This is a genomic window from Burkholderia sp. AU31652 (assembly GCF_002223155.1).
GTDB lineage: Bacteria > Pseudomonadota > Gammaproteobacteria > Burkholderiales > Burkholderiaceae > Burkholderia.
The window spans coordinates 683,651-887,970 of the sequence record NZ_NKFG01000007.1; the positions used below are offsets into that span (position 1 = coordinate 683,651).

Sequence of the window (204,320 nt, forward strand, 5' to 3'; positions counted from 1 at the left end):
ACGACATCCTGCTGGAAGACACGCTCGACCCGGGCCGGCACGCGCAGTACCAGGCCGCGCGCGCCGTGATCGCGCGCATGGGCGGCCGGCTGTCGCACGGCGCGACACTGCTGCGCGAACTGCGCAAGCCGTCGGCCGTGCTGCCGCGCGTCGATGCGGCGTGGATCGGGCGCGAGGTGCGGCTCAGCGACGGCCGGCTGACGCTGGTCGAATGAACGAGATGCGGTTGTCGTCCGCCTGAGCCTGAACTGCTTGCGGGTCAGCGCACCGGCGTGCGGACGACTCCGTCGACCTTCAGCGTGCGGCGGTCGTGCGCGGCTTCGTATTCGACCGTCTGCGCGGGCGTGACGGCGCCGTACGAACGGCCGTTCACATAGACGGTGCCGTCCCGCAACTCGACCCGGTCGCCATTGACCGTCGCGGTGGCCCGTTCGCCCTGCAACACGGCGCCCGAGCAGCCGGCGGTCGAGAAGCTGCGTACCGACGTGCCCGGCATCGCGGCGATCCCGCCCGGGTCCGCCGCATGCGCCGCGCTGCACGGCGGCGCATCCATGCTGCCGGCCGCGTGGACCGCGCCGGCGCTGATGCCGCATCCGGCAAGCAACGCAATCGTCATCGGCTTCAGAGGGTTCATGGTGAGCTCCGTTGTCCGCCGCCGCGGATCGATGGCCAGCCGACGCCCGTGCGCGCATGGCAGGCAGGCCGGATGCACCCAGTATGCGTCCGCTTCGCGGCACGCCGCCATCCGCGTCAGTACCACTCGTCGCCGCCCTGGTTCACGCCGACACCGGCCTCTGGAAACATCTCCCACCGTGCAATCCGTCCCCATGAAAGTTCGCCTTGATCAAGTTGCGACCCGCAACTATTATTGATTGCGATCCGCAACCTTTCCAGGCCACCCATGGACCTCATCGACGCGCCCGCCAAGCCTCGCGAAGCCACGATCCTCGAGCTGCGCGACTTCTCCCGAAAACTGGTTCGCGAGCTCGGCTTCATGCGCGCGACGCTGGCCGACAGCGACTGGGCGCCTTCGGCCGTCCACGCGATCCTCGAGATCGGGATGGCGCCCGGCATCAACGCCCGCGACCTGGGCAACATCCTGCGGCTGGACAAATCGAACACGAGCCGGCAACTCGCGCGGCTCGAGGCGGCCGGTGTCGTCGAGCGGCGCGTGTCGAGCGACGATGCGCGCGCGATCGAGCTGTACCTGACCGCCGAAGGAAAAAAGCTCCAGAAGAGAATCGACACGTTCGCGACGGACCAGGTGTCGAATGCGCTGCGCCGCATGGTGCCCGCCGACCAGCAGGCGCTGCTGCGCTCGCTCGCGCTGTATGCCGATGCGCTCGCGCAGGACAACGCCGCGAAACCGTCCGTCCCGGCACGCGACGCGCCGGCGATCCGCGAAGGTTACCAACCGGGCTGCATCGGCGATATCGCGAGCCTTCACGCGCGCTTTTATTCGGAACACTGGGGCTTCGGCGCCTTTTTCGAAAAGCGGGTGGCGACCGAACTGGCCGAATTCGCCGCTGCGCTACCGGCCGACGGCAAGGCGCTTTGGCTATGCCAGGAAGACGGACGGACACTCGCGTCGCTCGCGATCGACGGCGACCCGGCAACGGGCGTCGCGCACCTGCGCTGGTTCATCGTGAACGACGCGCTGCGCGGGTCGGGCATCGGGCGCCGGCTCATGACGGAAGCCATGCGCTTCGTCGACGCGCAGCGGTTTCGCGAAACCTATCTGTGGACGTTCAAGGGGCTGGACTCGGCGCGCCATCTGTACGAGTCGTCCGGCTTCACGCTGACCGACGAATCCGCGGGCACGCATTGGGGAACCGAGGTGGTCGAGCAACGCTTCAGCCGGCCGAGGCCGTCGGGCGGCTGAGGGGCGACGGGACGGCTCCGTCGCGCTACCCCATCCCGAAGAGCGAATCGAAGACGTTCTTGATTTCTCGATGAAAAAGTCGAACGCGCAGGATAACCGCACTCGAGCGTCCACGCGACGCGTGGCCGGCGCATCACTTGATGCGCCGCACGCGCACGATGCCCCAGACGAGTATCGCGATAACGACGGCGAATACCGCACGCGTATCCGGATCTCGCGCACGCCGCTGCGACCGAGCGCGTGCGCGGTCACCTTCAGCGTCGCGTCTCGAGAATGTGATCGTCGCGCGCTACGTGCCGAGGCGCTCAGTCGACTGCCGGAATCCATGCGGCAGTCGCCGCGTCGCTCGCGCGGAACGCCGGAAACTTCGCGGCGAGTTCGGCCACGGTATGAATGTCGTTCTTCACGAGATCGTCACGCGTGATCAGCGTCGGCTTCACCGCGATGCGCGCGCCCGGGTCCTGCCCTGCGACCAGCAGCGCGGCGGCCCGCACCGACACGGCGCCGACGACCGCCGGATTGGTCGCGGCCGTCGCGACCCACGCGCTGTTCGGCGCGCGGATGGCCTCGATGTCGGCCGTCGACACGTCCGCGCTGTAGATGCGGATTTTCGACGAGAGCCGGGCCTCGTCCGCCGCGAGCTTTGCGCCGCGCGCGAACTCGTCGTACGGCGCGAACACGACGCGAATGTCGGGATTCGCGCGATACACGGCCGCCGCCTGGTTCGCGACCGATTGCGCGATCGGATTGTCGACGGTGCCCCAGCGCGCCTTTTCCTGCACCTTCGGGTGCGCACGCTTGAAATCGCGCCACGCGGCATCGCGCCGGTCGAGCGGCGCGAATCCGGCCACGTACACGTACCCTGCCGCGAACGTGTCGCCGTTGTCCTTCACCGCCTGATTCAGCAGCAGGTTCGCCAGGTCGCGATCGTTCTGCTCGATCTGCGGCACCTTCGGATTGGCGAGATCGACGTCGAACGCGACAACCTTGATGCCTTTGTCCAGCGCGCGCTGAACGACGTCCTTCAGCGATTCCGGCAAGCCGTGATTGACGATGATCGCAGACACGCCGATGCTGATCGCCTGCTGAATCTGCTCGCGCTGCTCGGCCGCGTCCTGCCGGCCTTCGTAGATGCGCAGATCGACGCCGAGCGCCCGTGCCTGCTTCTGCGCGCCGGCTTCGTAGGCCTGGAAGAAATCGCCGGTCGACAGGTAGTTGACGAGCGCGATCTTCACGCCGCCCTTGTCGAACGGCGCAGGCGCCCCCTTGAGCGGACCGGCGTGGGCCGTGGGCACACCGAACACGAGCGCGGTGCCCAGCACGAGTGCACCGAGTTTCAGTTCGATACGCGACTTTCGGCGAAGCAACGAGCGCATGGCGTGTCTGTCTCCATATAGGACGATATCGGCTCAATCTATCAGCGCACCGAGCGAATTCAAACCGACCGATTCGGCAATGGATATTACTTTGGATAACAAACCGTCCTGCCTGAAGATTCTCCGAACCATGGGTGCCCGAGCCTGGTCTCGGCGACCTCACGCATCACGCCCGGGCATCCGTACGGCGACCGATGCCGAACGTAAATGCAAGGGCCAGCACGAGCAGTACGCCCTTGATGAAATCCTGCATGTAGTAGGGTGCGTTCAGCATCGTGAGCCCGTTGAGCAGCACGCCGACGAACACCGCCCCGACGACCGTGCCGAATACGTTGGGCCGCTTCGCGCCCCACACCGCGTAACCGATCAGCGCGGCCGCCACCGCATCGAGCAGCAGCGAGTGGCCCGCGCTCACGTCGCCGCGGCCGACCCGCGCGGCGATCAGCACGCCGCCCAGCGACGCGATCGCACCCGACACGACATACGCGGCGACGCGGTAGCGCGCGGCCGGCGCGCCGGCCAGACGCGCGGCCGTTTCGTTGCCGCCGATCGCGTAGATCACGCGGCCCCAGCGGGTCGCCTCCATCGTCACGCAGGCCAGCACCGTCACAGCCGCGAGCAGCAGGACTGGCAACGGTACGACGTCGAACACGCGCAACCGGCCGAGCGCGAGAAACGCATCGGGGAACACGCCCGTCGCGTCCGTGCCGTCGGGCAGCACGGAACCGGTCGCGAGCGAACGGCCGCCGGTCGGGATCAACTGCAGGCCGGCCAGCAGGAACAGCGTGCCGAGCGTCGCGAGCTGGTCGGGCACGCGCAGCCGCGTAATCAGCAAGCCGTTGAACAAGCCGGCGGCCACGCCAAGCACGACGCAGGCGAGCACGGCCGCCCATGCGCTGCCGTGCCAGACGACCAGCACGTAGCTCGCAGCCATTTGCGCGGTCGCGGCCACGCTGCCGACCGACAGGTCGAAGCCGCCGGCCGCGAGCGTGACCGTCACGCCGATGCCGAGCAACGCGACGATCGACACCGCCTGCAGGATGCTGAACAGGTTGTCGAGGTTCAGGAACGCGGGCTCCCTGAGCGCGAACACGACCACGAGGACGCCCAGCACGAGCAGGATGCCCGTCCGTTCGAGCACATCGCGGATGCGCGCCGGCCCGGGGCGCGACGACCGTTCGACGGATGCGGCATGGCGGACAGTGGAAGAAGTCACGGGTTTCATGAGCAGGCACGCACGATGGAAGAAGTGGGAGGCACGCAATCAAGCGTCGCGCGGTCGAATCGCACGATACGATCGGCGATCTCGGCCGCTTCCTCGAGATCGCTGACGAACACGATCGTCGTGCGCTCATGCGCATGACGCCGCAGCGTATCGACGATATCGGCGCGCGCGCCCGCATCGATGCCCTGGAACGGCTCGTCGAGCAGCAACAGCCGCGCCGGCTCGGCATGCCAGCGCGCGAGCACGACCTTCTGCTGGTTGCCGCCGGACAGGTGCGCGACGCGATCGTCGGGCCCGTCGCAGCGAATGCCGAACCGTGCGATCGCCGCCGCGGCGGCCGTGCGTTCGCGCGCTCGGCGCACCGCGCCGCTCGCGAACCAGCGCGACAGGAACGGAAAGCCGATCGTGCCCGCGATCGACGCGAACGGAACGCTGTCGGGAAACAGCGACGTGCGCCAGCGGTCCTCGCCGGCCAGGAATACGCCGGCGCGAATTGCATCGGCCGGCGAGCGTGGCCGCCACGGCCGCCCGTCGAGCGTCATCTCGCCGGCCGCCGCCCGCACCGCGCCGAAGATCGTCCGCGCGAAGCGCGACTTGCCGCCGCCGACGGGGCCCGCGATCGCGACGATCTCGCCGCGCCGGACATCGAAGTCGAACGGTGTACTGGTCGGCGTCAGCCGCATCTGCCGCACGCTGAAGCCTGGGCCTGCCCCGGCTCCGGCGAGCCCGGCACGCTCCGGCACCGATGCACGCGTACGCGGCAACGGCCGGCCGATCATCGTTTCCACCGCCGCATCGAAATCGATCGGCGCGGCCAGATCGGCGACGATCCGCCCGTCGCGGACGATCGCCGCGCGATCGGCGATGCGGCGCAAATCGCCGAGCCGATGCGACACCAGCAGGATGGCGACGCCGTCGCGGCGCAACGCGTCCACCAGCACGAACAGCCGCTCGGCCTCCGCCGCCGACAGGCTGGCGGTCGGCTCGTCGAGAATCAGCAACGATGGCTGCCCGGCCAACGCACGCGCCAGGGTCACACGCTGCTGGTCAGCCAGCGACAGCGAGGCGAGCGGTGCGGCCAGGTCGACGTCGAGCCCGACCCGTGCGGCGAGCGATCGCGCCGCCGCGCGCCGCGCGGCCGGCGGCACGCGCCACGGCGAGGCCGGATCGCACAGCCGGTCGAGCAGCAGGTTGTCGGCGATCGACAGCGTCGGCACGACGGCGTCGGCCACGGACTGGTGCACGGTCGCGACGCCGAGCCGCTTGGCCGCGTGCGGCGACGCCGGTCGATAGGGTTCGCCGCGTAGCGTCAGCGTGCCGCTGTCCGTTTGCAGCGCGCCGCTCAGGATCTTGACGAAGGTCGACTTGCCCGCGCCGTTCGCGCCCATCAACGCGACGACTTCGCCGGCGCCGATCGACAGGTCGAGCGCCGCCAGCGCGACGGTCGCGTCGAAGCGCTTCGCGATGCCCGTGGCGCTCAGGACGGGCGGTAACGTCGACCGATGAGGCCGATCGTCGCGCGTCACGTCCATCGTCTCGTTCGTCGCGCTATTCATACCGAAGATTCCGGACGGCGCGATGCGCTTGCAGGAGAAACAGGTCGTCGTGGGTCATGTCACGCAACTCCGCTGAGGGTCGTCCGGTATTGATCGGCTCGTCAGCCCGCTTCCGGCACCGGAAACCGGAACGAAGCGCCATAGGCCGTGTCCGGCAGGCGGTCCCGCCCGCTCAGCCGTGAACGGAAGGTGCCGCTCGCCGGCGTCGCTCGGTACAGGCCGCGCTTTTTCAGTTCCGGCACGATCAGTTCGGCGAAATCGTCGAGCGTGCCCGGGCTGATCAGCGGATTGAGCATGTAGCCGCTCGTCGTCGATTGCCGCGCATGCTCGGCGAGCTGGTCGGCGACTTCGTCAGGCGAGCCGACGAGGATCAGGTCGGTGCCGCGCGTGACATTCGCGAACTTGCGCCGCACGTCGCCGGCGGTGAGCGGCTTGCCGCTGCCGTCCGGCCGCACCACGTAGGACGTGAGCCCTTCCGTTTGCGTCGTCAACGGCTCGTCGTCCGCATAGCGATCGATGTCGATGCCGGTATCGCCCGCATAGCTGACGAGTTGAGCCTGCAGGTGATAGTGCTGCTGCAGCGCGTGGTACTTCTCCTTCGCGTCGGCCGACGAACGCGCCGTCACGATCCGCAGCACCGTGAGCGCCTTCACATCCTCCGCTGCCCGGCCGTTTTCGACCGCCAGCCGCCGGATTTCATCGAGGCCGGTGCGGATCTCATGCGGATTCGACTTCGCGACGAACACCACTTCCGCGTGCTTCGCCGCGAATTCGCGCCCGCGCCCCGACCAGCCGGCCTGGATCAGCACCGGCGAGCGCTGCGGCGACGGCGCGCAGACGTGCGGGCCATGCACGCGATAATGCGTGCCCTCGTGCTCGATCGGCCGCACACGGTCGCCGCGCGCGTAGCGCGGCTCGCGCTTGTCGGCGACGACCGCGTCGTCCGCCCAGCTCCCTTCCCACAGCTTGTAGGCCACGTCGAGAAACTCCTCCGCACGCGCGTAGCGTTCGTCGTGGCCGATCATCCGGTCGAGCCCGAAGTTGCGCGCCGCGCTCGTCAGGTAGGACGTCACGATGTTCCAGCCGATCCGGCCGTTGCTCAGGTGGTCGAGCGTGCTGAAGCGCCGCGCGAGCGCGAACGGGTGCTCGTAGGTCGTGCTCGCGGTCACGCCGAATGCGAGCCGCTCGGTCTGCGCGATGAGCGCCGGAATCAGCATCATCGGATCGTTCGCGGGCGCCTCGACCGCCCACCGGACCGCCGCGTCGGACGACCCGCCATGGACGTCGTACAGGCCGAGCACGTCCGCGAAGAACAGCATGTCGAGATCGGCCTGCTCGGCCGTGCGCGCGAGGTTCGACCAGAACGCGAGCGTATTCGCGCGCAGCCGTTCGTCGGCGGGATGGGTCCACAGGCTCGGCGCACCGCCGCAGCCGACGCTGGCCTGTTCGTAAAGGGAAAACAGCAAGGGGCGAGGATCGGACATCGTCGTGTTCAGTGCAAAAGCAGGAATCAGTTGGGTGCCGCCCACGCGCCGGACGATGCGCGGCGGCGCCGTGCGGGCGGGCGATCGTCGGGCTCGCGCGTCAGGTAGCGGTTGAGGTGTTTCTCGAGACGGGCGGCGGGAATCGTCAGCAGCGCGACCAGCACGACATAGACGATCGCCGCGCCCGCGAGCGGCTCATAAACGCGCAAGGTTTCAAAACGAAGCGTATTGGCCGTCCCCATCACGTCGAACACCGTGACGGTCGACGCGAGGACGGTCGACTTCAGCAGCAGGATCGCCTCGCCGGTGAGCGCCGGCAGCGCGAGTCGCCACGCACGCGGGCCGACGATCCGGCGCAGTACAGCCGCCCGCGTCATTCCGTATGCAAAGCCGGCCTCGATTTCGCCGGCCGGCACCCCGGCAATCGCGCCGCGCAGGATCGTCGCGACATAGGCGCCCTCGTTCACGCTCAACGCGACGACCGCATACCAGAACGCGTCGCGCAACAGCGGCGACGCCCAGCTGTCGCGCATCCATTCGCGCGGGACGATCTGGCCGAAGCCGTAATACAGCAGATAGAGCTGCACCAGCAGCGGTGTTCCGCGAACCAGCATGATCCAGCCGCGCGCGGGCCAGCGGCAGGCTGCGTGGCGCGAACCCGCCGCCAGCGCGAGCGGAATGCCGATCACCACGCTGGCGATACCCGACAACAGCAGCAACGCCAGGGTCGTCGGCACCGCGGCGAGCAGCTTCGGCATCACCGTGTCGAGCAGGAAAGGCAGCGAGAAGATCATGTCGTCGCGCGCCTCGTGCCGCGGTTCGCATGCCGCTCCAGCGCCGCGAAGAGGCCGGTCGACGTGATGCTCAGCAGCAGGAACAGTGCGGCCGTGACCAGATAGAAGAATACGTAGTGCCGCGTCGCGCCGGCCGCGAGCTGGCTCGCCTTCAGCAGATCCGTGAAAGACCCGAGCACGCTGATGAACGACGCATCCTTGGTCGCGTTCAGCCACACGTTGCCGACGCCCGGCAGCGCGAGCCGCGCGGCGGCCGGGAACCGGATGCGCGCGAACGTCTGCCATGGCGTCATCCCGTACGCGTGCGCGGCTTCGATCTGGCCGACCGGCACGTTGACGAGCGCCGCGCGGAAGATGTCGGTGAGATACGCACCCTGGATGAAACCGAGCGACAGTGCGGCGACGACGAACGGATCGAACGCGAAGTCGCCCGATACGATGCCGCTGCCGCGAAGCGCGTTCTCGATGGCCGGTGCGACCGCATAGAACGCGAGCAGCAGGCACAACAGTTCGGGCAGCGCGCGCACGAGCGTCGTGTAGAGGCGCGCCAGCCACACGAGCGCCGCGTATCGCGACAGCTTGCCGAGCGCGCCGGCGACGCCGAGCAGCACGCCGGTGCAGAACGACGCAGCCGCGACGCCGAACGTCAGCGCGAACGCACCCGCGAACACGCGGCCATAACCGCCGTCGCCGAATGCGAGCAACGCGAGCAGCGAATCGTCCGCGGCCATGCGCTCAGCGCCCCTTCTCGATCGTGCCTTTCAGGTTCGGATAGCGGGCGGTGATCGCATCCCACGTGCCGTCCTGCTGCAGTTGCGCGATCGCGGTCGACAGCTTGCCGCGCAGCGCATCGCCGCGCCGCACGCCCGCGCCGACCCCGAGGCCCAGCACCGGATCGTCCGCGCACGTGGCCTTGACCTCGAAGTCCTTGCCGTCGCGCGACGCGAGGAACGCCGTGAATAGCCCCTTGCCTTCCTGCACGTAGTCGACGCGCCCGGACACCAGATCCGCGAGCGCATTGTCGAACTTGTCGAACGCCTTGATCTGCACGTTCTGCTTGAAGCGGGCATCGAGGAACGCCGAGAAGTTCGTGCCGGCCTCGACGCCGATCACGCTGCCCTTGAAGGTCGTGGGCACCGCGCAGTCGACGCGGCGCCGGTCGCTTTTCGCGCCGACGAACACCGTCGGCGACTCATAGTAGGCACGACTGAAGTCGATCGCTTTCTGCCGTTCGCCGGTGATCGTCATCGACGACCAGATCACGTCGATCTTGCGGTTCTGCAACGCCGGAATCAGGCCGTCCCATGCAATGTCGGTGAGCTCGCACCGCACGTTCAGCTTGCCGCATGCGGCATCGAGCACGTCGATTTCCCAGCCCTTCCACTTGCCGCCGGCATCTTTCGAAAAGAACGGCGGATACGATTCGGCGTCGATGCCGACGCGCAACGTCGGCTGGGCCGCGTGGGAAATCGGCGCGAGGCCGAGCACGAACAGCGCGGCCGCGGCACGGCGGACCCTGGAACGCATCAAACGATTCATGTGGCGAATTTCTGAAATAACGTCGGAACGACCGGCGTTACAGCCGGCAGGAGGCGTGACTGTAATGCGCGCCGATGCGTGTACCAAATGGTTATTTTTGCGATGGATATCTGATCGCGCGATATGCACGACATGCACGAAACCGCGCACCGTCCGACGTACGGCACGGTACGCGATTCATCCGTCGTTCACGCCGCCACGGCCTCGCGCCGCAACGCCGGCAGTCCAGGTTCGCGCGAAAATCGCCGCCTACATAGTCGGTATCGAGCAGATCGCGCCGCCGCAATTCGGGCAGCAACCCGTTGAGCAGCAGGTCTTCCTGGTCCGGCTGGCCGAGCCCGTGCAACGACAGCACGTCGACGAGCCCCGCGCGATAGCGCGTTTCAATCGCGTCGGCGAGCTGTTCCGGCGTGCCGGCGACGGACCAGTGGCCCGTCTCCTGCGCACGGATGATCAGCTCGCGCAGCGTCAGCCGCTGGCGTGCGTAGCCCACGAAGATCGCGACGCGTCCGCGCCGGCGATGCACGCTGTCGATCGCCGGCAGCAGCGACGCCGGCAACGGCTGGTCGAGCGGCAGGCCGCTCAGGTCGACGACGCCGCCCAGCATGTCGGCCAGCTTCAGCCTGCCCTGTTCGTAATCGATCCGTTCATGCTTGTCGCGCAACCGTCGCGCGACGTCGGCATCGGATTCGCCGATCACCGAATGGAACGAGTTCATCACGAGCGGCAGCCGGTCGGCGCGGCCGAATGCGATGGCCTGCCGATGCAGCTCGGCGACGAATGCGCGCGCATCGTCGTGCGTCGGCTGTGACGTATAGACGACCTCCGCGTACTTCGCGCCGAGCGATACGCCGCTGGCCGACTGCCCGGCCTGAAACAGCACCGGCCTGCGCTGCGGCGACGGCGGCACGTTCAGCGGCCCCTGCACCTGGAAGTGCTCGCCGCGGTAGTCGATCGCGCCGAGCTGGCGCGGATCGACCGAGATGCCGCCGCCCTGCCCGCGCCGCGTCGCGCGCGGATCGTTCGCGTCGAACAGCGCGTTGACGACTTCGACGAATTCGGCCGCACGCGCGTAACGCCGTTCGGGGTCGGGCAGCGCCGCATCGCCGAAATTCTCCTCGCCGACCGACGACGTGACCGCATTCCACGCGGCCCGCCCGCCGCTCACGTGGTCGAGCGTGCCGATCAGCCGCGCGAGGTTGTACGGATGGTGATACGTGGTCGACACCGTCGCGACGAGGCCGATCGCCGACGTCGCCTGGCTCAGCGCCGCCAGCGCGACGATCGGCTCCTGGCTGCCCGTGGTGCCCGCGAGGCCGGCCGCATCGGCCTGCAGCAGGTCGGCGGTAAAGAGGCCGGTGATCTTCTCGGCTTCCGCCCTGCGTGCGAGCGACGCCGCGCGTCGCACACCCTGTGCGACATCCGCATCGCCGGGCGCGTACAGCACGCTCGCCGCGCCGACGAGCGTCTTCAGCCGTCTGCGTGCGCCGCTCATGACGCGGCTCCGTTCATCGCGCGATGGCACGCCGTGAGGGCCGTACGTCGTTCGCGTTGCTCGTTCATTCGCACTCCTCGTGATTCCGTTCGGTCGGAGAATCGGAGCGTGCCCGCGGGCATCGCGACGGCGAGCGTACTCGCGTCGGACCGTCGGTCAGGCTCCACACACGCGCCGCGAGGCGCGCAGCCAACGACCATAACGCAAGCCCCCGGGGCGGCCGGAACGAATATTTTCGGCTTTCGATATTCTTCTTGATTGTTTGACCGTGCGAACGTCGACGCAAAATAATTCGGCATGCCAAATCCGCTGATCAGGCCGTTTCGACCCGCGCCGATCGCTTCATCATGACGTTCGACGCCCTCCGCTCCCACTTCGATTTGTCCGCTTTGTCCGCGTTGCCGTTCCGCTTGAGCGTGCTCGACAAGAGCCCCGTCGCGCCCGGAGAAACCGCCGCCGACGCGCTGGCGCGCAGCGTATCGCTCGCACGCTTCGCCGATGCGGCCGGCTATCACCGCTACTGGCTCGCCGAACATCACAACACCGCCGCGCTCGCGTGCCCGTCGCCGGAAATCCTGATCGCGCACGTGCTCGCGCAGACGCGACGCATTCGGGTCGGATCGGGCGGCGTGATGCTGCAGCACTACAGTCCGTACAAGATCGCGGAAAACTTCAACCTGCTCGCGTCGCTCGCGCCCGGCCGCGTCGATCTCGGCATCGGCAAGGCGCCGGGCGGCCTGCCGCTGTCGACCCGTGCGCTGCAGGCCGGCTACGATCCGGCGCGGCGCGCGTCGTTCGCCGATCTGGCCGAGGAATTGAATCGTCATCTCGAGGGCGACGATGCAACAGCCGACGCGACCGATCAGGATGGCGCTACGCTGTATGCGACGCCACGCCCGCCCGAGCCCGCGCAACCGTTCCTGCTCGGCGCCAGCGCGGAAAGCGCCACGCTCGCCGCGCGGCTCGGCTGGGCGTTCGTCTACGCGTCGCATCTGAATGCCTCCGTGACGGATCTGGAGCGCACGTTCGACACCTATCGCGACGCGTCGGGCGGCCGCACGCCGCTGCTGGCCGTCTCCGCGATCGTCGCCGGCACCCGCGACGCGGCGGCGCGACTCGCGAGCGGACATCAGGGCTTTCGCGTTCAGGTGGGCGACACGCCCGCCGTCAACGTCGGCAGCCTCGAACAGGCGCACGCGTACATCCGCCAGGCCGGCGGCGGCCCGCACCGGATCGACCCGCGCGAAACGCGGATCGTGCACGGCACGCGCGACGACGTGCTGCACGAGCTCGACGCATTGCATCGCCGCCACGGGATTGCCGAATTCGTCGTCGACACGCCGGTCGCCGACGCCGCCCCGCGCATTGCGTCGCTGCGCCTGCTGGCCGGCGCGCATGCCGACGGTGACGACACGGCGGCGGGCGCGCGCGACGAAGCGAACGCGAACGCGCGAGATGCCGGCGCGCGCACGATCGCACGCCAACCGGACTTCGAGGGCACCGCGCCATGACCGATACGATTCGCATCGCCAGCGCAGACGACGTGCCGGCCGTCTACGCGTTGCTGCAGGACGCCTACGCGCCGCTCGCGGCGCAGGGCGTGCACTTCACGATCACGCGCTCGCCGATCGAACGCGTCGCGCAAGCCGTCGCGCGCGAAACGACGTTCGTGCTCGAACATGCGGCACCCGACGGCCGTACCGCCCTCGCGGCCACGTTGACCGTGCGGTTTCCGTGGGTATCCGGCGAACGCCATCGCACGCCGCATCCGTTCCTGCACTGGTTCGCGGTTGCGCCCGCGTTCGCGCGGCAAGGGCTCGGGCACACGCTGCTCGAACACGTCGAGACACAGTTCCTGGCCGCGCAGGTCAAGGCGCCCGCGACGTATCTCGCGACCGCGATCCACCATCCATGGCTGCAGTCGTACTACGAGCGCGGCGGCTACGTGCCGTTCGATCGCTCGACCAACGCGCTCGGCACGCCGCTCGTCTGGCTCAGAAAAATCCTGATCCCGGATCTCTACGAGGATCCGGCGATGGCCGACGCCGCGCCGGAGCGCCTGCCTGTCCCCGTGGACGCGTGACGCGCGGGCGCACCCTGCTTCGCGTAGTGCATCCCCTGCCATCCATCTCGTGAAAGGCTTCAACGCATGACTCTCGCATTTCCGGATTCCGCTCTCCGCGCGTCGCGCCACACCGTATCGGCTGCGTTGCTGCTCGCCGTCGCGATGCCGTATGCGGCGTTCGCACAGGGCACACCCGTCTCCGGCGGCACGCTGACCTGGGGTGTCGAAACCGAGCCCCGCACGCTGAATCCGCAACTGAACGGCCAGGACAAGGTCGAGCTGCTGCTGCGCAACGCCTACGAAAGCCTGCTCGCGCAGAAGCCCGACGGCAGTTACGTGCCGTGGCTCGCGACCGGCTACAAGGTCTCGGCCGACGGCAAGACCTACACGTTCACGCTGCGCGACGGCGTGAAATTCACCGACGGCGCGCCGTTCGACGCGCAGGCCGTCGCCCGCAACTTCCTGAACGCGCGCGAACTGTCGTACTCGGCCGGCAGCCAGCTTGCGCGGCTGATCTCGCACGTCGCGGACGTGAAGACGCCCGACGCGCACACGGTCGTGATCGCGCTCGACACGCCGTATACGCCGTTCCTGACGTTCGCCGGCCGTCTGCCGCTGCTGTCGCCGAACGCGTTCGGCCGGCCGAGCCTGAAGTCGGGCGGCACCGACATCGCGGGCACCGGCCCGTTCATCCTGAAGCGGTACGTGAAAGGGCAGGAAATCGAGTTCGCGAAGAACCCCGACTATCGCTGGGCGCCGCCGACGGCGGGCCACCAGGGCCCCGCGTACCTCGACCGGATCGTCTACCGGTTCCTCCCCGAATCGTCGGTGCGCACCGGCGCGCTGTTGTCCGGCCAGGTCGACGTGATCGAAGGCGTGTCCGGCAACGACGCGGCACTGATCCGCAAGAACGCCGATTTCACGTATCGCCGCGCGCTCAATACCGGCACGCCCTACTCACTGTTCCTGAACGTCGACTACGGCCCGACCCGCGACGTGAAAGTACGCCGCGCGCTGCTCGAAGGACTGGACGCGACCGGCATCGTGCAGTCGATCTACCGCGGCGAGCGCGCGCGCGCGTGGGGGATCACGTCGCCGATCGATCCGCTCTACGACGCCGCTGTCGAAAAGACCTACGGCAACAATCCGAAACGGGCGAACCAGCTGCTGGACGAAGCCGGCTGGCAAGCACGCGACAGCAGCGGCTACCGGACCCGCGACGGCGAACGCCTGACGATCGCGGTGATCCAGGCGCAGGCGACGGTACGCGATCAGCGCGACGTGCTGCTGCAGGCACTGCAGGCCCAGGCACGGCAACGCCTCGGCGTCGACCTGAAGATCCAGTACGTCGACGACGGCACGTACGTCGAAGCGCGCAAGAGCGGCAAGTTCGGCTCGATCGCGAACTCCAACACGCCGCCCGACGGCATCGACATCGAGGGCCACTACCTGCCGGTCGATCGCGGCGGCGCGCTGAACTACAGCCGTGCGGCGGCGCCCGAACTGACGCGCTGGTTGCAGGCGGCCGCGCGTACGCAGAACGTCGCGCAGCGCAAGCAGTCGTACGGCGAGCTGCAGCGCTTCGCGATCAACGAACAGGCGTATGCGGTCCCGCTTTACGAACCGGAAGACCAGATCGCGGCCGCGAAGGCCGTCCAGGGGCTGCGCTTCCGCTCGTTCGCGCAGATGCCGGAGAACCCGTACGACGTGTGGGTGAAGCAGTAAGCCGGCGCGCAGCGGCCCGCTTTTGCATCACGGTTCGCGCCGACCCGACAGGAGATTTCCCAATGAGCCATTCGACCTCCGCTCCCGCCTCCCTCCCTGACGCACGGCCGGCCGCGCCGTCGCCGGCCGCATGGCGGCGCTGGCCGGGCTCGCCCGTCGTCACGCGGCTCGCCACCGGCGTGCTCGTGCTGTGGGCCGCGATCACGCTGTCGTTCGCGGCCGTGCATGTCGCGCCGGGCGATATCGTCGGCATCCTAATCGGCGAGCAGTTGAGCACGCCCGAGATCGAGGCCGCGATCCGCCAGGAATGGGGACTCGACGAACCGCTCGCACTGCAATACGTGCACTACCTGTGGCGCGTGCTGCACGGCGAGTTCGGCCGCTCCTACATCCTGAACACGGACGTCGCGCCGCTCGTGCTCGGGCAGCTGTGGCCGACGCTGAAGCTGACGGGCGCGGCGCTCGTCGTGACGATCGTGTTCGCGGTCGGCCTCGCGGTGCTGACGGCCGGCCGCCGCTGGGCGGGGCGCGCCGCGTCCGGCGTCGAACTGCTGCTGGCCTCGACGCCGTCGTTCTGGCTCGGAATCATGCTGTTGTTCGTGTTCAGCTTCACGCTGAAGCTGTTCCCGGTGGCCGGCGATCGTGGCTTCGCGTCGCTCGTGCTGCCCGCGCTGTCGCTGGGGCTCGCGCAGGGCGCGGTGATCGGCCGCGTGCTGCGGCAAGGCATCGAGCGCGCGCTCGACGAGCCGTATGCGCTGACGGTGCGCTCGTGGGGGATCGGCGGGTTCGCGCTGCGCGTGCGCCATGCGCTGCGCCACGCGGCGCTGCCGGCCGTCACGCTCGCCGGCTGGCTCGTGGGCGGGCTGCTGAGCGGCGCCGTGATCACCGAGCAGGTGTTCGGCCGGCCGGGCCTCGGCAAGGTGACAGTCGACGCGGTGCTGTCGAAGGACATGCCGGTGATCCTCGCGATCGCGATCCTGTCGGCCGCGATCTACGTCGCGCTCAGCACCGCCGTCGATCTGCTGTACCTGCTGATCGATCCCCGCCTGCGCGAACGCCGCGCACGGCATTGAACCGGAGGCACCGATGTCCGTTCCCGTCGATCTCACGTTGCGCCCGAGCGCGACCCGCGGCACGGCCGGCTGGCTGTCCCGCCATCCGGGGCTGGCGCTCGCCGCCGTCTATCTGCTGCTGAACGTGGTCGCCGTCGTCGCGCCCGGCTGGCTCGCGCACGGCGATCCGCTCGCCGCCGATCCGCTGTCCGCGCAGCTCGGCAGCAGCGCCGAGCACTGGCTCGGCACCGACCAGCTCGGCCGCGACATCTACTCGCGCGTCGTGTATGGCGCACGCTACTCGCTGTCGATCAGCGCGGCCGCGATCGGCGTCGCGACGCTGTTCGGCACCGCGCTCGGGCTGCTCGCCGGCCTCGCCCGCGGCTGGCTCGACGAGCTGATCACGCGCGTGCTCGACGTCGTGTCCGCGTTCCCCGACCTGCTGCTCGCGCTGATGCTGATCTCGTTCACCGGCCCCGGCGCGGTGAACCTGGTGTTCGCGCTCGGCGTCGCGTCGGTGCCGCGCTTCGCGCGCGTCGTGCGCGCGCAGACCTTCGTCGTCGCATCCTCCGGTTACGTCGAGCACGCGCGCACGCTCGGCCTCGCGCCGGCGGTGCTGGTCTGGCGCCACGTGCTGCCGCACGCGATCGCGCAGGTGCCGGTACTCGCGACGATCGGCCTCGGCACCGCGATCATCGGCGCGTCGGGGCTGAGCTTTCTCGGCATGGGGCCGCAACCGCCGGCAGCCGAATGGGGGCTGATGCTCGCCGAGGGCCGCAACTATCTGTACAACGCGTGGTGGATCGCAGTGTGGCCCGGCCTCGCGATCACCGCGGCCGTGATCGCGGTGAATGCGCTCGGCGGCTACTGGCAGGCGCGCTTCGAGCGGCGGGAGGCAGCATGAGTACGATCGGCGCCGTGTCGCAGCCGACGCCCGCGCGTGGCGCGCCGCTGGTCCGCATCGAGCAGCTGACGGTCGGGTTCCGCGGCGCGCAGCCCGTCGTCGGGCCGCTCGATCTCACGCTGCATGCCGGCGAATGCGTCGCGCTGGTCGGCGAGTCGGGTTCCGGCAAGTCGGTGACCGCGCGCAGCCTCGTCGGGCTGAACGGCCCGCATGCCGCGATCGACGCAACACGCTTCGACATCGCCGGCATCGACGTGCGCCGCCATCGGGAACGCGACTGGCGCGCCATTCGCGGCCGCCGGATCGGCTATGTGCTGCAGGACGCGCTGGTGTCGCTCGATCCGCTGTGGCGCGTGCGCGACCTCGTCGCCGAAGCGCTGCACGATACGCGGCGGCGCGACGTCGCAACGCGCAGCGCCGACCTGCTGCGCTCGGTCGGCATCGACGACCCCGAGCGGCGGCTGCCGCAGTATCCGCACCAGTTGTCGGGCGGCTTGCGGCAGCGCGTGCTGATCGGCACCGCGATCGCGGGCGGCGCGGCGCTGCTGATCGCCGACGAGCCGACCACCGCGCTCGACATGACCGTGCAACGCCAGATCCTGTCGCTGCTGCGTGCGCGCCGCGATGCCGGCGATGCGGTGCTGCTGATCAGCCACGATCTCGCGGTCGTCGCCGAACTGGCCGATCGCGTGCTCGTGATGCGCGGCGGCCGGATCGTCGAGCAAGGGCCGGCACGCGACGTGTTGAGCGCGCCGACGCATCCGTACACGCGGCAGCTGCTCGCGGCGATTCCCACTGCCGCGTCGCGCGGGTTCCGGCTCGCAGCCACCCCGCGCGTGCCGCTGCCGCCGAAGCGCATCGATACGGGCACGCCGGTGCTGGCCGTCGACGCGTTGACGAAACGCTACGGCGGCCGCGACACGCCGGCCGCGGTCGACGGCGTGTCGTTCACGCTCGCGCGCGGCGAGACGCTCGGCATCGTCGGCGAATCCGGCTCCGGCAAATCCACCGTCGCGCGAATCGTGCTCGGGCTCGTCGAACCGGACAACGGCACCGTCGCGCTCGACGGCCAGCCGTGGAACGGCGTGCCGGAAGCCGCGCGGCGGGCGCGCCGCGCGCGACTGCAGTTGATCGCACAGGATCCGTACAGCTCGTTCGACCCACGCTACTCGGTCGGGCAGATCGTCGGCGAAAGCCTCGATGTGGCCGGCATCCGTGGCGACGCGCGGCGCCGCCGCGTCCTGCAGCTGCTCGACGAAGTCCAGCTCGGCGCCGGTTGCATCGACCGGTATCCGCGCGAACTGTCCGGCGGCCAGCGGCAGCGCGTCGCGATCGCGCGCGCGTTCGCGTCGAATCCGGCGCTGCTCGTCGCGGACGAGCCGGTCAGCGCGCTCGACGTGTCGATCCAGGCGCAGGTGCTGGACCTGCTCGCCGACCTGCAGGCCGAGCACGGCACCGCGATGCTGTTCATCTCGCACGATCTCGGCGTGGTGCATCACGTCGCCGACCGGATTCTCGTGATGCGGGGCGGCCGCGTCGTCGAAAGCGGCCCTGTCGACCGGGTGTTCGGCGCGCCGTCGCACCCGTACACCGCATCGCTGCTCGACGCGCTGCCGCTTCTGCCCAACGCCCGTGCGGCGTCGCCGCTGCCCGCCGTCGCCTGACCATGGTTTTTCACCGAACCGCTGCCATGCACCGATCGACGCCCGCCTCTCCCCGCCGGATCCATCTCGGCGCCATCATCCCGCGCGCGTCTGGCAACATGACCGCGTAGCGGCACCGGATGCGCTCGCTGACGCGAGTGTCTCGGGCTTCCGTATCCGCCGAACCGGCACGCACGCGCGGCATGAGCGGCAGCGAGTCGTGCGCGTGGCCGGGCCTTGCGTGACGGTCGTATCGCCAGCACGGCCGGCCTTGTGCATTTCGCCAGGCCACCGCGCGCGAACCCGGCTCAACCGTGGAACACGAGCAGCACCAGCGGCATCGTGACGGCCGCGAGCGCGGTCTGCACGGTGATGATCCCGGCGGACAAGCGATGATCGCCGCCGAGCAGCTTCGCCATGATGTACGCCGACGGTGTGCACGGCAGCGAATTGAACAACACGATCGTCGTGAGTGCCGGCCCCCGGATGCCGAGACTGAAGCCGATCCAGAAGGTCAGCAAGGGCACGAGCAGCAATTTGATCACCGACGACTGGAACACGGGGCCGCGCGCCGCCTTCGCGGCCTTCACGTCGAGACCGGCTCCCACGGCGAGCAGCCCGAGCGGGAGCGATGCAGCACCGAGAATCGACAGCACGCTCGACAGCACGCCCGGCAAGGGCAGCCCGCCGAGATTGAACGCGGCGCCGAGCACGACCGACATGATCACCGGGTTTCTCAGCAACGCGCCGCCGATCTGCCGCGCCGATGGCGCACCGCCGCTGCCGTGACGCATCAGGATGATGATCGACGCGATGTTCAGCAACGGGATCGCGACTGCGATGCTGATCGACGTGAGCGTGAGACCCACGCTGCCGTACAACGCCGCGGCGGCGGCAACCCCCACGTACGTATTGGGCCGCAGCGCCCCCTGGATCACCGACGAAAACACAGCTCCCGGCTGCCGGCTCCACGCTCGCCATGCATAGAGCAGCGCCGCGCTCGCAACCACCGCGCCGAGGATGGCGATCGCGATCGGCCGCACCGGAAACTGCGTCAGATTGGCTTTCGCGACCTGACTGAACATCAGCGCGGGAAACATGTAGTAGTAGTTCAGCGTTTCGCACGGCAGCCAGAATTCGTCCGGCAGCAGGCGGCGCTGCCGCAGCACGAATCCTGCCAGGATCAGCACGAAGATCGGAATGAGTGCGGTCAGGACATTCTGCACGGGCCGCTCCGTCACGCGAAGACCAGCGTCTTCGCGAGCACGACCGCGACGTAGACGCCGATGAATGCGGTCATCGCGCGCTCGTACAGCGGCGCGCCGGCGCGCGCCTTCAGGTTCAAGCGCACCAGCATCGCGAGCGATGCCAGCACCGCGATCGCGCAGATCACCATCGTGACCCGTTCGGCGACCGGCACCGCACGTCGCCGCGCGAGCCGCGACGCCGGCCCGATCGTCGCAATGATGGTGGTCTTTGACATTTTTCTGATCCGATGAATTCGGTGCACAGAAATATGACAGAACCGTGAAATTCTCAGAAAGAATTAAAAATACGAAACCTAGATCCGAAAGTGATTTAGAAGGCGTGCACCTCGTCCGGTCGACTGACTGCGCATGGCCATTGCCACGGCCCACGGCCCACGGCCAAACGCATGTTCAACCGACAAATCGCGCTTCGACACCGCTTCGCACCACCAGATCGAAGCGCTCCGGACGAATATGAAACACGGTGGATTCACACGTGCGGCCGTCGGCCAGACGCGACGTGCGCCGCAACACGAGCAGCGGCGCCTGCTTTGCGGTCTTGAGCCACACGGCGATATCGTCGGGCGCGGCCACGGCCGTCACCGACATGTCGGCGTCGGCAATGCGCCAGCCGAGCAGTTGCTCCAGCAGCTCGTAGGTCGGCAGGCTGTCGGCCCGCGCAAAAGCGACGTCACTCGCTTCGGGCAGCAGGCAGGTCTGCGCGAGCGCGATGGGCTCGTCGTCGACCCAGTGCAGGCGTTCGAGATAGACGCAGCGCGTCACGTCGGCGGCGAACGCGTGTCGCAGGCCGGGCGGCACGTCGCACGCCTCCATGCGCAGCAGTTCCATCCGTGCCTTGGCCCCCTGTCCCGCGATCGAATCGTGCAGTCCACGCAGCACATCCAGTCGATGCCGCAGCCGCTGCTTGGCGGCGAACGTGCCCTTGCCCTGCTTGCGCTCGACGACTCGCGCGTCGGTCAGCCGGTCGAGCGCGAGCCGGACGGTCACGCGACTCACCTGAAAACGCTCGCTCAATTGCGCCTCGGACGGCAGCTTGCCGGTCGGCTCGTACGCGCCTTGCTCGATCTCATCGCGCAGCGTCGTCGCGATCTGCTCGTAAAGCGACGTCGCATCATCACGCAACAGCGTCATCGAATCTTCCTCTCCGTGCCCGGCTCGCGCTATGCGCGAATCCTGATTTCGATATGAAAAGCAATTGGATCGCCCAACTTGTATTAATACGTATTATGACATCTCGATAGACGATCGGGCCTGCTGTCTCAGGGCCAGACGCACGGAGAGCATACCAGTGACTGAAAACGCAATCGGCACGCCGCCGCTCGACAGCACGCACGCGATCCGACCGCCACCGGCCGGATCGCCGGCGACACGACACGCCGATCCGCACGCGACAGGCCGATCGCGTCGCGCGCACTGGCGTGCCGCGATCGGCTTCGCCGCAGCGTGGCTCGCGTTCTTCGCGATCGCCTGGTGGCTGCCTGCCCCCGCGCATCTGTCCGCGGAAGGCAAGGCGACACTCGCGGTGGTGTCGTGGGTCGCGATCGTGTGGATCACCGACGCGGTTCCGGTCGGCGTGAGCGGCATCCTGTTGCCGATGCTGCTCGTGCTGTCGCACGCGAGCCCGTCGTTTCCGAAGGCGGCCAGCGGCTTCGCCGCGCCCGTCGTGTTCCTGTGCCTCGCCGCGTTCCTGTTCTCCGCGATCATGCAGGCGTGTGGACTCGACCGCCGCATCGCCCTGTTGCTCCTCGATCGCCTGAAGGTGCGAACCGCCAACGGCGTGATCTGGGCCATGTTCGCGGTGAATTGCGTGATGGCGCTCGTCGTGCCGGCCGCGAATGCACGAGCCGCTACGCTGCTGCCCGTCACGAACGGGATCGTCCGGCTGTTCGGCGAGTCGCCGCGCGAGCGTGCGGCACGCAAGGCGATCGTGATCCAGACGCTCGTCTACGGCGCGATGATCAGCGGCATGTGCATCCTGACGGCCCACCTGCCGAACATGGTCGTGTCCGGGTTGCTCGAGAAACAGCTCGGCATCCGGATCTCGTATCTGACGTGGCTCAAGCTCCAGTGGCCGTACCTCGGGATGTTCGCGATCACGCAAGCCTGGGTGCAATTCCATTTCCGCTCGCGCGCCGTCGCGATTCCCGGCGGCCCGGGCGCAATCGCGGCCATGCGCCGTGCGCAACCGCGCGCGGCGCGCAACGACTGGGCCGTGCTCATGCTGTTGGCCGCCGTCGCCGTGTTGTGGGCGACCGAGCCGCTGCATCACCTGCCGTCGGAAATCGTCGCGCTGATCGCGCTGGCGTTGCTGTTCGCGCCCGGCGTGCTGCGCTTCGGCTGGGCGGAAGTCGAGCAGCGCACGATCTGGGGCACGCTGTTCCTGCTGGCCGGCGCGCTGTCGCTGTCGTCGGCGATCAGCGCGTCGGGGCTCGCGAGCTGGGCCGCCGATCACATCTATGTCGCCGCGCACGGTCACGGCTGGTGGTTGGCGATCGCGATCGTGATGCTCGGAACGCACGTGATCCGTATCGGCATGCTGTCCAACGTCGCGGCCGTCACGATGATCGCGCCGCTCGCGCTCGCACTCGCGCCGCGCCTCGGGCTGCATCCCGTCGCCTTCACGATGCTCGTCAGCGACACCGACAGCTTCGCCTATCTGCTGCCCACGCAGATCACCGCGGGCGTCATCGCTTACAGCAGCGGCGCATTCTCGACGGCCGACTACGCGAAGGTCGGCGCGGTGTCCGTGCTGATCGCGATCGTCTACGGCCTCTGCGTGATTGCACCGTGGTACGCGTACATGGGCATCCCCGTCTGGGACGCGAGCGCGCCCTGGCCGTTCGCGCACTGAAGCGCCCGAGTTCCATCGCCATTTCTTCCGGATTGACCATGAACGAATCCAACGACGCCCTCGATACCGTCGATGCCCGCGCCGCCGCGCTGCGCGACCGCCTGGGCCCGCACGTCGCGCCCGAAGGCCTGTATGAGCGCCACAAACGCCTGCCGTTCGCCGGACGCGTGCGCTGCAACGTTGCACAGCTCGAAGCCGGCGCATGGAGCGAGATCGTGCTCGATTACGAAGTCGGCTCGTCGGGCATCGCCGACGGTGGCTGGCTGAAGGCCACCTTCAAGTTCTATTCGGATTGGGCGCTGTTCCAGACCAGCGATCCGGGCGCCGCCAACTACATCAGTGCCGAATACCATGCCGCACCACCCGTGCCGGGCCAGAGCCCGGCCACCGTGCAGGCGCTGAACGTGCGCTTCGACCAGAAGGGACACGAGCGGCCGTTCCAGAAGGCCGTGATCGTCGACGTCGTCGACGGTTACGTGAACGCCGGCGACCGGATCGTGATCCGACTCGGCGATCGCCGTCGCGGCCCCGGCACGCGCGTGCAGACCTTCGCCGAGGACAACTTCCGGTTCCGGCTCTACGTCGATCCGCTCGGTACGTCGCGCTTCGTCGCCGTGCCCGGAGACATCTCGATCGACATCCGTGCCGGCGCACCTTCCGACGTACTCCTGAACGGCCCGCGCTTCGTGCGGCCCGGCACGCGCGCGCCCTTCCGGCTATCGCTGCAGGACCGCTGGGGCAATGCGTGCCGAGACGCAGGCGGCACCGCGCGCGTCGTCGCATACGACGCACGCGGCGAAGCCGTCTACCGACGCGAGCACGCGCTGCCCGATGCCGGGCTCGCGACCTGCGCGGTCGACGACCTGCCGGTCGATGCCGGCACGCTGCGCATCGTGGCCGACATCCCCGCCCGCCCGGACGTGCGCGCGGCCGAAGCGTGGCTCACGAGCGACGCGTCGCTGCCTGCGCCCCGTGCGTGGTACGCCGACCTGCACGTCCACGCCCACGATACGGTCGGCACCAACAGCCCGGCGTACAACGCGCGCTACGCACGCGACATCGGCGGCATCGACGTGCTCGGCTATACGGCGAACGATTTCCAGATCACCGACGAGAACTGGCAACTCGGGGTGGATGCGGTCGAGCAGTTCAACGACCCGGGCCGCTTCGTCGTCTATCCGGTGCAGGAATGGTGCGGCAGCTCGACCGCGGGCGGCGACCACAATGTCGTATTTCTCGGCGACGCGCGGCCGGATTTCCCGTACAACGCGCGCGGCGAGCACAACCGCACGCTGGTCTGGAACGAGGACATGAAGGGCAATGCGGTCGAGCTCGGCCGCTGGCCCGTCGAGGAACTGTGGGATGCGTATGCGGACGATGCCGCGCATCATCTGGTGATGCCGCACGTCGGTGGCCGCCGCTATATCCCCGACTGGCACCATCCCGAGCTCGAACGGCTCGTCGAGATCGCGTCGTCGTGGGGGCACTTCGGCTGGCTTTACCAGGACGTGATCGCGCGCGGCTATCGGCTCGGCGTGGCGGCCAGCGGCGACGAGCATCGCGGCCGGCCCGGCGGTGGCGCGCCCGGCGTGCAGGTGTTCGGCGTGCGTGGCGGCCTGACCGGCGTGCTGGCCGAATCCCTCGACCGCCGCAGCGTCGGCGAGGCGCTTCGCGCCCGTCATACCTGGGCGACGACGGGAGAGCACACCGCACTGCTCGTTCAATGCGGCGAATACCGGCAAGGCGACGCGTTCCGGCATCGCGGGCCAGCCACGCTCGATTACCGCCTGCTCGGCAATGCAGGCTGGGAATACGTGGCGGCCTACGACCATACCGGCGTGATCTGGGAGCGCGATCTTCACGCGGAGCTGGGATACGCGCAGCGCCACATCCGGGTTCGCTGGGGAGGTGCACGCATTCGCGATCGCTATCGCTGGGCCTCCTGGCGCGGCACGATCCGTGTGCTGAACGGCACGATCCACAATTTCAGGTCAAACGGCTTCGAACACCTCGAGGAGGCGGCCTGGCGTTCCGGGACGACCGACATTGGCTTCGCAAGCGATACGTACGGCGATGCCGACAGCGTCGAGATTGAAGTGGGCAGCCTGGCCCATGCCACGATCGTCGTCGAAGGCACCATTGACGGTTTCGTCAAGGTCGGCGATCCGCTGGCCGGCAATCCGTTTGCGCATGCGCCGACGTTCCGTCATGAGATTCGTGGCGCGGATCTGCTGGCAGCCGGCTCCGCGACGCACCAGCTCGGTGGCACCGAGCTGTTTCTCGCCATCGAACGGCTGACTGAGCAGACGTTGCCGACCGACCTCTCGGGAAGCATCGAGATCGACCCGGCCAACGCCTCGTTCGGCCACCGCCCCGTGTATTTCTTCGGGCGGCAACGCGATGATGCGAAGGTCTGGTCTTCGGCGCAGTTCATTACGTTCGACGATTGAGCGCGTCCGACTCGACCCACCTTGTCACCGGGCGCTTGCGGCGGTCTTTCCGACGCTCGCCCGGTGACGATCGCGGCTGCAAACCGTCGAATATTCTCATCACTTCGAGCCGGTCTCGACCAGCAAAGCGGCCTCACGCGCGCCGTTCACCCACCATCGCCACCACACCCGAGCGCATTCATCGGCCTTCGAATCCCTAGGGAAAATCCGGAGACATCCTTACAGCGATTTACCTGATGATTCATGGAAGCGTCATGTTTCGGCGATTCAGGGGTCCGCCAAGCTTTCAATTCGCGTCACGCAACCGATGCCGCCGCGCGGCACATGCGATGACCGAAACCTGAAACGGCAGCCGCCGGCGCATCGTCAGGTGTTCAATACTTTCAACAACCCGGTCGAGAGTAATCGTGAGATTCCGTGGCCCGCTGGTGCGGTGGAGACGAGGCGATGCGCGAAACCTGCGCGCCGCGATCGCGTCCTCCGACGACAGTGACGGCGGGCAAAGCCCTTGCCTGCCTCTGTCGATCTACACCATCCTGTCCCGCCGCTCCGTTCGCCGCCACAACGCCGTCGCCGCGCGTGCGTACGTCGCGATCCATACCGACGACGTGGCATCGCTGCTGCCTTAGCGCCCCGCCTCTTTTCCTGACTCCGTTCGACCCACTCGCCGTGTCACCCGACCGGTGACGGGATCGGCTCGCACTGCGTTTCCGTGCAAGCCGGCTCCTGATCGAACGGACTCCTGATCGCCGTGCACCACGCTCGCTCGCCACGCGCGGCGGTCACGCACGTCTGCTTCATCCGATGAACCATCGCGCCACGACCCGCGCCTTGCGGCTCGCCAAGCGCACCGAAATGGAAGACTCCGTCATGCGAATCCGCACGCTTCGCCGCGCCGTTGCAACCGCCGCCATCCTGTCGGCCGCCGCGGCTGCCGGCACGACCGCCCACGCGGCCGGCGAACTGAACATCTACAACTGGTCCGACTACATCGCGCCGGACACGATCCCGGCCTTCCAGAAGCAGACGGGCCTGCACGTCCGCTACGACAACTACGACAGCGACGACACGCTGCAGGCAAAACTGATGTCGGGGAATTCCGGCTACGACATCGTCGTGCCGACGTCGAACTACATGGCCAAGCAGATCCAGGCAAGCGTCTACCAGCCGCTCGACAAGTCGAAGCTGCCGAACCTCGCGAACCTCGATCCGCTGCTGATGAAGATGGTCGCCGATGCCGATCCGGGCAACCGGTACGGCGTGCCGTGGGCGTACGGCACCGACGGCATCGGCTACAACGTGCAGGCCGTGAAAAAGGTGCTCGGCGACAAGGCACCGGTCGACAGCTGGGCGCTGGTGTTCGACCCGGCCAACATGGCGAAGCTGAAAAGCTGCGGCGTGTCGTTCCTCGACCAGGCCGTCGACGTGTTCGCGGCCACGCTGCAGTACATGGGCAAGGATCCGAACAGCACGAACCCGGCCGACTACCGCGCCGCGTACGAGGTGCTGAAGAAGGTGCGCCCGTACATCACGCAGTTCAACTCGTCGGGCTACATCAACGATCTCGCGAACAACGACCTGTGCGTGGCGTTCGGCTATTCGGGCGACGTCGGCATCGCGCACCGTCGTGCCGCCGAAGCGAAGCGCCCGTACGAGATCGGCTTCGCGAACCCGAAGGAAGGCGGGCTGCTGTGGTTCGACATGATGGTGATCCCGAAGGACGCGCCGAATCGCGACGCCGCATTGAAGTGGATCAACTACGTGCAGGATCCGAAGGTCAACGCCGGCATCACCAACGCGGTGTTCTATCCGACCGCGAACAAGGCCGCGCGCCAGTACGTGAAGCCCGCGATCGCGCGCGATACGTCGGTGTATCCGCCCGACGAGGTGCTGAGCAAGATGACGCTGCTCAAGCCGATGCCGCCGGAAATTCGCCGGCTGCAGAACCGGCTGTGGGCGCAGTTGAAGACGGGGCGCTGAACCGCGCGCCGCGGTAACGAATCGTGCCGCCGGCGGCTTGCTCGCGCCGGCGGCACGTGGTCGCATCGGAACCGGTGACCTCGCGTACCGAGGCGCCGACCCTGCCATGCGAGCATCGCAACGACCGTAGCCGAACCGGCCGCGCGAATTATCGAAGCGCCGGCTCCGCCGAAAACGCGTGTTCCACGAAGCGGATCACGTCGTCGAACGACGACGTGCACGTGGCCCCCGCCGCAAGCTCGCGAAACGCACCGTCCGGCCCGAAGCAGATGAGCGGCTTGCGCCAGCGCCGCGCGAGCGCGATCTCCTCGGCCGTGCCGGGCCCGCCCGGCAGCGCGACGATGAGGTCGCTGCTCAGCACGTTCACATAGTTGCGGTTGATCGTATCCGGGGCGGCGTCCGGCTCGCGGCGCGGCAGCGGCGTGAGGATCGGGATGTCGACGAACGGATGCGGATAGCCGTCGAGCGGCACGAAGCCCGCGAGCGGATCGGCTTGCGTCGGCAGGATGCCGATCGACCGGCCGGCCCGCCCCGGCACGCCGGCGAACGCACGTGCGACCGCCAGCATCACGCCCTGCCCGCCGCCCGTCAGCAGGTTGAAACCGGCCTGCGCGAGCCAGGTGCCGAGCGGCTCCGAAAACGCGAGCCACGGCTCCTTGCCCGAGCCCATCACGCCGATCGTCTTGTTCTTCTGTTGCATCGTGGTTACGAGTGAGGTCGTTGGATGGTGCGCGATGGCCGCGCTCATTCGAGCTCGACGCCCTTGAGCTCGGGAATCAGGCACAGCGTCGCGACCATGTCGAGCACGTAGAGGCCGGCGAGCAGCGCGATGGCCGTCTGGAACGAGTAGTGCGCGGCCAGCGCGCCGACCGCGACCGGGCCGAAGCCGCCGACCGCGCGGCCGATATTCCACAGCACGTTCTGCGCGGTGGCGCGTGCGGCCGTCGGATAGCCTTCCGACATCAGCGTCCCGTAGCCGCCGACCATCCCGTTGACGAACATGCCCATCAGCGCACCGGCCCACAGCATCGCGGTCGGGTCCGACAGCCGCGCATACGCGAGGACCGTCACGACCGCGCCGAGCTGGTACAGCAGGAACGTCGGCTTGCGCCCGATGCGGTCCGCCAGCTGCCCGAACACCCAGACGCCGATCATCATCCCGACGACCGTCGCCGCCGTCCACAGCCCCGACTTCGTCAGCGAGAAGCCCATCTGTTTCGACAGGAAGGTCGGCAGCCAGATCATGATCCCGTAGTAGCCGAAGTTCTGGACCGAACACAGGATCACGATGCCGACGCTCGTGCGCGCGGTGCGGCCGTCCGCGACGAGCAGGCGGAATGCGTTGGCCTTCGGCTGCGCTGCGCGCTGCACGAACGCTTCAGGCTCGTGCAGCCGGTTGCGCATCGCCCAGGCGAGCAGCGCGGGCAGCACGCCGACCACGAACATCCCGCGCCAGCCGATGTGCTGCAGCAGGAACGGCGTCAGCAAGGCGGCCAGCAGCACGCCGGCCTGCCAGCCGAGCGCGACGTAGCACGACACGCGGGCGCGCTTGCTGGCCGGCCACGCTTCCGCCGCGAGCGCCATGCCGATCCCGAACTCGCCGCCGAGCCCGATGCCCGCGATGGTGCGATACACGAGCAGATCCTCGAAGCCCTGTGCGAACGCACACAGCCCGGTGAAGACCGCGAACAGCAGGATCGTCCAGGTCAGCACGCGCACCCGCCCGTACCGGTCGCTCAATGCACCGAACAGGATGCCGCCCGCGACGGCGCCGATCAGCGTCCACGTGACCAGCGCGCCGCCCTGCCCGGGCGTCAGATGCAGCGCCGCCGTGATCGCCGGCAGCATGAAGCCGAGGATCAGCAGGTCGAAGCCGTCCATCGCATAGCCGATCGCCGATCCGGCCAGCGCTTTCCACGCGTACGCGCCGACCTGCTCCACGCGCGGGGCCGGCGGGCCGCCGAGCGTCGAAGATTCTATGTTTGCTGCCATGGTGTCCTGCCATGATTGTCCGGCGACATTTTAAAGCCTGTGCCCGTGAGCGACGGGCCAGCAGCCCCGCGGTGACGATGGTTCGCGCGTGCGTCGGCGCCCGCTTGCGGGACGGCGTGGCGGAAATCTGCAGACAATGAACGGGAGGGGAAAAACGGCGATCCGGTGTCGGCGGCGAAGCCGGCGATGCCGCGGTCAGGCCGGACACCGAATGAAAAGCAGCATGCTGGCGGAGTGTTGCCGTCCGGCCCGCTGGCGCGAACCGGACGGCGCCGGCTGGCCTGGCGGCCGGGCCGGCTTCAGCCTTGATCGTCTCCGGGCCACCAGGTCTTGGCCTCGCGGTCGACGGCGAGCGCATCGAGATCCTTGCCTTCGAGCCATTTCGGCCGCGGGCCGCGGCCCGACCACGAGCGGCCGGTCGTCGGATCGTAGTACTTGGCAGGCGCCTTGCGTTTTCGCTGGACGATGTAACCGAGCGCGCTCAGCACTTCCTGCTGCGAAATTCCCAAAAGCTCGACCTGTTCCTTGAATGCCGCGAGCGCGGCCTGCTTCTCCTTCTGCTTCGCATCCGACAGCTTGATGTTCAGGTCCCGAAGTTGTGCTTCGAGTTCCTGCAGGGCCTGGGTCATGTATTCATCCTCTTTGGGCATGTTTTCGCAAAAAGCTCCGATGGCGGAACCTACCACGAAGTTCCGCCGATGGGGGCTGTCAAATGTCTGAATCGTTTGCCGGAGCCGGCATGGCTTGCGCGATACGCACTAAACGACGTCGTGCGTCAATCAATGGCAGACAGGACCGGGCCGGCAACGCACAGCCCGCCATGTACGAAGGCACGGCGAACGGCTGCGGCAAGTAAGCGTCGCACCATGGCACTGGCGCGGCATGGCGCGAATGATAGCAGTGCTCGGCGTCGTGTTGCAGATGTCGTCGGCCGGCGTCGACGCGGATACGTCGGATTACTGGCCGACGTCGCGGGCGTCCCACTGGATCCGGTCGAACAGCGCGCGCAGCTTCGCGCCGCGCGCCGCGTTCAGCGCGGCCGCATGCGCGACACGCCCGGCGAGATGCGCGCGGAAGTCCGGGTGCGCATCGCGATTCTGCGACGCCGGGCCGCTGCGGATGCAGTTGGTCAGGATGGCTTTCAGGAGATCGAACGCATCGCGCGCCAGGTTCGGATGACGATTGACGACCACGCCGGCCAGTTGTTGCCGCATGCCGCGCCGCATCACGCGGGTTTTGCGCAGTTGCAGCGCAAAGCCTTCCTCGAGCGCGATCGCGGCGACCCGGATCTGCAGCCGTTCGACGTCGCGCGCCAGCGTGCCGCCGCCGGAGAAGGCGAGATCGTCGGCATAGCGCGTGTAGGTTGCACCGAGCGAACGCGCGAGCGCGGCGAGCCGCATGTCGAACCGGAACGCGCTCAGGTTCGCCAGCGCCGGCGACGTCGGCGCGCCCTGCGGCAGATGCCGCTCTCGATAACGCTGGCGGCCGATCCAGTCGAACCGGTCGCGCAGGTCCGGCGCGAGCAGCCGTGCGGACGGCACGCGGTTGGTGCACAGCCCGGTGAGCATGCGCGCGACTTCGACCGGGTACCCGAGCGTGACGAACAGCGCGTGCACGCGGGCGGCGCGTATCGATACGAAGAAATCCGCGAGATCGAAACGGACGACGACGTCGCGATCCGCATGGGGCGCCGCGAACGACACGATCCCGTGCCCCTTGCGAAAGCCGTGTACCGCACCGTGCGGCGCGATGCGATCGAGCAGCCCGTGCAGGATGCGGCGCTGCGCTTCGCGCAGCCGGCCTTTCGGGATTTCGACGAGGCGGCTGCCGCCGCTGCGCTTGTCGTGCGCCACGTACGTGTAGTGATGCAACGGCGTGGCGCTGCTGCGCGCGTCGACGCGCCAGTGGTCGGACAGCCAGTCGAGCGCCGGCGCACTCATGCCGAGCCAGCCGGCCAGATCGCCGGGCGTCGCCCATTGCGGCACGTCGCAGCCGGCGAGCGGCGCCGGCAAGGGCCGCTGGACCAGCGGGCGCCGTACGACGCGAATCGCGACGGGCCGATCGCTGCCGTACCACGCGCGCACGAAAGCCGGCGCATCGGCGAGGTCAGCCGCAAGCGTATCGATGTCGATGTCGGCCCAGCGCGCACCGAAGCGTGCGAGCGCGGCATCCGCGACTTCGTGAATCCACGGTGGCGCGCTGCCGAGCACGGCCGCCATCCGGGACAGGACGCCGGGGCGTTCAGGTTCGCCGGCCAGCATCGCTTCCGCAATCGTGCGGGTGGTGTCGAACAGGGAGCCGGACATGGGAATCGATAGGCGGGACGATGAGCCAACGTGACTGGTGCTGCGAGGAGTCGCGTTGCGCAACGCGCAACCGTGCTCCTTGCGACGCATCGGGGTGTCAATCTCATCCACGGGGTAGCCCCGTAGTCCTGGAACATCGGCTGCCTGTTCCGGGCGTGTGCTTGACCCACCGGCCCGCGATGCGACTTTAATGGCCGCGAACGCGGCGTGTCAAACCGGGTGGCGATCCGGCGCCACGGCGACGCGCCGGATCGCGACGCGCAACCTACGCGTGCCGGGAAAACAGCTCGCGGTACGCGATCGGCGGGACGCCGACGCCGGCCATGTTGTTCAGCATCGTGGCCCAGGTCGCGTTGTCGACGCTGACCGGAAACGACCGCACGCGGTTGGCGAGCAGCCAGAAGGTGCGCGTCATGCCGTTGCTCATCGCGACTTCGTACCCGCTTCCCTCGAGCCAGTGGCCGACCGGCGGCAGCGCCACCGGTTCGAGGCGGCCGGCCCGGAACGCGGCGGCGGCCGACGCGTATTTGCTGTCGAGCGGCATGACGCGGCGCGGCACGCAATCCTGCGAATTCAGTTGCGGAAACGCCGGGCTCGTGCCGAGCCACAGGCCGTAGAACTTTTGAGCGTCGAGATGCACGACGAAGCGCTCCGTTTCGGCGGGCGTTGCCGCCATGTAGCAGTCGGCCTGGCCGGGAACGACGACGCGCCACGTCGCGCGTTGCGCGCTCAGGTCGACCAGCTCGCTCGGCAGCGGCCGCGGCTGGATGGGAGACGGTCGTCCCGCTTCGCGCAGGTCGCGCGCGCGATCGAGTCCGATACGAAGACGTGTCAGCATGAGCCCTCTCTTTCTCTCGTGATTTGTTCGAATGCGTCAGGGGGGGCGGGCGATTACATCGTCACGTGTTTGCAATCCGTGGGCCCGGTGTCCTGGCGCTCCCGGTGTGTTCGGGAACTGGCGCAGTGTAGCGTCTTTCCGGGTCGGCAAGAATCAACTCGGCCGGCGTCGACTGCAGCATCGACGGATGTGCGCTGCGCCGTTCGCGCATCGGACAAACCACGCGCCCGAACGCTCGAACCCTCATGAACGCCCATGCGCTTCGCCTGCTTCTCCCGCCACACCATCAACCATCGGATCAATATTCGTCGCAGATAATTTAAATATCGAAATAATCAAAAAACAAAAACAACAACCGGCAGAATTCAAGAAAATCATATTCAAACAAAAAATTATCGAATTTGATTAACGATAAATTAATACGATTGGCGCCCTCAAAATCAAATAAATAGTCTGTGTTGTGCGCCGCAACACCGTGATTCAAAGATCAACGAGATACGGAGGCGCAGCATGAATTACTTCATTCATGCTTGGTCGCAGAGTTTCCCCCTTATCAGGCCACCGTTGATTTCCAGACATTTGTGAATCAGCAATCCGGAAAGACAGTCACGTCTTCCCGGACGTGACCGACGTCGTCAGATCGCGTTAATTCATTCAAACCAAAGGAAAGTCATGAAGAAGATTGCAACCGTGCTGTTTTCAGCACTGATGCTCGCCTCCACGTGCGCGTCCGCGCAGGCGCTTTGCAAAGCCGGCAAGATCGACAAGATCGAAACCGACACCACCGGCAACCTGCTGGTGACCATTAACGACGGCGTCTATTCGTTCAGCGCGAAGGAAGTTTATTCAATAATTTACCAGGCCTATTCAGAAAACAGAAATCTGTTTATCTATGGAAACAATTGCGCGAATGGTTCGCCGGCAACCCGCTTTGCCATTCGTTAATCGACCTTAAACGCTCGACGATCATCAATACGTCGAGCACGGGGCTGGATTGACATTCTGAATCCGGCGCCATCGCGGGCTGGGGTGTCGGCGTTGCGCGTCATGACGCCCGGCCCGCCCCCTCCCGTTCCGGTCCCCATGGAGCAGCCGTGCTTGCCGCTATAAGCCAAACGTTGTCGGGTATTTTTCATCCCGACCACCTCGAGCGCCCGCCGGCCCGTAGTTCACCATGCAACTCGATGCCGGACATCCCCGGCATGCAGACATCCGCAATCAAAAACGCGATGTCGCGAACGTGGGCAGAATCGAGAGGCGGCCGGGCCGAATCGAATGTATTCACGCGCCACCCCGACGAACGCCGAAAGCCCTCGATCGCGGGAAACTACCGCAGAAACGGCGCCAGCGTGTCGGAAGCCTCGGAGAACCGCTGCTCGAGGAAGTCGAGCAAGGTGCGCACGCGTGGCGCCATATAAAGCGTTCGTTGAAACAGCGCGTTCACCGGCACGTCCGGGCAGCGCCACTCCTGCAGGAGCAGCTTGAGCCGCCCGGCCTGAAGATCGGCGCCGATGTCCCAGATCGATTTCATGGCCACCCCGCGCCCCTCGATCGCCCATTCGCGGGCAAGCGCACCATCATTGGTCTGACGGGAACGGTCGAGCGGCGCGGTGAACGACGCGGTCTCCCCGTCGCGCGCGAAACGCCAGTTGTTCGCCGCGCCGGCCGCGGAAGAAAGGACGATGCATCGATGCTCACGCAAATCGTCGGGATGGTTCGGCATGCCGTACTCGGCGATGTAGTCGGGCGACGCGCAAAGCGCGCGGCGATTGTCGGCCATGCGCTTGGCGACCATCGCGCTGTCCGCCGGCACGCCGAACCGGATCGCGAGATCGATATCGTCCTGCAGCAGGTGTGACAGTGAATCCGAGAGCACGAGCGTCAGTGTGACGTTCGGATGGCGTTCGTTGAATTCGTCGAGCCATCGACGCAGCACGGTGCGCCCGAAATCGGAGGTGGCCGATACGCGCAACGCCCCGCTCACCGATGCACGTCCGGCCTGCAACGCCGCGCGCGCATCTTCCAGCGTTTGCAGTGCATGCTGGCAATGGACGAGATACAGACGACCTTCATCCGTGAGGCGCAGCTTGCGGGTCGAACGCTCGAACAGCTGCGTGTGGAGTTCTCCCTCGAGCTTGACGAGCCGGGCGCTCGCCGCCGCGGGGGACAGTCCGAGCTTTCTGCCGGCCGCCGAAAGACTGCCCTGGCCTGCTGCTTCGACGAAAAGACGAATGTCACCGAGATTGTCCATGGTCGCGTCACGCGAAAAGAGTGTTGGGTCGTGCCGCGCGATGCGCCGCGAAGGCCCGGGCATGGTAACGCGATGCGGACGGACGAAGAAAAGGCCGATTGGCACGATCGGCCCCCGGCCCGCTTACTTGGCGACCACGCCGAGCTGTTGCAGGAACGTCAGGTTGTCTTCGAGATGCCAGTTGTCGGTGATCTTGCCGTCGCGAATGCGATAGATGTCCGTGGCGATGAAGTCGACTACCTGCCCCTTCCCCTGCACGCCGTTGAAGGTGCCGGTGAAGTGACCGGTGAAGTGCAGATGGGTGACGACGCGGTCGCCGGCGACGATCATCTGTTCGACTTCGGCGTGGACGTCCGGCACGGCGCGATGGAAGCCTTTCGATGCAGCCAGCGGCCCGGCGATGCCCTGCGGCCGACCGGCGGGCAAGGTGCGGTCCGTGAAATCGGCCGCCAGCGCCTCGCGGGCCTGGGCCTCGTCGCCCGTGCTCCAGAAGGTGTCGTAAAGACGTGCCGCGCGAATCTGTTGCTCGGCCTGCTGCTTCGAGAGGGTCTTGTCGACGATCAGCGTTTTCGGCTGCACGAGATCGTCGCCGGTCGCGGCGACGGCAGGCAACGCGGCAGCAGCGGCGGCGGCGGCCAGCGCGATGCGGGAAACGGCGGAAAGGACGGTGCGGGTTTTCATGACGGGCTCCTTGAGTGTGTACGCGATGCTCGATGAACGGATTGAATCCGGCAGTAGTGCGACTTGGGTCATTCAGGCTGGAAAGCGGGCGGTGCGATTCGCTTGTGCGGTCTCGCGTCGATCAAGCCGGGACGCGAAAGCGGTCACCGCAATCGCCATCAGCGTCAACGCGGCGGCCACGAGCGGCAGCGTGTCGAGTGCCTGCCCGTGCGAAAGCGCCATGCCGCCGAGCCATGCCCCCATCGCATTCCCCACGTTGAATGCGCCGATGTTGAGCGTCGATGCGAGGTTCGGTGCGCTCGCGGCCTTGCTCAGCACGCGCATCTGCAGGCCCGGGACCGTCGCAAATGCCGCGACGCCCCAGACGAAAATCGTCAGGACCGATGCCACGGGGTGATGCATGGTGCGACTGAACACCACCATGATCGCGACCAGCACGACGAACACGCCCGTCAGCGCCCGCATCACGCCGCGATCAGCAAGCTTGCCGCCGAGCGCATTGCCGATGGCCAGACCGATGCCGAACAGCACGAGAATCTTCGTCACGCCGCTCGGCGCGAATCCGCTCGCCTGTTCGAGCACGGGGGTGATGTAGGTGAACACCACGAACATGCCGCCAAAGCCGAGCACGGTCATCAACAGTGCGAGCCAAACCTGCGGGTGCTTGAGCACGCCTACTTCGTGCGCAAGGCTCGCGGGTTGCGCTTCGCGCGTGTTCGGCACGAGCGTCACGAGGGCCAGCGCGGCGAGCACGCCTGCGCCGGCGACGGACCAGAATGCGGCACGCCAGCCGAGCATCTGGCCGATGAAGGTGCCGAGCGGCACGCCGAGCACGTTGGCGAGCGCAAGACCGGTAAACATCAATGCGACGGCACTCGCACGCTTGTCCTGCGACACGAGCGACGCGGCAACGACCGACCCGATGCCGAAGAACGAGCCATGCGCGAACGACGTGACGACGCGGGCGATCATGAGGCTCGTGTAGCCCGGCGCGACCGCGCACAGAACATTGCCGACGATGAAGATTCCCATCAGCAGCAGAAGCGCCCACTTGCGCGGCATCCGGCTCGTGAGGACGGCGAGCAGCGGCGCGCCCACGGCGACGCCCAGCGCATAGCCGCTCACGAGCAGCCCCGCCGACGGGATGGAAACGGAAAGCGACTGCGCGACATCGGGCAGGATGCCCATGATGACGAATTCCGTGGTGCCGATCGCAAAAGCGCTCAGGGCCAGCGCGAGAATGGGAAGTGGCATGGCTGTCTCCGGGAAAGCGGCAGAGCCGCAGGGGATGTGCAGCGATTCTGCTTGCCACCGTGCGGATTGATAATTGGCCTCCGTCTTGAATCATTTTCAAGCCAGACAAGAAAATCAACGCAAGGGGCGGCGCGTGCTTGATCAGCACTCCATCATTCGTCGCCGGTCAACGCGCCGATCAGCGCGCGCACGCGAGCAGGCCTCGTACGCGAGCCAGGCATCACGAGATTGACGGGCAGCGGCGCGGGGCGACGGGTCGGCAACACTTCAACGAGCGTGCCGCTGCGCAGGTGGAGTTTGGCGAGAAACGCGGGGAACTTGTGCGAGGCCCGCGCCAAGCGCGGCGGCTTCGACGAGCGCTTCACCGTGGTTGATGCGGAAGCGGGCCTCGATGGTCAGCGTGACCGTTCGCCCGTGTTCGACGAACTCGATTGGCCGATCACGGCCCGTGATTGGTATGCGAAACGCAATGAGGCGCTGCTTTCGCAAATCGCCAACCGAACGAATCGTCGGATTGGCCGCCAGGGAATCCGGATGCGCGCACAGGATCAGCGCCGCTTCGCCGATGCGACGGACGACAAGCGAAGCGTCGTCGAGCGCCTTCGCACGATCGCACCGGTGCAAAAGCGCTCGGGCAATCCGCTAGATCGTCTCGCTTTCGCGCACCGTAATCGGGCTTTGCAGCACGAACCGCGCAATGTCGTCCTTGCGCATGAACGCAACGCCGGGATGGCTCTTTGCATGACGCAGGAACGCGTCCCATGCACGCGTCATCTGCGGCGTGCCGCTGATACGGTCATGCGCGCTGATCGACATCATGCGCCGACGCGTACCCGCTTCCTCGTACAACTGATCAAAATCGAACTTGATCTGTCCGAGGAACTTGTCCGGCGAGTAATTCCGGCCCTCCACCAGCAGGATGTCGTTATTGCGCAGCGTATACGGAATCACGACGAAATCCTTGCCGTTGACCTTTTCGATGAACGGCTCGTCGCGGCTCGTATCATCGATGTGATACACGTAGCCCAGCTCCTGCAGCAGCGACAGCGTGTTCGGCCCGCGTCGCAGCCAGTTCGCGTTGTAGCCGATCGGACGTTGGCCCGTCACCTCCTCCACCATCGATCGCGCCTGGATCAGAAACTCGCGTTCCTGCGGTCGCGACATCGCATACTGCGAGTTCCACGTCGGCCCATGGCCCGACGCTTCGTGGCCGCGCGCCACGATTTCGCGCGCCACCTGCGGATGCCGCTTCGCCGCCTCGCCGATCATGTGACTCGTCACCTTCACGTCATGCCGATCCCACAGATCCAGCATTCGGGGAATGCCCTCGCGATACCCGTACGCAAACCATGCTTGCGCGGCAAGATCGGCGGGCACGCTCGCCGGGAAATCGACTTTCGGAAACGGATTGTCGGCGCCCTTCGGCGGCTGTCCGCCCGCCTCGAACTGCATCGAGATCGAAATGACCAGCCGTGCACCGTTCGGCCAGAATTCACCCTGCACGGGCGCGGCTACCGGGATCGATCGGGGGCTGCCCGTTTGCGCACCGGCCTGGGGGGATTGAAGCATCGCACCGACGGCGAACGCGCCCGCGCCGATTCCGGCCTGGGTCAGGAAGGAACGGCGCGTCGGTTGATCGGGTGTCTGCTCGGCCGGATCGCGATCCACGTGATCGATTTGAATTGCCATGGACAATCTCCTCATGACGCGCAAGCGCGTCGCTCGCACCGCAACGCGATGCATGATGAACGGGTATGGAATGTCACGCAGATTGGTGCGTGTACAACCTATTTTCGGAAAACGGTCCCGCTTTGAAAATGGGCTTTGAAATGAATAGACTTTCAATCCAGGCCAAAAAATCGGCGTTCCATCCGGATATGGCAAGCCCGCTCGGCCTACCGCGCTTCAATGCGTCGATACCCTTCGATAAACGACGGTGAGCGCCATTGCATCGTGATGGCGATCCTTCAACCATCCGAACACGATCGGCCCCGCAAAACCCGTCAGGTTTCCGAAGCAATTGATCGTCGCGATCCCCGCCGCCGCGGCCGCGCCGGTCATTCGCATGGTCGGCAGGTGCCGGAAAATCGGCAATCGGTGCGATCGACACGTACGCACGATCGCTCGTCATGCCGACGATATCGGCCCTGCTCTCACGACACCCGCAGTTGTACGTGTCCGTTCAAGCCCTTCCGGCTGCGGCGATCGACTAGGGGCTGGTGGAAATGAACTGGACGTCGGCGTGTCGCTCTCCCATTTGTCGCATGCGGACGTCCAGCAGAGAACGTTGTGCATCGAACGGCTGGCGCGGGTGCGTCGATCCGCCAGTCGCAAGGTCCGGAAGACCGCCAGCCTGCGGGAAGTGGCGACGACGATCGCGGACGATGGCCTGTCGCGCATCGCCGCGGCGCGCTGGCGTCGCGGCAAGACCTTCAAGCCTGCCAAGGAGCGTTTTGAAGAAGCGTTGTCGTGAACGATCCGCTCGTCCGGCCTCGACATGCCGGACAACGATTCGGTACGCACATCGGAGCCATCGCGGCCTGCGGGCACCAGAAAGCGCTAACGGCATCCTGAATACGCGTGCGCCCCGAAACGGAGGCGGCGCAGACGCTCATGCTCGCCCGTGCACCCGGGATCATCCGGCGCCGCACACGGCACGCGGAATTCGGGCACGGGCGCTCGAACAACGGCGACGCATCGCGGTTCGACCTTCAACCAACCCGGCCGCTACGCGATCGCACCGCCACCGTCGACCAGCACCGTCGAGCCGGTCGCGTACGGAGTCGACGCGAGGTAGAACACGGCGTTCGCAACGTCCTCGGGTTGACCGACACGGCCGGCAAGCGCGCCGCGGCGCCTTCGTACATCCTGTCCCGCGCCTGCGCATCGAGCTTCGACCAGAGCGGCGTCGCGATCAGGCCCGGGGATACCGTATTCACCCGCACGGGCGACAGCTCGAGCGCCAGACCCCGCGCCAGCGATTCGAGCGCCGCGTTGATCGCGCCTTGCAGGACCGAGGTCTTGCTCGGCCGCACGCTCAGGAAGCCCGACACGAACGTCAGCGATCCGCCCTGCCGAATGCGTACGGCCCGCGCGACGCGATAGGCGCCCCAGAACTTGCTGTCCATCGCCGCGTAGGCATCGGCGAGCGCGAGACCACGCACCGGCCCCGTGGGTGTCTGAGCGGCCGACACGACAACGTGGTCGAATTCGCCCGCCGATTCGAAAAATGCACGTACGCTCGTGTCGTCGGTCGTGTCCATCACACCGGTTCGCACGCCGTGACCGATCCTCGCTGCGCTCGCCGCCAGTTTGGCCGCGTCGCGCGACGCGATCGTCACGCTCGCCCCGGCCACCGCAAAGGCCCGCGCGGCCGCTTCGCCGATCCCGGAGCTTCCGCCGACCACCAGCACGTCTTGTCCATCGAATTTCATCGTTCGCTTCCTCCGATCAAAAGCGTGCTCGCGAGCGTGAAGCCGCGCCCGTCGCACGCACCAAATGTTCTGAATACCGCTTGCGGCCAAGGATGGCCGGCCGCCACGCCGAATCGCCGCTGTCGCCGGCGAAGCCGGCAAGCGTCATGGGTTTCGCGAGACGATTCGGCAGATCCGGTCATCCGTTCGGAATCCCAGGCTGCTCATCCGCTCCGAGCGTCGTCACAAATTCGACGGAAACCCCCGGGGCAATGGACACGAACAACTGAAGCTCATTGGACAACGGCACTTCACTCAGCGAGTAGTCGATCCGACTGCCGGATAGTCGATCGATCAACGTCACCCATTCGCGGTGTGTGTCGACGCGAAGCGCAATGTGATCGATGCGCGGCGTGCTACGGCCTGCGTGCGCCGGTAGCGTTGCACGCGTGACATGAATCATCGGGCGGCTATCGAGGTACAACCAGTAGCCATCCACCCGGAACGGCGGTCGAGGCCCGGTATCGAGACCGACGACCTCATCGAAAAAGCGGCGTGTACCGTCAATGTCATCGGTAACGATGGTGGCGTGGTCGAAATGCATGCTTCGTGTCCATGCTGGAAAGCCTGGTACGCATTCTGTCGCACGTCGGTCGGTCTTGATAATTGGCTTCGCCATTGAATGATCTTCAATGACGACAAGAAGATGGGGGCCGCTGGTTGCCTTGGGGGTCCCGGTTTCGTCGCACGCCAGCGGATTCAAGAGACACGATGTCACCGCGACGCCATGCGTGCACGTCTTCGGCAATGTCGCGAACGGCATTCATGGCGCGGCCGGCGCAATGGGCGCATGTGCACGGGCCGCGCGGGGCGCCCGATCCTACAGCCCCTGCGGCGCATCGCGCAGCACGGCGCGCAGCGCGGTATCGAACGGCGTCGCGTGATCGATCCCCGCGGCGCGCACGCTCGATGCGTCCAGATGGCAGTCATAGGGGCGCGGCGTCGCGTCGGTCGGCTGGTCGATTCGCATGAGCGCGGCGTCGATGCCGAGCGCGGCCGCGATCCGCTGCGCGATGTCGTACTTCGTCATCGGCTCCTCGCCCGACCAGTGACGAAGGCCCGTGATCGACGCACCCGCGAGATGGCGCAGCGTCAGGTCGCGGATGACGTCCGCGACATCCGGCGTATACGTCGGGTACCGGATCGCCCATGCGTCCATGCCGACGGCTTCGGCGCCAGGCTGCGCAGACGCGACGATCGCCGGCACGAGGCTCGTGACGGCCGATTCGCTCCAGTCGACGATCGGGCCGAAGAGCAGCGGCAGGCGCAGCACACACGACAGCGGCGACGCGGCGAGCAGGGCCGCCTCGCCTTCGAGCTTCGTGCGGCCGTAGATGTTCAGCGGGTTCGGTGCGGCGTCCTCGCGGTACGGCGCCGCCTTGCCGTCAAAAACGTAGTCGGTGGAGATGCCGAGCGTCCATGCGCCGTGGCGCGCAGCGAGCGCGCCGATGCGGGCCGGGGCCGTGACGTTGATCGCCCGCGCGCCGGCAGGGTCGCGTTCGCAGACATCCGGGCGGCGTTCGGCCGCGCAGATGATCACGGCGGCCGGTTGGCAAGTGGCGAAGAGGTGTTCGAGGGCCGGCTCGTCGAGGACGTCGAGTTCGGCGAGGTTTTCCGGGGGCAGCGCCAGGCGTTTGGCGCCGGCGCCTTGCGGGTTCCGGATCGTTGCGACGAGGTTCAGCGACGATTCGCGGGCCAAAGATGCGGCAACCGCGCGGCCGAGGAGGCCGGCGGCACCGATGAGGAGGACGGTCGGGAGGTCAGTCGACGAGGTCGGATTTGGCATGGGCGGTCATTCGGGTGACTGGGAAGTGCTCGAGGTCGCGTTCGACACTCGGGCCAGGGTCGCGGGGAGCATAGCCGAGTATGACAGCCAGTACATCGTGATGGCAGATCGGCAACCCCGCGACGGGCGCGCGTCACGTGAGTCACGTGCGCCGCGGCCGGCGGCCGGCGCTCGGCACGGCGCCCCCAGCCATCGGGATGACGACCGTCCTGCCGACGACGTCGACACGCCGCGCGGCCGCCCGCGCGCGCGGGCAATCCGCGGCGGCGCCACCTCACGAACCTCGCCCAAAAGCAAAGCCCGGTGCGCTTGCACGCACCGGGCCGTCACCTCTGCGGAAAACCGCGTCCCGCGTTACTTCCGGTCGAGCGAATACCGCCCCGGCCCGGTCAGTGCGAGCAACAGCAGCCCGCCGATGATGCTCACGTTCTTGTAGAAGTTGATCATCGCCATGTATTGCTCCATCCCCTGCAGCGCCCAGTAGCGATGGCCGATCAGCGCGGTCGCGAGCGTGTAGGCGGCGAACACCAGTGCGAGCGGACGCGTATAGAAGCCGATCGCGATCAGCAGGCCACCGGCCAGCTCGACCGCCACCGCGATCGCGGCCGCCAGCTCGGGCGCAGGGTTCCCCGTCGACGCCATGTACGCGACCGTGCCCGAGAAGCCGCTCAGCTTCTGCCAGCCGAACAGCACGAACAGGATCATCAACAGCACGCGAGCCGCCAGCAGCAGCTCGTCCTTCTTCGACTCCAGTGAAACGTAACGCATGACAATCACCCTTGAATTGACGGTTTGATGCGTCCGGTGCCGATACGCGCCCAATCGGCACGCCAGGTCGGCAACGAACCACTCCTCGCACACTCGGACAGCAAGCCGGCTGGCCCGCCGCCGAAGAATCCGCCTGGTCGCGCCGCTCCCGGCGCGCTCCGGATCGGTTCTGGCGAAGCACGGATGCAGTCTACTGTCTCCCTGAGAATCATCAATCCTTCAAAACAAGATTCGCCGTCACAATCCAGTGGACAATCGAGCGAAACAAGGCCGCACGCAGCAGCCATGAATCCGGTCAGATGAATCTGCCGTTATGTTTCAAGGACATGAAAACCGCCCACTCATATCCGGCCTCCGTATCCAGTCGATATTGAAGCGCCAATTCGCGCTCACAGGCCACATCGAAATATCGCAATCGCGATTCGACGATACGTTATGTGTACAAACCTGCCATCAGTGAATTAATTTACAAATTCGACTTTCTTTCCAATCGGCGAAGGCCCTCCGTTCGGGGCAAAGACGTCCGGCCTGGAAATGCGTTTTGGCAAACGAAAACGTTTCACGGGCAAGCGGGTAGATGTCGTCCGCGGCGGATGCCGTCCCGTGGCAACGGTTTCAGCCCGATAGCTGCCGGTAAGAGCAACTTCCGCGCACTGTCGATCGATCCGGTGTTTAGCCGAGCAAGCGAAAAAACGATCAAACATTCATGCTTCCGGCAAGTTCTCGATTCCAGCAAAAAAATCCGTTAAAAAACACAATCAAAAATGATGCGTTTACGGCAAAAAATCGCAAACCTTTAACCCACCACTCCACCACGACATTTCCATCCACACTTTTCCCAACAATCATTACAAAAAATTACTAATTAATACGGATTTAAATATACGATAGCGCACGCCCTTACATTTCCCCGACATTCCCGTGACTCCCGGAACGCGTCGTTCCGGACACGGCCCGCAGGCCGTCGACAGCCGCTCGTCACGGGATCGCTTTTCAACCGGAGACCACCCATGGCAACGAACATGTCCGTGAACAACAGCGCGAACGCGAACAGCCTGTTGCAACAGGCGGCGCAATCGATCATCAACGGCTCGACCGGCAATGGGTCGATGGATGTCGGCTTGCTCGTCACGACGCTGGTGAACGCGAAGACGGCCGGCCGGGCCGCGGCGCTCGCGGCGTCGCAGCAGACCGGCACCACGCAGATTTCCGCATTCGGCGCGCTGTCGTCCGCGCTTGGCGCGCTCGAGACGGGCCTCACCACGCTGGCGAATGGCGCGCTGCAGTCGACGTTCACCGCGGTCGCGAGCGGCAAGGGCCTGACCGCGACGCCGAGTGCAGGCGCGGTTGCCGGCACCTACACGGTCGGCGTCACGCAGATCGCGACCGCGCAGGCGCTGGCTTCGTCGGGCTTCGACGGGAAGAAGGCGCTCGGCACCGGCACCCTGACGCTGTCGCTCGGCAACCAGTCGTTCAAAGTCGACGTCAACGGCACGAACAACACGCTGTCAGGCATCGCGGCCGCAATCAACTCCGCATCGAACAACCCGGGGGTCAGCGCGACGGTCATCAACGGCACCGACGGCGCGCACCTCGTGCTCGCGTCGTCGAAGACGGGCTCGGCGAGCACGATCAGCGTCGCGGTCGGCAACGTGGCCAACGACAACGGGCTGTCGAACCTCGGCGTCACGTCGACGGCCGACACGAAGGGCGGCCCGTCGAAGATCGACTCGGCGAACAGCGCGGCCGCGTGGCGGCAAAGCGCCGTCGCGCAGGACGCGAAGTTCACGGTCAGCGGCATCGCGTCGACCAGCGCGAGCAACACGGTGACGGGCGTGCTGAACGGCGTCACGCTGAACTTGTCGGCGGCTGCGGTCAGCGCAACCGATACGCAGACGCTGACGATCAGCCCCGACACGAAGTCGCAGGCGGCCACGATCACGAATTTCGTGAACCAGTACAACGCCGTCGTCAAGACGATGGGCGCGCTGTCGAGCTACACGCCGGGGGCGAGCGCGCAGGGCGCGCTGATCGGCGATTCGACGCTGCACACGATCCGCAACGCCCTCGCGTCGACCATCGCGCGCGGCGTTCCCAACAAGAACGGCGACGGGCACACGAACCTGGCAGCGATCGGCGTCTCGCTCGAGAAGGACGGCACGCTGAGGGCCGACAGCGCGAAGCTCGACAGTGCGCTGACCAACAACCCGTCGGGGGTCGCGCACCTGTTCAACGCGACGAACGGGGTAGGCAAGCAACTGACCGACCAGATCGCGACCTTCACGAAGCGGGGCGGGATGATCGACCTGCGCACGAACGCGCTGGGCGCCGACCTGAAGCGCGTCACGCAGCAACAGACGAATCTGGCCGACTACGCCGCGCAACTGACCAAGCAGTACCAGGCGCAGTTCACGGCACTCAACGCGCTGATGGCCAAGATGAACTCGAACACGCAGTACCTGACGCGGCTGTTCGGCGGGGCCAACAGCAGCGGCACGCTGGCGAACAAGTGACGCGCGTCCGGGTCGACCGACGATCGTGGCGGCGGCCGCCGGTCAATGGATCGACCGGCTCGCGCCGCCGCGCACGGTGTCCCGCAGCGCGCGCCCGATTACGCGGCGATCCTTCGCCGGAAATGCTCGGTGCCGGCCACGATCTTGTCGAGCACCGCATCGAGCGCCCAGAACCGCTCACGCACGTCGTAGTCGATCACGCGGCAACGGATCGACGCGAAGGTGCCGATTCGCTGGTGATAGAGCTTCGCGAGCGCCGGATACCCCAGCGCTTCCGACACCGCCGACACGACGAGGAACGTCGACAGTTCGTCGGCCAGCGCCGGATTCGACGCCCCTTGCGTGCGCAACCACCGGTACAGGTCCGGATGGAAGTTGGTGAACACGCCGTTGAAGCCGGCGGACCCCGCCTTCATCGCGTCCCATGCAATCGCGGCGTTCGCGTTGAGGATCTTCAGCGGCGAGCCCTCGGCGAGCGCGACGCGCCGCTTCACCGTCTCCAGGTCGCAGCTCACATCCTTGAGCATCACGAACCGGCCCGTGTCGATGCACGCACGCAGTTCGTCATCCGACAGCAGCCGCCGGTAAGGCGCCGGGCACTCGTACAGCCCGAGCGGCAGATCCGACGGCAAGCGCGCGAGCAGCCGCTGCAGATGGTCGAGCAGCGCGGCGCTGCCCTTGCGCTGCGGATCGAGTCGGTTGGTCACGAGCACGACGCCCTGCGCGCCCGATTCGGCCGCCGCGCGCAGCTCCTCGGCCTGCGCGTCGAGATCGTCGCTGATGTGCCCGGACGCGACGACCGGCACGCGCCCGGCCACCCGCTCGACCACGAAGCGCGCGAGTTCCGCGCGTTCGGCCAGGCTCAGGAACTGCATCTCGCTCGACTGCGCGACCGCGAACAACGCATCGGCGCCATGCGCCAAATACCATTCGATGAGCCGCTCGAGCCCGGCGTAGTCGATCGCGCCGGCGTCGTCGAACGGCGTCAGCATCACCGGGACGATGCCCTCGATGGTCACGTTCGATTGCTGCGGGTGTTGCATCTGTTTCTCCTTGCTTCAGTGAATGCGTGGCGCATGCCGCGTGCTCAGGCCGGCAACGGCCCGGGCGCGGCGTTCGCGGCCTGCTCGGGAATCGGCTTGCGCACCAGCAGCAGGTACGCCATCGCGCCCGCGAACGCGATCGCCGCGGCCGTCAGCAGCGCCGGCACGAACGACCACTTCTGCGCAATGATGCCCGTCAGGATCGGCGCGAGCGCGCCGCCGATGAAACCGCCGAAATTCTGGATCGCGCCGAGCGACGCAATGCGGCTCGGCGGCGCGGCTGCCGTCGCGAGCGCCCACGAGCAGGCCGACGCCGCGTTGGCGAGAAAGATCACGACCGAAATGCACGCGAGCGCCACCGTGTTGCTCTGCGCAAGCGCGGCGGGAATCGTGAACGCGACCATCCCGAGCATCGCGACCACCACCGCATTGCGCCGGCTCACGACCGGCGAACGGCTGCGGCGCGTGACCAGGTCCGACAGCCAGCCGGCCAGCAGCGAGCCGACGAATCCGCACAGGAACGGCACCGACGCGGCAAAGCCGGTGCGGATCAGGCTCATGTGCCGCTCCATCGTCAGGTAGCCCGGCAGCCAGGTGAGGTACACCCAGTTCAGGTACACGGAACCGAAATAGCCGATCAGCATCCCCCAGGTCGTGCCGTGCGAGAACAGGCCGCGCCATTCGGCGAACGTCAGTTTCGGCGCCGCGACCGTGCTTTGCGCGTCGGCGTCGAGGTAATTGCGCTCGGTGGCAGTCAGTTGCGCGCGCACCGGATCGCGATACAGCGCGAACCAGACGACGGCGACGACGAGACCGGCTGCGCCCGTCGCGATGAACGCCCAGCGCCAGTCCAATGACGCGACGAGGATCGACAGCAGCAACGGCGCGAGCGCGGTGCCGAGCGGCGACGCGGCGTTGAAAATGCCGGTCGGCGTGCCGCGTGCGCGCAGCGGAAACCAGTTGCTCACCACCCGCGCGGCCGACGGGAACTGCGGCGCCTCGCCGATGCCGAGCACGATGCGCGCGACGATGAACCAGCCAAAGGTCGACACGATGCCGCCCGCCGCTTGCGCGATCGACCACACGATCAGGCCGATTCCGAGCAGCCGGCGCGGCCCGATGCGGTCGACCAGCCCGCCGACCGGGAACTGGCACAGCGCGTAGCTCCACGAGAAGGCCGACAGCAGCAGCCCCATCTGTGCGAGCGACAGGCCGAGATCGGCGCGGATCGCCGAGCTTGCAACGGCCAGCGTACCGCGATCGAGGTAGTTGACGATGCCGCTCACCATCAACAGCGCGAGCGCGATGCGTTGCCCGCGCCGGATACGCGGCGGGGCGGGCGGAACGGTCGGGGTTTCGTTCATTGCGGTTGTCTCCATGTCAGTGATATCGGCCGGTTCCGGCCTGTCCGTCTGATGCGGAATTCAAGGTTCCAGGCATGCCACTTCGTCGCGCGTCGGAATCGAGGTCTGCGCGCCGTGGCGCGTCACGCTGATCGCGGCGGCGCGCTGGCCGAAGCCGATCGCGTCGTCCATCGACGCACCGCCCGCGCGAGCGGCCGCGAACCCGCCGACGAACGTGTCGCCGGCCGCGGTCGTATCGACGGCGACCACCGACATCGCCCGCAGGCGGCCATTACCCGCACCGCCGCGCCAGCACACGCCGCGCGCGCCGAGCGTGACCAGCACGTTGCCCACGCCCTTCGCGCACAGCGCATCGGCGGCGCGCACGGCGGACGCATCGTCGCCGACGGCGATGCCGGTCAGCGATTCGGCCTCGGTTTCGTTGACGACGAGGTAGTCGACCCGTGCGAGCAGCGCGTCGAACAGCGGCTGCGCGGGCGCGGGATTGAGCAGCACCGGCGTGTGGTGCGCGCAGGCACAGGCGATGGCGCGCGCCACGGTGGCGACCGGCACTTCGAGCTGGCTCACGAGCATCGCCGCCCCGGCGATCGCGTCGCGCGCCGCGTCGATCCGGTCGGCATCGAGGCGCGCATTCGCGCCGGGCACGACGACGATGCTGTTCGCGCCGCCCTCGTCGACCGTGATCGTGGCCACCCCAGTGGCCGTACCGCCGATCCGCGCCAGATGCGTCACGTCGATGCCCTCTGCCGACAGCGCGTCGTGCAGGCGCGCGCCGAACGCGTCGTCGCCAACGCAGCCGATCATCGCGACCGACGCGCCCAGGCGCGCAGCCGCGACCGCCTGGTTCGCGCCCTTGCCGCCATGGACGGTCTGGAAATCGGTGCCGAGCAGCGTCTCGCCCGGCACCGGAAGGCGCGGCGCTCGTGTGACGAGGTCGATGTTCACGCTGCCGACGACGGCGATGCGCGGGGGAGTGGTGTCTCTCATTTCCGAATGTAACCGCTTACATTTGCGACGGACAAAAAGGCCGGAATGGCCGTCGTCGATGAAAATTTCACGATATGGATAGAATATGGGTCTGACATAATACGGAAGCACGTCAAGATAGCGCTTACATTCTCACAGGGTCGACCGGGAATGCAAGCGGCGCCACCACGAATCGAGGGTAAACATTGACGCATTTGACAACTTGTAGCGCTGCCATCGCCGCTACGCCTGGAGACAGCCGATGAGCTCGCCCCCGTCCCGCGCCGGCGCGCCCCGCGCGCGCCGCGGCAGCGGCCGCTCCGTGCTCGGCGATGTCGCGAAGCTGGCCGGCGTGTCGACCGCGACCGTTTCGCGCGTGTACAACGATCCCGGCAAGGTGTCGGCCGACGTGCAGCAGCGCGTGCGCGACGCGGCGCGCGCACTGAACTGGATCCCGAATGCGGCGGGCCGTGCGCTCGCGTCCACGCGCACCCACATCACGGGCGCGATCATTCCGACGCTCGACGACCAGGTGTTCGCCTCGCAGGTCGCGGGCATGCAGACGGTCATGGCCGAGCACGGCATCACGCTGTTCCTCGGCTGCTCGAACTACGATCCCGCGCAGGCGCTGGACCAGGTGCGCGCGATGCTGTCGCGCGGCGTGGAAGCCGTGTCGCTCGTCGGCGAAGCGTATCCGCCTGAATTGTTCGAACTGCTTGCGATGCACCGCGTGCCGTACGTCGTCACCTATGCGTATCGCGACGACAGCCCGCACTGCTGCATCGGCTTCGACAACCGCGCGGCGTTCGCGCGGCTCACCACTCACCTGCTCGACCTCGGCCACCGCGATTTCGCGATCATCATGCAGCCGTCCGCCGATAACGACCGCGTGCAGGCGCGCCTGCGCGGCATTCACGACACGCTGGCCGCGCGCGGGCTCGCGGTGCGCCCCGTCCATCAGCACGAAGGCGCGGCCACGATCGCATTCGGGCGGGCGAGCCTGCGCGCGATCGCCGACAGCGACGCGGCCACGCGGCCGACAGCCGTGATCTGCGGCAACGACGCGCTCGCGCTGGGCGCATTGCTCGAGGCGCAGGCGCTCGGCATCGACGTGCCCGCGCAATTGTCGATCACCGGCTTCGACGACATCGCGCTCGCGCGCGAGATCCAGCCGCCGCTGACGACGATGTGGGTCGACACCCACGCGATCGGGCGCCAGGCCGCGCAGGCGTTGCTCGACGCACTCGAGAACGGTGCAACGGGGCCGGGTCATGCGGTGCTGCCGGAGTTGCGCACGCGGGAATCGGCTGCGGCGCCGGCGCAGGTTCGAGCAGGACGTAAAAAATGACGATGCGCCGGGCGGCTTCGACTGCCCGGCCCGCCTGTCACTGCATTACATCGACCGGCAGCGTCTTGTCGAGATTGTCGTGCCACGCCTGGATGGTCTTCGGCACGTTTTTCTTCCACGCCGGCACGTTCGTGTAATAACGCATCCGGACGTTGTTCTTCGCGTCGAACACGAGCAGGCCGATCCACAGGTCATTCCCGCGGCGCATCACGATCGCCGCATTCGTCGTCGCGATGCCGCGCACCCAGTACGCATTCACGTGCGCGTTCAACCCGTCGAGATCCTTTTCGTCGGCGCTGTAGTTGACGTTGTCGACGAGCGTCTGATAATCGGCGCCGAGCAGCTTGTGCGCGGTTGCGTTCTGCGTCGCGTCGTCGACGACCTTGAGGCTCAGCAGGTCGGCCGCCGGTTTGGCCTGGAACTGCGACGCCGTCACATACTGGCCGTCGTAGGAGACGCCCGAGCCCGCACCGCAGTCAAAATCCGCGCCGTGTTGCGTGACGCCGATGCGCCCGCCCTTCCGTTCGAAATCGAGCCGGCATTTGTCCTTGCGGTAGGTACCGCTGTCGCCGTGCAGCACGATGTCGCCATCAAGCCCGCCCGTATTCGCGCCGTTGTTGCCGCTCAGCTCGAAATGCAGGTGCGGCGCCGTGCCGGTGAACGTCAGCACGCCGCCGAACGACGGGTTGTCGCTCGTCATGTACCACGTCTGCTGCCAGCGGTCGGCGGCCAGCGGCTTGCCGTTCAGGCTCGCGAGCCGTTCGCGGTAGCGATCGCCGAGGCACTGCGCGTCGTCGCCGCACCGGTCGCGCTGCTTGAGCCACTTCAACTGCGCGGCTTTCAGCGCGGCCGTATCGCCGCCTTTTCCGAGCGCCTGCTTCCACGCCGTCGCCAGGTCGCCGTCGAGCTTCGACAGCGCGGCGTCCGCGCAGATTGCCTTCTCGGTGGGCGAAGCGGCTTTCGCGCAGTCGAAGCCTGCGGCATGCGCGGCGAGCGGCAGCAGTGTCAGCAACGCGGCGGCCGCGACGGATCGCCGGTGCGTGTGCCGCACGGCACGGGCGGAAATCGCGGTTTGCCCGCGCGCATTCTTTGGGTTCTGGAGGGTCATCGGCTTGATCGTCGCTGGATCGCGCACCTGTAGAAGCTACCTGCACGCGGCATTCGAGGTAAAAACGCCCGGCCCGGCATGCGGCGCATGCCGTTGCTCGCCGAAGCCTAACCCGAATGCGCGGCGCCGATCAATCGACGTTAGATGTCAGCGCAACCGTCGACGCAGCCACGCTGCATTGCACGATGCCGTCACGCAAGGTGGCTTCCACGGCGGCATCGATGAAGCCGATGAACACCATCACGCCGTCTCCTTCGCGCACGGCCAGCCCTTCGTCTTCCATCGACGAAAACCGGAGGCGCCGCGCGGCGACCTGGCACACGCGCGTGGCGACCGCGCCCTGCGCATCGGCCACGCGCACGATGCCCTTCGCGCGCAGGATCGTGCGCGGCAACGCCTTCAGCCATGCACGCAGCCGCGCCTTGTCGAGCACGTCCGGCGCGGCGACGGTAACGCTCGCGAACGCCGGCATCGCGTCATGTCCGATCGCCCGGTGCGAGCGCGCGAAACCCGCCGGCATCGCGCCACGATCGGGCACGGCCGCGTCGAACAGCAGCGCGAGCGGAATCTCGCCATGGCGCGCGGCGACGACGATGTCGGTCGGCGCCCACGCGCGCACGTCGCCGAGTACCGCGTCGCGCCGTTCCGGCGCAACGCGGTCGAGCTTGGTCACGACGATCGCGCCCGCGCCGTCGAGCTGGCGCTGCGCCATCGCGCCGACGAGAGGATCGGCGAGCGTGTCGCGCCACGCGAGCGCGTCGGCGACGACGAGCACCGACGTCAGCCGGAACGCACCGTTCAGCAGCCCGATCTGCGCGATCTTCGCGGGATCGGCCACGCCGCTCGCTTCGACGAGCAGCAGGTCGGGCCGCACGTCGCGCGTCGCGACGCGTGTCAGCGCATCGACGAGCGCGCCGCCGATCGTGCAGCAGATGCAGCCGTTGTCGAGTTCGATCACGTCGTCGCCGCGCCCCCGCACGAGCCGCGCATCGATGTTCACCGCGCCGAAATCGTTGACGAGCACCGCGATGCGCCGGCCATGCGGCGCCTGCAGGATCGCGTTGACGACCGTCGTCTTGCCCGCGCCGAGATAGCCGCCGATCACCGCGAGGTCGATCGGCGCGGGCGCAGCCCCGGCGTGCACGACGGCGTCACCTTGCGCACTCATCGCGGCGACCGGAACACGCGCCCGCCGAGCACGGTGCCCCACACGGCGAGCTCCTTCAAACGTGCGGGTGCGCAGACCGACGGATCATCGTCGAGCACCGCGAAATCCGCGAACTTGCCGATCTCGATGCTGCCGACGAGATGATCCATCCGCAACGTATAGGCCGCGCCGAGCGTGATCGCATGCAGCGCGTCGTCAACCGCAAGCCGCTCGCCTTCGCCGAGCACGCGCCCGGATGCCGTCTCGCGCTGCACCGCGCACCATGCGGTGAACAGCGGATTGAGCGGCGTGATCGGCGCATCCGAATGCAAGGCGAACGGAATGCCGAGCCGCTGCGCGGAGCCGGCCGCATCCATCCGGTTCGCGCGATCGGGGCCGATGGTCTGGCCGTAATGCGCGTCCCCCCAGTAGTACAGATGATTCGCGAAGAAATTCACGCACATCCCGAGCGCGCGAACGCGCTTCAATTGCGCGGCGTCCGCCATCTGGCAATGCTGCAGCGTATGGCGATGATCGGGGCGCGGATGGCGCGCGAGCAGCGTCGCCATCGCGTCGAGCACGACGTCGGTCGCTTCGTCGCCGTTGGTATGCACGTGCAGTTGCAGCCCCGCGCGATGAAACGGCTCGAACACGTCGACGAGCTGGGCGGGCGGAATCAGCCACAGCCCGTTCGGCTGCCCGCCCGCGTAGCCGGGCCAGCGCACGCGCGCGGTGAAGCCCTGGATCGAGCCGTCGACGATGAACTTCACCGGCCCGAAATGCAGCTTGTCGGTATTGCGCTCGATCTCCGCGAGCACACTGTCGGCCGAGCGCGCCGGATTGCGCTGCGGCGCGAACGCCGGCACGATCCGCACCGGATAATCCGGATCGGCGGTGACGTCGCGCAGCGTGCGGTTGCCGTCGGCCGACAGGTCATTGACGAGATCGGTGGCCGTCGTCACGCCCGCGAGCTGCGCGACGCGCCCGAAATTCCAGACGGCGTGCGGCTTCTCGCTCGCGGAAATCGCGAGCTTGCCGCCGATCGTCTGATACACCGGCAGCATCGCCGCGAACTCCTGCAGCTCGCCGGTCGGGCGGCCGTCGGCATCGCGCGTCACGCCGTCGATGTCGGTGTCCTCGTCGATGCCCGCGCGCGCGAGCATCGCGCCGTTCACGTTCATCAGGTGCACGCTCGCATGCAGGATCGCGATCGGCCGCTGCGCCGATACGCGGTCGAGTTCGTGCGCGGTCAGCCGCGCGGTGCCGAAGAAGATCGGATCGAAGCCCCACGCGAGCAGCGGCCCGTCGTCGGTCATCGCGCGCTCGGCTTCCGCGAGCCGTTCGAGCACCGCGTCGAGCAAGCGCAGCCCCGGCCACAGCGTGCCGTCGGGGCCGCGCCGATCGTAGTAGCCGACGTACACGGCGTCCCACATCGCGCCTTCCATCAGGTGGCAATGCCCTTCGACGAGCCCCGGCATCAGCACCTTGTCGCGCAGCGTGTCGTCGGTCGTGCATGCACCGAACCGCGCGTGCCACGTGGCCGCGTCGGCGGCATCGCCGACCGCGAGGATGCGGCCGTCGCGCACGGCGACGTGCGTGGCCGACGGCTGCGCCGGGTTCATCGTCAGGATGCGGCGCGCCGTGAACACCGTCACGGGCGCGGCCGGGGTTGCGGATGCTGGCATGGGATGCGGTTCTCCTTGCGGCGGAACGCCGACGCGTCAGGATACGGCGTATTGCTTCACGGGACGGCCATGCAGCATCACATGCACGGCCGCGACGACGAGCACGTTGACGACGAGGCACACGAGGCCGAGGTTGATGCCGCCGAAGTCGACATGGAGCACGTAGAAGATCATCGCGAGCACCTGGCCGCAGATCATCCCGGCCCCGACCGCGACAGGCCGCACCCGGCGCCCCGCGAGCAGGATCAGCACGCCCGGCAGGAACTGCGTGACGCCGTAGTACGTGGTGTTGATCAGCGTGAGCATCAGGTTCGGCGTGAGCATCGTGGTCGCGATCGACAGCAGCAGGTAGCCGACGATCACGTATTTCGCCGCACGTTTCTGGCGCGATTCGGGCAGGTTCGGCATCAGGTTGCGCGTGACGATCGGCCCGATCGCGAGGCAGATGCCGGCCAGCACGAGCAGCCCCGACAGCGCGGCGCCAGCCGCGACGAGGCCGATCAGCCAGCCGGGCAGCAGGTGCGTGACGGCGGCGAAGAATGCGTCGTTCGGCGACGCGAGCGTCAGGTTCGCGGTGATCGCGTAGTACGACGCGATCACGAGGAACGGATACATCAGCATGTACAGCGGCATCACGACCTGCGTGCGCCGGATCGCGTCCGGCCCGCGCGCGGTGAAGAAATTCTGCGCGGCGAACGGCATCAGGTAGAAGCCGAGCGACTGGAACAGCATCGTGCTCATCGAGAAGCGCAGCTGCGATCCGCTCATCGTGTTGCTGACCTGCCGGCTCGCGGCGTCGAACACCGGATGCACGCCGCCCACCTGCCACGCGACGGCCACGCCCGTCACGACGATCGCGAGCAGCATCAGGATGTCCTTCAGGATCGCGATGTACGCCGACGCGCGCACGCCGGAGATCGCGATATAGGTGAACGCGAGCGCCGCACACACGAGGATCAGGTACAGCGGCTCGACGTGCCAGCCGAGCCCCTTGAGCGCCGCGACGAGCCCGGTGAACTGCAGCTGCCCCCACGGGATCAGGAACAGGATCGATGCGCACGCAACGACCAGCTCGAGCCCGCGGCTGCGGTAATGGCCCTTGAACAGGTCGGGCAGCGTGATCGCATTGTGGCGCTTGCCGGCCTCCCAGATCTTCGGGCCGACGAAATAGCCGATCGGGTAGGCGAGCAGGATGTAGCCGAGGAACCACACGCCGTAGGTCGGCCCTTTCGCGTAGATGCCGCCGGGGAAGCCGACCATCGTGCCGATGCTGTAGATCTCGCCGGCGGTCAGGAAGAACACGAGCGCCGTGCCGAACTGGCGCGACGCGACGAAGAAGTCATGCACGCTCTGCTTGCCGCGGCCGCGGCCGGATCGAATGGCGAGATAGAGCGACAGCGCGATCAGCGCGGCGAAGACGACCGTGGACATGCGCACCTCTGCGAAGGAAAGGAATGCGTAGGGTTCGCCGGAAAGCGCGGGCGGCCGGCGGTCCGCGAGAAGCGGATGCGTGCGCTAGGCGGCGCCGCTCGCGCGGCGGTCGAACAGCATCCAGCACGCGAACAGGCAGCCGGACGTCAGCACGAACCACGCGAAGATCCACATGAAGATGAACGGCACGCCCAGCACGTAGCGGTCCTGCGCGGCCGCCCACGGCAGCACGCCGATCACGCCGAGATACGGAATACCGATGCCGATCAGGTACCTGAGCATGCGTGTCTCCTTGAAAGCGGGTTCGTACGGAAGGGTCGTACGCGGGGGCGGCGGATATCGCCTGTACGACATCCGGGCTCGAATCCAGTATTCGAAGACAAAAAGGCGCGGGATAGTGCCAGACGCGGGCAATCGCTTGGGCCAGTGGCCCATTGCCCGGTCAACGCGGCAACGATCGAAGCGGCAACCCGACTCCGCTCGGTCGCGGCCAGCGCCCACCGGTCATGACCCGGTCCGGCGTCAGCCGCTAAACGGCATCAGCTCGTAACTCGTGCTCCGGCCGCCGGACGACGAGCGGCGCAGCACGCCGTGCTCGACGAGCTCGGTAATGTCGCGCAGCGCGGTGTCTTGCGAGCATTTCGCCAGCGCCGCCCACTTGGTGGTGGTCAGCTTCCCCTCGAAGCCGTCGAGCAGGCGATTCATCACCTTCACCTGGCGTTCGTTCATCGCGAAGCCCGCGCAGCGCTGCCAGAAGCGCGCCTTGACCAGCACCGCGTCGAGCGTCGTGTGCGCGTGGTCGATGGCCCTGCCGAGCGCGGTCAGGAACCACGCGAGCCATTCCGTGACGTCGAGCGAGCCGCGCTGCGTCCGCTCCAGCACGTCGTAATACGCGTTGCGCTCGCGCTGGATTTGCGCCGACAGGCTGTAGAAGCGCTGCGGACTGCGGTCGGCGCGCGCGAGGACCAGATCCCCGAGCGCGCGTGCAATCCGGCCGTTGCCGTCATCGAACGGATGGAGCGTGACGAACCACAGGTGAGCGAGGCCGGCCCGGATCAGCAACGGCTCGACCGGCTCCGCATTGAGCCACGCGAGAAAGCGGGCGATCTCGCCGGCGAGGCGCGCGGCGGGCGACGCCTCGAAATGCACGCGCTGCCGCCCGATCGGGCCGGACACGACCTGCATTGGCCCGGTGGCGTCGGTGCGCCAGCCGCCGACCGTGATCCGCGACATCCCCGAATAGCCGGTCGGAAACAGCGCCGCATGCCACCCGAACAGACGGGCGTCCGTGACCGGTGCCGCCGCGTGGGCGGTCGCGTCCAGCACCATGTCGACCACGCCCTCGACGTGACGATCGACCGGCGCCAGCGCGCCGATATCGACGCCGAGCCGGCGCGCGATCGACGACCGGACCGACGCCACGTTCAGGCTTTCGCCCTCGATCGCGCTGGTCTTGACGACGTCCTCCGTCAACGCGGCGAGGCTGGCCTCGTCGCGCAGCGCCAGGCCGACATCCGCCAGCCGCCCGGCCAGCATGCCTTGCGCCCGGCTGACGTCGGCGAGTGGCGTCGCCAGTGCAGGGAGGTCGAAGCGCCACGCGGGCCAGTCGGCCGACTCCCAGATGTCGGTGTAATCTCCGCTCATGATGCGGAGATTATCCCACCGATTCACCGCATGACTCAATATTCTCCGCAAATCATGCGGAGAATAGCACCCCCATTCCCCGCAAACCGGCCCGCTACCGCGCCCGGCCCGGCCCGCCCTTCGCGGCCGGCGCCGCGTCGCCGAGCCGTTCCGCGAGAAACCCAATGAACGTGCGCAGCGTGACGAACCCTTCCCGATGCTGCGGAAACACCGCATTGAGCGTGATCGGCGACGGCGCGTACGCGTCGAGCACCGGCACCAGCGCGCCGCTGTCGAGCGCCCCGCCGACGATGAAATCCGGCAGCAGCGCGATGCCGAGCCCTGCGATCGCCGCGTCGCGCACCACCTCGCCGTTGTTCGCGACCAGCGGCCCCTGTACGTCGAACGTGCGCGCCGCGCCGTCGACGCGGAATTCCCAGCCGATGCGCCGCTCGCGCCCGTACAGCACGCACGTATGGCCGGCGAGATCGGCCGGCGTCTGCGGCGTGCCCTGCCGCTTCAGATAGGCGGGGCTCGCGCACGCAATCATTCGCCACGCGCCGAGCGGGCGCGCGATCAGCGTCGAATCCTCGAGCGAGCCGATCCGCAGCACGAGATCGAAGCCCTCGCCGATCAGGTCGACGCGCCGGTCGGTCAGGTCGAGGTTCAGCCGCACGGCCGGGTGCGCGGACAGGAATTCGGCGATCAGCGGCGACACGTGCGTGATCCCGAACGACAGCGGCGCGCTGATTTTCAGCGACCCGTGCAGCTCGGTGCTGCGCACCGACATCGCCTGCTCGGCGTCGGCGATCTCCGCGAGGATCCGCTGCGCCCGCGCATAGAACTCCTGACCCGATTCGGTCACCGCGAGGTTGCGCGTGTTCCGGTGCAGCAGCCGCACGCCGAGCGACGCCTCCAGCGCCATCGTGCGCCGGCTGACGAACTGCTTGGACAGCATCAGCTGGTCGGCCGCCGCCGTGAAGCTGCCCGCATCGACCGTCGCGACGAAGATCCTGAGATCGTTCAGTTCCATATTGTCCACTCCATAGCGACAGTCATTATCTCTACAGCCATTTATTTGTCAAATCGATTGACCTAAGATTCATCTCAACGAACGGCCGGGCCCACTTCCGAGGTCCGGCGTCTTGAGGAACAAAAATCATGATCGAAATCCGTGCAGCAAACCAACGTGGCCGTGCGGAGCATGGCTGGCTCAGCTCCCGTCATACGTTTTCGTTCGCGAACTACTACGATCCGAAGCAAGTCGGCTTCTCCGACCTGCTGGTGATCAACGACGACCGCGTCGCCCCGGGCCGCGGCTTCGGCACGCACCCGCACCGCGACATGGAAATCCTGTCGTACGTGCTCGACGGCGCGCTGGAACACAAGGACTCGATGGGCACCGGTTCGGTGATCGTGCCGGGCGACGTGCAGCTGATGAGCGCCGGCACCGGCGTGCGCCACAGCGAGTTCAACCACTCGCCGGAACTGCCGGTCCACTTCCTGCAGATCTGGGTCGGGCCGGCCGAAAAGGGTGCCGAGCCGCGTTATCAGCAGACGAACGTCACGGCCGACGACAAGCGCGGCAAGCTCGCCCTCGTCGTCTCGCCGAACGGCGACGCCGGTTCGCTGAAGATCCGGCAGGACACGCGGATCTACGCGGGCTTGTTCGACGGCGATGAACGCGCGACGCTGGAACTGGCGCCGAACCGCTTTGCCTACGTGCACGTGGCACGCGGCAGCGTGACGGTCAACGGCGTGACGCTCGGCGAAGGCGACGGCGTGCGCATCCGCGACGAACAGGCGCTGACGGTCGCCGACGGGAAGGATGCCGAAGTGCTGGTGTTCGACCTGCGTCCGGTCGAAGTAACGGCCGAATGGGCATGACGCCCGTTCGGGAAACCGGGCCCCGCTGAACGCGGGGCCCTTTTAATCGGAGATTCGCAACATGGCCAAGGTACTCGTTCTTTACTACTCGTCCTACGGGCACGTCGAAACGATGGCGCAGCACATCGCGGAAGGCGCGAAATCGGTGGCCGGCGTCGAGGTCACGCTCAAGCGCGTGCCGGAAACGATTCCCGTCGACCAGGCCCGCGCGATCGGCGTGAAGGTCGACCAGGCCGCACCGGTCGCCACGGTGGACGAACTCGCCGACTACGATGCGATCATCTTCGGCACGCCGACCCGCTTCGGCAACATGGCCGGCCAGATGCGCACGTTCCTCGACCAGACCGGCGGCCTGTGGATGAAGGGCGCGCTCGTCGGCAAGATCGGCAGCGTGTTCGCGTCGACCGGCACGCAGCACGGCGGCCAGGAAACGACGATCACGTCGTTCCACACCACGCTGCTGCACCACGGGATGGTGATCGTCGGTGTGCCGTACGCCTGCAGCGGCCTCGTCAACATGAACGAAATTACCGGCGGCACGCCGTACGGCGCGACCACGCTCGCGGGCGCGGACGGCAGCCGCCAGCCGAGCGCGAACGAGCTCGATATCGCGCGCTACCAGGGCAAGCACGTCGCGGAAATCGCGAGCAAGCTCGCGTCCTAACGCGACGGCCCGGCGGTTCGGGCCGCCCCGCACATGCGCGAACGGCGCCGGTCGATCCGGCGCCGTTCGCGCTGTGCCGAGGTTCCGGCCGTTACTGGCCCGATGCCGGGGCGGCCGGCGCCGCCTTCGTCGCGGGCGCCTTCTGCGCGGCGTTCTGCGGATAGTTGCTCTGGTCGTTGGTCAACCGGTAGCCGCTGCCCGTGCCGATCGCCTTCAGGTCCGACGCATGCCGCGCCCGGGCGGCCTTGCGGGCCGCCTTCTTCTGCGCCTTGTCGAGCTGCTTCTGCGTCGGCGCGGACGCCGGATCCTGCGCGTATGCCGCCGGCGCGGCGGTCAACAGCAGACCGAACGACGCCGTTACTGCTACTGCCACCGATACCACGCGAGACTGCTTCATGGCCGGATCTCCTTGTCGATTGTTGATAGTGGGTCGAACACCGGCGCGCACGCGACCGCTTGCGACATCGGCGCCGTTGCAACGTTAGCCGATCAGTATTCCGTTGTCCGTGTGCGTTCCTGAATTCTCCTGATAACGGCCACGATACATGCACACCGCGAGTGCCGCCGTTTCGGCGCCGCGCCGGCGCCATCAGGGAAACCGATAACCCGGCCTCGCCCGCCCTAGCCGGCGCTCAGATCCAGCGCGACAGCACCGGCAGCAGGATCGGCACGACGAAGGCCGTCAGCACGCCGTTCAGTCCCATCCCGAGCCCGGCGAACGCGCCGGCTTCCTCGCTGACCTGGAACGCGCGCGCGGTGCCGATCCCGTGCGACGCGACGCCGAGCGCGAAGCCGCGCACGGCCGGTTCGTCGACCCGCAGCGCATTGAGGATCCCGCGTGCGCACACCGCGCCGAAAATCCCGGTCGAGATCACGAGCACGGCAGTGAGCGACGGAATCCCGCCGATTTCGGCCGCGACGGCCATCGCGATCGGCGTCGTCGCCGATTTCGGTGCAAGCGACGCGATCGTCTGGTGCGACGCGCCGAACAGCGCCGCGATGCCCACCGCCGACACGATCGCGGTCAGCGAACCCGCGAGCAGGCCGACCAGCAGCGGCACCGCGGCGCGGCGCAGCTTCGACCACTGGCGGTACAGCGGCAGCGCGAGCGCGACGGTCGCGGGGCCGAGCAGGAAGTGGACGAACTGCGCGCCTTCGAAATACGTCGGATACGGCGTGCGGGTGATCGTCAGCAGCACGACGATCAGCGCGACCGCGATCAGCACCGGGTTCGCGAGCGGGTTGAAGCGCGCCCGCGCATAGACGGCCTGCGCGAACAGATAGGCGATCAGCGTGATGGTCAGGCCCAGCAGCGGGGTCGCGGCGAGATAGACCCAGATCGCGCCGAGTGTCGGAAAGGCCGTCATCGCGTGCCCTCCGCCGCGCCGCCCGCGCGCCGCTGGCGCCGCAGCAGCGCGCGCGTGACGAGCGCGGTCACGGCGATCGCGAGCGTGGTGCTCACCGCCAGCGCGACGACGACCGCGACCGCATCGCCGCGCACGCGGTCGGCCGACACCATGATGCCGACGCCAGCCGGCACGAACAGCAGCGACAGGTGGCGCAGCAGCTCGAGCGCGGTCGGCTCGATCGCGTCGGCCACCTGCGGGCGCAGCATCACGAAGCCGAACAGCAGCAGCATGCCGATCACCGGGCCCGGCACCGGCAAGCCGAACAGGTAGGACACGCCTTCCCCGAGACACTGGAAGGTCAGCAAGACCGCGAACGCCTGCAGCATGAACCGCTTCTCCCGAACGGGGCCGCGCTGCCGGGCGGCCGCGCGACCGATGGCCGGCGGCTTGCGGCGCCGGCGTGAACGATACGCGCGATCGTACCAACTTCACGCGCCATCGAACATCGCCGCGTGCGGCTGCGGGAAGACACCACCGGGTGCACGGCGTGCGGCCTCCCGCCGCCACGCATCATCCCGGCACCGGTTCGGCCGACATCGCCCTGCCCGGGTCGTGCGCGTTGCCGGCTACGCCGGCCACGGGCAGCGTGACCGTCACGGTCGTGCCCCGCCACGGGGCGCTGCGCACGTCGATCTCGCCGCGGTGCCGGTCGACGACCGCCTTCGCGAACGCCATGCCGAGCCCGACACCCTTCGTGTCGGGCTGTCCCGGCAGACGAAAGCGCCGGTAACGCTCGAACAGGCGCGCCTGATCCTCGGCCGCGATCCCGTAGCCGTCATCGCGAATCACGCAGCGTACCGAAGCACCGTCGTCCGCCAGTTCGACGCTGCACGCGATGCGAGTATGCGCCGCGCTGTAGTCGACCGCGTTCCCCAGCAGATTGACCAGCGCACGCGACAGCAGCGCCGGATCGCCATGCACGAGCGCGTCGTCGCACGACGGGACGTCCTCGATCGCGATGTGCTTGTCACGCGCACGCGGCCAGATTTCGTCGCGCGCGTGATTCATCAGGTCGGCCACGTTGACGAGCTCCGACGCGTACTCGCCCGCCTCCGCCCGCGACACCTGCGCGAAACCGTCCGCCATCGCCAGCGTATGACGCGCCAGCCCGCCGATCTCGTGAAGACGCTCGCGCAGCGCGCAGTCGGGCGGGCACGCGGCAGGCGCGTTCACCAGCACGATGACCGACGTGAGCGGCGCACGCATGTCGTGCGAGAACAGCGTCAGCATGTCGTTGCGGTGCCGCTCGAGCAGCGTGCGATGGACGTAGGCGCCGCGCAGCGCGTCCAGTGCATCGTTCACGTGCGCGATCTCGGGGCTCGTGCCCGGAATCCGGACGATCGGCGATACGTCGCCCTCGCTCAACGCGACGATGCGCCGGCTCAGCGCATCGAGCGGTTTCGACAGCGTCCGCTGCGTGCCGCGCACGAGCAGGAACAGGATCGCGATGCAACACGCCGCCTCGGCGCCGGACAGCGTCATCCGGACGCGCGCCGCATCGCGCAGCGTCACCGCGCGCGCCCGCGTGAGGTCGAGCACGTGATCGCGCAACCGCGCCGATGCGTCGAGGTCGCGCATGATCCGCGACGCGAAATCCTCCGCGTTCATCGCATAGGTGCCCGTGCGCCCTGCGCGAAGCGTCGTCGCCACGAGCGGCAGGAAGCTGCCGTCCATCGTGTCGTTCAACCGGGCCAGGTCATTCGACAGCATCGCGTCGTCGAGCGTCGGTGCGATCGCGCCGGCGATCAGTGCGCGGAGCTGCACGATGCGCCCGCGCATCTGGAGGATGCGCGCCAGCCGGTCGTTGTCGAGCGCCTCATTCCTCACCAGCGGCGCGACGAACAGCGCGCCCAGCCGGCCGGTGTATTCGCGCAGGTCGCCCAGCAGGCGCGCGAGGACCAGCGCGCCGGCCGTGTCCGGATGACGCATCGCCGTCCCGGCCATCACGACGCCGGTCAGCGCCGCCAGATCGTCGGCGGCCGCGAACATGCGGTCCTGCGCGGCCTGCACCTGCCACGTCGCACGCGCCGCCGCGGGCCGCGCGGCGAGCGCATCGACTTCGCCGCGCGCGCCGGCCAGCCCGGCGCGTAGCGACGCGAGCGCGTGCAGCGCGGCCCCGCGCTCGGATGCCCCGAGCGCCTCCGCCCGCGTGAGGTCGTCTCGCAGCGCATCGAGCGCCTGGTCCGTGCGCGCGCGCGCATCGCGCACGGCCTGCGCTTCCTTGGCCGAATCGCGCCGCCGCAGCGCCAGCAACCGGTTGGCGGGCCAGCGTTCGGCCGAGATCCGGTTCGACGCGATCATCACGCACTCGACCAGCGCGAAATCGCGCAGGTCGAGCATCCCGTGCCGATACTGCCGATAGCTTTCCCACAGATTCGTGCCGCACGCGACTGCCGTCAGCATCACGACGAGCACGAAGCCGGCACGCATTCGCTGCCGGATGGAGAGGCCGCGGAGGTTCACGATGCCGGCTCGATGCGCACCGGATGCGCGCAGCCTTCCCCATCGGACGAACGCGCCGCCCCGGCCGACGCGAGGTGCCGACCGGCGTCATGCGCCGCGGACCGCGTGGGCCCTGCCGCGGCCGCCCTCGCCCCGCTAGATCGCACACCATTCTCCCGATGATTCGTCCGCGACGCTTCCGCTGCCGCGACAGGACGCGACGGCGACCTGTGCGTCGTGCCGTCGCGCATGACGCGTGCCGGGCTCCGCGAGCGGCGACGTCCCGACCGCGCGCTTGCCGGCACGCGCCGGCAGCCGGCAGGCGACGCACACGGGATGCCGGCGCAGCGCGTGGCGGTAGGTGATGAACGCCGCGCCGCAATCCCGGCATCGGGCGATGTCGAGCACGCCGGCGTCGACGAAGCGCACCAGCACCCAGGCGCGTGTCAGGTCCAGCGGCAACGCGCGGCATGCGGCATCGCCCTGTTCGGCATACAGCGTATAGGCCTTGACGAGCGCCTCGAGTCGCGTGCAGCCCGCCTGGTTGCGCAGGAAGCGATAGATGCTGTGGAACAGCGATGCATGAAGGTTCGCGAACCACGTCATGTACCAGTCGATCGACGACGGCAGCAACCCCTTCGGCGCGGCCACGCCGCGCACTTCGCGATACAGCCGCACGAGCCGGTCGCGCGGCAATCCGCACTCGATTTCCAGCATCTGCAGCCGCGCGCCGAGCCGGATCAGCGCCGCCGCGTGCATCGTCAGTTGCGCGTCGTCCGCGAGGCCATGTCGCCCTGCCCGGCCGTTCACGATGTTTCCTCGTTGGGTAGCGCAAGGCCGGCCAGCACCATCGCGGTATGCACGCGCACGAGATCGACCGGCGGCGTCGCGCGGGTCAGCGCCGACAGCACACCGTACCGGCCCGGCCGCAATGCGCAGATCAACTGCCCCGCGGACGCGAGCTCGTTCATGTGCTTCATCGACAGCGCGGCCAGCGCGGCGGCGACATCGGCGGTCACACCCAGGCGGAACATGCCGGTTGCGCGATCCGACTGCAGCAGTCGCTGCGCAAGCCAGAGATACGACATGTTCAGTTCCCACATTGCATCGCTGTCGTTGGCAACCTTCATCGTTCACCTCGATTCATGCGCGATCAGGATCAATGATTCATCGTCAAAATGCGTGCCGATAATCCCGTTATGACGAACCGTTATTTTTTTGTGTTCGACGCGAATAACAGAAATTCACCGCCGCCGAACGACGCACATTGCGTGCGTGCAGCGCGCCGTCATTCAATCCTGTGGCGGCCGCTTGCGTCGTCGCTCACATCGGCGCGATGCCGGCGACGCATCGAATGGCGTGCCTGCATTCACCTGCATTGCGAACTGTCGTGATTGAGTCTCGGCGATATTCCGCTGAATGTAAATGCGACGTTAGACGCAAGACAGATGCAGGACAAAAGCGACTTTAGTATTAAGACTTTCGTCTTGTACAATCCGGTTCGTTCGTGTCGGCCCGACTCCGGATTCACTTATTCAAGCATCCTCATGAAAATTCTGATCGTCGACGATCACGCGATCCTGCGGGATGGCGTGGAGATGCTGCTGCGCCAGGGTGACGACGACACGGTCGTCGTCCAGGCGAGCAGCGCCGATGATGCGGTGCGGCTGCTCGACGATCACACCGACCTCGACGCCATCGTGCTCGACCTGAAGCTGCAGGGCATGGACGGCCTCGACGCCCTCGCTGTCTTCGCGACGATGCGCCCGGGGCTGCCGGTCATCGTGCTGTCGTCGTCCGAGGATCCCGGCGCCGTGCGCAGCGCGTTCGCGCAGGGCGCGATGGGTTACGTGCCGAAGTCCGCCAGCCCGCGCACGCTGCTGTCCGCGATCCGGATCGCCCTCAACGGCGAACGCTACGTACCGCCGCTCGTGCTCGACGACCCCGCGCTGCAGCATCAGAACGGTGCCGCTGCAGCACGCGGTTCGATGCTGACGCAACGACAGATCGAAGTGCTGCGCTATCTCGCGGAAGGCGTGCCGAACAAGGTCATCGCCGACAAGCTGGGCCTGTCCGAAAAGACCATCAAGGCGCACATCACCGCGATCTTCAAGGCGCTGAACGTCATCAACCGCACCCAGGCAGCGGCAGCCGGCAGGAAGGCAGGGCTCATCTGACCCGACGCCGGCTCGCGTCGCGACATTGCCATGCCGGCGCGGAACGCCTAAATTTTCCTCATTGTCCCCGCCCGTTCGAGGAGCGTGCGCATGACGCATGTCGACGAGCCGCCCGACGCGCCGGCCGACCATGAAGTCCCGTTCGACCTCGCCGCCGACGTGATCGCGCGCTGGCAGCGCCTCGTCGACCTGATGGCGGAAATCGTCGGCGTGCCGGCCGGGCTGATCATGCGCAACGTCGGCCGCGACATCCAGGTGCTGGTGGCGAGCCGCAACACCGGCAATCCGTTCTATCCGGGCGAATCGGCCGAACTGCACGGCTCGGGGCTTTACTGCGAAGCGGTCATCGCGAGCGGCGCTACGCTGGTCGTGCCGGATGCGCGGCAATCCGCGCAGTGGCGCAACAATCCGGACCTGCGCGTCAACATGGTCTCGTATCTCGGCCTGCCGATCCGCTGGCCCGACAACACGCCGTTCGGCACGATCTGCCTGCTCGACTGCAAGGAGAATGCGTATTCGGAGCGCTACATCCGGCTCGTCGAGGAATTCCGCGACCAGATCGAGATGCAGTTGCAACTAATCCGCGCGCAACGGATCGCCGAACGCGAACGCCAGCGCGCCGCGCAGCTGGCCGAGAACTTCCGCCGGCAAAAGGATCTCGCGACGGAGGCCGTGCACGTCAAGTCGAGCTTTCTCGCGGCCGCGAGCCACGACCTGCGCCAGCCCGTCCACGCGTTGAGCCTGTTCGTCGGCGCGTTGCGGCACGTGCCGATGCCGGCCGACGGCACGCTGCTCGTCGATCGCATCGACCAGTCCGTCAACGCGATGGACGCGCTGTTCACCGCGATCCTCGACATCTCGCGGCTCGATGCGGGCGTCGTGCCCGTCCATCGCCGGCCGTTCGCGATCGGCGCGGTGCTGGAGCGCGTGTGCCGCGAAGTCGCCGCCGACGCGCACGGGAAAGGGCTGTCGCTGTCGTACGTGCGCAGCACGGCCGTGGTCGATTCCGATCCCGTGCTGATCGAGCGCATCGCGCGCAACCTGCTGTCGAATGCGGTGCGCTATACCGACACCGGACGCATCGTCGTCGGCTGCAGGCGCACGCGCCAGCACGTTCGCCTGCAATTCATCGACACCGGGCGCGGCATTCCGGCCGACCAGCAGGCGCGCGTATTCGACGACTACTACCAGTTGCGCCGTCGCGGCGACGAGCCCGAACGGGGCGTCGGCCTCGGGCTGGCGATCGTGCGGCGCCTCGCGGGGCTGCTCGACTGTCCACTGACGCTGCGCTCCGAACCCGGGCGGGGCTCATGCTTCGAACTGCAGCTGGTGCGGCTGGACACGGCCGTGCAGCCGGGCGCCGCCGCCGACGAGATCGCCGTCGACGAGACGACGGCCGCCGCGCACCTCGTGGTCGTGATCGACGACGAAAGCGCGATCCGCGCCGGCATGTCGATTCTGCTCGAGCGCTGGGGCTACCAGGTCGTCACGGCCGCGTCGGTCGATGACGCGATCGCGTGCCTGGCATCGTGCGAGGTCCGGCCGACCCTGCTGATCTGCGACCTGCACCTGCACGGCGACCAGAACGGCATCGCTGCGATCGCGCGCATTCGCGACGAGTACAACACGGCGATTCCCGCGATGCTGATCACGGGCGACACGACCGCGCGACGGCCCGGCCGGCTGAAGCACGGCGGGTTCGTGCTGCTGCACAAGCCGGTGCCGAGCGACAAGCTGCGCGCGGCGATGGCGCGCCTGCTGCATGCGCAGGCCCCCGGGCAGCAGCGCCGGGCCGACGCGGGATAGTCGGCGGCGCACTGGCGGCATGCAAAAACGGCGGGCATCTGCCCGCCGCCGAGTCTTCTCACGCGCACCGTGTGAAGCGCGGCGCACGTGCGGGCCCTCGCTTACTTCAACCGCGTCGCGATCTCGTTCGCCATCGCCTTCGTCGCGGCCTTCGTCGGCGCATCCGTGGCCAGTGCGTTCAGCAGGCCGAAGTCATGGATGGTGCCGTCGTAGCGCGTGGTCGTCGCATCGACACCCGCCGCGTCGAGCTTGCGGCCGTACGCTTCACCTTCGTCACGCAGCACGTCGAACTGCGCGACCTGGATCAGCGCGGGCGGCAGGCCCTTCAACTGCGCGGTGCTCGCGCGCAGCGGCGACGCGTAGATCTCGTTGCGTTGCGCTTCGTTCTTCGTATAGGCGTCCCAGAACCACTTCATCATCGGCCGCGTCAGGAAGTGCCCTTGCTGATACGCGTTGTACGAACCCGTGTTGAAGTTGTGGTCCGTCACCGGCCACATCAGCCCCTGGAAGCGGATCGCGGGGCCGCCCTTGTCCTTCGCCATCAGCGCCACCACGGCCGCCATGTTCCCGCCGACGCTGTTGCCGACCACCGCGAGGCGGCTGCCGTCGACGCCGATCTCCGCGCCGTGCGCGGCCACCCACTTCGTCGCCGCATACGCCTGGTTGATCGCGACCGGGTAATGCGCTTCCGGCGACGGCGTGTAGTTCACGAACACCGCGACGGCGCCCGATTGCACGACGAGATCGCGCACGAGGCGTTCATGCGTCGGGAAATCGCCGAGCACCCAGCCGCCGCCGTGAATGAACACGAATACCGGCAGCGTGCCCGTCGCGCCTTGCGGGCGCACGATCGTGACCGGCACCGACAGGCCGTCCTGTTCGATCGTGCGGTTCGACACGTCGATGCCCGACAGGTCGACCTTCGTGCCGTTCTGCGCATCGACCAGCACCTGGCGCGCCTTCGCGGGGCTCAACGTTTCGAGGCCCGGGCCCTTCTGGCCGTTCAGCGCAGCGAGGAATGCGCTCGTCGTCGCATCAGGACCGACGGCTTCGGCGCCGGCGGCGAACGCGGCAGGTGCGGTGGACAGTGCGGCTGCCACGGCGGCAGCGATCAGCAGCGGCTTGACGATCTTCATGGTGCAACTCCTTGGTCGAATCTTTGAATGGCGAGGATGGTTGGCAGTGCGATTGATCAGACGAGCGTGAGCGTGACGTCGATGTTGCCGCGCGTCGCGTTCGAGTACGGGCAGACGACGTGTGCGCGATCGATCAGCGTTTGCGCGACATCGCGATCGAGGCCCGGCAGCGAAATCTTCAGTTCGACTTCGATGCCGAAGCCGTTCGGGATCGCGCCGATGCCGACGCTGCCTTCGATCGCGGCGTCCGCGGGGATCGCGATCTTGTCGCGCGCGGCGACGAACTTCATCGCGCCGATGAAGCACGCGCTGTAGCCAGCGGCGAACAGCTGCTCGGGGTTCGCGCCCGCACCGCCCGCGCCGCCAAGCTCGCGCGGCGTGGTCAGCTTCAGGTCGAGGCCGCTTTCGGGCACCGTCGCACGGCCGTCACGGCCGCCGGTGGCTTTTGCATGGGCGCGGTACAGCACTTTTTCGATCGACATGACAGACTCCTTTTTCAGCAAATGAATGAAACAACCTTCGAACCGGGGACCACGTGCCGGCGGCTTCTTCGCCGGCTTCGCATTTGTTTATCTACTCATAGATAGACAAACATCCCCAAAAAATGCAGAGGATCGATTCCTCTGCGCCAACCATCTATCTACTACATGATAGATTACAAGACTCAATAAAAAGGCGGCGAACCGCCTCACTGCTTGCGCCGTCCGTCAGGACCGCGTTTTCCAGACCGCCTCGACGTCCTCGAGACGCGCCCGCGTATGAAACAGCCGGCTGGCCAGCACGCTGCCCTGGAACGCCGCGTACAGCGTGCGCGCCGCCGTGTCAGGCTCGCCGCTGAACTGCAGCGTGCCTTCCTTCGCGCCTTGCGCCAGCAATTCCGCGAGCCAGCGCTCGTTGGCCGTGAAGAACGCCTGCACCGCCTGCCGCACGTTCTCCGGCAGCGTTTCGATGTCGGACGCGAGCATCCCGCACAGGCAGATCAGGTTGCCGTCACCCAGCGTGCGGCCGAACATCTTCGTGTACAGGCTCAGCTTCACGTCGGCCGGCAGCGCCGGATCGATCGCCCGCACGGCCGCGAGGACTTCGTCGCTGTAGGCCGCCACCGCTTCCAGCACCAGATCGTCCTTCGACGGGAAGTAGTAGTGGATGCTCGACGTCTTCACGCCCACCAGGTCGGACAGGTCCCGATAGCTGAAGCCGTTGTAACCGCGCTGCATCATCAGCGTGATTGCATGATCGAGAATCTGTTCGCGGACGGTCGGTTTCGTTTCCATGGATCGAACTTTATCTACTCATAGATAGACAGTCAAGGACTTTTTTAAGGGCGCGATGACCATGCCTGCGAGCCCGCTGCGCAGGGACGACGCCGTTCGCGTGGCCGGGCGGCTTACAACCGGCCTGCAGCACGATCGAATCGATGCGACACTTCACGCCGGGCCACGCGAATCGCGGTGCGGCGTCCATCGGCTGGACGGACGTGCCGGCACACGATGACCGCATCGCATCCGGCCCCGGCATCATCGGCCCGCCCGCTGCGTCGGGCCGCACAAGGAGAACAAGTCGATGTTTTCGTGGTTTGAACGGCGCCTGCCGACTTTCCCGCTCGAAGATCCCGTCACGCCGCCGCGGGGTTTCTTCTCGTTCGTCTGGGCGTGCACGAAAGGCGCGCGCAGCTGGATCCTGCTGATCGCGCTGACGTCGGCCGCACTGGCCGCGTACGAAGCCGCGCTGTTCGCGATGATGGGCCGCGTGGTCGACTGGCTCGCGTCGTCGACGCCGGCCGATTTCGGCGGCCGGCACTTCGGCACGCTCGCCGGGTTCGCGGCGATCCTCGCCGGCAGTGCGCTGCTGATCGCGCTGCATACGATGGTCAAGCACCAGGTGCTCGCGATCAACTTCCCGATGCGGCTGCGCTGGCTGTTTCACCGGCTGATGCTCGACCAGAGCCTGTCGTTCTACGCGAACGAGTTCGCGGGCCGCGTGACGACCAAGATCATGCAGACCGCGCTCGCGGTGCGCGATGCGCTGTTCATGTCGGTCGACGTCGTGATCGGCGTCGCCGCGTACCTGATCGGCATCCTCGCGCTCGCAGCCAGCTTCGACTGGCGGCTGATGATCCCGCTCGCGCTGTGGGCGCTCGGCTACGGCCTGGCGTGCGCGTATTTCGTGCCGCGCCTCGGTGCCGTCGGCAGCCGCCAGGCCGATGCGCGCGCGCTGATGACGGGCCGCATCACCGACGCGTATTCGAACATCACGACCGTGAAGCTGTTCTCGCACACGCGGCGCGAAGCCGACCACGCGCGCCGCGCGATGGAAGCGTTCAAGGCGACCGGCGACGCGCAGATGCGGCTCGTCAGCGCGTTCGAGGTCGTCAATCACCTGCTGTCGACGCTGCTGCTGGTCGGCTCGACCGGCCTCGCGCTGGTGCTGTGGATGCACGGCCAGGTGAGCGCGGGCGTCGTCGCGGCGGTGATCGCGATGGCGCTGCGCCTGTCGAGCTACTCGCACTGGATCATGTGGGAAATGACCGAGCTGTTCGAGAACGTCGGCACGATCCAGGACGGCATCAACACGCTGACGAAGGTGCACAGCGTGGTCGACGCGCCCGACGCGAAGCCGCTCGTGGTGCAGCGCGGCGGGATCGTGTTCGACAACGTGCAGTTCGCGCACGAGGACAACGATCGCGCCGTGTTCGACGGGCTGAACCTGACGATCCGGCCCGGCGAGCGGATCGGCCTGATCGGCCGCTCGGGCGCCGGCAAGTCGACGCTCGTGAACCTGCTGCTGCGCTTCTACGACGTGGGCGGCGGCACGATCCGGATCGACGGGCAGGACATCGCGCACGTGACGCAGGACAGCCTGCGCGGCGCGATCGGGATGGTCACGCAGGATACGTCGCTGCTGCACCGGACAATGCGCGAGAACCTGCTGTACGGGCGCCCCGACGCGACCGAGCGCGAGATGCACGACGCAGCCGTGCGCGCGGAAGCGTCCGAGTTCATCGGCCGGCTGCGCGATCGCCACGGGCGCAGCGGCTACGACGTCGAGGTCGGCGAGCGCGGCGTGAAGCTGTCGGGTGGCCAGCGGCAGCGCGTCGCGATCGCGCGCGTGATGCTCAAGGACGCGCCGATCCTCGTGCTCGACGAGGCGACCAGCGCGCTCGATTCCGAAGTCGAAGTCGCGATCCAGCGCAGCCTCGACGACCTGATGAGCGGCAAGACGGTGATCGCGATCGCGCACCGGCTGTCGACCATCGCGGCGATGGACCGGCTGATCGTGCTCGACGAAGGGCGCATCGTCGAGGAAGGCACGCACCAGCAGTTGCTGCAGGCGGGTGGTATTTACGCGGCGCTGTGGGCGCACCAGAGCGGTGGGTTCCTCGGTGAGACGGCGGATGTGGAAAGCGCGGAGCAGTGAGTCGTGGCGGCATCGCGATCAGCGGCGGATTCGGCCGCGATCGCTTTGCCGTCAGCCGAACCTCGTCGCCCGGTATCCTGCCGCACGACGCAGATACAAGGAACCGTTATGACCACGCGACCGGATATCGCCACTGCGCTCGACGCGCCCGATTCGGTGCTCGAGGAAGACGAGCAGCGATTCGTGAACCAGATTCGCCAGCACGGATGGTTCCGCACGGAAGTGTTCGCGGAAGGGGACGATCCCGGGTTCTCGTTCACGACCGGGCTGTGGGTCAACCACGGTTTTCCGGAAATCATCGTGTTCTCGTTGCCGGCGCGCATCGTCCACGACGTGCTGTGGGACGTCTACCGGATGGTCGCGGCCGGTATGCCCCCTCCGGTCGGCGAAGTCACCGCATCCCTCTACTCCCATGCGAACGCGCTCCTCATGCCGGTCGAGAAAGCGCACTACGAAGCCCATCTCGGCTGGAATCGATGGTTCTACGGCAACGACGACTTCCCGTGCGTCCAGTTGCTGTGGCCCGACCGCAACGGCATCTTTCCGTGGCAGCCCGAAGCGGATGACACGTTGAATGCCGCACAGCCGCGGCTGTTCGCATCGGGCGACGCTCGCCACTGATCTGCGCACGGGATCGTGCGGCACGCCCGTCGCGATGCGCGGGTGGCCCGCCCGTGCCGCCCATTCGTTGCGCGCGCATCCATCTCCGCGCCGCCTCATAACGATCCGACAATTTATTGGTTCCCTCGACGATGCGCCGTCCGTATCGTTCACCGACTCGTCAGACCAATCGACCAACGGGGGAATCCAACAATGAAACAGATCCGTTCATTCGCACTGCTCGCGCTGCCGGCCGCGCTCTACGCCGCCGGCGCGCACGCACAAAGCAGCGTCACGCTGTACGGCATCGTCGATGCGGGCATCGCGTACGTGCACAACGCGCAGAACGCGAACGGCAGCAACGCGTCGAGCCTCGTCAAGTTCAGCAGCGGCAACCTGTCGGGCAGCCGCTGGGGGCTGCGCGGCACCGAGGATCTCGGCGGTGGCCTGGCGGCGCTGTTCCAGCTCGAGAATGGCTTCAACATCGGCACCGGCGCGCTCGGCCAGGGCGGGCGCGAATTCGGCCGCAAGGCCATCGTCGGCCTCGCGAGCAGCACGTACGGCACCGTCACGCTCGGCCGCCAGTACGATCCGGTCGTCGATCTCGTACAGGGTCTTACGCAGGACAACTACTTCGGCGGCGTGTTCGCGACGCCGGGCGACCTCGACAACTACGACAACAGCCTGCGCGTCAGCAACTCGGTGAAATACACGAGCCCGCTGATCTCGGGCTTCCAGTTCGAAGGCCTGTACGGCTTCGGCGGCGTGGCGGGCGCCACCGGCAGCGGCCGCACGTACAGCTTCGGCGCAAGCTATGCGAACGGCCCGCTGTCGCTCGGCGCCGGCTTCTTCTACGCGAACGGCGGCTCCACCGCGGCGAACGGCGTGCGCACGTGGTCGAGCAGCTCGGACACGCTGTTCAACACCGTGATCAACCAGGGCTTCTCGAGCGCGAAGTCGATTCAGATCGTGCGCGTGGCCGGCCAGTACGTGGCCGGTCCCGCCACCTTCGGCCTCGCGTATTCGAACACGCAGTACGGCGCGGACACGCTGTCGGCGTTCACCCAGAACGCGAAGTTCAACAACGGCTCGGCGTTCTTCAACTGGCAGTTCTCGCCGGCGCTGCGCGCGGGCGTTGGCTACAACTACACGTCGCTGACGGGGCCGAGTTCCGCGCACTACAACCAGGTCAACCTTGGCGCGGACTACGCGCTGTCGAAACGCACCGACCTGTATGCACTGTTCGGCTACCAGAAGGCGAGCGGCAACACGCTCAACGCGAACGGCGCGGTCGTGAAGGCCGCCGCGTCGGTCGGCTCGTACGGCGTGAACTCCGGCACCGATACGCAGGAACTCGCGATCGTCGGGATTCGCCACAAGTTCTGATCGCGTCGCCGCACGGCGGCAACGACGACGGCCGGCAGGCGCGCACCTCGGTGCGAGCCTGTGGCGTTTACACTGTCGCGATCCCGTTCCGCACGACACAAGGAGGCCGGCATGCTGACCGTATGGGGACGCCGCAATGCATTCAACGTCCAGAAGGTGATGTGGCTCGTCGACGAGCTCGCGCTTGCGCATCGGCACGTGCCGGCCGGCGGGCAGTTCGGCGTACTCGACACGCCCGCGTTTCTCGCAATGAACCCGCACGGACGCATACCCGTGATCGACGATGGCGGCACGTTCGTCTGGGAATCGCACAGCATCCTGCGCTACCTCGCCGCGCGTTACGGACGCCCCGGCTTCTGGCACGACGACCCCGCCGAACAGTCGCGCGCCGACCGCTGGATGGACTGGTCGCAAACCACGTTGCAGCCGACGTTCCTGAACGGCGTGTTCCGGGGCTACTTCCGGACGCCGCCCGAGCAGCGCGACACGGTGCGCGTCGAGCAAAGCATCGCGCAGTGCGCGCAGCACTTCCAGGCGCTCGACGCGGCGCTGGCCGCGCAGCCGTTTCTCGCGGGCGACACGCTCACGCTCGCCGACATCGCGGCCGGCACGCACCTGTATCGCTACTTCGAACTCGACATCGCACGACCGGACATCCCGCACGTGCAAGCGTGGTACGAGCGGCTGAAAGCGCGGCCCGCGTATCGCACGCACGTGATGATTCCGTTCGACGACCTGCGCGGGCGGCTCGATTAGCAGGTGTACGGCGGCAGCGAGTCCGGCCGCAAACACCGCCTAATGTCGCCGCATTCCACCGAATCCGCTCACCCCGCCGAACTGATGCATGCCGCCGAATCCGTGGCCGACGGTGCCGGCCGGAAACGCACCGTGGTGAAAACCGGCACCGATCGGCATGCCGACGCGGTGATGGTCCACCCCGTTGAAGTGGACGACGTGATCGAAGTGGTGGAAATGATGGAAGCGGTGGAAGCGATCGATGAACACGAAGCCCACACCTGCGCCGATGAAAAGCGGCGGCCCCCAGTACCCCAGGTCCGCATACGGATAGTCCGCTGCCGGATACCATAAAACACTACCATCGGCGCTCTGCACGAACTGCCATGTGCCATCGTCCTGCAGGCACGCACGCCCGACGATTTGCTGCTCGGTGCCGTCGATGTTCGCTCGCGCGACGACCGCCCGGCAGTTCGTCGTCTCGTCCGCCAGATCGTTGTACGTTTGCGCAAAGACCGCCGCGGAACAGCCGAGACAGACGATACCTATCCCGTATCGAAACCAGTTGCACATGATCGGCTCCTGCCTGATTGCCCCCGACCACTCGATCGCGGGCGCGGCTGACGGCGCCCGGCAGATCGGATTGCTCGCGCACGATTCACCGTGCGGTGCTCACGCGCCGCCGCATCGTGCAGGGTCTCCTGCCGGCTAAACGATGCAGCGCGCGGGCTTATTCCAGGGGTCTGGTGCGAATGATCGACGCGGGAACCGTCGATTGGCGCCCGGCCTAGCGCCTGGCGCAGCGGTAGGCCGCCGCTGCCGTGATCCCGAATACCAGATGGGCCACGAGTGTGATCGCGCCACGAACCGGAATGAACCACGGGAAGATCGCGGTGAACGCGTACAGGTTGACGCCGTACAGAATGAGGCCGAACCCACCGCCCACGAAGAGCGAGGCCGCGAGCGACAGGTTGCGAATCGCCTTCGCCAGCACGGCCGCATAGACCAGCGACAGCACCATATGCACGAGGGTCGCCACCGCCATGACGAGCGGATCGAAGCCGGCGGACGCGCCGAGCACGCCGCGCCCCATCACGATGGCTGCCGTGAGGCGTGTGTCGCGCAGCAGGTTCCCGAGCGCGTCGTCGCCGACGATCGGCCAGAGCAGCAGCTCGATGACGGTCGAACCGACCGCCGCACCGAACGCTGCCCAGAGAACCGGGACGACACTGGCTCGTTTCAATTGACGCTCCCGTCGCAACCGGCCGATGCATCGAAGCGACTTGCACCCCACCCGCTCCGGCGCCGGCCGCACAGCGCGTGCCGGTGAACCGGAACCCGAACCGGGCAGCCACGCAAAATTACGACGCTCCTTCGCAATCCGACCAGTAAGCGAAAGGATCGCGATGTTTCGGATAGTTCTCGTCCAGCCATTTCAACAACGTCGCCCGCGCGTTGTCCATGTCGGCTTTCAGCGACGAGGTCGTCAGTTCGTGCACTTCGATGGACTTTTCGCGATCGATCACGAAGCAGTTCCAGTCGGGACCGTCGAGATCCGGATCGTCGGACGCCTTCGACGACTTGCCCCAGCCCAATCCCTTGCGTGCGTCGATGTAGTACCGCGGATGCACTTTCAGATACGACATTTCGCCGCCCTGCAGGCTGCTCTCCGCGCGCAGCACGTCGTGTCCGTCGACGATTTGCGTGACTTCCGGCAGCCGGCGCGCTCGCCAACCGACGGGCAGCGTCGCGATGGCCTTGACGCTGTCGTACATCCCCCACTCCAGCCCCCATGCTTCGGCCATGCGCTTCATGAACGCGTTCGCATTCGGATAGCCGCGCAACTGGATCCGGGTCGACAGCGTGACCTCGATACCGCCGCGGCCGCCCGTGCCGGCGGATGCATCGTCCGCGCTCGCTTCGAACGGATTGCCAGGACGCGACGCGCGCGTCGCATCCGTGGGCGCCATGCCCGAAAACAGCTGGTCGAGCGCGGCACGCGCTTTCGACGACTTGTCCGGCTTGTTCATTGTTGACCTCGCTTGCATCCGCACGGATGCATCCCTTTTCGAATCTCGTTCATCTCTCCACCTCATCGTTTTTCGCGGTCGCATTGTCGTCGATCCGGCGGCCCGAGCCTAGTGCCGCGTATCGCACAACGCTTTTTCGCTGCCACAGCTACCGTGGCGGGCCGACACGATACCCTAGCCAGGGCTAGCCGCCTGCCCCCACCGCCGCCCGCATCCGCTCCATCAACGCCAGCACCTCAGGCCGATTCTCCCCCTTCGCATGCACGAAGTAATACCTGAGCACCGAATCGACTTCGTGCGGGCTCACGCGCACGAGTTCGCTGCGCTTGAGATAGGCGTCGGCGAGCGGTACCCGCGCCAGCGCCACGCCGAGCCCGGCCTCGGCGGCGGCCAGCACGAGGTTGTAATCCTCGAAACGGCGATCCTGCGCGCGCGGCTTGAACGGCACGCCCAATGCATCGAACCACGTGCGCCAGCCGGTCACGTCGGAATCGTGCAGCAACGGCATGTCGAGCAACGCGGCATCGCCGCGCCGGCGGCGCTCCTTCGCCAGTTGCGCGGCGAGCCGCGGATGCGCGACCGGATAGAGCCGCTCCGGCATGAACGCGCGGGTTTCGAGCTGACGCCAGTTGCCGCGCCCGTACCGGACCGACAGGTCCGCTTCGCCGCCGGCGATATCCACGTTGCGCAGATCGATGCCGAGTTCGATCCGCAATGCGGGCGCCTCGCTCTCGAGCACATGCTGGCGCTCGAACAGCCAGAGCTGCGCGAAGGCCGGCACCACGCTCATCCTGACCAGCCGCGGCGTACGCGGCGAGCGCCACTGATCGGCCGCACTGTCGATGATCGCGAACGCCTGCTCGATCCGGCCGACGAAGCGCTGGCCGTCCGGCGTGAGACGCACGCCGCGCGCATGACGTTCGAACAACCTCAGGCCGAGCCAGTTTTCGACAGCGGCCACCCGCCGGCTGATCGCGCCGTGCGTCACGCCGGAGACGTCGGCCGCAGCCAGGAACGAACCCTCGCGCGCGACCGTGCACACCGTCTCGAGGCTCGCGAGCGGCGGCCGCGAACCCGGCGCCGGCACGGCGGCGGGCGACCCCGCTGGTGCGCGCTTCGCGCGGGTTGAAGCATCGGCCGGCCGCCGGCTCGAGCTGTGAGTCATGGTCATATCTGCGTGCTGATCTGTGCGCTAGCTTAGCATCTTGCCACGCCGCATCATTGCCGCATGAACACGCTCTCCACCCCGTCGTCGCGCCATGCGCGACAGCCGCTGATCGCGGCCGGCGCGGTCGCCTTCACGATCGTTTCGTGGGCGTCCGCTTTCCCGTTCATCCGGATCGGCCTGCATGGCCTGACACCGCTGCAGCTCGCGGCGGCGCGCTTCGCCACCGCGGCCGTGCTGATCATCGCGTGGCTGATCGCGAAGCGGCCGCGCGTGCCGACACGCGGCGACGCACTGCGCTTCCTGCTGTGCGGCTTTCTCGGCATCGCGCTCTACAACGCGCTGCTCAATACCGGCGAGCAGACCGTCTCGGCCGGCGCGGCGAGCTTCATCGTGAACACGCTGCCGATCTTCACGGCGCTGCTGGCCGCCGTGTTTCTGGGCGAGCGCTTCAATCGCCGGGGCTGGCTCGGGTCGCTGGTCAGCCTCGCCGGCATCGCGGTGATCGCGCGCGGGCAACCGGGCGGCCTCGTCCTCGGCGCGGGCAGCACGCTGATTCTCGGCGCGGCCCTGTGTTCGGCCAGCTATTTCGTGCTGCAACGGCGGCTGATTCCGGTGTACGGCGCGCTGGCCTGCACCGCGTACACGCTGCTGGCCGGCGCACTGCTGCTCACGCCGTGGCTGCCGGGCGCACTCGTGGCGCTGGGCAGCGGGTCGCGCGACACGACGCTGGCGGTGCTGACGCTCGGCATCTTCCCCGCCGCGCTCGGTTACGCGACCTGGACATTCGCACTCGGCTACTTCGGCGCGGCGCGCGCCGCCAACTTCCTCTACCTGACGCCGGCGGTCGCGACGGTCCTGTCGATGGCGCTGACGGGCGAGCGGCCCGGTATCGAGACGGTGTGCGGCGGCCTGCTGGCGATTGCCGGCGTGATCTTCGTCGCGTTGCGCGGACGTTCGTAGGATCGCAGACGCTTCGGGCCGGCGATCCGCCAGCGAGCCGGTCGTGATGAACCCCGGCATCTGCAAAGCGAAATGCGTCGTGTGGGCTGTCGACTCGCACCCGTTCGCCGACGCTGCCGGACTTGACCGTTAGTTGCGTTAATACAAGGACATCGCTCCCGATGAAGCAGGGCCCCGCAACCGGATGCGCAATCGAAATCGTCCAAACTGTGCAGACAAATCGACCGAACAGTTCCGGATTGACCGCACGTCAGTGTGCATGGCTTCGCCCGGGCCACCGGCCGAATAATGGATGCGGCCGTAAGGCCGTCGACAGCGAATCGCAGCCTGTGGCCTGCCGCGGCGCACGATTTCCGGCATCCGGCGCCTCCGAATTTCACGCGCCGGCCGTACTGCGCCCGCCCCGCTACGCGATTCGCTGCAGCGCGCAAAATCGGCTTCATATATATTCATACGAATTGCACCGAATCAGGCCCCGATTCGCCCGCTCGTCCGGGCGGCATGTCGAGGGGCCGGACGCGATGCAAGTGAAGCCCATGATGGGTATGGAGACTCGTCCGATCGCCCCGACCTCGCCGTCGGCCGGTCGAGACGTCAATAGAAAGACATTCAAATCGGAGATGGCAGATGGAACGAAGCACTGTCGGCATGCGCTGCAAACCCCTGATCACCGTCGCACTGGCTGCCGCCGCATTCGCGGCCGCGTCGACCGCGATGGCCGACCAGGTCGTCAAGATCGGCAGCGTCGAACCGACGACGGGCGGCATCTCGCACCTCGGCAAGGACAACGAGAACGGTGCGCGCCTCGCGGTCGAGGAAATCAATGCGAAGGGGCTCACGATCGGCGGCAAGAAGATCACGCTGCAACTCGATGCGCAGGATGACGCGGCCGACCCGCGCCAGGCCACCCAGGTCGCGCAGAAGCTCGTCGACGACAAGGTCGTCGCCGTCATCGGCCACCTGAACTCGGGCACGTCGATCCCGGCGTCGAAGATCTACAGCGACGCGGGCATCGTGCAGATCTCGCCGTCGGCCACGAACCCGACCTACACGCAGCAAGGCTTCAAGACGACCTACCGCGTCGTCGCGACCGACGCGCAGCAGGGCCCTGCACTCGCGAGCTACGCGCAGTCGAAGGGCGTGAAGACCGTGGCGGTGATCGACGATTCGACCGCGTACGGCCAGGGCCTCGCGAACGAGTTCGAGAAGAAGGCGAAGGCGCTCGGCCTAAAGGTACTGTCGCACGACGCGACCAACGACAAGGCGGTCGACTTCCGCGCGATTCTGACCAAGGTCAAGGGCGAGAACCCGGACGCGATCATGTACGGCGGCATGGACGCCACCGGCGGCCCGCTTGCGAAGCAGGCGAAGCAGCTCGGCCTGCGCGCGAAGATCCTGTCCGGCGACGGCGTGTGCACCGACTCGCTGGCCGAGCTGGCCGGCCCGGCGGCCGACAACGTGCTGTGCTCGCAGGCCGGCGCCGCGCTCGAGAAGATGCCGGGCGGCGCGGACTTCCTCGCGAAATACCAGAAGCGCTTCAACCAGGGCATCAAGTTCGATGCGCCGTTCGCGTATGACGCGGTCTACATCGCGGTCGACGCGATGAAGCGCGCGAACTCGACCGATCCGGCGAAGATCCTCGCGGCGATGCCGGCGACGAAGTACGAAGGCGTGATCGGCACGACGACGTTCGATTCGAAGGGCGACCTGACGCACGGGATCATCTCGATCTACGGCTACAAGAGCGGCAAGAAGACCTTCCTCGACCAGGTGAAGATGTAACCCGCCGCTGCGCCGGTGCGACGGGAACGCCACCCGTCGGCGCCGGCGCCGCGCGGGCCGAATTCTGATTCACGGAGACGAAGCATCATGTGCGCAATGGCGTATGCGGAATTTCAACAGGAGTTGAAGAAGGCACAGCTGACGGCGCGCGAGTTCGCCCGCCTGATCCGGATGAACGAAAGCTCGATCACGAACTATTCGAGCAAGGGCACGGTTCCTTCCCACCTCGCGGTCATCGCGAAACTGATCGGCACGATGGCGGCGCACGAGATCGATTTCCGGCGCGTGATCCGGCAGATGCGGATCGAACCGAAACGGCCGCGCGGCGGCGGTGCGTTTCCTGCGGTGGAAAAACCACGTTCCAGAAAAACGGCGAAAGCCGACGCCTGAGCACAGGCATGCGTCGACGACGGCACGGGGCTTGCCGCTCGACGCTGAATCGAATGTCATCTCACGGGCAACGCGACACGCGACGCCCGACCCATCACCCCACCGCCCGCATGTGATCGAGCAGCGCCTGCAACGGATGGCGCACCTGCTTCGACGACATCCGCTTCACCTGGCTGCGGCACGAATAGCCGGTCGCCAGCGCCTCGCCTTCGTCCTCCGGCCCGTCCACGTGTGACGCCCACGACTGCGCATAGATCGTCTTCGACGTCGCGAGATTGCGCGCCTCGTGCCCGTAGGTACCCGACATCCCGCAGCACCCGGTCGACTCGACCTTCAACCGCAGCCCGTGCCGCGCGAATACCTGGGCCCATTGCTTGCCGCTGTCGGGCGCATTGGTCTTCTCGGTGCAGTGCGGCAGCAACCGGTACGACGTGGGCACGCCGCCGACACCGTCGCCAGTACCAGCCTCCGGCAACGCCTGCAGCAACCACTCCTGCGGCAGCGCAACTTTCGGCACATCGGTGAGCCCCGTCACCTTCAGGTACTCCTGCCGATACGTGAGCGTCATCGCCGGATCGAGGCCGACCAGCGCGACACCCGAGCGCGCCAGCGCGGCCAGCTGCGTCGCATTGCGGATCGCCGCCTGCTCGAACGCGCGCAGGAAGCCCTGCACATGCAGCGCCTTGCCGTTCGGCGCGAGCGGCGCGAGCCACACTTGAAAACCCATGCGCGCCGCCAGTTCGATCAGCGTCGCCAGTTGCTCGGTATCGAAGTAGCGCGTGAAGGTGTCCTGCACGATGACGACGCTGCGTGCGCGCTGCGCGTCGCTCAACGCGGCGAGCGCCTGCGGATCGGCCGGCTTCACCTGCCATTGACGGATCACCGCCGCGAGATCGAAGCGGCTCAGCAGCGGACTGTCGACCATGCCGACGTGCCGCTCCAGCACCGCGCGCACCCATCCCGAGCGCATCAGCCCGTTGTACAGCGCGGGCACCCGCGCCATCCACGGCATCGTGAATTCGAGCGAGCCGATCAGGTAGTCGCGCAGCGGCCGCAGGTAGCGCTGGTGATACAGCTCGAGGAAACGCGAGCGAAACTCCGGCACGTTCACCTTCACCGGGCACTGCCCCGCGCACGACTTGCACGCGAGGCATCCGGCCATCGCGTCGTACACCTCGTGCGAGAAATCGGCTTCGCCGTTGCGCGCCGCACGGCTGTTGCGCCAGCGCGTGGCAAGACCGCCCAGGAACGGCTGCCGCGCACGCGCCGCCGCGACGACGTCGACGCCGGCCTGCCCTTGCAGGCGCAACCATTCGCGCATCAGCGACGCACGCCCCTTCGGCGATTGCACGCGTTCGCGCGTCGCCTTCCACGACGGGCACATCGCGTCGTCCGGATCGAAGTTGTAGCACGCGCCATTGCCGTTGCAGTGCATCGCGGTGCCGTAGCTCTGCCACACGCGCTCGTCGATCTGCCGGTCGTGGTCGCCGCGCGTCGGCACTTCGTCGATCTTCAGCAGCCGCATCGTGTTTTCCGGCGGCGTCGCGATCTTGCCCGGGTTGAACTGGTTGTGCGGATCGAACGCGGCCTTCAGTTGCTGCAGCGACGGATACAGCTCGCCGAAGAATGCCGGCGCATATTCGGAGCGCACGCCCTTGCCGTGCTCGCCCCACAACAGGCCGCCGTGGCGCTGCGTGAGCTCGGCCACCGCATCCGATACGGGCCGCACCAGCGCCGCCTGCTTCGGGTCCTTCATGTCGAGCGCCGGCCGCACGTGCAGCACACCGGCATCGACGTGCCCGAACATCCCGTATTGCAGCCCGTGGCCGTCGAGCAGCGCGCGGAATTCGGCGATGTACGCGGCGAGGTTCTCGGGCGGCACCGCAGTGTCCTCGACGAACGGCTGCGGGCGCGCCTCGCCCTGCACGTTGCCGAGCAGGCCCACCGCGCGCTTGCGCATCGCATACACGCGCTTCACCGCGTCGTCGCCGGCCGCGAGCGTGTGCCCCAGGCGCTCCACGCTCGCATCGGTGCGCAGATGGTCGACGAACGCGCGCACGCGTGCATCGACGTCCTCCGCATCGTCGCCGCTGAATTCGATCAGGTTGATGCCGAGCGTCGGCCGGGCGTCGTCCTGCGGGAAATACTCGGCCACGCTGCTCCACACGAAGTCCTTCATCGCCAGCATCAGCACCTTCGAGTCGACCGTCTCGATCGACAGCGGCTGGTGCGCGAGCAGCGCACGGGCATCGCGCAACGCGTCCATGAAGCCCGCATAGCGCACGTTGACCAGCACCGAGTACTTCGGGATCGGCAGCACGTTGAGCTTCGCCTCGACGACGAAGCCGAGCGAGCCTTCCGCGCCGCACAGCACGCTGTTCAGGTTGAAGCGGCCGTCCGGTTCGCGCAGGTGCGCGAGGTCGTAGCCGGTCAGGCAGCGGTTGAGCTTCGGAAACTTCGCTTCGATCAGCGCCGCCTTGTCGTCGCTGATGCGCCGCGCGGTGCGGTAGACCTTGCCGATGCGGTCCTCGCGCGCGCAGCGGCGCTCGAGCTCGTCGTCCGCGAGTGCTTCGCTGTGCAGCTGCTCTCCGCCCATCAGCACGAAATCGAGCTCGAGCACGTGGTCGCGCGTCTTGCCGTACGTGCAGCTGCCCTGCCCGCTCGCGTCGGTGTTGATCATTCCGCCGACGGTCGCGCGGTTCGACGTCGACAGTTCCGGCGCGAAGAACAGCCCGTGCGGCTTCAGCGCCGCGTTGAGCTGATCCTTGACGACGCCCGCCTGCACGCGCACCCAGCGCTGCTCGACGTCGATTTCGAGGATCCGGTTCATGTTGCGCGACAGGTCGACGACCACGCCGTCGGTCAGCGACTGCCCGTTAGTGCCCGTGCCGCCGCCGCGCGCGGCCACCGCGACGTCGCGATGCGCGGGCTCGGCGAGCAGCCGTGCCAGCAGCCGGACGTCGTCCGCATGCGCGGGGCAGATCACCGCTTGCGGCAGGCGCTGGTAGATCGAGTTGTCGGTGGCCTGCACCGTCCGGTTCGCATGGTCCGCGCGGATTTCCCCGGCAAATCCGGCGGCCTGCAGCGCGGCGAGAAAATCACGGTACGCATGCGCGGGCGGGCTGGCGGGACGGGGCAACGAGGCGATCGACATGGGTAAAGGCGGCAGTGTGGGTGGAACCGGCCGGCTCGCGCGGCTGAAACATGATTTTTTAGCAAGTTTCCACGCGACCGGGAATTCCAGTATCTTTGGATACTTCGCGAGAAACAAACGAATTCTGCTCCGGCGAATATTGCATAAAACTCATGAATTACCGTCGCCTCACCCCGTCGATGTCGCTGCTGCTGGTATTCGAGGCCGCCGCGCGGCATGAAAGCTACACGCGCGCGGCCGAGGAGCTGTCGCTGAGCCAGAGCGCGATCAGCCGGCAGGTCCAGACGCTCGAGGATCAACTCGGCGTGCCGCTGTTCCGGCGCGAGGGCCGCTCGGTCAAGCTGACCGAAGTCGGGCGCCGCTACTTCACCGAGCTGAGCGGTGCGCTGGGGCGCATCCGCGGCGCGACGCTGCAGGCGATGTCCCACCAGGCGGGCGCCGGTACGCTGCGGCTCGCGACGCTGCCCACATTCGGCTCGAAATGGCTGCTGCCGCACCTGCACGATTTCTACGCCGCGCATCCGGGCGTGACCGTGCACCTCCATTCGCGGATCGGCGCCATCGATTTCCTCAACGACGACCTCGACGCGGCCATCACCGTCGGCGCAGGCGACTGGCCGGGCCTGCACGCGCACCGGCTGTACAACGAGTTCCTGATCGCGATCGCGCCGCCGGACACGGGCAGCGCGAGCCGCCGCAAGGCCGACGCACGCACGCCGGCGTGGGCCGCGAAGCAGACGCTGCTCGGCGTGACGAGCAACCAGCAGGCGTGGGCGGAATGGTTTTCGCACTATCGGCTCGACCATCGGCAGATGCGCGTCGGCCCGAGCTTCGAGCTCACGTCGCACCTGATCCAGGCGGTGCGGGCCGGGATGGGGATCGGGCTCGTGCCGAAAGTGCTGGTGGAAGACGAGCTGAGCCGCCACGAGCTCGTGTCGATCGGCGACGCGATCACCAGCCAGCGCAGCTACTACCTCGTCTACCCGCCGGGGAACGAGACGCTGCCGTCACTCGTCGCGTTCCGCGAATGGCTGCTGAAGTCGTGCTGAAATGCGGCCGGCGTCGGGCCGCTCAGGTGCGCCATTCGCCGAGAATCTGCTCGGCCAGGTAGTCGCACGGCGGGCGCGCGGACTGTGCGCTGCGCGCGAGCACGACCTCCATTTCACCGAGCGGCGGCAGCCCGTGGCTTTCCGACAGCTGCACGAGATGATCGGGAATGCAGCAGCGCGCCAGCGGCGCGACCGCGAGCCCGGCCTCCACCATGCTGAGCAGGCCGAGGTGGCTCGGGCTCTCGTACGACATCCGGTACGGGATCTTCCGCCGGTTCAGCGCCTTGACCGCGTGATCGCGCGCCATGCTGCCGCCGTGCGTGAAAAAAGCCACCGGCAGCGGCCGCTCTTCCCACACATTGCGCTTCGGCGACCCGACCCAGACGAGCGGCTCGAGCCGGATCAGCTCGCCGGTCACCCCCTTGATCCGCGTGAGGCACGCGAGGTCGACCGTGTTGTCCTTCAGCATCGGCACGAGCGCGCTGCTCGGCTGGCCGATCACGCGTATTTCCACGCGCGGATGCATCGCGGCGAACTTGCCGAGAACCTGCGGCAGCAGCGACGAAATGTAATCGTCGGGCACGCCGATCGTCACGCGGCCGCGGACCTCCGGGCGCACGACCGACGCCCAGGCCTCGTCGCGCATCGCCAGCATCCGGCGGCCGTATTCGGCGAGCATCGTGCCGTCGTCGGTCGGCGTCACGTTGCGCGTGTCGCGGATGAAGAGCGGCTTGCCGAGCGCGTCTTCCAGCGCCTTGATCTGCATGCTCACCGCCGACGGCGACCGGTGCACGGCCTGCGCGCCCTGCGCGAACGATCCGGATTCCGCCACGGCCACCACCATCGCGAGCACATCGAGGTCGAGCTTTTTCATCATCTTCAGAAAAACTGATTAATCGATTCAGTTTATCCCGTTTTACTGTTCTCCTCCACGATCGGACAATGCATCCCGTCAGCCCTTACTCGTTGCAGGAATCATCAGACATGCATACGTCCGGATCGCTCTACGGATTTCTCGTCATCGGCGGCATGCTCGCGGTCACGCCCGGGCCGAACATGGTCTACGTGATGTCGCGCTCGATCGCGCAGGGACGCACCGCGGGGCTCATCTCGCTCGGCGGCGTGATGATCGGCTACCTGTTCTACATGTTCGGTGCGGCGTTCGGGATCACGACGCTGTTCATGAGCGTGCCCTACGCGGGCAGTGTTCTGGCCGTGGTCGGTGCGGCGTACCTGTTGTATCTCGCGTGGCAGGCCGTCAGGCCCGGCGGCCGCTCGCCGTTCGAGGTGCGTGCATTGCCGAGCGAGCGCCCGCTTCGTTTGCTGGCGATGGGCGCGACGACCAGCGTGCTGAACCCGAAGCTCGCGATGCTGTTCATTTCGCTACTGCCGCAGTTCATCGACTACCGGAACGGCAGCGTGCTCGGGCAATCGCTGTTCCTCGGTTCGTTGCTGATCACCGCGTTCGCTTGCGCGAACGGGCTGGTGGCGATCTGTTCGAGCCGCATCGCGACGTTCCTGCACGGGCGCCCGACCCTGCTGCTCGCGCAGCGCTGGGCGATGGGGCTCATTCTCGGCGGGCTCGGCGTGCAGATGGTGGTCGATGCTTCGAGGATGGCGGGCATGGCGTGACGGCCGCGAGCGAACCGCTGAACTGAAACGGAAGCGGCCGGTGGGCAACATTGCCCACCGGCCGTCATGCAGGAAACCCTTCGTCGGCGCAACCCGGTCACTTCGTCAGCAGCTCCGCCTCCAGCTCGCGCAACCGTTCCGGAAACCGGACGCGCAGCACCAGGAACCACCCGAGCCCGATCGCCAGCAATGCGACGAACACATAAGGCAGCCACGCATAGACGCCCGCCGGCACCGGATACACGCTGCCGGCCAGCGGAATCGCGAGCAGCACGACCGCCACGACGCTGATCACCACATGCCGCGCACGCAGCCGGCGCTGCCGGCGCAGATAAAGCGGCGCGCCGATCGCCACCAGCACGTACGCAAGCAGCCAGCCGTACGTCGCGATCGAACTGAGATAGCCATACGAATCGAGCAGCGCGGTGCCGCGTGCGGTGAACACCAGCGCGGTCACCAGCGCCAGCACCGCGATCAGCGCCACCGCGACGTGCGGCGTCGCATTCCGCTCGTGCGCGTGGCCCGTCGATGCATGCAGCACGCCCTGCCGCCCGAACGTATAGACGATCCGCGCCGCCGCATTGATCGACGAGAAGAATGCCGCGAAGAAGCTCAACGCCACGCCCAAGTCGATCAGCACACCGACCCAGCCGGCCCCGAGCCGATGCGCGAGCACCGCGAGCGGGCCGTCGACCTGATCGAGCGGCGGCGTCTGCCCGTGGAACGCACTCACCATCCCGTATGCGCCGATCACGAACAGGATCGCCGGCCCGACGACGCTGATCAGCACCGCGCGCGGAATCGCGCGGAACGGGTCGCGCGCTTCTGCGCCGAGCACGGTCGCGCTCTCGAACCCCGTGAAGCTGAAGAACGCGAGCACCATCCCGAGCTGCAACTGCGTCGGCTTCACGCCTTCCAGCGTCAGTTGCGCGCGATCGACCGGATGCCCGCCGAACGCGATCGTCCCGACCACGACGACGGCGATCAGCAGCAGCGTCGCGAGTTCGACGAACAGCGTGAAGCGCGTGGACAGCCGGATGTCGCGAAACGCGATGTACCACGCGGCGAACGCGGTGACGACCGTGAGCCCGAGCACCGCGCCGAGCGGCGTCGCACTGCCGAGCAGTCCCGTCTCGCGGCCCAGCACCAGAAACGTGTTGATCGTCCCCTGCAGGATGCCCGCGGCAGCCACCGCATAGGCGATCAGCAGCGACCAGCCGCAGATCGCGCCCCAGACCGGCCCGATGCCGGCCGACACGTACGCGTATAGCGCCCCCGGCGACGCCGAATCGCGCGCGAACACCGAGATGCTCCACGACGCGAACAGCAGCGCAACGATCGCGAACAGGTAGGCCAGCCACGTGCCGTTGCCGGCCGTCGCGAAGACGGCGGGGATCAGCACGCCGATCCCGCCCGACACGCCGACGAGGCCGATCGACTGCGCGATCAGCTCGGGCAGGCTCAGATAGTTGCGCCGCAGGCCGCCTGCCGGCGGCACGGTATTGTGCGCAGGCAATGCCTGTGCGGTGCTTGCTGGATGACTCATCGATTTACCTCGTCAGGAATGAAGCAAGGCCGCCTACGCGGCGGTGCTGGCTGCCAATGCGGCCACCGGGTTTCCTCGCCCATGTTTCGTCGCGGGAAATACGCCGGCACGACCCGGCTAATTCCAGGAATGGCGCGCGGGCTTCACGCCGTTGAGGTAGTAGTTGCCGATCGCGTGATACTTCCAGCGCACCGGATCGTGCAGCGTATGCACGCGCGCGTTGCGCCAGTGGCGGTCGAAGTTGTATTTCGCGAGCGTCGACTTGCTGCCGCCGAGTTCGAACAGCTTGCTCGCCGCGAGCAGCGACACCTCGGTCGTCGCGATCTTCGCCTCGCCGACCGCGATCGCGGCCTGCGCGACCGTTTCCTCGCTCGGCTCGCGTTTCGCCGCGTCGACGAAGCGCCCCGAGCGAGCGAGCAGCGCTTCGGCCGCGTGCACGCGGTACGCGATGTCGCCGATCTGCGCGACCGTCAGCGGATCCTCGCTCGCGCGTTCGACGCCGCTGTCGATCCACGGGCGCGCATGCTGCTGCACGAACGCGATCGTGTCCTGCAGCGCGGCGCGCGCAATGCCGAGGTCGATCGCGGCGGTCGTGATCTGCGCAAACGGGCCCGCGAAGGTCGGGCGGTCGTACGAACGCTGCGTGTGGAAGATCTCGAACGGGCTCACGCGCACGTTCTCGACGATCACCGTGCCGCTCGCGGTCGTGCGCTGCCCGAAGCCGCTCCAGTCGTCCACGACGGTCAGCCCGGGCGCACCCTGCTTCACGAACGCGAGCACGGCCTGCTCCGACTCGTCGAGCGCGAGCACCGGAATCCAGTGCGCGAACAGCGTGCCGGTCGAATAGAACTTGCGGCCGTTCAGCACGAACGCGTCGCCGTCGCGGCGCACACGCGTCTGGATATCGAGCACGTTCTTGCCGCCCGCTTCCGAGAACGCGTTCCCATAGCGCGTGCCCTTCAGCACGAGATCGAAGAAGAAGCGCTTCTGTGCATCGCTGCCTTCGAGGCGGATGTCCTCGATCAGGCAATAGTGGTTCTGCGGGATCTGGCCGAGCGACGGGTCGGCCTGCGAAACGATCGCGATCACTTCCGCGAGCGTCACGTTCGACACCTCCGCGCCACCGTATTCGCGCGGCACGGTGATGCCCCACAGGCCGCTCGACGAGAACAGCTCGATCTCGTCGAACGGCAGCTTGCGCTCACGGTCGCGCAACGCGGCGTGCTCGGCCAGTCGTGCCGCGACCCGGTGCGCGACGTCGAGTGCCTCGGCATCCGAGCCGATGACGGGAACGGGAGCGTGTGGGGTGCCCGCTTGCGGTTGCACGTTTTCTTCGATGAATTCCGTAGACATGTAGATTCCGGTAAAGCGCATGAACCGGCCGGCGGTGCCGCGAAGCGTCCGCCAGCCTCCTGTTTCGATATCCGAAACGTTGAACCTGGATGACCCGCAAGAGCGGTCGATGTCACCCGTTCGATCGGCCCGCGCGCGGCATGCGTGAACGCGCGCCGCGCACCGGCCTCCGCATTACGCGGCAACCGCCTGCTGCTGCGCCTCGAGTTCGCGCACGAGCGGCAGCACGCGTTGGCCGAAGTACTCGACTTCCTCGATGAAATGCAGGAACCCCGCGAGCACCAGATCGACGCCGATCGCCTTCAGCGCGACGATGCGTTCGGCGATCTGCCGCGGCGTGCCGATCAGGTTCGTGCGGAAGCCGTCGTTGTACTGCACGAGATCCTCGAACGTCGACTTCGCCCAGTTGCCCTCGCCTTCGGGCGATGCCTTGCCGGCCTGCTTCACCGCATCGCCGAACGCGTGCACGGCCTCGACGTGCGCGTGCCGGATGATGTCGTCGAGCACGGCCTTCGCCTCTTCCTCGGTATCGCGCGCGATCACGAACGCGTTGACGCCGATCCGCACGCGATGATTGTTCGCGGCCGCCTTCGCGCGGATATCGTCGATCTGCGTCTTCAGGTTCTCCGGCGTATTGCCGTTCGTGAAGTACCAGTCCGACACGCTCGCCGCGTTGTCGCGCGCCGCCCGCGAGCTGCCGCCCTGGAAAATCTCCGGGTGCGGCTTCTGCACCGGCTTCGGGCTCAGCGTGTAGTCGTTGAAGCGGTAGAAGTCGCCCTTGAACGTGAAGTTGTCCTGCGTCCAGATGCCCTTCAGCGCCTGGATGAATTCCTTCGAGCGCCGATAGCGTTCGTCGTGCTCGAGCCACGGCTCGCCGATCGCGGTGAATTCGCCCTTGAACCAGCCGCTCACGACGTTGATCGCGATGCGCCCGTTCGAGATGTGGTCGATCGTCGCGAGCTGCTTCGCGACCACGGCCGGATGCCACGGCCCCGGCAGGATCGCGGCGAGCACCTTGAGCTTCGTCGTCGCATGCAGCAGCGCCTGGCTGAACGACACCGACTCGTGCTGGTATTCGGCGCCGTAGCCGGCCGTGAAGCGGATCTGGCTCAGCGCGTAGTCGAAGCCGGCCGCCTCGGCCGTGCGCGCGAGCTGCTGGTTGTATTCGAGGCTCCAGTCGGTGCGCTGCTCGATCGTGCTGACGACGAGGCCGCCGCTGACGTTCGGCACCCAGTAGGCGAACTTGACGCCGTCGGCGGAAGGGTCGGGATGGCTCATGAGTGTGTCCTGGTCGGAAGGGAAAACGCAGGCGGCCTACGCGGCCGCAACGGAAAGCGCATGCGGGCGCAATTGCGGCACCGCGCGATCGACGGCGAGCGCGATACGCGCGCGCAGCGCCGGGTTCGTGATCTGGTACTGGTCGAAATCGCTTTCGGACGCATACACGCCGATCGGCAGCGTGCGGGCCTGGAAGAAGCTGAACAGCGGACGGAGCTGATGGTCGATCACGAGCGCATGACGCTCGCTGCCGCCGGTGGCCGCGAGCAGCACGGGCACGTCGATCAGCGCTTCGTGATGCACGAGGTCGAACAGGTGCTTGAAGAGGCCCGTGTACGACGCGCGATACACGGGGCTCGCGACGACGAGCGCATCGGCCGTCTCGATCGCGCGGATCTGCGCGTCGAGGTCGGCCGGCACCTGCGCGCGCGTCAGCGCGCCGGCCAGCCGGCCACCGATCTCGCCGAGTTCGATCAGCCGTGTTTCGATCGGCAGCGCGGCGCCGAGCGCCGCGACGATCGCGTCGGTCAGCGCCAGCGTGCGCGACGGCCGTTGCAGGCCGCCCGATATCGCGACCACGTTGATTGCATTGCTCATCGGTTGCATTCCCATTGTCGAGTCGGGTGCCGACGCACCCGTCACGTCATGGGTCAGCAAGGAGCGTGCCATTTCGATGATCGAGCGGGAAGACGATCGTCTGCATGACGAAATGCATCGCGATCGACCGCCAGTCGCGGCGCCGCCGTTGTTCGCGCACGTCGATAAGCGTGCCAGCCATGGCGTCACAACCATATTCCGCAGCGCGATGAACTCGGAGAAACAACGTTGCTGATGTACTGCTGCGTGATCAGCAGCGCGGTGTGCGGCAGGCAGGTTTTTCCGCTTCGACACGGATTCCGGCAGGCGCACGGCATCCATCAGCAGGCATGGGCGCCCGCTTTCCGCGCTCACACGCCGACGCGACGCCTCGCGCCCTTGCAGCAGCGCCGGCATGGCTGCTGCATCGTCGCTATGCGTGCCGCCGATCGCCGTGCCGCGCGACCTTGCCGTGCGCGACTGCGTCCAGCGCAGCAATCCCGCATTGGTTATCAGAAATCGATGTTTCCCGCGTTGCGCGAAACGTTGAACACTCTGCTGATCACGCAGCACCCGGCCAGCAACGCCCGCCGCGGCCTGACCGCTTTCGTGCGGCAACCCGACACATTCATCGCCATGACACCCATTTTCGTATCGCCCCGCGCGGAAGGCCTGCGCGTCGTCGCGCCGCCCCGCGACGAACCGACGCCCCCTGACGCGCTGCAAATCGCCGAGCGCCTGGCAGCCGGCTTTGCACGCACCGCGGCCGAGCGCGACCTCCAGGGCGGCACGCCAAAGGCCGAGCGCGATCAGTTGCGCGACAGCGGCCTGCTCGCGCTGAGCATCCCGTCCGCCTATGGCGGCCTTGGCGCGAGCTGGCGCACGACGCTCGACGTCGTCCGCGTGCTCGCGGCCGCCGACAGTTCGCTCGCGCACGTGTTCGGCTTCCACCACTTGATGCTCGCGACCGTGCGGCTGTTCGGCGCACCCGCGCAGTGGGAATCGTGGTTCGAGCGCACCGCGCGCCAGCAGTGGTTCTGGGGCAATGCGCTGAATCCGCTCGACGCGCGCACGGTCAGCCGCTCGCGCGGCGCGTGGCATGAATTCAGCGGCCAGAAGAGCTTTTGCTCGGGAGCGCTCGATTCACAGATGCTGATCGCGTCCGCGCACGATGCGCAGACGCGCGCATTCCTGATCGCGGCCGTGCCGACGCAGCGCAGCGGCATCTCGATCGCCGACGACTGGAACAACATCGGCCAGCGCCAGACCGACAGCGGCACGGTCACGTTCGAGAAGGTGCGCGTCGAGGATCACGAACTGCTGACGGACCCCGGCCCGCTGTCGACGCCGTTCGCGTGCCTGCGCCCGCTCGTCGCGCAGCTCGTGCTGACGAACGTGTATCTCGGCATCGCCGAAGCCGCGTTCAACGACGCGCGGCACTACACGCTGCACGAGGCGCGGCCGTGGCCCGGCGCGCAGGTCGCGAGCACCGGCGACGATCCGTACATCCTCGGCCAGTACGGCGAATTCTGGGTCGGGCTCGAAGCCGCGCGCGTACTCGCCGACCGCGCGGCGGACCGGCTCGACGCCGCATGGTCGCGCGATGCGGCGCTCACCCAGGCGGAGCGCGGCCAGGTCGCGCTCGCCACGGCCGCCGCGAAGGTGTCGGCCGCGCGCACCGGGCTCGATCTCTGTACGCGGATGTTCGACGTCGCCGGCGCCCGCGCGACGCACGGCGCGCTGCGGCTCGACCGGCACTGGCGCAACCTGCGCACCCACACGCTCCACGACCCGCTCGCGTACAAGATTCGCGAGATCGGCGAATGGGCGCTCAAGCGAACCTATCCGACGCCGGGCTTCTACTCGTGAACCACACCCCTACCGATGCGTGGCCCGACGCCGCGCCCGTCCTCACGCTGCCCGACCGCCCCGCGCTCGCGACATCCATTCGTGCCCGCGCGCAGGTGTTCGTCGATCCGCGCTCGGTCGCGCTGCTCGACCGGATTCGCCTGGTCGCGCCGAGCGATGCGAACGTGCTGATCGTCGGCGAGACCGGCACCGGCAAGGAACTGATCGCGCGCCACGTGCATGGCATCAGCCGCCGCTGCAGCGGGCCGTTCATCGCGGTGAACTGCGGCGCATTCTCCGAGACGCTCGTCGAGAGCGAACTGTTCGGTCACGAGAAAGGCGCGTTTACCGGCGCGTTCAGCGCGAAGCCCGGCTGGTTCGAGGCCGCGAACGGCGGCACGCTGTTTCTCGACGAGATAGGCGACCTGCCGCTGTCGATGCAGGTCAAGCTGCTGCGCGTGCTGCAGGAGCGCGAGGTCGTGCGGCTCGGTTCGCGCACCGGCGTGCCGATCGACGTGCGCGTGGTCGCCGCGACCAATGTGGATCTGCAGCAGGCCGTCGCGAACGGGCAGTTTCGCGGCGATCTGTTTTACCGGCTCAACGTCGTGCAGCTCGCGGTGCCGACACTGCGCGAACGCCCGGGCGACATCCTGCCGCTCGCGCGTCACTTCTTCGACGACTACCGCAGCCGCCTCGGCTACGGGCCGCGCAGCATCGACCCGCGCGCCGAGCGCCGGCTCGAGGCACACAGCTGGCCGGGCAACATCCGCGAACTCGAGAACGTGATCCATCACGCGTTGCTCGTGAGTCGCCACGATTCGCTGCAGGAGGCCGATCTGCATATCGCGTCGCCGGGTGTGCCGACGGCCACCTCGAGTACGTCGGCGCCGGAACGCGCCCCGGCCGCCGGCGCGCAGGCCGCACTCGAACGCGCGCTGCGCGACCTGTTCGACGAGGATCACGGCAACCTGTTCGAGCGCATCGAGGACACCGTGATGCGCGTCGCGTTCGAATTCAGCCACCGCAACCAGATCCAGGCCGCACGGCTGCTCGGCATCAGCCGCAACGTGCTGCGGGCGCGGCTGATTCGCGCGAAGGAAATTGCGGCGGTGAAGTAGCCACGTATGGGGGCGCACCGCTGCCCGGCTCCGGCGCGATCGCGCAGCGCTCCGAAACCCGGTAGTCGAAAGACCCGTGCTTCCTTGGGCCTGACTTTGTGTCAGGTGGAACCGCTGGTCGCGCGGTATTGGGCCGCTAATCCCAGCGGCCTGGCTCTGCAGCATCGTTGTCATGGGAGCACTCGTCAACCGTCGCTCATCAAGCGCGACTGGTAGCGCGCGCGCACTCGATGAAGCTGCGAACGAGCGGAATGCGGTGCTTGTCGCTCCACACCAAACTGAAATCGAGTCGCGCATGCTTGTCAGACAATGGAATGCCCACTATGTCCGGTGGTAGCGAGGCAAGAACCGATTCGGAGAACAAGGTTATGCCTCGACCGAGCGAAACGAGCCTGAGAAGGACTGGCATATCGTCGGCCTCTTCAACAACATCAGGTAAGACACCCGCACGCAGACACGCGCTTTCTACGACCGAGCGGAACGTTCGCCATCGGTTCATGGTGCCGAAGATGAAGGGCATACCACGCAAGTCCTTTAACGCTATCGTTGTCCGTTTGGCGATGGGTTCGTATTTCGACGCCAACACCACGAGCCGCTCACGAGACACCGGAATGTGCGGAAGTCCGCCGCCGCACGCTGCAGTGAGTGCGAAGCCCGCATCGATGGCGCCCTCCGAGATCGCACTGATCTGATCGACAGAGGACATGAGGAAGAGACTCACTTCAGCGCCTGGCAATTCATTCTTGAACTGCAGAACGATCTTCGGCACAACTCCATATGCAGTGAGCGCAGAATAGGCTACAGATAACGTTCCAGCCTCTCCCTTCGCCGTCATCTGCGCGGCCCTCACCGCATGCTGGAGCAAGTTGACCGCCTCCTGTGCGTTGACAGCAAACAACGCCCCAGCTTCCGTTAGCTCCACACGCCTTGTCGTACGAACCAGCAACGCGAAGCCGAGATCATCCTCCAGCGCCTTAACGTATCGACTGACCGCAGGTTGTGCGATATGGAGCTGAGCAGCTGCCTTGCGAAAGCTCAAATGATGCGCGACGGCAAGAAACGCGCGCAGGCGCTGATGGTCAACGAGGCGGTCCATATATACAAATTTGGCATCAATAGAAGCCGAATTGATATTGGACGGAATATTACTGGCGGTAAAAGATTTGTTCAAGGCATTCCGCCCGATGCCTGTGACGACCACTGCCAGATCCGCTGCGGCAGTCGCGATCGATGAACCCTTTACCATCAGACAAATATGTATCAAGACTCAATCGATGACATCCAGACCGTGATTTCCGTCGGACAATTGGCCGGCACACACGATATCGAGCAGAACCTCGCCAGCATTGAGCGTCTCGCGCGCACTGCTGCAAGCCATGGATCCAGGCTAATCGTGTTACCGGAGGCAGTGATGTATGCCTATACCGAATCAGGCGAGAAAATTGCCCAAATTGCCCGCCAGTGGGGGCACAAATTCGAATCGGCTCTAAAAAGCATTGCTGATCGGCATGGAATTTCGCTCTTGGCGGGTGCCTACCTCCCAACGCAGACGGGACGCTCGAGCAACACGCTGATCCTTGCACGTCCAGGCGCGGAACCGCCGCTCCACTACAACAAATTACATCTTTACGACGCATTCGACTTTAAGGAATCCGAAAAGCATGACGTAACCGCGCTCAAATCGGACTTCAGTGAACTCGTTACCTTCGACCTCGATGGATTTACTGTCGGCATTCTGAACTGCTATGACCTTCGCTTCCCGGAAATGGCCCGTCTGCTAGTGGAAAAAGGCGCCGAAGTTCTGGTTGTTTCTTCAGGTTGGGTAGCTGGGCCGCTGAAAGAACTCCAATGGGAAACGCTCCTGAGAGCCCGGGCAATCGAGAATACATGCTTCGTAGCGGGAAGCTGTCAGCCGGCCCCGCTCTCAACGGGCCTTTCCATGATTATCGATCCCATGGGGGCGGTAACCAGTGGTGCTCACGAAGGCGAAGCGCTCGCGACGAGCACTCTTTCCAAGAAGCGACTGAAGCTGGTCCGAGACAAGCTTCCGTGTCTCGAGCAGCGACGTTATTCGCTCCTCCGGACTCACACCCAATAAGCAGACTCGACATAGCCAAGGAGCGTCGCCTTAGTATGAACAACACAGCAACGGCCGTTACGCCGGTCGCACGCACTGCGGAGTTTCGTAAAGTTATGGCATCTGCCGCGATTGGCCAATTCGTGGAATGGTACGACTTCGTGGTGTACGCCTATTCGGCAGGAATCATCGCAAAACTTTTTTTCCCCAACTCTGATCCGGTCGCAGCATTGCTTTCGACCTTTGCTGTGTATGCCGTTGGTTTCTTGGTGAGAATCGTCGGCGGCTTCGTTCTTGGCCGTCTCGGTGACCATTCAGGCAGACGGGGCGTGCTCGCCTTCGTCGTCCTGATGATGGGGGCATCTACCGTCTGCATAGGGCTTCTGCCGACCTATTCAGAGATCGGTATCGCCGCGCCCGCGCTTCTGGTTGTTTGCAGACTCGTTCAAGGCCTTTCAGCTGCAGGCGAATCCACGGGATCCAACTCTTTCGTTGCCGAGCACGCACCACCGGCGCGACGCGGCCTCTTTGTTGCGTTTACGTACTCATTCGCCAATATCGCCCCGATATTTGCGGCACTCACCGTCCTCGCCATAGCCAGTGGCCTTGGTGCCGATAGATATGCTGCGTGGGGATGGCGAATTCCCTTTCTGCTGGGGGCACCGCTTGCTTTGGTGGGACTCTACATTCGGTCGCATCTGAGCGAGTCCCCTGCGTTTGAAGCCGCGAAACAAAGTGCCCCCACTACAGTTCAGCCATTTTGGGTCACGATCAAAGAGCATAGGTCCGGGCTCGGATTTGTATTTACGCTTTCTGTCGCCTCCAGCCTCGGGTTCTATTCCCTGGCAGGATATTTCGTCTCCTATCTCACCAACTCCGTTGGACTCGCCAAAAGCGACGCGCTGATCTCCAACAGTGTGTCACTGTTTGTCGCGTTCATAAGCATGAACGTCGGAGCCCATCTGTCCGACCGACTGGGACGAAAACCGATTCTGTTGACGGGGCTTCTCATGTCGTCACTCGCGATCATTCCAGGTTATATGCTCGCCATGCAGGGAACGCTCGCCGGTGCGATTCTGGGCCAGACGTTAATTGCTGCGACGAGCGGAATCTGGTGGGGCCCGCTCCCGGTGACCATGCTCGAACTTTTCCCTACACGAGTCCGTTTCAGTTGTTCCGCAATCGGCGTCAATGTTGCTTACGCGGTCTTCGGTGGCACGGCCCCGTACTTGGGGACGTGGCTTGTCCAGAAGACCGGCAATCTTCTCTCACCTGCCGTATATGCGGCCTCGATCACGGTAATCAGCCTGATAGTTATCTCATTTTTGCCGGAGACCTATCGACGATCCCTTACGCAAGAAATAGATCGAAAGTAAATCAATCATCTCATCCGTATCGAATCAGACCGTAGCGCCCATCACCTTAAAGCGCATCAGATGATTCGATCTACCGGAATAAACCTGCATACAATAAAGTAAGGATACCAAATGAAACGGACAATTATCACCACGGCACTACTTTGTGCACCCTCGCTTGCTTTTCCTCAAAGCTCTGTAACGCTGTACGGTTTGTTGGAAGACGGTGTTACCTACGTGAACAACAGTGGCGGCAAGGGAAGCGTGACCAGTCTTGTTTCTTCTATCGCCCAAGGAAATAAATGGGGATTACTTGGCACCGAAGATCTCGGCGGCGGCTGGAAAACTGTTTTCAAGCTTGAGAACGGATTCAATCCGAACAACGGAAAGCTCGGAAACGGTGGCCTTGAGTTCGGGAGAAGTGCATTCATTGGTGTCGCAAATGATCGATTTGGCACCTTCACGCTCGGCCGCCAATACGACGCCATCCCCGACTTCTATGCGCCAACGACCATGAATGGAAACTGGGGCGCGTACTTCTCCCATGCCAACGATATTGACAATTCAGACAGCACTTACCGCATCAGCAGCACCGTAAAATATGTCAGTCCGAATATGAACGGTCTGCAGGTCGAAGGACTGGTCGCGCTTGGAGGCGTGCCTGGCTCCGTTTCCGCAAAAAGCACAGTCTCTGCCGGCGTAAGATTCTCAAACGGTCCAATCTACGTGGCCGCCGCATACACATCTTCGAAGACGCCGGCATCTCAATTTCCTGACGGCAACTGGGTTGCGAATCAACAGCGCCCCACGGCCAACGGTGCATTCGGATATGTCGGCCAGCCGGCGAACATGCAGGTTGCTGGCATTGGCGGCACTTATCAGTTCGGAAAAGCAAAAGTCGGCTTGTCTTATGATAATGTCCGGTTTGCTGATGCAAATGGAACGAATCGACCGGTTTTATTCAATAATTATGAAATCTGGTCACAATATTACTGGACACCATTTCTCGCGTTTGCCGCGGGTTACACTTTCACCTCAGTCACGTCAGACAGCGGCAACAGTGATCATCCAAGATACAACCAGTTCAACTTGATCGCGGATTACTTCATTTCAAAGCGAACGGACATTCAAATCTTGACGGTTTTCCAGAAGACATCGGGGGGCGCATTGGCGGATATCTACAATGGTTTTCCTGCAACTCAATCAAGCACCGATCGGCAACTTCTGGCGCGCGTGGCGATTCGACATAAATTTTGACGTACCACCAAAATGCGATGCGTGGTGCGTATTCGTCTCCGCGGCATGCTCAAAGCCATTGGTGGCGAGCTTCCCGCGGCACATCTATCACATGCGAAAGGCTGGTCGAACGGTGTACGACAGTGAATTCATTGATCTCCGGCGCGATTGACATCTGGTCGGCCGCCGAAGCATCTTGACAGACAAGTCCACGAGGTCGGCAAGGTGCTTTAACGAATTGCGCGCGCCGTCGATTTGCGTCGACGTGACGAGGACTGTTGCGCCATGCTCGATAGTCTCGCGAAGCATCCCTCACTGCTCTGAAGCACTGACGCGCTCGCACGGCTATGAGTGACATGATTACTGGCAACACATCTCTGCCACAATTGGCGAATCCGACAGACTATCGTCCGGCGCGGCGGTGCCCAGCGGTAAACTCGGCAGAGGAGTTGACGATCAAAGGTGCCAGATATAGTGCGTGTGAGTCTTCAGCGAGATCACATACCGTCAACTCCTTCATGATGTACGTGCTCGCTGATCGAAAGCCGTGCATCGCGAAGCTATCGCCGCGCCTACAGCGACTGCAACCTAGTTCATGTTAGAACCAATGGCGCAAACCAATAGCGACTTCTGTTTGGTTTCTTGCCCCTGGAAGCTGAACGTTAGCCGCTCCGCTCGTATGATTGTAGTCAACTTGACCGTACACACTGGTCGTCTTAGAGAAAGCGTACTCCGCTTCCGAAACGAGGGCCCATCGCACGCCGTCATTGCCTGCGATTTTTTGCGCGTCATGAATATTGTCGTAATAGTACGCCTGACGAAGTAATACGGCTGGGCTCAACTGATACGACACACCAGCAAAAAATCCCTGATCACGACGTTTGACGTCCGCTGTGCCAGATGGTGCGCCGATAATATTCAGCTGTGTATCGGCAATACCAGTACCATCACGATTATTTTGATAGCCGGCATACAGTGTTGCCGGCCCGATCGCATACGTTAGACCCAAGCCAAAGATGCGCTGGAGTCCACCATAGTTGGCGGCCTTGGTTTGTTGATACACGGCACCGGCTGTCACACTCCCTCCGGCATACATGATTGCACCACCGAACTGGGAATTTTGGGCGACGCTTCCCGGCACTCCGCCAACGCCGTAAGAAAGCCCTATCCGTACGGGTCCAAGCTCCTTCTCGTAGTACATGGCGCTCGGTCTTTTCCCGCTATCAGTGCCAAACCACCAAGCCGTGTTGTAGAAGTTGCCCACTGTGAGCGGATCGTAGTTGCTCATGGTGTTGTAGAAGATCGTGTTGATGTTTCCCGCGATTAACGATCCGAAGTGACCTTTGAGACCGACATACGCATATCGGTCGAAAATGACATTTTTGGATGCCATAGAACCATCCTGCGGATTGAAGCCGCTTTCCAGTCGAAATATCGCACTCATCCCACCGCCGAGGTCTTCGTTCCCGAGCAACCCAAACCGACTGTGATTGATCGCGCCATTACTCATTTCGACCACATCCCCTCCCTTCGGAGTGGTGTGATTTCTCCATACAAGGCTGGCGTCCACGACGCCGTAAAGCGTGACGGACGACTGCGCGCTGGCCAACGAACTTGCCATAAGGGATGCAATGGCAAAAGCAATGTTTCTCATCCGGATTTTCATCACAAATCTCCAACCTGTTTATCGAATTTATGTTTATTTATTAGGATAGCGAACTTATATAAACGAATTATTCTGATATCGTCGTACTTTCCCGCCTCAATGACGCAAAAAATAGACCAAGGAACTGAAAAAGTTCCGATTCAATTTGGTGAAAGAGACGCCGCTGTTGGCGTGCAGGCGCTATGTATTTGTTACAGCCTGCCCGCGTCGACGATTTTCTTGAGAAATTCTCTGGTTCTCGCCTCTACGGGATCACCGAACAACTGCGAAGGCGGCCCTTTCTCAAGCACGCGACCTTGTTCAAGGAAAACAACCAGATCAGACACTTCCCGAGCGAACTGCATCTCGTGTGTCGCGAGAATCATGGTCATACCATCCGCTGCCAGGTCGCGGACGATGTTAAGCACTTCGGACACAAGTTCGGGGTCGAGCGCAGAAGTGATTTCATCCAGAAGCATGGCCTCGGGTCGCATCGCAATAGTACGGATAATCGCGACCCGTTGTTGCTGACCACCCGAGAGCTGATCCGGATAATATTCGGCGCGATGCGACAAATTCACCCGGTCTAACAGTTCGCGAGCACGCTCCCGTGCCTCACCGATATTCTCTCCCAGCAATTTAACCGGCCCCAAAGCCACATTGTCCAGCACGGTCATATGGGGGAAGAGATTGTAGGACTGAAATACCATACCGACCCGCTTGCGCAATCGATTGACGTCGACGCCCGGGCCAGATACGACGTCGCCGCCGATTAGAACCTTGCCAGTGTCGATGGTCTCCAATGCATTGATGCAACGAAGAAGGGTCGACTTCCCGCAACCTGATGCGCCGATTAGCGTAACAACCTGATGCTTCTCGATATTAAGGTCGATTCCACGAAGCACTTCGTGTTCGCCGTATCGCTTTTTTAGGTCGACAAGTTCGATGAATGACATTATTTACCCTTCTGGCGACGAGTTGAGCTTCGCGCAAGCATCCAGTCGACGAAGCGAGTTTGAGGTATCGTGACCATTACAAACAATGCAGCCACCACAGTGACCGACGACAGATTGAAGTTGCTCGACGCATAAAATTTCGCTTGATTGAATGCATCGACGGTTCCAATGATGTTGACCAGAGAGGTGTCCTTCTGCAGTGCGATGAACCCACCAAGCAGCGGCGGAATGACACGACGCACCGCTTGAGGAAGGATCACGTACCTCAGCGTTTGGCCGTATGAGAACCCGAGTGAGCGCGTTGAAGACCACTGCGAAGGATGGATTGACTCAATGCCAGCCCTGTATGTCTCCGCAGCATATGCGCTAAATGTCATCGTCAAGGCAAAGATCGCATACCACTCCGGCGATAAGTCGCTTAGAAGCGGGATTTTCGCCAATGGAAGACCAAAGCCAACCAGGTAGAGGACAATGATGGCCGGAACCGCCCGCATAATGTCGATATATGCAATCGCCAATGCCCTCACCGGTGCTCCGGCCCGACCTGGAATCATCCGCATGACAGCGAGGACAAGTCCGAATACGAGCACCAGCGCTTGCGAAACGAGGGCCATCCATATGTTGACACCGAACGCCCTCAACACATCGACGAAGCATTCCTTTATGACATCAATGCGTAGAAACGTTTTCTGAATGCTGCCATCATTGATCGTCAAGAACAAACCGAACATAAGAATGATCAAATATGTCAGGTTCAGGCCGAACGAAATAAGTGCATCCTGCTTCGCGCCGTCGGCACTTGCACGGGCTGCCAGAATATCGCTACGGCGCGCCTCGCGTTGAGCCTTGAGAGACAAGCGCAAGGCAGCGACGCTATACCAGAGCGACACAGCGGCAGCAACTACACCGACCGAGCTGATTGCAAGTCCAATAGCGTTGCCGGCCCCATTGTGTGTCGAGGTCACCATGAGGGCACCGCCGATGGTTGCGATCAGCAGTAACAGTGCCAACGACGCCGTGATAGCCGCGATTGAAAGCGGCAGACTCTTGGGCGCCGGACTCAACGTGTCTCTGTCGACAAACGCGTTCGATGTTTCACTCACAATGTTCATCAACGTACGCTCCAGAAGGATATCTGGGATGGGTCAACACCGAACTTCGGTTGAAGGTATGTAGCCGAGAGCTTTTTGAGCGTACCGTCAGATGCGAGTGAACCGACCGCCGTATCGACGGGTTGCGTGTTGACCGAACCACGCGGGGTAATCACGCCATAACCCTGATCTACTTTAAATTGCCCGGGTACATGTACTACCCCATTTGATGCCTTGGCTTGCGTGAGAGCGAGCGTGGTATCGGTCACGACCGCATCGATCTGTCCTGCCATCAGAGCGGTGAACATGTCTTCCTGGGCTTGGTAAACACTAACCTTCGTCTGCGGCTTGAGGACGTTTGCGACCCAATCCGAGCCGACATTGCCTTGAAGCACGCCGATACGCTTGTTCCTGATGTTGCCTTCGGTAACGTCGCCAGAGACCTTCGTTGCAACACCGAGATTGGAAGTGAAGTACGGCCGAGAAAAGTTGAATACTTTCTTTCTCGGTTCGGTAATTGTTGTCGACGCAATCGCTACGTCGTAGCCAGTCGCCATCCCGGAAAAGAACTGCGCGGGGCTGATGTTCTTGATCCTGATATGGTGAAGTCCGGCGCGCGACGCGATGTTGGCAGCAAGGCAGTACTCGAATCCTCCGTTGATGGTGTCCGGCGACATCCCGTTCCACCAACCGGGGTTAGGCAAGATGGTTGCCACCGTCAGCGTATCTTTCTCGACCGTTTGCAGCTTAATATTTTGCTGCGTACTTGTAATCTCGCAGGTTCCGAACGAGGACGAAGCCTGAGCCTGGCTACCTGCGATCGCGGGTGTGACGACAGTTGCAGTCGTTACAAGCATCCACGTGGCGGCCGCAGTCGAAAATTTGCGCTTCATATGCAATCCTTAGTAAATCAACCAGAAATTCACGAGCGAATTTTCGAATATTTCGAACACTCACGTTCCAGAGCGGAAAACAGCAGCTCCAATTGCGCCTGATCAGCACCAGGGTATTCCGGATGCCATTGAACGCCTACCCCCCACTGATCGCCCGCTATCTCGATCGCTTCAGTGATGCCATCCGGCGCGACGGCGGAAACGATAAGGCTTTCTCCGAGCTCATGAACGGCCTGGTGATGTGCGGAATGGACGGTGATCTGGCCAGTGCGGTAGATCAGCCCCAGCTTGCTATCAGGCAGAATCCGTACGCTGTGCGTGATGAATTGCGTGTTGTTTGCAGATACATTGTGAATGGACTGGGTGCCAACGTCCTGCAGAAGCGAGCCGCCGAGCGCAACGTTCAAAATTTGCATTCCCCGGCAAATGCCCAGGAATGGCATCGAACGTTTCATCGCGGCGCGAACGAGCTTGATTTCAAAATCGTCAGCTCGCGGGTTGATCCCATATGAGCACGGATGCAAGGTGTCGTCACCATAATTTCCGGGGTGAACGTCGCTGCCGCCGAGCACGACAAGTCCGTCATACTCGCTGATAAGATCAGCGGGATCTCTGGACGAATGAGCTGCGTCCACCATGCCTGCGTCGAGGCCTGCTCTGGCCAGTTTCGAAACGGTGTGGTTCGCCAAGGTCCGGAGCGCCAGGTTCAATTCCGGCGCAGCGAGCTCAGAGTCCATGACGCAGGATACCAAGACGCGAGCGGGCACTTTTTTAGCAACTTCTGACATAAGGAGTAGAATTGAGTATTGACAGTAAAACTATAACACCTAGAGATTATGGACAAAAAAACTTTCGCATCCACACTTACCCCTATCGCGGGGCAGAGTGCACCCGAAACAATCGTGCGCAAGGTAACCGAAAGCATCACGACCGGTGAGTTTCGGCCTGGCGACAAGTTGCCTCGGGAGGAAGAACTCGCCCGTACGTTCGGGGTGGCACCCATGACGCTTCGCACCGCACTCGCGTCCCTGCGCGAACTAGGGCTGGTCGTGACAACACGTGGGCGGTTCGGCGGTAGTTACATTGCAGAAAATGTCGGCCAGCGCTTGCGAGAAGTGGCGGGAGCAAACACATTCACACAGAGTGAACTCCGAAGTCTCACCGACTGGCGCCGCGCAATATCCGGAGAGGCCTGCTTCCTTGCAGCCGAACGGGGCAGCGAGAGAGACATCCGGAGGATTGAAGAGGCGGCCCGACGGTTTGACGCGGAGCCTACCGACGTACCGGCAAGACGTATGGCCGATGCACACCTCCATACCTTGATAGCGGAAGCCGCCAAGTCTCCGGACCTGTTGCGTGAGGAGGTAGAAATACAGGCGCAGATGAACCGTCTGATCATGCCGCTGCCCCTCATTACACCGGTGAAAGGAACGCTTTCCTTTGAACATCGGCGATTGGTGTCGGCCATTGCCGCGCGGGACGCCGACGGCGCAAGGCGAGAGATGATTGCGCACGTTGAATCAACGTTCGAATGGTGCACACCACTCTTGGGTTGTTGATATCGCCACGCTTGCAGATCGCGCCAGATCCGGTCGTGCGCTCGTCTGGCGAAATCCATGTGCGGCAGTTCGAATTATTCGAACCGCCCCGTGTTGGATGACGTCGCGCGTCGCGGCGACTCAGAAGGTATGCATCATGGCGACGCGGGACATGACTTGATGCGAGTTCGACGAAACGCCCGCTGAACCGACAATGAATGCGTTGTCGAGCACGGTGCCAGTCGCGCCCGACACCTTTTGATATACCGCTTGCGCATAGAGCACGGTTCGCTTGGACAGCGAGTAGGAGGCCATGACGCCACCTTCGTTCCAGTGAATGGACGACGCCCCCCCGCCGCTGTTCACCTTGGCGCGCGTATAGGTATACATGCCGCCGACGGAAAAGGCAGGCGATATATCGTACTTTACGTTCCCTTCGAAGTTGTCGAACCTGGTGCTTCCGGTGCTCGTTCCCAGGTCGCCAACCCATATCGAGCTTGCCGGCCGAGACACACTCGTATGCGTGTACACGAGCCCTAGCGTCGCAGGACCCATGCCGTAGTTTGCGCCAATGCCGTAGATCTTTTGGTTCCCCGCGACAAATCCTGCGTCGTCGGTGGTAAGGGCGCCGGTCTGAGATGCACCCGGAGACGAAAGGTCTGCATAAATTGCCCCGACGGTAAGCGTGTCATACGTGTATTTGATGCCTGCCGTCACTGCTCGATTCAGTGCAAAACCACCGGCCTGGTTGCTGAACCCGTACATCGCGGTGGCGGAGAAACCACCGTAAGTACCAGACGTGTACTTGATGGCGTTATCGATATGAAATGTCGCATCCGTATTGTCGTTGTCCAAAGGGTGTGAGAAAAGCGTCCCGGCCCAATTGCCATTGGCCGTCAGCGGACCCAGCACATCCGTAATGGAGTCGAACTGGCGACCCAGCGTCAGCGATCCCAAAGCGTCTGATTGCAGACCCACGTATGCGTTGTAGCCGAAGAGCCGCCCTCCGTACGACAGCCGACCGTTGTTGATATCGAAGCCGTTGTCGAGTTGAAAGATGCCATGCAGCCCGCCGCCAAGTTCTTCGCTGCCTTTCAGCCCGAACCGGCTGACGCCCAGGTCGGCGGTCGACATCTGATATGCCTTTGCTCCGCCAGCGTTGTTGGTGAAGTTCAGGCCTTCGTCGAGGACCCCATACAGGGTAACGCTACCTTGTGCGCTGGCGACAGTCGAAAAGATGAACGTGGCGGCGGCGACTGACAGAGACTTTTGCATGAAGAACCTATTATGAGAGTGAGGTAATTGAAGACAGACTTCCGTTCGGACCTGTTTCGTGACGGCCCTGGTCGTGGCAGCGCGCGATCACACAATTCGTTGTCCTATAAGAAACACGTTGCATCTCGAAGGAACGGGTTGTCCGCGAACCCCGGCTGCCAACCGCCGCCGTCTGTGTGACCTCTAAGAGCAGGAACAATGCCAATCACGCGTCGACATTGCTTTTTTCCGTCGAATCAGCACGTTAGCGAATCAGCGTAGGCGATTTCCCTTACTGCCGAAGTGATGCAGAACTGCGGCACCCGTGATGCAGTGATGCGGCTCTGCCATCAGAGCCCAGCCTTGTGTCGACACACGCGACAGCGACTCGCCTGCCTTCATTTGCGAATATCCGGCGGCTAGGTATCATGTGAACCATTCCGCCACGATTAACCAGGTGCAAAAGAAGAACGCTCGCATGGACCTCCGACAGCTTCGATACTTCGTGACCGTTGCCGAACAACTGCACTTCGCGAATGCTGCGGAAACGCTCGACATCGCTCCGTCTGCGCTGAGCATGCAGATACTTGCGCTTGAAAAGGAGCTCGGCGTAAAGCTGCTGATAAGGACGACGCGCTCGGTCACCCTGAATGCAGCGGGTTTGTTGTTCCTGCAAGAGGCCAGACAGACGCTCGCTGCAGCCGAGAACGCGAAGCGCGTTGCGATGATGGCCGGGCGTGGACAACTTGGTACGCTGGAAATCGGATACGTGATTTCCGCGGCATGCGCCGGCGTCGTACAACGGTTACTGACTAGCCATGCCGAAAGCTATCCGCAGGTGCGAACCGGGCTACATTCGCTGGATAGCCCGGCTCAAATTCAACGACTCCATCAACGGGATCTCGATGCGTGCATTGTGCGAACGGCCGCAGGCAACCGCGAAGAAGTCGACCAGATTCTTTTGTTGAGAGAAAGGCTAGTTGTCGCCTTACCACAAACTCATCGCCTGGCAGGACAGGAAGCGATACACGCGGCAGAGCTCGCCGACGAGACCTTCACGGCACCTCAATTCGAGCGAGACATTGGCTTTGCCGGTCATCTGTTGGCAATCGGTCGAGACGCCGGTTTTACACCGAGGATTGAGCTCCAGACGAAGGACTTCCTCACGGCTCTCGTGCATGTCGCGTCCGCCCACGGCGTGGCAATCGTGCCGGAGAGTATCGGAAACATCAGGCTTCCCGGGTTAGTGTTTCGCCAATTGTTAGATGTCCAGGACGATTCAGAGTTGTATCTCGTCTTGCGCAGGAATGACCAATCGCCGTTAGTCGCGAGCCTGCGGGACATCGCCATTCGAATGGGTGGGACGCGAGTCGAATAGCAACGAAGGGGCGCCAGAGCACACCCTCCGTCCGAAATATCATCTGATGCACGCTTCCGTCGCCTCAACCGGCAAGGTCGATAGCGCGGGCGATATGTTCTCCAATCTCGATCGACGCCGTTGCCGCGGGAGACGGAGCGTTGCAAACGTGAATGGATCGATCGCCTGGAATGAGATGAAAGTCGTCCACGAGGCTGCCGTCGGACTTCAGCGCTTGTGCGCGGACGCCGGCAGGCGCAGCCACGAGGTCTCTTTCGTGAATCTCGGGAATGAGCTGCTGCAGGCTCTTGACGAAAGCCGCCTTGCTCACTGAGCGCTGCATTTCCTCGAGTCCTTCCCTCCAGTACTTCGACGACAGCTTCCAGAAGCCCGGGTACATCAAGACTTCGCCAAGGTCTCGAAGGCTGAAGTCCCTCTTGCGGTAACCCTCGCGCTTGAAGGCCAGCACCGCATTGGGCCCCGCTTCAACGTGACCACCGATCATCCGAGTGTAGTGAACCCCGAGAAACGGAAAATTCGGGTTCGGCACCGGGTAGATGAGGTGCTTCACGAGATGTCGGCGTTCGGGTCGAATCTCGTAATACTCGCCCCGAAACGGCACGATCTTCAAGTCGTCGGCGACGTTGTCCATCCTCGCGACGCGATCCGAGTGAAGGCCGGCACAGTTGATGACGAACTTCGTCTGGACAACCCCTTGACGTGTTTCAATCTCGACGTGCGATGCGTTCTTGCGAATCGCCAGGACCCGTTCGCCCAGGCTGATTTCGCCTCCACCCAGGGTGATGATTCGGCCGTACATCTGGCAAACCTGTTTGTAGTTCACGATGCCAGCGGCAGGAACTCGAATCGCTTGCAAGCCCGCGACGTGAGGCTCGATCTCCTTCAACCGGTCCGGCCCGATCTTTTCAATGGCAAGGCCGTTCTCGAGCCCGCGTTTGTACAGATTCTCAAGCAGCGGAAGTTCCTCTGGCTTGGTCGCAACAATCACTTTCCCGCAGATTTCGTGTTCAATCGCATGCTCCTCGCAGAAGCGGACCATCGACTCGCTACCGGCACGCGCGAACTTCGCCTTGAAGCTCCCTGGTTTGTAGTAGATACCTGAGTGGATTACACCGCTGTTGTGACCAGTCTGGTGTTCAGCGAGGGAGTTCTCTTTTTCGATGACGATAATCTTCTTGCCGGGGAACCGCTTCGTGAGCGCCATCCCGGTCGAAAGTCCAACGATACCCCCGCCGACAATGGCAAAGTCATATGGCCGCTTCATAACGTCTAACGCCTCACAGTTGCGTGAATTCCCCGCGAATGCGCATCAGCTCGCGGTGCAATCCCGGGTTCTTTTCGAACGGCGCCCGGCCATGAAGCCAGAACAGGTTGTTCAACATCACGAGGTCGCCGACGGGCAGCGGGATAGCAGCCGTTCCCTTTGACGCTTCCATCGACTCGGACAGGCTTTGCAGGTAGTACGCGTGGTCGATCGACTCCGGATTGGCGAACTGGTCGATGAAGCAGATGCCCGGCTTGCCGTCGACATTGAAGAACGTACGCCGTTCGACTTGCTGCCCCACATTTTTGCTGGGCGGAGACTTGTACGTGAACTTGTAAGAGGCCAGCGGGTGATTGACGAACTGGTCCAACTGTTCCCAATCGTCCAAATGGAGCAGCCGTGACTCGCCACCGATAGCGTTCTGTTCACTAAACTTCATCATGAGCAGCCAGTCAGTCGGCTCATCGACGAAAGTTCCGTCGGTGTGCAGCGTGAACAGACGATACGCCTGACGCAGGTAGGAATCGCTGTTATCCGTATCTTTCACCAGGAAACGCGCGTAGTACGTACCCGACATCGAGTCATGGTTGGCTGGCCCGACAAGGTGAGCCATGGCAGTGCCGAACTTCACGTAGTCGTCCGCGTTGCTCGCCGCGCCTTGCACACCGATGGTCAGCCCGCCGGAAGCGCGGTCGCGCAGAATGCTCCGCACGGTGTCGGTGAAGGTCTTCCCGAGCATTGCTTCCAGCTTGCCTGCGAGGACGAACCGCATATACGGCACATACTCGAGATTCTGGCTGTTGATTTCACGTGTTTGCTCAAAGAATCGATCGAGTACTTCCTGGTCGACTTCAATGTGGCGAATGCGTGCATGATGCGGATTCTGTCCGACATGGAAGCGCTCGCCCTTTGCCAGTCCATACGGATTCCTAATTTCAGTTACTTGTGCGACATCCATTTTTCGCTTCTCCTTCGCAGATGTGGTGCGGGTATGAACCATTCTAGTTTTGACTTGGGCGGCTCTCAATTCGATTCGGGTGCGATTCAATTCAGAAAAACTGATTTGTTCATCCGTTTGCCTTACGCGCGACGGACTGACGAGCGTAGCGGCACCGTCAGCTGCCTGTGACCGGACGGCGCGATTCGCTGCCGAATACGTGTGATGGCACGAACCGTCAGGACGCCCGCGTTGAGTTCCTTGATGCCGACCACGTTAAGCAACGGCCGCGCCTCATCGCCCAGGTGCGGAAGCAACATTTGAGCAGCCGAGAAGTCCTGGCTCTCCGTCCAGAAACTCGGTAGCGCAACCGTCCAGATACCGACAGCCGAGGCGGCTTGAACACCGATGGTTGTCGCGGCAAGCGCGACGGCAGTATTCGCCGGCAACTCGAGCGTGTGAAGCAGACGCTGATACATACCGCTGGTGACCTCGCTGAATCGCGTGCCGTCTCCCGAGGCAACGGCGCAGATGGTCGACGTCCAGTTGCTGCCCAACAGTGATTCCAGTGCCATCGATACAGAGCTCGGCGTTTGGCAGCTGACGACTGCGACGCGATAGCCGCCCTGTTCCGCTTGTTGAAGCACCCGCGCGACACCCGGACGGAATGCCAGACCTCGCTCCTTGAGGAGTCGGTTGAATGCTTCTACCCGTTCCGCCTCGATGCTCCCGAGCAAATCGTCCGACCAGTCCGCTTCGACCTGCTCTTGATAGCAGGCGGGAAGCTGTGGGCGACTGCTCACGGACAGCAAACGCTGATACACCTCGGGCGTCCAACGCAAGCTGAGCCCGACACGAGAAAAAGCGGTGTTGAATGCCAGCAGGTGCAGTGAATCTGTGTCTGCCAATGCGCCATCAAGGCTGAAAATCAATACTTCAGTCGACACGTGTCACCTCGAATGAGAAGTGTCCAAAACGCGCATCTGCGTCTTGCCACAGGCTGGTAGGCGGTCGAACCACTTTCGGGGAAGCGAACTAACGACCAGGATTCGTGGATTCCTTGATACACATTTCGTGCCAAGCACGACAGCGAATGACCGCTCAAGGCTTGACAGCCAGTTTTTGAATTGACAAGCCACCCGCGTGATTCATTCCTGCAATTTGCTGCACTACAAGCACCACAAAAATGAATCAGACACTGATGGAGACAAAAAAACGGCACCGAATCTTCGGTGCCGCCAAAGCCATTCACGGATGGACTGGACGAACCCAGTCGGCCCTAACCGTTATAAGCGGTCTTCACGGTAGTGAAGAACTCCGCTGCGTAGCTGCCTTGCTCCCGCGAGCCGTAGCTCGAGCCCTTGCGCCCGCCGAAAGGGACGTGGTAATCGACCCCGGCGGTGGGAACATTGACCATCACCATGCCGGCCTGCGCTTCGCGCTTGAAGCGCGTGGCGTATTGGAGCGACGTCGTACAAATGCCTGCCGATAATCCGAATTCCGTATCATTGGCTATCTGGAGCGCGTCGTCGAAATCTCGTGCCGGGATGAGACATGCTACCGGGCCGAATATTTCTTCGCGGGCGATACGCATTCCGCTGCTCGCGTCCGCGAACAGTGCCGGCGAGAGGAAAAATCCGTCCGTGTCGCGCTTGATACGGTCTCCGCCGAACGCAAGCGTCGCACCTTCTTCCCGCCCGATCCGGATGTATTCCAGGTCGGTCTGCAACTGCTCGGAATCGACCACCGGCCCAATGTGCGTGTCTGCGGAGAGCGCGTGACCCACGCGCAAGTGCGAAAGCCGCTCGACGAGTGCGTCGCGGAATCTGGAATAGATGCCGTGCGTGACGATGATTCGGCTCGATGCCGTGCATCGCTGGCCGGTAGAGTAAAAGGATCCCTGGATAGCACAGGTGAGTGCCGTCTCCATGTCCGCGTCATCCGTCACGAGCAACGGGTTCTTTCCGCCCATCTCGAGTTGCAACTTTGCAAAGCGTGCGCCGGCCGTTGCCATGACCCGCGCCCCAGTCCCGGTGGAGCCGGTGAAACTGATCGCATGAACCTTCGGACTCTCGAGGAGCGCCTTCCCTACGACGCTGCCACGGCCGATAACGAGGTTGAAAACGCCCGCCGGAAACCCGGCGCGACTGATGATTTCGCTCAATGCCCACGCGGACGATGGCACCAGTTCTGCCGGCTTGAACACCACACAGTTGCCATAAGCGAGCGCCGGCGCAATCTTCCACGCCGGGATGGCAATCGGGAAGTTCCACGGCGCGATGATGCCGACGACGCCGACCGGCTCACGGGTGATGTCGACGCTCAAGCCCGGTCTGACTGATTCGAGGTGTTCACCTCGTACGCGAAGGACTTCGCCCGCGAAAAACTTGAAGATCTGGCCGGCGCGCGCCACTTCACCGATACCTTCCGCACGGGTTTTTCCTTCCTCCCGTGAAAGCAGCTCGCCCAGCTCTTCTTTCCGGGCGAGGAGCTCAGTGCCCACGCGATCCAGTGCATCAGCGCGAGCTTGCACGCCGAGTACTTGCCCGGTAGTGAACGCCTGGTACGCGGCGTCGATTGCCTCGAGAGCCAAGCTCTCGTCCGCCTGTGAGAATTCGTCGACCACGTCAGATGTATCGGACGGGTTGATGTTTCGGTAGCCGTCCGAACCGGGACGCCATTGCCCACCGATGTAGCTCGTTTTCATTTGAGTACCTTGATCACGCGTTGTTTCTGAAGTTGCTCAATGACGTCGTTCGACAGGCCCAGCACACCTTCGAGTATCTCCCTGGTGTGCTGCCCCAGGAGTGGTGGCGGATTCCTGTAGTCGACCGGCGTTTCGCTCATCCGAATCGGACTTGCCACCGTACGCACAATCCCGGCCAATGGGTGCGACTGTTCAATGACCGCCCCCCCGCACCGATACATGCGGGTCCTGGAACGCCAGGCCGATGTCGTTGACCGGGCTGCAAGGAACGCCAGCCGCCTCGAGGGCAGCCAACAACTCTGCATTGCGCCAAAGCTTGATTTGCTCGCGAAGGAGCGGGATAAGCACCGTTCTGAACTCGACGCGTCTGCGATTGGTCGCGAAGCGCTCCTCGTTCGGCAGCCCTTCGCAACCGATCGTCCTGCACAGCGCCTTGAACTGTTCATCGTTCCCGACCGCGATGACGATTCGCCCGTCCGACGTCTCGAAGTCTTGATACGGAACGATGTTCGGATGGGCATTGCCCAATCGGACGGGCGAAATCCCGGTCGTGAGAAAGTTCGACGCCTGATTGGCCAACGTGGCGAGTTGCACGTCCAGAAGAGACAGGTCGATCCGCTGACCTACACCCGTCACCGTCCGATGATGAAGGGCCGCGAGGATGGCCGAACTCGCGTAGATGCCTGTCATGACGTCGGTCAGTGCCACACCCACCTTCTGCGGCCCGGCACCCGGCTGACCGTCTGGCACGCCGGTAATGCTCATCAATCCGCCCATCGCCTGGATCGCGAAGTCGTACCCCGGGCGATTGGCGTACGGACCCGATTGCCCGTACCCCGTCACCGAGCAGTAGATCAGGCGAGGATTCAGTTCTCTCAGGCTGTCATAGTCCAGCTCGTACTGCACCAGGCCGCCCGTCTTGAAGTTCTCGACAAGAACATCGGATTTCGCGACGAGGTCCCGGATGATTTTCTGGCCTGCGGCGGTCGCGATATCAATGGCGAGCGAACGCTTGTTGCGATTGGCGGCGAGAAAGTATGCCGACTCCGAGGTCGTATTCCCGTCGCGGTCTCTCAGGTACGGAGGGCCCCATGCACGCGTCTCGTCGCCGAGCGCCGGACGCTCGACCTTGATCACGTCGGCACCGAGGTCGGCAAGAATCTGCGTGGCCCAAGGACCAGCGAGTACTCGCGACAAATCGAGCACCTTTACGTCGGACAATGCGGAACTCATCGATCAGCCTGGCTAGAGAAGCATTGAAGAAAAGCGCGCACCGAAGCCGCGCCCATTTCCGGCACGGACAAGCGAGCGCCGCTTACCCGTATGCCGACACGTTCAGGCCGGCTGTACGACGCCGGCGCCGGCCGTCAACTTGAGGAGGATGCCCTCGATGATGTCCATGCCCTCATCGATGAGCGCGTTCGAAGCCGTCAGGGGGAGCATGATGCGCAAGACGTTGCCGTACGATCCGCACGTCAACAGGAGAAGCCCTTCCTTTTGTGCTTCGGCCTTCAGACTCGTCACGATGTCGGGAGCCGGCTGCCCGTTTTTCATGAATTCAATCCCTGTCATGGCGCCGAGACCGCGTACGTCGGCGATTTCAGGGACATGGGCACGCAGGCCGTTGAAGCGGGAACGCAGACGCTCGCCGATCGCCTCGCTTCGCGCGCAGAGGGATTCCTCCTCCATGACGTCGAGAACCGCGAGGGACGCGACACAGGCCATCGGGTGACCTGCGTACGTGCTGCCCAACCCGCCGGGAGGAATCGAATCCAGCACGTCGGCGCGGCCAACGACGGCCGAGATCGTCATGCCGCCGCCCAGTCCCTTGGCCATCGTGGTCAGGTCCGGCACGACGCCGGAGTGCGCCATCGCGAACATCCGTCCGGTCCGGCCAACACCGGTCTGGATTTCGTCCGCGATGAAGACGATGCCGTACGTGTCACAGATGTTCCGCAGTCGCTTGAGGAATTCGGTCGGCGCGGGCGTGTAGCCACCTTCACCCTGGACCGGCTCCACGATGATTGCAGCAACGCGCTGTGGGTCCACCGTGTATTTGAACAACCGTTCGAGGCCGTAAATGGCATCGTCGACCGAGACGCCATGCAGCTCCGACGGAAACGGCGCCTGATAGACCTCTGCCGACATCGGGCCGAAACCGGCCTTATAGGGCGCAACCTTGCCTGTCAGCGCCATCGCCATGAACGTACGGCCATGGAAAGCACCGTCAAACGAGATGACAGCCGAGCGCTTCGTGTAGTAACGGGCGACTTTGACGGCGTTTTCGACCGCTTCGGCACCGGTCGTCATGAAGAAGGCCTTCTTCGGGAATTGGCCAGGGGCAAGTTCCGAAAGCCGTTCCGCAAGCTCGACGTACGATTCGTAGGCCACGACTTGAAAACACGTGTGGGAGAATCTTTCGGCCTGCTTCGCAACCGCTGCCGACACCTTCGGGTGCCGGTGTCCCGTATTGAGAACGGCGATACCGGCACAGAAATCGATATACCGCTTGCCTTCGACGTCCCAGATTTCCCCGTTCTCCGCGCGTTCCGCGAATACGGGATGAGCATTCCCAATGCCCTGGGGAACGGCGCGAGCGCGTCGCGCCATCAAAGCCTTGTTCGTTTGCTCGTTATTCGACATCTTTCACTCCTGTTGATACGGGATGACCGGGTGGTCATCACAATTCAAAGATCAAGCCGGGACGACAGCTCGGTCGTTATTTAGAGACGGTAATTTCGCCCTTTCCACTACCGAACCCGGTCCAGCGGGTATCCGCCTGGCTGGTAAATACTTCTTTCGAGACGAGTTGGCCCGTTGCAGCCTTCCACTTTCCGGTGCCGCCCTGAAGCTTGAACGTGATGCCGTCGTATACGGTATCGATGGCGCTCAGGAGCTTGTCACCGTCCTTGTCCTTCATCTCGCAGCGGCCGGTGCCTTTCGCGGTCACGTCCTTGCCCACCGTCGTATCAGTCTCGATTCCGACGCACGTGGTGTCGAAGAAGACATCGCCCTTTGACGGCAGACTTACCCGGTAGCTGCCACGCAGTTGAAACACCGCGGTCGAGCGATTCGCGCCTTCCGCGATGCTGGGCGAAAAATCCGCCGTCCAGCCACTCGACAAGATCACTGGCTCAGCTGACGCGACCGCAGATGCGAGCAGGACACTGCAGCCGAACAACATCACACCGATTTTCATGTTGGCCCTTCACATAGTCTTTGAACGTGGAACGCAGAACGCCGGCCTGGAGCGGCCCCTTTTCAACCAGGGGCCGCCCGGACCAAAGGTCACACCCCCGTGCGAAATGCAAAGCAAAGCACGAACGCTTCTGCCAGAAAGTGGCGGAGCCCCCTGATCAAATGTTTGTATCGCATTTCACTCTCCATTTATTCAGGATTACTACGTTAGCCCGCTAGATGCTCGCCAGTGGAGCGTTTGCATTGGATGGTTTCAGGGCTCGGAGAGTCCAAAAACCATTCTTCAGAGGTTGCGCGAGGCCGTCACTTCATGAAACGTACTGTGCTCGTCAGGCGCAAACTGTCGTTGCCTGGTGAGCAAATGCGCGTCACCGGCCGGAGCATCACTCTTGCGGTGCGGCTTGCCGATGAAGAGATAGAGCAGCCCGGAGACGACGACCACCACCAGGGTCAGCAGCATCGAGTAGTTCATGTACCACGGAGCGGTGGGCGTGCGAGGCCAGAGAATATTGACGACAGCGCCGATCCCATAGGCGAGCGCAAGGATGTTGACCAGCCACCCCAGGTTGCCCATCGAGAACTGACCGGCCGGGCGCCAGCCGCGCACGCGGGCGAACATCGCACCGAGCACCACCATCTGGAACGCGACGTAAATGCCCACCGCCGCAAAGCTGACGATGATGTTCAACGCATCCTGGACGAAGAACCCGATGCAGTCGATGAACGCGGACACGAGGCCGGCCACCACCAGCGCCGCGGCCGGGACGTGGGTCCGTGGAGAGATGCGGGAGAGGAAGCCGCTGCAAATGATCATCTTGTCACGAGCGTAGGCATAAACCAGCCGACTGACCGCGGCCTGGAGGCTGAGAATGCACGACACGTGAGAGATCAGCACAATCCCGTAGACCACCCGTGCGCCAATCGCGCCGAAAGCATGCGTCAGGATGGTGTTGATCGGGTCCGCGTCCTTGCCCGAGATTGCAGCCTGCAGGTCGGGTACCGCAAGGATGAGGCCAAGGCACGCGTAGATCGTGACGGGGATACCGATGTAAATCGTCATCCGCATCGCGCGCGGAATCGCCTTGCCCGGGTTCGGTGTTTCTTCTGCAAGGTCGCCGCATGCTTCGAAGCCATAGCAACAGAACATGCCAACCAGCGCCGCGGCAAGGAAGGCGGGCAGATACGAACCGCCCGCACTGAAGCTGAACGTCTCGAAGATGACGTGAAACGGCTGCAGGCGGCCGAACAGGAGCAGGTAACCACTGACGAGCAACGCGCCCAGCACCTCGCAGATGAAACCGAACATCGCAATGCGTGCCAGCGTCTTCGTGCCGAGCAGGTTGATGAGCGTCGAGCCGAGCAAAAGTACGATGGCGATGATAGTCGTCGTCTTCGGTGTGACGTCGAACCCGAGCAGATAGGCAAAGAACGGCGCGCCGCCAACAGGGACAGCGGCCACGGTCGTGATCAAAGCCCACATATAAACCCAACCGCTCATCCATGCCCAGCGCGCGCCCACCAGGCGCCGCGTCCACGGATAAAGCCCGCCGGCAATCGGGAATTGCGACACGACCTCGCCAAAAATCAGGCAAACAAACATCTGGCCGATTGCCGCAATCAGATAAGACCAGATGAACGGAGGCCCGCCCGTCGTCATGCCGAACGTGAACAGCGTGTACGCGCCCACGACGGGAGAAAGATAGGTAAAGCCGAGCGCAAAGTTTTGCCACAGGCCCATCGAGCGGTCGAAGCTCGATGTGTAGCCCAACGCTGCGAGTTGCGCCGAGTCGTCGTCGGCAGAGCGGGGGTCAGAGAAGGACATGTTGTCTCCTACCTTCAGATGGAAAATTCAGGCGAAACGGCGTTTGGGGCGGGCGCAAACACCGCTATGCACGGTGTTGCGCCCGTTTGCCAACCGGGTCGGCGCGGTCATGCGCCGACTTCCTCCAACAACGCGGTTTCACTCCAAATTGAGCCAAACGGACTTGCTCTGCGTGTGAGCAAGAATGGTTTCGAAGCACTTGTCGCGCCCCTGCCCCGACTGCTTGAAGCCACCCCAAGGCTGCGTCATGTCGCCGTGGTCATAACAATTCACCCAGACGATCCCTGATTCGACGTTGCGCGCCACGCGGTGCGCGCGGGTGACATTCGATGTCCAGATACCGGCAGCCAGCCCATAAATGGACGAGTTTGCGATGTCGACGGCTTCCTCCTCGCTGTCGAACGGCATGATGGCTGCAACGGGTCCGAAGATTTCCTCGTTCGCAATGCGCATGTTGCGATTCACATCGGTGAAGAGCGTCGGCGCCACGAAGTTGCCGGCGCGAAGCTCCGCCGGAATTTGCCCGGTCAGCGCGAGAACACCCCCTTCGCTCTGCCCGATGTCGATGTATGACGACACGCGCTTGTGCTGTTCTTTCGTCACCAACGGACCCATGGTCGTGTCGGGATCGAGCGGGTCGCCCGGCTTGAACATCGTCGGCGCCAGTTCGACGAACTTCTTCACGAACTGCTCGTAGATGCCGCGCTGCACCAGGATGCGCGAGCCGGCGCTGCAAACCTCGCCCTGGTTACCATAGATGCCACTCACGGCGTATCGCACTGCAGTATCGATGTCGGCTACGTCGTCAAACACGATTTGCGGGCTCTTGCCGCCACACTCCGTCGTCACCCGCTTCATGTTGGACTGGCCGGCGTAGATCATCATCAGCTTGCCGACTTCCGTCGACCCCGTGAAGGAAATCTTGTCGACATCCTTGTGCAACGCGAGCGCTTTACCCGCGTCTTCGCCGAACCCGTTCACCACGTTGAACACGCCTGCCGGGCCGCCCGCTTCTACGAACAGACGTGCGAGCAGGAGCGCGCTCGTCGGCGACTGCTCTGCCGGCTTGAGGACGACCGAGTTACCCGCGGCCAGCGCCGGCGCGACCTTCCATGCTGCCATCATCAGCGGATAATTCCACGGCGTCACCGCACCGACGACGCCGATGGGCTCACGGGAAATGAAGTGGAAAGCGCTCGACGCGGTGTTGGTGACAACCCCTTCGATCTTGTCGATTGCTTCGGCAAAGTACTGGAACGTGTGAGCCGAGAACGGTACGTCGCCGTTCAAAAGATCGCTGATGGGCTTGCCCATGTCGAGGCAGTCCAGCAACGCGAATTCTTCAGTATGTTCGTTGATGAGTTGAGCCAGGCGGAACAGCACGTCCATTCGGTCGCGCGGAGCCATCCTCGACCAAACCCCTTCCTTGAAGGTACGGCGAGCGGCGGCCACGGCAAGATCGATGTCCTTCTCTTTGCCGCGCACCATCGTGTGCTGGTCAAGGCCCGTTGCCGGGTTGACCGTGGTAAACCGACCGCCATCGACTGCATCGACAAACTGGCCGTCGATGAACAGTTTCGTCTGGACATCGAGGCTTTTTGCCTTGGCATGCCAATCAACCACTTTGACTTCTTCGCTCATTTCTTGATGCTCCTCAAACATGTTTTAGCTGGTGCTCCGAACGAACCGCCAGTCGGACTACACTAATGCACCTTCCGTGCCAATTGCATGCCTGCGCGAGAGAAGCCTTGTATCTATTAGGTTTGCTGGCTTTAGTTAGCTTCCTGAAATATCGGTTGATGCACTGTCGTATCGAACGATGCGTTTCCGCATCATGCTTCTGCAGCGGCAGAGGGTCTGCTCTTTCTCGAGATGGTGGCGATGTCCGTCTGGAGCAACTCCGCGGCTTTGCGTTTGCTACCACAGCGCCTGATGGCATCCTCGATGACTTTGCTCTCGTAGCGACGTACCAGCGCTTTCAGACTGAGCTCCGATATCTCGCTCTCATCGACGATATCGACAGTCAATGCATTCTGGCCAATGCTGAGCGGGTCCCCACCATCGAACGGCCCGCTTGCGGACGCCTCGAGCGGGAGATCCTCTTCGCTTGCCGTGCTCTCGCACGCCACCGACAGGTATTCGATGAGGTTCTGAAGCTCTCGAATGTTGCCGGGGAACGCGTACTGCCGGAGCTTGTCTCGACACGCTTTTGTGAGTTGCAGCGGCGTCTCGCGCCGCTGGTTGACTGATGAAAGGAAACGCTCCACCAGAGGATCGATCAGGTCGCGCTGCAGACGAAGTGGAGGCAACGAAAGCACGACCACCGACAACCGGTAGTAAAGGTCCCGACGGAAGCGGCCCTGTTCCACCAGTTCACGCAGATTCTGGTTGGTCGCCGCTACCACATTGACCTTGACCCTTCTCGGTTGCATCGCGCCGACCCGCTGCACCAGGCCGGATTCAAGAACCATCAGCAATTTCGCCTGCGACTGCAACGGCGTCTCGCCAATCTCGTCGAGAAACAACGTTCCCCCGTCGGCGGATTCGATCAGACCCGGCTTGCCCCGAGTAAGCGCACCTGTGAAGGAGCCCCTTTCATAGCCGAACATTTCCGACTCGAACAAGGATTCGGGAATACCCGCACAGTTCACGTGAACGAAAGGCGAGCTTTCCCGGCCGGAACGGCGGTGCAGCAACTTCGCAAATTCCGTCTTGCCGACACCGGACTCACCCAGCAACAGCACGCGACTCCCCATCGAGATCGCGCGCTGGCCAACGGTCAGCAATCTCGCCGTGTCTTCCGTCACTCCCATCAACGGGCTCGGCTCGGATTGCGACTGGTTCGCCTCCTTGCCGCCCTGGCCGGCATTCGACGGGGCGCCCTTGGTGAACGCGTCGAGATTACGCTGCAGAATGATGTAGCAGGTCATGGCGCCCTTGCTGTCGCGCAACGCTCGACCCGTAATCACGAGACGTCGGCCCGTGCCATCGACGAGGTTCTCGTGGTAGCGCTCCCCCTTGTTGAACGCTTCGAGGACGCCGGGGCATTGGATGAATGACTCGTTGACGAACTCGAGTAGCGGCCGGCCCACGATGGAGGCTCTAGGCAACTCGTTCATGCTTTCACCCGCCGCATTCACATACCGGGTCACGCCGCCACGGTCGATCATGAGCATCCCGTCCGGCAAAAGGTCGCAGATCGTGCTCCATCGGGGGTCGCCGAGAAACGCCAGCAGTTCGTCATGCGACCAGCCGGTCTCGTCCCGCTCGGACATGTCAGCGAACTTCATTCGAGGACCTCTTCAAAGCGGTGACGGCGCGTCGCGCCTGTCCGGAACTGCGCACGACAGGTGCGACAGGACGAATGGAAAACACGAAATCCGAGAATAGGTCGTCCCCCACCGGGCCGACTCGCACATCGCAGTCCATCACGGCGCCGTTCGAGAATTTCACGACATCAAGCCAGCGATGCGTTTCGCCGTTGCTCCACTTGCGTGCAACGTCGGCATCAGCGAGCGAGATGAAATCGCCGATCCGGCCGTGCAGGATGCTCGACGCGGGACAGTTGAAGAGCCGTTCGCAAGCGGGGTTGACCGCGGTGATGGTCCCGCTTCTGCTTGCGACCAGAATCGCATCGGGGATCGCGCTGAGAATGCGCTGGACGGTCTCCGCCGACTGTACGAGCTTGTCACGTTCGTTTCTGAAATCGGTCAGGTCTTGCAGCGTCCCCCACATCCGGGTGAGATAGCCGCCCTGAATCTTGCCTCGAACGTTGTTCTCGACATACATCGTCGACCCGTCATATTTCAGGTCGATCGTGAGGCTGCGATCGACGTTGAAGTCATTCCGGATGAGATTGCGGACAAATGCCTCGTTCTGGGGGCTGCGAGGGAAGTAGGTTCGGACGGGTTGGTCGTTAATGTCCACGCCTTCGGGCAGCGAGTAGAAGCGCGACATTGCTTCGTTGCAGTTCGACCAGTGACACTCGTTGGAAAACACCTGGCGGATGATCTCCGGCTCGCTCTCCTGAAGATTGACGGGTTCAGTGAACTCTATGCACCACATAGGCTGGCTCGTGGTTTCGATGTAACCACGCAGCAGTTCGGCACCACTCTGCACTTGCGCCAGAAGCTGCCTTCCTCCAACACTCTCGACCGCGAAAACCTGCAACGCCGGCTCTCCGTCATGAAGCGTCCCGACGAGCCGGGAACTGACGGCCGTCGGTACACCGTCCAGCACCATCTCGAGTTCTTCGTTTGCGGTCACCGTGTCAAGCGTCGGGAGCGCCAGATAGTTATCAAGGAGACCTACTGAATTCCCTGTAAAGAGGGAGGCGCTCGGCATACCGATGAGCGATTCGACATTTCCGCACCATTCCGTCAGGAGCGTGCTTGCGTCGAGCACCGCTCCCGACCTCGCAATGGTGAGCGCCAATACCGGGATGTTTGACAGCACGAGGACCTCCGTCACAGCGCCGTCCCGACGTCAGGACTGATGCGCATTTGTTGCTCGTTGCTGCGAATTTGCATCGATCAAAAATATTGAGATAGCTATTTTTTGCTAGGGATTTCCCTGACAGCCCATGTGTGACAAGGCATTCAGGCTGCTGGCACGAGTCTCGCTTTGTAGTAGGGCGAATTCGTTTGCTGCGGCTGCCTTGATGTGGCTGCCGACGCGGCGACGGATCGAACGAACGTCCAAGGAGGCTTCAACCATGTTAATCACCGGCATAAAAAGCCGTCCGGTGTATGACGTCCTCGCACCGATGTCCAACGGTGCGCTCCACGTCATAGCGGGTCAGGGAAGCGGGGGCCAAGCGCTCTTGCGTTTGCTCGGCGAGTTGTCCGACAAGTCAGAGCGCACCGTCGTCTTCTATTCCACCGAGTCGTTTTCGGGGAAGGACTTCTCGGCGGAACTTCAGGCCATCGAAACGGAGAACCTCAGGCTCTTCAAGTCGAACGCCGAACTCGTCGGTTACCTGGAAACGTATTTGTCGACGGCCAAGACGGGACTGCGTCTTTATCTGGCCGGTTCGGAGAGCTTCATCGGTACGGCGATGCAAGTCGCAAACAAGTTCAACCTGAACCGCGACGAGGTGCTGCGCGAGCACGGCGGCACATACGTTCGCCGTGTCTGGTGTGTTCACTGCGATACCTACACGGAGAACGTCACGCATCGTGTTTTCCAGTGCCCCGGCTGCGGCCTTGACCTCGTGGTTCGCGATCATTACTCGGGCCGCCTGGCCGCATTCATGGGCGTGAAGGCAGACGCCGAACAGACCGGCAACATGCCGGCGGCAGAGGAGCTCGACACATGAACGCGCATGCAGGTACGTTGCCGGTTGTTGTCACCGCAATCGAAGACATCACCCCGCTCATCAAGGTATTCACCCTTCAGGACCCTTCCGGCAAGCCGCTTCCCGGCTTCTCCGGCGGAAGTCACGTGGTTGTGCTGATTCCCGACGAAGGAAAAATCTATCGCAACCCGTATTCGCTGATGAGCACGCCGTTCGACACGACGTCGTACAGAATCGGCGTTCGTCGCCAAGACAATGGTCGCGGTGGATCGCTCGCCATGCACAACGATGTTCGCGTCGGCATGACGCTTCACATCACGCACCCGGTCAATAACTTCCCGCTTAACCGTCGGTCGCTGAAGCACATCTTCATTGCAGGCGGCGTCGGCATCACGCCCATCATCTCCCAGATTCACGACCTGCAGGTCGGCTCGGTCCCGTATGAACTGCACTACGCGATCCGCAACATGGACCACAACGGGATGAAGCAATTTATCGCGGGTGATGAGATCGGATCCACGGAGCTGTACTACGACAGCGCTGACGCCCAAATCGACTTTGACGCGATTCTCGGCAGTCAGCCGTTGGGCTCCGACGTCTATATTTGCGGCCCGGCTCCGATGATTGAAGCGGTTGTCGCTTCCGCACGCGCGCTCGGGTGGGCGGACAGCCACATTCATTGGGAAGAGTTCGTTGAAGCATCGACTGGAGACGCGTTCGAGGCGTTTCTGAAGAAGGCCAACAAGCGAATCATGGTCCCGCCTGAACTCAGCCTGCTCGAGGCAATCGAGGGCGCCGGCCTCGACATGCCTTACCTCTGCCGTGGTGGTGCCTGTGGGCACTGTGAAACCGATGTGCTCGAACTCGATGGCGAAATTGAACATCGAGACATCTGGCTCAGCGACGACGTCAAGGCATCCAATCGAAAGATGATGCCCTGCGTGTCCCGCGCCAAATGCAAGAAGCTTGTCCTCGACCTGTAACCGGAGCGAATCATGTCTATCGTCTTCAACACGACCGAAACCTTCCGCGACGATTACACGTTCCGGAATAGCAAAGAAAGTATCCAGCGTTGGCCGTTCCCGTTCTTCGAGGACAAGTACGAGTACACGATGAATCTGGAGCCTCACGTCAAGGTTCCCGGTACCGTGTACGCCGCCAACTTCGACATCGACGAGCATTACGTCGCGGAGATGAAGGAACGCGCGATTGCATTGGAGGAACGTCCCGGGCAGCATTTCAAGGCGCTGCCCAACATGATGCAAGCGCAGTGGGACCTGCTCGAGTTGATCATGGAGTCGTACGCGGCCGACTACCCGGAGTACTTCACTTTGAGCATTGACGGCTCGCAGTGGACGTGGGAGAACAAGCTGCTGAACATCAAGGACACCTTCACGTTCGGCGACCCGAAAACCCTGCCGTATGAGCCGATGGAATACATCACTCGCCAGGCTCAAGGCGAATGGATCGTCGTGGATGACCGCGACGATACCCTCTATTGGTCCGCGGCCATGGCGACCGAGCGCGCCGACTACTCGTTGCGCTTCAACCTCGGCATGAGCTGGAAGGAGTGGCACGGCCCGACGATCTCGTCGCTGCACGACAGCGGCATTCTCGAGCGGGGTCTCAAGTTCCTCAAGCGCATGCGTATCGGCCATCCGGTGCGGCGTCTCAACTGGACTTTCACCGTCAACCCGCGCCTCGAGACGTCCGCAGAGACGCTGCCGGAGTGGGCCCCCGACCGAGCGAAGCTCACGCTCGACGACGTGGGCAAGAAGGTCAATATGCGCGTCGAGTTGCAGCCGCTGCACCGTCTGCCACGGAGCAACGCGATCGTGTTTCCCGTGCGGACGTATTTCGCAAGCCTCGAAGAACTGTGCACCATCCCGAAGTGGGGCCGTCGCATGCACCGCGTCTTGCGAGACCTGAACCCCGAAATCCGGGACTACAAGGGCTTTACGCTTTACCACGACTTGATGGTTGAGTACCTGTCGAAGTTCGACGACGGCGCTCCGACTTCTCCCGGAAACGGTCCGGAGTAAGCGCCGCTGCGCAGGCGCCTCGTGTTTCCCGGCGCCTGCCCATGTACCCGGCAGGGAATATTCCGGTGCGATATCAGGATCGTGTAAACCCGCGCCGCGGTTGATTGCCGGCGGCGTATTTCACCCGTGTGCGGCTTCAAGTCTGTGTGAGTGCCTCGCGCTACCTCACCCGCACGCACGGCACCCTTACGTGGAACGGCGAAGGTCGCGAGCGACGACTTCGAGTGCTCGCGTCCATCCCACTGCTGGACGACTTTCTCGCTCTTTTCCGATGTTACTTTCAACCAAGGAGACATTCATGTCGCAAGCGCAATCTGAAGAGCAACTGGACCAAGCGTTTCAACAAGCGATTGCCGCCAATTACGCGGTGTTGACCAACGGTTTCGCGACCAACAACGCAGGCACCGTCGCCTACGAATTCTTCACGCCGGATGCATGGTCCGTCGGTGCGGAAGAGGAGACGGCCATCGGCGCGAAGGCGATCGAAGCGCTTTACGCCGACTTCGTCGGTGCATACACCTTTGAGGCCAAGTCCGTCTCGGCCCACCGGGTGGGTGATGCCGGATGGGACTTCGCGGAGGTCACACTCGTGTCAACGGACGGCCAGAAGGAAGTTCATCCGTACAAGGTGCTCTACGTCTGGGAGCGCATTGACGGCAAATGGACCTGCAAAGGACAGATGTACGTTGAGGGGAGTTTCAAAGGTGCGGTCGCCGGCGTTTGAACGGTCGGAACGATGACCTTTACCCGCGCGATATTCGCGCGGGAATTCCTTCCACGTTTTGGTCGATGTTTCAGGGCTGCCCTACGATGAAGTTCGACTTTTCGGTCACCCGCTCGCTACATCTTTACGGGCTTAGCTTTCCATTCGACATATTCATCAAATGCGCGCGAGGTTTGCAGAACGTCGAAGGTATCGATCTGGTGCCGAGCCAACGACAACGTTGCATTCAGATTCCGGTGAGTCGCCGCTTCGATTACCAATTGGAACCGGATGCCAGCGGTGCAGCTGAGGCGGCGGTTCACATTCTTTGCGAGCACGATTGCGGCGTGACGATGACGGCGAAGGACTGGGAGGACCTGTCTCTCGCAACCCACACCAAGACGGCCTCGATCTCGCTGGCGCTCGCTCGGAAGATATTCCTCTATCCCCATGACCGATGGACGCTGGCGACCATTGCAGAACAAACTGAAACGACTGTTCGCGCACTGCAAGCGCGCATCTTCCGTGAGAACGCTGCATTCTCGGAAATACTGTCCCGCCAACGCAGATTGCGAGCGCTACTCGATATGCTTGCAATGGGTGTGCATGTCGGCGACGCGTCGCTGAGTGTACCCAGCACTCGCGGGGAAACGTCATTGCGGCGGACCCTGGCTCGAGGCTATCTCATACTCTGAAGCGCTAGTACCAAGTGCTGCCGGTAATCGTGGACCAGGAAAACGTGTCACCGCGAGCGAAAGATGGCGCCGCGACCGAGACCTCACGCGCTAGCGGTATCTGTGGTCACGGTTAGTGGAACCTTCGGACACCCACCGCAGAGTGGCTGACGGATTCACCGCACTACTCGCCTTCGCCGATCACCCGCACACGATCGGCACATTTGGCCCAGGTACGTCGCCTCGATCCGACGACCCGACGATCAGGGCGACACCATGCTTTGCAAGCGAGAAGATCAACCCGGAGATCTCCACCGTCGCCCACGTCAACACCGGGAGTCGGTTCCCTCTCGATCGCGTCCCGTTCATCGAGACCATGTATGCAGGAAACCCCGCTCGATACCGCACGGACGGGGCGGATTCCGACGCATCGGCACACCTCCGGAAACGCATGCAATCGGAATGTCATCGAAAGCAATCCGAAATTCATTGAAATGGCACGGAATATTTCCGACTCCATATCGTCATCTTTCAATGTTCGAATGCGCACGCTTGCGCACTGCGCCATCGCCCCGGTCCAGGTTCCGGTATGGATTCCGATCGATGACACGCTCGGTGTTCCGGCGTGCGGGGCGTTCAGCTCGACACGCTGGCATGGCCCTGCCTCTCGCGTCGAGTCGTCCACTGACCAACACCGGGAACCGGCGAGCGGCACACGGCCTTTCTCGAACTCAACAGCATCATCTCCCGTCGCTTTCACGCAGGTGTGAGCAGCGGCAGCTCAATTTCAGCTTCGCGGCCGACAAGGATCATGACGCTTCGAAGTTGGCCAAGGATCAAAGATGAAAAAAACGCGAGCAGTCACCTGTCTTTTATTGCTTTTGGCGAGCGCAATTCTGCCGGGATGCGGTGGCGACGACAGCACGATCAACTCCACACCTGCCGTCAAGAAGATTTACCACTGCGGCAACTGATCAATCATTCGACGCAAATCATGACCGTTAACCGTAGAGATTTCATCAAGCAATCTGCAACCGTGTTGGGTGCGGCAACGGCAATGTCGCTGTTGCCTGCGAGCATACGACGCGCGCTCGCCATTCCGGCCGCCTCGAAGACGGGGACGATCGCCGATGTCGAACACGTCGTCATCCTCATGCAGGAAAATCGCTCCTTCGATCACTATCTCGGTCAGCAAGCCGGATTTCGCGGATTTAACGACCGGTCGACGCTTCCCGTCGACAATCAAAGCGCCATCTGGAATCAATCGAATGGAAATGGTGGGTATGTCACCCCCTTCCATCTCGACAGCAACTCGACGAAAGCGCAAACGATCAGCTCGCTTCCGCACGGATGGCCCGACGGTCACAACGCCTGGAACAACGGTCGCTGGGACAACTGGGTCGCGGCGAAAGGCGCGCTCACGATGGGCCACTTTTCGCGGAGTGATATCCCGTTCCATTACGCCCTTGCGGATGCATTCACGGTATGCGATGCCTATTTTTCGTCCTGCATGGGGCCGACCAACACGAATCGCCTTCATCTGATGACGGGCATGATCGACGTGGCAAGCACCGGCGGCGGGCCTCTGATCGATAACACGCCAGCGAACGTCTTCACCTGGACGACGTACCCGGAACGACTTCAAAAGGCCGGTATCAGTTGGCATGTCTATCAAGGATCGGACGGCAGCGAATCCTTCAAGACGACCCTCAAGCCGAATCCCGTGGGGTCCACGAACGTCGATTATCCGAATCCGTACAACGTGCTGAATTTCTTCCTCGCATATACGTCGGACAATGCGGACCCGGCACTCGTGGCAAACGGCACGACCAAGCGAACCTTGGCGGACCTCACCCGTGACGTGAAATCCGGGACGTTGCCGCAGGTATCCTGGCTTTTGCCTCCGTACATGTGCTCGGAGCATCCGGCTCGCTCGCCGGCGGACGGTGCGACCTACATCGCTGCCGTCCTGGACGCACTGACGTCCAATCCGGATACGTGGAGCAAAACGGCCCTGTTCATCACGTACGACGAAAACGACGGATTCTTCGATCATGTCGTCCCCCCGTCGCCCCCGGCGTCTGGCCGTGACGGGCTGTCGAACGTCTCAACCGCGCATGAATTCTACTCAGGCAGCGCGACAAATCCCGCCGGCCCGGTCGGACTCGGCGCCCGGGTGCCGATGTTCGTGGTCTCGCCGTGGTCCAAGGGTGCATGGACGTGCTCGGAGGTATTCGACCATACGTCGATCATCAAATTTATCGAAAAGCGCTTCGGCGTGGTCGAGCCGAACATCAGCGCATGGCGCCGCGCAATATGCGGCGACCTGACGTCGGCTTTCGACTTCACCAGCCCCGACACGAGTGCGGTTACCGTACCGTCGGTCGCGGGATTGAGTGAGGCGGCTGCCGCGCAAAGCACGTTACCGATGCCCGCCGCGCCGGTAACCCAGGTGATCACGCAGCAGGAGCGCGGGAGCCGAAACGCGCGCGCTCTGCCGTACGAACTGTTTGTCAATGCTGCCGAAAATGCCGGATCCGGAAACCTGACGCTAACGTTCGTGAACAGCGGAAGCGTTGCGGCCGGTTTTTCCGTCTATTCCGCCATTTCACCGACGTCCGTCAGGCGCTATACGGTCGATGCCCAGACCAGGCTGTCCGACAACTGGAGCTTTTCCGCCGCGGGATCGGGTGCCGCCGCATACGACATTACGGTGGTTGCCCCGAACGGCTTCGTACGACGCTTCAGCTCATCCGGCTCGAATGCGGGTACGCAAGAAGCCACCGTGTGCTATGAGGTCACCCAGGGCGATCTGGAGATCACCCTGACCAACAGCGGAAAAACCACCGTGACATTCTCGATCACGGACAACCGTTACGGTCTCGCGGCGCAATCCATGACCGTGCAGGCCGGTCGGACGGTACAGGTTCCGTGGGCTCTTGCGGCAAGCCAGCGGTGGTACGACATCAGCATCACGTGCGATACCGATGCCCGCTTTCTGCGGCAGTTTGCCGGACATGTCGAAACCGGTGCCCGGGCGTCACCGATCCGTCGATGGCCTGAATCACATCGAGTGACTCTGCCCGCGTACTAGCAGGCGGAGGGAACCTCTCCGCTCGGCCGGGTATCACGATGATGCCCAGCCGCGGGGGGCTATGAGCCGCGCCGGCAGCCCCTATCGCGCGTTGTACGAAACCAGCGTTTGAGCAGGCGATCGCACCGTAGCGGTAAACGATCAACTCAGCGTCTTTGTCGGCCATAGGTGCCCACCTCCCCAATCGGTGGACACCCATGCTCGTTGGTCAGCGCACCGTGACATAGACGTCGAGAATGGCCCCTTACGGTCGATCAACCTCAATTGCTATAGATCAGACCGCGAGCGGCGCCGTTGACGTAAATCCTGCCATACGTGTTCCAGTCGCCGGCCATCACGCCGGAGTCGCCGAATTGGTGCGCGTCATCGTTGAAGCGCGCCCACGTTGCACCCCCGTCGTCGGAATGGTAAATGCCCCAGACGCCGTTCAATGTGCCTTCCACATAGACCGCGGCCGAGTACGACGAACCGGTCGGTGCCCTGCCCAACGCGATCACGGTGGCGCCCGGTGTGTCATTGGTCGACGCAAAGACGCCGAGCTTCGTCCAGGTCGCCCCCGAGTCCACCGAGTGGTACACGGCCGTGCCGTCGGCCAGCCAGAGGTCACCCTCGGCGTTCGGATTGACCACCATCGACGTATCCCGCCACGCATTCCACGCCAGGTTCGCGTTCACCGAGCCCTGGCTCAGCGTGAACGTGTGGCCGCCGTCGTTCGAGACGTAGATCTTGCCGCGCTGCCAGCTCCACGGTGCGCCGCCGGAGTCGTAGGCATAGACCTTGTTCGGGTTCTTGCGGTCCGCGGCCAGGCGGTAGGCACGCGGGAAGCCGTTCCATGTGGCACTGAACGCCGGCAGGTTGGTCGCCGTCCAGCTGGCGCCATTGTTCGTCGTGTACGACGGCACCGAGTCCGGCGGTGCCCAGGTCACGTGGTTGCGGGACGGGACGACCAGGTTGCCCACGTTGCTCTGGCTTGCCGCGGCGCCGTTGGGCAGCGTCGCGAACGTCGCCCAGCTATTGCCGCTGTCGCCGGACCAGAAGCCCTTGGTCGCATGGCCGTTGGCGTTGTCGACGCCTGCGGCGGCGATGTACGTCGGATCGGACCACGACATGTCGGCCGAATTGCCGCTGCTCCACGTGTTCAACGGGCCTTTCGTCGGCCTCGTCGAGAGGTCCGTATTGACCCACGTGCCGATGTCGCCGGCGCTGTTGATGAAGTTGTACGACGCGCCGGGCGGCGCCGTGACGAGCGCCAGCGTCACGGTTTCCTCGAGGTTGTCGACCTTGGCGCGCCAGGTTGGCGTGGGCGACGAGGCGTTCATGGTTTCGCAGATGCCGCCGCCGTGGACGTGCATGACGTGATCGCGATTGGCCGGGTCGATGGCGACGCTCTCGACCCAGCCGGCGCAGCCACCCGAGGCAGTGCCGGTATGCGGCATGCCGGCCTCGATTTCGCGCCACGTGCTGCCGCCGTCGTCGGATAGCTGGATGGTCTTGCTGGTGTCGCTCCAGCCGGTCATGCCCAGTGCGATGCGGGCGGACGCGCCCAGACCGGAGACGGACAGGCCGCCAAAGCCGTTGCTGCTGGAGCGGTTGAGCAGCGTCCAGTTGCTGTCGTTGCTTCCGCCGAACTTGTAGAGAGAGCTCGGCCCGCCGATGCCCTGGCCGACGCCCGCGTTGAACACCACGTAGAAGTTGCCGTCGGACGTGCGCACGACGTGCGGGATGTAGTAGCCGGACACCGTCGGCGGGACGGGCACCGGCGTCCACGAGAAGCCGCCGTTGGTGGACTTGTACAGGGTCGACGTCAGGCCCGCCGCGTTGGCGTAATCCGGGGCGACGGTGGCCCACATGATCCAGGTCGGCTGGCCGCTACCCTCGCCCGACGTATCGAAGATCACCTGTTCGACGCCGATCGGGGAACTGCCGCCGCTGATCGTGGTGGAGGACAGACCCGTGACCTGCGTCCAGGTCCGGCCCGAATCGGCACTCTTCCACAGGCCGGCCGTGCGCGATCCGTAGAACAGCGTCGACGGATTGTTCGGGTCGACTTGCAGGCGCTCGCCCGTGGCGCGGCCGTTGTCGTTGCCGCCCACCGGGAACGGCAGGTCGTAGTGCGTCCAGGTATCGCCGCGGTTGCTCGAGATGTAGATGCGGCCGTTGTGACCCTGCGTCACGGTAATGCCGGTCACCATGTAGACGAGCTGATCGTTGTTCGGGTCGAGCGCGAGGCTTTCGACGCCGTGGAAATCGCCCTCGCCCGAGCCGAAACCGACGCCGTCGGTGATGGGCGTCCACGTCGAGTTGGTCGCGTTCCAGCGGTACGCGCCGCCAACGTCGGTACGTGCGTACAGCAGGCTCGCGTTGGCGGGATGGTAGATCAGGCCGGTGACGTAGCCGCCGCCGCCCCACTTGACGCTGGTCCAGCTGGCCGCCGGCTGGTTGCTGCCGCTGCCATTTCCGCCGATCTGACTGCGATTGGCAGCTGAATTGGCGCCCGCATGGATCACACCTGTCGCGCTATCGGATCCGTCACCACAGCCCCATAACGCACACGCCATCGCCGCAACGGCGATCCATCGTTGAGAAAACACGGTCATCAGAAGTCCTTATAGAAATAGGTCCATCGCAGGGCCCGCCATCGGGCCCTGCGTGATCAACTCGTCATGAGCGACGCAATCTGCGCAGCGCCGAGCGCACCGCGATAGAGGCGGAAATCGTCGATCAGGCCGTGGAACGTGGCGTCGGCACCGTATTGCGATTTGCCCAGCCAGTTCTGCGTGGTACTGCCCAAGCGGAACGGCGCCTGGAACATCGCCGTGTTGGTGCCGACGGGCGTGCCGTCCACGTAGATCGTGCCGGTCGAACCCGATAGCGTGATGGCCACATGCACCCATCGCTTGCTCGGCAGCTCGTTGGGGGCGTCGATGATCTGTTCCGGCGGGCCGTCACCGGGGCCGTTGGCCGTCATGGCGAAGCGCATGCCGGCCCAGCCGTTGCGCAACTGCCCGCGCGGCGTGAACATCATGTAGCGGTGGAAGCCCGTGCCGAAGTCGAACAGGCGTGCCCACGTTTGCGCGCCGTTCCAGAACACCCAGCTGGCGAGGGTGAAGTCCGACACGTCGACCAGCAGATCGTCGGGCAACGCGACATACGCGCCCGAGCCGTTGAGCGAGACCGCGTTACCGCTGTGCCCCGCCGCCCACGTTGCGCCGTTGAGCGTGCCATTGCGCCTGTTGCCCGAGCTATCGGCGGCCGTGATGCCGCTGCCTTCATCAAACGTGAGGTGCGCGAGCAGCTGCTGCGCCGTGATCACTTTCACTTCGTTGGAGAACGCCGATTCGCCCGCAATCGTTTGCGCTGTCACGACATAAAAATACGTGCCGGCAGCGGCTGGCAGATCGGTATAGGTCAGCAGATCGGTGATCCCGCTCTGGATGGTTTTGTACGGCCCGCCGGCAATGGTGGCGCGCTTCACGTTGTAGCTGACGGCGTTGCTGCTGCCCCACCACGACAGCACCGCCTTGCCCGCGCTCGCGTAGCCGGTCAGGCCGGTCGGCGTTGCGGCGGGGGTGCCGGGGTCGAGCGTGCAAGTGAGCGTGCCGTAGCCAAGCTGATCGAAGCCGCCACTGTTGGGGCCGTAGTTGCCGCCGCCGCCTTCCGGTGCCACCAGTTCGGCAGCGCGCTTGGTGTAAGGCGCCGCCAGACCTTTGCGGTTGATGTAATGGTTGGCCACCAATGCCCAGCAGGGCCGCCCCAGGGCGTCGCCTCGCCCGCCGGTGGAGAACTGCGTCTGGGTGACGCCGGCGCTGTTCTGGTACGTGACGAAAGGCACCGTGTAGAACGCGCCGTCCGCCTGCTTCAGGTTGGCCTTGGCCACGTATTCCGCGCCCGCCAGAAAGCGATTGTTGTCATGGCCGTACAGGTCGATGCCCTGATTCCACGCCATCTCGCAAATGGCGCCCGTCAATGCAATGCCGAGCGTGCTGTGGCCCTGGTCCCGGCCGGCTTCCTGCCATTGCCCGAGGTTGCCGGGATGCAGGTAGTACACGGCTTGCCGGATGCAGCCGTTGCTGCCGCCGGTCTTGAAATGGGTGACGGCCTCGTTGACGAGCTCGGCATCGTCGCACAGCACGCCGATGGCCAGGATGCACGCGATGTTGGCCAGGCCCCAGTTGGCCCAGTAGTGCGTGTCCATCGCGGTGTCGATACGGGTCAGGAAAGCATGGCTGACCGGGTAGAAGACCTTGCGCATCATGGCCTGAAACGCGGCAAGCCCGGCCGGACTCCAGCCGCTGTAGCCGCGCATGATTTCGGTTGCGTTGGCGAATTCGTAGCCGTAGATGCCGGCGGCGAGCGCCACGTCGCTGCCGCCAAGCGTCGTCAGCGTCGACGCCCACTGGTCCAGATACTCCACGGCTTTGTCGGCATAGCGTTTGTCGTCCGATACCTTCCAGCGCAGCGCGTCGCCATAGGCGGCGGCGATGTCGTTGTAGAGCGCGCCGTAGTTCTGACCATGCGTGGGATCATTGCCGCGATAGATGCCGACCTGCGGGTTCGGTTGGTTCGTCAGGCGCGTGTGACCGTTGGCGACGAGCACGTTCCAGCTGTCGATCCACGGGGAAGCGTGGGCCCCGACTTTAGCGCGCATGCGTTCGAAATCCGCCTCGGTATGCAGCAACCCGGGATGCGTGAAGGCGCGGGTCTGGGCAGTGCCTGCCGACGTCGCCCCTGCGCCGATACCGTCCGAAGCTGGAACAACGCCGGACGCCTGGCTGATGCCGTTTGCCGAAGTACGCTCACCGCCTGTCACCGCGTTGCTTCCGTCGCCGCCGCATCCCGCCAGAAGCGTTGCACCGAGCCCCATCACGAAATGGCGTCGTGCAATATTTTCGATGTCGCCGAGTGGGACGATTTCCTCGGATGGCATCGTCAGTGCTCCGTTGTCTCGCATGTTGGGATCCCCAGTTTTTTAGCTATGGTCGAAGCGAAAAAAAATGTACGAACCGTTCCGTATTCATCAGGAACGCGTAGCATTCTATCCAGCACGATAGGGAGGCAATCAAGCGAAAAAAAACATATTCACTCATGACACGCACTTGTCACATCTGTGATGGATGGATTGAGGGATGCGCGAAGCGGCTGGGCACCGCCGTAGAACAAAACAAAGTCGAGCCTGGGCATGATCTGTTGTCCGTAGCGCGCTTACGGCGGAGCACGCCATCTCGAATCCGACGACCCCCCTGCCAATAGAAGTTCGGCGTTGACGGCTGCGGCCGAACTTGCATCTCTTGTCTCGCTCGGAATACGCGGCCAAAGGCCGCGCATCTCACAACATGCATGGGCGTGCGCCGCACGCCGTGCAGCAACGTCCGAACCTGATGTATCGTGGCGCGAAGCGTGCGCGTCGCTTCGCCCCTGTGGAAGGTCATCCATTCCATGACCGCCTGCCCCCGGCGACAGCGCCCGCACGATCCTGCGCAACACGAAAGGCCGTCCGGCGCCCGTGCGGGCCCGGCCGAGCCTCGTTCACTTGTCCGGAACCCGTCGCCATGAAAAAGCTTGTCAACCGCCCGTCCGATGTCGTGCGAGAAATGCTGGAAGGCATCGCGCGGCAGTCGCCGCATGTCGCGATCCTCGGCGACGAGCACGTGCTCGTCCGCCAGCCGCTGCCCGAGCCCGCGCAGCGCCCCGTCGCCGTCCTCTCCGGCGGCGGCAGCGGCCACGAGCCCGCACACGGCGGCTATGTCGGCGAAGGGATGCTGAGCGCGGCCGTCTGCGGCGAAGTGTTCACGTCGCCGTCCACCGACGCCGTGCTCGCCGCGATCCGCGCCAGCGCCGGCCCGAACGGCGCACTGCTGATCGTGAAGAACTACACCGGAGACCGGCTCAACTTCGGGCTGGCCGCCGAACTCGCGCGCGCCGAAGGCATTCCCGTCGAGACGGTCATCGTCGCCGACGACGTGTCGCTGCGCGGCCGCGTCGAGCGTGGCCAGCGACGCGGGATCGCCGGCACCGTGCTGATCCACAAGCTCGCCGGCGCGGCCGCCGCGCGCGGGCTGCCGCTCGCCCGCGTCGCGGCGATCGCGCGCGACGCGGCGGCCGAACTCGGCACGATGGGCGTCGCGCTCGACGGCTGCACGATCCCGGGCGCCGACAAGTCGGGCTTCAGCCTCGGCGATCACGAGATCGAGCTCGGCCTCGGCATCCATGGCGAGAAAGGCGTCGAACGTCGCGCACCGTTGCCGGCCGATGCGCTGGTCGACACGCTGCTGTCGAGCATCGTCGCCGATCTCGTGCTCGACCGCGGCGAACGCGTCGCGCTGTTCGTCAACGGCCTCGGCGCGACGCCGGACATGGAGCTCGCGATCGTGCTGCGCGCCGCGCACGACAACCTGCACCGGCGCGGCCTCGTCGTCGCACGCGCGTGGGCCGGCACGTTCCTGTCGGCGCTGAACATGCCCGGCTGCTCGATCTCGGTGCTGCGGCTGAACGACGAACGCGCGGTGCTGCTCGACGCGCCGACGCAGGCGCGCGCATGGCCGGGCGGCGGCGCGGTGAATACGCAGATCCGCGTGGCCTCGGCCGCCGTGCAGGAAGCGCCGTTGCCGCCGCTCGATGCGGCCGGCCGCGCGTGGGCCGCGCGCCTGCAACCGGCGCTGCACGCGGTCGCGCAGACGCTGATCGATCACGAGCAGACGCTGACCGACCTCGATGCGGCGGCCGGCGACGGCGATCTCGGCGCGAGCATGCTGCGCGCGGCGGAAGCGATCCTCGCACTGCCGGAAGGCGCGTACGGCACGCCGGCCGGCGCACTCTCGGCGCTCGGCGCCGCGTTGCGCCGCGCGATCGCCGGCAGTTCGGGGCCGTTCTATGCAACCGCACTGCTGCGCGCGTCGCGCCGGCTGGCCGAGATCGCCGAGCCGTCGGCGCGTGACTGGGCCGCGGCGTTCCGCGGCGCGGTGGATTCGATCAGCGAACTGGGCGGCGCGCATGCCGGCGACCGGACGATGCTCGATGCGCTGGTCCCGGCCGTCGCGGCATTCGAGCGTGCGCTCGACAACGATCGCGATCCCGCCAGCGCGTGGGCCGCGGCAGTCGAAGCCGCCGAGCACGGCGCGCAGGAAACCGCACGCATGACGCCGCGCGCCGGGCGCGCCAGCTATCTCGGCGAACGCGCGATCGGCACGCCGGACGGCGGCGCGGTGGCGGTGTCGTATTGGCTGCGTGCGTTGCAGGCGCACATCGGGTGAGGGTCGCGAAGGCGCGCCATCGGCGGCGCGCCTTCAATGCATCGGCATGCAAGACGCCATATCGCGTCACGTGCCGATGCTGCGGATCGTTGCGGCACCAGGTGGCGTCACCTGTGTGGCCATCCGCAATCAATCAGTGCATCTTCGTCCGCCCGGGCAACAACGCCGCACCAACCGCCGCCACGGCGAAACTCGCAAGCCAGCACCAATAGCCGATCGCGTCGAGATGCACGGGCTCGACGTTCCCGGCTTCGTCGACGGCAATCTGGTGCTGCGACAGGAAGCTCATCCCGAACAGCAACGCCAGACCGGCCAGCATGACCGCCTGCGCGCGGTAGCGCTTCGCGGTCAGCAGCCAGGCGGCGAACACGAGCGGATTTGCGAGCCATGCATAGATACCGACGAGCACGCCCATCCAGCCCGTCAACAGTACCTGCCAGCCGTCGGCCCATGGATGCGGAGCGGGCGCGCCGGTGCGGAACGGCGCGGTGAACATGGCGACCAGATAGAGCAGCACGCTGATCGCGAGCAACACGGTCGTGGCGCGGCCCATCGGCGGGCGAACGGGCGCGGTGGCGGACGTCGATGGTTTCATCGTCGGGCCGGGCGGCCGGCGTCGCGGCGCGCCGCCGGACACACCGTATGCACGTCGCTCAGACGCCTTCGACCAGCACGGCGCGATAGCGCGCGCCCTTGAAGCGGTGCTGGGCGACGGCCTGATATTCCGGGCCGTGATACCACGCGTGCGCCGCTTCCTTCGACGGGAACTCGACGATCACGACGCCTTCCGGTCCTTCGCCCTCGAGCGTTTCCTGCGGCCCGTAGCTGCGAGCACCTTCACCGGATGCCCGGCGAGCGTTGCGCCAACCTTGCTCTGGTAGAGGTCGAATTCCTGCTGGTCCTGCATGCTTTCACGTGTAAACACGATGTAGGTGGCCAAGATGCGTGCTCCTGATGCGCTGCGTGGAAAGGGGATGGGACGGCCGCGCATCGCCTGGTCCGGCGAACGGCACGCGACCTGCCAGCAGCTTACAGGGGTTTGCCGACGAACGTCGGGGCTGGCCGGGTGCGCATCCGGCCGGCTTGCCGCGTGCGACAACGGTCACCCGCGTACGGATCCTGCCGCGCGCGGATGACCGGAACGGAGGCCGTCACGCAAGCGTCGCGGTGGCCTGCATCGTCAGCCAACCGTCGCGATCCTTCGCCCACAGCTCGATCGTCCGGCCGTCATCCGACGGCTTGCCGCACAGCGTGAACGGCTCCCCGTCGAACGTCGGGCGCACCGCGCGAAACGCGAAGCTCGCGAGCGTCGCGTCGGGCCGCTCGCGATGCACGAGATCGACGAGCAGCGTCGCGATCAGCGGGCCATGCACGACGAGCCCCGGATAGCCCTCCTCCTGCGTCACGTAGCTGCGGTCGTAGTGGATGCGGTGACCGTTGAAGGTCAGCGCCGAATAGCGGAACAGCATCACGGCGTCGGCCATGACCGTGCGCGACCACGTCTCGCCTGCCGGCGCCGCGACCGGTTTCGGCGCCGGCGCGCCCGGCTGCGGCGCATCGCGATAGACGATGTCGTGCTCTTCCTCGACGCACAGCACGCCGTCGCACTCGATCCGGTGCTGCACCGTCACGAAGACGAGCCGGCCGCTGCGGCCCGTCTTGTCCTCGATGTTCTCGATCGTCGATTCGCGCGTCGCGCGCCGCCCCGCGCGCAGCGGCGCATGAAAGGTCAGGCGGCCGCCGGCCCACATGCGGCGCGGCAACGGCACGGGCGGCAGGAAGCCGCCGCGCTTCGGATGGCCATCGGGGCCGACTTCGGCCAGCGGCGCGACGGGCAGGAAATAGAGCCAGTGCCACATCGGCGGCACGACGTCGCCGGGCGGCGGGCGGTCAAGCGTGGCGGCTAGCGCGTTCAGCGGGAACGCGGCGATGTCGTCGCCGAGCGTTTCGGTCTTGCCCAGCCATGCGTCGAGCGACGCCTTGCCAGGGGGCTGCGAGGATGAAAGGGACACGTGCGGAATCTCCGGGTGGCTTGCAACGGCCTCAATATGCACGCCGCGCGCCGTTTCGCGAAACCGGATTTCCCGAACCCCGGCTTCGAACCTGCCTGACCTGCCGAGCGGCCCGGCCGGACGACTTTCGTCTGACCATTCGATCGCAGCCGCCAAACGCACCACCCGTGCCGGCAAAACCTTACAGCTTGACCATCCCCGGCACGCCGCCTAAATTGCTTCAAACGGGCTGGCCGAACCGCGTGCGACGTGTCATCCGGGTGACAAAAACGATAGTTTGCTATCGAATTAATTTGCCCCTATCATCTCGCCCATGACCAATCTGCACGACCTCCGCCTCGCCGTCAGCAGCCTTCTCGTGCTGTCCGCGCGCAAGTGGCGCCGCACCAGTGACGGCGTGCTGACCGCGTACAACGTGTCCGAGGCGTGCGCGACGCCGCTGCTGATCGCCGGACGCCTCGGCGAAGGCGTGCGCCAGGGCACGCTCGCCGAATACGTCGGCATCGAGGGGCCATCGCTCGTGCGCCTGCTCGACCAGCTGTGCGCGGCCGGCCTCGCGCGTCGCGACGAGGATCCGCACGACCGCCGCGCGAAAACGATCTCGCTGACGGCCGCCGGCCGCGCGGTCACCGCGAAGATGGAGGAAGACCTCCGCGTGCTGCGCGCGCAGGTGCTCAAGGGCGTCACGCGCGCCGATCTCGAAGCGACGCTGCGCGTGCTCGACGCGTTCAATGCGTCCGAGTCGCACACGCCCGCCGCACGCGCCTCCCACACCGGTGACGCCACGTCATGACCTACCCGAGCCTTCGCGACTGGCTGTTCTCGGGCAAGACGTTTGCCGCGTCGATGCTGGCGCTGTATCTCGGCCTGTATTTCCAGTTGCCGCGCCCGTACTGGGCGATGGCGAGCGTCTACATCGTGTCGAACCCGTTCGTCGGCGCGACGCGCTCGAAGGCGCTGTATCGCGCGCTCGGCACCGCGCTCGGCGCGGCCGCCGCGATCTTCTTCGTGCCGCCGTTCGTCGAGACGCCGCTGCTGTTCGCGATCATCGTCGCCACCTGGTGCGGCACGCTGCTCTACCTCGCGATCTCCGATCGCACCGCGCGCAGCTATGTGTTCATGCTCGCCGGCTACACGATGCCGCTGGTCGCGCTGCCGACCGTGACCGATCCGTCCACCGTGTTCGACGTCGCGATCGCACGTACCGAGGAGATCGTGCTCGGCATCGTGTGCGCGAGCGTGGTCGGCAGCGCGATCTTCCCGAACCGGCTCGCGCCGACGCTGATCGAGCGCACCGACGCGTGGTTCAAGGATGCCGCGTTCTATGGCCGCGAGACGCTGTCCGGGCACATCGCCGGCAAGGCGCTGTCCGCGTGCCGGCAACGCCTCGCGGCGACCATCACGGGCCTCGAATTCCTGCTGAGCCAGCTGAGCTACGACCATGCGCACCCGCGCATCCTCGCGCGGGCACAGGCGCTCGCGGGCCGGATGCAGCTGTTCCTGCCGCTGATGTCGTCGCTCGCCGATCCGTTGATCGCCCTGATGCGCGACCTGCACATCCGGCCGGCCGGGCTCGACGAGTTGCTCGCCGATGCCGCGACGTGGTTCGACGCGCCGCTGCCGGCCGTCCGGGCCGGCACCGACGGCGACATGACCGACGACCCGGTCGCGCAACGCCTGCGCGAACGCATCGCCGCGCTGCAGCCGGCCGACGACGCGCTCGCGAGCTGGGACGGTGCGCTGCTGTCGAACGCGCTATGGCGGCTGCGCCAGGTCATCGACATCTGGCAGGACTGCCGCTCGCTGCGCGCGCTGATCGGCAACGAAGCGGGCGTCTGGCAGCCGCGCTACCGGCACTGGCGGCTCGGCGGCACCGAGCGCTTCTTCGATCGCGGGATGATGCTGTTTTCGACGCTGACCGTGGTCGCCGCGATCGTGTTCGCGAGCTGGCTGTGGATCGCGTCTGGCTGGCACGACGGCGCCGCCGCCGTCACGCTCGTGGCCGTGTCGTGCAGCTTCTTCGCTGCGCTCGACGAGCCGGCGCCGCTGGTGTTCAAGTTCTTCCTCGCGACGACCGCGAGCGTCGTGTTCGCGGGCCTGTACCTGTTCGTCGTGCTGCCGCACGTGCACGATTTCGCAATGCTCGTCGTGATGTTCGCGGGCCCGTTCATCCTGATCGGCACGCTGCTGCCGCGCCCGCAGTTCAACATGGTGACGATGCTCGTCGCCGTGAACACGGCCACCTTCATCAGCATCCAGGGTGCGTACGACGCGGATTTCTTCGTGTTCCTGAACAGCAACCTCGCGGGCGTCGCCGGGCTGCTGTTCGCCTATGTATGGACGCGTGCGACGCGGCCGTTCGGCGCGGAACTCGCGGTGCGGCGCCTGCTGCGCTCGGGCTGGGAAGACGTCGCACGCTCCGCGTCGACACAACCGCTCGACGACCAGCGCAACCACGCGTCGCGAATGCTCGACCGCGTCACGCAGCTGCTGCCGCGCCTCGGTGCGTCCGACGATCATCGCCACCCGTCGATCGAAAGCTTCCGCGACCTGCGCATCGCGCTCAATGCGCTCGACCTGCGCCGCTCGCGCCGCCGGCTGTCCGGCGACGTGCCCGACGCGATCGACCGCGTGCTGGCCGGCGTCACCGACCACTACGAACGCTGCGCCGCCGCGAACGCGCGCCAGCCGGCGCCGCCCGCGCTGCTCGCGACGATCGACGACGCACTGCAACGCGTCGCGGGCCGCAACCTGCCGGGTGCCGCACCGGCAGAAGACGGCGCTGCGCCCGCCGCACCGGCCACGCCTGCCACGCATCGCCGGCTGCGCGACACGCTGCACGCGCTCGTCGGCCTGCGCCTGTCGCTGTATCCGGCCGCGGCCGGGCAGCCGCCGCAGGCGCCGGACGGAGCACGCGCATGATCCCGCTTTCCCATCCGTCCTTCCGACCGCGACCATGATCGGCGAAATCGACATCTTCGGCGTATTCGTGCCGGCCCCGCTCGTGCTGATGCTGATCGCCTACCTGATCAACATCGTCGTGCGCGCCGTGCTCGAGCGCGTCGGCTTCTACCGCCTCGTCTGGCACCGTTCGATCTTCGACCTCGGCATCTACGTATTCGTGTTTGCCGCCGTCGTGATCGTTTCCCACCATCTCGTGGCTACCTAACGTGAAAAAAACCTGGCTCTCGGCAGGGCAAATCCTGCTCACCCTGATCGTCGTCGTCGTGGCTGCCGTCGTGCTGTGGCGCATCGTCAACTACTACATGTTCTCGCCGTGGACCCGCGACGGTCACGTGCGCGCCGACGTGATCCAGGTCGCGCCGGACGTGGCGGGCCTCATCACGTCGGTGCAGGTCGCCGACAACCAGGAGGTCAAGCGCGGCCAGGTGCTGTTCGTGATCGACCAGGCGCGCTACACGCTCGCGGAGCGGCTCGCCGAAGCCACGCTCGCGCAGCGCCGCGCGACGCTCGCGCAGGCGAAGCGCGAGTACGCCCGCAACCTGCAGCTCGGCAACCTGGTCGCGAGCGAGCAGGTCGAGGAAAGCCGCACGCGCGTCGAACAGGGCGAAGCCGCCGTCGCCGATGCGCAGGTGTCGCTCGACACCGCGAAGCTGAACCTGCAGCGCACGACGATCGTCAGTCCCGTAGACGGCTACCTGAACGACCGCGCGCCGCGCGTCGGCGAATACGTGCCGGCCGGCCGCGCGGTGCTGTCGGTCGTCGACCGCAATTCGTTCCGCGTCGACGGCTACTTCGAGGAAACCAAGCTGCGCGGCATCCACATCGGCCAGCCGGTCGACATCATCGTGATGGGCGAGCCGCGTGCGCTGCGCGGCCACGTGCAGAGCATCGTCGCGGCGATCGAGGATCGCGACCGCACGCAGGGCGCGAACCTGCTGCCGAACGTGAACCCCGCATTCAGCTGGGTGCGGCTCGCGCAGCGTGTACCGGTGCGCGTCGTGCTCGACGAGGTGCCCGACGATTTCCGGATGATCGCGGGCCGTACCGCGACCGTCTCGATGCGCGAAGCCGACACGCGCCGCAACGACCAGGCGAAGCCGGCGGCCGGCGCGTCGGCGGTCGCCGCACCGGTATCGACGGCTTCCGGCGCGGCCGCCAGCGCGGCAGGAGCATCGCAATGAAGCGGCACGGTCTGCGTCTCGCCGCGACGCTCGCGCCGCTTGCGCTCGCACTCGGCGCGTGCAAGTCGGTCGGCCCCGATTACACGCTGCCGCAGCAGGCGTACGTGAATGCGCCGCTCGCGAACCATGCGCTCGACGATGCGAACGGCACGCTCGTGTCGCGCGACGCCGTGCCCGGCAACTGGTGGCAGCTCTACGACGATCCCGTGCTCAACGGGCTCGTGCGCGATGCACTGAAGTCGAACACCGACCTGCGCGTCGCCGCGGCCAACCTCGCGCGCTCGCGCGCGGCGCTGGAAGTCGCAAGCCAGCAGGGTGGCTTCTCGGGCGGCGCGGAGGCCGCCGTGCAGCGCGCCCAGGAATCGGCCGAGCAATACCTGCTCGAGAACAAGCTGCCGGTCGTCAACGAAGGCACGGTCGGCATCAACGTGTCGTACGAGATCGACCTGTTCGGCAAGCTGCGGCGCGGCGTCGAAGCCGCGCGCGCGGACAGCGAAGCCGTCAGGGCCGCCGGCGACCTGGCACGCATCACGGTCGTCGCCGACGTCGTGCGGGCGTACGTCGAGTCGTGCTCGGCCGGCGACGAGCTGGCCGTCGCGAAGCAGTCGCTCGCGCTGCAGAAGCAGCGCGTCGCGCTATCGCAGCGGCTGCGCGATGCCGGGCGCGGCAACCAGACCGACGTGACGCGCGGCGTGACGCAGGTGCGCACCCTCGCCGCCGATATCCCGCGCTTCGAAGGCCGCCGCAAGGTCGCGCAATACCAGCTTGCCGCGCTGCTCGCGCGCTCGCCGGCCGACCTGCCGAAGGCCGTTGCCGAATGCGAGCGCCTGCCGAAGCTGCGCCAGCCGATCCCGATCGGCGACGGCGCCGCGCTGCTGCGCCGCCGCCCCGACGTGCGCGCAGCCGAGCGGCAACTCGCGGCCGCGACCGCGCGGATCGGCGTGGCGACCGCCGCGCTGTACCCGTCGATCAGCATCGGTGCGTCGGCCGGCTCGGTCGGTGTCGCCGCCGACCTGTTCTCGTCCACGACGAATCGCTGGTCGTTCGGCCCGCTGATCAGCTGGTCGTTCCCCGTCAACGGCCAGCGTGCGCGCGTACGCGAGGCCGAAGCGGCGACGGGTGGCGCGCTCGCGCACTTCGACGGCGTCGTGCTGAACGCGCTGCGCGAAACGCAGTCGAGCCTCGCGACCTATGCCGCCGACGTGCAGCGCACGGAAGCGCTGCGCACGGCGTATGAATCGGCACGCAATTCCGCCGACGAAACGCATCGCCTCTATCTGGCCGGCCGCGAGTCGTTCATCTCCGATCTCGACGCGACGCGCACGCTGACGAGCGCGCAGGCGCAGGTGGCGGCAGCCGAAGGCCAGGTCGCGACCGACCAGGTGCGGCTCTTCCTCGCGCTCGGCGGGGGGTGGGAATCCGACGGTACGACGGCCGCAGCGGACGCCCGTCCCGCCGCGACACGCACCGCCGCGACACCCGCGACCAGCGAGTAATCACGGCAGCGCTGTCATCTTCAGTACATCACGCGCACCTGGCGAAGCGCTCGGTGGCGGCGGGCTTTCCTGATTCGCGCCATAGCGCCGGAAGGACGACGAACACCCACGTTGACGGTAAACTGGCAAATGCATTTCCATTCATCTTTCGCCGCTGAACCCCCAGCGGCATCCACCCGGAGATCCATCATGCGAACCAGCGCCCGCAACCATTTCGCCGGCCAGGTCAGCGCCGTCAAGACCGGTGCCGTCAACGACGAAATCACGCTCCGCACGCAGGACGGTCTCGACATCGTCGCCGTGATCACCCACGGCAGCGCGGCGTCGCTGGGCCTCGCGGCCGGCTCGAAGGCATTCGCACTCGTGAAGGCGTCGTCGGTGATCGTGATGGTCGACGTCGACAGCAGCAAGGTGTCGGCCCGCAACTGCGTCGCGGGCACCGTATCGTCGGTTGCGAAAGGCGCGGTCAATTCGGAAGTCGTGATCAAGGCCTCGGGCGGCGCCGAAATCGTCGCGATCATCACCAACGACAGCGTCGATCGCCTCGGCCTCGCGAGCGGCACGGCTGCGTCCGCGATCTTCAAGGCATCGAGCGTGATCGTCGGCGTCGAGTGAACGCGTGAGGATCGCGATGGCGAGCCGTTTGGCACGGCGCATTCACACGAATCGCGCCGTGCGGCTGCCGGTCGGATGCATGCGATGACGACCGCGTTCGATCACGTTCGGCAACGGGCGCTGCAGTCGTTGCTGTCCGCGGCGGCCAGTGCCGACACACCCGATGCACGCCTGTTCGGCGCACTCGTTGCGGCACGCGCGCGCCGCAATGAACTCGGGCTGCTCGGCCTGTCTCGTCGCCAACTGGCCGGCCTGCTGACGCGGCAGTTTCCGCACCTGCCTGCGGCCGAGGTCGCAGCGCTCGCGCCAACGGCCGCGACGGCAGTGCTGCCATCCACTCACGCGGCGTTCGTCACCACGCTGCACACGCGGCTGATGAACGACGCGAATCCCGCCACCGACCGCGACGACGCCGGCTGTCTCGCGTCGATCATCGCGCACGCCTGCCTGCGCCCCGATCATCTGTGGCGCGATCTCGGGCTCGACGGGCGCGACGCGGTATCCGCGATGCTCGATCGCTATTTCCCCGCGCTTGCCGCGCGCAACGTCGCTCACCTGCGCTGGAAGAAATTCCTCGCACAGGAAGTGGCCGCCTCGCTCGATGTGCCGCCCGGCCCCGCCCCCGGGTGCCCGGGCTGCGAGGATTTCGGCTTCTGCTTTCCTCACGCGCGATAACCACCACGGCTGCGTGGCCGCCCATTCGAGTCGTCGCATCGCCATCCGGAGAAACCGCCCCATAAACGGTTACCTTGCACACCGTATCGCCTGCTGTTCATGACGCGGTCAATGCCGGTGCCGGTGATGAATGTCCGGAAAATGCGCATGGCTGTGCGTGATCGGCAGATGCACATGCGGATGCGTGTGCGGCTCGTTGCCGTCGTACGCAAAATCGTGCGCGTGCTGGTGATGTTCGTCGTGCCGATGCCGATGCGTGTGCTCGAGTGGCTCGTGCGTGTGCGTGTGTTCATGCCGTTCGCGAACGTGCAGCCAGATCCCGAGCGCCATCAGCACGGCCGCGATCCAGAACGTCGCGGGCGGCAGCGCGGGCCAGATCAGCAGCGACAGCACGACGCCGAACAGCGGCGCGATCGAGAAATATGCGCCCGTGCGCGCGCTGCCGAGATGACGCAGTGCGACGACGAACAGCACGAGGCTGATCCCGTAGCCGCCGAGCCCCGTCAGCATCGCGGCAGCCGTGACCGGCACAGCCGGCAGCGTCGTGCCGGTCGCCAGCGCGATACCGATGTTCACGGGGCCGGCGATCAGCCCCTTCGCGCACGCGATGACCATCGCATCGTTTGCGGCCACCTTGCGGGTCAGGTTGTTGTCGACCGCCCAGCACAGGCATGCGCCGACGATCAGCAACGCGCCGACCGGCACGCCTGCCTGGCCCGGCGTCCACGACAGCAGCGTGCCGCCGGCGACGATCGCGACCATTCCGAGGAACACCTGCGAATCCACGTTCTCGCGAAACACGACCCACGCGATGACAGCCGTCAGCACGCCCTCGAGATTGAGCAGCAACGCACTCGTCGCGGCTGGCGTGCTCGACAGCCCGAGCATCAGCAAAGCCGGTCCGGCCACTCCGCCCGCCGCAATCGCGCCGGCCAGCCAAGGCAGGTCTGCACGCTGCAGCGGCGCGGCGCCTGCGGTCGTTGCATGCCGGTTGTGCAGGCGACGAAGCAGGATCCCGATACCGAGCCCGACACCGCTGCCGAGATAGAACAGGCCAGCGACCATGAACGGCGACATCGCGCCGATCAGCGCCTTGGCGAGCGGTGTCGCGGCGCCGAACAGCGCGGCAGCGGTGAGCGCGACGAGAATCGCGGAATGTCTCGAGTGCATGATCCGGTTCGAATTGACGTTGAAAGGCGCTGGTCGTCGCAGCGGGTTGCGTCGCGGTGGGCTTTTCGACCCTTTCGCAATGTAAGCTGCATTGCAGCCGGCCAGCTTGCGCGCGACCTGGCGACCTCGACGCGATTATCGCGCGTCGTCATGTCACGATGACCGAGTGCGATCGTCCACGCGCCAGTCGATGGCTTCGACATGCCTCTATTTTAGGAAAACGAATTAATCGAACGAAGCGTTGCCGTGTTCGGTGTAGGCGTACCGTTCATGCGCAAACGACAAAGTCGAAACAACGCGCGTGCGGCATCGATCGGCGAACTTTCTTCGTCCGGTCGCGTGGTCTGTTCGAGGTGGGATAGGTGAGAGCCCGGCACGTCGAGCTCCGGTGGGAGCAGTCCTGACCTGCCTCGGTCGAGGCAGGCCAGTCTGTCGGGTCATTCACCGCAGGCGATGTGCCTGCGGGACGGCGCCGTGCGGTATGCAGCGGCGCGGTGCGGATTACGCGTTTCCGGCCGTTTGCGGCTCGACCTGCGGCGCTGCGTCGGCTTGCGCTTCCACGTTTGCCGCTTGCGGCTCGGCGGCGGCCTCGGCCTGCTGCTCTGCCTTCGGCTGCTGCGGCGCGCCCTTGGCCGCTTGCCCCGCGCCCTTGTTGCCGGGGCGACGAGCCTTCAGGCGGCGTGCCCGAGCGGCATCGTCATGCGTGACGCGCCCTGCTTCGTTACCCTGCAGATCGACCCGCACGGCGTCTTCGACGAGGCACGACCAGTAACGGTTGCCACGGCACCACGTCGACATCGCTTCACGCAGTTCGGCTTCGTTGAGCCCGACGGCCTGTGCTTCACGTGCAAGGTCGTCCCAGATACCGACCTTGAGCGGCACTTTGGGGGCCGGATTCTTCGGGAACGCACGCGGAAACTTACGCTGCAGTTTGCCGATCGCAACGATGACCGGATCGACCGGCGCCGCCGGCTTCGCCGAAGCCGGCTTCGCGCGGTGCGCCGCTTTGCCGCCGGCCGCAGCCGGCTTGGCGCCACGCTGCGGCTGGTCGCCGGACTTCGGCTTCGCGCCGGTGTCCGCCGGCGCTGCCGGCCGCTTCGCGTTGCGCTCCTGCTTGGCCTTCGCTGCGAGCTGCGCCCGCAATTCGGCAAGTTGTTCAAAACCCATAAATTCAATCCACCAGGAATATAAGGTGTGGTTCGTGCGGTCATGCCGCGCGGCGCACAAGCTTCGCCGCCATGCGTGCGACCCGTCTGCCGCCGATGCGGAACACTACGGGGCCGCATCGCGCACGCCACTCTGTTTTCAGGCACCCGGCCACGATGCCGGACAAGGCAGGAGTGGAAGTATACCGGTACGCGCGGCGGCCGGTTGACTCACTGGTCTGCGTTAGCCCGATTCGGGGTACCGGAAATGCGTCCATGCGGTCGTGTTGCGCATTATATGGATACGTTTCCGGAAGTCACGCCGTTCACTCTCGTTAGCGGAAATCGGGGCCATTTTCCGTGCTGCGATTGCCCCGGCGGCACCGGTCGACGCCCGACACGTGGTATTCCGCCTCGGGACGTCGAACGCGATCCCGCCGCACCGGTGCGTCGCGGGCCCGGGCTGCGATTCTGCATCCCGGGCAGCGGCGTCGGCTGCGTGCAAATCAACGATCACCGCGATGGAGCGGCGCAAGTGCCGTACCTATTCGACAGCATCGGTGCCCGCACACGACTCGTTGCGTCCGCATCCATCCCGTGGCGCACGAAGAGGCTGAAAAGTGCGTAGTATGGCCGGATCGATATCGTCGGCAGCGTACCCCAGCCGGTTTCGCCGAGCCCCACCGGCGAGCCGCCGACATCCCGCTTGCCTGCCAAAAGAACGAACCGGTTGTACGAAACGGAGCAGAGACATGGTTCCCCCACACGACATCCCGCACGACGGCATCACGCGCGAGGAGATTCACCATCGGCAAATCGACATGCGCGGCTATCGGCGCAGCGACGGCCGGTTCGAAGTGACGGCCTGCCTCGCGGACCGTAAAACCTTTGATTTCACGCCGCCGGGCGGCACGCGGACGGTCGCTGCGCTGTCGCCGATCCACGACCTCGGCGTGACGCTGGTCTTCGACGCCGACATGGTCGTCCGCGCCGTGTCCACGTTCCTCCGGTCGCATCCGTATGCGCAGTGCCCGGGCGGCGGCGACTCGCTGCAGGCGCTCGTCGGACTGAGCATCGGCGCGGGCTGGAACAGCGAGATTCGCAAGCGCCTGCCGTCCTGCGATACGTGCAGGCACCTGAAGGAGTTGCTCGGCCCGATCGCCACCACGGCCTATCAGACGATGGTCGGCATGCGGAAGTCGTCGCTCGAGGCGCGCGACAGCGACGGAAAACCGCTCAAGATCGACAGTTGCCATGCCTATGGCGCATCGCGCGATCTCGTGAAACGTCTTTGGCCCGAATATCACCGGCCTTCCGAGGCGGCAAAGGGCGGCTAAGGGCCGGGCATTCGGCCAGTACCGTGCCCCGCACGATCGGTGCTGCCCGAGGAGACTCGCGTCGCATGCACAACCGTGCGTCGACCGGCCATCGCAGTCGCAGCGCTCGCGATCAAAAAACGCCCAGCGAGAGTCCCGCTGCAAGCCCACCGCCCAATTCGGCGCAGCGCGCGAGATCGTCGCCGTCGATCGTCTTCGCCGCGAGGATGCGCTCCGGCGTCTGCGCGTGCGTACAGACGATCAGGCCCGGCGCCACGTTCTTCAACCGCCATCCGGTCGCGATCCGGTCGATCTGGCGCAGCGCGTTCTGCCCGTCGCTTCCCGCGCAGATCATCACCGCATACGGGCGGCCGTTCACGCGATCGAGCGCCGCGTAGTAGCAGCGGTCGAAGAAATCCTTCATCAGCCCGGACATTGCCGCGAGATTCTCCGGCGTGGCGAACAGATAGGCGTCGGCGGCCAGTACGTCGTCCGCGCTCGTCGCGTCGGCGCGCTGCAGCCTCACGTCGACGCCGGTTTGCTCGCGCGCAGCGCCGGCGGCCGCTTCGGCCATCTGTTGCGTGCCTCCGGTCATCGTGTGATAGACGATCAACAGCGTCTTCATTCGTCGTGACTCACGTTCGGTTCAGGTGCGCTGACGGCATCGCCGATTTCCGCTGAATGGCCGGAGATCCGATGAAGCAGTCCCGCATTCGCTTTCGCGGATCTGCCGGTTTGCCGGCGCGTCGTTGCGAAGCACGTTCCGATCATGCACGTTGCGTCAGGTTCGATTCGCACAAGTTCGACCGTATACACGATCAGTCCGTTACGCCGCGCGACGCGTCGGTATGTTCCGGCTGCGCGTAGTACGCGAGAAACATGTCGGCCGCGGATTCAGCGACTTTCTGTTGCTCCGGCTCCGCGAGCGGCGGCTGGCCCATCGTTATCTGCGGCCAGAACGCGAATGCCTTCACGACACCGTGCAACTGATGCGCGGCAAACACCGGATCGGTGACCGACAGGCGTCCGGCCGCCGCGGCCGTCCGCACCCAGACCGTCATGTCTTCCTCGCGTTCGCCGAGGCGCTCGACCATGTCACGCGCACGTTCCGGCGAATGGATGGCCGCACCGATCGCGACGCGTGCGAGCGACAGAAATGCCTCGTCGCTAAGCAGGCGCATTTTGCGATCCAGCAATGCGAGCAATTGCTCGCGCAGCGGCACATCGGCACGATAGGTTGGCGAACTGCCTGTCCGCGTTGCATCCCACAATTTTTGCAGGATGGCGGCGAACAATGTTTCCTTGCCCGGGAAGTGGTTATAGACCGTGCGTTTCGACACGTCCGCACGCGCGGCGATGCGATCCATGCTGGTCGCGTCGTAACCCGACGCGAGAAATTCCTCGATGGCCGCGTCGACGATGGCCGCGCGCTTTCGATCGGTCAAGCGCTGAGGGGGAGTGCTGGTATCCATTCAGAAATTTTACACCGGGTAGTTTACTTACCCCAAAAATAAACTACACTGTTTAGTGTACTTTATCCTCCGGACGAACCGACATGGCATCGCCTCTCGTTTTGATTCATCGCATTCTGGGTTTTGCGGCCGCCCGGCGCGGCCGCGCGCTGTCTGGCGGCTCGCCGCAGCACAATGGCGAGCGCTTCAGCAATGTCGCGCCCCGTCCGGTCGAAGGATTGGGCAAAACGCTCGGGATCGCCTGGAACGTGCTGTTCAACAAGCCGCGCAATACCGTGCCCGCAGGGCAGCTACCCGTCGATTCGTTGACGCGTGCGGAGCTCGACGCGGCCCCCGATCGCAGCCTGTACCGGCTTGGCCATTCGACGCTGCTGCTCAAGCTGCGCGGCGAATTCTGGCTGACCGATCCCGTGTTCGCCGAGCGTGCGTCGCCGTTTCGGCGCGTCGGCCCGAAGCGCTTCCATGCGCCGCCGATCGCGCTTGAAGATCTTCCGCCGCTGCGCGGCGTGATCCTGTCGCACGATCACTACGATCATCTCGACCGCGACACGGTGCTCGCGCTCGCGGCCACCACCGGCGTGTTCGTGACGGCGCTGGGGGTCGGCGACCGCCTGATCGAATGGGGCATCGACGCGAAGAAAGTCCGCCAGCTCGACTGGTGGCAAAGCGTCGACGTGGCCGGCCTGACGCTGACCGCGACACCTGCCCAGCACTTTTCCGGGCGCAGCCTGTTCGACGGCAACAGCACGTTGTGGGCGTCCTGGGTCATCGTCGACGACGACTTGCGCGTGTTCTTCAGCGGCGACACCGGCTACTTCGACGGGTTCCGGACGATCGGCGAGCGCCTCGGGCCGTTCGATGTCACGCTGATCGAAACAGGCGCATACGACGCGCAATGGCCGTATGTGCACATGCAGCCGGAAGAGACCGTGCAGGCGCATATCGATTTGCGCGGACGCTGGCTGGTCCCGATTCACAACGGCACGTTCGATCTCGCGATGCATCGCTGGCAGGAACCGTTCGAGCGCGTCACGGCACTGGCGATCGTGCGAGGCGTCGATCTGTCGACGCCCAGGATGGGCGAGCGCCTCGCACTCGACGAACCGCATCGCGGCGAGCGGTGGTGGCGCACGGTCGACGAGCGCGTGACCTCCGTTGCCACGAAATCGCGCCGCTGGACGCTTTGCGCGTCGCAGGCCACGAAGTAAACCCGCCGATCGTTGTACATTTTTCCCGGAGCGCGGCGCTGCCGCGACTCCGGCAGGCGCGTTGCCGGCGTACCCGCACGTCGACGGGCTGTCTGTAGACCCGATTACCTGAGTAGAGAAGTCATGCATCCGGCACCCGTCCGATACGCACCCGGCCACCCCGTCGACGACGCCACCCTCGCCGCATTCAACCCCGTTGCCTCCCGATCGACGAGCCGCAGCCGGGAGAACGACCTGCGGCAGACGCTCGCAGAGCGTGTCGCGAGATGGACGAAAGACGTCGATCACCTCACCACGGCCATTCCGAACCTGAGCCTCCATCGAAGGGAGGTGACAACGCAGCCGATGGATTGCATGGTCGAGCCGAGCTTCGGCCTCGTCGTCCAGGGCACGAAGCGGCTCATTCAGAGCGGCGATGTGTATCTCTGCGACGCCAACCGCTTTCTGATCACGTCCCTCGACTTGCCCGGTTCGACGCAGGTCATCGAAGCCAGCCGCGAAAGGCCGTTTCTCGGAATCGGGCTCAGGCTTGATTTTCGCGTCATGGCTGAACTGATGGCGCAGGTCGCAGCGGATCACGACGAAGCCCCTGCAGGCCGCGGCCTCGTCGTCGGCGATATGAACGAACCGCTCTACGACGCGGTGAATCGCTTGCTAGCGTTGCTGGATGATCCGAACGCCATCGCAGTTCTCGCACCGTACGTCGAGCGGGAAATCTATTACCGGCTACTGACGAGCGACCAGGGTGCCCGTCTGCGTCAGATTGCGTCCGCCGGCAGTCAGGGCAACCGCGTGTCGCGGGCGATCCAATGGTTGCGGACCCATTACGACGAGTCGCTTCGGGTCGACGATCTGGCGGCGCAGGTACAAATGAGCAGTTCGACCTTCCACCACCACTTCCGCCAGCTCACCGGCATGAGTCCGCTGCAGTACCAGAAATGGATACGGCTCAATGAGGCGCGTCGACTGATGTTGTCCGAGCGGCTCGACGCCGCGTCGGCCTCGTTCAGGGTCGGATATGCGAGCCCGACTCAGTTCAATCGCGAATACAGCCGGTTGTTCGGCAATTCTCCGCGGAGAGATATCGATAGCCTGCGAAGCCGAGCAGATGTCGTTCTTTCGGTAGCGGCGACGTATTGATCATCGGAACGGCACCGGAGATGTGAGATGCCGCGTTTGGTGGTATCCGCAGAATGCTTGGGTCGCCCCCTTCACGCGTGAAGGGGGCGACCCGCTTGAGCCCGACGCGCGCAGCGAGATGCGCGCTTGTTGTTTTCCCCAAATTGATTGCTCGGCAGCCAGCCGCGAATTCAAATTAGGTATCGAGCGGTGCGTGGGCGCCTCGCGGCGGCGGACCTGTATCCGAAATCGCAAGTATTCATCGGCTAGAGGCAGTCGTCTCCTGCCGACCTCTTGAATTGATGAGGGACTTTGCCGTCTCCGCAACCAAGTCGTCTCAGTGCCCTCCGGAGGCTCGGCCATAAACTCTGCAGTGTGGGGAGTGTCGCGCCATGCTGCGAACCACCGATGTGCGCGGTGAGCGTGTGCGTTGTCACGTGACAACTCTCGCTGATAGATCGGCGCAGACACCCAAGAAGGCGCTCGACGTCTTGTCGAGATGCATCTGATTCGCCTCGTTCGATTTATCTCGGCATCAGATCGACTGATTTCGTTTTAAATACCACAAATTACGTATCATCGATTACATATCGAGTCTTGCTCAAACCGCCCCTGGCTCGAAGATTGCGAAATGGCCATACGCCCCTATTTACAGGGTTGATCTCGGCGATTTTGCGTGAAACAACATGAAGAATATAGCGCAACCCACTGCCAGATAAGGATTTCCGCGAACATCGAATTTCTTGGAAATGTTTCACGATCCGGCCCGTTTGAGTTGTGATGTGGCCATCAACACTGAAGTTCGTCGCAAACCGAAGCCACATTTGCATAGCTGGCGCGCAAAGGCCCCGGAACTCGAGGGTACGCGCGGCAAAGCCCGCACCCTCCCCTTCCGTACGACACTCTCGCAATGTTGACCCGACCACTCCAATTAAATGGGGCCATATCATTGGCGTCCATGACACTCACTCGTGGGCGCGACCCAGCAAGCTGACCGGCGTCTTTCCTCTCGCACGTGACTGCAAATAGTGAGCGATGTAGCCTCCGCGTCTGCAGACCTATTGATGACTAAGGCTCTTCGACATAGGTGCCCCGCCCGACATACGGCGCAGCGCGACGCTTCGTCACGCAAGCTCCCCGATACAACGCTTCAGTTGTCACGTGACAACGCCCCAGTCAACTCATCCAGGAAACTGCAATTGCGACGACATCGCGATGCGAATCTCTCCTTTGGCGATCCAACCGCTCACGCTCTATGAAGTTCGATCAAAACTCGTCCGGAGGGGCGACTCGGCACCGACGCGACCTCCCGCTCCGAACCGATTGTCACGTGACAACTCATCGCACGAGAAGCGGTCATGCCAAAAAACTGCACCAGATTTCGAACGTCGAATGATCTCGCCATAGCTTTAAGTGCAGTCGAAGGAGAGATTTCCTGGCGCCGGATTACGTCGAGAAGGAACAAATGCCTACTACTTGTCACGTGACAACCGAGTTCCCTTGCGACGCCTATGAAGTGACTACCGGAAACCGTGGCGATTTTTACCGCGAACACCGCGACCTCGAGGTTCTCGTCTCCATTTGCCAACGCTGCCGTCGACATTGGGATTGATCGAAGTTTCGCTCGAGCTTCGTACTTACTTTTCAATCTCGGTCGTCAATTTTATTTTTACTCGACCGTCAATCGCGAATGATTCATTAGCCATTCGGCCCACTTGTCACGTGACAACCACACCGATCCTTAAGGCATACATCGCGTCGAAGGCTTTTCTGGACATTTCGACAATAACTGCATATATTACGCAAAACTCCGAGGAGGAATTTAATGGCTTTCAAGATCGCCGTCAGCAATCAAAAAGGTGGGACTGGAAAGACAACCATCTCCGTCAATATCGCGGCTGCGTTCGAAGCCGGCGGCAACAAGGTCGCCCTGATCGATGCCGACCCTCAAGGCACGTCGGTCCGGTGGGTGACGAGTGGCGAGAACACGCTGCCGATGACGGTTCTCTCTCTGGCTCCTGCCGGTCGCGGCATCGGCGGCGAGATCAAGAAGCAGGACGCGAACTTCGACGTGATCGTTGTCGACTGTCCTGGCAACCTCGAAGACCCGCGAATCGCCTCCGTGCTCGAGGTCGCCGACTTCTGCCTCGTGCCGCTGTCACCGTCGCCAGCCGATCTCTACAGCACGGTCGCAATGATCCGCATGATCGAGTCGATGCGGTCCGTTCGCAACCCGAATCTTTCTTCCGCATTAATGCTGAATAGTGTTAATGGAAAAACTAAAATGCGTGAAGAAATTTTAAAAATTCTACGGGCTGAAGAAATAGGGGAGCATCTGCTCGACAGCCAGATCGCGCAGCGCGAGGTCTACCGTCAGACGTTTGCGCTCGGCACCACGATCCATCACCACAATCGCTATCTGAAGGGCCTGAAAGAAGCCCGTGCGGAAATCGAAAAGCTGGTCACGGAAATGGCCCAATACATCGCGTCGACGCGCGCTACCGGAGCCGCCCATGGCTAAGGACACATCGAAAGACAAGAAGCCGACCGGCAACCTGCATCTCGCAGCCGGCCTGCTGCGCGGACTCGCGCAGGAGAATGCGGCGCTCGAAACGCGGCTGCCCGAACCGGCAGCTGCACCGAACGTCGTCAGCGAAGCGGCACCCGCCGGCGCTCCGGCCGCGGCCACGCCGGCCAGCACACCGGATCTTGGCGCGCCCCAGAAGGTATTGGTCAAGGATTGCATTCCGAACCCGTTCAACCCGCGCGTGTTCTACTCGGAGTCGAGCCTGCACGAGCTCGCCCTGACACTGAAACGGGAAGGGCAGATCGAGCCGATCAAGGTTACGCGGCTCCCGGAGTTTCCCGGCAAGCTCGTGGTGATCGACGGGCAACGCCGGCTCCGCGCGACGAGCATCAACGGCGATGAAACCATCAACGCCACGTTCCGCACGGATCACACGCCTGAGCAGCTCTACACGATCGCGTATCGCGCGAACCACGACCACGAACGCCAGACGATCTTCGACGATGCGGTCGCGTGGAAGCGTCTCCTCGACGAGAAAGTCTTTTCCGACCAGAACACGCTGGCGGAAAAGATCGGCAAGGACAAGGCATCGATCAGCAAGACGCTGTCGCTCAACGCACTCCCGAACACACTGCTGGAACGGATGGCGAGCGCGAACGACGTGGTCGGCCTGCAGGCGGCGTACTTCCTGAAGCTGATCTTCGAACGCCTGGGCGAGCCGACTGCCGACCGGCTGTTGACGGCCGTGATCGACCGGAAAAAGTCGGTTCGTGATCTGGAGAATTTCCTGCGTGCGCAAAGCGACGGCAGCAAGAAAGCGGGACGTACGCGTTACAGCGTTCGCCATGACTTCGCGCTCGAATCGCGAGCGATCGGCCAGTTGAAAACCTATCCGGACGGACGTCTGGATCTGCAGCTCAAAGGCGTCGACGCATCGCATCAGGAAGCGCTCGCCGACAAGCTCAAGACCGTCATCGACGCGTACGTTGCCGAACTGGCAACGGCCACGCAACAGTAACGCGCGAAAAGCAGAAGGCCTCGCATCCGCGTAGCACCGCGAAGCCGGACGACGACGTCCGGCGCGCGACGCACATCCGGCTGCGAGGCCTTCGTTCAGTTGCCGGCGAGACTGCTTTTCAGCAGGAATTCCAGCAAGTCGTCCGAGGTCGGTTCGCCCCATGTATCCAGTGCGAGCCACCGGAAGAAGCTGGTCTGCGCGAGCTTGCTCGCCTTCTTCTTCGGGGACAGCGTCAGGTCCTTCGAGCCTGCCACCGTCTCGTTGTAACGCTCGATCAGCTTGGTCTGGTCGTCGATCTCCAGTTCGCGGAAGTACGCGCCGGCTTCCTCGACTTTCGCCGCCAGATATTTGTCGCGAATCTGTTCCTGCTTGCTCTGCGCGGATTCCTTCGCCGGGGCTGCCGCTTCCGTTCCCTGCCCGTCGGACAGCGTGTAGCCGTGCGTCAACGCCTTGCGGAAATACGCGGCCACGTTGTCGACCGGGGCCGCATTCTTCTTCGTAGTCCGATTGAGCGTATAGGCAATCGCCGCCTTGATGCGCTGCACGCCATATTGCGTGATCAGCCGGCGCGCTTCCGAGCGCGGGATGCCGAACTTGGCGACCTCCTCGACCAGCGCTTCGTTCTTGACGTCGCCATCCTCCACCGTATCGGTGCTCTGCTTGCGCGTCACCTTGAACTGAACCGCCTCCACGCTCCGGCCGGACTTGTGTTCGATCAACTCGAGCGTGTGATCCGAAACTTCGTTCACCTCCTGAATGCACGGCACCAGGACCTTGCTCTTGAACAGCTTGTATTCCTTGTACGACTGCGACGCCTTGTCCTGGCCGAGAATGAGGTCACGAAATTTCGGCAGCGGGATCTTCGCGGTGATGCCGATCCCCTCGTAGCGCACCGTGTTTTCCCACAACGCGAGCGAGTGCGACCGCCGGAACTCGCGGGCGATCCGCATATCGATCAGTGCGTAGATCTCGGGGTTGAGCAACTCGCTGCGAATCTGGTCGGAGAAGCTGTACTTCAGCACCGATTGCTCGAGCTCCGCGCCGGCGAGCAGGCCCGACGCTTTCCAGACGGTCGACCGATCCGCGGCCAGATAGTCCCAGTTGACGACGGTACTGATCAGCGAGTTGACCGTGTCCTTCACGTACTTCGTATTGTTGCTGTTCAACCCGCTCTCGTGCGAAAGCGACGCAAGCGAAATCGAAAAGCTCGTCCGGCCTGGCTCGAACGCCTCCTGTCGAAGCGCGTTCTTGATCAGCGAGCTGAACATCTTGCGCTGTTGCAAGCCGATCTTTCCGGACTTCGGCGCGATATGAATCGCCTGGACCGCCTTGCGCAGCAAGTCGGGAGGCTCGGGTGTCTGAAACAGTGAAACCTGTTTGTCTGAGCCTTTGCTTGCGGGCTTGCGCGGCATCGTAATGTCCGGATAAGGTGACCTTGTTGAGAGCGGACTTTATACCTTTTCGCGCCGCGGAGCAACGTCCTTGTTCCGGCTTTACTTGCACTATCTCCGCTAACCTGCAGATATAAAAGGAAAATTCACAATCAGAAGAGCTATGCGGGACCCCATATCCAGCTACCTTTCGACAAAAATGCTTCCCACAAGCCGCTACCTTTCATGCCCGGACGTGGAAACCCGGCATGAGATTTGCCCTTGGCAAGGTAACCATCCATGGGAAGCAAATGAGGAGAATCGGGATCATTGGGGAAATTCGTGGTGCCCTGCAGCACAGACCGACTTTCTTCCCATAACTTGCTACCTTCACCAATTCCCACAGCAGGGTACCTTTCGACAGGCTCCGGCCGCGTTGGCTGAGCTGATTTCAGCGCTGAAGGCAACCATCGCCCCATAAACGGCAACCCATTGATTTCCCCATAAAAGGTTACCTGTCGATCCCATCGATCCTGTCCATGGGAGCCAGCCGCGGGAAATCCTGGAGAAAGGCAATCGAGCAGTCCCAAATGTGACCCATAACTGGCTACCTTTGAGGTGCCCCATAACCGGCTACCCGAGAAAAATCACTGTGCGAGGCGGCGGTCCACGGATCCCGAAAGGCGACCCATAAAAGGCTACCTACCAGTATCCCCATAGACGGCTACCCAATGCGTTTCCGGGCCGATTTCCCATAACCGGGTACGCTTGCCCCATATCCACAACCCCGATTCCCCACAACGGGGTACCCGAATCCCCAAATCCACAGACCTTTACTCCCAATCCCTTACACCTGTGCTCCCATAAATGGGTACCGAACACCCCTCAAACCCTTGTCAGGTAAGGCTGAGAGCCGTCTAAAAGTAGTTAAAGAAGTAAACGTGGTTTACAAAAGATGTAAACACACGTGCGCCTCTGCAGAAAGACGAACCCCATAAACCGCTACCAATGGGAGCCGTCTATGGTGTTGCCGGCATCTCAAACCATCGATTCACACCTGGAAACAGTGACTTGGCGCCCTGTTCTACACAGGCTCCAGGCCCGACAAGGCTTCCGAAGGAGGTGAGTACCCACTCACATGAGCCTGAAAAGTAGAAACCTATGGGAGAAAAACGGGAAGAAAGCCCCGCTTCCAGGCACAGGTTCCCATTTATGGGATCAAAAAAGCAGCTCAGTGACCTCGACGGCGCCCGTTGGCGACGCGCAAAGCAGACCAACGATCCGGAAACATGAATCTCTCTGGCTTCGTTCACAGCAGTTTCAAATCATCCCGGACGGCAGCCGAAGGGTTTTTTTGCACTCATGCTTCGCTGTCCATGGACAAGTTTTTCCGTTCGCCCGCGCACGTCTCTCGTCAAATTTAGCCTGTGGAATGTGTACAGAGGAAATCGATGCCGTTCGCTTGGCTGTCTCTGTGGTCGTCCAACTTTCTACCTTTGGAGCCACCAACCGAATTTCGATGCTGTGCGCCACGGTCGCAAGGAGAGGCCCTGGAATGGCTTCCCGCAGACGAATTGGTTGGCCCGCACTGTCGACACGCATCGTCGGCTTCTGGGTCGATCTAGGGCACGTCGCGAACCAACGTGAAGATGCGCGCGACCACGAAGCTCACCGCAATCGAATTCGAGCGATGATCCCGAACATGCTCACCTTCCGATAGCTTCGCATCCTGTAAAAGCTCACCAACCAGGCAAGGCCACAGGAATCGGCATGCTGTGCAGGCACCGACACCCGTCTGGATGCCGGGCAACCCAGGCTGCGGAATGAAAAGCCTGTGACTCGCGCACGTTGTGCGATGCGTTCCTGAGCAGAATCGGACGGGCCACAAGCGTGGCCGCGACATCGCAACCCAACGTGCCACGGTCACCAGACGAGCGCCGCGACATCAGTGCGGCACCGTCGGCGCAGCCGTGAAGTGAATGCCTCCGATGTCTTCACCGCACGCAATGTGTTCACACCATTCGTCATACGGACCACAGGCCCGCGCGGTGACGCGTTGTACCGGTTCAGGTAACGCTTGGCATCACAGTGCGGCGATGGGTTGCCGGATCGAATGCTGCGCGCCGTGGCGATGCAATCGTGCATGCCTTGATCGCTGCAAAACCGAATCGTGGTCGTTTATGGGAGGAACCGCCGCTTGAGCCGCGTCGACCGGCAACGCGGCACACAGTTCGACTGCTGATGCTGTGATCGCGACTGGCTTGATAACAGTCACATCAGACGTGAGCATGCCGGCGACACCACCTATGAAACAGTCCTGGGTATTTCACCTCGCACTGTGCCGCGCGTACATCGCCCATCCTCGTCGCTGAATCGCGGGGACATCGACCGCTTCCTGTCGCCGCCGCAGCGCGATCGGCACACGCATCGATACGTGCGACACAGTTCGTCCTGTCCGTGACAGTCGACCGGCGTCCACGTTTTCTCCCATACGTGTATCCCCAATTCCGTTCTCACGTTGGCGCCACATTTTTCGCGGCGCGGTTATGATGCACAGGTCCCGAACGCGGCATGACAACCGATCGGGGCAGGGGCGGTATCTCGATGGTCTTTCAATCCGTGATAAACCAGATAAGAGAGTTCAGCGATGCAAATCCAGATCAGAAAACTCACGCTGGCTGCTACCGCAGCCGCGTTCCTGTTCGGCTCGGCAGTTCCTGCGTTTGCGCAGACCGACGCCAGCGCACCCGCGGCACAGGACGCGAAGGCAGCGAAGAGCCAGGCACGCAAGGCGGCCCGGGCCCAACGCAAGGCAGAGCACAAGGCAGCGCGCGCGAAGAACAACGCCGAGCTGAAGAAACTCGAAGACGCCGGTTACAAGCCCGCGGCCAATGATCCGAACTATCCGCAGAACCTGCAGAACGCGGAGAAGAAAGCCGCCGGCGCTAGTCAGTAAGCGCCGTCCGGCGGCAAGCCACGGTTCGATCCGCGGCTTGCCACGTGCGTCGCGGCTTCGCGGCGCACATCGAAAACAGCATTCCCGGCACCGACGAAGGCAAACGCGATCCAGGCACTTGCGTTATTTGTTTCGCATTCCTGTATGTCTCGGCGCACGCGCTCCGCACACCGACACAGTCAGTTCCGCACGCCTGGCGCGGCCGTATTTCCCGCCACCTTCAACCATTCCTTGAATGCCCGCACCGCGTCGTCGTTCGCGCGTGCCGAGGCCACGTACGTGAAGTAGCGCCACGGCGGCAGTGCCGGTTCGCTGAACGGCTGTACCAGCCGACCTTCTGCGATGTCGTCCGCGACGAGCGCGATCGGTCCCATCGCGACGCCGAGGCCGTCGAGCGCGCCTTGCAGCGTCAGGTAGAAGTGCTCGAGCGTCAGCGAGTGGCGCGGCACGAGATTCGGCTGTCCGGCTGCCGCGAGCCATTCAGGCCACATGCCGGGATAGGTGGCAGCGTGCAGCAGCGTGAAGCCGGCCAGGTCGGCAGGCGTATGCAACGGTCGGCCCTCCAGCAGCTTCGGCGCACACACCGGCAGCCGGACTTCGGACAGGAATTCCTCGGCAACGTAACCGTCGATGGCCTGCGGGCCGCCGCGAACGATCAGATCGACCTTGTCGCGCAGTTTGTCGATCGGCTCGTTCGACGTCGATAGCCGCACCTCGATGGCCGGATGGGCGACCTGGAACGACGACAGCTTCGGCACCAGCCAGCGCAACGAAAACGTCGCGGGTGCGCTTACGCGCAACACGCGCTGCTGCGCATGGCCGAAATGCTGCGCGGTGGCGAGCGCGATTCGGTCGAACGACGCACCGACCTCGGCGAGATACGCGCGGCCCGAGTCGGTCAACTCGACCCGCCGGTTATGGCGTTCGAACAGCGGCCGCCCGAGCCAGGCTTCCAGCTGTTGCACGTGCCGGCTGATCGCGCCGTGGGTCACGCACAGTTCGTCCGCGGCCAGCGTGAAGCTGCCGAGGCGCGCGGCGGCTTCGAACGCACGCAGCGAATTCAGCGGAGGGAGTCGTCGGGCCATTGCATCGTTCGTGTGAGTTTTACTCACACGATGGTTCAGGTTTAATCGTTTGATCGGGTACTCAAGCTCCCCCAATATGGCACACAAACGTCCGGCTCGGCCGAACGATTGTCTGAATTTCTCACATGGAGTGCGGAGCATGCCGAACGTGGTGGTCGTGGGCGCCCAATGGGGCGACGAAGGTAAGGGGCGCGTCGTGGACTGGCTGGCGGCACAGGCCGATCTCGTTGCACGCTACAACGGCGGCCACAACGCGGGTCATACGCTGGTCGTGGGCGGCAAGACGTACAAGCTCGCGCTGCTGCCGAGCGGTGTCGTGCGCGGCAAGCGCGGCGTGATCGGCAACGGCGTGGCGCTCGATCCGGAAGCGCTGCTCGCGGAAATCGGGCGGATGGCCGAGCTCGGGCTGCCGGTGACGCCGGATAACCTGTCGATTGCCGAGAACGCAACGCTGGTGCTGCCAATCCACCGCGCGATCGACCAGGCTCAGGAGCGTCTGCGCCGCGAGCCGATCGGCACCACGCTGCGCGGGATCGGGCCGGCCTACGAGGACAAGGTCGGGCGTCGCGGGCTGCGGGTCGGCGATCTCGCGGAACCGGGCCAGCTCGCCGCCAAACTGGATGTGCTCGTCGACCATCACAACGCGTGGTTCCGCGGCCTGGGGCTCGACGAATATTCCCGTGAAGCGATGCTGGCGACGCTGGTCGACCTTGCGCCGCGGATCCTGCCGTTCGTGCGCCCCGTCTGGGCCGATCTCAACGACGCGACCGACCGCGGCGAGCGCATCCTGTTCGAAGGGTCTCAAGCCGTGATGCTGGATATCGACTGGGGCACGTATCCGTTCGTGACGTCGTCCGGCACCGTTGCCTCGGCGGCGGCGGCCGGTACAGGGCTCGGTGCGTCGAAGCTCGGCCACGTGCTGGGCGTCACGAAGGCGTATGCGACGCGGGTCGGCGGCGGCCCGTTCCTCACCGAGCTGTCCGACGCGACCGGCGAAACGCTGCGTGCGCGCGGGCAGGAGTTCGGCGTGAATACCGGCCGGCCGCGCCGCTGCGGATGGCTCGACGCCGCGCAGTTGCGTCAGGCCGTCAGGATCTCGGGCATCGATTCGCTGGCGCTCACCAAGCTCGACGTGCTCGACGGTTTCGAGTCGATCGAGCTGTGCGTCGGCTACGAACTCGATGGCGTGCGGGTCGATCATCTGCCGGCGAGCCTCGATGCGCAGTCGCGAGCGAAACCCGTGTACGAGCGGTTCGACGGCTGGCGCGGCACCGTGAAGGGGGTACGTGAACGTGCGGCGCTGCCGCGCGCCGCGCAGGATTTCATTGCGCGCGTCGAAGCGGTCGCCGGCGCACCGGTATCGATGATCACGACCGGCGCGGAGCGCGACGACACGATCGTGTTGCGTAATCCGTTCGATGCGGCCGCCGGGGCTTAGTACGTCATCCATGCCGTGAATCGCGCGGCGGCATTGGGGTCGCCGGGTAGTTTTTGCCGATCCGATGCCGGTCGTGTGCCGGTGCGACGGGGCGCGTATGCGCGCGGCCCATACCCCGTGCGCACGGCGGCCCGGCGACACGATTCGGCGTCCGGATCACGCCGCATACGGCAAACTGGACACGTCTGCACTGCTGCTGTACTGTTCCGCACAATTCGCGCCAGACCGGCCTGCGCCGGCGCTGCCGGCACCATGGCCGCGCGGTGGCGCGACGTGATCTCAATCCCGGGGACAGGTCGATGGACACGTTACAGATGATGCGCATTTTCGTCCGGGTGGCGGAAGAGGGCAGCTTCACGAGCGCAGCCCAGCGCCTGGATATCACGACGGCTTACGCATCGCGGTCGGTCGCGCAGCTCGAAACGCACCTGCGCACGCGCCTGCTCAACCGCAGCACGCGCCGCATCGCGCTGACCGACGCCGGGCAGCGCTATCTCGACCGCTGCCAGCGCATCCTCGGTTATATCGACGAAGCGGAAGCCGAGGCGGCCGACGCACAGGCAAAGCCGTCGGGACGGCTGCACGTTCACGCGACGACGAGTTTCGGCCAGTCCTACGTGGTGCCCGCAGTCGTGCGCTACCGTGAGCGCTATCCGTCGGTTGCGGTCGAACTGACGCTGTCGCAGCATGTGCCAGACATCATCGACGAAGGCTACGACGTATCGCTGCAGTTGAGCACGACCGAGTTGCCCGATTCCGGGCTCGTGTCGCAGCGGCTCGGCGAAGTGGGCAGCGTGCTGTGCGCGTCACCCGCATACCTGAAGGCGCGCGGTACGCCGCACACGGTGAGCGACCTCGACGGGCATGCGTGCCTGCAGATCGTCACGCCGCTCTTTCCGCGCGACCGTTGGCATCTCGATGGCCCCAACGGACGCGAAACGTTCGAACTGCCATTGCCGGATTTCCAGGTGAACATCGCCGATGCGCTCGGCGCCGCGCTGCGTGCCGGACTCGGCATCGGTTCGCTGCCGATGTCGGCCGCCCTGCCCGGGCTCGCGAGCGGCGCGCTGGTGCGCGTGCTGCCCGACTACCGGTTGCAGAAGCTGACGGTCTATACGCTGTACGCGTCGCGTCAGTATCTCGACGCGAAGATCCGCACGTTCGTCGATTTCCTGCGCGAATGCGTGCCAGAGTTGCTGGCTGCCGACGAGGCTGCGCTGGCCGCTTCCTGCAAGTCCTGAAGTCGAACCTTCCGCATGTGAGTACGACGTTGCTCGTCGATCGCGCCAATAATACGCAGTCCTGTATTTGACGCGGATATCGGCCGCATCCCCACGACCGACCCGGGCAATGACGCCCGGGTGACCGGCGTGCCCTTATGAAAGCGCTTGCTTTCGATATCGAACATCGTTGGTTCGGTGCGTGGTGCCAACCCCCTAGAATCGGTTCGACCGGCTTCATCGCATGTGTGCGCGAAGCTGCATCCTCTTCATCGAACCCGATACGACATGGCAGACCAACACTCGACAACCCGCCGCCGGCTCCTGCATGCCGGCCTGGCGATCGCGGCGGGCGCCGCCGCGCATCCGGGCTTCGCGCTGGCGAGCACCGCCGGCGCGCGTACGTTGCGCATCGGCTATCAGAAAGGGCCGCTCAGCCTGTTGAAGGCACGCGGTACGCTGCAGAGCAAGCTTGCGACACTCGGCGTGACCGTCACGTGGACCGAGTTTCCGTCGGGGCCGCCGCAGCTCGAGGCACTGAACGCGGGATCGATCGACTTCGGCGATGTCGGTGAGGCACCGCCGATCTTCGCGCTCGCGGCCGGCGCGCCGCTCGTCTATTACGCGCAAACGCCGGCCGGCCCCGCGGCCGAGGCATTGATAGTTGCGAAGGATTCGCCGGTGAAGACCTTCGCGGACCTGCGCGGCAAGCGCATCGCGCTGGTGAAGGGATCGAACACGCACTTCCTGCTGGTTCGGCTGCTGCAGTCGGCGAAGCTCAATTACACCGACATTTCGCCAGTCTGGTTGTCGCCGTCCGACGCGCGGGCCGCGTTCGAGAACCGCTCGGTCGATGCATGGATCATCTGGGATCCGTTTCTCGCGGTGGTCCAGCAGGCGTTCGGCGCGCGCATCGTCGCGGACGGCACCGGGCTCGTCGAGAATCGCAGCTATTACTTTACGTCGCGCACCTATGCGCAGCGTAATGCCGACGTGCTGGACGCGGCCGTGTCGGAATTGACGACGGTCCAGCGATGGCTCGATGCGAACCGCGCGCAGGGTGCGGCCGAGTTCTCGAAGCTGCGGGGGATTCCGGAGCCGGCGGTGGCGCTCGCATTTCGCCGCGCGCGCTTCGGTGTCGAGCCCGTCACGCGTGACACGCTCGCGTATCAGCAGCGCATCGCCGATGTGTTCTACCAGACCGGCGTCCTGCCGAAGCGCGTCGACGTCAGTCTGGCCGCGCCACCTGCACTTGCGTGACCGCACAGCCGGCCCGGAACGTCGGGCTCAGCGGCGGAACGGCAGCGCCACATCGTCCGGAATCGGGCACACGTACGGCCGGCCGCCACGCCGCTCGAGCAGTTCCGCCTTCGCCTGCGCAAGCGTGTCCGGCGCGCCGAACAGGTCGATCGCGGTCGCGGCCATCGTCTTCGCTGCCAGCAGCATCCCCTTGTGTGCGAGCGGTGTCTTGCCTTGCGCGACCCACTGCCACGAGTGCGGCGGCGTACCGAATGCGTAGCAGCTCGTATGGCATTGCGCGGTCGGCGTGACCCAGCTCACGTCGCCGACGTCGGTCGAGCCGCAGATCGGGCGCCCCTTGCCGGGCTCGTACGGATCGATTCCGTCGAACAACGCCTTCGGATCGCGCCAAGCCTGGTTCAGCGAACGCGAAGACGTTTCGATATCCTGATCAGTGAGCGTCTGGCGCTGATAGGCATCGGCGAGCGCTGCGTCGTCCGCGTCGAAGCCGGCGGTGCCGATCGACTGCAGATGCCGGTACATGACCTGGTTCAGCACGGCGTTTTCCAGCAGGTTCGAGCAGGCTTTGTCGAACACGATCTCGAGCCGGCAATCGGTCATCATCGCCGCACCGCGCGCGACGTTCTTCACGCGCTCGAACAGCTCGGCCGCCTGATCGTTGCGGGCCGCGCGCACGAGGTACAGCACTTCCGCATTGGCCTGCACCACGTTCGGCGACAGGCCGCCCGTGTTTGTCACTGCGTAGTGCACGCGCGCTTCGGGCAGCATGTGTTCGCGCAGGTAGTTGACGCCGACGTTCATCAGCTCCACGGCATCCAGTGCACTGCGGCCGAGGTGCGGCGACGCGGCGGCGTGTGATGCCTTGCCCGTGAAGCGGAAGTACGCCTGGATGTTCGCGAGCGAACCGGCCGGAAAGATGCCCGTGTACACGTGCGGGTGCCACGACAGTGCGGCGTCGAGATCGTCGAACACGCCGGCACGTGCCATGAACGTCTTGCCGGATCCGCCTTCCTCGGCCGGGCAGCCGTAGAAGCGCACGGTGCCGGGCTGGCCCGTGCGTTCGAGATGCGACTTCACCGCTGCCGCGGCGAGATGCGCTGCGGTGCCGAGCAGATGGTGGCCGCAGCCGTGGCCGTTGCCGTTCGAGATCTCGCCCGACGGCTGGCAGGTGAATGCGCCGGCTTCCTGGCTGAGTCCGGACAGTGCATCGTATTCGCCGAGGATGCCGATCACGGGGCCGCCGTGACCGGCTTCGGCGATGAACGCGGTCGGAATGTCGGCCACGCCGCGCGTCACGCGAAAGCCGGCTTCTTCCAGCATCCGGATGTGCAGGTCGGTCGACGCGAATTCCTCGTAGCGCAACTCGGCGAGGTTCCAGATCCGGTCGGACAGCTCGGTGAATTGCGCACGCCGGCTGTCGATGAAATCGAGGGCGAGTGAAGTCATGAATTGCTCCTGTGAAGAGACTGGCGCGGTCAGAATTTCTGCCGGAGGCCAAGGGCGAAGACTGTGCTGCTCATGCCGGGGGCGGATATGGGCGCGGAGCCGAACGACAGCGCTGACTGTCCGGTGTTCCTGAAGCCGCCGAGCCGTATGTACACACCGGTGAGTTTCGAAAACTGGTAGTCGTAGCCGAGCAGCGCACCGAGCGCATGGCTCGCCTGGCCGGCGATCGTGCGATACGCGAGGTCGGCGCGGATCGCGTGCGGGCCGCGCTGCCAGATCGCGCCGAGCGAATAGACCTGCGCGACGAGCGTGCCGGGCGCGGTGGGGCGCATCAGCGTGTACGCGAACGACGCGAGCGTCGGGCCGAACGCATACGACGCGCTGGCCATCACCGAGTCGGTGCGCGCACCGTCCGGAGCGCCGCCCGGCGTTGACGACGTGGCGGCCCACATCGCGTTGTACGCACCGCTCAGCATCACCGGGCCACGCGCGAAATTCGCGACGGCACCCGCGTTGCTGGCGATCGGGCTCGCGCCTGCCGCGTTGCGGAACGCGTAGAGCACGGTGACGTCGAGCCCGCCGTAGGTCGGCGTCTTGTAGCTGATCGCGTTCTCGATGCGCCCGGGCAGCGAAGCGGCACCGCGCCCGAGATCGCTGCCGATCAGCGCGGTGCTGGCGAACGGCGACAACTGGCCGACGAGATAGAACGGATCGGCCGCTTCCGGCACGATCGCCGGATACTGCTTGCCGAGCTTGATCGTCCCCCAGTCCGCGGAGCCGATCGCCACGTTGGCTTCGCGGTTGTAGAACGATGCCGCGCTTTGCGGGCGGCCGGACATCAGGTCGAAGCCGCTTTCGAGGCGGAAGCTCGCGCGCAGGCCGCCGCCGAGATCCTCGCTGCCGATGAAGCCGAAGCGCGACGTCGATGCACCGCCGCTCATCAGGCCGACGCTCGTCTGGCTGCCGATGCGCGCGTATTGCAGGAAGCTGTCGAGCGCGCCGTAGATCTGTACGTTGGCGCGGGCCGGCGCGGCCCACATGCAGGTTGCCGCGCAGCACGCGGCCATCAGGGTTGAATTGCGCACGTTTGTCTCGTGATGTCGCGATCGTCGGCGCGCGAATCGCGGGCGTGCAGGGGCCCGCCCGCGCACGCGTCGACGTCGCGGATTCTGTTGTCTGATTGAGGGGGCGCGGCCGGGGTCCGGCGTCGCCGTGAATGAAGCGGTGCGCCGCTCAGCGGCCGTCGTGATGCGAATCGGCCGGGCGCTCGCGGAAGCGCCACAGCGCGATCATGCTGACGGCGCCGCACGCGAGCACGTACCACGCGGGCGACATCGGGTCGCCGGTGCGATGCAGCAGCCACGTGACGTTGAACTGCGCGAAGCCGCCGAAGATCGTCACGCCGAAGCTGTAGATCGTCGCGAGCGCGGTGGCGCGCACGCGCGGCGGGAACGCCTCCATGATCAGCAGCAGGAATGCGGAACTGCCCGCAGTGGCGAAGGCCATCACGACAGTGACGATCGCGACCATCAGCCCCGCCGACGGCGCGGCGATCAGCAGCCGGAAGGCGGGATACACGCACGCGAGCGACAGCAGCCACGTGACGGCGATCAGCGGCTTGCGGCGCGGCAGGCGATCGATGATCCACAGGCCCGACACGAGCGCGGCGACGATCATCGCCAGCCCCGACGCGCAGCCCGCCAGCAGCGACGTCGCCATCGGCAGGTGAAGCGTGCGTACCGCATAGGCCGGCATGTAGAACACGAAGATGTAGAGCGTCGACGTGCCGCCGATGATCATCAGCGTGCCGAGCACGACGCGGCCGAGGTAGCGCGTGAACACTTCGCGCACCGCACTGCCGTCGGCGTCACGCGTCGACACATGCGTTTCGTCCAGATGCCGGCGGATGTAGAAGCCGACCGGGCCGAGCAGCAGGCCGAGCAGGAACGGCACGCGCCAGCCCCAGCTTTCGAGCGCGTCCGCCGACAGCACGGCCGACAGCAGCGCACCGCTGAGCGCGCCGAGCAGCGCCGCGACGCCCTGGCTGATCATTTGCCAGCTCACCATGAAGCCGCGGCCGGACAGCGGGCCCGATTCCATCAGGAACGTGGTCGACGCACCGATTTCACCGCCGGCCGACAGGCCCTGCAGCAGCCGGCCGATCACGACCAGCACCGGCGCGATGACGCCGATGCGTGCATAGGACGGCGTCAGCGCGATCAGCGCGGTGCCCGCGATCATCAGCTGGATCGTCAGCGTCAGCGCCGCGCGCCGGCCCGCGCGATCGGCGTAGTTGCCGATCAGCACGCCACCGAGCGGGCGCATCACGAAGCCGACGCCGAACGTCGCCATCGCGAGCAGGAGCGGGCCGGCGCCCGAATCGACCGGAAAGAAGGTCTTGCCGATCAGCGCGGCGAAGTAGCTGAACACGGTGAAGTCGAACATCTCGAGCGCGTTGCCGGCCGAGGTGGCGATGATCGTCCGGGTCTGCGCCGAGCGGCGGCGCGGGGCTGGCGGCGCGTCGATGAGCGGCGTGGCGGCGTCTTGCATCGGGGTTGTCTCCATGGGTATCGGTATCGTGAGCGCCGCATGGATCGTCAGGCATCCTGCGAGAGCTGGCCGCATGTTAAAACCGGGCAAAACATCGCGATACGCGCAAATTTTTATCCTGATAACATTTGTTTATTCCCTGATGCCTTTCGTCTGCCCCGTTCCATTCGTCGCATGAAACTCCACCAGCTCCGCGCGCTCGTGGCCGTTGCCCGCTCGGGCAGCATCCATGAAGCCGCGCGCACCCTGCACCTCACGCAACCGGCCGTCACGCGCTCGCTGCGCGATCTCGAGGACGAACTCGGGCTGATGCTGGTCGCACGCAGTTCGTCGGGCGTGACGCTGACCGATGCGGGGCGCGCGATGTTGCAGCGGGCCGAACTGGTCGTCAACGAGGTTGCGCGCACCGAGGAGGAAATGGCGCAGTTGCGCGAGAACCGGCAGGGCCGGCTCGCGATCGGGATGACACCGCTGGCGGGCATCACGGTGCTGCCGGCTGCGTACAACCGCTTTCGCCGCGCGATGCCCGACGTCCAGCTCGAATTCGTCGAGGGCAGCCCGTCGCAGCTGGTCGAGCAGTTGAAAAACGGCGCGCTCGATTTCGCGCTCGGTGCGGGGGCGGATGCGCAGGACTTCACGTCCGTGCGCTGCGAGCACCTCGACACGTTTCCGATGTGGTTCGCGGTGAGCCGCAAGGGCAAGCTGGCCGGCGCGACTTCGCTGGCCGATCTGCAGGATGCGGAATGGCTGCATACGGGGCCATCCGCCGAATTCCGCGCGTTTCTCGCGGAGCTGTTCGCGCAGGCCGGCCTGCCGGTGCCGCGCCGCGTGACGCGCTGCGCGTCGCAGACGCTGTTCTACGCACTGGCCGTCAACAGCGACGTGGTGACGGCGTGGACGCAGCTCGCACTGCGCAGCGAAGATGCGTCCGATACGCTGAAGACGCTCGATCTCGTCGGGCAGCCGCCCGCGCGCAACCTCTATCTGTTGTTCCGCGACAGCGCGGTGCTCACGTCGTCGGCCGAGTACTTCGTCCGCTGCATCGATGAAGCCGTGCAGGCCGAGCGTGCGAATGCCGGCGGGAAGAAACGCGGCACGCGCTCGCGTGCGCCGCGTGCGTGAGATGCCGGCCTACGGCGCGACGCGCGACAACGGCACCGCTTCGTCGCGCAGCTTCAGCACATCGCGGCCCGGCGCATCGCCGAACAGGCGCGCGTATTCGCGGCTGAACTGCGACGCGCTCACATAGCCGACACTGCGGCACGCCTGCCGCGCATCCATCGCCGACAGGCACATCAGGCGGCGTGCCTCCTGCAGCCGCAACACCTTCTGGCATTGCAACGGGCTCATCGACGTGACCGCACGGAAGTGGTAATGGAAGGTCGACGGGCTCATGTCCACCTGCCGCGCAAGCGATTCGACCGTCATCGGGTCGAGGTAGTGGTCGCGTATCCAGGCGACGGCGCGCGAGATGCGCTGCGTCGTCGAATCGGCCTGGCCGACCTGCGCGACGCGCGCACCCGACGGGCCCCGCAGCAGCCGGATGAGGATTTCGTCGACGATCAGCGGCGCGAGCAGGTCGATGTCGTCGGGGTGCGCGATCAATTGCATCAGGCGCACGACGGCGTCGACGATTTCAGGCGGCGTATCGTGCGTGTCGAGCGCGCTGTAGTCGGCGGCTTTCGGCAGCCCGTGCGGAAACACGCGCGGCGTGAGTGCCGCGATGCGGTCCGGGTCGAGATCGAGTTGCACGTAAAGGAACGGCTCGGCCGGGTTCGCGCGTATCACGCGGCCGGTGACGGGCAGGTCCGCTGTCGCGACCATCATCCGCGATTCGTCGGTCACGTAGGTGTCGTCGCCGACCCGCGTCGATTTCGCGCCTTGCCCGACGATGCTCAGGCACGCGTGGTGCACGCCATGGTTCCAGGGCGGTGGCGACGCGGACGCACGCCCGATGCGCATGCCACGTACCGGGAGCTCGAACGTGCCGTCGTGCGGTGCATAAGCGGCGATCAGCGCGGCGAGCCGGGCCGTGGGCGACAGGGCCGGCAACCGAGGGTCGTGATCGGGCGTGATGCGCTGTAGCGGCGGCGTTCGGGCGTCGATTTCCATGGTGCGTGAGTGGATGGCGGAGTGGTCAGTGCAAGGTGCGCGGCTGCGATTCCCTGTTGGTGTCCCGGCAGGGGTGCCGGCACGGCGGTCACATCGTACGGCGAGTCGCGTGCACGTGATTGCCTAAACCTGTAGGAAATTAGCCCGATCATCCGGATCTGCATGGCCGGTGGCCGCATCGCTGGTCACTGCGCGGTGTGCAGCGCACAAATTCGGAAATTAAGGCAAAACAATCGCAGGATCGGGCAAGCCATTTTCCGGCCGTTTTCATACCATTGCACCTGCTGAAACAAACGTGATCCAGTGCATTCCGGCGATGCGGGTATGACCGTCGCATGGCCGGTGGATGCCGCCGGCATTGCCGCAGCGAACCACTGGAAAAGACTCAGGACTGCTATTCGAATAGTCATGCATCGGGCCAGTCGAGGCCGGCTTGCGTCCGTTGCATTCCGGCTCGCGTCTGGCGCGAGCGTGCCGACCGACCCGGCGTGGCTGGCGTCGGTGCAGCCGCATTGGCCGGGCCGTTGCATGTCGGTCGCGATGCGGCGACGGAGGTGCGCGTCAAGGCAGTCGACCGCGCAGGGGAATCCGGACAAATGGACCAACTTCAATCGATTCGGGCATTCGTGACGGTGGCAAGGGAAGGCGGCTTTCGCCGGGCGGCGACCCGGCTGCGCGTGTCGACGGCGATGGCGAGCCGGCTGGTCGATGCGCTCGAGACGCGCCTTGGCGCACGCCTGCTTCAACGCAGCACCTGCCACCAGTCGCTGACGGAAATCGGCGAGCTGTACCTCGCGCGCGTCGAGCGGATTCTCGGTGCGATCGACGAGATCGACGGTCGTTTCGTCGCGATGGGCAGCAAGCCGGAAGGCGCGTTGCGCATTGCCGCGCCGGTCGCGTTCGGGCTCAGCCAGTTGAGCGCATTGCTCGATCGTTTCGTCAACCGGTTTCCGGACGTGCGGCCGACCGTCACGCTGACCGATGCCCATGTCGACCTGACATCCGAAGACATCGATGTCGCGTTTCTGACCGACGGCATGCCGGTGACAGGTGCGCATGCGCTGCACACGCTGGCCGCCTACGAATCCGTGCGCGTCGCGGCGCCGACTTATGTCGACGCGCATGGCGGCGCGGTTGCGTCGGGCGACTGGCCGGACATCACGGCCGTGCGGCTCGATCTGCCGGCGACCGGCGATGACGATGCGGCCGCGTTTCGACCCGACACGGCGCCCGGCGGCAGTTTGGGTGTCGGCCATCTCGAGATGGCACGGCGGCTGGCTGTGGCCGGCATGGGCGCCGCGGTGCTGCCCGCGTATCTCGTCGACGCCGATCTGGTGGCCGGCACGCTGGTGCGCGTCGCGCCGATACGCCCGCTCGCGCCCGTCACGCTGAAGCTCGCGCATGCGCGCACCGCGCATCTGCCGGCCGCTGCACGGGCATTCATCGAATTCGCCGGCGCCGCGTTCCAGCCGGCGAGCTAGCGGCCCGGTTGATTGCCGCGGCTATGCCCGCCCGCCAGGGCAGCGGGCTCATGGTTTTTTCCACGGAAGCAGTTCGACGAACGAACGCTCCGCAGGGCGCAACGCACGCCCGAAATACGTGACCTCATTCGCGGCAAACAGGAAGCGACAGCATTCCGGCCGCGCGTGCAGGTCACGAGGAGATCTGGTGATTCCCATTGAAGGTCGTCTATTTGCGAGAGGTCGCTCCATGCGCGTCGAACGGGTTCCATACCGCTTAATCACTGCTGCAACAGCTGCCGTTTTCCTGGCCGCGTGCGGAAAAAAAGAATCGGCACCGCCGCCGCAAACGCCGGAGGTCGGCATCGTCACCGTCCAGCCGCAGGCCGTGCCGGCGGTAACCGAACTGCCGGGCCGCACCAGCGCGTTTCTGGTCGCGCAGGTGCGCGCGCGGGTCGACGGCATCGTGCTGCGTCGTGAATTCACCGAAGGCACCGACGTCAAGGCCGGCCAGCGTCTGTACAAGATCGACCCGGCGCCGTACGTCGCCGCGCTGAATAGCGCGAAAGCGACGCTCGCGCGGGCACAGGCGAACCTCGTCACGCAGAACGCGCTGGTCGCACGCTACAAGGTGCTGGTGGCCGCGAACGCGGTCAGCAAGCAGGACTACGACAACGCGGTGGCCACGCAGGGACAGGCCGCGGCGGACGTCGCGGCCGGCAAGGCGGCGGTCGATACCGCGCAGATCAACCTCGGCTATACCGATGTCGTCTCGCCGGTTTCAGGCCGAGTCGGCATCTCGCAGGTGACGCCGGGCGCGTATGTGCAGGCGAGCCAGGCGACGCTGATGTCGACGGTGCAGCAGCTCGATCCGGTGTACGTCGACCTCACGCAGTCGAGCCTCGACGGGCTGAAGCTGCGCCAGGACGTGCAGAGCGGCAAGCTGAAAACGAGCGGCCCGGGCGCGGCGAAGGTGTCGCTGATCCTGGAAGACGGCAAGACCTATTCGGAAGCCGGCAAGCTGCAGTTCTCGGACGTGACGGTCGACCAGACCACCGGCTCGGTGACGATTCGCGCGATCTTCCCGAATCCGGGCCGCGTGCTGCTGCCGGGCATGTTCGTGCGCGCGCGGATCGAGGAAGGCGTGAACGAGAACGCGTTCCTGGTGCCGCAGATCGGCGTCACGCATGACCAGAAGGGCCAGGCGATCGCACTGGTCGTGAACGCGGCCAACAAGGTCGAGACACGTCCGTTGACGACGGCCGGCACGTACGGCCCGAACTGGATCGTCGAAGGCGGTCTGCAAGCGGGCGATCACGTGATCGTGCAGGGCGTCGACAAGGTGCGCCCGGGTGCGACCGTGAAGACCGTCGCGGCCCAGCTCGCACCGGCGCCGGACGCTGCGTCCGGCACACCGGCAAGCGCCGCGAATGTGTCCGGCGCCGCGCCGGCGAGCACCGTCGCCCATGCTGCCGCGGGTTCGACCGCTGCGTCGTCCGCGCAATAACAAGGAGTCCGTTTCATGGCCAAGTTCTTTATCGATCGCCCGATCTTTGCGTGGGTGATCGCGATCGTGCTGATGCTGGCCGGCGTCGCATCGATCTTCAAGATGCCGATCGCGCAGTATCCGACGATCGCACCGCCGACGATCCAGATCCAGGCGAACTATCCGGGCGCTTCCGCGAAGACGGTGGAAGACACGGTGACGCAGGTGATCGAGCAGCAGATGAGCGGTCTCGACAACTTCCTGTACATGTCGTCGACGAGCGATGACTCGGGTAACGCGACGATTACGCTGACCTTCTCGCCGGGCACGAATCCGGACGTCGCGCAGGTGCAGGTGCAGAACAAGCTGTCGCTCGCGACGCCGAACCTGCCGCAGGTCGTGCAGCAGCTCGGCATGCAGGTCACGAAGTCGAGCAGCAACTGGCTGATGTGGTTCGCGTTCAACTCCGACGACGGCAGCATGTCGAAGGAGGACCTGACGAACTACGTGGCGTCGCACGTGCTCGATCCACTCAGCCGCGTGAACGGCGTCGGCCAGACGCTGCTGCTCGGTTCGCAGTTCTCGATGCGCATCTGGCTCGACCCGGTCAAGCTGACCAACTACAGCCTCACGCCCACCGACGTGTCGGCTGCGATCACGCAGCAGAACGTGCAGATCGCGGGCGGCCAGATCGGCGGCACGCCGGCGAAGCCGGGCACGATGCTGCAGGCGACGATCACCGAATCGACGCTGCTGCGCACGCCCGAGCAGTTCGGCAACATCCTGCTGAAGGTCAACCAGGACGGTTCGCAGGTGCGCCTGAAGGACGTCGGCCGCGCGGCGCTCGGCTCCGAGAACTACACGTTCGACACGAAGTACATGGGGCAGCCGACGGCCGGCCTCGGCATCCAGCTCGCGACTGGCGCGAACGCGCTGGCGACTGCCACCGCGCTGCGGGCCAAGGTCCAGGAGCTGTCGAAGTACTTCCCGCACGGTCTCGTCGTCCACTATCCGTACGACACGACGCCGTTCGTGCGCCTGTCGATCGAGGAAGTGGTCAAGACGCTGCTCGAAGGTATCGTGCTCGTGTTCCTCGTGATGTACCTGTTCCTGCAGAACCTGCGGGCGACGATCATCCCGACGATCGCGGTGCCGGTCGTGCTGCTCGGCACGTTCGCGATCATGGGCGTCGCCGGCTTCTCGATCAACACGCTGTCGATGTTCGGCCTCGTGCTTGCGATCGGCCTGCTGGTGGACGATGCGATCGTGGTGGTCGAGAACGTCGAGCGCGTGATGGCGGAGGAGGGCTTGTCACCGAAGGAGGCGACCCGCAAGGCAATGGGCCAGATCACCGGCGCACTCGTCGGCGTGGCGCTCGTGCTGTCGGCGGTGTTCGTGCCGGTGGCATTCTCCGGCGGGTCGGTCGGCGCGATCTATCGTCAGTTCTCGCTGACGATCGTGTCGGCGATGGTGCTGTCGGTACTCGTCGCGTTGATTCTGACGCCGGCACTGTGTGCGACGATCCTCAAGCCGATCCCGCAAGGGCATCACGAAGAGAAGAAGGGCTTCTTCGGCTGGTTCAACCGGACGTTCGACCGCAGTCGCGATCGCTACACGAGCGGCGTGAACCACGTGATCCGGCGCTCGGGCCGCTGGCTCGTGATCTACCTGGCCGTGTTCATCGCGGTCGGCGTGATGTTCGTGCGCCTGCCGAAGTCGTTCCTGCCGGATGAAGACCAGGGCTACATGTTCATGATCGTGCAGACGCCGTCGGGCTCCACGCAGGAAACGACCGGCAAGACGCTCGACAACATCAACACGTACCTGACCACCACCGAGAAGGATGTGGTCGACTCGGTGTTCACGGTCAACGGCTTCAGCTTTGCGGGTCGCGGCCAGAACGCCGGTCTCGTGTTCGTGAAGCTGAAACCGTACGAGCATCGCCAGCGTTCGGACCAGAAGGTGCAGGCGCTGATCGGCCGGACGTTCGCGCACTACGCGCAGTACAAGGACGCGATGGTGATCCCGTTCAACCCGCCGTCGATTCCCGAGCTCGGCACCGCTGCCGGCTTCGACTTCGAGCTGACGGACAACGCCGGTCTCGGCCACGAAGCGCTGATGGCCGCGCGCGGGCAGTTGCTCGGGATGGCCGCGAAGGATCCTGCGCTGGCACTCGTGCGCCCGAACGGCCTGAACGATACGCCGCAGTACAAGGTCGACATCGACCGCGAGAAGGCGAATGCGCTCGGCGTGACGGCTGCCGCGATCGACCAGACGTTCTCGATCGCGTGGGCGTCGCAGTACGTGAACAACTTCCTGGATACGGATGGCCGGATCAAGAAGGTGTACGTGCAGTCGGACGCGCCGTTCCGGATGACGCCGGAAGACATGAACATCTGGTACGTGCGCAACAGCGCGGGCGGCATGGTGCCGTTCAGTGCGTTCGCGACCGGCCACTGGAGCTACGGTTCGCCGAAGCTCGAACGCTACAACGGCGTGTCGTCGATCGAGATCCAGGGGCAGGCCGCGCAAGGCAAGTCGACCGGGCAGGCGATGGCGGCGATGGAAGCGCTCGCGAGCAAGCTGCCGGAAGGGATCGGCTATTCGTGGACCGGCCTGTCGTTCCAGGAAATCCAGTCCGGCTCGCAGGCGCCGATCCTGTACGCGATCTCGATCCTCGTCGTGTTCCTGTGTCTCGCGGCGCTGTATGAAAGCTGGTCGATCCCGTTCTCGGTGATCATGGTGGTGCCGCTCGGCGTGGTCGGCGCGCTGCTCGCGACGATGCTGCGCGGTCTCGAGAACGACGTGTTCTTCCAGGTCGGCCTGCTGACGACCGTGGGCCTGTCCGCGAAGAACGCGATCCTGATCGTCGAGTTCGCGCGCGAGTTGCAGGCCGGCGGAAACATGGGGCCGGTGCGCGCGGCGATCGAGGCGGCGCGCCTGCGGCTGCGTCCGATCCTGATGACGTCGCTCGCGTTCATGCTCGGCGTGCTGCCGCTTGCGATCAGCAACGGCGCGGGCTCGGCGAGCCAGCACGCAATCGGTACGGGCGTGATCGGCGGGATGATTACGGCGACGTTCCTCGCGATCTTCATGATCCCGATGTTCTTCGTGCGGGTTCGCGCGATCTTCAGCGGCGAGACGGAAAACGTCGACGACGCATGGCGTCTCGTGCAGGGCGACCTGCAGCGCGGTCACGACGACGCACACGATTCGAAGGGGCAGTAACGATGCAAAAACACGCTTTGACTACGACCGTGGCCGCCCTGGCTGCCGCGTTGTTCGCCACGGGCTGCACGATGGCGCCGCATTACAAGCGGCCTGATGCACCCGTCGCGCAGGCGTACCCGGCCGGTGGCGTCTACGCGACGCAGCCGGGTGCGGCCGGCGCGCGCAGCGCGAACGGGCAAGCTGCAACCGCCATCGGCTGGCGCGAGTTCTTCGTCGATCCGCGCCTGCAGCGGCTGATCGAGATCGCGCTGAAGAACAACCGTGACCTGCGCGTGTCGGTGCTGAACATCGAGGCGGCGCGCGCGCAGTACCAGATCACGCGCGCGGGCCTGTTCCCGACGCTCGATGCGACGGGTACCGGTAACCGTCAGCGCCTGCCGAATGCGCTGTCGGTGGCGCCGGGCCGCAACATCACGACGACCTACAACGTCGGCCTGTCGGCGTCGTGGGAACTCGACCTGTTCGGCCGCGTGCAGAGCCTGAAGGACCAGGCGCTCGCGCAGTACCTGTCGACCGCGTATGCGCGGCAGGCGTCGGAGATCTCGCTGGTGTCGCAGGTGGCGGATCAATACCTGACGCTGCTGTCGACCGACGATCTGCTGAAGGTCACGGAAAACACGCTGAAGACGGCGCAGGACTCGTACAACCTGACGAAGCTGCAGTTCGACAACGGCACGGGCTCCGAGCTCGAGCTGCGTCAGGCGCAGACGGTGGTCGAGCAGGCGCTGTCGAACCAGCAGGCGCAAGCACGGGCACGTGCGCAGGCGTTGAACGCACTGGTGCTGCTGATCGGCGAGCCGCTGCCGGACGATCTGCCGGCGGGCATGCCGCTCGACGCGCAGAACCTGCTGACGGACGTGCCGGCCGGCCTGCCGTCCGACCTGCTGACGCGTCGCCCCGACGTGATGCAGGCCGAGCAGTCGCTGCTCGCGGCGAACGCGAACATCGGTGCGGCACGCGCGGCGTTCTTCCCGAAGATCTCGCTGACGGGTGCGTTCGGTACGGCGAGCCCGACGCTTGGTGGCCTGTTCAAGGCCGGCACGGCGGCGTGGTCGTTCGCGCCGAGCATCGCGTTGCCGATCTTCGAAGGCGGCGCGAACATCGCGAACCTCGATCTTGCGCACGTGCAGAAGCGCATCGAGATCGCGAACTACGAGAAGGCGATCCAGTCGGCGTTCCGCGACGTGGCGGACGGGTTGGCCGCACGCGGCACGTACGACCAGCAGATCGCGGCGCTGGAGCGCAACGAGCACGCGCAGCAGCGACGTTTCGATCTGTCGGACCTGCGTTACAAGAACGGTGTCGACAGCTACCTGTCGGTGCTGACCGCGCAGACGGACCTGTACAGCGCGCAGCAGTCGCTGATCAATGCGCGTCTGGCACGCTGGACCAACCTGGTCAACCTGTACCGTTCGCTGGGCGGCGGGTGGATCGAGCGGGCCGGCGAGACGCCGCGCGCGCCGGATGCACCGGTCGACTACGACAAGGCGGCCGCTCCGGCGCCTGCGTCGGCAACGGCGACGAACGGGTAAGCAAGACCAAGGGCAGGGGCGAGCCATTGCCCCTGTTCGCGGAGGCTGCCCGACGCGAAAACAAAAACGCCACGGATGAAAATCCGTGGCGTTTCTTTTTGCGCAGTTTACGTAGCCGCTCGCGCCTGAAACGGCGTTACGTTTAACCCTGCTTTTCCCAAAGCGTGCGGCCGAAGAACGTCAGCGTGCGATCCCACGCCATTTGCGACCACACCGGATCGAACTGCGTGCCGGCGATACGGCCGGGGCCGACAGCCGTTTCGTTCGCGAATGCGTGATGCGCGAGATAGCGATGGAATTCGACATTGACATTCGCATCGGTCAGCTTCTTCTCGAGTGCATCGACCTGGTCGATCGCAAAGAACGCATCCTGCGTGCCCCAGTGGCCCATCAGCGGCACCTTGAGCTTCGCCGGATCGAGGTAGTCGAGCGGCGGGAGGCCGTACCACGTGACGCCCGCGTCCGCATCGGCGAACTGCAGCGACAGCAGCGTGAGTGCGCCGCCCATGCAGTAACCCGTCACCGCGACACGCGAGGCGAGCGTCTTCAGATGCGTCACGGCGCCCGGAATGTCCTGCGAAGCCGCGTCGCCGAAATCGAGCCCGGTCATCAGGTGGTGCGCTTCCTCTTCCTCGACCGTCGACTTGCCGCGATACAGGTCGGGCACGAGCGCGAAGTAGCCGCAGCGCGCGAGGCGATCCGCGACGCCACGGATCTGGTCGTTCAGCCCCCACCATTCCTGGATGACGACGACCGCGGGCGCGCCTTCGGTCTTGGCCGGCGTGGCGAGATAGCCCTGCAGTTCCTGGCCGTCCGGGCGTCGAAACGTGATCATGGAACCGGATGTTTGAGACATGAAACCGCTCCTTTTCGAAAAATGCGATGAGTGCGGCATCGGGGCCGGCCTGCGGGCGCGGCGACGATCGGGCAAGCCGGGCGTCGTGGTTCCGCTCGCGTTCGTTTTGGCCGGCACCGACCACGCGGCCATTCTATGCGCAAACACCGGCTGCCGTCGTGAACGGAGCCGCGCGGCACGCGACTCGCGAGACCGCATCGATCGGGGCGCGCAATCCGTTCCGGGCGCGGACGACCGGAAAACAAACACCCCAAAGGTTGGATCAAAATCCAACTTTTGGGGTGCAGTTCAGAGCGGGGTGTTTCGTTTGCTGCGCGCGTATCGGAATACGCGGTCGCGTGTCCGGCTTACTGGCCGAAATATACGGAGTCGCGGCCATCCTGCTTGACTGCGATCGCGCGGCCGGCGCGTACGCCGGCGGAGGCTTGCGCGCCGTAGCCGGTTTCATCGGCGTTCGTCACGCGGGCCTGGGCGGTCTGCAGCGCGCGCGGGTAATACTGATCGGAGACTTCGGGTTTGTAGCCGGCCTGTTCGAGCTGGACGAGTTCCGCGCGCACCTGGGCACGCGTCAGCTGGCCCGACGGATTCGATTGTGCCAATGCGCCGTACGAGGCGGACAGGGCGGTTGCGGCGACGACAGCGTAGATGAACGACTTCATGATGACCTCCGGTTTCATTGATTTCGCGCTTCGCTTGTTGCGTTCAGCGGTTGATTGCATCGTAGCGATCGCGTTACCGGTCGGAAATACGCGTTCCAGCGAATAATTATTGCAACTGGGTAAACGATCTGGGGCGGCGGGCATTTCATCTGATGATTGCGAGGCTGTCCCGCGCTGGATAGGGACTGCGGACGGAGCCATGAGTGCGGCGATGCCGTCGATCGGTCGGGGCCAAAAAGCGATCAGTTAAATCGCATTCCGAAGTATGTGAGTGAGGCTGTCTAGATCGTTCTTGCCGTATTTCTGGCACACGGCCGCGTCACTCGACCAGGACCGCCTGCCGTTTCCGGTATTCGGCGGGTGTGATTCCGACGTGCCGGGTGAACGACCGCCTGAGCGTATCGACATTCGCGAAGCCGCATTTCGCGGCGACCTGTTTCGGCGTGTCGTGACCGTTCTCGAGCAAGTGGCGGGCGGCCGAAATGCGGGTCGCCTCGACCCATGCAGCCGGCGTCATGCCGACTTCCGCGCGGAACAGGCGTGCGAAGTGGCGCGGGCTCATGCCCGCATGCTTGGCCATTTCCGCCACCGAATGCTCGAGTTCCGGATTCGCGGCGATCCAGCGCTGGACCTCCTGCAGTACCGAACGTCCGGCAGGGCGCGCCTCGCCCTTGCGGCTGAACTGGAGTTGCCCGCCCGGGCGCTTGAAGAACATGACCAGTTGTGCGGCGACGCGCCGCGCAATCTCGCGGCCGAGATCTTCCTCGACCAGCGCGAGCGCGAGATCGAGCCCGGCCGTGACGCCGGCGCCGGTGCGCAGCTTGCCGTCGCGCACGTACAGTGCGTCCGCGTCGACGGCGAGCGATGGATAGGCTTCGGCAAGCGCATCGGCCGCAGCCCAGTGCGTGGTCAGGTGACGACCTTTCAGCAGGCCGGTGGCCGCGAGGATGAACGCGCCGGTGCAGATCGAGCCGTAGCGCTTGCTCTGCACGGCCGCCGCTCGCAGCCACGCGAGGACGTCGGTGCGCAGTGCGATCCGGCCGGCGCTCGGCGCGCCGGCGACCAGCAGCGTGTCGATGCGCTCAGGAATGTCGGGAACGATCCAGTCGGGCAGTAACTGCGCACCTGACGAACTGCGGATCGGACCGGACTCGCTTGCAATGATCCGCAATGTATAGAACGGCTTCCCGCATTCGGCGTTCGCTTGCGCGAAGACGTCGAGCGGTGCGGAGACATCGAGCAGTTGAACGCCCGGAACGGCGAAAATTCCTACGACCTTCGGCATGATCGATGGTGTGGTGTGTCGAACGTGACGGGTAGCAGTATAGAGGCGCCAGTGGCGCACGATGCGCGCAGACGGGGCCTGTTTCCGGTGTTCTTCCCGCTGCGCGGGCGCCGTGTCCGTCCGTCGCGCAAAATGGCAGGATCTGACGTAACACGTCTATTGGAGACAACTATCGGACGCCGGAGAATCGAGGGTGTTTTCAATGGAGGTCGATCATGACTGAGAACGTTGCAGGCATCACCATTCCCGATAGCCAATTGACGCGCGAGATCACCGAGCTCGTTCGCGATACCGCGTCTCCGTTGCTGTTCCATCATTCCAGCCGAGTGTTCTATTTCGCGGCGCTTGCGGGCCAGCGGCGCGGGCTGAAATACGATCCCGAGTTGCTCTACTGCGGCTGCATGTTCCACGACATGGGGCTCATGCACAAACACAGCAGCGCCTGCGAGCGTTTCGAGGTGGACGGCGCCAATGCCGCACGCGATTTCCTGAAGGGCAAGGGCATTTCGCAGCAGGATATCGACGTCGTGTGGACCTCGATCGCGTTGCATACCACGCCGGGCATCCCGCAGCACATGCATCCGGTGATTGCGCTCGTTACCGCGGGCGTCGAGATGGATGTGCTGGGCCTGACCTATCCGGAATACAGCGATGTGGAGCGCGAGGCCGTCGTTCGTGCGCATCCGCGTACGCCGCACTTCAAGGAAGACATCATTCAGGCGTTCTACGACGGGATCAAGCACAAGCCTGACACGACGTTCGGCAACGTGAAGGCCGACGTGCTCGCAGACAAGGATCCGCATTTCCACGCAGGCAATTTCTGCAGCGTGATCCGGTCGTCCGCGTGGGTTGGCTGATTGCTCGCGGTGTGGCGCACGATCCCGGATATTGAGCGGAGGTCGTGCGCGAAAAGTGAATCGCGGTTCCTGAATGACTAGGTAGTGCGACTGTATATGGCAACTGCGCGATCGAACCTGGGCACCCGTGAACGCGGTATCGTCCGGCGATAAGACCATCATTCGGACAGCCGGCCCGGGCGGCCCCGCACCGTTGTCGGACGTCTGGTGCGATCGCGCAATGATCCTCATGGCGCGGGCATCGCGACGACACAGGTTCGGCTGGCGGCGTCGTCGAGGCAAGCGGGGCGGATTCGTGTTGTGGCATCGGCAGCGTCGCGGGCGGAAAGGTACCCGTGTATGGGAGCGTGATCGTAACGCTGCCGGATTTTCAACCGATACGAGCGTTCCAATGGCTTCCACACTTCACGACTTACCCGACAGCCCCTGTGTCGGCGTGTGCTCGACATTGTTCGACGATGTCTGCAAGGGATGCGGCCGAACGGCCGACGAGGTCTCGCACTGGGTGTTCATGAACGATGACGAGAAACGCGCGATATGGGAACGTATCCGTCACGAGTGCACGGCGATGCGATTCCATCGCGACGGACGGTGAATCGCCAGAAGCGGCGTTCCGGGTGACGGGGGCACGCTTGAAGAACATCTTCTTGTCCTGATCGAACCACTCGACCTTGTCCGGAAGGATGAGCCTGCGAAATCGGAGAAAATGAAATCAGTTAAAAAGTTGTTACGTGACAACCGTACGACGTTTGTCTGGACTTTATATACTGAATAATTGCATCCCATCCCCCGGGCGAATCTTCGATTCGCGGCCACAGAAGCTTGCCTCCAGGTCGGTGGGGCACGTCGTCCGCGCCTTCGCAGGCACCCCGGCGAGCACCACAGGCGCGCCCCTCATCCGCGTCCGCAGGTTTTCGGCAAAACGCCTATAATGATTGGGCAAATTGCCGGGAGAGGTCATGAGCACCATTGCTTTCCATCCTTCGGGCGTCGCGCATCCGCGTCAGGCCGAATTCACGATTCTCGAACAGCTGCTGGCGATCCGTGTCCGATCGGGGGCCGATCTTGCCGAGCTGGCGAGCGCCCGCATCGACGTCTCGGTGATCGACCGTCTGTCCGAGCGCGGGCTGAAATCCGACGAGCTGGCCTTCATCATTCCGCGTCGCACGCTGAGCCATCGTCGCCAGGCGCACGAACGCCTGTCGCAGGAGGAATCCGACAAGGCGATCCGTCTCGCGCGCATCGTCGCACAGGCGACCGCCACGTTCGGCGACCAGGAGAAGGCGATGGCGTGGCTGCGCAACGGGCTTCAGCGCTTCGGCGGCCGCACGTCGCTCGACATGGCGAGCACCGAGCATGGCGCGCGGCTCGTCGAGGAAGCCCTCACGCAGATCGACGAGGGGTACTTCGCTTGACGACACTGTGGCGGATCAGCAATTTCGCCGACCTGAAAGGGATCGGCGGGTTGCGCGCCGGCGGGCGCTGGCATTTTGCCGGGCAGCCCGTCGTGTATCTCGCCGAGCATCCGGCGCTCGCCCTGCTCGAGACGCTCGTTCATTTCGAAATCGCCACGGTCGCGCAATTGCCGAGCGGATACCAGTTGCTTCGCATCGAGGTGGCCGATTCGGTCGATATCGCCGAAATCGCGGAGGGCGACGCGCCGGAGGACTGGCGAACCAACGTCGACTGGACCCGCAGCGCCGGCACCGAGTGGCTGCATACGCAGCCGAGCGCGCTGCTGCGCGTGCCGAGCGTCGTCGTGCCGCACGCGCACAACTTCCTGCTGAATCCGCTGCATCCGGCCGCTTCCGAGGTCCGTATCGCCGAAGTCATGCATTCGCCGTACGACACACGGATTCTGCGGCTGATCCAGTCGCCGTCGGGCGAATAGGGCGCCGAGCGCGGGCCGGATCAGCGCTCGTGCGCGGCGCGGTCCGCGGCCGCATCGGGCGGCAGCGTCTGCCGGATGCGCGTGACTGTTCGCGTGCTGACGAGACCGAGCATCGCACTGACGTCGGCATGCGCGTGGCCTGCAAGCAACTGGCGGCGCGCATACGTGTTGCGCAGCACGCGCGGGCTCATGTCCGCCGCGTGGAAACCGATCGCGGTCAGCGCGTCGCGCACCACGAGCAGCAAGAACATGTCGTTCATCGCGCCACCGCCGCGCGGCGCGGGAAACAGCAACGCGGATGCCGGCATGTCTGCCGAGCGCACCCGCCATGCGGCGAGCGGCGCCAGCGCAAATTCGGCGAGCGTGATTCGGCGCGCCGGCCGCGCCCGATCGCGCGGCACGGCGAGCGCAGGCGGCTGTGCGTCGAGATCGGGCGCGTCGCAGGTCGTCGCCCGTATCTCGGCCGACGTGATGCCGCTCGCCAGCAGCAGCGCGACGATCGCGCGATTCCGGCAGTCGGTGGGCGTGTCGTTTGCCCGCGGCTGCACGTGGCGCTGCAGCGCCGTGTCGGCATCGGGCGGCAGATAGCACGGTTCGGGCTCGCCGTCCGGCCATGCGAGATCGTGCGTCGTCCGGCCGCCCGGATGGATCGTGCGCACGCCGGCGTCGACCAGATGCCGCCCCAGCCGGTCGATCAGCTTCGCGTAGCGCACGCGGGTCGACGTGCCGGGCGCGCAGGTGCGATCGAGTTCCGCCAGGAAGGCCGCGACGTGGTCGGGTCCGAACGTGGCCAGCGACACGCGTTGTGCGATCAGATATCGCAGGAACCGCTCGAACATCGCGACGTGCTGCACGACCGATCGCGGCGCGAACGGCCGGCGATCGGCGCCGGTCGCGGCGGTTTCCTGCCACGCGCGAAAGGCGCCGACGGGGTCGTGAATCCAGCGATTCGTGTCCATGCACGATTTATAGCCGGACGCGGTCACGCCGGCAATCGTCCCGATGTCCTGTTGGCCGCCCGGCCCGATGCAAGCGACGTGTCAGTGCGCGGTATGCGTGTCGTCGATGCCGTCGTTGTTCATCGTCAGGTAGACCAGCACGAGCAGCAGCGTGATGAAGAAGCGGAACGCGTCCGGCACGCCGTTCCATTGCTTCGACATCCACATGCCGAACCACTCGCCGCCGACCGACATGAAGGCGACCTGCCACGTGAGGAAGCCGAGCGTCAGGCCGGCGATCGCATACGCCTTGGCCGCGCGGAATGCCGTATCGCCGGCGCGTCGCGCGCGCAGCAGGCGGACACCGCCGATCCAGCACAGCACGGCCGTCAGCGTTTCCATCGAGATGATGCCGACATAGCCGGCGTGATGAACCCACGTCGTGCCGATCGCGCGATACATGATCCCGTTGCCGGGGAACGTCGTGTCCATCAGGAACACGTGATGCACGAACGCGAAATTCGTCGCATAGTCGGTGATGTTGCCGAACGCGACGAGCGACGCGAAAAAGGCCATGGCAAGCACCATGGCTGCCTTGGAAAGACGAACCATCATAATGGACTCCGAAATGAATGGGCAGGCGAAAGCGCGACCGCGCGGCGATCAGCCGGCGTTCGGAGCGATACCTGCGTGAGCGTGTCCGGCGGGGCCGGTGGTTTGCGTGCGTGGCACGGCGGCGCGGAGATCGGGACTGGAAAACCTGAAGCCGGGGCGGCGTCGAGGAGACGCACGCGCCGGCTGGATCGAGTGCCCGCGCCAGGAGGGAGCGGCGATTGTCGGTCGAACGACGGGAGTCGTCAAGCGGGGCTTGCGCGCGTGTCGCGCTGCCGGCCGTCGCCGTCAGGCGTCGCGCGAAGGCGCAGTTGCCGCTGCCGTTCCCGCCTGTCCGCTCAGTCGCGCCAGCGCAGCGAACGCCAGTTGCGTTGCAATGGCCGCGAGCGTGCCGGCCGCCATGCCGTTGCCGAGCACGATCTGCACCGGCGAGCCGAAATGGCGATACAGGTTCGGCACCAGGATCGGCGCAAGGCCGACGACGAGCGCGGCCGCGAGCGTGTACTGGTTGGCGCGCGCGTGCAGGTCGACGCTGGCGAGCAGCCGGATGCCCATCACGCCGATCATTGCGAACACGACCAGCGCGGTGCCACCGACCACGGCGGCCGGAACCGCATAGGCGAGCCGCGCGAGCGGCGCGAACAGCGCGATGACGATCAGGATCGCGCCGGCGGCGGCCGTCACGTAGCGCGAGCGCACGCCGGTCGTCTGCACGACACCGATATTTTCGGCGCTGGTCACGATCAACGGCGTGCCGAACAGCGCGCCGGCCAGCGACGCCAGCGCGTCGCCGCGTATCGTCTTCGGCACGTCGCGCGACAGCGAGATCGCCTTGCCGCACGTTTCACCGACGGCGACCGTCTGCGCGGTGGCCTCGGCCATCGAGATCGCCGTGAAGATCAGCAGCGGCAGCGCGGCCAGCACGTCGAAGTGCGGCATCCCGAACGGCAGCCACACCGGATGAGTGAACAGCGGGCCGTGCCACACGTCGGCGAGCGCCGGCATCGCATCGAGCGCCCAGCCGAGCGTCGCACCGGCCGTCAGGCCGATCAGCACCGCGAGACGTCCGAGCGTGCCGCGAAACGTACCGGCCACGACGACGGTGGCGACGATCGTCGCCAGCGCGAGACCGAGCGCGCGCGGCTGGGCAAAGTCGGCCGAACCGGGCTGGCCGACGACGATCACCGCGTAGATCCGGATCAGGTTGACCGACACGAGCAGCAGCATCGCGCCGACGACGATGCGCGGAAAGAGCCGCAGACAGCGCGTGAAGACGGGCAACAGCACCCAGTAGAACGCGCTGGCGAGCAACGCCGAGCCGGCCGCCGTCGGCAGGCCCGATTGCGCGGCGATGCCGGCGAACAGCATCGTCGGTGCACCGCCGGGCACCATCACGAACGGCATGCGTGCGCCGATCGCGCCGACGCCGAGCGATTGGACCAACGTGCCGATCCCGCACGCGAAGAACGTCGCGCCGATCAGCTGGACCGTCAGGTCCGCCGGCAGCGCGAGCACTTTTGCGATCAGGAACACGGCCGTGATCGGGGACGCGGCCATCGACAGCACGTGCTGCAGCCCGAACAGCGCGAGTTGCCAGGCGGGCAGCCGTGCGTCGATGGGTGTTGAGATCGGATCGTGCGACACGGCAGGCCCCTTCGAAGCGAACGGCGACGAGCGCCGGAAACCGACGGTGAACGTACGGTCAGGCCCGCAGCCAGGGCAGTTGCGCGGCGCTGTAGCGGAACGTCTGGAATACGCTGTTGAGCTGCCCGGGGCCGGTCTTGCGCGCGGCTTCGTCCGGGTATTCGGCGAACCACGGAATCACGTATTCCCAGACGACCTCGCCGGCGGGCGTCACTTCGAACAGCCGGCCCGTCGACGATTCGGTGACGTGCGTGTTGCCGTTCGGCAAGCGTTGCGCGTTGCCCATGAACGGCGTGTAGAACAGGTTCACGACGTCATCCGCATACGACCACACGACGCGCTGCGTTGCCGGATCGATCTCGACGACGCGCGAGAACACGACGTGCGCGCCGTGGCGGAAATTGCCGTTGTCGAACGCAAGGATGTTGCCGTTCGGAAGCGGCACCGGCGCATGCTGGTGCGACACGACGTCGGGCCCGATCCGCAGGTCGACGCGGCCGGTTTCGCGATTCACGCCGATGATGCCTGACGTCGTGCGCAGGCTCATCAGCACGCGGCCGTTCGCATCGACCGCGAGGCCGTTGACGAGCGGCCAGTGATAGCGCCCGAAACCGGTCGCGATCGGGAAATCCTCGGGCCGCAGATGGTCGCGCGCATGCCATTCCCAGACGATCTGCCCGGCCCGGTTCACTTCGCGGATCACGTCCGCATACATCACTTCGTCGTCGCCGTGCGGCGTGCCGCCGGGCACGCGCCGCGCGAACGCGGCGTCGACCGGCTCGCACGCGGCATAGAGCAGGTTGCCGTTCGGCAGCCACTGCGCATCGTGATGGTGCGCGGGATCCTCGTAGCGCCATACGGTTTCGCCTTGCGGCGTGACTTCGTAGAAGTCGCCGCCATGCCACATCGACCACGGCGCATAGCGCGATTCGGATTGCGGATGGTTGCCGTTGTAGCCGAGGTTGCCATTCGGGAGGATCACCGCATGGCGGCCGGGGCGCACGGGCATCTTCCACTGATGGACGACTTCGCCGTCGATGCCGACGAGATAGACGTTGCCGTCGGCCGTCTGCGGCGCGATGAGCGTATAGCCACCCGCGGACAGGGCGGGATCGTGGGCGATGAGGCCGACGCCACGGCGGCGCTGGGTAATCTGGTCGACGGTTGTCACTGCGGTCTCCATTCGAATCGGATGCGGGGATGCAGCGGAATCTAGACGATCCGGACGGTCAGTAAAATTGGATTATTCTTGACGGCCTGTTCGGAAAAATCTAACGGACCTTGCATGCGTTCGATATCGCAGACATTCCGCTGTTTCGACGAGGTCGCGAGGCGCGGCTCGATTCGCAAGGCGGCCGACGCGCTGCACCTGACCGCTGCGGCGGTGCACCAGCAGATCCGCAATCTCGAGGATCAGGTCGGCGTGCCGCTGTTCGACCGGCTGCCGCGCGGCATGCAGTTGACGCTCGCCGGCGAGATCGTGATCGCGGCCGTGCGGCGCGGCCAGCGCGACTTCGACAACGCGCTCACGCAGGTCGAGGACCTGCGTGCACTGCGTCGCGGGCACGTGAACCTGGCAGTACCCGCGTCGACCGCGGAAAGGCTCGTGCCCGACGCGATCCTCGCTGCGATGCAACGCTATCCGGGCGTCACATACAGCGTGCGTTCGGGAAACGGCGAGAGCATCGTGCGCTGGGTCGAGACAGGCGAGGCCGACATCGGCTATGCGTTGCGCCGGCGCACGGCGGCGGGCGTCGTCGAGGTGCGCGCGTTCGCTCAGCCGCTGGGTGTCGTCACGGCGCCCGGCCATCCGCTCGCGGCGTCCGGCGGCAAGGTGCGGCTGCGCGACTGTTTCGCGCATCCGCTGATCCTGATGACGCCCGACACGGAGCTGCGCGCGATGTTCGACCAGATCGATGCGCGGCAGCCGCGCAACGTGCGGCCGCTGATCGAGACGGGCTCGGTGCCGATGGTGCGGCGCCTCGCGGCCGAAGGCGCGGGTGTCGGCTTCCTGATCGCCGAGAACGTCGCGGACGACGTGGCCGCCGGCCGGCTCGCGTGGACGCCGCTTGCCGATGCGGGGGCGCGTTCGTTCAGCTGCATCTATCAGCGGGCCGACATGAGCGCGACCGTCGCGATGGCGATGTTTCTCGATTTCTTCTCCGAGGCGATCGAAGCGATGGAGAGCGGATTCGCGCGCGCCGGCGGCGCAGCCGGCAAGCGCCGACGGGCAGCAAAGTAACGCCATCGGCCGCGTGGGCGCATCGCATTGCGATGCAGTGCAGCACGCGAACCCGCGTGCGAAATCGGCGACGTTGCGTACATAACATCCGGCCGCGCTACGCCAATCCCTTATTGCGGAAAAAAATTCGTTCATGGGACTATCGAACGCGTTGCCGGCGCACCGAGGGGGGCGCAGGCAGCGTGATGTCCATCGCAACGACCTACGAGAACATCGGCAGACAATGAACAGAACAGCGATTTTTCCGTATGCGTCCGCGTTGCTCGCGGCCGCCCTGTTGACGGCATGCGGCGGCGACGTCGAGAACGACGCAGGCCGCACGCCGACACCTTCCACCGATGCGAGCTGCCTCGCGGTCGACAACAGCGGCGCGACGGTCGTGGTGGGCTCGAACCAGCCGGGCGACCCGTCGCTGCCGGAAGCGTCTTCGGGCTATCGCACCGGGATGAAGCCGGTCTATGCGAAGACCTATCTGGTGGCCACGTCGAACGCGTACGCGAGCGCGGCCGGCTGCGCGGTGCTGAAGAAGGGCGGCACGGCCGCCGACGCGGCGGTCGCCGTGCAGGCCGTGCTCGGCCTGACCGTGCCCGAGGCAACGGGCCTCGGGTCCGGCGGCGTGCTGCTCTACTACGATGCGCGCGGCAAGACGCTGCAGGCGTACGACGGCCGGGAAACCGCGCCGGCGGCCGCGACGGAGAACTACCTGCGCTACGTCGATGACGCGACCGACCACTCCGCGCCGCTGCCGAACGCACGGGCGAGCGGCCGCTCGATCGGCACGATCGGCGTGCCGAGGCTGATCGAGGCGCTGCAGCAGGATCACGGCCGCCTGCCGTGGCAGAACCTGTTCGGCGATGCGATCACGCTCGCGACCAACGGCTTCCCGATTGGTGGCCGGCTCGCCGACGCGATCGCGGCGAATGCCGCGAACCTGAAGCGCGACCCCGAGGCCGCCGCGTATTTCCTGAACGCGGACGGGTCGCCGAAGACGCTCGGCACCGTGCTGAAGAATCCGGCCTATGCGCGCACGCTGACGCTGATGGCGCAGTCGGGTGCGAACGCGCTGTACACGGGGCAGATCGCGCAGGACATCGTTGCGAAGATCGCGACGACGAAGGGCGCGGACGGGTCGACGCTCACGCCGGGCAAGACGACCGTCGCCGACCTGGCCGCGTACCAGGCGAAGCGCCGCGATCCGGTGTGCACGACGTATCGCAGCTACTGGGTCTGCGGGATGCCGCCGCCGTCGTCGGGCGGCATCGCGGTCGCGTCGGCGCTCGGCATTCTCGAGAATTACGACCTGAAGTCGCTGAAGCCGACGGCGATCGATCTCGAAGGCGGCAAGCCGACCGTCGCGGGCGTGCACCTCATCACCGAGGCGGAGCGGCTTGCGTATGCCGACCGCGACAAGTACGTGGCCGATACGGATTTCGTGCCGCTGCCGGGCGGCACGTGGAACACGCTGCTGAACAAGCCGTACCTGAAATCGCGCGCGGCGTTGATCGACCCGGCCAAGAGCATGGGCACCGCACAGCCCGGCAATCTGGGCGCGGTGCCGCTCGGCGTCGACACGACGCTGATCGAGCACGGCACGAACCAGTTCACGATCGTCGACGGCGACGGCAACGTGCTGAGCGCAACGACGACGGTCGAGTCGAGCATGGGCTCGTTCCACATGACCAACGGCTTCCTGCTGAACAACCAGCTGACCGATTTTTCCGCGAACCCGGTCGATAGCGCGGGCAATCCGGTGGCCAACCGCCTGCAGTCCGGCAAGCGGCCGCGCAGCTCGATGGCGCCGACGATCGTGTTCGGGCAGGCCGCGGACGGTTCGCGCGGCGATTTCGTGATGGCGACCGGTTCGCCGGGCGGGGGCACGATTCCGCAATATGTGGTCAAGACGCTCGTCGGCGCGCTCGACTGGGGGCTCGACGCGCAGCAGTCGGCGGGGCTCGTCGACTTCGGCGCGAGCAACAGCCCGACGACCACGATCGGCGGCGAGCACCCGAACGTCAACACGGCGAACAACGGGGCGAACGATCCGCTGATCACGGGGCTGCTCGCGCTCGGGCACAAGGTGTCGACGTCCGCGCAGGCGAGCGGCGTCAATACCGTGATGCGCGTAACGGTCGGCCAGTCGCCCGCGTTGCAGGGCGGCACCGATCCGCGGCGTGAAGGCGTCGTGCTCGGCGATACGTTCCGGCCGTAACCGGTCAGGACGCGCGGCCCCGAACTGCCTGCATGCAGCAACGGGCGGTCGGGGCTGCGCATCGTGAAGGTGTCGCAATGACGAGCGTGCATCTGCTTGAAATGGACGCCATCCTGTCGGTGCCGGGCTTTTTCGATTTCCTCGGCGACCTGGATTGCGATCGCGCGCTGGACAGTCGCGATGCCGAGCCGTTCGATGCGCAGTGGATGGCGTCGTTCGATGAAGTCGACGGCGATCCCGGCACAGCGGTCGACCGGCAGGCCGTGAGCGCGCTGAGGGAAAAGGCGTTCAAGCTCGCGTTCGGCGCAGCGGGGGACGCGGTGCGGCGGCATGCGTATCCGACGATATCGAACTCATCGCGAGGAGCGGGTTGTCGGGCTGCACCGATGGCTGGCCGACACACGTTCTTTGGAATGCTTATCGAAGCGGCCGGTTTCCCTGCGAGGCGTTTTGCCGGCCTGTTTTCCCGATCGGCTGCGGCGTGGTCCACGCGGCACGCCTCCAGGTTCACTCGATCCACCGCCCAATTCCGCCGCAAGCCCCCGATTGTCAAACTATGTGAGGCAATCGTCAGCATTTGCAACGGAAGTAACAGTCCCCGCAAATCAGTCGTTTTGCTCGTCCGCGCCGCTACATTAGCTCCACCTGCCGCACGTCGCGGCAAGGCATGCGACAAGCCGCACGAAGGCGGCCCGCAGCAACAACGTCTTTGGGGAGAATGACCATGAACACGATTCGTACGATTCTGGTGGGTGCTGCACTGACGGCGATGGCGACTTCGGCTGCGTTTGCACAGACGGCCCAGACCGGTGCCCAGGGTTCCGCAGGTGTCGGCGCGCAGGTTCAGACGCCGCTGCTCGGCGGTGGCGTGGGCGTGCAGGCTGGCGCCGGCGCGAATGCGGCAGGCTCGGGTTCGGGCGCGGGCAACGTCGTTGGCGGCGCGCTGAACGGCGTCGGCAAGACGGTCGGCGGCGTGGGCTCGGCGGCCGGCGACGCGGTTGGCGGTGCGACGCATGCGGTCGGCTCGGCAGCGGGCACCGCGAAGGATGCCGCCGCATCGGCCGTCCACTCGACGAAATCGCACGTGAAGCACGTCGCCGGCACGGCAAAGAGCCATGTGCAAGGCGCGGTGTCGACGGCAGGCGACGTTGCCGGCGGCGCGAAGGCGAAGGCCGGCGAGGCGCTCGACGGCGCGACGAACTCGGTGCAGGGTGGCGCATCGGTCGGCGTGAAGGGTTCGGCGTCGGCGCAAGGCGGCGCGCTGTAAGCGTCACGCTTCCCGACAGAGCCCGGCCCGCTTCGATGCGGGCCGGGCTTCTTTATGGGCGCGCGCGGCGTGCCGTTCATCCCGTCCTCGATACCGGGATGCGTCGGCGCTCGCCACCCATCCGGCGACGCGACGGGCCTGCCCGCCTGCCGGCACGGACCGGCAACGGGCGGCGTGTGCACCCCCTGCCCATCGCCCGCCGGCCATGCTTAAATAGCGAGGCTCCCGGTTGCCGGGCCGCCGCGATCGCGGCGCCGTCCGATACGGGCCAGCATGTCCGATCGACATCGTGACGACAGACGACACCAAAACGCCGTTCCGGCCAGTCCGGCGCGGCCCGATAACATTCCGAGGCCTCACGTCATGACCATCCTGTTCCGTCTTCTCGCGCTCGCCTGCGCGCTCTGGCTGGCCGCCTGCGCAGGGTCGCCCCCGCCGTCCGGCAGTACCAGCGCATCCGCCGCCGCACCGGACGCCAGCGAACGCCGCGGGCTCGGCACTGCATGGGGCGAGTCGGTGCGATCCGAAACCCGCCAGGTCGATTTCGAACGCGCGGATCCGGCGAAGCCGACGGATCTTGCGTCGGTCTACTACAACGACGCGTTGCCCGGACATCCTCCCGCGTCCCAGGTTCGCCGGTTGCCGACCCGCGTCGCGCTCGCCAACGGCGACATCGCGCTGTCGTTCACGGACGAAAAGGGCGCGCCGCTGCGTCTGGCACGCAACGACGGCCGCTGGCACATGGCGGGCGTCGAAGGTTCGCGCTACATGATCGTGCTGCGCAACCAGGGGCGCCGTACGTTCGAGATCGTGTCGAGCGTTGACGGGCTCGACGTGCTGTCGGGGCGGCCCGGCAGCTATACGAACGGTGGTTACGTGCTGTATCCGGGCCGCACGCTGACGATCGAGGGTTTCCGCAAGAGCCGCGACGAAGTGGCCGCGTTCCGCTTCGCGGCGGTGCCCGACAGCTATGTCGCGAATTCGAAGTATGGCGATGCCGCGAACGTCGGCGTGATCGGCGTCGCGGTGTTCGCGCAGAAGGAGAACGACGAGGAAGCGCTGCGCCGCAACGCGAATCCGTTCCCCGGCAATGACAACGGCTATGCACCGCCGCCGGTGCCGCGCGGCGAGTGACGGCACCTCGTGGATCGGCCGCGTGCGTCGTGACGAACGACGCGCGCGGGGCGTTCCTGGATCGGGGCTGCCCGAACGGCATGCCGGCGCATGCGATGAACTTCACGACCCTCCTGCGCGATTGATGCGGACACGGATCATCCCGACGAAATCGATGGCGTTGAAGCTCGCGGCGCTGGCGCTGCTGGCCTCGAATGCCGCCGTTGCCTTCGCCGAAACGCCGGCGCCCGAATCGGTGCGGCTCGCCAACGGTCACGCGATCGAATGGGCGCGCCCGGGGTTGTTCGAGGTCGATGCCGCCCGCCACCGGAAATCGGCATTGATCGTGCCGGCCGCGCTTCGCCACGCATTGCGCGATGCATCGAGTGTTGCATTCCCGTCGGACCGTTCGAAGCGAATCGACGGCGAAGACTATCTGCTGGTCGTCGTCAACCGCTCGTCGAGCAGCCACCCGACAGGCTATTGCGGCGCGGGCGAAGAAGGGGCGCTGTACGTGCTGGAGCTGCACGGCGCCCATGCCGTGCAGCGTTTCTCGCTGCCGGTTCAAAGCTGCCTCGACTCCGTTTCGCTCGACACCGACGGTGGCGCGCAATCGCCCTACCTGGCGATCGCGTGGCGCGACGACCCGGTCGGCATCGACATCCGGTGGGAATTTCTTTCCCACGGCGGTGCAACGCATCGCGTCTATCGTTTCGTGAACGGCACGTTTGTCGAGACCGGGATTCCGCAGTAACGCGGCCGGGCTGCGGCACAATGGCCGTTCGAATTCGCATCGCGTGCACTCCCACCATCCGGATCGACGGAGAGCCTCATGTCGTTACCCGCTTTCAGGTACCATCCCGACCCGCTGGCAACGGGCAGCGTGATCCGCTCGGACGCGCGCTGCGTGTGTTGCGGCGATGCACGTGGTTACGTGTACGCGGGCCCCGTGTATGCGGTCGACGAGTACGAGCAACGCATCTGCCCGTGGTGCATCGCCGACGGTTCGGCACACGCGCGGCTCGATGCAGTCTTTACCGACACCTATGGCATCGGCGGCGGCGAATGGGATGAGGTGCCTGACGCGGTCGTCGACGAAATCGCCTGCCGCACGCCGGGCTTCCAGGGCTGGCAGCAGGAACGGTGGTGGACGCATTGCTGCGATGGCGCGCAGTTCATTGGCCGGGCAGGTGCAGGCGAACTGACCGCGCTCGACCCGCAGGCCGTTGCATCGATTCGGGCATCGACCGGACTCGCCGAGGGCGCCGAATGGGAGCGCTTTTTCGCCGCACTCGACAAGGACGGTTCACCGACCGCGTATATGTTTCGCTGCATCCATTGCGGTGAACTCGGCGGCTACCAGGATTGCGATTGATGGCCCGGCTGGCGGCACCGCACGTCGATCGCTGGCCCCATCGTCATGAAACAAAGGAATCTTCGTGAAGTTCATCCACGCGGCAGACATACACCTCGACAGCCCGTTGCACGGCCTGAGCGCCTATCCCGACGCGCCGGCCGCGCAGTTACGCAACGCGTCGCGCGAGGCGCTGCGGCAGCTCGTGGATCGTGCGATCGAAGAGGACGTCGCGTTCCTCGTGATCGCCGGCGACCTGTACGACGGCGACTGGAAGGACCACAACACAGGCATCTTCTTCGGCCAGCAGATGGGGCGCCTGCGCAAGGCCGGCATCCGCGCGTTCGTGCTCGGCGGCAACCACGACGCCGAAAGCGAGATGACGAAGAAGCTGACGCTGCCCGACAACGTCACCGTGTTCGGCCACCGCAAGGCGGAAACCCACAAGCTGCCCGAATTCGACGTCGCGCTGCATGGGCAGAGCTTCAAGGACAAGGCTGTCGTCGACAATCTCGCGATCGGCTATCCGGACCCGGTGCCCGGTTACTACAACATCGGCGTGCTGCACACGGCGCTCGAAGGCTATGCGGCGCACGCGAACTATGCGCCCTGCACGCTGGCCGAACTCCATGCGAAAGGCTACGACTACTGGGCACTCGGCCACGTGCACGAATTCCAGCAATGGTCGGGGCCGTCCACGGTGGTGTTTCCCGGCAACCTGCAGGGGCGCCATATCCGCGAGACGGGCCGCCGCGGCGCGGTGCTCGTGACGGTCGAGCAGGGCCGCACGCAGGTCGAGCGCCTGTATCTCGACGTGCTGCGCTGGGAAGCCGTGTCGGTCGACGCGTCCGATTGCCTTACCGTCGCCGACCTGTCGAGAAAAATCGGCCAGTCGCTGGAAGCGCTGCTGACCGTCGACGGCCATGTGCCGCGCGCGGTGCGCGTGACGGTCACGGGGCGCACGCCCGCGCATGGTCTCTTTTTCGGCCGCGCGCCGCAGTTGCGCGCGGAGGTGCTGAACCAGATCGGGATCATCGGCAACGAGCGGCTGTGGCTCGAGAAGGTTCGGCTCGCGACGTCCGCTGCCGATCATCAGCCGGGCGAAAGCGAGCAGCTCGAAGCGCTGGAGGACCTGAAGCAGATCTTGGCCGACGCCGCGCGCGATCCGGATTTCCTCGAACTGCTCGAGCGCGACCTGAAGCCGTTCGTCGGCAAGGTGCGCAGCGACGTGAAGGAAGAGGTGCCGTTGTTGACGATGGCGCGCGCGGGTGAGCTGACCGCACTCGTCGAGCAGGTCGGGCCCGCGTTGCTCGCGCGGCTGGCGAGGGGGGAATAAGCGATGAGGATCAACCAGCTCGATCTGATCAAGTACGGCAAGTTCACCGACGAGACGCTGCGATTCCCGTCGGCCGGCGAGGATTTCCACGTGATCGTGGGGCCGAATGAGGCCGGCAAGTCGACGATCCGCACGGCGGTGTCGGAGCTGTTGTTCGGGATGAAGCTGCAGACACCGCTCGATTTCCTGCACAGCACGCCTGAACTGCGGATCGGCGGCGTGCTGGAGAGCGGCACGGGCGAACTCGCGTTCCACCGCGCGCGCGGGCGCAGTCCGTTGCGTACACCCGCCGACGACAAGTTGCCCGACGATTATCTCGCCGCCGTTCTCGATGGCGCCACGCGCGAATTCTTCGAACAGATGTTCGGGCTCGATCACGGGCGTCTGGTCGACGGCGGCCGGAGCATTCTCGACGCGTCCGACAAGCTGGGCCAGGTGCTGTTCGAATCGGCTGCCGGTGTCGGCAGTCTCGGGCCGGTGCGTGAGGAGCTCGAGGCGCGCGCGGTCGAGCTCTGGGCGCCGCGCCGCAGCGGCAGCGCGTTTGCACTCGCCGAATCGTCGTTCAACGAAGCCGTGACCGAACTGAAGACGGTTCAGGTGCGCACACGCGACTGGGTCGAACGCAAGGACGCGCGCGAAGCGGTCGAACAGCAGATCGAGCAGGCACGCGCGGAACAGCGTCGGCTCGAAGCGCTGCGCTCGAAGCTCGAACGCGTGCGACGGCTGGCACCGTACCTGAAGGAGCTGACGGTCAAGGACGCCGCGCTGGCGGAACTGGGCCCGGTCGTCGAGTTGCCGCCCACCGCGTATGCGGACCTGCTGAAGGCGCAGGGCGATCTCGCCGCCGAACAGAAGGTGCTCGAGGAGCGGCGTGCCGACCTGCTTGCAAAACGGCAGGCGCGCGATGCGATCGACGCCGACGCCGACACGCTGGCGCTTGAAGCCGACATCGAAGCGCTCGACCGGCTGCGCGGCGCGTGCATGAATCACGCGCAGGATCTGCTGCTGCTCGGCGCGGATGTCGAGCGGCACCTGTCCGCCGCGTTTGCAGCCGCCGCCCAGCTCGGCTGGCCGACGGACGAAGCGTCGCTGCGTGCGTCGCTGCCGACCGCGTTGTCGCTGAAGACTGTCGCAAACCTGTTGCGCGAACACGGTGCGCTGCACCAGGCGCTTGCCGGCGCGCGCGAATCGCTCGACGAACGCACGCGCGAGCTTGCGCAGGTGCAGGAACAACAGGCGCGCCTGTCGACCGTCGACGTGCCGGAGGCGCTGCGTGCGGCGCTGGCCGATGCGCAGGGCTTTCGCAACAGTGGCCAGCGCGAGCAGGCGCTCGAACAGGAAATCGCCGCCGCCGAGCGCACGTTGTCCGGCGCACTCGATGCGCTCGGCCAGTGGCGCATGCCGGTCGATACGCTGCGTGCGCTCGACGTGCCGTCGGCGGCGCGGCTCGGCACGCTGCTGAAGGAAGACAGCGAACGCGCGAGTGCGGTCGCTGCTGCACGCGACGCGCGGGACGGCGCACTCGAAGAGCTCGAGCGGCTCGAACTGCAGGAAAAGCACTTCGCGGAGAACCACAAGGTCGTCACGACCGCCGACGTGCTGGCGGCGCGCGCGCGACGCGACGGCGCGTGGGGCGACATCCGCAGCGGCGCGGTCGATCTCGCAATGGGCGCACCTGCGGTCGACGACGCGATCCGCCTGGCGGACGAACTCGTCGACGCACAGCTCGGCGCGACGCAGGCGGCGGCGATGTTGCAGTCGCTGCGCCAACAGGTCGAATCCTCACGTGCCGGCGTGACGCGCAAGCAGGCCGCATTGGACGAGCGCGAGCGTGAGCTCGCCGCGCATCGCGACGCATGGGCCGCGCTCGCGACGACGGCCGCGGTGCCCGGCATGCCGCTGGCGGCGATGGGCGACTGGCTGGCGAAGCGCGACACGGTGTTCGCCGCGCAGGGCGCCCTCGACCGGCTGCGCCGCGAATTCGACACGATTCGCGCCGCGCGGGCGGATGCCGAAACCACGCTGCGCACGGCACTGCGTACCGTGTCGCGCGGCGGTGAGTCGGATGGTTTGGCGGCGCTCGTCGCGATCGCCGAGACCTTCGTACAGTCGGCCGAGAAAGCGCTCGCGCAGCAGGACAGCCTGGAGGATCGCGCACGGGAGGCGGAACGCGGATGCGCGACGGCACAGTCGCGTGCCGGCCACGCGCAGACGGCCTACGATGCGTGGCATGCGCAATGGCGCGACGCGCTGGCTGACGCAAAGCTGTCCACGAGCGCGGCGACGCTGGCCGCGGCGGAAGGTGCGCTCGGGCTCGCCAACGCGGTGACGGTCGAACTGGCCGATGCCGATGCGCCGCGTAACCGGATCGTTGCGATCCGTGCGGAGCTGTCCGCGCTCGAGTCGGGCGCACGAAGGCTCGCCGAAGCGCTCGCGCCGGAATGGTTGACGAGCGGCGACTGGCCGGACGTCGCGCGTCGGCTGACGATGCGCCTCGCGGCTGCCAGGGAAGTCGCGCGTGCGATCGATCGCGCCGACGAGGCCGTGCGGCAGGCCGACGGCAAGGTCGCGGATGCGGCCGCCGCGGTGGCCGGTGCCGATGCGCGTATCCAGCCGCTGCTGCAACTCGCCGGCGTAGCGTCGATCGACGCGGCGCTGCCGCTGGCCGAACGCTCGGATCGCCAGCGCCAGCTTCGGCAGGCGGTCGATGCCGCGCACGAGGCACTGGTGCGCGATGGTGACGGCCTGTCCCGGTCCGCCGTCGAAGCGGAAGTCGCGGAACAGGACATCGCCGACGTACCGGCTCATCTCGAAGCGGTGAAGCAGTCGCTCGGCGACGTCGGCAAGCGGCTGAACGAGCTTGCCCAGCAGCAGGTCGTGGCCGATCAGGCGTTCGGCGCGATCGACGGCCAGTCGAACGCGGCCGTTGCCGAATCGAAGCGTCAGGAAGCGCTGGCGGCGATGGGCGAAGCAGCCGAACAGTATCTGGAGGCGGCCACGGCGAGCCGGTTGCTGAAGTGGGCGACGGATCGCTATCGCGACCAGAAGCAGGGGCCGATGCTCAGGCGCGCGGGTGAGATTTTCGCGGGGCTCACGCTGGGTGAGTTCGCGCGGCTGACCGTCGATACCGAACGGACGCCGCCCGCCCTGTATGCACGACGGACGCAGGGGGCATCGGTCGAGGTCGCCGGGTTGAGCGAAGGGACGCGCGACCAGTTGTTCCTCGCACTGCGGATCGCGGCGCTGGAGTTGCAGCTCGGCAGCCGGACCGCACTGCCTTTCGTGGCCGACGACTTGTTCATCAACTTCGACGATGCGCGCGCGAAGGCCGGCCTCGATGCGCTGCGTGATCTGTCGACGCGAACCCAGGTGCTGTTTCTGACGCACCACGACCACCTGCTGCCGCTCGTGAGAGATGTATTCGGCGCGCGGGTCAACGTGGTCGAGCTCCAGCGCGCACCGGTGGGCGCGTGACGCAGGGCATGCGTGAGTGCCGGCGCACGGGCAGGGTCATCACGAACAGGTAGTATGTGCGGTTCCGAAATGCACGCGGCCGGTTCTGCCGGTCGCGGGCCAGGCCACACGAGGGGGGAATATGAAAAAGCTGGTAGCCGCCATCGCGTTCGCGGCGGACAAGCATCGCAATCAGCGGCGCAAGGACGAAGAAGCGTCGCCGTACATCAATCATCCGATCGCGCTCGCCGACGTGCTGGCCAACGAGGCAGGCGTCGAGGACGAACGCGTGATCGTCGCGGCCGTGCTGCACGACACGGTCGAGGATACGGAGACGACCGAGCAGGAACTGCTGCGACTGTTCGGCAAGGACGTGGCGGACATCGTGATGGAAGTCACCGACGACAAGTCATTGCCGAAGGAGGAGCGCAAGCGTCTGCAGGTCGAGCATGCGGCGACCATCAGCCGGCGCGCGAAGCTCGTGAAGCTGGCCGACAAGATCTGCAACCTGCGCGACATCGCGCGGCATCCCCCCGCGGACTGGCCGCTCGAGCGCAAGCAGGCGTATTTCGACTGGGCGAAGTCGGTCGTCGACCCGATGCGCGGTGTGCATCCCGGTCTCGAGGCGATCTTCGACACCGCCTACGACGCACGGCCGGCGGACTGACGCGCCCGCATGCGATCCGCTCGATCCTTCGGATCCGCCACGTGGCAATCGCCGGCCGTGGCGGGTGTCGATGTGGGTGGCGAAAAGAAGCAGTGCGATCTCGTGATCCTGCGCGGACGGACAGTCGTCTACCGCGAGGAACGGATCGCGCCCGAGGCGGTGCCTGCGCTGTGCCTCGCCCATGACGTCGTGGCCGTGGGTGTCGACGCACCGAGCCTGTGGTGGACGGGGAGCGGGCGCCGCGCGGCCGAACAGGCGCTCGCGCGCGAACGGATCTCGTGCTTTCCGACGCCGTCGCGGGAACAGGCGGTTGCAAGCACGTCAGGCTTCTTCGACTGGATGTTCATGGGAGAGCGTGTCTACCGCGCGCTCGCGGATGCCTATCCGCTGCTGACCGGCGCCCGCTATGCGGGCGGGCGCGCGAGCTTCGAAACCTATCCTTATGCGATCACCTGCGCGCTGCTGGGGAAGGCCGTCGCATCGGCGAAGCAGAAACGCAACCAGCGCCGGCAATTGCTGGAACGACTGGGCGTCGACGTATCGACGTTGAAGTCCGTCGATGCGCGAGACGCGACCCTTTGCGCGTTGACGGCGCAATGCGTCATCGACGGGAATGCGCACGCGTATGGCGATGCGGAGGGCGGATATATCCGCGTGCCGATCGTGAGCGAGACGATCGTTCTCGACGCACTGTAGTCGTGTCGCGCGGCCCGGGCGAGGGGTGTAGCGAAAAGGTGAGCTTTTGCGGGAGGGCGGCGGCCCGCGTGACGGCGAAGGCTTCAGGCCGGGACTGCAGGCCGGCAAACATCGGGATGGCTGGCGCACACGACATCATGCCGGTGCGCTACGCGATCCCGAGCGGCGTCGCTCAACCCTCGAGGATGGCTTTCGGTATGCTGGACAGATCGCAGGCGTCCGCCTGTTCGAAGTAGCCTTCGGCATCGTCGATCATCACGACTGCGACGTCGATCAGCTCGTCGAGCCGTTGCAGCAGCGACTCACGCCACTCGATGTCTTCGTCGCGCTCGGGCGTCTTGTCCAGTTGCTCGATGATCGAGTCGGCCGTCTGCAGGAAAGGAATCGCCTGCTGATAGTTTTCGATCGAGACCATCGCTGCGTTGCGCGCGCCGACGAGTCGCTCGCGATGCTCGTCCGCCAGTTCGGATTCACCGCTGATCCGCGGCAATACATCCGAGATGCGCTGCAGAAGCGGTGGGGCCTGTTCTTCCAGGATGATGGCGCGCTCGCGCAGCGCTGCATATTCGTCGCGAAGGTCGGCGTCGCCGGATTGAGAGGTGCTGTCCATCGTGGATATGAATGCGTGGTTCGGTCGCGGCATGATACTCGACGGCACCCGCTTCCTTGTCCGTTCCGCGACCTCATATATAGAGGGGGACGACAGGCATACGTCACATCAATAGAGGGGGCTCGCGTTGCGATGCGTGGCCCGTCGAGCCCGAAGCCCCCGTGCGCGTCAGCGCACGGGGGCTTTTCAAAATATTTTCACAAAGGGCTTGCATAGACGGGGGTGGGTGCTTAGAATCACGCCTCTTTCGCGCTAACGGAAACGCGGCGCGGGAGAAGGGAAGCAAGGCGGGTGGTGTGCTGGAGTCTGGAGCGCGCCACTGGCCTGGAAGTTGAACCCCGCAGTCGCAACGATGTAGTGTAAAAAGTTGTTGACGAACTGCGAAACACGGTTCATAATCTCGCTTCTCTGCTGCTGAAAACGCAGCGCTGCTGGGAAACACGAAGTTCCTCGCAGAATGCTCTTTAAAAATTAACAGCCGATAAGTGTGGGCGCTTGATGGAAGCGAGCTGATCCTCGGATCAGATAGCGAAAGTATCAAGAGTCTCACACTAAAGTAAGTCAGGTTTATGAAGTAATTCATTTACCTGTCAGCTTTGAGTGAGCGACCGGTTCTTAACCGAACCGAAAACAGTAACAGGTTTAAACTGAAGAGTTTGATCCTGGCTCAGATTGAACGCTGGCGGCATGCCTTACACATGCAAGTCGAACGGCAGCACGGGTGCTTGCACCTGGTGGCGAGTGGCGA

Annotated in this window: 173 protein-coding genes, 1 rRNA gene and 4 pseudogenes (1 of these 178 cut by a window edge); 81 read left to right on the top strand and 97 right to left on the bottom strand. The window is 65.1% G+C overall.

What is annotated here, in order from left to right; all coding sequences use genetic code 11:
- A protein-coding gene (locus tag CFB40_RS34795; protein WP_089433890.1) for a PEP-utilizing enzyme crosses the window boundary here: on the top strand, positions 1-215 show its 3' portion. It extends 2,221 nt beyond the left edge of the window; only the last 215 of its 2,436 coding nucleotides appear in the window; its start codon lies beyond the left edge, outside the window; its stop codon occupies positions 213-215.
- 44 nt (positions 216-259) lie between these two features.
- On the opposite strand, the gene CFB40_RS34800 is transcribed toward CFB40_RS34795, so the two are convergent.
- Positions 260-634 carry a sugar ABC transporter ATPase gene (locus tag CFB40_RS34800; RefSeq protein ID WP_089433891.1) on the bottom strand — a complete coding sequence of 125 codons (375 nt, stop codon included), beginning with the start codon at positions 632-634 and terminating at the stop codon, positions 260-262.
- Positions 635-901: 267 nt separating this feature from the next.
- On the opposite strand from CFB40_RS34800, the gene CFB40_RS34805 reads away from it, so the two are divergent.
- Positions 902-1,882 (top strand): bifunctional helix-turn-helix transcriptional regulator/GNAT family N-acetyltransferase, encoded by a 981-nt coding sequence (locus CFB40_RS34805; protein WP_089433892.1) that lies wholly within the window; start codon positions 902-904, stop codon positions 1,880-1,882.
- Between the two features lie 305 nt (positions 1,883-2,187).
- Here CFB40_RS34805 and CFB40_RS34810 read toward each other — a convergent pair whose 3' ends face one another.
- The 8 genes from CFB40_RS34810 to CFB40_RS34845 form a co-directional block, all read right to left on the bottom strand.
- Positions 2,188-3,258: a substrate-binding domain-containing protein gene (locus tag CFB40_RS34810; protein ID WP_089433893.1), complete on the bottom strand. Its 1,071-nt coding sequence runs from the start codon at positions 3,256-3,258 to the stop codon at positions 2,188-2,190.
- Between the two features lie 166 nt (positions 3,259-3,424).
- Positions 3,425-4,483, bottom strand: coding sequence for an ABC transporter permease (locus tag CFB40_RS34815; protein ID WP_089433894.1), 1,059 nt, complete (start codon positions 4,481-4,483; stop codon positions 3,425-3,427).
- Positions 4,480-6,039 (bottom strand): sugar ABC transporter ATP-binding protein, encoded by a 1,560-nt coding sequence (locus CFB40_RS34820; RefSeq protein WP_089433895.1) that lies wholly within the window; start codon positions 6,037-6,039, stop codon positions 4,480-4,482. The genes CFB40_RS34815 and CFB40_RS34820 overlap by 4 nt, the downstream gene beginning before the upstream one ends.
- A 101-nt stretch (positions 6,040-6,140) precedes the next feature.
- A complete protein-coding gene (locus CFB40_RS34825; protein ID WP_089434040.1) occupies positions 6,141-7,523 on the bottom strand; it encodes an LLM class flavin-dependent oxidoreductase in 1,383 nt (460 codons plus the stop codon).
- A 26-nt stretch (positions 7,524-7,549) separates the two neighbouring features.
- Entirely contained in the window at positions 7,550-8,317 is a 768-nt protein-coding gene (locus CFB40_RS34830; RefSeq protein WP_089433896.1) for an ABC transporter permease, read from the bottom strand.
- Entirely contained in the window at positions 8,314-9,048 is a 735-nt protein-coding gene (locus tag CFB40_RS34835) for an ABC transporter permease (RefSeq protein WP_089429940.1), read from the bottom strand. The genes CFB40_RS34830 and CFB40_RS34835 overlap by 4 nt, the downstream gene beginning before the upstream one ends.
- 4 nt (positions 9,049-9,052) lie before the next feature.
- Positions 9,053-9,856, bottom strand: coding sequence for a transporter substrate-binding domain-containing protein (locus CFB40_RS34840; protein ID WP_089433897.1), 804 nt, complete (start codon positions 9,854-9,856; stop codon positions 9,053-9,055).
- Positions 9,857-9,947: 91 nt separating this feature from the next.
- Positions 9,948-11,351: an NtaA/DmoA family FMN-dependent monooxygenase gene (locus CFB40_RS34845; RefSeq protein ID WP_089433898.1), complete on the bottom strand. Its 1,404-nt coding sequence runs from the start codon at positions 11,349-11,351 to the stop codon at positions 9,948-9,950.
- A gap of 347 nt (positions 11,352-11,698) precedes the next feature.
- Here CFB40_RS34845 and CFB40_RS34855 point away from each other — a divergent pair, with 347 nt between their 5' ends.
- The 6 genes from CFB40_RS34855 to CFB40_RS34880 all read left to right on the top strand — a co-directional run bounded on the left by CFB40_RS34855 (position 11,699) and on the right by CFB40_RS34880 (position 18,761).
- Positions 11,699-12,862: an MsnO8 family LLM class oxidoreductase gene (locus tag CFB40_RS34855; protein WP_089433899.1), complete on the top strand. Its 1,164-nt coding sequence runs from the start codon at positions 11,699-11,701 to the stop codon at positions 12,860-12,862.
- Positions 12,859-13,434 carry a GNAT family N-acetyltransferase gene (locus tag CFB40_RS34860; RefSeq protein WP_089433900.1) on the top strand — a complete coding sequence of 192 codons (576 nt, stop codon included), beginning with the start codon at positions 12,859-12,861 and terminating at the stop codon, positions 13,432-13,434. Before CFB40_RS34855 ends, CFB40_RS34860 begins: the two co-directional genes overlap by 4 nt.
- 66 nt (positions 13,435-13,500) lie before the next feature.
- Positions 13,501-15,141 (top strand): ABC transporter substrate-binding protein, encoded by a 1,641-nt coding sequence (locus CFB40_RS34865; protein WP_089433901.1) that lies wholly within the window; start codon positions 13,501-13,503, stop codon positions 15,139-15,141.
- A 62-nt stretch (positions 15,142-15,203) separates the two neighbouring features.
- The gene (locus CFB40_RS34870) at positions 15,204-16,214 is read left to right on the top strand and encodes an ABC transporter permease (RefSeq protein ID WP_089433902.1); all 1,011 of its coding nucleotides are present in this window, start codon (positions 15,204-15,206) and stop codon (positions 16,212-16,214) included.
- A gap of 13 nt (positions 16,215-16,227) precedes the next feature.
- A complete protein-coding gene (locus tag CFB40_RS34875; RefSeq protein ID WP_089433903.1) occupies positions 16,228-17,097 on the top strand; it encodes an ABC transporter permease in 870 nt (289 codons plus the stop codon).
- The gene (locus CFB40_RS34880; protein ID WP_089433904.1) at positions 17,094-18,761 is read left to right on the top strand and encodes a dipeptide ABC transporter ATP-binding protein; all 1,668 of its coding nucleotides are present in this window, start codon (positions 17,094-17,096) and stop codon (positions 18,759-18,761) included. The genes CFB40_RS34875 and CFB40_RS34880 overlap by 4 nt, the downstream gene beginning before the upstream one ends.
- 287 nt (positions 18,762-19,048) lie before the next feature.
- Here CFB40_RS34880 and CFB40_RS34885 read toward each other — a convergent pair whose 3' ends face one another.
- The 3 genes from CFB40_RS34885 to CFB40_RS34895 all read right to left on the bottom strand — a co-directional run bounded on the left by CFB40_RS34885 (position 19,049) and on the right by CFB40_RS34895 (position 21,139).
- Complete coding sequence (locus CFB40_RS34885; RefSeq protein ID WP_089434041.1) at positions 19,049-19,966, bottom strand: AEC family transporter; 918 nt, start codon at positions 19,964-19,966, stop codon at positions 19,049-19,051.
- Positions 19,967-19,977: 11 nt separating this feature from the next.
- Positions 19,978-20,223, bottom strand: a complete 246-nt coding sequence (locus CFB40_RS34890) for a hypothetical protein (protein WP_089433905.1) — start codon at positions 20,221-20,223, stop codon at positions 19,978-19,980.
- Between the two features lie 175 nt (positions 20,224-20,398).
- Positions 20,399-21,139, bottom strand: a complete 741-nt coding sequence (locus CFB40_RS34895) for a GntR family transcriptional regulator (protein WP_089433906.1) — start codon at positions 21,137-21,139, stop codon at positions 20,399-20,401.
- A gap of 157 nt (positions 21,140-21,296) precedes the next feature.
- Here CFB40_RS34895 and CFB40_RS34900 point away from each other — a divergent pair, with 157 nt between their 5' ends.
- From CFB40_RS34900 to CFB40_RS34915, 4 genes are all read left to right on the top strand, one after another.
- Positions 21,297-22,859 carry an SLC13 family permease gene (locus tag CFB40_RS34900; RefSeq protein ID WP_256976969.1) on the top strand — a complete coding sequence of 521 codons (1,563 nt, stop codon included), beginning with the start codon at positions 21,297-21,299 and terminating at the stop codon, positions 22,857-22,859.
- Positions 22,860-22,897: 38 nt separating this feature from the next.
- Positions 22,898-25,309, top strand: coding sequence for a hypothetical protein (locus CFB40_RS34905; RefSeq protein WP_089433907.1), 2,412 nt, complete (start codon positions 22,898-22,900; stop codon positions 25,307-25,309).
- A gap of 407 nt (positions 25,310-25,716) precedes the next feature.
- A complete protein-coding gene (locus CFB40_RS39350; RefSeq protein WP_089429953.1) occupies positions 25,717-25,938 on the top strand; it encodes a hypothetical protein in 222 nt (73 codons plus the stop codon).
- Between the two features lie 241 nt (positions 25,939-26,179).
- Positions 26,180-27,289, top strand: a complete 1,110-nt coding sequence (locus tag CFB40_RS34915) for a polyamine ABC transporter substrate-binding protein (protein WP_089434043.1) — start codon at positions 26,180-26,182, stop codon at positions 27,287-27,289.
- Positions 27,290-27,437: 148 nt separating this feature from the next.
- Here the strand turns inward: CFB40_RS34915 and CFB40_RS34920 are convergent, their stop codons facing one another.
- The 5 genes from CFB40_RS34920 to CFB40_RS34945 all read right to left on the bottom strand — a co-directional run bounded on the left by CFB40_RS34920 (position 27,438) and on the right by CFB40_RS34945 (position 32,425).
- On the bottom strand, positions 27,438-27,989 hold the full coding sequence (locus tag CFB40_RS34920) for an LOG family protein (protein WP_179255149.1): 552 nt from the start codon (positions 27,987-27,989) through the stop codon (positions 27,438-27,440).
- Positions 27,990-28,033: 44 nt separating this feature from the next.
- A complete protein-coding gene (locus tag CFB40_RS34925; protein ID WP_089433908.1) occupies positions 28,034-29,281 on the bottom strand; it encodes an MFS transporter in 1,248 nt (415 codons plus the stop codon).
- Between the two features lie 299 nt (positions 29,282-29,580).
- On the bottom strand, positions 29,581-29,910 hold the full coding sequence (locus tag CFB40_RS34930; protein ID WP_089429956.1) for an H-NS histone family protein: 330 nt from the start codon (positions 29,908-29,910) through the stop codon (positions 29,581-29,583).
- A 327-nt stretch (positions 29,911-30,237) separates the two neighbouring features.
- Positions 30,238-31,587, bottom strand: coding sequence for a reverse transcriptase family protein (locus CFB40_RS34940; RefSeq protein ID WP_089433909.1), 1,350 nt, complete (start codon positions 31,585-31,587; stop codon positions 30,238-30,240).
- Positions 31,588-31,852: 265 nt separating this feature from the next.
- Complete coding sequence (locus CFB40_RS34945; protein ID WP_089429958.1) at positions 31,853-32,425, bottom strand: plasmid fertility inhibition factor family protein; 573 nt, start codon at positions 32,423-32,425, stop codon at positions 31,853-31,855.
- 672 nt (positions 32,426-33,097) lie between these two features.
- Here CFB40_RS34945 and CFB40_RS34950 point away from each other — a divergent pair.
- Complete coding sequence (locus tag CFB40_RS34950; protein WP_021160117.1) at positions 33,098-33,370, top strand: hypothetical protein; 273 nt, start codon at positions 33,098-33,100, stop codon at positions 33,368-33,370.
- A 382-nt stretch (positions 33,371-33,752) separates the two neighbouring features.
- Here the strand turns inward: CFB40_RS34950 and CFB40_RS34955 are convergent, their stop codons facing one another.
- From CFB40_RS34955 to CFB40_RS34980, 6 genes are all read right to left on the bottom strand, one after another.
- Positions 33,753-34,676: a LysR family transcriptional regulator gene (locus CFB40_RS34955; protein ID WP_089433910.1), complete on the bottom strand. Its 924-nt coding sequence runs from the start codon at positions 34,674-34,676 to the stop codon at positions 33,753-33,755.
- A 123-nt stretch (positions 34,677-34,799) separates the two neighbouring features.
- A complete protein-coding gene (locus tag CFB40_RS34960) occupies positions 34,800-35,357 on the bottom strand; it encodes an ester cyclase (protein ID WP_089433911.1) in 558 nt (185 codons plus the stop codon).
- 72 nt (positions 35,358-35,429) lie between these two features.
- Complete coding sequence (locus CFB40_RS34965; protein WP_089429962.1) at positions 35,430-36,611, bottom strand: MFS transporter; 1,182 nt, start codon at positions 36,609-36,611, stop codon at positions 35,430-35,432.
- A 267-nt stretch (positions 36,612-36,878) separates the two neighbouring features.
- A complete protein-coding gene (locus tag CFB40_RS34970) occupies positions 36,879-37,235 on the bottom strand; it encodes a LysR substrate-binding domain-containing protein (RefSeq protein WP_174975717.1) in 357 nt (118 codons plus the stop codon).
- 18 nt (positions 37,236-37,253) lie between these two features.
- Positions 37,254-38,300, bottom strand: a complete 1,047-nt coding sequence (locus CFB40_RS34975; RefSeq protein ID WP_089433913.1) for a polysaccharide deacetylase family protein — start codon at positions 38,298-38,300, stop codon at positions 37,254-37,256.
- A 216-nt stretch (positions 38,301-38,516) separates the two neighbouring features.
- Complete coding sequence (locus CFB40_RS34980) at positions 38,517-38,672, bottom strand: hypothetical protein (protein ID WP_179255337.1); 156 nt, start codon at positions 38,670-38,672, stop codon at positions 38,517-38,519.
- A gap of 181 nt (positions 38,673-38,853) precedes the next feature.
- Here CFB40_RS34980 and CFB40_RS34985 point away from each other — a divergent pair, with 181 nt between their 5' ends.
- Positions 38,854-39,084: a hypothetical protein gene (locus CFB40_RS34985; protein ID WP_143329938.1), complete on the top strand. Its 231-nt coding sequence runs from the start codon at positions 38,854-38,856 to the stop codon at positions 39,082-39,084.
- Positions 39,085-39,338: 254 nt separating this feature from the next.
- Here CFB40_RS34985 and CFB40_RS34990 read toward each other — a convergent pair.
- From CFB40_RS34990 to CFB40_RS35005, 4 genes and pseudogenes are all read right to left on the bottom strand, one after another.
- Positions 39,339-40,045: pseudogene (locus CFB40_RS34990) on the bottom strand (SDR family oxidoreductase).
- Positions 40,046-40,223: 178 nt separating this feature from the next.
- Positions 40,224-40,628: an extradiol dioxygenase gene (locus CFB40_RS34995; protein ID WP_089433916.1), complete on the bottom strand. Its 405-nt coding sequence runs from the start codon at positions 40,626-40,628 to the stop codon at positions 40,224-40,226.
- Between the two features lie 276 nt (positions 40,629-40,904).
- The gene (locus tag CFB40_RS35000; protein ID WP_089433917.1) at positions 40,905-41,870 is read right to left on the bottom strand and encodes a dTDP-4-dehydrorhamnose reductase family protein; all 966 of its coding nucleotides are present in this window, start codon (positions 41,868-41,870) and stop codon (positions 40,905-40,907) included.
- 354 nt (positions 41,871-42,224) lie between these two features.
- Positions 42,225-42,638: a DoxX family protein gene (locus tag CFB40_RS35005; protein ID WP_089429970.1), complete on the bottom strand. Its 414-nt coding sequence runs from the start codon at positions 42,636-42,638 to the stop codon at positions 42,225-42,227.
- Between the two features lie 1,010 nt (positions 42,639-43,648).
- Here CFB40_RS35005 and fliD point away from each other — a divergent pair.
- Positions 43,649-45,151, top strand: coding sequence for a flagellar filament capping protein FliD (gene fliD / locus CFB40_RS35010; RefSeq protein WP_089433918.1), 1,503 nt, complete (start codon positions 43,649-43,651; stop codon positions 45,149-45,151).
- Positions 45,152-45,249: 98 nt separating this feature from the next.
- Here the strand turns inward: fliD and CFB40_RS35015 are convergent, their stop codons facing one another.
- The 3 genes from CFB40_RS35015 to rbsK are packed head-to-tail and all read right to left on the bottom strand — an operon-like array spanning position 45,250 to position 48,545.
- The gene (locus tag CFB40_RS35015; RefSeq protein WP_089433919.1) at positions 45,250-46,194 is read right to left on the bottom strand and encodes a dihydrodipicolinate synthase family protein; all 945 of its coding nucleotides are present in this window, start codon (positions 46,192-46,194) and stop codon (positions 45,250-45,252) included.
- Positions 46,195-46,238: 44 nt separating this feature from the next.
- The gene (locus tag CFB40_RS35020) at positions 46,239-47,558 is read right to left on the bottom strand and encodes an MFS transporter (RefSeq protein ID WP_089433920.1); all 1,320 of its coding nucleotides are present in this window, start codon (positions 47,556-47,558) and stop codon (positions 46,239-46,241) included.
- 60 nt (positions 47,559-47,618) lie between these two features.
- Entirely contained in the window at positions 47,619-48,545 is a 927-nt protein-coding gene (gene rbsK / locus CFB40_RS35025) for a ribokinase (RefSeq protein ID WP_089429974.1), read from the bottom strand.
- Between the two features lie 241 nt (positions 48,546-48,786).
- Between rbsK and CFB40_RS35030 the strand changes: the two genes are divergently transcribed.
- Positions 48,787-49,872 (top strand): LacI family DNA-binding transcriptional regulator, encoded by a 1,086-nt coding sequence (locus CFB40_RS35030; RefSeq protein ID WP_089433921.1) that lies wholly within the window; start codon positions 48,787-48,789, stop codon positions 49,870-49,872.
- 37 nt (positions 49,873-49,909) lie between these two features.
- On the opposite strand, the gene CFB40_RS35035 is transcribed toward CFB40_RS35030, so the two are convergent.
- The 7 genes from CFB40_RS35035 to CFB40_RS35065 form a co-directional block, all read right to left on the bottom strand.
- Complete coding sequence (locus tag CFB40_RS35035; protein ID WP_254600315.1) at positions 49,910-50,980, bottom strand: lysozyme inhibitor LprI family protein; 1,071 nt, start codon at positions 50,978-50,980, stop codon at positions 49,910-49,912.
- 130 nt (positions 50,981-51,110) lie between these two features.
- Positions 51,111-52,148, bottom strand: a complete 1,038-nt coding sequence (locus tag CFB40_RS35040) for a CobW family GTP-binding protein (protein WP_089433922.1) — start codon at positions 52,146-52,148, stop codon at positions 51,111-51,113.
- On the bottom strand, positions 52,145-53,812 hold the full coding sequence (locus CFB40_RS35045) for an amidohydrolase (RefSeq protein WP_089433923.1): 1,668 nt from the start codon (positions 53,810-53,812) through the stop codon (positions 52,145-52,147). Before CFB40_RS35045 ends, CFB40_RS35040 begins: the two co-directional genes overlap by 4 nt.
- 36 nt (positions 53,813-53,848) lie before the next feature.
- Positions 53,849-55,243, bottom strand: coding sequence for a sodium:solute symporter family protein (locus CFB40_RS35050; protein ID WP_089433924.1), 1,395 nt, complete (start codon positions 55,241-55,243; stop codon positions 53,849-53,851).
- A gap of 84 nt (positions 55,244-55,327) precedes the next feature.
- On the bottom strand, positions 55,328-55,525 hold the full coding sequence (locus CFB40_RS35055; RefSeq protein ID WP_085040323.1) for a DUF3311 domain-containing protein: 198 nt from the start codon (positions 55,523-55,525) through the stop codon (positions 55,328-55,330).
- A gap of 240 nt (positions 55,526-55,765) precedes the next feature.
- Positions 55,766-56,887 carry a Fic family protein gene (locus tag CFB40_RS35060; protein WP_089433925.1) on the bottom strand — a complete coding sequence of 374 codons (1,122 nt, stop codon included), beginning with the start codon at positions 56,885-56,887 and terminating at the stop codon, positions 55,766-55,768.
- 94 nt (positions 56,888-56,981) lie between these two features.
- Positions 56,982-57,899 (bottom strand): LysR family transcriptional regulator, encoded by a 918-nt coding sequence (locus CFB40_RS35065; RefSeq protein WP_089433926.1) that lies wholly within the window; start codon positions 57,897-57,899, stop codon positions 56,982-56,984.
- Between the two features lie 128 nt (positions 57,900-58,027).
- Here CFB40_RS35065 and CFB40_RS35070 point away from each other — a divergent pair, with 128 nt between their 5' ends.
- Both CFB40_RS35070 and wrbA read left to right on the top strand, forming a co-directional pair.
- A complete protein-coding gene (locus CFB40_RS35070) occupies positions 58,028-58,753 on the top strand; it encodes a pirin family protein (RefSeq protein ID WP_089429979.1) in 726 nt (241 codons plus the stop codon).
- A gap of 61 nt (positions 58,754-58,814) precedes the next feature.
- On the top strand, positions 58,815-59,417 hold the full coding sequence (wrbA, locus tag CFB40_RS35075) for an NAD(P)H:quinone oxidoreductase (protein WP_039355294.1): 603 nt from the start codon (positions 58,815-58,817) through the stop codon (positions 59,415-59,417).
- Positions 59,418-59,508: 91 nt separating this feature from the next.
- Here wrbA and CFB40_RS35080 read toward each other — a convergent pair whose 3' ends face one another.
- The 6 genes from CFB40_RS35080 to CFB40_RS35105 form a co-directional block, all read right to left on the bottom strand.
- Positions 59,509-59,814, bottom strand: coding sequence for a hypothetical protein (locus CFB40_RS35080; protein ID WP_069249854.1), 306 nt, complete (start codon positions 59,812-59,814; stop codon positions 59,509-59,511).
- 235 nt (positions 59,815-60,049) lie between these two features.
- Positions 60,050-60,784: an LrgB family protein gene (locus tag CFB40_RS35085; RefSeq protein ID WP_089429981.1), complete on the bottom strand. Its 735-nt coding sequence runs from the start codon at positions 60,782-60,784 to the stop codon at positions 60,050-60,052.
- Positions 60,781-61,152: a CidA/LrgA family protein gene (locus CFB40_RS35090; RefSeq protein WP_089429982.1), complete on the bottom strand. Its 372-nt coding sequence runs from the start codon at positions 61,150-61,152 to the stop codon at positions 60,781-60,783. Before CFB40_RS35090 ends, CFB40_RS35085 begins: the two co-directional genes overlap by 4 nt.
- Before the next feature lie 184 nt (positions 61,153-61,336).
- Positions 61,337-63,289, bottom strand: a complete 1,953-nt coding sequence (locus CFB40_RS35095; protein WP_256976970.1) for a sensor histidine kinase — start codon at positions 63,287-63,289, stop codon at positions 61,337-61,339.
- Positions 63,290-63,424: 135 nt separating this feature from the next.
- The gene (locus tag CFB40_RS35100) at positions 63,425-64,078 is read right to left on the bottom strand and encodes a FlhC family transcriptional regulator (RefSeq protein ID WP_256976971.1); all 654 of its coding nucleotides are present in this window, start codon (positions 64,076-64,078) and stop codon (positions 63,425-63,427) included.
- A complete protein-coding gene (locus CFB40_RS35105; protein ID WP_089433928.1) occupies positions 64,075-64,398 on the bottom strand; it encodes a flagellar transcriptional regulator FlhD in 324 nt (107 codons plus the stop codon). The genes CFB40_RS35100 and CFB40_RS35105 overlap by 4 nt, the downstream gene beginning before the upstream one ends.
- 417 nt (positions 64,399-64,815) lie before the next feature.
- Between CFB40_RS35105 and CFB40_RS35115 the strand changes: the two genes are divergently transcribed.
- Positions 64,816-65,445, top strand: coding sequence for a response regulator (locus CFB40_RS35115; RefSeq protein ID WP_089433930.1), 630 nt, complete (start codon positions 64,816-64,818; stop codon positions 65,443-65,445).
- Positions 65,446-65,535: 90 nt separating this feature from the next.
- Complete coding sequence (locus CFB40_RS35120) at positions 65,536-67,251, top strand: hybrid sensor histidine kinase/response regulator (protein WP_089433931.1); 1,716 nt, start codon at positions 65,536-65,538, stop codon at positions 67,249-67,251.
- Positions 67,252-67,352: 101 nt separating this feature from the next.
- Here CFB40_RS35120 and CFB40_RS35125 read toward each other — a convergent pair whose 3' ends face one another.
- The 3 genes from CFB40_RS35125 to CFB40_RS35135 form a co-directional block, all read right to left on the bottom strand.
- The gene (locus CFB40_RS35125; RefSeq protein ID WP_089433932.1) at positions 67,353-68,387 is read right to left on the bottom strand and encodes an alpha/beta hydrolase; all 1,035 of its coding nucleotides are present in this window, start codon (positions 68,385-68,387) and stop codon (positions 67,353-67,355) included.
- Between the two features lie 56 nt (positions 68,388-68,443).
- On the bottom strand, positions 68,444-68,869 hold the full coding sequence (locus CFB40_RS35130) for an organic hydroperoxide resistance protein (RefSeq protein ID WP_046547194.1): 426 nt from the start codon (positions 68,867-68,869) through the stop codon (positions 68,444-68,446).
- 225 nt (positions 68,870-69,094) lie between these two features.
- Complete coding sequence (locus tag CFB40_RS35135) at positions 69,095-69,661, bottom strand: TetR/AcrR family transcriptional regulator (protein ID WP_089429988.1); 567 nt, start codon at positions 69,659-69,661, stop codon at positions 69,095-69,097.
- A 289-nt stretch (positions 69,662-69,950) separates the two neighbouring features.
- Here CFB40_RS35135 and CFB40_RS35140 point away from each other — a divergent pair, with 289 nt between their 5' ends.
- The 4 genes from CFB40_RS35140 (at position 69,951) to CFB40_RS35155 (ending at position 74,546) form a co-directional block, all read left to right on the top strand.
- Positions 69,951-71,804: an ABC transporter ATP-binding protein gene (locus tag CFB40_RS35140; RefSeq protein ID WP_089433933.1), complete on the top strand. Its 1,854-nt coding sequence runs from the start codon at positions 69,951-69,953 to the stop codon at positions 71,802-71,804.
- A gap of 108 nt (positions 71,805-71,912) precedes the next feature.
- A complete protein-coding gene (locus tag CFB40_RS35145; protein WP_089433934.1) occupies positions 71,913-72,425 on the top strand; it encodes a DUF4262 domain-containing protein in 513 nt (170 codons plus the stop codon).
- A 192-nt stretch (positions 72,426-72,617) separates the two neighbouring features.
- Positions 72,618-73,790 (top strand): porin, encoded by a 1,173-nt coding sequence (locus tag CFB40_RS35150; protein ID WP_089430000.1) that lies wholly within the window; start codon positions 72,618-72,620, stop codon positions 73,788-73,790.
- A gap of 111 nt (positions 73,791-73,901) precedes the next feature.
- Positions 73,902-74,546: a glutathione S-transferase family protein gene (locus CFB40_RS35155; protein ID WP_089430001.1), complete on the top strand. Its 645-nt coding sequence runs from the start codon at positions 73,902-73,904 to the stop codon at positions 74,544-74,546.
- Between the two features lie 39 nt (positions 74,547-74,585).
- On the opposite strand, the gene CFB40_RS35160 is transcribed toward CFB40_RS35155, so the two are convergent.
- From CFB40_RS35160 to CFB40_RS35175, 4 genes are all read right to left on the bottom strand, one after another.
- Positions 74,586-75,098 carry a hypothetical protein gene (locus CFB40_RS35160; protein ID WP_089433935.1) on the bottom strand — a complete coding sequence of 171 codons (513 nt, stop codon included), beginning with the start codon at positions 75,096-75,098 and terminating at the stop codon, positions 74,586-74,588.
- 214 nt (positions 75,099-75,312) lie between these two features.
- Positions 75,313-75,768, bottom strand: a complete 456-nt coding sequence (locus tag CFB40_RS35165; protein ID WP_089433936.1) for a sodium:proline symporter — start codon at positions 75,766-75,768, stop codon at positions 75,313-75,315.
- Between the two features lie 118 nt (positions 75,769-75,886).
- Positions 75,887-76,555 carry a nitroreductase gene (locus CFB40_RS35170; protein WP_089430004.1) on the bottom strand — a complete coding sequence of 223 codons (669 nt, stop codon included), beginning with the start codon at positions 76,553-76,555 and terminating at the stop codon, positions 75,887-75,889.
- Positions 76,556-76,739: 184 nt separating this feature from the next.
- Positions 76,740-77,726, bottom strand: coding sequence for a LysR substrate-binding domain-containing protein (locus CFB40_RS35175; RefSeq protein ID WP_089433937.1), 987 nt, complete (start codon positions 77,724-77,726; stop codon positions 76,740-76,742).
- A gap of 57 nt (positions 77,727-77,783) precedes the next feature.
- Between CFB40_RS35175 and CFB40_RS35180 the strand changes: the two genes are divergently transcribed.
- The 3 genes from CFB40_RS35180 (at position 77,784) to CFB40_RS35190 (ending at position 80,855) form a co-directional block, all read left to right on the top strand.
- Positions 77,784-78,683: a DMT family transporter gene (locus tag CFB40_RS35180; RefSeq protein WP_089433938.1), complete on the top strand. Its 900-nt coding sequence runs from the start codon at positions 77,784-77,786 to the stop codon at positions 78,681-78,683.
- A 627-nt stretch (positions 78,684-79,310) separates the two neighbouring features.
- On the top strand, positions 79,311-80,465 hold the full coding sequence (locus CFB40_RS35185) for a branched-chain amino acid ABC transporter substrate-binding protein (protein ID WP_089433939.1): 1,155 nt from the start codon (positions 79,311-79,313) through the stop codon (positions 80,463-80,465).
- An 87-nt stretch (positions 80,466-80,552) separates the two neighbouring features.
- On the top strand, positions 80,553-80,855 hold the full coding sequence (locus CFB40_RS35190) for a DNA-binding protein (RefSeq protein WP_089430008.1): 303 nt from the start codon (positions 80,553-80,555) through the stop codon (positions 80,853-80,855).
- A 94-nt stretch (positions 80,856-80,949) separates the two neighbouring features.
- On the opposite strand, the gene ydiJ is transcribed toward CFB40_RS35190, so the two are convergent.
- Complete coding sequence (gene ydiJ, locus CFB40_RS35195) at positions 80,950-84,009, bottom strand: D-2-hydroxyglutarate dehydrogenase YdiJ (RefSeq protein WP_089433940.1); 3,060 nt, start codon at positions 84,007-84,009, stop codon at positions 80,950-80,952.
- 152 nt (positions 84,010-84,161) lie between these two features.
- Between ydiJ and CFB40_RS35200 the strand changes: the two genes are divergently transcribed.
- Positions 84,162-85,058, top strand: coding sequence for a LysR substrate-binding domain-containing protein (locus CFB40_RS35200; RefSeq protein ID WP_089430010.1), 897 nt, complete (start codon positions 84,162-84,164; stop codon positions 85,056-85,058).
- A gap of 22 nt (positions 85,059-85,080) precedes the next feature.
- Here the strand turns inward: CFB40_RS35200 and CFB40_RS35205 are convergent, their stop codons facing one another.
- Entirely contained in the window at positions 85,081-85,932 is an 852-nt protein-coding gene (locus tag CFB40_RS35205) for a LysR substrate-binding domain-containing protein (protein WP_039364498.1), read from the bottom strand.
- 110 nt (positions 85,933-86,042) lie between these two features.
- Here CFB40_RS35205 and CFB40_RS35210 point away from each other — a divergent pair, with 110 nt between their 5' ends.
- A complete protein-coding gene (locus CFB40_RS35210) occupies positions 86,043-86,690 on the top strand; it encodes a LysE family translocator (protein ID WP_089430011.1) in 648 nt (215 codons plus the stop codon).
- 97 nt (positions 86,691-86,787) lie between these two features.
- Here the strand turns inward: CFB40_RS35210 and CFB40_RS35215 are convergent, their stop codons facing one another.
- The 4 genes from CFB40_RS35215 to msuE all read right to left on the bottom strand — a co-directional run bounded on the left by CFB40_RS35215 (position 86,788) and on the right by msuE (position 91,464).
- On the bottom strand, positions 86,788-88,236 hold the full coding sequence (locus tag CFB40_RS35215) for an APC family permease (protein WP_089433941.1): 1,449 nt from the start codon (positions 88,234-88,236) through the stop codon (positions 86,788-86,790).
- A gap of 117 nt (positions 88,237-88,353) precedes the next feature.
- Entirely contained in the window at positions 88,354-89,589 is a 1,236-nt protein-coding gene (locus tag CFB40_RS35220) for an SfnB family sulfur acquisition oxidoreductase (RefSeq protein WP_089430158.1), read from the bottom strand.
- A gap of 174 nt (positions 89,590-89,763) precedes the next feature.
- Complete coding sequence (gene sfnG, locus CFB40_RS35225; protein ID WP_089430013.1) at positions 89,764-90,867, bottom strand: dimethylsulfone monooxygenase SfnG; 1,104 nt, start codon at positions 90,865-90,867, stop codon at positions 89,764-89,766.
- Between the two features lie 36 nt (positions 90,868-90,903).
- Positions 90,904-91,464 carry an FMN reductase gene (gene msuE, locus CFB40_RS35230; protein ID WP_069250299.1) on the bottom strand — a complete coding sequence of 187 codons (561 nt, stop codon included), beginning with the start codon at positions 91,462-91,464 and terminating at the stop codon, positions 90,904-90,906.
- Here msuE and CFB40_RS38435 point away from each other — a divergent pair.
- The 3 genes from CFB40_RS38435 to CFB40_RS35240 all read left to right on the top strand — a co-directional run bounded on the left by CFB40_RS38435 (position 91,448) and on the right by CFB40_RS35240 (position 94,409).
- A complete protein-coding gene (locus CFB40_RS38435) occupies positions 91,448-91,699 on the top strand; it encodes a hypothetical protein (protein WP_143329939.1) in 252 nt (83 codons plus the stop codon). The genes msuE and CFB40_RS38435 overlap by 17 nt on opposite strands.
- A 380-nt stretch (positions 91,700-92,079) precedes the next feature.
- The gene (locus CFB40_RS35235) at positions 92,080-93,312 is read left to right on the top strand and encodes an acyl-CoA dehydrogenase family protein (RefSeq protein WP_373452705.1); all 1,233 of its coding nucleotides are present in this window, start codon (positions 92,080-92,082) and stop codon (positions 93,310-93,312) included.
- Positions 93,309-94,409 (top strand): sigma-54 interaction domain-containing protein, encoded by a 1,101-nt coding sequence (locus tag CFB40_RS35240; protein WP_089433942.1) that lies wholly within the window; start codon positions 93,309-93,311, stop codon positions 94,407-94,409. Before CFB40_RS35235 ends, CFB40_RS35240 begins: the two co-directional genes overlap by 4 nt.
- 199 nt (positions 94,410-94,608) lie before the next feature.
- Here the strand turns inward: CFB40_RS35240 and CFB40_RS35245 are convergent, their stop codons facing one another.
- Positions 94,609-95,655 carry a LysR family transcriptional regulator gene (locus CFB40_RS35245; RefSeq protein ID WP_089433943.1) on the bottom strand — a complete coding sequence of 349 codons (1,047 nt, stop codon included), beginning with the start codon at positions 95,653-95,655 and terminating at the stop codon, positions 94,609-94,611.
- A gap of 9 nt (positions 95,656-95,664) precedes the next feature.
- On the opposite strand from CFB40_RS35245, the gene CFB40_RS35250 reads away from it, so the two are divergent.
- The 3 genes from CFB40_RS35250 (at position 95,665) to CFB40_RS35260 (ending at position 99,098) form a co-directional block, all read left to right on the top strand.
- Positions 95,665-96,507, top strand: coding sequence for a carbon-nitrogen hydrolase family protein (locus tag CFB40_RS35250; protein ID WP_089433944.1), 843 nt, complete (start codon positions 95,665-95,667; stop codon positions 96,505-96,507).
- A gap of 35 nt (positions 96,508-96,542) precedes the next feature.
- A complete protein-coding gene (locus tag CFB40_RS35255; RefSeq protein WP_089433945.1) occupies positions 96,543-97,862 on the top strand; it encodes an MFS transporter in 1,320 nt (439 codons plus the stop codon).
- Between the two features lie 111 nt (positions 97,863-97,973).
- Complete coding sequence (locus tag CFB40_RS35260; protein WP_089433946.1) at positions 97,974-99,098, top strand: porin; 1,125 nt, start codon at positions 97,974-97,976, stop codon at positions 99,096-99,098.
- 577 nt (positions 99,099-99,675) lie between these two features.
- Here CFB40_RS35260 and CFB40_RS35265 read toward each other — a convergent pair.
- The 5 genes from CFB40_RS35265 to CFB40_RS35285 form a co-directional block, all read right to left on the bottom strand.
- Positions 99,676-100,743, bottom strand: coding sequence for a porin (locus CFB40_RS35265; RefSeq protein WP_089433947.1), 1,068 nt, complete (start codon positions 100,741-100,743; stop codon positions 99,676-99,678).
- 191 nt (positions 100,744-100,934) lie between these two features.
- Positions 100,935-101,678 (bottom strand): amino acid ABC transporter ATP-binding protein, encoded by a 744-nt coding sequence (locus CFB40_RS35270; RefSeq protein ID WP_089433948.1) that lies wholly within the window; start codon positions 101,676-101,678, stop codon positions 100,935-100,937.
- The gene (locus CFB40_RS35275) at positions 101,678-102,790 is read right to left on the bottom strand and encodes an amino acid ABC transporter permease (RefSeq protein WP_089433949.1); all 1,113 of its coding nucleotides are present in this window, start codon (positions 102,788-102,790) and stop codon (positions 101,678-101,680) included. The genes CFB40_RS35270 and CFB40_RS35275 overlap by 1 nt, the downstream gene beginning before the upstream one ends.
- Entirely contained in the window at positions 102,790-103,662 is an 873-nt protein-coding gene (locus tag CFB40_RS35280; RefSeq protein WP_089433950.1) for an ABC transporter substrate-binding protein, read from the bottom strand. The genes CFB40_RS35275 and CFB40_RS35280 overlap by 1 nt, the downstream gene beginning before the upstream one ends.
- Positions 103,663-103,691: 29 nt before the next feature.
- The gene (locus CFB40_RS35285; protein WP_179255338.1) at positions 103,692-104,399 is read right to left on the bottom strand and encodes a gamma-glutamyl-gamma-aminobutyrate hydrolase family protein; all 708 of its coding nucleotides are present in this window, start codon (positions 104,397-104,399) and stop codon (positions 103,692-103,694) included.
- A gap of 165 nt (positions 104,400-104,564) precedes the next feature.
- On the opposite strand from CFB40_RS35285, the gene CFB40_RS35290 reads away from it, so the two are divergent.
- The gene (locus tag CFB40_RS35290; protein WP_177207552.1) at positions 104,565-105,221 is read left to right on the top strand and encodes a FadR/GntR family transcriptional regulator; all 657 of its coding nucleotides are present in this window, start codon (positions 104,565-104,567) and stop codon (positions 105,219-105,221) included.
- A gap of 120 nt (positions 105,222-105,341) precedes the next feature.
- Here CFB40_RS35290 and CFB40_RS35295 read toward each other — a convergent pair whose 3' ends face one another.
- Positions 105,342-106,475 carry a porin gene (locus tag CFB40_RS35295; protein WP_089433953.1) on the bottom strand — a complete coding sequence of 378 codons (1,134 nt, stop codon included), beginning with the start codon at positions 106,473-106,475 and terminating at the stop codon, positions 105,342-105,344.
- Positions 106,476-106,911: 436 nt separating this feature from the next.
- Here CFB40_RS35295 and CFB40_RS35300 point away from each other — a divergent pair, with 436 nt between their 5' ends.
- Positions 106,912-107,832 carry a LysR substrate-binding domain-containing protein gene (locus CFB40_RS35300; RefSeq protein WP_143329940.1) on the top strand — a complete coding sequence of 307 codons (921 nt, stop codon included), beginning with the start codon at positions 106,912-106,914 and terminating at the stop codon, positions 107,830-107,832.
- A 64-nt stretch (positions 107,833-107,896) separates the two neighbouring features.
- On the opposite strand, the gene lhgO is transcribed toward CFB40_RS35300, so the two are convergent.
- The 11 genes and pseudogenes from lhgO to CFB40_RS35355 all read right to left on the bottom strand — a co-directional run bounded on the left by lhgO (position 107,897) and on the right by CFB40_RS35355 (position 122,215).
- Complete coding sequence (gene lhgO, locus CFB40_RS35305) at positions 107,897-109,096, bottom strand: L-2-hydroxyglutarate oxidase (RefSeq protein WP_071333812.1); 1,200 nt, start codon at positions 109,094-109,096, stop codon at positions 107,897-107,899.
- 13 nt (positions 109,097-109,109) lie between these two features.
- Positions 109,110-110,054: a glutarate dioxygenase GlaH gene (gene glaH / locus CFB40_RS35310; protein ID WP_089434047.1), complete on the bottom strand. Its 945-nt coding sequence runs from the start codon at positions 110,052-110,054 to the stop codon at positions 109,110-109,112.
- A gap of 122 nt (positions 110,055-110,176) precedes the next feature.
- Positions 110,177-110,980 carry an HAD hydrolase-like protein gene (locus CFB40_RS35315; RefSeq protein ID WP_089433955.1) on the bottom strand — a complete coding sequence of 268 codons (804 nt, stop codon included), beginning with the start codon at positions 110,978-110,980 and terminating at the stop codon, positions 110,177-110,179.
- A 332-nt stretch (positions 110,981-111,312) separates the two neighbouring features.
- Positions 111,313-112,740: an aldehyde dehydrogenase family protein gene (locus tag CFB40_RS35320; protein WP_089433956.1), complete on the bottom strand. Its 1,428-nt coding sequence runs from the start codon at positions 112,738-112,740 to the stop codon at positions 111,313-111,315.
- Positions 112,737-113,973: pseudogene (locus CFB40_RS35325) on the bottom strand (CaiB/BaiF CoA transferase family protein). Before CFB40_RS35325 ends, CFB40_RS35320 begins: the two are co-directional and overlap by 4 nt.
- Positions 113,974-114,075: 102 nt before the next feature.
- The gene (gene gabT, locus CFB40_RS35330) at positions 114,076-115,383 is read right to left on the bottom strand and encodes a 4-aminobutyrate--2-oxoglutarate transaminase (protein ID WP_256976973.1); all 1,308 of its coding nucleotides are present in this window, start codon (positions 115,381-115,383) and stop codon (positions 114,076-114,078) included.
- Positions 115,384-115,459: 76 nt separating this feature from the next.
- Entirely contained in the window at positions 115,460-115,939 is a 480-nt protein-coding gene (locus CFB40_RS35335; RefSeq protein WP_089433957.1) for a hypothetical protein, read from the bottom strand.
- Between the two features lie 282 nt (positions 115,940-116,221).
- Positions 116,222-117,760, bottom strand: coding sequence for an APC family permease (locus CFB40_RS35340; RefSeq protein ID WP_089433958.1), 1,539 nt, complete (start codon positions 117,758-117,760; stop codon positions 116,222-116,224).
- A gap of 138 nt (positions 117,761-117,898) precedes the next feature.
- Complete coding sequence (locus tag CFB40_RS35345) at positions 117,899-119,401, bottom strand: aldehyde dehydrogenase (RefSeq protein ID WP_089433959.1); 1,503 nt, start codon at positions 119,399-119,401, stop codon at positions 117,899-117,901.
- 191 nt (positions 119,402-119,592) lie between these two features.
- On the bottom strand, positions 119,593-121,050 hold the full coding sequence (locus CFB40_RS35350; RefSeq protein WP_089433960.1) for a sigma-54 interaction domain-containing protein: 1,458 nt from the start codon (positions 121,048-121,050) through the stop codon (positions 119,593-119,595).
- A complete protein-coding gene (locus CFB40_RS35355; protein ID WP_143329941.1) occupies positions 121,037-122,215 on the bottom strand; it encodes a PAS domain-containing protein in 1,179 nt (392 codons plus the stop codon). Before CFB40_RS35355 ends, CFB40_RS35350 begins: the two co-directional genes overlap by 14 nt.
- A gap of 259 nt (positions 122,216-122,474) precedes the next feature.
- On the opposite strand from CFB40_RS35355, the gene CFB40_RS35360 reads away from it, so the two are divergent.
- From CFB40_RS35360 to CFB40_RS35385, 6 genes and pseudogenes are all read left to right on the top strand, one after another.
- Positions 122,475-123,077 carry a dimethylamine monooxygenase subunit DmmA family protein gene (locus CFB40_RS35360; RefSeq protein WP_089433962.1) on the top strand — a complete coding sequence of 201 codons (603 nt, stop codon included), beginning with the start codon at positions 122,475-122,477 and terminating at the stop codon, positions 123,075-123,077.
- Positions 123,074-124,039: a PDR/VanB family oxidoreductase gene (locus CFB40_RS35365; RefSeq protein WP_089433963.1), complete on the top strand. Its 966-nt coding sequence runs from the start codon at positions 123,074-123,076 to the stop codon at positions 124,037-124,039. The genes CFB40_RS35360 and CFB40_RS35365 overlap by 4 nt, the downstream gene beginning before the upstream one ends.
- Positions 124,040-124,051: 12 nt before the next feature.
- Positions 124,052-125,098, top strand: coding sequence for a heme-dependent oxidative N-demethylase family protein (locus CFB40_RS35370; RefSeq protein ID WP_039340456.1), 1,047 nt, complete (start codon positions 124,052-124,054; stop codon positions 125,096-125,098).
- Between the two features lie 298 nt (positions 125,099-125,396).
- Positions 125,397-125,822 carry a DUF4440 domain-containing protein gene (locus CFB40_RS35375; RefSeq protein WP_143329942.1) on the top strand — a complete coding sequence of 142 codons (426 nt, stop codon included), beginning with the start codon at positions 125,397-125,399 and terminating at the stop codon, positions 125,820-125,822.
- Between the two features lie 86 nt (positions 125,823-125,908).
- The gene (locus CFB40_RS35380) at positions 125,909-126,496 is read left to right on the top strand and encodes a hypothetical protein (RefSeq protein ID WP_143329943.1); all 588 of its coding nucleotides are present in this window, start codon (positions 125,909-125,911) and stop codon (positions 126,494-126,496) included.
- A gap of 973 nt (positions 126,497-127,469) precedes the next feature.
- Positions 127,470-129,538: pseudogene (locus tag CFB40_RS35385) on the top strand (phosphocholine-specific phospholipase C).
- A gap of 291 nt (positions 129,539-129,829) precedes the next feature.
- Here CFB40_RS35385 and CFB40_RS35390 read toward each other — a convergent pair.
- Together CFB40_RS35390 and CFB40_RS35395 are read right to left on the bottom strand one after the other, a co-directional pair.
- A complete protein-coding gene (locus tag CFB40_RS35390; protein WP_256976974.1) occupies positions 129,830-132,076 on the bottom strand; it encodes a WD40/YVTN/BNR-like repeat-containing protein in 2,247 nt (748 codons plus the stop codon).
- A 146-nt stretch (positions 132,077-132,222) separates the two neighbouring features.
- Positions 132,223-134,496 (bottom strand): LamG-like jellyroll fold domain-containing protein, encoded by a 2,274-nt coding sequence (locus CFB40_RS35395; RefSeq protein WP_089434049.1) that lies wholly within the window; start codon positions 134,494-134,496, stop codon positions 132,223-132,225.
- 622 nt (positions 134,497-135,118) lie between these two features.
- On the opposite strand from CFB40_RS35395, the gene CFB40_RS35400 reads away from it, so the two are divergent.
- Complete coding sequence (locus CFB40_RS35400) at positions 135,119-136,819, top strand: dihydroxyacetone kinase family protein (protein WP_089433967.1); 1,701 nt, start codon at positions 135,119-135,121, stop codon at positions 136,817-136,819.
- Between the two features lie 133 nt (positions 136,820-136,952).
- Here the strand turns inward: CFB40_RS35400 and CFB40_RS35405 are convergent, their stop codons facing one another.
- From CFB40_RS35405 to CFB40_RS35415, 3 genes and pseudogenes are all read right to left on the bottom strand, one after another.
- The gene (locus CFB40_RS35405; protein WP_143329944.1) at positions 136,953-137,414 is read right to left on the bottom strand and encodes a hypothetical protein; all 462 of its coding nucleotides are present in this window, start codon (positions 137,412-137,414) and stop codon (positions 136,953-136,955) included.
- 58 nt (positions 137,415-137,472) lie between these two features.
- Positions 137,473-137,759 (bottom strand): annotated as a pseudogene (locus tag CFB40_RS35410) (DUF1330 domain-containing protein).
- Between the two features lie 211 nt (positions 137,760-137,970).
- Positions 137,971-138,831: an FAS1-like dehydratase domain-containing protein gene (locus tag CFB40_RS35415; RefSeq protein ID WP_179255339.1), complete on the bottom strand. Its 861-nt coding sequence runs from the start codon at positions 138,829-138,831 to the stop codon at positions 137,971-137,973.
- A 313-nt stretch (positions 138,832-139,144) separates the two neighbouring features.
- On the opposite strand from CFB40_RS35415, the gene CFB40_RS35420 reads away from it, so the two are divergent.
- From CFB40_RS35420 to CFB40_RS35450, 7 genes are all read left to right on the top strand, one after another.
- Positions 139,145-139,624 (top strand): MarR family winged helix-turn-helix transcriptional regulator, encoded by a 480-nt coding sequence (locus CFB40_RS35420; protein ID WP_089430021.1) that lies wholly within the window; start codon positions 139,145-139,147, stop codon positions 139,622-139,624.
- Positions 139,621-141,753 carry an FUSC family protein gene (locus CFB40_RS35425; RefSeq protein WP_089430022.1) on the top strand — a complete coding sequence of 711 codons (2,133 nt, stop codon included), beginning with the start codon at positions 139,621-139,623 and terminating at the stop codon, positions 141,751-141,753. Before CFB40_RS35420 ends, CFB40_RS35425 begins: the two co-directional genes overlap by 4 nt.
- Before the next feature lie 34 nt (positions 141,754-141,787).
- Complete coding sequence (locus CFB40_RS35430) at positions 141,788-142,000, top strand: DUF1656 domain-containing protein (protein ID WP_011350409.1); 213 nt, start codon at positions 141,788-141,790, stop codon at positions 141,998-142,000.
- A 1-nt stretch (position 142,001) separates the two neighbouring features.
- Positions 142,002-142,976, top strand: a complete 975-nt coding sequence (locus CFB40_RS35435) for an efflux RND transporter periplasmic adaptor subunit (RefSeq protein WP_089430023.1) — start codon at positions 142,002-142,004, stop codon at positions 142,974-142,976.
- Positions 142,973-144,472 (top strand): efflux transporter outer membrane subunit, encoded by a 1,500-nt coding sequence (locus CFB40_RS35440; RefSeq protein WP_089430024.1) that lies wholly within the window; start codon positions 142,973-142,975, stop codon positions 144,470-144,472. The genes CFB40_RS35435 and CFB40_RS35440 overlap by 4 nt, the downstream gene beginning before the upstream one ends.
- A gap of 189 nt (positions 144,473-144,661) precedes the next feature.
- The gene (locus CFB40_RS35445) at positions 144,662-145,087 is read left to right on the top strand and encodes a TOBE domain-containing protein (RefSeq protein WP_089430025.1); all 426 of its coding nucleotides are present in this window, start codon (positions 144,662-144,664) and stop codon (positions 145,085-145,087) included.
- Between the two features lie 84 nt (positions 145,088-145,171).
- Positions 145,172-145,762 (top strand): nitrogen fixation protein NifQ, encoded by a 591-nt coding sequence (locus CFB40_RS35450; RefSeq protein WP_089434051.1) that lies wholly within the window; start codon positions 145,172-145,174, stop codon positions 145,760-145,762.
- Between the two features lie 108 nt (positions 145,763-145,870).
- On the opposite strand, the gene CFB40_RS35455 is transcribed toward CFB40_RS35450, so the two are convergent.
- On the bottom strand, positions 145,871-146,932 hold the full coding sequence (locus tag CFB40_RS35455; protein ID WP_089433969.1) for a DMT family transporter: 1,062 nt from the start codon (positions 146,930-146,932) through the stop codon (positions 145,871-145,873).
- Positions 146,933-147,433: 501 nt separating this feature from the next.
- Complete coding sequence (locus tag CFB40_RS35460) at positions 147,434-148,099, bottom strand: ProQ/FinO family protein (protein WP_089433970.1); 666 nt, start codon at positions 148,097-148,099, stop codon at positions 147,434-147,436.
- Between the two features lie 730 nt (positions 148,100-148,829).
- Between CFB40_RS35460 and CFB40_RS35465 the strand changes: the two genes are divergently transcribed.
- Positions 148,830-149,414, top strand: coding sequence for a DUF2889 domain-containing protein (locus CFB40_RS35465; protein ID WP_089433971.1), 585 nt, complete (start codon positions 148,830-148,832; stop codon positions 149,412-149,414).
- Positions 149,415-149,526: 112 nt separating this feature from the next.
- Here the strand turns inward: CFB40_RS35465 and CFB40_RS35470 are convergent, their stop codons facing one another.
- Positions 149,527-150,018, bottom strand: a complete 492-nt coding sequence (locus CFB40_RS35470) for a flavodoxin family protein (RefSeq protein ID WP_089433972.1) — start codon at positions 150,016-150,018, stop codon at positions 149,527-149,529.
- 193 nt (positions 150,019-150,211) lie between these two features.
- A complete protein-coding gene (locus CFB40_RS35475; protein ID WP_089433973.1) occupies positions 150,212-150,865 on the bottom strand; it encodes a TetR/AcrR family transcriptional regulator in 654 nt (217 codons plus the stop codon).
- A gap of 83 nt (positions 150,866-150,948) precedes the next feature.
- On the opposite strand from CFB40_RS35475, the gene CFB40_RS35480 reads away from it, so the two are divergent.
- The 4 genes from CFB40_RS35480 (at position 150,949) to CFB40_RS35495 (ending at position 156,737) form a co-directional block, all read left to right on the top strand.
- Positions 150,949-152,073 (top strand): MBL fold metallo-hydrolase, encoded by a 1,125-nt coding sequence (locus tag CFB40_RS35480; RefSeq protein WP_089433974.1) that lies wholly within the window; start codon positions 150,949-150,951, stop codon positions 152,071-152,073.
- A gap of 123 nt (positions 152,074-152,196) precedes the next feature.
- The gene (locus CFB40_RS35485) at positions 152,197-153,213 is read left to right on the top strand and encodes an AraC family transcriptional regulator (protein ID WP_089433975.1); all 1,017 of its coding nucleotides are present in this window, start codon (positions 152,197-152,199) and stop codon (positions 153,211-153,213) included.
- 1,804 nt (positions 153,214-155,017) lie between these two features.
- Positions 155,018-155,713, top strand: coding sequence for a ParA family protein (locus tag CFB40_RS35490; RefSeq protein ID WP_011350423.1), 696 nt, complete (start codon positions 155,018-155,020; stop codon positions 155,711-155,713).
- A complete protein-coding gene (locus tag CFB40_RS35495; protein ID WP_089430034.1) occupies positions 155,706-156,737 on the top strand; it encodes a ParB/RepB/Spo0J family partition protein in 1,032 nt (343 codons plus the stop codon). The genes CFB40_RS35490 and CFB40_RS35495 overlap by 8 nt, the downstream gene beginning before the upstream one ends.
- A 95-nt stretch (positions 156,738-156,832) precedes the next feature.
- On the opposite strand, the gene CFB40_RS35500 is transcribed toward CFB40_RS35495, so the two are convergent.
- Complete coding sequence (locus tag CFB40_RS35500) at positions 156,833-158,149, bottom strand: replication initiation protein (protein WP_039369202.1); 1,317 nt, start codon at positions 158,147-158,149, stop codon at positions 156,833-156,835.
- Between the two features lie 2,605 nt (positions 158,150-160,754).
- Between CFB40_RS35500 and CFB40_RS35505 the strand changes: the two genes are divergently transcribed.
- A complete protein-coding gene (locus tag CFB40_RS35505) occupies positions 160,755-161,063 on the top strand; it encodes a hypothetical protein (protein WP_046547226.1) in 309 nt (102 codons plus the stop codon).
- Positions 161,064-161,242: 179 nt separating this feature from the next.
- Here CFB40_RS35505 and gcvA read toward each other — a convergent pair whose 3' ends face one another.
- On the bottom strand, positions 161,243-162,148 hold the full coding sequence (gcvA, locus tag CFB40_RS35510; protein ID WP_089433976.1) for a transcriptional regulator GcvA: 906 nt from the start codon (positions 162,146-162,148) through the stop codon (positions 161,243-161,245).
- A 139-nt stretch (positions 162,149-162,287) separates the two neighbouring features.
- Here gcvA and CFB40_RS35515 point away from each other — a divergent pair, with 139 nt between their 5' ends.
- The 3 genes from CFB40_RS35515 (at position 162,288) to CFB40_RS35535 (ending at position 166,066) form a co-directional block, all read left to right on the top strand.
- The gene (locus tag CFB40_RS35515) at positions 162,288-163,586 is read left to right on the top strand and encodes an adenylosuccinate synthase (RefSeq protein WP_089433977.1); all 1,299 of its coding nucleotides are present in this window, start codon (positions 162,288-162,290) and stop codon (positions 163,584-163,586) included.
- A 299-nt stretch (positions 163,587-163,885) separates the two neighbouring features.
- Positions 163,886-164,827, top strand: a complete 942-nt coding sequence (locus CFB40_RS35525; RefSeq protein ID WP_089430038.1) for a LysR family transcriptional regulator — start codon at positions 163,886-163,888, stop codon at positions 164,825-164,827.
- Between the two features lie 267 nt (positions 164,828-165,094).
- On the top strand, positions 165,095-166,066 hold the full coding sequence (locus tag CFB40_RS35535) for an aliphatic sulfonate ABC transporter substrate-binding protein (RefSeq protein ID WP_089433978.1): 972 nt from the start codon (positions 165,095-165,097) through the stop codon (positions 166,064-166,066).
- 27 nt (positions 166,067-166,093) lie between these two features.
- Here CFB40_RS35535 and CFB40_RS35540 read toward each other — a convergent pair whose 3' ends face one another.
- From CFB40_RS35540 to CFB40_RS35550, 3 genes are all read right to left on the bottom strand, one after another.
- Positions 166,094-167,512, bottom strand: a complete 1,419-nt coding sequence (locus CFB40_RS35540; protein ID WP_089433979.1) for a M20 family metallopeptidase — start codon at positions 167,510-167,512, stop codon at positions 166,094-166,096.
- Positions 167,513-167,541: 29 nt separating this feature from the next.
- Positions 167,542-168,597 carry a porin gene (locus CFB40_RS35545; protein WP_143329945.1) on the bottom strand — a complete coding sequence of 352 codons (1,056 nt, stop codon included), beginning with the start codon at positions 168,595-168,597 and terminating at the stop codon, positions 167,542-167,544.
- A 148-nt stretch (positions 168,598-168,745) separates the two neighbouring features.
- Entirely contained in the window at positions 168,746-170,077 is a 1,332-nt protein-coding gene (locus CFB40_RS35550; RefSeq protein ID WP_373452706.1) for an MFS transporter, read from the bottom strand.
- Between the two features lie 159 nt (positions 170,078-170,236).
- On the opposite strand from CFB40_RS35550, the gene CFB40_RS35555 reads away from it, so the two are divergent.
- A complete protein-coding gene (locus CFB40_RS35555; RefSeq protein ID WP_179255151.1) occupies positions 170,237-171,184 on the top strand; it encodes a LysR family transcriptional regulator in 948 nt (315 codons plus the stop codon).
- 9 nt (positions 171,185-171,193) lie between these two features.
- Here the strand turns inward: CFB40_RS35555 and CFB40_RS35560 are convergent, their stop codons facing one another.
- On the bottom strand, positions 171,194-172,174 hold the full coding sequence (locus CFB40_RS35560; protein WP_089433981.1) for an AraC family transcriptional regulator: 981 nt from the start codon (positions 172,172-172,174) through the stop codon (positions 171,194-171,196).
- 596 nt (positions 172,175-172,770) lie between these two features.
- On the opposite strand from CFB40_RS35560, the gene CFB40_RS35565 reads away from it, so the two are divergent.
- The 4 genes from CFB40_RS35565 to CFB40_RS35580 all read left to right on the top strand — a co-directional run bounded on the left by CFB40_RS35565 (position 172,771) and on the right by CFB40_RS35580 (position 179,883).
- Positions 172,771-173,655 (top strand): LysR family transcriptional regulator, encoded by an 885-nt coding sequence (locus tag CFB40_RS35565; RefSeq protein WP_089430045.1) that lies wholly within the window; start codon positions 172,771-172,773, stop codon positions 173,653-173,655.
- A 229-nt stretch (positions 173,656-173,884) separates the two neighbouring features.
- The gene (locus tag CFB40_RS35570; RefSeq protein ID WP_089433982.1) at positions 173,885-175,141 is read left to right on the top strand and encodes an efflux RND transporter periplasmic adaptor subunit; all 1,257 of its coding nucleotides are present in this window, start codon (positions 173,885-173,887) and stop codon (positions 175,139-175,141) included.
- 15 nt (positions 175,142-175,156) lie between these two features.
- Positions 175,157-178,348, top strand: coding sequence for an efflux RND transporter permease subunit (locus tag CFB40_RS35575; RefSeq protein ID WP_089433983.1), 3,192 nt, complete (start codon positions 175,157-175,159; stop codon positions 178,346-178,348).
- A 2-nt stretch (positions 178,349-178,350) separates the two neighbouring features.
- Positions 178,351-179,883 carry an efflux transporter outer membrane subunit gene (locus CFB40_RS35580; RefSeq protein ID WP_089430048.1) on the top strand — a complete coding sequence of 511 codons (1,533 nt, stop codon included), beginning with the start codon at positions 178,351-178,353 and terminating at the stop codon, positions 179,881-179,883.
- Between the two features lie 142 nt (positions 179,884-180,025).
- Here the strand turns inward: CFB40_RS35580 and CFB40_RS35585 are convergent, their stop codons facing one another.
- From CFB40_RS35585 to CFB40_RS35595, 3 genes are all read right to left on the bottom strand, one after another.
- Positions 180,026-180,739, bottom strand: coding sequence for a dienelactone hydrolase family protein (locus CFB40_RS35585; RefSeq protein ID WP_089433984.1), 714 nt, complete (start codon positions 180,737-180,739; stop codon positions 180,026-180,028).
- 347 nt (positions 180,740-181,086) lie between these two features.
- A complete protein-coding gene (locus CFB40_RS35590) occupies positions 181,087-181,398 on the bottom strand; it encodes a DUF4148 domain-containing protein (RefSeq protein ID WP_226208183.1) in 312 nt (103 codons plus the stop codon).
- Positions 181,399-181,717: 319 nt separating this feature from the next.
- Complete coding sequence (locus CFB40_RS35595; protein ID WP_043185412.1) at positions 181,718-182,683, bottom strand: GlxA family transcriptional regulator; 966 nt, start codon at positions 182,681-182,683, stop codon at positions 181,718-181,720.
- A 215-nt stretch (positions 182,684-182,898) separates the two neighbouring features.
- Here CFB40_RS35595 and CFB40_RS35600 point away from each other — a divergent pair, with 215 nt between their 5' ends.
- The 4 genes from CFB40_RS35600 to CFB40_RS35615 all read left to right on the top strand — a co-directional run bounded on the left by CFB40_RS35600 (position 182,899) and on the right by CFB40_RS35615 (position 185,431).
- Complete coding sequence (locus CFB40_RS35600; RefSeq protein WP_089433985.1) at positions 182,899-183,540, top strand: HD domain-containing protein; 642 nt, start codon at positions 182,899-182,901, stop codon at positions 183,538-183,540.
- A gap of 391 nt (positions 183,541-183,931) precedes the next feature.
- Positions 183,932-184,135 carry a DUF1289 domain-containing protein gene (locus CFB40_RS35605; RefSeq protein ID WP_089430053.1) on the top strand — a complete coding sequence of 68 codons (204 nt, stop codon included), beginning with the start codon at positions 183,932-183,934 and terminating at the stop codon, positions 184,133-184,135.
- 364 nt (positions 184,136-184,499) lie between these two features.
- Positions 184,500-184,955, top strand: a complete 456-nt coding sequence (gene parS / locus CFB40_RS35610) for a type II RES/Xre toxin-antitoxin system antitoxin (protein WP_089430054.1) — start codon at positions 184,500-184,502, stop codon at positions 184,953-184,955.
- Entirely contained in the window at positions 184,952-185,431 is a 480-nt protein-coding gene (locus tag CFB40_RS35615; protein WP_089430055.1) for an RES family NAD+ phosphorylase, read from the top strand. The genes parS and CFB40_RS35615 overlap by 4 nt, the downstream gene beginning before the upstream one ends.
- Before the next feature lie 20 nt (positions 185,432-185,451).
- Here the strand turns inward: CFB40_RS35615 and CFB40_RS35620 are convergent, their stop codons facing one another.
- The 4 genes from CFB40_RS35620 to CFB40_RS35635 form a co-directional block, all read right to left on the bottom strand.
- Positions 185,452-186,390 carry a tyrosine-type recombinase/integrase gene (locus CFB40_RS35620; RefSeq protein WP_089433986.1) on the bottom strand — a complete coding sequence of 313 codons (939 nt, stop codon included), beginning with the start codon at positions 186,388-186,390 and terminating at the stop codon, positions 185,452-185,454.
- Positions 186,391-186,471: 81 nt separating this feature from the next.
- The gene (locus tag CFB40_RS35625; protein ID WP_089430057.1) at positions 186,472-186,984 is read right to left on the bottom strand and encodes a DUF2165 family protein; all 513 of its coding nucleotides are present in this window, start codon (positions 186,982-186,984) and stop codon (positions 186,472-186,474) included.
- A gap of 285 nt (positions 186,985-187,269) precedes the next feature.
- A complete protein-coding gene (locus tag CFB40_RS35630) occupies positions 187,270-188,625 on the bottom strand; it encodes a uracil-xanthine permease family protein (protein WP_089433987.1) in 1,356 nt (451 codons plus the stop codon).
- 58 nt (positions 188,626-188,683) lie between these two features.
- Positions 188,684-189,808: an aryl-sulfate sulfotransferase gene (locus CFB40_RS35635; RefSeq protein WP_089430059.1), complete on the bottom strand. Its 1,125-nt coding sequence runs from the start codon at positions 189,806-189,808 to the stop codon at positions 188,684-188,686.
- Positions 189,809-189,910: 102 nt separating this feature from the next.
- Here CFB40_RS35635 and CFB40_RS35640 point away from each other — a divergent pair, with 102 nt between their 5' ends.
- From CFB40_RS35640 to CFB40_RS35690, 11 genes are all read left to right on the top strand, one after another.
- Positions 189,911-190,867 carry a LysR family transcriptional regulator gene (locus CFB40_RS35640; RefSeq protein ID WP_089433988.1) on the top strand — a complete coding sequence of 319 codons (957 nt, stop codon included), beginning with the start codon at positions 189,911-189,913 and terminating at the stop codon, positions 190,865-190,867.
- Positions 190,868-191,090: 223 nt separating this feature from the next.
- Positions 191,091-193,076: a gamma-glutamyltransferase family protein gene (locus tag CFB40_RS35645; RefSeq protein WP_089433989.1), complete on the top strand. Its 1,986-nt coding sequence runs from the start codon at positions 191,091-191,093 to the stop codon at positions 193,074-193,076.
- A gap of 77 nt (positions 193,077-193,153) precedes the next feature.
- On the top strand, positions 193,154-193,798 hold the full coding sequence (locus CFB40_RS39355) for a hypothetical protein (RefSeq protein WP_256976976.1): 645 nt from the start codon (positions 193,154-193,156) through the stop codon (positions 193,796-193,798).
- Positions 193,799-193,800: 2 nt separating this feature from the next.
- Positions 193,801-194,343 carry a hypothetical protein gene (locus CFB40_RS35655; RefSeq protein WP_089433990.1) on the top strand — a complete coding sequence of 181 codons (543 nt, stop codon included), beginning with the start codon at positions 193,801-193,803 and terminating at the stop codon, positions 194,341-194,343.
- Between the two features lie 363 nt (positions 194,344-194,706).
- Complete coding sequence (locus CFB40_RS35660) at positions 194,707-195,477, top strand: hypothetical protein (protein WP_089433991.1); 771 nt, start codon at positions 194,707-194,709, stop codon at positions 195,475-195,477.
- A 154-nt stretch (positions 195,478-195,631) separates the two neighbouring features.
- Positions 195,632-196,210 (top strand): hypothetical protein, encoded by a 579-nt coding sequence (locus tag CFB40_RS35665; RefSeq protein ID WP_143329947.1) that lies wholly within the window; start codon positions 195,632-195,634, stop codon positions 196,208-196,210.
- 78 nt (positions 196,211-196,288) lie between these two features.
- Positions 196,289-196,831, top strand: a complete 543-nt coding sequence (locus tag CFB40_RS35670; RefSeq protein ID WP_089433993.1) for a CbrC family protein — start codon at positions 196,289-196,291, stop codon at positions 196,829-196,831.
- 64 nt (positions 196,832-196,895) lie between these two features.
- On the top strand, positions 196,896-198,146 hold the full coding sequence (locus CFB40_RS35675; RefSeq protein WP_089433994.1) for a metallophosphoesterase family protein: 1,251 nt from the start codon (positions 196,896-196,898) through the stop codon (positions 198,144-198,146).
- A gap of 3 nt (positions 198,147-198,149) precedes the next feature.
- On the top strand, positions 198,150-201,620 hold the full coding sequence (locus CFB40_RS35680) for an ATP-binding protein (protein ID WP_089433995.1): 3,471 nt from the start codon (positions 198,150-198,152) through the stop codon (positions 201,618-201,620).
- Between the two features lie 121 nt (positions 201,621-201,741).
- Positions 201,742-202,266 carry an HD domain-containing protein gene (locus CFB40_RS35685; RefSeq protein WP_043185438.1) on the top strand — a complete coding sequence of 175 codons (525 nt, stop codon included), beginning with the start codon at positions 201,742-201,744 and terminating at the stop codon, positions 202,264-202,266.
- 9 nt (positions 202,267-202,275) lie between these two features.
- Positions 202,276-202,962 carry a DUF429 domain-containing protein gene (locus CFB40_RS35690; RefSeq protein WP_089433996.1) on the top strand — a complete coding sequence of 229 codons (687 nt, stop codon included), beginning with the start codon at positions 202,276-202,278 and terminating at the stop codon, positions 202,960-202,962.
- 172 nt (positions 202,963-203,134) lie between these two features.
- Here CFB40_RS35690 and CFB40_RS35695 read toward each other — a convergent pair whose 3' ends face one another.
- A complete protein-coding gene (locus CFB40_RS35695) occupies positions 203,135-203,572 on the bottom strand; it encodes an ATPase (RefSeq protein ID WP_373452707.1) in 438 nt (145 codons plus the stop codon).
- Between the two features lie 644 nt (positions 203,573-204,216).
- On the opposite strand from CFB40_RS35695, the gene CFB40_RS35700 reads away from it, so the two are divergent.
- Positions 204,217-204,320, top strand: a 16S ribosomal RNA gene (locus tag CFB40_RS35700); the annotation flags it as partial.

Bases quoted from the DNA above. Each gene is read 5' to 3' on its own strand.
- CFB40_RS34800 (WP_089433891.1), bottom strand. From the start codon at position 634: ATGAACCCTCTGAAGCCGATGACGATTGCGTTGCTTGCCGGATGCGGC.
- CFB40_RS34805 (WP_089433892.1), top strand. From the start codon at position 902: ATGGACCTCATCGACGCGCCCGCCAAGCCTCGCGAAGCCACGATCCTC.
- CFB40_RS34810 (WP_089433893.1), bottom strand. From the start codon at position 3,258: ATGCGCTCGTTGCTTCGCCGAAAGTCGCGTATCGAACTGAAACTCGGT.
- CFB40_RS34815 (WP_089433894.1), bottom strand. From the start codon at position 4,483: ATGAAACCCGTGACTTCTTCCACTGTCCGCCATGCCGCATCCGTCGAA.
- CFB40_RS34820 (WP_089433895.1), bottom strand. From the start codon at position 6,039: ATGAATAGCGCGACGAACGAGACGATGGACGTGACGCGCGACGATCGG.
- CFB40_RS34825 (WP_089434040.1), bottom strand. From the start codon at position 7,523: ATGTCCGATCCTCGCCCCTTGCTGTTTTCCCTTTACGAACAGGCCAGC.
- CFB40_RS34830 (WP_089433896.1), bottom strand. From the start codon at position 8,317: ATGATCTTCTCGCTGCCTTTCCTGCTCGACACGGTGATGCCGAAGCTG.
- CFB40_RS34835 (WP_089429940.1), bottom strand. From the start codon at position 9,048: ATGGCCGCGGACGATTCGCTGCTCGCGTTGCTCGCATTCGGCGACGGC.
- CFB40_RS34840 (WP_089433897.1), bottom strand. From the start codon at position 9,856: ATGAATCGTTTGATGCGTTCCAGGGTCCGCCGTGCCGCGGCCGCGCTG.
- CFB40_RS34845 (WP_089433898.1), bottom strand. From the start codon at position 11,351: ATGAGCGGCGCACGCAGACGGCTGAAGACGCTCGTCGGCGCGGCGAGC.
- CFB40_RS34855 (WP_089433899.1), top strand. From the start codon at position 11,699: ATGACGTTCGACGCCCTCCGCTCCCACTTCGATTTGTCCGCTTTGTCC.
- CFB40_RS34860 (WP_089433900.1), top strand. From the start codon at position 12,859: ATGACCGATACGATTCGCATCGCCAGCGCAGACGACGTGCCGGCCGTC.
- CFB40_RS34865 (WP_089433901.1), top strand. From the start codon at position 13,501: ATGACTCTCGCATTTCCGGATTCCGCTCTCCGCGCGTCGCGCCACACC.
- CFB40_RS34870 (WP_089433902.1), top strand. From the start codon at position 15,204: ATGAGCCATTCGACCTCCGCTCCCGCCTCCCTCCCTGACGCACGGCCG.
- CFB40_RS34875 (WP_089433903.1), top strand. From the start codon at position 16,228: ATGTCCGTTCCCGTCGATCTCACGTTGCGCCCGAGCGCGACCCGCGGC.
- CFB40_RS34880 (WP_089433904.1), top strand. From the start codon at position 17,094: ATGAGTACGATCGGCGCCGTGTCGCAGCCGACGCCCGCGCGTGGCGCG.
- CFB40_RS34890 (WP_089433905.1), bottom strand. From the start codon at position 20,223: ATGTCAAAGACCACCATCATTGCGACGATCGGGCCGGCGTCGCGGCTC.
- CFB40_RS34895 (WP_089433906.1), bottom strand. From the start codon at position 21,139: ATGACGCTGTTGCGTGATGATGCGACGTCGCTTTACGAGCAGATCGCG.
- CFB40_RS34905 (WP_089433907.1), top strand. From the start codon at position 22,898: ATGAACGAATCCAACGACGCCCTCGATACCGTCGATGCCCGCGCCGCC.
- CFB40_RS34915 (WP_089434043.1), top strand. From the start codon at position 26,180: ATGCGAATCCGCACGCTTCGCCGCGCCGTTGCAACCGCCGCCATCCTG.
- CFB40_RS34920 (WP_179255149.1), bottom strand. From the start codon at position 27,989: ATGCAACAGAAGAACAAGACGATCGGCGTGATGGGCTCGGGCAAGGAG.
- CFB40_RS34925 (WP_089433908.1), bottom strand. From the start codon at position 29,281: ATGGCAGCAAACATAGAATCTTCGACGCTCGGCGGCCCGCCGGCCCCG.
- CFB40_RS34930 (WP_089429956.1), bottom strand. From the start codon at position 29,910: ATGACCCAGGCCCTGCAGGAACTCGAAGCACAACTTCGGGACCTGAAC.
- CFB40_RS34940 (WP_089433909.1), bottom strand. From the start codon at position 31,587: ATGTCCGGCTCCCTGTTCGACACCACCCGCACGATTGCGGAAGCGATG.
- CFB40_RS34945 (WP_089429958.1), bottom strand. From the start codon at position 32,425: ATGCTGACACGTCTTCGTATCGGACTCGATCGCGCGCGCGACCTGCGC.
- CFB40_RS34950 (WP_021160117.1), top strand. From the start codon at position 33,098: ATGAAGAAGATTGCAACCGTGCTGTTTTCAGCACTGATGCTCGCCTCC.
- CFB40_RS34955 (WP_089433910.1), bottom strand. From the start codon at position 34,676: ATGGACAATCTCGGTGACATTCGTCTTTTCGTCGAAGCAGCAGGCCAG.
- CFB40_RS34960 (WP_089433911.1), bottom strand. From the start codon at position 35,357: ATGAAAACCCGCACCGTCCTTTCCGCCGTTTCCCGCATCGCGCTGGCC.
- CFB40_RS34965 (WP_089429962.1), bottom strand. From the start codon at position 36,611: ATGCCACTTCCCATTCTCGCGCTGGCCCTGAGCGCTTTTGCGATCGGC.
- CFB40_RS34975 (WP_089433913.1), bottom strand. From the start codon at position 38,300: ATGGCAATTCAAATCGATCACGTGGATCGCGATCCGGCCGAGCAGACA.
- CFB40_RS34980 (WP_179255337.1), bottom strand. From the start codon at position 38,672: ATGACCGGCGCGGCCGCGGCGGCGGGGATCGCGACGATCAATTGCTTC.
- CFB40_RS34995 (WP_089433916.1), bottom strand. From the start codon at position 40,628: ATGCATTTCGACCACGCCACCATCGTTACCGATGACATTGACGGTACA.
- CFB40_RS35000 (WP_089433917.1), bottom strand. From the start codon at position 41,870: ATGCCAAATCCGACCTCGTCGACTGACCTCCCGACCGTCCTCCTCATC.
- CFB40_RS35005 (WP_089429970.1), bottom strand. From the start codon at position 42,638: ATGCGTTACGTTTCACTGGAGTCGAAGAAGGACGAGCTGCTGCTGGCG.
- fliD (WP_089433918.1), top strand. From the start codon at position 43,649: ATGGCAACGAACATGTCCGTGAACAACAGCGCGAACGCGAACAGCCTG.
- CFB40_RS35015 (WP_089433919.1), bottom strand. From the start codon at position 46,194: ATGCAACACCCGCAGCAATCGAACGTGACCATCGAGGGCATCGTCCCG.
- CFB40_RS35020 (WP_089433920.1), bottom strand. From the start codon at position 47,558: ATGAACGAAACCCCGACCGTTCCGCCCGCCCCGCCGCGTATCCGGCGC.
- rbsK (WP_089429974.1), bottom strand. From the start codon at position 48,545: ATGAGAGACACCACTCCCCCGCGCATCGCCGTCGTCGGCAGCGTGAAC.
- CFB40_RS35030 (WP_089433921.1), top strand. From the start codon at position 48,787: ATGAGCTCGCCCCCGTCCCGCGCCGGCGCGCCCCGCGCGCGCCGCGGC.
- CFB40_RS35035 (WP_254600315.1), bottom strand. From the start codon at position 50,980: ATGACCCTCCAGAACCCAAAGAATGCGCGCGGGCAAACCGCGATTTCC.
- CFB40_RS35040 (WP_089433922.1), bottom strand. From the start codon at position 52,148: ATGAGTGCGCAAGGTGACGCCGTCGTGCACGCCGGGGCTGCGCCCGCG.
- CFB40_RS35045 (WP_089433923.1), bottom strand. From the start codon at position 53,812: ATGCCAGCATCCGCAACCCCGGCCGCGCCCGTGACGGTGTTCACGGCG.
- CFB40_RS35050 (WP_089433924.1), bottom strand. From the start codon at position 55,243: ATGTCCACGGTCGTCTTCGCCGCGCTGATCGCGCTGTCGCTCTATCTC.
- CFB40_RS35055 (WP_085040323.1), bottom strand. From the start codon at position 55,525: ATGCTCAGGTACCTGATCGGCATCGGTATTCCGTATCTCGGCGTGATC.
- CFB40_RS35060 (WP_089433925.1), bottom strand. From the start codon at position 56,887: ATGAGCGGAGATTACACCGACATCTGGGAGTCGGCCGACTGGCCCGCG.
- CFB40_RS35065 (WP_089433926.1), bottom strand. From the start codon at position 57,899: ATGGAACTGAACGATCTCAGGATCTTCGTCGCGACGGTCGATGCGGGC.
- CFB40_RS35070 (WP_089429979.1), top strand. From the start codon at position 58,028: ATGATCGAAATCCGTGCAGCAAACCAACGTGGCCGTGCGGAGCATGGC.
- wrbA (WP_039355294.1), top strand. From the start codon at position 58,815: ATGGCCAAGGTACTCGTTCTTTACTACTCGTCCTACGGGCACGTCGAA.
- CFB40_RS35080 (WP_069249854.1), bottom strand. From the start codon at position 59,814: ATGAAGCAGTCTCGCGTGGTATCGGTGGCAGTAGCAGTAACGGCGTCG.
- CFB40_RS35085 (WP_089429981.1), bottom strand. From the start codon at position 60,784: ATGACGGCCTTTCCGACACTCGGCGCGATCTGGGTCTATCTCGCCGCG.
- CFB40_RS35090 (WP_089429982.1), bottom strand. From the start codon at position 61,152: ATGCTGCAGGCGTTCGCGGTCTTGCTGACCTTCCAGTGTCTCGGGGAA.
- CFB40_RS35105 (WP_089433928.1), bottom strand. From the start codon at position 64,398: ATGAAGGTTGCCAACGACAGCGATGCAATGTGGGAACTGAACATGTCG.
- CFB40_RS35115 (WP_089433930.1), top strand. From the start codon at position 64,816: ATGAAAATTCTGATCGTCGACGATCACGCGATCCTGCGGGATGGCGTG.
- CFB40_RS35120 (WP_089433931.1), top strand. From the start codon at position 65,536: ATGACGCATGTCGACGAGCCGCCCGACGCGCCGGCCGACCATGAAGTC.
- CFB40_RS35125 (WP_089433932.1), bottom strand. From the start codon at position 68,387: ATGAAGATCGTCAAGCCGCTGCTGATCGCTGCCGCCGTGGCAGCCGCA.
- CFB40_RS35130 (WP_046547194.1), bottom strand. From the start codon at position 68,869: ATGTCGATCGAAAAAGTGCTGTACCGCGCCCATGCAAAAGCCACCGGC.
- CFB40_RS35135 (WP_089429988.1), bottom strand. From the start codon at position 69,661: ATGGAAACGAAACCGACCGTCCGCGAACAGATTCTCGATCATGCAATC.
- CFB40_RS35140 (WP_089433933.1), top strand. From the start codon at position 69,951: ATGTTTTCGTGGTTTGAACGGCGCCTGCCGACTTTCCCGCTCGAAGAT.
- CFB40_RS35145 (WP_089433934.1), top strand. From the start codon at position 71,913: ATGACCACGCGACCGGATATCGCCACTGCGCTCGACGCGCCCGATTCG.
- CFB40_RS35150 (WP_089430000.1), top strand. From the start codon at position 72,618: ATGAAACAGATCCGTTCATTCGCACTGCTCGCGCTGCCGGCCGCGCTC.
- CFB40_RS35155 (WP_089430001.1), top strand. From the start codon at position 73,902: ATGCTGACCGTATGGGGACGCCGCAATGCATTCAACGTCCAGAAGGTG.
- CFB40_RS35160 (WP_089433935.1), bottom strand. From the start codon at position 75,098: ATGTGCAACTGGTTTCGATACGGGATAGGTATCGTCTGTCTCGGCTGT.
- CFB40_RS35170 (WP_089430004.1), bottom strand. From the start codon at position 76,555: ATGAACAAGCCGGACAAGTCGTCGAAAGCGCGTGCCGCGCTCGACCAG.
- CFB40_RS35175 (WP_089433937.1), bottom strand. From the start codon at position 77,726: ATGACCATGACTCACAGCTCGAGCCGGCGGCCGGCCGATGCTTCAACC.
- CFB40_RS35180 (WP_089433938.1), top strand. From the start codon at position 77,784: ATGAACACGCTCTCCACCCCGTCGTCGCGCCATGCGCGACAGCCGCTG.
- CFB40_RS35185 (WP_089433939.1), top strand. From the start codon at position 79,311: ATGGAACGAAGCACTGTCGGCATGCGCTGCAAACCCCTGATCACCGTC.
- CFB40_RS35190 (WP_089430008.1), top strand. From the start codon at position 80,553: ATGTGCGCAATGGCGTATGCGGAATTTCAACAGGAGTTGAAGAAGGCA.
- ydiJ (WP_089433940.1), bottom strand. From the start codon at position 84,009: ATGTCGATCGCCTCGTTGCCCCGTCCCGCCAGCCCGCCCGCGCATGCG.
- CFB40_RS35200 (WP_089430010.1), top strand. From the start codon at position 84,162: ATGAATTACCGTCGCCTCACCCCGTCGATGTCGCTGCTGCTGGTATTC.
- CFB40_RS35205 (WP_039364498.1), bottom strand. From the start codon at position 85,932: ATGAAAAAGCTCGACCTCGATGTGCTCGCGATGGTGGTGGCCGTGGCG.
- CFB40_RS35210 (WP_089430011.1), top strand. From the start codon at position 86,043: ATGCATACGTCCGGATCGCTCTACGGATTTCTCGTCATCGGCGGCATG.
- CFB40_RS35215 (WP_089433941.1), bottom strand. From the start codon at position 88,236: ATGAGTCATCCAGCAAGCACCGCACAGGCATTGCCTGCGCACAATACC.
- CFB40_RS35220 (WP_089430158.1), bottom strand. From the start codon at position 89,589: ATGTCTACGGAATTCATCGAAGAAAACGTGCAACCGCAAGCGGGCACC.
- sfnG (WP_089430013.1), bottom strand. From the start codon at position 90,867: ATGAGCCATCCCGACCCTTCCGCCGACGGCGTCAAGTTCGCCTACTGG.
- msuE (WP_069250299.1), bottom strand. From the start codon at position 91,464: ATGAGCAATGCAATCAACGTGGTCGCGATATCGGGCGGCCTGCAACGG.
- CFB40_RS35235 (WP_373452705.1), top strand. From the start codon at position 92,080: ATGACACCCATTTTCGTATCGCCCCGCGCGGAAGGCCTGCGCGTCGTC.
- CFB40_RS35245 (WP_089433943.1), bottom strand. From the start codon at position 95,655: ATGGTAAAGGGTTCATCGATCGCGACTGCCGCAGCGGATCTGGCAGTG.
- CFB40_RS35250 (WP_089433944.1), top strand. From the start codon at position 95,665: ATGTATCAAGACTCAATCGATGACATCCAGACCGTGATTTCCGTCGGA.
- CFB40_RS35255 (WP_089433945.1), top strand. From the start codon at position 96,543: ATGAACAACACAGCAACGGCCGTTACGCCGGTCGCACGCACTGCGGAG.
- CFB40_RS35260 (WP_089433946.1), top strand. From the start codon at position 97,974: ATGAAACGGACAATTATCACCACGGCACTACTTTGTGCACCCTCGCTT.
- CFB40_RS35265 (WP_089433947.1), bottom strand. From the start codon at position 100,743: ATGAAAATCCGGATGAGAAACATTGCTTTTGCCATTGCATCCCTTATG.
- CFB40_RS35270 (WP_089433948.1), bottom strand. From the start codon at position 101,678: ATGTCATTCATCGAACTTGTCGACCTAAAAAAGCGATACGGCGAACAC.
- CFB40_RS35275 (WP_089433949.1), bottom strand. From the start codon at position 102,790: ATGAACATTGTGAGTGAAACATCGAACGCGTTTGTCGACAGAGACACG.
- CFB40_RS35280 (WP_089433950.1), bottom strand. From the start codon at position 103,662: ATGAAGCGCAAATTTTCGACTGCGGCCGCCACGTGGATGCTTGTAACG.
- CFB40_RS35285 (WP_179255338.1), bottom strand. From the start codon at position 104,399: ATGGACTCTGAGCTCGCTGCGCCGGAATTGAACCTGGCGCTCCGGACC.
- CFB40_RS35295 (WP_089433953.1), bottom strand. From the start codon at position 106,475: ATGCAAAAGTCTCTGTCAGTCGCCGCCGCCACGTTCATCTTTTCGACT.
- lhgO (WP_071333812.1), bottom strand. From the start codon at position 109,096: ATGAAGCGGCCATATGACTTTGCCATTGTCGGCGGGGGTATCGTTGGA.
- glaH (WP_089434047.1), bottom strand. From the start codon at position 110,054: ATGGATGTCGCACAAGTAACTGAAATTAGGAATCCGTATGGACTGGCA.
- CFB40_RS35320 (WP_089433956.1), bottom strand. From the start codon at position 112,740: ATGAAAACGAGCTACATCGGTGGGCAATGGCGTCCCGGTTCGGACGGC.
- gabT (WP_256976973.1), bottom strand. From the start codon at position 115,383: ATGTCGAATAACGAGCAAACGAACAAGGCTTTGATGGCGCGACGCGCT.
- CFB40_RS35335 (WP_089433957.1), bottom strand. From the start codon at position 115,939: ATGAAAATCGGTGTGATGTTGTTCGGCTGCAGTGTCCTGCTCGCATCT.
- CFB40_RS35340 (WP_089433958.1), bottom strand. From the start codon at position 117,760: ATGTCCTTCTCTGACCCCCGCTCTGCCGACGACGACTCGGCGCAACTC.
- CFB40_RS35345 (WP_089433959.1), bottom strand. From the start codon at position 119,401: ATGAGCGAAGAAGTCAAAGTGGTTGATTGGCATGCCAAGGCAAAAAGC.
- CFB40_RS35350 (WP_089433960.1), bottom strand. From the start codon at position 121,050: ATGAAGTTCGCTGACATGTCCGAGCGGGACGAGACCGGCTGGTCGCAT.
- CFB40_RS35360 (WP_089433962.1), top strand. From the start codon at position 122,475: ATGTTAATCACCGGCATAAAAAGCCGTCCGGTGTATGACGTCCTCGCA.
- CFB40_RS35365 (WP_089433963.1), top strand. From the start codon at position 123,074: ATGAACGCGCATGCAGGTACGTTGCCGGTTGTTGTCACCGCAATCGAA.
- CFB40_RS35370 (WP_039340456.1), top strand. From the start codon at position 124,052: ATGTCTATCGTCTTCAACACGACCGAAACCTTCCGCGACGATTACACG.
- CFB40_RS35375 (WP_143329942.1), top strand. From the start codon at position 125,397: ATGTCGCAAGCGCAATCTGAAGAGCAACTGGACCAAGCGTTTCAACAA.
- CFB40_RS35380 (WP_143329943.1), top strand. From the start codon at position 125,909: ATGAAGTTCGACTTTTCGGTCACCCGCTCGCTACATCTTTACGGGCTT.
- CFB40_RS35395 (WP_089434049.1), bottom strand. From the start codon at position 134,496: ATGCCATCCGAGGAAATCGTCCCACTCGGCGACATCGAAAATATTGCA.
- CFB40_RS35400 (WP_089433967.1), top strand. From the start codon at position 135,119: ATGAAAAAGCTTGTCAACCGCCCGTCCGATGTCGTGCGAGAAATGCTG.
- CFB40_RS35405 (WP_143329944.1), bottom strand. From the start codon at position 137,414: ATGAAACCATCGACGTCCGCCACCGCGCCCGTTCGCCCGCCGATGGGC.
- CFB40_RS35420 (WP_089430021.1), top strand. From the start codon at position 139,145: ATGACCAATCTGCACGACCTCCGCCTCGCCGTCAGCAGCCTTCTCGTG.
- CFB40_RS35425 (WP_089430022.1), top strand. From the start codon at position 139,621: ATGACCTACCCGAGCCTTCGCGACTGGCTGTTCTCGGGCAAGACGTTT.
- CFB40_RS35430 (WP_011350409.1), top strand. From the start codon at position 141,788: ATGATCGGCGAAATCGACATCTTCGGCGTATTCGTGCCGGCCCCGCTC.
- CFB40_RS35440 (WP_089430024.1), top strand. From the start codon at position 142,973: ATGAAGCGGCACGGTCTGCGTCTCGCCGCGACGCTCGCGCCGCTTGCG.
- CFB40_RS35445 (WP_089430025.1), top strand. From the start codon at position 144,662: ATGCGAACCAGCGCCCGCAACCATTTCGCCGGCCAGGTCAGCGCCGTC.
- CFB40_RS35450 (WP_089434051.1), top strand. From the start codon at position 145,172: ATGACGACCGCGTTCGATCACGTTCGGCAACGGGCGCTGCAGTCGTTG.
- CFB40_RS35455 (WP_089433969.1), bottom strand. From the start codon at position 146,932: ATGCACTCGAGACATTCCGCGATTCTCGTCGCGCTCACCGCTGCCGCG.
- CFB40_RS35460 (WP_089433970.1), bottom strand. From the start codon at position 148,099: ATGGGTTTTGAACAACTTGCCGAATTGCGGGCGCAGCTCGCAGCGAAG.
- CFB40_RS35465 (WP_089433971.1), top strand. From the start codon at position 148,830: ATGGTTCCCCCACACGACATCCCGCACGACGGCATCACGCGCGAGGAG.
- CFB40_RS35470 (WP_089433972.1), bottom strand. From the start codon at position 150,018: ATGAAGACGCTGTTGATCGTCTATCACACGATGACCGGAGGCACGCAA.
- CFB40_RS35475 (WP_089433973.1), bottom strand. From the start codon at position 150,865: ATGGATACCAGCACTCCCCCTCAGCGCTTGACCGATCGAAAGCGCGCG.
- CFB40_RS35480 (WP_089433974.1), top strand. From the start codon at position 150,949: ATGGCATCGCCTCTCGTTTTGATTCATCGCATTCTGGGTTTTGCGGCC.
- CFB40_RS35485 (WP_089433975.1), top strand. From the start codon at position 152,197: ATGCATCCGGCACCCGTCCGATACGCACCCGGCCACCCCGTCGACGAC.
- CFB40_RS35490 (WP_011350423.1), top strand. From the start codon at position 155,018: ATGGCTTTCAAGATCGCCGTCAGCAATCAAAAAGGTGGGACTGGAAAG.
- CFB40_RS35495 (WP_089430034.1), top strand. From the start codon at position 155,706: ATGGCTAAGGACACATCGAAAGACAAGAAGCCGACCGGCAACCTGCAT.
- CFB40_RS35500 (WP_039369202.1), bottom strand. From the start codon at position 158,149: ATGCCGCGCAAGCCCGCAAGCAAAGGCTCAGACAAACAGGTTTCACTG.
- CFB40_RS35505 (WP_046547226.1), top strand. From the start codon at position 160,755: ATGCAAATCCAGATCAGAAAACTCACGCTGGCTGCTACCGCAGCCGCG.
- gcvA (WP_089433976.1), bottom strand. From the start codon at position 162,148: ATGGCCCGACGACTCCCTCCGCTGAATTCGCTGCGTGCGTTCGAAGCC.
- CFB40_RS35515 (WP_089433977.1), top strand. From the start codon at position 162,288: ATGCCGAACGTGGTGGTCGTGGGCGCCCAATGGGGCGACGAAGGTAAG.
- CFB40_RS35525 (WP_089430038.1), top strand. From the start codon at position 163,886: ATGGACACGTTACAGATGATGCGCATTTTCGTCCGGGTGGCGGAAGAG.
- CFB40_RS35535 (WP_089433978.1), top strand. From the start codon at position 165,095: ATGGCAGACCAACACTCGACAACCCGCCGCCGGCTCCTGCATGCCGGC.
- CFB40_RS35540 (WP_089433979.1), bottom strand. From the start codon at position 167,512: ATGACTTCACTCGCCCTCGATTTCATCGACAGCCGGCGTGCGCAATTC.
- CFB40_RS35550 (WP_373452706.1), bottom strand. From the start codon at position 170,077: ATGGAGACAACCCCGATGCAAGACGCCGCCACGCCGCTCATCGACGCG.
- CFB40_RS35555 (WP_179255151.1), top strand. From the start codon at position 170,237: ATGAAACTCCACCAGCTCCGCGCGCTCGTGGCCGTTGCCCGCTCGGGC.
- CFB40_RS35560 (WP_089433981.1), bottom strand. From the start codon at position 172,174: ATGGAAATCGACGCCCGAACGCCGCCGCTACAGCGCATCACGCCCGAT.
- CFB40_RS35565 (WP_089430045.1), top strand. From the start codon at position 172,771: ATGGACCAACTTCAATCGATTCGGGCATTCGTGACGGTGGCAAGGGAA.
- CFB40_RS35570 (WP_089433982.1), top strand. From the start codon at position 173,885: ATGCGCGTCGAACGGGTTCCATACCGCTTAATCACTGCTGCAACAGCT.
- CFB40_RS35575 (WP_089433983.1), top strand. From the start codon at position 175,157: ATGGCCAAGTTCTTTATCGATCGCCCGATCTTTGCGTGGGTGATCGCG.
- CFB40_RS35580 (WP_089430048.1), top strand. From the start codon at position 178,351: ATGCAAAAACACGCTTTGACTACGACCGTGGCCGCCCTGGCTGCCGCG.
- CFB40_RS35585 (WP_089433984.1), bottom strand. From the start codon at position 180,739: ATGTCTCAAACATCCGGTTCCATGATCACGTTTCGACGCCCGGACGGC.
- CFB40_RS35590 (WP_226208183.1), bottom strand. From the start codon at position 181,398: ATGAAGTCGTTCATCTACGCTGTCGTCGCCGCAACCGCCCTGTCCGCC.
- CFB40_RS35595 (WP_043185412.1), bottom strand. From the start codon at position 182,683: ATGCCGAAGGTCGTAGGAATTTTCGCCGTTCCGGGCGTTCAACTGCTC.
- CFB40_RS35600 (WP_089433985.1), top strand. From the start codon at position 182,899: ATGACTGAGAACGTTGCAGGCATCACCATTCCCGATAGCCAATTGACG.
- CFB40_RS35605 (WP_089430053.1), top strand. From the start codon at position 183,932: ATGGCTTCCACACTTCACGACTTACCCGACAGCCCCTGTGTCGGCGTG.
- parS (WP_089430054.1), top strand. From the start codon at position 184,500: ATGAGCACCATTGCTTTCCATCCTTCGGGCGTCGCGCATCCGCGTCAG.
- CFB40_RS35620 (WP_089433986.1), bottom strand. From the start codon at position 186,390: ATGGACACGAATCGCTGGATTCACGACCCCGTCGGCGCCTTTCGCGCG.
- CFB40_RS35625 (WP_089430057.1), bottom strand. From the start codon at position 186,984: ATGATGGTTCGTCTTTCCAAGGCAGCCATGGTGCTTGCCATGGCCTTT.
- CFB40_RS35635 (WP_089430059.1), bottom strand. From the start codon at position 189,808: ATGGAGACCGCAGTGACAACCGTCGACCAGATTACCCAGCGCCGCCGT.
- CFB40_RS35640 (WP_089433988.1), top strand. From the start codon at position 189,911: ATGCGTTCGATATCGCAGACATTCCGCTGTTTCGACGAGGTCGCGAGG.
- CFB40_RS35645 (WP_089433989.1), top strand. From the start codon at position 191,091: ATGAACAGAACAGCGATTTTTCCGTATGCGTCCGCGTTGCTCGCGGCC.
- CFB40_RS39355 (WP_256976976.1), top strand. From the start codon at position 193,154: ATGACGAGCGTGCATCTGCTTGAAATGGACGCCATCCTGTCGGTGCCG.
- CFB40_RS35655 (WP_089433990.1), top strand. From the start codon at position 193,801: ATGAACACGATTCGTACGATTCTGGTGGGTGCTGCACTGACGGCGATG.
- CFB40_RS35660 (WP_089433991.1), top strand. From the start codon at position 194,707: ATGACCATCCTGTTCCGTCTTCTCGCGCTCGCCTGCGCGCTCTGGCTG.
- CFB40_RS35665 (WP_143329947.1), top strand. From the start codon at position 195,632: ATGGCGTTGAAGCTCGCGGCGCTGGCGCTGCTGGCCTCGAATGCCGCC.
- CFB40_RS35670 (WP_089433993.1), top strand. From the start codon at position 196,289: ATGTCGTTACCCGCTTTCAGGTACCATCCCGACCCGCTGGCAACGGGC.
- CFB40_RS35680 (WP_089433995.1), top strand. From the start codon at position 198,150: ATGAGGATCAACCAGCTCGATCTGATCAAGTACGGCAAGTTCACCGAC.
- CFB40_RS35685 (WP_043185438.1), top strand. From the start codon at position 201,742: ATGAAAAAGCTGGTAGCCGCCATCGCGTTCGCGGCGGACAAGCATCGC.
- CFB40_RS35690 (WP_089433996.1), top strand. From the start codon at position 202,276: ATGCGATCCGCTCGATCCTTCGGATCCGCCACGTGGCAATCGCCGGCC.
- CFB40_RS35695 (WP_373452707.1), bottom strand. From the start codon at position 203,572: ATGGACAGCACCTCTCAATCCGGCGACGCCGACCTTCGCGACGAATAT.